This is a genomic window from Pseudoalteromonas sp. GB43 (genome assembly GCF_054923805.1).
This window is the reverse complement of sequence record NZ_JBPCHJ010000001.1, coordinates 1,855,344-2,086,029: the sequence shown is the minus strand read 5'-3', so window position 1 is coordinate 2,086,029 and position 230,686 is coordinate 1,855,344. Positions and strand designations below refer to the sequence as shown.

The following is a 230,686-nucleotide window of genomic DNA, read 5'->3' as shown; positions in this document are numbered from 1 at the left end:
CTATTTTACTGATGAAAATGGAAAGCGATTCTCACAGCGCAAAACAAACAAAGCTAATTCCCACCTTACTCTTTGAGCTGCTGCTCAAGTTGCTTATTACGTTGCTCCATAAGCTGTTTTACTTGCTCAGCATCTTGCATCATCTTTTGTACATTTTTAGGGTCGTATACCCCAAGCACTGAAGGTACTTCGTCAGTTTTAACTGTTGCTGCTTGCTTTTCATCAGCTTGAAAAGTCTCTGCAGGTAACACAGTTATATCGTTCGGATCCAAAGTTACTGTAGTACTAACGTAATTAGGGTGAGGGGTATCAGCATAGTGCCACTGACCATGTTCATCTTGCCATTTATACACGACGACAGGTGCATCCGCGTTTTTGCTCAAGCTCAACTTCTCAGTGAGCTTTTTTGCTTGGCTGGTCAGTGTATCGGCACCTTGCGAAGCAAAATCACTCACATCACCACTTACTTTTTCTGAGTAACGCTCGAACATGCTCAGCTCTAGGTAAGGTTTACCGTCTGGCTTTTTAATATAAAACAGCAGGGCAACACTGGTCAGTAGCAACATAACCGCAAGATAACAAAAACGCTTAATCATTCCATTTACCGATTATTGGTAGTTACTCTCAATCTTAGCAAATTCACCGGATGATTTAAGATTTTTCATAAATTCGTTAAATTGCTCGCTCATATGCTTACCTTTTTCATTGTATGTAAACTGTAATTGCATCGGCGCTCTGCCCACACTGTAATCACTTACCGTGAATTTCTTAAAGACATGATTTCTTGAGGCATACCACTGCAATGTGTTTTTTGAGATGACGGCAACACGTTGATTTTGCTGCATATCGACTAAAGCATTCAACATATCTATTTCAGAGTAAAAATCTTCACGATGCAACTTGCCAGCTGAAAACAATGCTTCAAATTGCGGGTAAGTGTAACCAAAGCGAGCCATCAACACATAGCCGCCGAGCTCATCAATCGCTGGAATATGACAACCTCTGGGCATAACTAAAATATCTTCAACAATCGCAATACTATCACTCCAATAATATTGATTATCTCCACGATACCATTGCTCAGACTCTAAACGAACATCAACCTGACCCTCATCAAGTAAATGCTGCGAACGCACTTCTGGTACCAGCATGTACTGAAGATCATAATTATATTTTTCGGCAAAGCGGCTTAATAGATCAGCGACTAGGCCTTTTTGACCGCTATCAACAAAATGATAAGGTGGGTAATCCGTGTCATACAACGCAACACGTAAAGTTTCTGCTCGCACTAAAGGCGTAATTAATAGCAATAATAAAAAAACAACGGCACGACTCATAATTTTCTCTCATAAAATTGAGCCAGGGATTGTATATAAATAGCACAAAAAAAGCGCAGGCTAAGCTGCGCTTTGAGAAAATTCTGATAGGAATTTAGGATTAGATACCGTCACCATCAATATGTAAGCCACATTCACGGTTTAAACCGAAGAAACGCGTTTCTTCTTCTGTCATGCCAGGCTCAAGTTTACGGGTGGTGTGAACATCACCCATAGACACATAACCTTGCTCCCAAAGCGGGTGATACGGCAAATCATGCTTAGTTAGATACTGATAAATATCGCGGTTATTCCACTCGATAAGTGGGTACACTTTCACTGTGCCACGGCTAATTTCAACAATTTGCTTATCAGCACGGCTTGATGACTGATCACGACGCAAACCACTAAACCAGGTGCCTGCTTGCAGCTCGTTTAAAGCGCGAGTCATTGGCTCAACTTTATTCAGTTGATTGTACTGCTTAATACCCTCTTCACCTTGCTCCCAAAGTTTACCAAACTTTGCTTCTTGCCACGCTGGGCTAAGCTGTGCTTTATAAACCTTAAGATAAAGCGAAAGTCGCTCCGTCATTTGCTCGATGAACTGATAGGTTTCAGGGAACAAATAACCCGTATCAGTCAGTACCACAGGAATATCTGGCTGCTGTGATGTCACTAAGTGCAACATCACCGCCGCTTGAATACCAAAGCTAGACGACAAAAAGTGCGTGCTTGGTAAGTTTTCAAGTGCCCACGCAACACGCTCTTCTGCGCTTTTATCAGTCAGAAGACCATTAATATCAGCCAGCATGGCTGTTTGGTCTTCTTTGCTCATCGTTAAGATGTCTTTAAATTCACTCATGGTTAATTCCAAACCTTAAAGCGGTGTCGCTTACAAAATTATGCGTGAAAATCGGTTACTGAAACTTTAACTTCAGCAACAATGCCTTTGCGAATTACAAAATCACCAAAACACTCGCCTTCATTACGCTCACTTGCCCATTGGCCAATTAGCTTATCGAATGCGTCTAGGTATACGTCTTCGCCAACATTTTCTAAATACAATTTTGGAATACGCGTGCCTTCACGGTTACCACCTAAGTACACGTTGTATTTACCCGGACCTTTACCAACCAGACCCGCTTCTGCCAACATTGCGCGGCCACAGCCATTCGGACAACCCACGACACGCATAATGATGTTGTCATCGCTAATGCCGTGCTTAGCTAATAGCGCTTCTGTTTTCTCAATTAAGCTTGGTAAATAACGCTCTGCCTCAGCCATCGCTAGCGGACAGGTTGGTAATGCCACACACGCCATTGAGTTTTTACGCTGCTCTGTATGGCTGTCATCAATTAAGCCATGGTTGCGAGCAATCTCTTCGATTACCGCTTTTTGATCAGCCGGAACACCTGCGATGATCAAGTTTTGGTTTGCAGTCATGCGGAAATCACCTTGGTGAATTTCAGCAATTTTACGGCAACCTGTTTTAAGAGGTTGATTTGGGTAATCTAAAATACGGCCACTTTGGATAAACAGCGTTAAGTGGTGCTTACCATCAATACCTTCAACCCAACCGATACGGTCACCACGGTGAGTGAACTCATACGGGCGGCTTTGCTCAAATTGAACACCGGCACGTTTTTCAACTTCAGCTTTAAATACATCAGAACCTACACGGTCTAGTGTGTATTTAGTTTTCGCATTTTTACGATTTGAGCGGTTACCCCAATCACGCTGTACAGACACCACGTGCTCAGCAATTTTTAACGTGTGCTCAAGTGGAATGAAACCAAAGTCATCTGCTTTACGAGGATACGTTGCTGTATCACCGTGAGTCATCGCAAGACCACCACCTACTAACACGTTAAAACCAACTAACTTGCCGTTTTCTGCAATTGCTACAAAGTTTAAGTCGTTCGCATGCACATCCACTTCATTGTTCGGTGGAATTGTCACTGTGGTTTTAAACTTACGTGGTAAGTAAGTTGAACCTAAGATTGGCTCTTCAGTGGTTTCACTCTTTTCGCCATTTAACCAAATTTCAGCATACGCTTTAGTTTTTGGTAATAGGTGCTCAGAGATCTTCGCTGCCCACTCGTACGCTTCTTGGTGCAGCTCAGACTCAACAGGATTCGTTGTACATAACACGTTTCGGTTTACATCGCCCGCCGTTGCAATTGAGTCAATACCCACGCTATTAAGCATTTGGTGCATGCCTTTAATATTTGGCTTAAGCACACCATGGAACTGAAATGTTTGACGTGTGGTTAAACGAATACTGCCATAGCTGGTTTTCTCTTCAGCAAACTTATCAATCGCTAACCATTGCTCTGGCTTGATGATACCGCCAGGCATACGAGCACGTAACATAACATTATGTAACGGCTCTAGTTTTTGTTTGGCGCGCTCAGGGCGAATATCACGGTCATCTTGCTGGTACATGCCGTGGAAACGGATCAGTTGGAAGTTATCAGCAGTGAAACCACCGGTGATCTCGTCTTTTAAATCTTGCTCAATGGTGCCACGTAAAAAGTTACTTTCTCTTTTCAAACGCTCGTTATCAGAAAGCTTTACGTTTTTGTCTTGTTCGCTCATGGTATTTCCTAAATTTGTTACAGTGACGGCTGTTAGCTTTAAACGTGATTAGTACACGTCTTTCTGATAGCGGTTTGCGCTACGTAAATCTTTTAAATATTGCTCAGCTTGTTCATCATCTTTGCCGCTATTTTCTTTGATAATGTCTACAAGCGCCTGATGAACATCTTTCGCCATACGGTTTGCATCACCACAGATATAGAAATGAGCACCCGCTTCTAACCAAGCAAATACTTCTTGGCTGTTTTTGCGAAGTTTGTCTTGAACATATACTTTTTCCGCTTGGTCACGGCTAAACGCCACATCCACTTTTGTCAGTAAACCTGACTTCAAGTAACCTTGAATTTCTACTTGATATAAAAAGTCTTGGGTAAAGTGTGGGTTACCAAAGAATAACCAGTTTTTACCGCTTGCTTCACGGGCATCACGCTCTTGTAAAAACGCACGGAAAGGTGCAATACCTGTACCCGGACCTACCATGATAATTGGCGTTTCATCATTAGCCGGTAAACGGAAATTATCGTTATGCTCGCTAAATACTTTTACTTTGCAGCCTTCTTCAGCACGACGTGCTAAATAGCCAGAACAACCACCTAAGTGCTCGCTACCGAATGCATCAAACTCAACCAAGCCCACCGTTAAATGAACTTCTTCTTCAACTTCTGCTTGGCTAGATGCAATCGAATATAAACGTGCTTGTAGTTTACGTAAGCAGTCTACTAATGTTTGCGCTTCTAGTTGAGCTGGGTTTTGAAGAATAATATCGAAGATTTGGCGAGGCTCAATGTACTCACGCATTGCCGCTCTATCTTCAACTAGCTTTAATAAATCAGGGTTGCCCGTTGCTGTTGCATATTTTTCAACAAAGCCAGGGTAAGACTGAGTTAATTCTAATTTTTCGATTAATGCATCACGAATACTTAGTTCTTCGTCGCCGAGTTTAACCGTACTAGATGAATCGATTTGTGTAAGCGCAAGGACTTCATCAACAAGCGCTTCGTCATTTAAGAAGTAAACGCCTAGCGAGTCACCCGGTGTATAGGTAATGTCTGAACCTTCTAATGAAATTTCAACATGACGCACATCTTTGGTTGAATCACGACCGGTAATTTTTTGCACAACGCTAAGCTCTGCAGCAAATGGGTTTTGCTTGGTGTATTGGCTTGCTGCTGGTGCCGCGGCACCAAATGGCATCGCCACAACTTGACCACCACTTGCTTGCTGCTGCGCTTTAAGATCAGGTTCAAACGCATCAAGTGCACCGTCAATCCACTTAGCAGCTTCATCATCGTAATCAACATCTAAGTCAGCACGCTGGAAAATAGTTTCTGCGCCAAGCTTGTTAAAACGCTCTTCAAAATCTTTTGCTGTTTGGCAGAAGAACTCGTAGCTTGAATCACCTAAGCCGATCACAGCCACTTTAACACCATCTAGTTTTGGTGCTTTTTTAGTCGTTAAGAATTCATGCAGACTTTCAGCGTCTTCTGGTGGTTCACCCTCACCGTAAGTTGAAACAACAACCGTGATGAACTTTTCTTTTTTCAGGGCAGTTGGTTTGTAGTCAGCCATGTTTACTAACTTAACCGTTAGACCGCGCGACTCTGCTTGCTCTTTTAACTTACTTGCCACGCCTTTTGCGTTACCCGTTTGAGAGCCGTATAAAATAGTTAGCGGGGCCGCATCACCTGCATCTGGAGCGGCTGCAACACCACCGGTTAATGCACCTGCGTTGGCATTTGCAGCTAAGTAACCACTTACCCACGCTTGCTGAATTGGATTAAGTTCAGCCACTAAGCCTTGCAGCTTTTGTACTTGCTCTTGCGATAGCGGGCTCGCCGCTGCATTTAGTTGACTTAACAACATGAATTTATTCCTCGTAACCCTGAAAAGTTAACTGCGAAACGAACTTGCTACCGTCATTTCGCGAACAATTTTTTCGACTTTAAAGACCTAATAAAAACGCTTTAAAGGTTTATCTGAGCGTGAAGAATAACGAGGTCTGAGGCGATTAAAAAAGAATAGAATCTGCTTTGATATTCCATTTAGTTATTAATTTAGTATTTATCCAAAAAAAACATGTTAAAAGCAAAAATTCCCAAATAAGAAACTTTTATTAATTAACATTATTGCAACATAAGACAATTAGCCTATACTCGCTGTGTTCATTTTAAGAACAGCAATAACTATTAAAAAATATGAAAAGGAAAATACAATGTCACACGGGACATGTAAAAAATATATGCTAGCCAGTGGCTTACTGTGCCTAGCGAGTTCAGCATTGGCAAATGTTAATAACGCCAGCTTCGAAAGCTGGTCAGCAAACACCCCTGCAAGCTGGAGCACCATAGATAGCGGTATTAGCCTTAGCGCTAATAGTAATGTGGTTTACTCAGGTAATTACTCAGCGCAAGTCGTGGTTAATACTGGCACGCAAAGTAATACCGATTTACAGCAGCTAGTTGATGTAGTGGCGGGTGAAACTTATGAGTTTTCAGCTTGGGTTTACCATACAGAAGGCGGCGTAAGAGCTCGCTTAGTGGTTGATGGCTATCAAGGCTATTCTAATTCAGCATTAACTAATCAATGGCAACAAATCAGTTATCAGTACACAGCCTCTGCTACCACATCAATTAATGTTGGCCTGCGCTTTTACGACGTAACTGGTTTTGATGGCAGCGAAGTAGTTTATGTAGATAACTTTGCACCAAGCACTGGCGCAACCCCACCACCTTCGGGCAGCTGCGCCTATAACCAAGTGTCTTTAACCCTCACTACCGATAACTATGGAGAAGAAACCAGCTGGCAAATCACCAATAGCCAAGGTAGTGCAGTAGCATCAGGCGGCAGCTATGCAGCAAATACTCAGTACAGTGAGCAAGCATGTTTAACGGATGGTGACTATAGCTTTACTATTTTTGATAGTTATGGTGATGGCATATGCTGCTCATTCGGCAATGGCAGTTACAGCCTTTCATTAGGTCAAACAGTACTTGCCAGTGGTGCAAGCTTCCAAAGCTCAGAAGCAACGCCGTTTAGCCTAGGCGATAGCTCAGGCGGCGGTGACGGTGGTGGTACAACCCCAACAGAGCCATCGGGATACTATGTTACAACGCAAGGCCTTAGTGGTTATGCACTAAAAACAGAGTTATACAACATCATTAAAGATCACAACTCACAAGGCTATTCTGCGATTTGGAGCTTTTACGATGTTGCTTCACGCGATAAGTATTTTGAAAACGACAACTCTATTTTAGATCGTTATTCAGAAAACCCTGCAACGCCAAGACAGCTACAACTATGTTGCTGTGAGCGACCAATGTGGGACATACAACAGCGAAGCAGACTGCTACAACCGTGAGCATTCTTTCCCGAAAAGTTGGTTTGGTGGAACAATTGAGCCAATGAATTCAGACGTACATCATATTTTTGCCACTGACGGTTATGTCAATTCAAAACGCAGTAACTACCCATTTGGTGAAGTAGCTAGTGCAAACTATACCTCTAGTAACGGCAGCAAAGTAGGTAGTGCAGCCAGCTCATTAAATTACTCAGGAACGGTTTTTGAACCAATTGATGAATTTAAAGGTGACTTTGCAAGAGCGTACTTCTATATGGCAACACGCTATGAAAACGTGATTGGCTCATGGCAAAACAACACAACCTACAGTAACGCTGTACTGAATGGTTCATCTAATCAGGTCTTTGAGAGCTGGGTCGTTACTATGTTATTAAAGTGGCATAACGAGGATCCCGTTAGCCAATTAGAGCTTGACCGTAACCAAGCCGCTTATGAACATCAAGGTAACCGCAACCCATTTGTGGATCACCCAGAATTTGTAGAAATGATTTGGTAACTTCGTTAAGCCAAGGCGCTTAGTTTCGGCTAAGTGCCTTTTTTCAGTCAAGCATAATGACTTTGTTTTCGTGAATTAACTCTGATACATAGCGTTTTTCTAAATGCCACGGATGACGCTTCCAGCCCTGAAAACCAAAACCTGCTATATGCACTTTTGAAAACAATTTAAGGTAGTGAACAATCGCTAAAGTTCCTGAACTTGGGCAATATGGCTTATGTATTGTTGGCCCTAACGTTAATAGATACTCAAGGACTGATTGGCGAAATTGCTGGGTTAACCTTTCTTGCTGTAATCCTTTGCCATATCGATTAAACAAAGCGTCACCATGGTCAAGCCGGCTTTGACGGCGGATCAGTTTGAATATGTGCTGCATAAGTAAATTTGGCGCAGGATCAGTGACGACAACTTTACTTATCCCTTCAAGCGGCATCACAAGCGGATCAGTAAGTAAGCTTTGCGCCTGCCTTCCTCGGCCCAGTAGCCATAGATCAGTGCATCGCTTACCTAGGTGCGTAGGCATTGCTGCACAGCGGTTAAAACGAACGACACGAGGGCAACAATCAATCAGCTTAGCAAGCTCGGTATTTATTGGGCCATTACCTATAATAATTATCTCTGGCTGCTCATTCATGATGCAGAAACTCCGTTTCAATCCTTAAAACAGTATTATTTCACCCAACCTTTGTGACCTAATAATGACAGCTCATAATAATTCTAACGAATGTGAAAAGCGCTTATGCGCAACAAGTAAATTATTACCGACTTGAGATTGGGCACTATAGCCAAGAAGCTGTAACACCTGCTTTAACAGTGCTTGATGCTGCTGTTGTTTTGAATGGTTTACTACTTCTAATACCTCCAGCATGGCCAGTGCATAGCTAGAGCCTGATTGGAGTGATTGCCAAATACGCGTTTGTATTTCAATAACTTGATAAATTGAAGTTTTATAAGTATTAATCTGCAAGCTTAATAGATAGTTTTCTAATGGATTCATTGTAGCGCCCTTTTAAAAACGCCATTTTAAAAGCTCAAGTTAAGTTGAGGTAAAGTGTTTTTTTATTAGTTTTTACTCCACTTATTCATTATTTCTTTAAATAATTTAGCATCCTTGTCTTCACAAGGTCTGGGCGAACCGCTTGGCACTCCAGATTTACCAAACACTGAATTAAAATCGATGCCATAACACATACCATTTAGCACCTCGATGCGCTTGCTGCCATCACCACTCTGCCAAACGACTTTTGCCTTATCTGATACTGTTAATTGCACAGGTACAGATATCCTGCCTACAGAAGAATTACTATTTGCGGCGTTCACCTGACCAAATAGCGATGCATTAGAAGAGTCATTTTCAAACTTAAGTTCTGGAATTGGCGCATACGGGTTGAGCTTTTTAAAGGGTACTTCGGTTATTTTTGAGTGTTCAGGTGCCTGATCAGGCTTTGCGACCTCAGTTGTCACTTCTTGGGATTCACTAACTGAGTATTCAACAACCTTAGCATCTCTTTTCTGCTTAGGACTGCTATGAGGGGTTTCCTCTCTTAGCGGCAAAGCCTTCGCTTCATCAACTATTTCTGGCGGCTGATCCGATAAAGGTTTGTCTTGAGTCTTCTGCAAACTAGGTAGCTTTGTTAAATCGACACTCACATACGCGTTGATTACCTTGGGCGGTTCAGCGACTGCGGGAAGTTTCACAGACTTTCCATATCGAGCAAATAACAATAAAAGCATAGCATGTAGCGTAATCGAGATGATCCATGCTTTGTAATTCCCTTTTAACACCCAAGCGCCTCGCTTTTTATTTTTAAGAGTGTCAGATGAGTGAAATAGTTCATCAGAAAATGGCGGTAAGCGGTATTTTAAAAACAAAAAGCCCCAGCAGATGCCGGGGCTTTTTAGTAAGGAAACTTAATTAAAAATTAAGCTTTCTTTGGACGCTCAACAACGTCTACTAAAGTCCAAGACTTAGTCTTAGAAATAGGAGCGCACTCAGAAATAGTAACTACGTCACCAGTTTGAGCTGTGTTGTTTTCGTCATGTACGTGTAGTTTAGTCGTACGTTTGATGAATTTTCCATATACTGGATGCTTCACGTAACGTGCGATAGCAACAGTGAAAGATTTATCCATCTTGTCGCTGATTACACGGCCTTGAAGAGTACGGATTTTATCGCTCATTATTGACCTGCCTTCTGGTTAATAACTGTTTTTACACGCGCGATATCGCGACGTACTGTTCTTAGCGTGTGTGTCTGAGCTAACTGACCAGTGCTTGCTTGCATGCGCAGGTTGAACTGCTCACGAAGAAGTCCTAGAAGTTCAGCATTTAGCTCTTCTACGCTTTTGTCTTTTAGTTCGCTAGCTTTCATTACATCACCGTCCGAGTTACGAAAGTTGTTGTGAATGGTAATTTACGCGCTGCAAGGTTAAATGCTTCACGAGCAAGCTCTTCAGAAACACCTTCCATTTCGTAAAGTACTTTACCAGGTTGAATTTCAGCAACCCAATATTCAACAGAACCTTTACCTTTACCCATACGAACTTCTAATGGTTTGTTCGTAATTGGCTTATCTGGGAATACACGAATCCAGATTTTACCTTGACGCTTTACGTGACGTGTCATAGCACGACGAGCTGCTTCGATTTGACGAGCAGTCATACGGCCACGGCCAGTAGCTTTCAAACCGAAAGTACCGAAGCTTACTTTGTTACCGTTTTGCGCTAAACCGCGGTTGCGACCTTGTGCATTTTACGGAATTTTGTACGTTTTGGCTGTAACATTACTCGCTACCTCTACTTAGCACTTTTTTTGGCTTTCTTTGGCGCGCGTTTAGCTGGCTTCTCTTGCTCTTGTACTAGTGGTAAACCACCAATAACTTCGCCTTTGAAGATCCAAACTTTAACACCAATGATACCATAAGTGGTTAAGGCTTCAGAAGTTGCGTAGTCGATATCAGCACGAAGAGTATGTAGAGGTACACGACCTTCACGATACCATTCTGAACGTGCGATCTCAGCACCGCCAAGACGACCGCTAACTTCAACTTTGATACCCTTTGCACCAATGCGCATTGCATTTTGTACCGAACGCTTCATAGCGCGACGGAACATAACACGACGCTCTAGCTGTGACGCAATACCGTCAGCTACTAGTTGTGCATCAAGTTCAGGCTTACGAACTTCAGCGATATTAATCTGAGCCGGAACACCTGCAATCTTAGTTACTGCTTGACGTAGTTTTTCAACGTCTTCGCCTTTTTTACCGATAACAACACCAGGACGAGCTGTGTGAATTGTTACACGGATAGATTTAGCTGGACGCTCGATAACGATTTTAGACACAGAAGCCGCTTTTAATTCCTTAGTAAGGAAAGTACGTACTTTGTGATCGCCAAAAAGCTGATCAGAGAAATCTTTTGAATTCGCGTACCAGGTAGAAACCCAAGGTTTAGAGATACCTAGGCGAATACCAGTAGGATGAACTTTTTGTCCCATTACTTATACTCCTAGCTATCTGAAACCACAACAGTGATGTGGCTTGTACGCTTAAGGATGCGGTCTGCGCGTCCTTTAGCACGTGGCATAATACGCTTCATTGTTGGACCATCGTCCACAAAGATCGTAGTTACACGAAGCTCATCAATGTCAGCACCTTCGTTATGCTCTGCGTTAGCAATAGCAGACTCAAGTACTTTTTTAACTAATACAGCCGCTTTTTTAGGGCTGTACGCCAGGATTTCTAGAGCGCGATCAACCGGAAGTCCGCGGATCTGATCTGCAACTAGACGTGCTTTTTGCGCCGAACCAGAGGCGAATTTATGTTTAGCTAATGCTTGCATTTATCATTCCCCTCTTAACGTTTCTTCGCTTTCTTATCCGCAGCGTGACCGCGGTAAGTACGAGTTGGTGCAAATTCACCTAGTTTGTGACCGATCATTTCGTCTGTGATGAACACAGGAACGTGCTGACGACCATTATGGACAGCGATGGTCAATCCGATCATGTTAGGTATGATCATTGAACGACGGCTCCAAGTTTTAATTGGCTTCTTGTCACCGCTTTCCAACGCTTTCTCTACCTTCTTCAGCAAGTGTAGGTCAATAAAAGGACCTTTCTTGAGAGAACGTGGCATGGCTATTCCTCAACTATTATTTAGTACGACGACGTACGATAAATTTATCAGTACGCTTGTTCTTACGTGTCTTAGCACCTTTAGTCGGTTTACCCCATGGAGACACAGGATGACGACCACCAGATGTACGACCTTCACCACCACCGTGCGGGTGATCTACCGGGTTCATGGCAACACCACGAACTGTCGGACGGATACCACGCCAGCGATTTGCACCAGCTTTACCTAGTGAACGAAGCATATGCTCAGCATTACCTACTTCACCAAGTGTTGCGCGACAGTCAGCTGGAACTTTACGAACTTCGCCAGAACGAAGACGTAGAGTTACGTATTGACCTTCACGAGCAAGGATTTGAACGTATGCACCAGCAGAACGTGCGATTTGCGCGCCTTTACCTGGTTTTAATTCTACGTTGTGAACAGTCGAACCTACAGGCATGTTTCGCATTGGTAACGTGTTACCAGCTTTGATTGGTGCATCAATACCAGATTGGATTGAATCACCAGCTTTTAAGCCTTTAGGTGCAATAATGTAACGACGCTCACCGTCTGCATATAATACAAGAGCGATGTTTGCGCTACGGTTTGGATCATACTCTAGACGCTGAACAACAGCTGGAATGCCATCTTTAGTGCGTTTAAAGTCGATTACACGGTAATGATGCTTATGACCACCACCGATGTGACGAACCGTGATACGACCTTTGTTATTACGACCACCAGACTTAGAGTTTTTCTCTAGTAGTGGTGCGTAAGGTTTACCCTTATGTAGATCTGGGTTAACCACTTTAACCAGGTGACGACGACCCGCAGAAGTTGGTTTACACTTTTGAAGTGCCATAATTCTAACTCCCCTTATTACTCGGCGCCGCCGACAAAGTCTAGCTCGCTACCTTCTTTAAGAGTAACGTAAGCTTTCTTCCAGTCTGAACGACGACCGAAACGCATGCCAGTACGTTTTGTTTTACCCTTAACGTTTAGTGTGCGAACACCAGTTACTTCTACTTCAAAAAGCTTTTCTGCTGCAGCTTTGATTTCAGCTTTAGTTGCATCAGAAGCTACTTTGAAAACAATCGTGTTGTTCTCTTCAGCAGCGATAGTGCTTTTCTCAGAGATGTGTGGAGCAAGGATCACTTTTAAAAGACGTTCTTCACGGATCATGCTAGCGCCTCCTCAAGTTGCTTAACAGCAGCAGCTGTAATAAGTACCTTATCGAAAGCGATTAGGCTTACAGGATCGATACCAGCTACATCACGCGTGTCAACCTTGTATAGGTTACGTGCCGATAAGAAAAGATTCTCATCTACTTCTTCAGTCACGATTAGAACATCTTTAAGCTCAAGTTCTTTAAGCTTAGCAACTAGTTCTTTAGTTTTTGGTGCTTCAAGACCAAACTGTTCAACAACGATTAAACGCTCTTGACGAACTAATTCAGATAAGATGCTTTTGATCGCACCGCGGTACATTTTACGGTTTACTTTTTGGCTGTGATCTTGTGGTTTAGCTGCGAAGCTAACGCCACCTGAACGCCAAATTGGGCTACGAATTGTACCAGCACGTGCACGGCCAGTACCTTTTTGAGACCATGGTTTTTTACCACCACCGCTAACTTCAGAACGTGTCTTCTGAGCACGAGTACCTTGACGAGCACCTGCTGCGTAAGCAACAACTACTTGGTGTACTAATGCTTCGTTAAACTCACGTCCAAAAGTAGCTTCAGAAACTTCAAGAGCGCCAGAAGCGTCTTTAATTGCTAATTCCATCACTAAATCTCCAGGACTTATGCTTTAACAGCTGGTTTAACGATAACGTCACCGCCGATAGCGCCAGGTACTGCACCTTTAACTAAAAGCAAGTTACGCTCAGCGTCAACGCGAACTAGTTCTAAGTTTTGAGTCGTTACACGCTCAGCACCCATGTGACCGGCCATTTTCTTACCTTTAAACACCTTACCAGGTGATTGGTTTTGACCGATTGAACCAGGAGCACGGTGAGATAGAGAGTTACCGTGAGTAGCGTCTTGCATGCTGAAGTTCCAGCGCTTAACACCACCTTGGAAACCTTTACCTTTAGAAGTACCGGTTACGTCAACTTTGTTGATTTCGTTGAATAATTCAACAGTAAGCTCAGCGCCTACTTCAAAATCGCCTTCACCACCATTTAGGCGGAATTCCCACAGACCGCGACCCGCTTCAACACCAGCTTTAGCGAAGTGACCCGCTGCTGCTTTGTTTACACGGCTTGCTTTTTTAGTGCCTGCGGTTACTTGAAGCGCGTTATAACCGTCAGTTGCTTCAGATTTGATCTGAGCAATGCGGTTAGGTGTCGCTTCGATAACTGTCACAGGGATAGATACACCATCTTCAGTGAAGATACGTGTCATACCCACTTTACGACCGACTAGACCTAATGCCATTTTCCTAAAACCTCTCTAATCTTCCGATTAACCCAGGCTGATTTGAACATCAACACCAGCAGCAAGATCTAAACGCATAAGAGCGTCAACAGTCTTGTCAGTTGGTTCTACGATGTCGATCAGACGTTTATGGGTGCGGATTTCGTACTGATCACGCGCGTCTTTGTTAACGTGCGGTGAAGTTAGTACAGTAAAACGTTCAAAGCGTGTAGGTAGTGGGATTGGACCACGTACTTGTGCGCCAGTGCGTTTCGCAGTTTCCACGATTTCCGCCGTTGATTGGTCAATCAAACGGTGGTCAAAAGCTTTTAGGCGAATACGAATGCGTTGATTTGACATTCTTAAACCTCAATATAAAGAGCATTTAAAAAGAGCATAAAAAAACGACCGAAACAATCTTAATAACTAAGATGTCGGCTGCTTTCTTATATCTACGTTGAATTCCAAATCGGAATTCCTGTTTATTAGCTTGAAATCCAAGCTTAATCTTTCCTTCCAAGTTCCCGAGGGAATTTTGAAAGCCTGCGTATTATAGATAGATTGGTGATAAATGCAACAACTATTTTGAAAATCTCAAAGGTCTAAATTAAATTTTGTTTAATTTTCGAACTTTATCAATAACATTAGCGTCTTTAAATTATACTTGTGCGAGTAAAGAGGCTAGAAAATCGCTTTTAAATGGTCAGTCCAGTTAATAATTGTTATTCTATGCCGCTTATTTTTGACCAGACTCGGTCAATTTAATATCTACTAATAACTTTGGTGAGTTGATGCGTATCATTAATCGTTGTTTAAATTTCATTTCTGCCGGTATGAACCGCTTGTTTGTAAAAAGTAAGGTGCTGCCAGAAAATCCGATTGAACAATACAATCTAAACCCAGCCAACCCTACTTTTTATATTGTTAGGCTAAATGCACGCTCTGATTTAGCAGCACTGGCAAGGGTATGTAAAAAATACGGCTTACCTAACCCGACCGAAGAGCAGTTATTAGGTAATGCAGAACTTGATCGCTTTATCGGTATTCAAAACCCACCACCGCTATTTGGTAACAAAAGCAAACCAAGCAATGCCCTGCAGCAAGGCAAACAAATTATTGACCACCTGATGCAATCAGGTGAGAAAAACGTCCAAGTGATCCCAGTGACGATTTTATGGGGTCGTAATCCGGGTAAAGAAAAGCCAGGTTTAGGTACTTTGGTGTCTCATTCATTAACACCCAGCTGGTTTCGTAAGTTCTTTGTGTTGCTATTTTCTGGGCGCGATAACTTTATTCGCTTTAGTCAGCCACTCGATTTATCTTTATTGGTCAATGAAAAAGCTGAGGTTGATGAACTACCACATAAGCTTTTACGTGTAGCCCGCGTGCACTTTCGTCGCCAAAAATTGGCAGCGACAGGCCCGAAAATGCCATCACGTGAGCAGTTATTTAATTCGCTACTTGCCTCACCAACAATAAAAAAAGCAATTCAAATAGAAGCGAAAGAAAAAAACATCAGTCAAGAGCAAGCGCGTCAAAATGCGCTGAAGCTACTTGATGAGATTGCCGCCAATTATAGCGATGCCACCATTCGTGTTGCAGACCGTATTTTAACGTGGCTGTGGAATAAGCTTTATAACGGGATTGATATTAAGTTTTCTGAACAGGTGCATGAGCTCACTGATAAAGGCCACGAGATTATTTATATGCCATGCCACCGCTCGCATATGGATTACTTATTGCTGACCTATTCTATTTACCATTTAGGCTTAGTTCCGCCGCATATCGCTGCCGGTATCAACTTAAACTTCTTCCCAGCAGGGGGGATTTTCCGTCGCAGTGGTGCTTTCTTTATTCGCCGCTCATTCGCGGGCAATAAACTGTATTCGTCAGTATTTAAAGAGTACCTGAGCCAGTTATTCATCAAAGGCTATTCAGTAAAGTTTTACACTGAAGGTGGTCGTAGCCGTACTGGTCGCTTGTTACCGCCAAAAACAGGTATGCTCGCTATGACATTACAAGCCATGTTACGCGGCATTGATCGCCCTATTTCGATTGTGCCTGTATACATTGGTTATGAGCACGTAATGGAAATTAATACTTACTTAAAAGAGCTTGCCGGTAACGATAAAAAAGGTGAGTCGGTATTAGGTATCTTTAAGGCAATTAAAAACCTTAAAAACTACGGACGTGGTTATTTAAACTTTGGCGACCCTATATCGATAAACCAATACCTCAATGATCAACAACCTGATTGGCGAGAGTCGATTCACCCAACTGATGTTCAGAAACCACAATGGCTTGGACCACAAGTCGCTAACCTCGCTGATAAGGTAATGGTTAATATTAATAGCGCCGCTGCACTTAATGCAGTGAATCTACTTGCGATGATTTTACTGGTAAATGATAAGCACGCGTTAAGTAAACCTAAGCTGATTGCTCAGCTTGAGTTTTATTTACATTTACAGCGTAGCGCAAGCTACAGCGAAAAGGTGACCACACCAGACGAAAGCGCCGAGCAGCTATTAGAGCATGCACTTAAACTTAATAAGTTTGATGTGATCAGTGACGAGTTTGGCGAAATTATCGCAATTAACGATAAAGAAAAAACACTGTTCAACTACTACCGTAATAACGTGTTGCACTTATTTGCAGTACCGAGCTTATTGGCGCTGCATTTATTCAAAGCACATCAAACTACCATGGCTGATTGCCAAGCCTTAATTGCACGTTTTTACCCACTGTTTGCCAAAGAGTGGTTCTTACACGAGCTAGATGAAAACTACATTACTCGCGTACTTGCAAGCTTCGTTGATCAAGACCTGATTGAAATTGATGGCGATAATATCAAGAATCACTAACAGCAACGACTGCTTAGCGAAACTCGAAATGCTCGGTCGTGCCCTAAGTTTAACACTACAACGCTACGCTATCGTGGTTGGCTTTATTCAAACTAGCAGTGGTATTGAGCGTGAAGAACTTGAACACGAAAGCCAAGTGTTAGCTGAGCGCTTAGGTACCTTGCACGGCATTAAAACCCCTGAGTTCTTCGACAAAAAAGTACTTATTGGTTTTATTTCAAGCTTGCGAGAGCAAAAGCTAATTACCGAAACAGAGCAAGGCTTAACGGGTAGCAATGAACTGTGTGAGGTGTATTTATACCTTAAAGCATTGCTGCCAGCACGGGTCTGGCAGTCAATTGACGATATAGTGCAAAGCCAAGCTCAGCACACAAAAGATTAACGCTGACGCATGACCCCTTCTTGGATCGTTGAGGCAACTAAATTGCCTTGACGGTCAAAGAACTGACCTCGCACCAAACCACGACCAGAGCTCGCACTTGGGCTATCAATCGAATATAAAATCCAATCGTCTAGTCTAAACGGGCGGTGAAACCACATCGCATGGTCAATCGTCGCAACCTGCATATTCGGCTGCATAAACGATACGCCGTGCGGCTGTAATGCAGTTGGTAAAAATTCAAAGTCAGATGCGTACGCAAGTAAGTAATTATGAATGCGCTGATCGTCAGGCATCTCACCATTAGCTTTAAACCAAATATGCTTAACTGGCTCCATCACTTGTGGTTTGAATGGGTTATGAAAGGTCACAGGACGCATTTCAATTGGCACTTCACGGATGAACTTATTTCGAATTGGTTCAGGAATAAGCTCTGCATTTGCTTGGTAAAATTCAAGCGATGACTTTAATTCTTCAGGCTGTGGTACATCAGGCATCTGCGCTTGATGTGATAAGCCCTCTTCTTCACCTTGGAAAGAAGCGGTCATGTAAAAAATCGGCTTACCATATTGAATTGCTTTTACACGGCGAGTACTAAAACTTTTACCATCACGGATATTTTCTACATCATAGACAATCGGCTTTGCAGCATCACCAGGGCGCAAAAAGTAAGAGTGTAAAGAGTGAACAATACGCCCTTGTGGTAATGTTTCTTTTGCGGCAGATAGAGCTTGGTCCATTACTTGGCCACCGAATACAGCTCTAAATCCTAAATCTTGGCTTTGCCCGCGATACAAGCCTTGCTCAATCTCTTCTAACGACATTAATGACAGTAGGTCATCTAATACTTGGCTCATTTATTTATCCTCAATCCCGACAAGCGTTTAATGATACTATAGACTAATTGGAAGTAAATCTTTGTAAGAGCACCTCATTATGGCTTATTGGCTTTTTAAAACCGAACCCGATGCATTTTCAATTGATGATCTAAAAAACGCACCTGAGCAAACCTCTATGTGGGATGGCGTGCGTAATTATCAAGCCCGCAACTTTCTTCGCGATGGTATCAAGCACGGTGACTTGGTAATGATTTATCATTCAAGTTGTAAACAGGTGGGTGTTGCAGGTATCGCTACGGTGACTCGCGAAGCTTATGCCGACCCAACACAGTTTGATTTAAATAGCGATTACTACGATGCTAAAGCAACTGCTGATAACCCGCGCTGGTTTGTGGTCGATGTGCAATATCAAGCACACCTTAAAAAGCTAGTTAGCCTGCAGGCGATTAAAGCCAATGAGTCAATTACCGAAATCGCTCTTAAAAAAGGCGGCCGTTTGTCAGTAATGCCTGTAACTGAACATGACTGGCAACAGATCATCGCAATGAGCGAGGGCTAAGCATATAAAGTAGCGGCCATTTTTAATGAGCTGCTATTTTTGCTATAATTTCGCCCCTTTATTTTAGAGGTACTAAGGGGGATGTATGAAATTACTGTATTGGTTAGAGGAATGGACCAACCTCCCACGCGATGAGCAACAAAGCCTTGTACCTATGACTGGCGGTGATTTGCTCGGCGATGTTTATGTAAAATACCATATCATTGATGCCAATAAGCCCCTGCTAATTACCTTCTCTCCTGCTGGAACAAATTATCAAGAACATGATATTAATGATGATTTTTCGCCTTGGGCTTATAAGCTCGCGAAAAAGCAAGATGTGAATATTATCGCCTTTCAACATTTAGGCATTAGCAACTGGTTTAGGCACCGCAATCTGTTGTTTTTCATTGAGCAGCTAGCACCACTGATTGGCGGATTCAAAGAGCGGTTAGGTTATGGTTTGAGCCGAGGAGGCTTTGCCGTTGGCGCCTTTGCCAATCTATTAAAGCTTGATAAAGTTTTACTCTTTCACCCTGTTAGCACAAAAAACAAAGAAAAAGCACCATGGGATGACCGTTCAAGCACTGACATCGCGCAAAAATTCGATTGGAACGGTGACTACCACGATTTAGATTTAGGCCATGCAAAGGGTTATATTATTTACGACCCAACTAATCGTATCGACCGAGCTCATGCTAAACGTTACCCACAACTCACCCACTTACGCGTGTTTGGTATGGTCATAGTGTTCATGCAACATATTTAAATAAGTTTGGCTTTTATAAAGATGTTGCTGTTGATTTTATAAGCCACCAGCAAGTTGATATCGCCCAATTCCGCCAGCAAACCAAAACGCTACGCTTTAAAGAAGACTATTATCGTCGCCTAAATAAGGCAAACAAGAGTTCGCCACATCGTTTAGCCTTACTAAGCACCGCGCATACAATTTTAGCTGAAGAAAAAGCCGAGCACATGCAAGAGCAAAAAGATGCGATTGATGTGCAACCGCTGATTGATGTTGCAATCAAACATCAAGATGAGCACCCAAACGATGCAATTAAGGTCTTAGAAGTGGCTCAGCAACTCTCACCCGATGATCCTGTGATAGACCATAAACTAAAACAGTTGAAGTGATACAGCAGCTGTAAGTTTAGAAGCATTAGCAGTAAGCGGCAAAAATCCAACTTATGAATCAAATAAGCTCTGTTAAAAAGCCTCCTTTTCGATAAGCTTAAAGCTTCCAGCTATCCCCTCCCATACCTATCATCAAATCGCTCGATGTCAGTTTCATCAAGTATCGCTCCGGTTTGTACTTCGATAACGATTAGTGGCGTGTATTGTTGATTAGCAAGGCTGTGTAGCTGCTTAGCCGCGATGTAACAAGATTGGTCGGCGGATAATTCAAATTCATCATCACCTACTCGCACGCTTGCCACTCCAAATACGACGACCCAATGTTCTGCACGGTGCTGATGGCGTTGAGTTGAGAGCTTTGCGCCGCTGTTTACGATTATTTTCTTTACTTTAAAGCCAGTGCTTTCAATTAAAGTTCGATAGTTGCCCCAAGGTCTGAATACGGCTTGATGGTGGGTTAGTTTATCGCTATCAACAACAGCAAGCTGTTTAAGTAAATCAGGAAGCTTATCGAGCGCACTTTTGTCTGCCACTAAGGTGGCATCATGAGTATGTATAATTGCTTGATTACTCACGCCGAGCGCCGCAATAGTGTGGTCAGCCTCGCTGATCAGTAGATTATTTTCGCTATCTAAACTCACTCCTTGTGAGGCTAAATAGTTGCCATGATGGTCTTTTTCTGCGATTTTCGATAATGCAGAAAAGCTGCCAACATCGCTCCAATTTAAGTCAACAGGTATAACAGCAACGTTAGCGCTACGCTCCAAAATAGCATAATCAATAGAATCACTTGGGCATGCTGTGAGCGCACCCGCAACAGGCCGTTGAAACCCTAAATCTGCGGTGAAGCTAGCCGCTTTTGCGACACTGTCAGCAATCTTTGGCGCAAAACGATTAAGCTCACTCAAGTACACATCTGGCAAAAATAAAAACATGCCACTATTCCAGCCATACTCACCACTGGCAAGGTATTTTTCGGCTAATTGCAGAGCTGGTTTTTCTTTGAAGTCAGCCACCTTAAAACAGCCTTTATGAGCTAACTGTTCACCTTGGCGAATATAACCATAGCCGGTATGTGGCTCAGTGGGAGTAATGGCAAAGGTTACTAATTGTTGTTGCTGACAAAGCGCTATCGCATTATCTAAGCAGGCAATAAGTTTATCAAAATCACTGATATGATGATCAGCAGGCATCACCAACAAGGGATCAGTTAGACCATTTTGCAGTGCAAATTCAGCGGCTAGGGCAATCGCGGGGGCGGTATTTTTACCTTCAGGTTCAAGCAATAAAGTATAGCTATCTGTGATTTCTGCAATTTGCGCTTTAGCGATAAAGCGATGCTCTTCATTGCACACTAGAATTGGTGCATTAAATCGTGAGTCAGCCACTCGTAAAAGCGTGCTCTGTAACAGTGATTTTTCGCTAAGCAAAGACAAAAACTGCTTAGGCATCGCTTTACGCGACAAAGGCCATAAACGAGAACCTATGCCACCAGCAAGAATAACGGGGGTGATTTTGCGACTCATGATTGCTTAAAGTAAATAATCCAACCATGAGTTTAACAAATTTTTGAGTATGCGGCTTCGAGCAATTACAGTAACTGAAATTGATCAGCATCTAAGTGAGCAGGAAACGCTCTTCGAAAGTCATCAAGCGGTGATTTTTCTAAGCGCTGAATAATGATACCCGATTGGCCATCTTCGAGCTTAGCCAAGGTGTCACCTTTAAAATCATAAACGGCAGTTCCACCACTGTGGGCAATATTATTACCATCAGCACCAATGCGATTGACACCCACGACATAACACAGGTTTTCCATTGCGCGTGCTTTTAGCAGGGTATCCCAGACATGGCGACGAGCTGCTGGCCAATTAGCTACGTTGATCATCACATCGTAGTCGTTGCAATTACGCTGAAATACAGGAAAGCGTAAGTCGTAACACACTTGCGGCAAAATGCGAAAATCATTGATAGCGAATACCTCGCGATGCTCGCCTGCTGCGACGAAATTGCCTTCGTTACCTAAACAGAATAAATGGCGTTTGTCGTAATACTTCACTTCGCCATTTGGCCAAACCCAATAAAAGCGATTAGCCTTTTTGTCGTCTTTTGCAACTAAAACAGAGCCTGCAACCACAGCATTTTTTTGCTTAGCTGTGGCTTTTAACCAGCTAAGTACCTCGCCTTGTTCTGGTTCGCTGCAATCTAGATTAATCGCAAAACCCGTGGCAAATGTTTCTGGCAAGACAATTAAATCAACTTGCTCGTTTAAACTGTTAAGCTGCTCAGTAAAGTGCGCAAGGTTAGCGCTTTTATCAAGCCAATGCAGTGATGACTGCACTAAAGCTAAGGTTAAAGTTGGCATAAAATCTCCGCGGCACATTTTAATGTGTCATCATTTTTAGCAAAACATAAACGAATCACTTTGTCGCTGCTTGCACTGTTATAAAACACACTGAGTGGTACAGCTGCAACACCCGCTTGCTCAACCAACCAATGGCAAAACTCAACATCATCAAGATCAGACACATCACTGTAATCGAGTAGTAAAAAGTAGGTACCTTCACTTGGTAATATTTTAAAACGGCTTTGCGCTAACGCTTCGATGAGCAAGTCGCGTTTTTGTTGATAAAAATGACTTAGCTCATCAACATGCTCAGGCTCTAACTCAAGCATATCGGCTAATGCATGCTGAGCAGGCGTAAAGCTTGAAAAGGTCACATATTGGTGAATTTTACGAAACTCCACCATGAGCTGAGCGGGTGCTACACAGTAACCCATCTTCCAGCCGGTGCTGTGAAAGGTTTTACCAAAGCTTGAGATCACAAAACTGCGTGCAAATAACTCAGGGTCGATCAGCGCACTTAAATGCAAAGCACCATCAAAGGTAATGTGCTCATACACTTCATCACTAATTACATATAAATCATGCTTAGTAACAAGCGCTTTAAGGGCGTTAATATCTTCTGTTTTAAAAATTTTACCGCTTGGGTTATGTGGCGTGTTGATGATGATGACACGTGTTTTTTCTGTAATAGCATCAGCTACGGCTTGCCAATCGATTTTGTAGTCTGGCGCATGCAAAGCAACATGAACTGAACGACCGCCTGCAAGTTCAATTGCCGGTTGGTACGAGTCATACGCGGGGTCAAATACCACAACTTCATCACCCTCTTTAACAAGCGCTTGAATTGCTACGAATAATGCCTCTGTTGCCCCTGAGGTGACGGTAACTTGTTGCTCGTAATTTATGTTGTTATGGTATTTTCTAGCAATCAAAGCTGCTATTTGCTGTTGTAGCTTTGCAACCCCACTTGAAGGCGCATATTGATTTGCTCCCTCAAGTACATAATGATTGAGCTGTTTTTTTAGTAATTCTGGTGCATCAAATTCAGGAAAACCCTGAGATAAATTAAGCGCTTGGTGCTTATTTGCTAGAGCGGTCATTTGACTAAAAATACTGGTGCCTAAATTCGGCAATTTACTTTCAAACACAGAGGTTCCTTAAAGATGGTTTTGCGCCCGAAGCGATGCTATCATTGCTTAAAACAGATGTATAGCCGTCTAAATAACTTTTAGAATGTCGAGGAATATATGCATAACAATACCGCTATTTCAGAACTAATTGAAGCTGGTAAATGGGTAAGCCAACGTGGCTGGGTCCCTGCTACTGGTGGTAACTTTTCAGCCCGCACTGCAAGCGGTTATGTCGTCACAGCAAGTGGTTTCGATAAAGGTCAACTCGGCACTCATGCATTTATTGAATTTGATCATGAAGGCAATCGTACTAAGGGCTCTGGCAATCCATCAGCTGAAACTGAGCTACATTTGAATATGTATAAGCTTATCCCATCAGCTAAATTTGTTTTGCACACTCATTCTGTTGCGGCAACCGTGTTATCTCGTGTGATCAAAGGCCACGCTATCAATTTGCATGGCTACGAAATGCAAAAATCTTTAAGCGGTATCAAATCGCACTTAGATACCTTAACTATTCCCATTTTTGATAATGACCAAGACATTGACCGTTTAAGCTTACTAGTCAGTGATCATCACCTTCACACGCCTATTGAGCATGCTGTATTAATTCGTGGTCATGGTTTATATGTCGTTGGTCGAGATATCAAAGAAGTACTTCGCCATTTAGAAGGATTAGAGTTTCTATTTAGCTGTGAACTGGAGCGCTTAAAACTAGAAGGTATTCAAGCTGGAGTTCAGTCATGATCAAAGCGATTTTAACCGATATTGAAGGCACAATTACCCGCATCTCATTTGTTAAAGATGTATTATTTCCCTACGCAGCTGGGCAATTACCTGAGTTTGTAAAGTCACATCAAAGCGACCCAGAAGTAGCAGCCCAAATTGAGGCTGTTAAGGCACATATTGAACAACCCGAAGCCGATATCGACACGGTCATTAAACATTTAATTCATTGGATTGAAACAGAATCAAAAAATTACCCCACTTAAGCAGTTACAAGGGTTAATTTGGCAAATAGGCTACGAAAATGGTGACTTTACTGGCCACCTTTACCCAGATGCTTATGACTTTTTACAAGCCCAAAAACAAGCTGGTAAAAGTTTATATGTCTACTCTTCGGGCTCTGTGAAAGCGCAGCACCTGATTTTTGAGTTTTCTGATTATGGTGATGTTAGACCTTTATTTAGTGATTACTTCGACACTAAAGTCGGTGCAAAACAACAGCAAAGCTCTTATGAGAATATTATTGCAGAGCTACCATTTGACGCTGCCGAAGTGTTGTTCTTAAGCGATGTGGTGGCAGAGCTTGATGCTGCCAAAGCTGCTGGTCTTGGCACTTTGCACCTTGTTCGCGATGAGCCAAGCGGTAAGTGACGCTCACCCATATATCAACGACTTTTCGGATTTTAGCGCGGAGCTGTTAGCATGAGTCAATTAACTATTTATAACGATAACAACGCAAGCAACATACTGTTTCATAGTGAAGACTTAAGCGCTATTGCCAGTGAGCTGAATGCGGTTGGCGTTCGCTTTGAGCAATGGCAAGCAACAGCACAGATTGACCAAGATACCAGCCATGACGCTATTTTAACTGCCTATGCTAACGATATAGAGCGCCTTAAGGCTGAAGGGGGTTATCAAACAGTGGACGTTATTTCGCTTGCTAAGGGAAGTCCAAATGCCAGCGAACTACGCAGTAAGTTCTTATTTGAACATACACATAGCGAAGATGAAGTTCGTTTTTTTGTGAAAGGCCAAGGCTTATTCTGCTTACACCTAGGCGATAAAGTGTATCAAGTGCTGTGTCAACAAGGCGACCTAATTTCAGTACCAGAACTCACACCACATTGGTTTGATATGGGCAGCGACCCTGAGTTCACAGCAATTCGCTTATTCAATAATACCGAAGGTTGGGTCGCTAAAAGCACTGGGTCAACCATTGCTACCAACTTCCCGCTGCTGGACTAATATGGAAAAGCTATTTTCTTACGGTACATTACAGTACCCGCAGGTTCAGCTTGATACCTTTGGGCGTTTGCTCGAAGGTCAACCTGCTACGCTAACTGGGTATGTCATTGGTGAAGTCGGAATCACCGACGAAGCCGTGCTAAAAAGTAGTGGTCAACGTTTTCACCCGGCGTTAATCAAAACAGGCAAACAAAGTGATATTGTTAATGGCACTATTTATTTAATCACTAAACGTGAGCTCAATCAGGCTGATGCTTACGAAGTAGATGATTATCAACGAATCGCAGAAACATTCCAATGTAACAACCAAGCTTGGCTATATGTTGCAAAAAACAGCCTTTAATTTACAAATATAAAACAAAAAGACCCAAATCAAGAACAAAAGCTGTTATTATCTTCCCTATCAAAATTAATATTTTTTAGTTAAAGGACTAAACATGGGGTCGGCATTTTCACCCTTACGCGATACCGTTATTTATGTGGGTGAGTGGCAATTTAACACTCAGCAGCAAACCATCAGCGATGGCACTCATAAGCGTGAACTAGAACCTTTATTGTTTAAATTGCTGTGTTTCTTTATTGAGCATAATGATCGCATTATCACTCGCCAAGAGCTGGTTGAGAATATTTGGCAACAAAGTTTTGTTGATGACAATGCGATTAACCGTGCCATCTCTGAACTAAGAAAAACTCTCAAATCAGAAAAGCAGCCCGGGCAAACTATTAAAACCCATTACCGCAAAGGTTATAGCCTATTTATTAAAGTTAAGCCTCTTGAGCCCACCCCCATTTCAGACCCACAAATAACAGAAGATAAAAACACAGAACATAAAGAAGCTGAAACTCCAGTTAATACAACTCCCCTTAACGTGCAAAAAGCGCATTCTTCACGCTGGCCATGGTCTTTTGCGGCCTTAGCGCTTGGTTTATTGATTGCGGCTATTTGGTTGTTCTTACAGCAACCTAAAGTAAATGATGAAGCACAAAACGAAGCGCCATTTTTAGACCTGCAAGCCGAAACGATTTCATGGCATAAGGGCACTCACTATCAATTATTGCTAAATCACGACAAAACGCAGCTTGCCTATGTGCTGCAAAATGACAATCAACATATTTATGTTGTCGACTTAACGACAAAAAAAGAGTACTCAATTACATCTGGCGCTGTCTTTTTACAGGGCTGGTCTGAAGATGGCGAGCGGCTATTTTATAGTTCATGTGAAAACAGTGACTTCAATGATTGTAGTGCTTGGCAAGCAAGCAATTTGCTATCAAATGAAGTATTACTAAAGCCAGTTACAAATCAATCTATATTAAATATCACACCAGATCAGTACATTGAAATTGGTAATACGGCAATTACAAGACGTAATAATTACCGTGGCTTAACTCACCTATCTGCTCTGTATGCGCAAGACTTAAAGACCGGTGAAGAAATTCGCATTACATCACCTAATATTACTGGCACTGGCGATTATATTTTAACAACACTTAAAAACCCCAACCGTGTTATTTTTGAACGCCACAATGTTGGCCAAGCAGAAATTTATATAGCGAATTTAGACGGTAGCTCACTCAAACTTTTAACCACCAACGAATACCGAGCTTGGGCTGCAACTTATGATAAACAAACTAACTCGCTTGTTTGGTATAACCGCGGTAAATTAACAATTGAATCATTTTCATTTGATACCATGAGTCGGGGACAAGCCATTAAAGCCCCAGTAAAACGAGCAAATTACGCTTACCCACTTAATAAACAAAGTGTACTGATCAGCACTGATTTACACGACAGTGATGCGGCTATATTTGACATAAAATCAAAACAAATGAGCTATATTGCCACAGCTAATAAGCATGAAGGTGATTTGGTCGCCCTAACTAATAATGATGTCTACTTCGCTGATCTTGAATACTATAAACGACAGCACTGGCTCAGAAAAAACAACCAATATATAGATATAACCGACAAAATTGGTGAAGATACCACCATTATTTCTGCAAATAACGACAGCAGTCAGCTGGTGAGTTTTAATAAAAGCAATCAAAAGCTAAGCTTATTAAATGCCAATGACTTTTCAGAAGTTAAACACTGGACACTACCAGGAAACAGCAAACTAGCAGCAGTCAGAGGTAATAAAATTGCAGTAATTTTTACCGAGCTTAGTAACCAGCAAAACCAACTAATGATTTTGCACACCAACAGCGATCAGGTTGTCAAAAGCACCATCGACACCCCATTGGCAATTGCTTGGTATGATGATAATCAGCTAATCGTCCATTCTAAATACGGAAAATATTTGCTTTTAGATAGTGACAGCAATACTTATAGTGAGCTGATAACTCCTGACAAACTAATCGAGCTAAAGCCTTCAATTATCACTATGACAAGCAACCATCACAGCTTATATATTGCCACAAATAATGAAATTTATAGTATTGACTTGGCAAACATACAAGATGTTGATCTAGCAATGAAAATGCGGCCCTTACACTATATAACGCATATCAATGCGAGTAATGACAAGCTGGCGATTTCGTTACTAACCGCAAATAGTCAAAATAGCATTGAGCTCTACACTAAAAAAAGCGCAGAGTAATTTACGATTTTAACTGTTTTAGAATACCTTGCTCGATATCGGATTGGTTATAAACGCCGCTATCGAGCACCCAGCCTGTGACTAGGCTAGCCGGTGTAACATCAAATGCCGGGTTATGAACCTTCGCGTTAGTTGGTGCCCATATTGCTTCGCCAAAACTGCCACTAACACCGCGCACTTCATTAGGGCTGCGTTGCTCAATTTCGATATCTGCACCACACGCCGTTTGTGTATCAAGTGTCGTAAGTGGCGCAACGACATAAAATGGAATGTTATGGAAATGCGCTAACACAGCAAGGTTATATGTACCTACCTTATTAGCAAAGTCACCGTTTGCAGCAATACGGTCTGCACCTACAAAGATTTTATCTACTTTGCCCGCAGCCATTAAACTCGCCGCCATGTTATCGCAAATCAAGGTATAAGGAATTTGCCAGCGCTCAAGCTCAAAAGCCGTTAAGCGGCCACCTTGCAGTAACTGGACACGTTTCATCAACCCAAACATGAATATCACCGTGGCGTTGCTGCGCTTTATGAATAACCCCTAATGCAGTACCGACACCCGCAGTCGCTAACGCACCGGTATTACAGTGCGTTAAAATGTTATCACCTTTATCAACCAAGGCAGCACCACGTTCTGCCATGCTATCGCAAAGGGCAATATCTTCTTTAAATAACTGCTCAGCTGTAGAGACAACAGCCGCAACATAATCAGTCTCTACAAGCGCTACGCGTAACTTGGCCATGCAGTGCATAAGGTTAACGGCGGTTGGGCGTGTCGCTTCTAGTTCATCTATAGCAACCGCAAGTGCTGATTGACTCATGCCCTGCTCAGCTAGGTGTGCAACCAATAAGCTAGCACCTAAGCCGATTAAAGGCGCTCCCCGGATTTTCAAAGTCAGAATCAAATCTTTCATCGTTTCAACATCGTTACATACATGCCAATGCTGTTGATGTGGTAACAAATACTGATCAAGCACGGTTAGCGTACCTTGCTGATATTTAATACTGCTGGCGATGAGATCTTGCATACTGAATCCGAATAACTAATGAATAACTAATTTATGTGAATAGTTATTTTACATCAGTTTTGATAACTAACAAGCTAGATGCATGGACATCTAAACGGTTACAGGTATAGAATGCTCAAAGTTAATTGTATTACGAGATAGAGCCATGGCTAAATACACTGCCTTTAATGCAGAGCATGCTGTTGATTACATTAAAGAACTTGTTAAAAGTGAACTAATTTCAGTCTTCCCTGCTGATGCAGCACTGACTGCATACGAGTTTGGAGATGGAAACTTAAACTTAGTTTTTCGGGTTGCTGATCAGCACAACAACAGTGTAATTCTAAAGCAAGCACTCCCTTATGCCCGCTGCGTAGGTGAGTCATGGCCATTATCGTTAGACCGCGCCAGAATCGAAGCCGAAGTATTGATTAATCATGGTAAGTTATGCCCAGAGCATACCGTGGCGATATTGCATCACAATGTAGAGTTGGCATTAACCGTGTTAGAAGATTTAGGTGAGTTACAAATTTTACGTGGCGCACAAATCAACGCAGAGCAATTTCCCTTATTGGCAAGTCATGTTGCGCTCTACTTAAGCCGTATAGGCTTTTATAACTCAGATTTTTACTTATCTGCTGAAGATAAAAAAGCCAAAGTCAGTCAATTTATTAACCCTGATTTATGTAAGATCACAGAAGACTTATTTTTCACTGATCCGTACATTGAGCATGAGCGCAATAATTTCCCTGCAGAGCTTACTGAGCACGTCGAAAGTATTCGTAATAATGATGCTTTAAAATTGGCCGCTGCTAAATTAAAAGCGAAATTTTTATCGTGCCCGCAAACTTTATTGCATGGCGATATGCACAGTGGCAGCATTTTTGTTGATAGCAAAACCACTAAAATGATCGACCCAGAGTTCGGCTTTTTTGGCCCTGTTGGCTTTGATATCGGCTCATTTATGGGTAACTTGCTACTAAATTACTGTGCCCAAAACGCCCGTATTACAGAGCAAGCAAAGCGCCGTCAGTATCAAACCCATTTATTAACTTGCTTACAAGACTGTTATAGCCAATTTGAGCAACATTGGTTAAACCTAGCAAGCAGGGAAGCAACTGATATTAGCTTTGCAAACCGCGCCTTTAGCGAAGATTACTTACAACACGTATTGCGTGATGCGATTGGCTACTGTGGCGCTGAACTTATTCGCCGTACTATTGGTTTAGCCCATGTTGCAGATATAGACGGTATTGAAGATGCACAAGCTCGTTTAGCAGTACAACAGCAAACGCTCGTACTCGGCGAGCAACTGATGCTCAATGCCACAAGCTGTAACAATAAAGACGAGTTCTTTTCGTTGTTAATCAGTTTATTAAACTGATAATCAAAAAGTAAAAAGGCGCTTAATGCGCCTTTTAATTATTCAACTCAACTAGATTATTTATTGTAGTACTCATACATTTTATCGAGCGGCTCTGATAAACCATTTTCTTGTACCACTCGCACATGCTGGCGAGCTAACTCGCGGGCACTTGATACACCACATGAATGAGCAATCAGCCCTGCACCATAATGAATAAACTTATTATAATTAGCGACACGTTGTGCCTTATCGGTCACATCAAGGCCTCGTTGTAAGCGTTCATTGTGAGTCGTAATACCAGTCGGGCAGGTATCTTTATTACACTGCAGAGCCTGAATACAACCTAGCGAAAACATATGACCACGCGCCGACACAATAAAATCAGCGCCCAGAGCGAGTGCCCAAGCCACTTTTGACGGTACGATTAGCTTACCCGATGCAATCACTTTCACTCGCTCTCTGAGACCATGTTTTTTTAGCAGATCAACAACCAAAGGCAGGCTCTCTCGTAGCGGTAAACCAACTGAATCCATCAAGGGTTGAGGGGCTGCGCCCGTTCCACCGTCGGCACTATCAATAGTGATAAAGTCAGGGGCAGATTCAATACCACGATTATTAATCTCGCTGAACAAGCTTTCGAGCCAAGTATATTCACCAATCACCGCTTTAAAACCGGTTGGTTTACCTGTGGTACTGCGTACCGTTTCAATCATATCGAGTAAATCTGCTGGGCATTTAATCTCTGGGTGACCATTTGGACTAATCGAGTCATGCCCTTCAGGAATACCCCGAATTTTTGCAATTTCAGCAGTCACTTTGCGCCCTGGTAACATACCCCCTTTACCGGGTTTAGCACCTTGACTCATTTTAATTTCGAACATTTTAACTTGTTCGTGCTCAGCAATCGCTTTGAGTTTTTCGGTGCTTAATTTACCGTGCTCATCTCGTACACCATATTTTGCCGTGCCAATCTGAAACACAATATCAGCGCCACCTTCAAGGTGGTAAGGGCTGAGCCCTCCTTCGCCGGTATTCATCCAACAGCCGGCTAATTTTGCCCCTCGCGATAATGCGCGAACAGCGGGCTTAGATAATGCGCCAAAGCTCATACCTGAAATATTAAATAACGAGTTTGTTGTATAAGGAGCTTGGCAATAAGGCCCTAACGTGACTTCGCTCGGGTCGAGTGCATCTTCATCTAAAGTCGGAAACGCACAGTTCATAAACATCACAGTGCCCGTTGCTTCAAGGCTTTGGGTTGAACCAAAGGCCGTAGTACGATCAACATTTTTCGCAGCACGATACACCCAGCTTCGCTCAGCACGATTAAATGGTAGCTCTTCCCTATCCATGGCAAAAAAGTATTGTCGGAAGAATTCACCTTGGCGTTCAAAAAAATAACGAAAGCGACCGATCACCGGGTAATTACGGCGAATCGCCTGTTTAGATTGCGTCACATCACTAATGTAAAAGCACACAATCACCAGCAAACCTATACCGAGTGCAAAAATAAACAAGCTGGCAAATACATCGATACTAAAAATTATAAAATCACTCATCCAAGGCCCCTTTGTGAAATGACATCCTTCAAAGCATATAAGGTGTTTATATTACGTGCAATAAACAAAAAAGGCGTGATGTAAATCACGCCTCTTCTTTTATACTGCTATACAGCTATGCTGCTCGTTTGGCTAATTCAGCTTTAATATAAAGTTGAATTTGCTCTTCAAGCACTGACATTGGCACTGAGCCATGACGCAATATTTGATGGTGGAATTCGCGAATATCGAAATCTGCACCAAGTGCTTGCTCAGCTTCGTGGCGTAGACGTTTAATAGTTAGCTCACCAATTTTGTATGACAACGCTTGTGCAAACGCCATGAGATATAACGATCAGTTTCTGTCTTCACATTATGCAATGAAAGCGCGGTGTTTTCGCTCATAAACTTCATTGCACGCTCGCGGCTCCAGCCATACATATGCATACCTGTATCAACCACTAAACGTGCCGCTCGCCACATCTCATAAGTTAAACGACCAAAGTCACTGTATGGGTCTTGATAAAAGCCCGCTTCGATACCTAAAAACTCCGAATATAAGCCCCAACCTTCACCAAATGCCGACAAATATGCATTACGGCGATAACTTGGTAATGACTCAAGTTCAGCATTTAGCGAGATTTGTAAATGATGCCCAGGTACTGCTTCGTGTAAAGTTAATGCTTCAAGTACATACAACGGGCGCTTATCTAACGCATAGGTATTAACCCAGTAATAACCTGCTTGGTCATCACGGCGAGAGCCTGAGTAACGACCCGTTGTATATTTAGGTGCAATGCTCTCTGGCACTGGCGCAACACCGTACGGCATTCTTGGCAAGGTGTGGAATAACTTAGGTAACTGCGCATCCATTTTCTTGGCAATGTAAGACGCTTCTTTTAGCAAATCTTTTGGTGTTTTTGCGTAAAATTGCGGATCAGTACGTAAAAAGTGCACAAAATCAGCAAACGAGCCTTCAAAGCCTACTTTCTCGATAATTTTTTCCATTTCTGCGCGAATACGCGCGACTTCTTGTAAACCCAGCTCATGGATTTCTTTTGGCGTCATATCTGTGGTGGTGTAGTACTTAGCGCGATTTTCGTAAAACGCTTTGCCATTCGGCGTACTTGAAATACCAATATCTGTACGTGCACCCGGTTGATATTCATTGTTAAAGAAGGTTAAGTAACCTTGATATGCCGGAATAACTTGTTCTGTGATAATGGTTTGCGCTTGCTTTTGTAGCGCTGCAAACTCGCTATCACTTAGGCCTGCCGTATTATTTAAAAATGGTTTGTAGAATTCAGACTTAGTAGCATCATCAACAATATAAGCCGTGATTGAGTCTTGATAACCTTCTAAAACAGCCTTTGGCTGGGTTAGGCCCACTTCAAGCCCCTTTCGCATCCAGCCGATATTTTGCGAAAAATAGCGAGGAATTTGCTGTAATTTAGCAAGATATAGCTGGTAATCTTGTGGTTTTGTGTAATCTGAGCTGGAGATCATAAATGACAAGCTAGAATGGAACCCATATTCAGATGTCAGCGGCATATAGTGCGCATTAAACACATATTCATCGACACTATTTTGCACTTGGTCGCGTAAAATAGTCAGGTTAATGCGATTTTCTTCCGATAACTTATCACGGTCGATAGCGTCTAGCTCGGCAAGTAACTCTGTATTCTTTTGGTATTTTTGTTCTAAAAATTCAGCCGATAGATTTTCTAATAAATAACCATCAACGCCATTATCTTTACCATACGGGCTGATGCTTTGGCGGTAATTAACAATATTTTCGGCTACTTGAGTAAATTGCTGATCAGCATCAATATTTGTTACTTGGCAAGCGCTTAAAGTACACGCTAAAGCAACCGCAATAACAGAACGATTTAAAGTTCGCGACAGTGTTTGTTTCATAGCATTCTTTTTAGTTTTAATCAGTATCGCTAAAGTAGCGCAGCACTGGCTAAAACCCAAACAAATGCGACCAAGCTCAGGTTAAATACGCTCAAATTAACAACGGTGTATAAATAAGAATGAGCAAGGTTTAAGCAATTTTTAATTACACTTGTTAAAGTTGTTGAGAAAATCAGCTAATAGACACAAACGAAACAAATTTAAGTTCCAAAGTAAGCGATTTTGCTTTTAAATAGGCTGATTACAGATTACTGTAGACTCAGTATTTATGCTTGGAAGCAGCTATACCTTACGGAAGAGATGATTAATTGGTTGATATGCGTATTTAGTGGTATTGAAAAATGATGTTCCATGATCCCATGGCTATTGCTCAAGAAAAAATGACAAAGGTATGTATCTTTTTAGAACATCATGCATTACCGCCGTCACCACTTAACTACCAAGTTGTTTACACCTACGTCAGCCAGTCTAACCCTAAACTTAACGCCGCTATTGACCGTGCCATCGCACAAAGAAAAACCATCGATTGTGTCTATGTAGAACAGCTTTATTTCGATTTTATAGAGCAAGGGCATAAAATGAAAACCGCCATTGTTCGCAACGTTGACTCAGTAATTAACACCCTTTCGCGAAATGCTAACAATAACGAGCAAAATATTGTGCGCTTTGCTGATCAAGTCACAGAATGTGTTCATTCAATTGATGAAAACAATATTGAGCAAACGCGTCATGCATTAAAAATGCTCAGTAAGCAATCTGAAGTCCTGCTCAATCAGCATCGTCAATTTAAGCAAGAAATAGCAAAAGCCAAATCACTGCAAGAAAAAACCCAAAAACAGCTCACTCAATTACGCAAACAACACATCACCGACCAACAAACCGGCTTATACAAGCGCCATTACTTAAATCAACAAACTCAACTTTGGGTCGGCCAAAATAAAGCGGTTTGTGCTATCTCTATTCACATTGAGAACTTAAACCATTTTATTGAAAACTATGGTGATGTGATTGGTGAAGTAATTTTAAATAAAGTCGCCAAGCAGGTGCAAAAATACGTACAAGAAAGCGGCTTACCTGGGCGCACAAGTAAAGATGAATTTACCATCTTACTTGCTGATATTGAGCCTGAAACTGCCAACTTAATAGCCGAAAAAGTACGAAATGGTGTCGAAAAGCTGCGCTTTGTCAGCTCAAAAAATGGCACCAAACTCCCCGCTATTACCTTAGCCCTAGGTATCGCTAAACATGAAGACGATGGCGACTTTAACAGCTTAGCCCGTAAAGCCTCTTTAGCAGCTGCGAAAGCCAAGTCGCTTGGGCAAAGTAGTTTTATTGCCGGTCCAGTAAAGTTTAAACCTGTGCTAAATCATGAAAAGCAATGCTAATCTGATGATTTAGTTATAATCAAATTGCACCCCACAGCTACAATCAAGTACACTAGTCTTTATTGCCACGATAGAGATTAATCATGAACGAGAATCAAGAAAAGACCACGCATTTTGGCTATAAAACCGTTGCTGAAAACGACAAAGCATCAATGGTTGCTGATGTATTCCACTCAGTCGCTGCAAAGTATGACGTAATGAATGATCTAATGTCGTTCGGTATTCATCGTTTATGGAAACGCCAAACTATTGCAAGTTCTGGTGTTCGTAAAGGTCACTATGTATTAGATCTTGCTGGCGGTACAGGCGATTTGACCGCTAAATTTAGTCAGTTAGTGGGTGAAACAGGTCAAGTTATCTTAGGCGATATCAACTCTTCAATGCTGAAAGTTGGCCGCGAGAAACTGCGTAATCTTGGTCGTGTTGGCAATATTGAATATGTACAAATGAATGCCGAAGCATTGCCATTTCCTGATAACAGCTTCGACTTAATTACGATTGCCTTTGGTCTTCGTAACGTGACCGATAAAGATAAAGCTCTACGCTCAATGTATCGTATTCTTAAGCCTGGCGGTCGTTTACTTGTGCTTGAGTTCTCAAAACCAGAGCAAGAAATACTGAGCAAAGCTTACGATTTCTACTCATTTAATATCTTACCTAAGATGGGTGAGCTGGTTGCGAATGACAGCGAGTCTTATCAATACCTTGCTGAGTCTATCCGTATGCATCCTGATCAAGAAACATTAAAAGGCATGATGGAAGATGCGGGTTTTGAACAAACCAGTTATCAAAACCTTACTGGCGGTATTGTTGCCCTTCACCGTGGTTTTAAATACTAAAAACTCTGTAAATTAAGTAGGTAACGCGATGTTAGCAAACGCTCTGTTATCACTCGTCGAACGAATCATTAATCAACTGCTGCAGTTAGACCCTCAGTTAAAGGGTAAGCTTGCAGCAATTGCTGATAAACAGCTGTTGATTGAGATACGTGATTGGCAACAGTCAATTTTGTGCGTTTACAGCGACGAGCAAATTCACTTATACAGTACGCAAGAACGCAGTTTTGACTGCATGATCAGCGCCGATATCAACACCTTATTGGCGCTTAAAGATCCATCAATGCTCACGCAACTCATTCGCCAAGACAAGCTCGACTTACAAGGCGATTTAAATCTTGCGCAAGGCTTTAGCAATGCGTTTGCTGAGCTTGATATTGATTGGCCAGAACATTTTTCTCGATACATTGGCGATGCCCCAGCACAACAGTTGTGGCTCTCTATTCAAGCTTTAAAACGTCGTAGTTCACAAACGAAAAGCAAGTTAGAAAATACCTTAACAACGCTTTGCCAAGATGAGTTAGCAGTGACCATACACCCTCTTGAACTTGCTGAATTTAAACAGCAAAATCGCCAATTAAAAAGCCAAGTATCTCAATTAGAGATGCGAATTAACGCGCTGTTACAGTCACGCTAATGCGCTAAGGAACTTGTGTGTCGTCTGCTCGTCTTTATTACATTACTAAAACTCTACTGAGCTATGGCTTAGACGAATTAATTCCGCGTAAACGAGTGCCTTGGTTTGCCAAACTCGCCCGTGGCAGCTTATTTTGGTTACGTAACCAACATAAAGATAAACCTGCAGGTATGCGCTTAAGACTTGCATTGCAAGAGCTCGATACGGTGTGGATCAAGTTTGGTCAAATGCTTTCTACACGCCGTGATTTACTGCCGCATGATGTCGCATTAGAGCTTGCACTGCTACAAGATCAGGTTGAACCTTTTGAAGGTGAGCTTGCCCAGCAACTGATCGAAAAGGCGCTCGGTATTAATGATATTAGTAAATTATTTAGTGATTTTTCGCAAACACCTTTGGCATCAGCCTCGATTGCACAAGTTCACACGGCAACCTTAATTGATGAGCATGGCGCGCCACAAGATGTGGTGATTAAAGTCATTCGCCCTAACATTAAAGAGCAAATTGATGCTGACTTAATGCTAATGCAAAAAGTCGCTCGCTTGGTTGCTAAGTTATTAAAAGAAGCAAAACGTTTACGCCCTATTGAAGTAGTAAACGAGTACAAAAAAACTTTACTCGATGAGCTCGACTTAATGCGTGAAGGGGCGAATGCGATTCAGCTACGCCGTAACTTCGAAGACTCAGATTCGCTCTACATTCCCTTTGTTTACAGTGACTACAGCCGCAATAACGTATTAGTAATGGAGCGCATTTACGGTATTCCAGTATCTGATACCGACGCATTACTGGCACAAAATACCAATATGCAGCTACTAGCTGAGCGTGGAGTCGAAGTATTTTTCACACAAGTATTCCGCGACAGTTTCTTCCACGCTGATATGCATCCGGGTAATATCTTCGTTTCACGTGAAAACCCTCATAACCCAAAATATATCGGCATTGATTGCGGCATTGTGGGCACCCTTAATCGTGAAGATAAACGCTATTTAGCAGAGAACTTTATTGCCTTTTTCAACCGTGATTACCGCCAAGTAGCGCAACTGCATGTTGATTCTGGCTGGGTACCCGCCGATACCAGCATTGAAGAGTTTGAATTTGCCATTCGTACTGTGTGTGAACCAATTTTCAACAAACCACTGGCCGAAATCTCTTTTGGTCACGTGCTAGTTAACCTGTTTAATACGGCTCGTCGCTTTAATATGCAAGTTCAACCGCAATTAGTGTTACTACAAAAGACGCTGTTGTATGTTGAAGGCCTTGGCAGACAACTGTATCCGCAGCTTGATTTATGGAAAACCGCTAAACCTTTTCTAGAAGATTGGGTCAAAGAACAAGTTGGTCCGCTTGCAGTAATGAAAAAAATGTATGCGAACTTGCCATTTTGGGCAGAAAAAATGCCTGAATTACCTGATTTAATTTATCAAAACTTAAAACGTCAACAACAACCTGTACAATTGCCAGCGCCGCAATCTGCTAAGCCTTTGTTACTTAGTATCTTTGCTGGTAGCTGTTTAATAGTTTCAGGCTTATGTTATTTACAGCATGACTTAGTCGCCAGTGCAATTACCGCAGGCTTTGCTATAGCAGGCTTTATTGCAGCATGGCGAAGCGCATAAACTAAGTGCTATTTATGTTTTGGTGGGTATAATCAAGGCAAGTCTATTCAATAAATTTGATAAAAACGGAGTAACCCATGGGTTTTGGTGGTATCAGTATTTGGCAATTAATCATTATTTTAGCAATCATCGTGTTGTTATTTGGCACAAAGAAACTTCGTGGCATTGGCGGTGATTTAGGTAGCGCAGTAAAAGGCTTTAAAAAAGCCGTGTCTGATGATGACCAAACTAATTCCAAAAGCGAGCAAATAGAGCAAGCTTCTAACACGCAAAGCAAAGAAACCGTAGAGAAAAGCAAAGACGACCATAAGGCTTAATCAACATGGGGATGTGGGAACTTGTTGTCGTACTTATCGTAGGTCTGATTGTGTTAGGCCCTGAGCGCTTGCCTGTGGCAATTCGTACAGTTAGCCGCTGGGTAAAAACATTAAAGTCAGTCGCCAATTCAGTGAAAGCTGAAGTGAACGAAGAACTCCGTATCCATGAGCTTCACGAGAACTTAAAAAAAGCAGAACAGCAAAACTTGCAAGAGCTCACACCAGATCTGCAAGATTCTGTAAACGAACTTCAAAAGGCTGCTCAGTCAGTTACCCACAGTTATAAAAAAGACACACCAGAAAAAGCAGAAACTAACAATAATGACGAAAAAAAGTGAAATTAATCTCTGCTTTTGTGGTCAATAACAATGATGATGAATAGTAAATTATGACCGAGCAAGCTCACACAGGCTTTGTTGGCCACTTGATTGAGTTACGAAACCGACTCATGAAAGCTTTGTTAAGCATTTTGCTAATATTTATCGCCTTGGTGTACTTTGCCAACGATATTTATAGCTTTGTTGCAGCTCCACTGATTGCAAACTTGCCAAGCACTGCCACCATGATCGCAACGGATGTAACAGCACCTTTTTTTGCACCGTTTAAACTCACCTTATTTGTGGCGTTATTTGCTGCTATTCCCATGATACTGCATCAAGTTTGGAGCTTTATAGCACCAGGTTTGTATCAACATGAAAAGCGCATGCTAATGCCAATTTTGGCCTCAAGTATCTTGCTATTTTATAGTGGTATCGCATTTTGCTACTTTGTGGTGCTACCTATTATTTTAGGGTTTTTTACTAATACTGGCCCTGATATGATGACATTAGCACCTGATATTAGTAGTTATTTAAGTTTTGCTTTAAAACTGTTTTTTGCTTTTGGTATTGCGTTTGAAATACCTGTTGCCATCATGCTGTTATGCTGGAGTGGCGCAACAACAACGAAAAGTTTAAAAGAAAAACGACCTTATATCGTGGTAGGTGTATTCGTGGTTGCCATGTTCTTAACACCTCCTGATGTACTGTCACAAACATTGCTAGCATTACCCATGCTGTTATTATTTGAATTAGGTTTAATTTTGGCTGCATTCTATACCGCCAAACCTCAACAGGAATCCGAGGAATAAAATGAAAAAACAACTCATTCCCTTCGTTGCTCTTTTAACTATTGCTGGTACTGCACAGGCAGACGAAGTTAACTTACAAGCATTGCAAGCCTGTACTTTTGTTGAAAATGATTTTAACCGCTTACTTTGTTACGACAACGTAATGGCAGGTAAATCACTTTCAAAACCGGCTACAAAAAAACAAATTGAGCAACCTGTAACTAGCTCAGCAGCTCCTGTTGCCGCGGCAGCCGCAACAAGTGAACAAGCTCTAAAAACAAAAAATGAAGACTTTGGTTTAGAGCACAAAGAAGTTGCAAAAAAAAATGATGACGAAATAACCGCAGTGGTTAAGAGCGTTAGAAAAGCGCCTTACGGGGAGCTGATTATAGAGCTAGAAAACGGTCAACAGTGGCGCCAAGTAGGCTCAGATAGAATGAAGCTAGAGGTGAGCGACAAAGTCATAATTGAACGAGGCGTTTTCAATTCATTCTTGTTAAGAATCGAAGGGCAAAACCGTTCAATTCGTGTTAAGCGTACTGACTAATGAACTATTCGCTAGTTGATGCTGGCGTCAATTTAAGCAATCATCAATTTGATGATATTCATCAAGCTGTGTTACAACGTGCCGCAGAGGCAAATGTAACACAGATGCTTCTTATTGGCTGCGATCTGCAAAGTAGCCAAGCCTCTCTTAAACTCGCCAAACAGTTTAAGCAATTTTGCACAGCTGGGGTCCACCCTCATGATGCAAAAACTGCAGATGATCACCTTGAAGCACACTTAACAACTCTCAGCCAACACCTTGAAGTGGTTGCAATTGGCGAGTGTGGCCTCGATTACAATCGTGACTTTTCTCCTCGCGATGTTCAGCGCAGCGTTTTTAGACGCCAGTTACAGCTTGCTGAGCAACTAAATATGCCTGTGTATTTGCATGAGCGAGATGCCAGCGAAGATATGCTCGCAATCTTGAGTGATTACAAGGTACGAGGCGTACTACACTGCTTCACGGGTGACGAAAACGCACTCCAAAGTTACCTAGCAATGGGGCTTTATATCGGTGTTACGGGCTGGGTCTGCGATGAACGCCGTGGTGAACAACTACAAGCCTTAGTACCAACTATCCCTTTAAATCGCTTGTTAATTGAGACTGATGCGCCCTTTTTAATGCCGAGAAATATTAAATTTAGACCTAAAACTCGCCGTAATGAGCCTCAGAACCTTCCTTATGTATGTCAGCAAATTGCTGATTTAAAAGGCTCAGAATTTACTGAAGTGGCAAAACAAACTACACTAAACTTTCAGCAATTATTTTCCATAAAGGGTTAAGATGAAGCGCCTATGGTCACTTTGTGGCGTAATCTTCGTTGTTTTATTTACTCCTTACTTGCAGGCTAACTCCATTGTTGTTAGTTCACAATTCAAATCTCAACATACGCTTAATGTTGAGTACACCCTTGATCCTATCACTCAACAGCAAGCCTTTAGCAGTAACAATGTAACTTGGCATTCAAGCCAAGGCGAAACCCTAAATCTAGGTATGACTCTAAAACCAATGTGGCTCAAGCTATCGATAAGAAACACCTCATTAGATGTTATTCCACTGATATTATCGATAGATAACCCTTTACTCGATGAAGTGAGCGTGTTTCATCTTCAAGGTAGCCAATTATTATTTAACACAAAGATTGGGGATGCAGTCCCATTATCTAATCGGCAAATCAAAAATGAGTCTCTGTTAGTCTCATTAACCATTCCAAAAGCCAGCCACTCCGTTGTTTATCTTAAAGTTAAAAACAATGGGGGTTTAAGAGTACCTCTAAGCCTTTGGAGACCCTCAGAATACCTAAAGCATAAAAGTAAATTTAATTTATTGTACGGTTTATTAGTCGGTTTTATATTATCACTCGCACTCACTAATTTAGTGCTTTATGGCTTTTCTAGACGCCGCTATTTCGCCTATACAGGATTATTACTTACCTTGCTGTGGCTTTCTTTGGCTTACCTTTATGGCTTTGGTTATCGTTATTTACAACCTAGTGGCTCATCGTTTCAACAACTGACAATCCCAACTCTATTTTTTATCTGTGGTGCGTTATTTGTACCATTGCAAGGCTATATATTCGGCTTTACCAAATCTCGCTTAAACCGTTTTCAGTATTGGCTAGCATGGGCAGTTGTGCTTGCCACTATAACAATGTGGTTTTTGCCTATTCATATTGCTATCACACTCTGCTTATTGAGTTTACCTGCGGTGCTTATCATTTTTGCAGGTATTGCTCTAAAACAGTTTAATCATGAATATAAGCAGCCGTGCATTGGCTTTTTTGTTGCTTTGTTCGCTTTCTTCTGTGCCATTGTTTACAGTGCACTTGGTGTATTTAATCCATTTGATTTAAATATCGGAATGCTTTCGCTCACCTTCGTTTGCTTTTTAGTTTGTAGCTTGAGCTTGAGTTATGCGGTAATAAAATTGTTTTTGATGCAACGCGACGCTGAAGTCGCAGCGCAACAAAATGCACTAGCAGAGAGTAAAGCACAAGATACCTTAATGCGTGAGCGCCTTGAACTGCAAGAGCAAGCACGCCAAGATCTTGAAGCTAATATTGAAGAGCGTACCTTTGAGTTACAAGTGACATTACGCGAACTTGAAGAGAAAAACCGAGAGCTTGAACAGCTCAATATGGAAGATGCCCTCACTAAAACCAAAAACCGCCGCTACTTTGATAAAAAACTATTGATGGATATTCGTCGCTCACGTCGAGAGCAAACACCTCTAGCTATCATCATGTTAGATATTGACCACTTCAAAGCAATCAATGATACCTATGGTCATTTAACCGGTGATCAAACCATTCAAGCAGCTGCAGATGTCATCAAACAGCATCTTAAACGACCTCTCGATGAAGTGGCGCGCTATGGCGGCGAAGAATTTGTAGTGTTATTACCGAATACACCACTAGAAGGTGCATTAGAAATTGCCGAACAAATACGCAAAGTAGCCCAAAATACTGATATAATAGTTGCCGGAACAACGATTAAATTTACTTTGAGTGCAGGTGTTTACAGCGCAATTGCTGAAGACATTAATAACCCAAGTTTTTTCACTGACTATGCCGACAAAGCCTTATATCATGCCAAGCAAACAGGTCGAAATCGCGTAGTGAGTTATCCTCTACCAGACTAGGAGTATACAAAGCATGGCCCAATCAGGACTCGACCTTTTCCCTTATACACGTATGCGCCGCATGCGTCGTGATGACTTCTCTCGTCGCCTAATGGCTGAAAACCAACTAACTGTAAATGACCTTATTTTTCCTGTATTTGTGCTAAAAGGTAAGAACCGCCGCGAAGCCATTGAGTCTATGCCAGGTATAGATCGTCTTTCTATTGATTTGTTGCTTGAGGAAGCAAAAGAGCTTGTAGAGCTAGGTGTACCTGCCGTCGCTATTTTCCCGGTAACACCGAGCGATAAAAAATCCCTTCTTGCTGAAGAAGCCTATAACCCAGATGCATTAGCACAACGCACTGTACGCGCACTTAAAGAAGCTTTTCCTACATTAGGTGTGATCACAGATGTTGCACTTGACCCATTCACTATTCATGGTCAAGACGGCATCATCGATGAAGACGGTTATGTGATTAACGATGTAACAACTGAAATCTTAGTTAAACAAGCGCTATCGCATGCCGAAGCTGGAGCTGATGTAGTTGCGCCATCAGACATGATGGATGGACGTATTGGTGCAATTCGTGAAGCTCTCGAAGCCGAAGGCCATATCCACACTCGTATCATGGCTTACTCAGCTAAATACGCTTCAAGCTACTATGTCCATTCCGTGATGCGGTAGGTTCTGCAGGCAACTTAAAAGGTGCCGATAAAAAGACCTATCAAATGGACCCTGCCAACTCTGATGAAGCGATTCGTGAAGTAGCCCTTGATCTGCAAGAAGGTGCAGACATGGTAATGGTGAAACCAGGTATGCCATATTTAGATGTAGTACGCCGCGTAAAAGATGAGTTTGGTGTGCCCACATTTGCTTATCAAGTAAGTGGTGAATATGCTATGCATAAAGCAGCCATTGATAACGGTTGGCTTGCAGAAGATGCAATAATCATGGAGTCATTATTAGCATTTAAGCGCGCTGGCGCCGATGGCATCCTGACTTATTTTGCAAAACAAGCTGCAAAATGGTTAAAAAACAACTAACTTAAAAAAATGTTCTTAAAATAGGTCATTATTTCTATTTTATTAACATTTTGTATTTAATTTGTCATAGATTTTTCTTAAAGTACTGTGTCCCATATTGGGACTTTAATAATACATACACGGGAAAAATAATGATAAATACAAAATTAACGCCGCTCGCGCTTGTTATTGCAAGCCTGAGCGCGCCTGCTTCTGCCAACCTAATCATCTCTGAATATGTTGAAGGAAGCTCTAACAATAAAGCGGTAGAGCTATACAACACATCGAGTGCTGAACTATCGCTTGACGGTTACACCATCTCTTTATACTCAAATGGTAACGGCAATCTAGCAGACCCTAATAACAGCTTAGCTTTAACCGGTACTCTTGCAGCAAATGCAACCTACGTTATTGTAAATGCGGGCTCTGCTGATGAGTTAAAAGCCAATGCAGATACTGAATCAACAATCACTTACTTCAACGGTGATGACGCATTAGTGCTAACTAAAGATGGTGCAATTGTTGATAGCTTTGGTCAACTGGGCGTTGATCCAGGTTCAGCATGGGATGAAGGCGGCGTTTCAACACAAAATAAAACACTGCGTCGTAAAGCAACTGTTACTACAGGCCGAACTGATGCAACCTCTGCGTTCAACCCAAGCGATGAGTGGGAGCAATTCGACCAAGACGATTTCAGCAATATTGGTCAATATGGTGAGAGCACAGAACCAACGCCTGAGCCAGAACCTGTCACTCCCCTTGAGTGTGGTGCAGCAAAAACCTTAATCAGCGCAATTCAAGGTGAAGGCGGCGACAGCCCGCTTATTAACACTGAAGTAGAAGTTGAAGGTGTTGTTACAGCTGACTTCCAAGGTGATGATCAACTAAAAGGTTTCTTCATTAGCTCACTTGCTGCTGATGTTGATACAAACCCACTAACTTCTGAAGGTGTATTTGTTTATTTCGCAGATACCGACGTTGCAGTTGGTGACCATGTGCGTGTAAAAGGTAGCGTTGCTGAATACTACAGTGCAACACAACTAGGCGATGTTAGCCAAGTTGAGATCTGTGCGACAGGTTTATCTACTGATGCAACCGCTATCACTTTACCAGTTACTGACGTGGCAGACCTTGAAGCTTACGAAGGTATGTTAGTAACCATCGCGCAACCTTTAGTCGTTAATAACAACTACGGCCTTGGTCGCTATGGTGAAGTTGACTTAGGTACTGAGCGTTTATACCAAGGAACTCAAGTAGCGCTTCCAGGCGATGCAGCAAATGCTGTTGAAGCTGAAAACCTGAAAAAACAAATCTTAATCGACGATGGTTCAACAAAGCAAAACCTTGATCCTATTGCTTACCCAGGTACGGACCTGATGCCTATAACACATTACGTTTAGGCGATACTGTTAATACGATTACCGGTGTGATGGGTTATAGCTTCGACCGTTATCGTATTCACCCTACAGTACAACCTGAGTTCACTGCAACTAACCCTCGTACAGATGCACCAGAGCTTAACGAAGATGCAGATCTACGTGTAGCAAGCTTTAACGTATTAAACTACTTTAATGGCGACGGCCAAGGTGCAGGCTTCCCAACTAGCCGTGGTGCAGATAGCGAAGAAGAGTTTACTCGCCAAGAAGCTAAATTAGTTAGCGCAATCACGGCTATAAATGCTGATGTGATTGGCTTAATGGAAATCGAAAATGACGGTTTCGGTGAAAATAGCGCCATTGCTAGCCTAGTATCTGCACTTAATGATGAAGATGCAGAAAATACCTACGCATTCGTTGATTTCGGCGTTGACCAAATTGGTACTGATGCAATCACGACAGCACTGATTTATCGCTCAAATAAAGTATCTGAAGTTGGTAAGGCTGCTCATACCACAGTAGAACCTTTCGATTACAGCAATCGCCCGCCAATTGCACAAAGCTTCCAATCTCTTGAAAGCGAAGAAATCTTCACTGTTGCCGTTGCCCACCTAAAATCTAAAGGCGGCTGTGGTAGCGCTGAAGGTAATAATGCTGACTTAGGCGATGGTCAAGCATGTTGGAATGAAATCCGTGTTGCGGGTGCAAATGCATATGCTGATTGGTTAGCCACTTACCCAACAGAAGTTGAAGATGAAGATATCATCTTAGTGGGCGATATGAACGCATACGCGATGGAAGATCCTATCCGTGCATTTGCAGATAAAGGTCTGAAGAGTGCAGTTGCTGAACTAGACGGCGACACATTAGGTTATTCTTATAGCTTCTCTGGTCGCATTGGTAGCCTTGACCACGCACTAGTCTCTGAATCTATGCTTGCTAAAGTTGTTGCTGCTACGGATTGGCATATCAATGCCGATGAGCCAATCAGCCTAGACTACAACCTTGAGTATAAATCATCGACACAACAAGCTAGCCTTTACGCTGACAATGCATACCGTGCATCTGATCACGACCCAGTGATTGTTGATATCCAATCTGCAGAGCCTGTTCCAGAACAACAAGCGCCAGTAATCGAAGTTCAGCAATCATTCGAAATCGTTGAAAACAGTGAGGTAGGCGCTGTGATTGGTCAACTTGTTTTCTCTGATGGTGACGCTGATTATACACCTGTCGTTAGCTTTAGCATTGAAGGTGAGCATGCTGACGCGATTGCAATCAGTGCTACAGGTGAAATCACAGTAGCCAAAGAGCTCGATTTTGAAGAAGAAGACAAGCTTACATTAATGATCCGTGCAGAAGATAGCGCAGGCAACTTATCAGAAGCACAATTACTCTACATCAACATTACCAATGATGTGGCAGATGATGTAACCGAAGAAGTTGAAGAAGATGAAACTGAAGAAGAGTCAAAAGATGATGATTCTGGTTCATTTGCTTGGTTAAGTCTACTTGCTTTACCATTTGCACTTCGTCGTCGCATGAAAAAATAAGCGACACCGCATTAAGTAAAAAGGCCGCTTATCGCGGCCTTTTTTATACTTCACACTCTAAAACTGATTCAACTCTAGAGTTGGCTTTTGCCTTATAGAGTCTTTCAATCTCAATTTTTTGCTCATCGCTAACTTGCCAATTAAAGAATTGGCAGCTTTTTCCATTTACTAAATCCACTTTAAAAATAGTTAGAAATGCGAGCTGAGAGAACTCAACTGCAGCAATATCTTCAGTGTTAATATAACGCTTTTTAATTCCACGCGAATAACAAATTCCCGCTTTATAACAGTGCAAAAAGCGCAGTTGTAAGAAATTTAAAATAGTTATAAAGAGCAAAATAGGTAAAAGAAACAAAAGTAGCGATGTTCCAAGAAAAGTAACGCTTAATAAAACAAGAATAGCAAACGCTATCTTGGTTCCCTGTAGAGTCCAATTAGGACTTAACTTTATCGTTTTCATGAGGCTGAATCTTAAAATTTTAATGATAATAAGCTGACGTTTAATACAAAATGATTAAAGAATCATTCGATTGCTATTTTACAGAGTCTAAAAAAGGGACACAAGGTACAAAAAAATACTTTTGTACTAGAAAAAAGAAACCAGACCGCAACTCATTATAAAACCGCTACTTTTTACTTATCACAGATTTAAATTAAAATATTATAATTTATACCACTCATACCAATCCGCTTAATTAAGTTGTCTATTTTGAGGCAATAAAACCTCAAAATGATTAAGTATTTTTGCGGGTTGGTATCACACCAATTCGTTTAATAAGCGGTCTATTTTAGGCAATAAAAAACCCGCAACAAGTGCGGGTTTTTTTAAAAGAAGTTAAAAGGCTAATTACTTAGCAGCTTTTTTCTCTTTTTCTGCAGCGATTACTGTTTCAGCAACGTTTGCAGGACATGGTGCGTAGTGTGAGAACTCCATAGAGAACTGACCACGACCAGAAGTGATAGTACGTAAGTGGCCGATGTAACCGAACATTTCTGAAAGTGGTACTTCACCCTTGATGCGAACGCCCATTGCGCCTGCTTCTTGGTCTTTGATCATACCACGACGACGGTTAAGGTCACCGATTACGTCACCTACGTTGTCTTCCGGAGTGAATACGTCAACTTTCATGATTGGCTCAAGAAGTTGTGCACCCGCTTTAGGGATAGACTGACGGAAAGCGCCTTTAGCAGCGATTTCGAACGCGATTGCTGATGAGTCAACTGCGTGGAAAGCACCGTCGAAAAGTTCAACTTCAACGTCTAATACTGGGAAGCCAGCTAGAACACCTTCTTGCATCATTGATGCGAAGCCTTTCTCAACTGCAGGCCAGAATTCTTTAGGTACGTTACCACCAACAACTGATGAAGAGAACGTGAAGCCTGAGTTTTGCTCGCCTGGCTTGATGCGGTAATCGATCTTACCGAATTGACCAGAACCACCAGATTGTTTCTTATGCGTGTAGCTATCTTCGATTTCTTTCGTGATAGTTTCACGGTAAGCAACCTGAGGTTGACCAACAACTAGGTCTACGCCGTAAGTACGCTTAAGGATATCTACTTTGATATCTAAGTGAAGCTCACCCATACCTTTAAGGATGGTTTCGCCTGAATCTTCGTCAGTTTCAACTTGGAATGAAGGATCTTCTGCAACCATCTTACCGATAGCAACACCCATCTTCTCGTTACCGCCTTTGTCTTTAGGAGCAACAGCGATTGAGATTACTGGATCAGGGAAGATCATCGCTTCAAGTGTACATTCGTGCTTAGGATCACAAAGAGTGTGACCAGTTTGAACGTTCTTCATACCAATAACAGCGATGATGTCACCCGCTTGTGCTTCAGTAAGCTCAGTACGCTCGTCAGCTTGCATCTCAACCATACGACCGATACGCTCTGTTTTACCAGTTGCTGAGTTAAGGATTGTGTCACCTTTCTTCATGCGACCAGAATAGATACGGATGAACGTAAGTGCACCGAAACGGTCGTCCATGATTTTGAATGCTAACGCTTTAAGTGGCTCATCTGCAGAAACAGTTGCTACTTCACCAGTAGGCTCACCTGTTTCAGGATCAGTTAGAGGTTGTGGGTCAACTTCTGTAGGCGAAGGTAGGTAATCTACAACCGCATCTAGTACTAGTTGCATACCTTTGTTTTTGAATGCAGAACCACAGTATGTTGGGAAGAACGCAAGGTCACGAGTACCTTTACGGATACAACGTTTGATGTCTTCTAAAGAAGGCTCTTCACCTTCCATATAAGCCATCATTAAGTCTTCGTCTTGCTCAACAGCAGACTCAACAAGCATTTCATGGTATTCATCAACTTTGTCTACCATGTCAGCTGGAACGTCTTGTACTTCGTAGTTTTCAGGAAGACCTGTCTCATCCCAAACATATGCTTTTTTCTCAAGTACGTCTACTACACCAGTGAATTGGTCTTCGATACCGATTGGTAAAGTCATCACTAATGGAGTTGCGCCTAGTACTTTTTTAACTTGATCAACTACACGGTAGAAGTCAGCACCCATACGGTCTAGTTTGTTTACGAAGATTACACGTGCAACTTCTGATTCGTTCGCATAACGCCAGTTAGTTTCTGACTGCGGCTCAACACCACCAGAACCACAGAATACACCGATACCACCGTCTAGTACTTTAAGTGAACGGTATACTTCTACTGTGAAGTCAACGTGTCCCGGAGTATCGATAACGTTTAAGCGGTGGCCTTTCCATTCACAAGTTACAGCTGCTGATTGGATTGTAATACCGCGCTCAGCTTCTTGTTCCATGAAGTCAGTAGTAGACTCACCGTCATGCGTTTCACCACTTTTGTGAATTTTACCCGTAAGCTTAAGGATACGCTCGGTGGTAGTAGTTTTACCCGCGTCAACGTGGGCGAAAATACCTATATTTCTGTACTTCGATAAATCTGCCATTATTTTACTCTTAATAAAGTCGAAAAATTATTCGGCGGGAGTATAGCATTACTTAAAGCGAACATCACCATCGAAGTCGCTTAAAATGCAATCAATTTTATAAAATTTTTCTATGCTCAGGATAAGCGGCACTTTTTAACGTGCCGAACAGTGAGTTTATGCTACTAAAATCGCTAATTTAGCGCTGATTTGGCATTTAAATGATGTGATTAGCTACTTGTCATTTTATAACAACGCTCGGGTCGCCCGATACTTCCGTAGCTCTGATCAGCACTGACTTGCTCAGCTTCAAGCAAGTATTCAAGGTAACGACGGGCTGTTGAGCGGCTTACGCCGACTAAATCACCCATTTGCTGAGCAGTAAAAGCCGTGCCAATATTCGCTTTAAAAGCTTTTAAGATCTTTTGCAAAGTGAGCTGATCCACCCCTTTTGGCAACCTGACCGGGGCTTTTAACTGTTCTTGCAATCCAAATAAAGTATCGACCATAGATTGGGTTACTTCATCGGCATCTGATAAACATTGTTGCCTTGCTTCGAATCGCGCCAGCGCTTGATCTAAACGATTTAGCATTAATGGTTTAACTAAGAAATCACAGGCGCCAAGTTGCATGGCTTTTTCCAGTGTTTCTACTTCTTTTGCTGCGGTTAATAGCATTACTTCGCTTTTCATTTCTTCGCGGCGTAATTCATTAAGTAAATCAAGACCGTTACCATCGGGTAAATGAATATCGAGCAAAATTAAATCGGCATTAATCGCCGATAATAACGCTTTCGCGGTGGCAAGATTGCCTGCAATACCAACAACCTGATATTGCCCCTGACGTAGAGTTTGCCGCGCCCCTTGTTGGCGTCCAGCAACGCCATGAGGAAGTAATAAGTATTGCGCCAATAATTGGGCTACTTCAACTTCGTCTTCAACAATGACAACTGAGTAAGTCATGTTCTTTACCTTTTATTTATAGGATGATCATTTTTTATTATTTTGGAATGTAGACACTTAAGCGTGCCCCCATCAGATCAGACTCACCTATTTCTAAACTACCACGACACGAATCTAAGTTGGTTTTGACCAAATAAAGGCCGATACCATGCTCAGCCCCTGACTTAGAACTGTATTGTGGTGTAAATATCACATCCTTGTCATCGCCTAAACCAAAACCGCTGTCTTCAACATCAAACAATAATGTTTTACTGGTTTCATCAACCGTAACACGAACTTTAGGGGTACGTGTATCGCTAGCTCGAATAGCAGCTTCAATTGCGTTATCAATCAAATTGCCAAGTATCGAGACAACCCGTTCAAGCATATCTTTACGGGTGATCGATCCTAATAAGCTATCTGGATTAAGCTCAAGTATCACGTTTAATTCACGGGCTTTATGGTATTTACCAACCAATAAACCTGCTAGTACCGGATCTTGGATCCTTTCGAGTAAATGATGGATCTGCGCTTGCGAGCCTTTACTTTCTTGACCAATTAACTCAATCGCCTGATCCGTTTGCCCCATCTGAATTAACGCACCAATTAAGTTTAGCTTGTTCGAGTAATCATGAGTTTGCACTCGTAATAACTCAGCAAAGGCTTGCACTTTAGTTAATTGCTGCGATAAATATTCAAGCTCATCCGCAGGGCGCATACTCAACAAAATACCATCAGCCTGACCTTGCACTTGCAATGCATATCGCGACAACACAATGCGTTTATCGGCGGCAAACAATTCAAAACCTACAATCGGACGCTGTTGGTTATGCATCAAAAACTCGCTATGTTCAGGAAGCAAATCTGCAAGCTTAAGTGGTTGATGAATACAGCTAGTCGGTTTACCGAGGATTTCGCAGGCACGTTGATTTAAGTTACGTACATTACCTTCAGGATCGAGGGCGATAATGCCGCTACGAACGGTATTCAAAATAGCATCTTGCTCAGAGAACAGCCTTGCTATTTCATCAGGCTGTAAACCAAAAATAGCATTACGAACCCGTTGACCAATATACACCGCGGCCAAAATACTTAAACCGACTAACAACAAACCCCAAAGCATAATTTCAGCACTACGAGCACGAATAAGCGGTTCAATTGATTGCACTAAAAAGCCAACCGATACCAAGCCGATGACTTCGCCTTGCTCTGAGAGCACAGGGACTTTGCCACGAATAGACTCGCCCAAACTCCCTTTTGCAATCGACACATACCGCTCACCACGTAGCGCCGCTTTACTATCACCACCCACCATCGGCTTACCGAGCTTATCAGAGTCGGGGTGAACAATGCGGCGAGTATTTTTATCGCCAATCACAATAAAGCTGGCAGCGGTGAGTTCACGAATATGCTCTATTTGCGTATTTAACTCATCAAGCCCTTGCTTGGTTTGCAATGCGCTTTGCACATCATCCCGTGAGGCAATACTGGTTGCGAGCGCAAGCGCTTTATCACCCATGTGGTTATGTAAGCTTTCTGCAGTGATCTGATACACCAATGCGCCAAACAACACAGCCTGTAAAACACATAGACCAGTAACCCAAATAATGAGTCGCGTTTCTAAGCGCTTAGGTTTTTTAACCATATGCTGAAATGGGTTTAGCTTATTGGTGTATCTCATATCAGTGCCTTGTTCTACGCATGTTGCTCTGCTTGCGTAGCTGCTTTTTCTTTACGACGTTGGACAATATAGTCTTTCAGTGGGAACAACAACACTAAGATCGAAATCACAAAAATACTCAGTGTTAATGGGCGGTCCCATAAAAAGCTCAGCGAACCATCTGAAATCATCATGGCACGGCGGAAGTTTCGCTCAATCATATCACCGAGGATAAAGCCAAGTAATAAAGGCGCCATCGGGAAAGCTAACAATCGAAGCACCAAGCCACCAGCGCAAAGCCCACCATCATAAATAAATCAAAGGTGTTAAATGACACTAAATACACACCAATTAAGCTGAAGAATAAAATCATCACTGTCAGCACAGATTTAGGCATTGCCAACACTTTAGCGAAATATGGGATCAGCGGTAGATTCAAAATCAGCAGTACAATATTGCCAAAGTACATACTGACAATGACAGCCCAAAACACGCTTGGGTTTTCTTGCATTAACATAGGACCCGGCTGAATACCGTAGGCAATTAATGCACCTAGCATAATAGCTGTTGTACCAGAGCCTGGAATACCTAAAGTCAGTAGTGGTACAAATGAGCCCGTACAGGCTGCATTATTAGCCGACTCAGGAGCCGCTAAGCCACGCATCGAACCCTTACCAAATTTATCTTTCAGCGCTTTTGGAGCAAGGTTACGCTCAGTAGCGTAGGCCATAAAGCTGGCAATGGTTGCCCCTGCGCCCGGTAAAACACCGACGATAAAGCCAAGTAAAGATGAGCGGCCAACCACAGGAGCCATATCTTTTACTTCTTCTTTAGTCAGTTTTGTTGAACCAATTTTTGGCGTATCAGGATCGTCAATTTTTTTATCTGGCTCAGCTTCTGGGCGCGCCACATTAATCAGTGCCTCAGCCAACGCAAACGTTGCCATTGCTACTAATAAAAAGCTAATACCATCTAATAAATCAGCTTGGCCAAAGGTAAAGCGCTCGGTACCTGAAGAGGGATCAATACCTACCGTTGCCAGCATTAAACCAAATACCGTCATCATCATGGCTTTTAAAAATTGCCCTTTATTAGAGAACGCAGCAATCGCCGTTAAGCCTAAAAACATCAGTACAACATAATCAGGCGATTGGAAACTTAATGACACTTTCGCTAATAATGGCGCAGCCACCATCAATAAAATGGCGCCAATGGTCCCGCCTATAAAGGATGAATAAGCTGCAATTGCAAGGGCTTTACCAGCCTTACCTTGTTTTGCTAGTGGGTAACCATCAAACGATGACGCTACCGTGCCTGCCACACCCGGCGCATTAATCAAAATAGAAGAAGTAGAGCCACCGAATATAGCCCCGTAGTAAACACCGGCCATTAAAATCATGCCCGAATCAGCACCGATGCTGTAAGTGATCGGGATCATCAACGCAATCGCGGTAATTGATTAAGGCCAGGTAGCATACCTATGAACGTGCCAACAAAGCAGCCAACAATCACATATAACAAGTTGTTCCAGTCGAGTACGGTCGACAAACCTAACATAATTCCATCAAGCATAACTTAACTCCACAGGTTGCCAGGTACTAAGTAAATGCCCAGTACTTGTGTCATTAAAAACCAAAAAACCACGGCCACAGGCACAGAAGCAAACAACAACACTGCCTTACGGCGTTCGCCCATGATAAAAAAGCCCGTAATTAAAAAGGCACTGGTGGCAATTAAAAAGCCGAACGGTTCAAGCATGGCGCTATAAGCAACCATTAAAACCAACAGTGCAAAGGTACGTAGTAAGTTGCCCTTACTGAGTAGATCTGCTTTTTCTGCAGGCGCTTGCTTTAATAAGTTGGCACCAATCGATAGTACACACACCACGATACCGAATACTGCATACACTTTTGGTAAGGTAGCAGAAGTAACGCTTTCGTACTCTTCAAATGGCATAAGTGGAATTTGCCAAGCCACAAGGGCGTAGAGAGTAAAGAGGACCAAGAATAAACTTGGTCCAATTAGTTCACGGTTTAACATCGTCTAACCTTAGCCTCGGATAAAACCAAGTTCTTTCATTACAACGCGTAATTGCGCTTCTTGCTGTTCAAGCGATTTAATAAACGCTTCTTTTTCTTGAAATAGATTTAGCCAACCATTACGAGCACGAACCGCTTCCCACTCAGGAGTTTGTTGTAGCTTACGTAGCTTTTCTGTGTACTCGGCTAGTTTGTCTGCTGGTAAATCTGGGGTTGCAAAAAAGCCGCGCCAGTTTACGAACTCCATGTCGTAACCTAGCGACTTTAAGGTTGGAATTGCTGGGTAATCTGGCAATTTATCTGCAGAAGTCACCGCTAAAATACGTGCCTGACCGCCATTCGCGACTTCGAGTGCTTCACTTAAGCCTGTTGAAAGTAAGTTGACCTCACCCGACAGTAAACCTGCTTTCGCTTTACCACCGGCATCGTAAGGAATGTAACGTAAACGACGACCATCAAGACCCGCCGCTTTCACCGCTTGTGCAGCCACTAAGTGATCCATGCTGCCGCGCGCAGAGCCACCTGCTACTTTTACAGAGCCTGGGTCTTTTTTCATGGCATCAATAACGTCTTGCCATGTTTTAAATGGTGAGTCATTACGCACCACAAACGCACCATAATCAGCAATCATGCTGGCAACTGGTGTTAAATCGCGATAGCTGTAAGGAATTTTGCCTGATAATGCGCGCAGTACGATAGGCGTTGAGTTAACCATCAACATATCGCCTTTTTTAGTGCCCGACTCAATCAAGTAAGCAATTGCACGGCCACCGCCGCCGCCCGACATATTCTGAAACGATGCATTATCTTCAATGCCCGCTTTTACCATTGCTTCACCAACACCACGTGCTGTGGTATCCCAACCGCCGCCAGGGCCACCCGGTACCAAAAAGTGTAAGTTTGCTAATGCCAGTGGGCTGGCTACTAATAATGAAGCTGCTAAAACAGATCTTTTTAATGATTTAAACATAGTCATAATGCACGACTCCTAAAATAAGTACTGCATACGAGCACTGATGCCCATACCTGAATCTTCATCACCTACCAGCGTAGAAGCACCGGCACCATCAACATCGCTGTAAATCAGGTTGCCCATAAATTTGATATCGCTGCTTAGATAATAAGATGTGCCTAATGTGTAAGTGGTTACGTCGGTACCTTGCTGTTTGCTGCTAGCGTTCATTTGTGACACACGGGCAACAAGTTCCCATGCATCTTTAATTCCTTTTGGTTGTACAAATAATGCTGAGCCTGCTTTGTAACGGCGCTGCTCACCACCTAAGAAGTAACTTGCCGAAACATGGAAGCCATCAAAACGTTCACCATCAAGTTCGTTGCTACTATCGACCGTATCAAGGTAACGGCTGGCATATTCAGCCTCTAGAGTGAATGCATTCGCTTGGTAGGCAAATTCAAGACCGCTTTGCGACATGCTATTTAGCGCTGCGGTTTCACCACCGACTGCGTAATCCACTAAGCGAACATTGGTTTCACGCACTTCACCACGGGCAAAACGAGCGCTTAAATCATTGTCGCCCATGTCACGATAAGAGTGCCAAGCACCTAAATGAATCACATCACCCGGCGCTGCACTAGACCACGTTAAGCGACCTGTTACAGCCAATGTCAGTTTGTCATCTTCGTCATGGCCTGAGGCACCAAACGCATCGTTTTTGTAAACACCCACGGCGTAACGCAAGCCTGAATCTTTAAAGTATTGATAAGCCGAGATACCCCAGCGGAAGAAAGGCGAGAAGGTGTTAGCAAGGGTGCTACGCTCAATGGTATTAATGTGTTTAGAACTGGTTAGCGCATTGAGCGACATGTCTTCACGGATTTTACCGGCTTTTACTTTTAAGCCGTTGTCGAATGCATAACGTACCCGCGCTAACACGATTTCAGCCGTGCCTTCAGAAAATTCGAGTAGTAATTTGTGATCCCAGTTACCATGTTCACTTTCAACATAAGTACGGATACGACGTGGGAAGAAGTCGCTGCCTCCAGCGCCATCATTGTCGGCATTGTAAGCACCGTCGAAATAGTTGTAATCAAGTTGCACGCGACCACCAAATTCTAGGTTGAAGCCGCTAGATGTTTTTAATGAATCCACTTCTTTTTGAAGTGCATCGAGTTGTTGCTGTAGTTGTTCAGTGTCGCTTTGTGCGAATGCTGATGTACTTGCTAACGCCGCTGCAACGGCTAAAGCGAGCTGTGTGTTACTTGCTTTCATGAATTACTCCACACCAGATTATAATTATTTGTTGTCGTTGATCGGCCTACTGCAATCGGCGATCTGGTTTGGAGCATAGTGTTAACGATAGATTAACGAAATGTTTAGGGGGTAAGTTGCATTGATGGTGATAAATGGCTTTTTGCTCATAAAATTCATGAACAAAAAGCACATTATTGGGTTTAGTATAAAATCTAGGCAAATTAGCTGCTTAAAAGTCGCAAAACTAGCTAAAAGTCATCTCAGGAATGTCACCAGAGACAATCAGTTTGCCCTGTGTCTTAGCAATAATCTCATCAACCGAGACACCCGGCGCACGCTCTAATAAATGAAATGCACCGTCTTTAATTTCTAACAGTGCCAAATCGGTGATCACTTTATTGATACAACCAACACCTGTTAACGGCAAACTACATTCGGTCAGCAGTTTTGATTCACCATGCTTGTTGGCATGGGTCATGGTACAAATAATGTTTTTAGCACCAGCCACTAAGTCCATCGCACCGCCCATTCCTTTAACCAGCTTTTTCGGGATCATCCAACTGGCAATGTTGCCGTTTTGATCTACTTCAAACGCACCCAGCACGGTTAAATCAACGTGGCCGCCGCGGATCATGGCAAAGCTTTCTGCGGAGCTAAATATAGCCGCCCCCGTTGCAGCGGTGACCGTTTCTTTACCTGCGTTGATCATATCGGCATCAACTTGGTCTGCACTTGGGTATGACCCCATACCGAGTAAACCATTTTCAGATTGCAGCATCACTTCGATGCCATCAGGGACGTAATTAGCAACCAAGGTTGGAATACCTATACCTAAGTTAACGTAGTAACCATCCTGTAGTTCCATCGCCACGCGTTTAGCGATTTGTTCTCGTGATAATGCCATCAGCGTGCTCCTTATTGATTCTCTTGCTTAGTGGTAACTTTCTCGATGCGTTTTTCAAATTCACCTTTAATCACTCGGTCAATATAGATACCCGGCGTGTGAATTTGGCTTGGCTCTAGCTCCCCTGGCTCAACAATTTCTTCAACTTCAAGAACCGTAATTTTGCCTGCGGTTGCTGCCATCGGGTTAAAGTTCATCGCCGTATGACGATAAATGCAGTTACCGTAGCGATCTGCTTTCCACGCTTTAACTATCGCAAAGTCGCCTGTAATACTTGGCTCTAATAAATAGTCACGGCCATTAATATTGCGAGTTTCTTTACCGTCAGCCACCGGTGTACCGACACCCGTTGCGGTATAAAATGCAGGAATACCCGCACCACCAGCACGCATTTTTTCAGCTAAAGTGCCTTGCGGTGTGAGCTCAACTTCAAGTTCACCATTTAATAGTTGCTGCTCAAATAGCGCGTTTTCACCAACGTAAGAGGCAACCATCTTGCTGATTTGCTTGTCTTCAAGTAGCACTCCTAAACCAAAACCATCAACGCCACAGTTATTCGATACCACGGTTAAACCACGGGTGCCTTGACGTTTAATTTGCGCAATTAGCCCTTCAGGAATACCGCATAAACCAAAACCACCGGCTATCACTGTCATGCCATCTTCAAGGCCAGCCATCGCTTCGCTGTAACTTGTAACTACTTTATCAAAACCTGCCATTGGCTCCTCCTACTGTGCAGTCCAACCGCCATCAATGGCGATTGCTTGGGCGGTAATATTGCGTGCTGCATCGGCCATTAAAAAGCTAACGGTATGCAGGATCTCATCTAAGCCGATAAATGCTTTTTTCGGCATCGGTGCTAGCATAATTGTGTCGATCACTTGTTGCTCTGAAATGCCATGCTCTTTGGCTTGCGAGGCAATTTGTTGCTCCACAAGCGGTGTTTTTACATACGCTGGGCACACAGTATTAATCGTGATGTTGGCATCGCCCGTTTCAAGTGCCATGGTTTTAGCAAAGCCGATTAAGCCATGTTTTGCGGCGATATAAGCCGACTTATATTTAGACGCCACCATGGCATGAATTGAGCCAATATTAATGATGCGACCAAAATCTTGCTCACGCATGCGAGGGAGTACCGCCTTGGTCATCATCGCCGGGCCAACGAGCATAACTTGCTGTAAGAACTGCCATTTATCAGCCGGGAAATCTTCAAGCTTTGCCACGTGCTGAATACCCGCATTATTAATAAGTACATCAATTGGCTGATTAAGCTCAGTGAAAAACTGCTCTATTGCATCACTGTCTGCCACATTAAGTGCATACCCTTCGGCGCTACCACCTTGCTCAACAATGCCTGCTGCCGCTTGTTGTGCTGCTTGCTGATTTAAATCAGTCACAATAATAGTGTGACCTTGCATCGCCAGTTGCTGGGCAACATATAGACCAATACCACTGGCTGCACCGGTAATTAAAACTGTTTTGCTCATCGGGCTACTCCTCTAAAAACTCACTGATAAGCTGCGCTTTCGGGGCGATTGAGAAAATGCCATCAAGGTGTCCCCAGCCCCCTTCTATTTCTGAAATCTCAACGTCTTTACCTGCCGCTTTCATGGTGTCAAACACAGTACGCATGTTTTCAGGGCGAAGCAGTAAGTCGTTCGTTGCGGGTAGTAATAATGTTTTGGCAGAGACATTTTTAAGTGCCGTTGTTAAATCACTTTGCATGCCAGCGGTAAATAGTTGTGATGCCCGGACCAAATAAAGTACATGGTTGGCATCTTGTGTTTTCGCTCGTGCCATTGCGCGCTGAGCGAGTACTTGGTTTAACTTAGGCAAGGTACGAATATCTTTTAATGCACCTTCATCCAATACATTAAAGTCAGGGAAGCTCGCGTTATAAATAATTGGATGCATCGCATCTTGCGTAATATTAAGCATGGTTGCCGCTAAGCCATCTAACGGGCGCTCTTTACCGTAGTAATTACCTTGCTGCCAGTTTTTATCTAAACGAATTGGTAACGCCCATTTTTCAAGTGCCGCGACTGTCCATGCATCCATAGTTGCAGCGCCAATCACATGAATTAAACGCTCTACTTTATCTGGGTAACGTGTTGCCCACTCAAGTGCTTGAAACGAGCCCATTGATGCGCCCATCACAGCATGTAATTTAGTGATACCTAGGCTGTCGAGTAAGCGCTTTTGCACATTCACAAAGTCAGTAATCGTAACCACAGGAAAATCTAAGCCATAAGGTTTGCCTGTTTTTGGATTAGTTGATGCAGGGCCTGTGGTGATTACATTTTCATCATGCCAGTTGGCATTCACTAAGGTATCTGAGCTAATCACATAATATTTATTCGTATCGATAGCTTTACCTGGATCGATAATCGCATCCCAATAACCCGGTAGGGCGTCATCCGCTTTATATTTACCTGCAGCATGAGAAGTACCAGAGAAATAGTGAGTGATTAAAATCACGTTATCTTTATTGGCGTTTAGCTTTCCATAGCTTTCCCAGCCAATATCAACTTGATCTAAAGTCACACCAGACACAGTGGTAAAATCTTTTGTCGTAAAATGCTGTTTTTCCACCAGCATGGTGTCGGCTTTGTTTGCAGCGCCAAACGCGGTGCTGCTAAATACAACCAGCCATAGCAAAATTATTAATTTGGTTTTCATTGCTGTTCCTTAAAAGAAAATAAAGAGTCCGAGTGCCAATGCGACACCGATAAGCGGAATGACCGCCGTCAGCGCTGCCATTGACCAATACGCTCGTTGATGCGTTTCTTTACAGATAGCGCGTATTGTTGTGACCACATAACCATTATGCGGCAAGGTATCGAGGGCTCCAGAGCTAATTGCCACTACACGGTGCAGTTGTTCAGGGTTTACACCCATGTCTAAATAACCCGGTGCGACAAGCGGTAATGCAATGGCTTGTCCGCCAGAAGCAGATCCTGTTAAGCCGGCAATTACACTCACCGCAACCGCAGCACCAACCAACTCATTCCCCGGCATATGGGTCATCACATCGACAGCGGCGGTAAATGCCGGTGATACTTTCGCCACAGCGCCAAAACCAACCACAGCAGCGGTATTACCGATTGCCACTAAAGCGCCGGTTGTACCAACATTAATAGCGTTACCCATATCGTGAAAATGCTTAAAATTGATAATCACAATACTCAGTACACCACCAAGCAAAGCGACAATAAGCGCGGTTTGCTGCAGTACATCATGTAGCGTAAATGATAAAAGTAGCACCACAATAAGCGGGATCACACCCGTGATTGGATGCGGACGACGACGCTCAATAATGACAGGATCATCATCACGCGCTTCAAAGGTTTCGCCATTAGCAACGGCTTTTTTGATCATCTTGTTCAACCAAAAGTAACCTGCTGTCGCCATGAAAATAGCGACCACTAAGCTCACTTCCCACGCTGCATAGGGTGACGTACCAAGGTGCTTAACCGGGATCCAGTTTTGAATTTCTGGCGAGCCTGCCGAAGTCATGGTAAAGGTCACCGAACCAAATGCCAGCGTTGCTGGAATAAAGCGGCGCGGTAAGTTTGCATCTTTAAACAGACTTAATGCCATTGGATAAACGGAAAACGCAACAATAAAGACGCTCACGCCACCGTAGGTTAAAACAGCACAGGCAATCACAACCGCAAGAACGGCGTGCTTCATACCTAGTTTACCCACAATGTAGCTTGCAACACTGTCTGCAGCACCGGTGTCTTCCATGAATTTACCGAACAACGACCCCAGTAAGAACATAAAAAACCACGCACTTAAGAAGCCTGCAAAGCCATCCATATAGGCGTTAATAAAGTTTGTATCTGCCGATACAGGGAAAATGGCCATGCCACTACTAAGTGCAACTAACAGTGCACAGATTGGCGCAGCGATAAATAAATTTACCCCACGCAGCGTTAAAATGATCAGCAGTATTAAACCGCCTAACAGTCCTATCATGCTCAGCATAGACATTCCTATAATTATTGTTATTACACAGATGAGGTGACATCGGAATAATGCTTTCAGTCTTACCCTAAGCGTTCAAAAAATACATAACACTAAGGTACTATCTGCTTTAAAAATAGCTTAATTGCTTGATAAATAAAGGGCTGTGACGGGTATAGCACTATGGTACTAATTCAATTTTTGCAACTATCTTCTACATTAATTGACAGGTGACACGGGCAAATCTTATTCAGTCTTCGGCAACATCGATGTGAGTGGCCATAAGACTAATGACAACAATAACAAGGAATACAACATGATAAAGCTTAACCCAAAAGTCGCGCCACTTACTCTGGCTGTATCACTTGCTTTGGCAGGTGTCAGTGCTCAAGCGGCAGAACAAGCCGAACCTGCAGCAAAAAAAGGTGAACTTGAACGTATTCAGGTAACAGCACGTAAAACTGTTGAAAACCTGCAAGAAGTGCCAGTCGCAGTCACTTCAATTGGTGCTGAAGAGCTAGCTGAAAATGGCATCGTCGTCATGACCGAAGTTCAGCAGTTCTCGCCAAATACCACCTTACAAGCAAGCCGTGGTACTAACTCTACAATTACTGCGTTTATTCGTGGTGTAGGTCAGCAAGATCCACTTTGGGGGTATGAGCCAGGCGTAGGTATTTATATCGATGATGTTTATCTTGCTCGCCCACAAGGTGCCGTGCTTGATCTGCTTGATGTGCAACAAATCGAAGTATTACGCGGCCCACAAGGGACGCTTTACGGTAAAAATACCATTGGTGGTGCAATTAAATACGTCACCAAAGAAATGAGCGGTGATGCTACCTTAAATATACAAGGCACTGTAGGTAGCTATAACCAAAAAGATTTAAAAATCACTGGCCAATTACCGATTGTTGACGAAAAACTTTACGTGGGTTTTGGTTTTGCAACGCTTAACCGTGATGGCTTTGGTGAGTTTTTAACATCGGCTCTTGATAACCAAGACCGCGAAAACTACAACAAAGACGTAACCGCAGCTCGTGTTACACTCGAATACACACCGACTGATGACTTATTCTTCCGCCTCGCGTGGGATAAAACAGAAGACAAATCAAACGCAAAAGGTGGTTACCGTTTACTACCTAGTATTCTTACCGATGCACCAGTTCCAGACAGCGTGTATGACTCATACACCAGCTTACCAACATGGAATAAAGTTGAACTCGAAGGCTACAGCCTAACTGCTCGTTGGGATATGACTGACAGCACTAGTATTAAATATATTGGTTCAAGCCGTGAGAGCTACTCACCAACGAATATCGACTTTGATAACACGTCACTACAAATTTTCGACGTACCTGCTATTTACGATGATGAGCAAACGACTCATGAGTTACAGCTAAATCATCAAGGCGATAACTATAAACTGGTTTCGGGTCTTTACTACTATGATGGTGAATCTTGCGGTCAATTTGAGGCTATTTTAGAAGATTTAGGCATTAAATTAGGACTTCCGGGCTTAACTCGTGAAGTAAGCGGTTGCAGTAATTCAAACAGTAAAGCCGCCTATATTCAAGGTAGCTACGACTTTAACGACCAATGGTCAATGACACTCGGCGCGCGCTACACCAAAGACAAAAAAGAAGCACAGGTTAACAACGGTTTAGTGTATGCAACAGTTTACCCAGAGTCAGGTTGGGTACCAGGTTACATTCGCCCAGATGGCCGCTTGTCCCAACGGTACTCGATGATGAAGAAGAATGGTCACGCTTCACACCGCGTGCGGGTGTTGAATACCAATACAATCGTGACATCATGTTCTTTGCAAGTTACGCGCAAGGCTTTAAGTCAGGTACTTTCAACCCACGTGCAACCACTGCAGAGCCAGCAGCAAAACCAGAAATCGTTGATTCATTCGAAATCGGTATGAAGAGTGAGTGGAACAATAACTTACGCGTAAACGTTACCTTATTCACCCTTGACCATAAAGACCGTCAATATATTTCGGTATTACCGGGCGACAGCGCTGCAGATCTAAACCAACGCTTAGGTAATATTGGTGAATCTAAATCAGATGGTATTGAGCTTGAACTTAACTATGTTGCAACAGAGTCACTCAGCTTTGATGCGTCAGTGGGTTATATCGACAGTAGCTTTGATAAGGTAATTGATTTTGACCCAGTTACCGGTGAACAATTTGATAAATCAGACCGCTTTACAGTATCAAACACACCTGATTTAACCTTTAACCTGGGTGCAACGTACCGTATGTACACAGAAATGGGTGACTTTGTTGTCAATGGTAACTACTACCACAGAGGCGACTACGCGCTATTCGAAGAAGATAGCCTATTAACGCAAGATGCTTACGGTATCTTTAATATGGGTATCACTTGGTACAGCACAGATGGTCACTGGACTGCGGGTCTTTACGGTAAAAACTTAACGGATGAAGAGTACATGATTGGTGGTTACCAATTCGTGGCACCTGATCCAACAGACCCAACAGATATCAGCAAATACACCCCAGGTTTAGGTGGTGATAATACCCTGATTGGTTATTACGGCGACCCTCGCACTGTAGCCTTCACTGTTGGTTACCGTTTCTAAAATAGAATCTAAATCCTTGTGTGAGAAAGGTTTGTCTGGAACTTCCCTTCAGGCAAACCTTGTTTCAAAGCGCAAAATCACTTATAACATAACGCATTGGAGAATCGAGGGAATGTCTTTAGCTGTGAACACCATAATCGCCGATGATCACCCGTTATTTAGAAGTGCGCTGCGTCAAGCTGCCGCGACATCAGTGCCTGAAGAACATATTAAAGAAACCAGTGACATTGATGGTTTGTTTGCACTGTTAAGCGCTCACCCTGAGATTGAACTAATATTTTTAGACCTTACAATCCCAGGTGCAAATGGCCTGCAAGCCCTTTCGCAACTGCGTAACCACTACCCTGATATCTTGGTAATCATGGTCTCTGCCAATGAGACACCCGCCATAATCAAACAAGCGATGAGCCTTGGCGCTGCTGGCTATATTCCTAAGTCATCTTCTTTAGATGTTATTAGTGAAGCAATTAGTCATGTACTCAATGGCGACACTTGGTTACCACCTGAAGTGGATTTAACCGATGTGGTGATCAACGACGAACAAAGCGAATTTGCTCGTAACCTCGAAAAACTAACTCCGCAGCAATACCGCGTACTTGCAATGATTGCCGACGGTTTATTGAATAAACAAATCGCCTTTGAAATGTCGATTCAAGAAACTACAATCAAACAACATGTGTCAGCGATTTTACGCAAACTCAATGTCTATAACCGCACCCAAGCAGGCATTTTGTTTAACCAGCTTTCGCAGGTTGGCAAAATCGAAGAAAGCTAATTTAAGCATTCACTCCCAGTTTTAAAACTCGCTTTCCCAGTAGTGGGAAAAGCTCACGTTGCAAAAGATAAAAAGCTACTACTTTTCAACACCTTAACTTTGGCACAAAACTCGCCTTAGCTATTCCATGATTATTTATATTTCTCAGTATCATGGATTTAGACAGCACACTAAAACGCAAACCTCAGCAATCAAAAGCTAAAAAATGGCTGGCTGTTGCAGCCATTGGCGTATCGGCTCTTGGCGCTTTAATGGTGTATCAATGGACAACCCCCACTGTGGTTGCTGCAAGCCAGCTGCAAATAGCAACCGTAGAACAAGCCGATTTTGTGGTAAAAATACGTGGCTTTGGCCGTTTAAAGCCAAAGTATCAACGTTATTTAACCAATACCGACACCGCAATGGTCGAAGCTATCCATGTATACCCCGGCACTATCGTTAAAAAAGACACAGTGATTTTAAGCCTCGTCAACCCACAGCAAGCGCAGCGTTTATCGGTCGCTCGGCTAGAACTTGCTCGCCAAAAAGCCAGTGTTAATGAGCAAAGAATTAACCAGCAAAGTGAACTACTTGAGCGCCAAGCAAATCTCGCCATATTAAAAAGTGAGCTGCAAAGTGCAGAGCTTAGAGTCGATGCTGAAAGCAAACTGATCGAGCAAGGGATTGTTTCAAGCCTCGATTACAAACGAAGCATGCTAAACGTTGCACAGCTTACAGAGCGCGTAAGTATCGAGCAGCAACGCCTTGCACAGCTTAAAGAAATGCACTTACAACGTAGCAAAATACAGCAAGAACTATTAAGCCAATTTGAGCTTAATTATCAGGTTGAACAACAGGCTTTTGATCAGCTGCAAATAACAGCAGGTATCGATGGCATGCTGCAAGAGTTGAATGTTGAACTTGGCCAAAACCTCGTGCCGGGTACCCGCCTTGCGGTGGTTGGCTCCAATAAAGCACTCAAAGCAGAGCTAAGCGTTAAGCAAGCTGATGCCGAAAAAGTAGCACTCAATATGGCAGCGAAAGTTAACACTTTTAGCCAAGCAGGCCACGGTGACGTTGATGCCAAAGTCACCCGAATTGACCCTATTGTTACCGATGGCCGAGTTATTATCGAACTTGATTTACAAGGCACACTGCCTGCCAATGCCCGCCCAGATTTAAGCATTGAAGGCTATGTGGTTAGCAACATTATTCCAGATGCGTTAACCATTAATGTACCGCAAAAAGCACAAGCTCACAGCGAAGCCACGCTGTTTAAACTTAATCCAAATACCCAGTTAGCAACGCCAACCAATATCGAATTTGGTACACTCAGTGACAATCAAATTCAACTTTTGAGCGGTGCCACCGTGGGCGAACAGCTGATCATTTCAGACCTTTCTAAATGGCAGCATTTGGCAACAATAAAAATCGAACAGGACAGTTTATGAAAACCAACACGCTTATCTCATTAAACAAAATCGCCAAAGTTTATCGCGGCCAAAATGTTGAAACCTATGCATTAAAAGACATCAGCCTGAATATTAACCAAGGTGACTATATCTGCATTAGCGGCCCATCTGGCTGTGGTAAATCGACGCTGCTGTCATTATTAGGCTTACTCGATAGTCCAACTGCTGGCGACTATTTAATTAAAGAAGTCGACACAAAAACCCTTGATATGGATCAGCAAGCTGAACTTAGAAACCTTCACATTGGTTTTATATTTCAGTCGTTTAACCTAATTGATGAATTATCGGTGTTTGACAACGTAGCACTGCCGCTCACTTATCGAGAGCCAGCCATGAGCCCAAACGAAATTGAGCTTGCTGTAAAGCAAGCCCTTGATGAAGTTGAGATGGGCCACCGCTCTCAGCACAAACCAAATCAATTATCTGGTGGTCAGCAACAGCGTATTGCTATTGCCCGCGCATTGGCTGGCAAGCCAAGTATTTTATTGGTGGATGAGCCAACCGGTAACTTAGATTCAAAAAATGGTGATGCTGTCATGGACTTGCTTGATGAGCTGAATAAAAAAGGCACCACCATTTGTATGGTAACCCATGATTTACGTTATGCCGGACGTGCAAAGACGCAACTTAAATTGCTAGATGGTGAAATTGTTTCTTACTCTGAAGCTCGCCAAGCACCTAGCAACGACAATACTGAGCATGCACTTGAAAGCGCTGAGGTGATGTAATGAAATTAACCAAAACACGCGCCCAATTAAGCTTAGCGTGGGCATCATTAATGAATGCACCGGGATTTGTAACAGCAGTTATCGCAACGCTTGCTTTAACATTGGCCACCTTGTTTGTGGTGCTTAGCCTTGTTAACAGCTACTTTTTAAAGCCCCTTGATGTGTACGATGAAAGCCGCATGGTAGTGGTTGAGCAATCACTGACCTATGATGACTACGATGCCACCGGCTTTCAAAGCTATCAGTCGATGGTTCATTGGCTTAAGCATAATCAAAGCTTTGAACAAAGTATCATGATCAATGCGGGTGAGCAAATCTTTGCAAACCTAGATGGCGAACCGAAAGAACCAGTGCTGTATGTTGGCGGCAACTATTTTGACTTATTAAACACACCATTTTTAATGGGACAAGGTTTTGATTCTGGAGAAACGCTGGAAACCCCTGATGACCGTGTTGTTATATCTGCCAATTTTTGGCGCAAGCATTACAACAGCGACCCGAACATTATTGGTAAAACACTTTCAGTCATGGCGGGTGAAACCGATTACGTTCACCGTATTGTCGGCGTTGTTGATGCCTCATTCAGCCCACCTTATATGTTTAAAGCAAGTGATGTTGAAGTATGGTTTCCATCAAGTGCGGACCGTCGCTTCTTTCACAATGACGATTGGCAAAGCCCGTGGACAAACACTTTTAAAAACCTAAAACTGATTGCAGTTTTAAAGCCTGGGGTCACCATAGATTAAGTTAAAGTCGATTTAAAACAACAAATTGATACGGTTAAATCAGAGTGGCTAAACAATGGTGGTATCACCGATGTAAAACCTGAAGTAACCCCGTATCGTGACGTTGAGCTGGGTAATAACGATGACTTAAGCTTGATGATGTTAGCTGGTGCTGTCGGGCTACTGATTATTGCGGTACTTAATGTAAGCACTTTGTTTTTCTCACGCGCTCTTGCTCAACATAAAACCCTCGCCTTACAGGCGGTATTAGGTGCAAAACGCAGCACGTTATTTAAAAGTATCTTTTTACAGTCACTGATTTTAATGACCTTATCGGTAAGCATTGCGCTGTTTTTATCGGTATGGGGCATACGTTTATTTAAAGTACTGGCAGAAGGCCGATTACCACTGGTTAATAGCTTGGCCGTGGATAGCACGTTGGTCATTGTTGCCATCATACTGTGTATTGCTCTTGCTTATATTTTCTCTGTAATTACAGCGCGTCTGGTAAATTACAAAACCCTAAATACGCAAATGCAGAACAGTGGTAAAGGCGGAGTTTCGCAGGTATCTGGCCGTACAGTGCGCATTTTAATTGGCTCACAAATGTTTGTTGCCGCGTTGCTTGTGAGCTTTTCAGTGATGGTAGTGAGTAAAGCCATGGGCACGATAAACCGTCCGCTCGGCAGTGATACCGAAAACCTATATTTTGCCAACCTGTTCCAGCCAAATAATCAGATGTCATTGGCTGAGCGCTACGAACATATGCTGCAATACAAGCAGGTTTTGCTTGATAGCCAAGGTATCGATGATGTTGCCCTAGGTCACAGCCCTGTTTCGCAAAGACAAAACGCCAACACCCTGACTGATGTAAACGGTAAAAGCTCTGTTTTCTTCCCTAGTCAGTGGGTAGTACATTTGATTACTTTGCTTTAGTTAACACCAAAATTCTCGCTGGCCGCACCTTTACTGAACAAGCTATACGTGGTGAAACCAACGAGATACTGGTATCAGTCAGCGTTGCAAAGAACTTATTACCAGGCCAAGACTATCGAAATATCATCGGCAAGAGCTACCAAGGTTTAGAAGAAAAAATGTATGAAGTGGTGGGTGTAACCGAAGATTTTAATCACCCTAAATACTTCGATGAGTCGTTTGGTCGTCACATTTGGTGGCCTGCAACACCGTATAGCTACATGTTTACTATCAAAGCTTCTGAAGGCGTTAAGCTGACTAATAAACAAATACTTAATACGCTAAAAGAAAAGAACAGCGACTTAACCATGTGGCAGTTTAATGACCTGCAACAAGAGTACGACAATTTACTGTATATGAGCCGACTGACTGTGGTTCTGTGTAGTACCTTAGCGCTATTTACTCTATTATTAGCAGCAATCGGTATTTTTGGGGTACTAAGCTACAACCTGGGTCTGCGCCGCTATGAGTTTGGTATTCGTATGGCATTAGGTGCGAAAAAAGCGCGCTTATTTAAGCTGATGAGTGTTGAAGCTATTATCCCTGTGCTCATTGGTTTTGCGGTTGCTCTCGCCGCGGTAATGGTGGGTTTTTACATGTTACAAGGACAGCTAATGTCTTGGCTGATACTTGATGTAAGACTGCAATTACTCGCTTGGAGTATTACCTTATGTATTGCGCTATTCGCTTGCTTTAGACCTTTGGTTTTACTGCTTAAAGCAAAACCTATGGCCGCACTACGTAACGATTAACAGCACAAAATGGTGGCTTAAATTTAAGCCACCTCAACAGGATAATAAGAAAACATCATGGACAAAATCTTAGTCATAGACGATCAAGCTGATGTGCGTCTGGCTGCTACTGTTGCATTACAACAACTGGGCTTACATTGCCTTGAGGCCGAAGGCCCTGAACATGCCCTTGAATTATTAAAATCGGAGCACATTAGCCTGATTTTGCTTGATATGAACTACAAGCTCGACACCACCTCAGGTGAAGAAGGGTTACGCTTTTTAAAGCAACTAAATCAATTAGGTTCGACCATACCTGTCATTGTCATGACCGCATGGGCCAGCATTGATGTCGCTGTTAAAGCCATGCAATTAGGGGCTGTCGACTTTGTTGAAAAGCCATGGAATAACTTACGCTTAACCGCCGTTGTGCAACAACAACTCAAGCTCAAGCAAAGTAATCACGACAACGCGTGCTTAAAGGCGCTAACCAGTGACACAGAAGCACATTACATAGCTCAATCAGAAATCATGCAGCTGTTGCTTGCCAAAGCTGAGCGCGCAGCTAAAACCGATGCCAGCATTTTAATTACCGGCGAAAATGGCACTGGCAAAAGCTTATTAGCACATTATATTCACCAGCATTCACTCAGAGCTGATAAACGCTATGTCAGCGTGAATGTTGGCGCCATTGCGCCAACGCTATTCGAAAGCGAATTATTTGGCCATAAGAAAGGTTCTTTTACTGATGCCAAAGAAGACCGCCTAGGGCGTTTTGAAATTGCCGAAGGCGGTACTTTATTTTTAGATGAAATTGCGACTTTAAGCCTTGAGCTGCAAAGTAAAATGCTCCGTGTGCTAGAAAGCAAAGAATTTGAAGTGCTAGGCTCAAGCCAAACCAAAACCGCCAATGTTCGCATTATTTCTGCCACTAATAGCGAATTAGCTACGGCTATTGAGCAGGGTGAATTCCGCCGTGATTTATTATTTAGACTCAATACCATTGAACTGCACATTCCACCGCTTCGTGACAGAAAAGACGACATCGCTCCCTTGGCAGAACACTTATTGTTGGTGCATGGTAAAAAATATCAACGCGCGAATATGGCGCTCAGTGATGACGCTCTAAAGGCGCTAAAAAATTACAGTTGGCCTGGTAATATTCGTGAGCTAAGCCATTGTATTGAACGCGCGGTGATCATGAGCGATAACAATAATATTCAAGCCAGTGACCTCATTTTAGATCAACCAAGTTGCGAGCAAACAAATAGCAATGCCGAACAGGCTTTGCCACTATTGCCCCTTGAAGAGCTTGAAAAACAGATGATTCAAAAAGCGCTGCTGCAATTTAATGGCAATGTTATCGCCGCAGGAGAATTTTTAGGGTTAAGCAAATCAGCCATTTATCGTCGCATTGATAAACATCAGCTCGATTTAAAAGAAGTAGAACGCTAAATGAGTAACAAGTTGTCGTTAGAGCAGCGTGTTCGACGCTATTTTTATATGCTTATAGCGGTGCTATTAACGCTTGGTATTGCCCTTTCGCTCAGCTTAAAACTAGATTGGTTTGCCAGTATCAGCCTATTATTGCCATTTATCGGGATAAGCGCTTTTGCTTTAATTAAAAGCTACCGTGCGATCACCGATGTGGTTGAACGCTTTGGGTTTGCAACTAGATGCATTGGCAAATGACGAAAGTAATAGTTGGCATTTAGCGTCTTATCAAACTGGACGAGTCGCAGCGCTTAAGCAAGATTTTGCCAAGCTCAGCAATAAAATAGCCAAGAACAAACGCCATTATATGCAAACAGAAGAGTTTGTTTTTGAGTTTGCCAGCATGCTGGACTTACCCATCGTTATACTAGACCCCCATGGCTTGATTTACTTTAGTAATAAAGCGTTTAAAAACAGTATTAGTCATCGCCAGATTGAAGGTAAATCAGCCAGCGACTTAGGCATTGCACTGCATGATGGCGAATGGCAACAAAACAGTGACTCGCTGTTTAAACAACGCTTTCAAATCTCATCGCAGACTTTTTGGCGGACCGGCAGAAACTTTGAATTACTAACCTTCTTTTCAATTGAGCAACAGCTTCGCGAAAACGAACAACTTGTTTGGCAACGTTTAATTCGCGTGTTAAATCATGAAGTACGTAACTCACTCACGCCGATTTACTCAATGAGCCAGTCATTGCAAACCCTTAAGCACCAAGGACAAATTAGCAGTCACGATGATCTCGCCCAAGATATGCTGCAAGTAATAGAAAAACGCGCTCAACACTTGCTTGATTTTGTAGCCAGTTACAGTGCGTTTGCCAAGCTACCACCCGCACAAAAACAAACAATCAGTAGCGAGCAACTAAACACACGTTTAAGCGCTATCTTTCCTGAACTCGTAATAAATAGCAGCGAAGAGTTACATGTTAATGCCGACTTTGGTCAGCTAGAACAAGCATTGATAAACTTGATAAAAAATGCCTTTGAAGCAGGCAGCAATTCTGCCCCAACCCTCACTTGGTCAAGGCAAGGTGATAACTTAAATATTGTAATTAGCGACCAAGGTTGTGGTATTCAAAACCCCGATAACTTGTTCGTGCCATTTTACTCAACCAAAGCAAATGGCACAGGTATAGGACTTGTGATCACCCGAGAACTTGTGCGCAACCAAGGTTTTGAGTTATCGATAAATTCAAAACCCCAGCAAGGCACACAAGCTATAATTACTGTGATTAAGTCAGTCGCTTAATCATGCGTTTTAAGGCGGGCGCTTTCAGAGGCTTATAAAGCAATGGATAGCCCGCATCGAGCACTAATTCGCGTATGCCTTCATCATGATTCGCAGTATTAACGATGGCAGGTAAGCGTGTTAGTGCCGCTTGCTCAATCACTTCAAGTCCCGTTACTCCATCATCAAGCTGATAATCAATAATCAACAATTGCGGCAGGGCTTGGCTTGCCTTTAACTGCTCAAGCTCCGCTAAGTTAGTGGCTATTGAAATTTCACAGCCCCAATTTTCGAGTAGCTGCTTTAATGCCTCTAACACGTTGCGGTCGTTATCAAGCAACCAAATACGCAATTGCCCCAGCTCTGTTTCTTGTGATGCCTCAGCGCCTTTCGCTTGCGCAGGCGCAGTACTCACTCTGCAAGGTAGAGTTAGAGTAAATTGCGTGCCTTTACCAAGTTCAGACCCCATCACTAGGGGTATTTTAAGTAAGTCACATATACGTTTAGTGATTGCCAACCCTAAGCCTAAACCCTCGGCGCTTGGTTTTGCACCAAGCTGTTTAAACTCTTGGAAAATAGTTTGTTGATCGCTCGATGCAATACCAATCCCTGTGTCTTCAACAATAAAGGATACATGGTCATCGTCGTACTGCATTTTTAAGCGCACTTCACCTTGCTCGGTATAACGAATCGCATTACTCAAAAGGTTACGTAGTACTCGACGTAACAGCGCTTTGTCGGTATGCAAGCGAACATCGCAGGTTTCAATAATAAACTTTAAGCCTTTTTCACGGGCAAGGGCTTCGTAGTCATTACGCAGAGGCTCAACCAACGAACTGGCTGCAAACTCGCTCATTTGTACTTTAAATGAGCCTGAATCGAGCTTAGTTAACTCTAAAATACTCGATAATAACTCTTCGGCGCTGCCCAATGAATTCTTAATATTCATCGCCAACTCTTTAAGTTCGGTGTCTTGGGCTTTTTCATTCATTAAAGAACAAAACAAGCTCGCAGCATTGAAAGGTTGCAGTAAATCATGGCTAGCAGCGGCAAAAAAGCGCGTTTTACTGACCGTTGCTTGCTCCGCCACTTGCTTTGCCATCGACAACTCTTGGTTTGCTTGAGTCAATGCCAAGGTGCGGGCTGCGACTTTTTCTTCAAGGCTAACATTGGCTTCGGTTAACGCTTTTTGTTGTTTTACGAACTCGGTGATGTCGGTATAGGTTGTTACAAAGCCGCCACCTGGCAGTGGGTTACCTTGCATTTCAAACACGCGACCATCATTGTGCGAGCGCTGGTATTTATAAGCGCTGCCTTGGCGTAAATAGGCTAAGCGTTTTTCAACTTCGCTGGTCATGCTCTCGCCGCTAAATAAACCGCGTTCGGCATTAAAACGAATAATGTCGGCAACCGGGCGGCCTATGTAAAGCGCATCATCTGGGTAGGCGAACATGTTTTTGTAGCCTTGGTTCCAAGCTACCAAGCGCAGCTCACTATCAACTACACTGATCCCTTGTTGAATATTTTCGATTGTTGATTGCAGTAAATCACGATTAAATTTAAGCACTTGGCTTGCTTCGTCAACAAACTCGGCAACCTGCTCTAGAGGCTGGCGCTGCTCATTTTTCGCCACATCTAAAATAAGTCGTGCCGATGCGCCGCCGATCACCGCAGACATCTCGCGCTCAACTAATAGCTCTAACTCGACATTGGCAGGGCGTTTCCACTTACTTTTATCATCAGGAAAGTAATGATTTACCAAAGACTGTGCCGCTTCTTTTTCGGCAAATCGTTGCAATAGTGCACCTAGGTCATGGTAACTCAAAGGCTGTAGATGATTACTCACTCGAGAATCACTAAGCTGCGACACAAACTTATTGCTCTGCAAGCGTTCAGCTAAGGTTGCTCGACTAAATAACGGCACTAAGAAATACACTAAACAGTTCGCACCTAACGATAGCAACAGAGCTTGGCTAATGCTTTCCATGCCTAATGAGAATAAATCGGTTGGTGCTAACCAGCTTATTCCCCACGGTCCATTCACAAGCCATAAGCTATCGCTTCCTAAACCTCCAGCGATATTTGGCAGTAAAAGTGTGTATCCCCAAATAATAAAGCCGCTTAAAATCCCCAATTGCGCACCGCGACACGATGCTTGTCGCCACCATAAGCCTATAATCATGGCCGGCGAAAATTGCGCGACTAAGGTGAACGACATCAAACCCACATTGGCAAGGGTTGTACTTTCGCCCAGCACTCGGTGAGTGAAGTAACTAAGCAATAGAATCAATACGATAACGATTTTACGCGCATGTAAAAGGTTATTTTTATCAAGCCCGCGACTACTCGATGTAAGCTGGGAACGGCGTAAAATAAATTGGTTAATAAAGTCATTAGTGATCATCACTGAAAGCACAATTGATGACACAATCACCATACTGGTTGCCGCGGAAAAGCCGCCTAAAAAGGCTAATAACGCCACAAAAGCATCATCAGCCGCCATAGGTAAAGCCAATACAAAGGTGTCGTAGCCGACTTCTTGACCTTGAAAGTAAATTAATCCGGCATAGGCAATAGGTAAAATAAATAGGTTAATAAGTAAGAGGTAAATCGGAAATAGCCAACGCGCCGAGGCCAGCTCTTTATCGTTATTTTTTTCGATAAAGCTCATGTGGAATTGTCTTGGCAAACATAAGGTCGCCAAAATACCAAGCAAAGTATGAGCAACATACACATAGGTTGGACTTTGTGTGGCCGTCACTTGCTGATCAATATTTAAGTCATGGGCTTTTTCAAACAGCGCCACTGGGCTGTCGAATAGAGCAAAGCATACATACAAACCCACCGCTAAAAACGCCAACAACTTAACCACAGACTCGAAGGCAATACTGGCTATCAAACCTGGATTATGTTCGCTGGGCTTTAACCGCCTCGCGCCGAATAAAATAGCAAACAGTGCCAATACAATCGTGATATAAAAAGTGCTATCGGCCCATACTTCATGACTTTGTGTGGCAGCGCGGTCGGTAAGTAAGTTGATACTTTGTGCAGTTGCACTTAGCTGTAAAGAGATATAGGGCACAATGGCAATCACTGAAATCAATGAAATGAGTCCAGACAAACTCGACGACTGACCATACCGAGTCGCAATAAAATCTGCCATTGAGGTTATTTTTTGCTGCCGACAAATATGCGCTATGCGGCAATAGACTTGCCAGCCAAAAATGAATAACAAGATAGTGCCTGCATAGGTCGGAGCCAACCACCAACCGTTGTATGCAGCTTGTGCTGTGGTGCCAAAGAACGCCCAAGAGGTGCAATACACTCCAAGTGATAAACCATAGGTTAAGCCTTTAAAAGGCAATACTTTTCTTTTATCAGCCCAGCCTGCAACCGCAAATAAAATTGCCAGATACACAATTGCAAGAAGGCTTATTGACCAAATTGAGAACATCGCATGTGATTATTTTAATTGTTATAGCCCCAGCATAGTTTTTATTGCACGTAATTTACAGCCTAACTTTAGTGCTAATGCATTGTATTACGGAAGTTTAAAAAACAAACACAAAGAAATGAGAATTATTTTCAATTGAGTGTTGACAGACACGTAAATCTAATTGATAATCACTATCAACAAGACGATAAAGTACTTGTTCGGAATAAACTGATTTGTTTCGCGACCCTGAAACACGTGTGGCCCACGATAAAGCTAAGATCGCCTGTTGCTAATCGCAACGCCCCTTGATATTGGCAACAGGTGATCGCCCTACTATTTTACTTGCTACATTGCTCATATCGGTGACGGTAGATATGAAACTCAAAAAGCCCTTACAGGGCTTTTTTTATGTCTGAAATTCGTACAAAACCTGCAATAAAACTAAATGAGAATTATTTCCAAAAAAGTGTTGACAGCATCGCAAACCTAATTGATAATTAATCTCAACAAGCCAAGCGAAGTATGATGACTTGTTGAGATTGAATTTGTTTCTCCCCAGAAACGCGTGTCGCCACGTTAAAGCTTTAGCTTATATGTTGCTAATCGCAACGCCCCTTGATATTGGCGACATATAAGCGACCCTACTTATTTTACTTGCTACATTGCTCATATCGGTGACGGTAGATATGAAACTAAAAAAGCCCTTGCAGGGCTTTTTTTATGTCTAAAAGTTAATGCGTTAACTTTATCGACGGTTCTTACGTGCACGTGCACGGCGTTGTTTTTTCTCTTCTTCTTTAGCGGCTTTTTTCGCCTCTGCAGCAGCGCGAAGCTGTGCAACCATTTGCTCTTCTTCTTCACGCATGGCCGGTGTTTCCATGGTAATACGACCAATAATGCCATCGCGTAATTCGTTGATAATAATTTCAGACATTTTGTAAGTGTCGATTTGATTACCACCGCGGATACAACCACGCTTTTTACCTGCCATTTCAACAAACTCCCAGTCAGACTCTGGTAGCTCATCAATTTTATAGCGGCTTTTTAAAAGCTCTGGGTATGCATGCAGTAAATATTCAGCGGTGTAACTTGCCACTTCTTCGTAGTCGATAGCGGTATCACGAATAGCACCGGTTGCCCCTAAACGATAACCAGAGTTTTCGTTCTCTACTTTAAGCCATAACATACCCGGCGTGTCGTAAAGCATAATGCCATCGTCAAGCTTAATACGTTGCTGCGCTTTGGTTACCGCAGGTTCATTACCTGTTTTTGCCACGATACGGCCGGCCAAGGTATTAATAAGCGTTGATTTACCAACGTTTGGAATACCCATGATCATGGCTTTAATTTGTTTATCAGCACCTACTTTATGCGGCACTAATTTTTTACAAAGCTCATTAATACGGTGCACTTCACCTGCTTTATCATTACCAAAATCAATCGCTTTCACACCACTTTGCTGCTCAAAGTAGTCTTTCCAAGCTTGCGTTAACTTAGGATCAGCCAAGTCCGCCTTGTTCATGATTTTGATCACCGGCTTATCGCCACGCAGCGCAGTAACCATTGGGTTTTCACTACTGTAAGGAATACGGGCATCAAGTACCTCAATGATCACATCCATCTGTGGCATGATTTCTTTAATTTCGTTTCGGGCTTTGTTCATGTGACCCGGGAACCACTGTATTCCTGTTCTACTCATTTGATTATTAAGCTCTTTATTTTAAAGGTTAACGCCACATGGGACTTATATGGGTACTAAAAGCAAAACTACTCTATTCGTACTTAACTAGTGTAGGTAGTTTACTACATTGAGTATGATTATTTAAAAATAAATACACGATACTGTAGGTCAGCAAACCTTGCCATAAAGAGAGTTTTCTCTTTTACCCCGCCTTAAGAAAAAACACCCATTAAAAATCACATTCAAACAACTTAAATCGTATTTTAAATAATTTTCGGCGACCTTCGATGCACACCTCAAAAACTAAACTATACTGATTTTGACAATAAATTTTATGGATGAAATATGATGTCGGACCAAGATAAAGGATTGATTGAATCTCCTTCTCCAGAAATTAATTTACACCAATCACACTGGACTCTGAAAGTAACAAAAATATTTTCAGCGGTTATATTTGGACTAATTATTCCTGGAATTCTAACTTTTAATGTTATGGGAAACCTAGCTCAACTTGAGCAAAGCATTAATTCGAAACAAGATCTCGAAAAAGTAGCAAGTATTTACAGAACTTTAAAAGAAGAAGTTGAAGTACAAAATCAGTATGCCCTCGCATCCTATTTATTTTCATCTGCTATCAATCAAAACACCCTAATAAATAAACAAATCATGAAAACGGTAGCCATTCATATTGGTTTCTCGGTAATTAGCTTTGGAGTTTTATTCATCATATTGGGCATTAATCAAGGTTCTATATCTGCCTCTGGTACTTTTGCAAATTCAACCAGTATTGATTTTAAAAGTGGCTCAATGGGAGTTGGCGTTATACTTATTGGAGGCGTAATGGTAACAACTGCCGCAATTCATACCAACGAGTATACAGGTGTCTCAATCCCTGCTTATAAACCTTCTGAGGCAACCCTTATCAAAACTATTGATAATTTAGAGGCTGCTAATTACAGCAATTTTGTCAGAAGTCTTCTTCTTAGGACGATAGAGAATACTAGTACTGAAAGTAATAACTCAGGTGGACACAATAAGGATAATACCCCTTGGCAAACTAAACCTAATACCCTACTGAATCAAACTAAACTAAAAAGTGAGAACGGCAATGAACAATAAAGTTAAACCCTATATAACAAAACTTGATAAAGGTAATGCATACTGGATGGCTAGGCTAGCAAAGGCTGTTTACACACATGACCAAACCCCAGCAAAGTTGCCTGATAAAAAAGCGATTCTTAATGATTTAAAAAGCGAAGATAGTGACTTTCTTGATGTAATTGTAGCCAGTAAAGATAGCGCCCAAGGTATGATGGTAGAGCATAAGGAATATTTTTGTCTTGCCTTTAGAGGGACTGACGAGTTAGCCGATTGGGTCGACAATATAAATGCAATTGCTGTAAAACAGCTGTTTGGGGAGTTTCACCGAGGTTTTTGGAACTCTGTTCAAGATATTTGGGAAATTCTGTTTGGTCAATATCAACTTAAAGCACAAGAAAAACAAAAGCCATTATTTCTGACAGGTCACAGCTTAGGTGGGGCAATGGCGACTATTGCAGCAGCTATCCTGAGCCATAGAGATTTACCTTTTACCAGTTGCTACACTTTGGACCAACCTAGAGCTATGAACAAAGAGACTTCTCGGCTGTTTAATATGGAATGTAAAGAGCGCTTTTTTAGGTTTCATAATAATAACGATATAGTAACAAGGGTCCCCGCTAGAGTTATGGGTTATAGCCATGTTGGTCAGTATTTCTACATAAGCGAAGAAGTAGAGATACACCAAGAGCCTGGTTTCTGGTTTAAATTTATTGATTATGTCGATGGCGCTGTTTCTTCAGTAAAAGCTAGGCGCCTTGATTTGATTGATGATCACAACATGGACGACTACCTCGCGGCAGTAAAAAAGTGGGACTTTAAGGATGAGTAATATGATTAGGAAAAAGCTACGGCATATAATTTGGGGAGTAATTCTCATTATTAATATGAATGGCTGTGTTTCAATTCCAGCCGAAGCACCAGAGTTATCTGCTGAGCTTGGAAAGCATCTAAGCCAATTAGAAAAAGCAAATATTACATTATTAAATAAATTTTTCGATTTGAAGCGCCAAGAAGTTAACCGTTTCATAGAAGCTGAGTGGCTACCTACTTTTGCCGAAGAAGTTTTTTCCGTACCTAGCTTTCAAAACGCATGGGATAACATACTCAAAAACGGTAATAAAGCTGATCAACTGAAATTTGTAATAATGTTAGGCCCAAAGTTACTTAAGGAAATGGATAAAACAAGAGCTGAGATTTTAAAGCCTCTAAATGAGCTAGAGGCAACAATGGAAAAGCGGATAAGAGATGAATACATTCAAGCAAAAGCGATTAATAACAGTCTAACTAGCTTCCTAACTTCAGCCGCAGAAGTTGTTGAATCTCAAAATAGATACCTAGCAATGGCTGGCGTCACTGAAGAAAAAATAACTTCTATTGTCGAGAAAACTGACAAAATAGTTTCTGATGCATTATCGAACTTTGAAAAGGCTAATGATTACTCTGCTGACATTGCAAACTATAAAGAAAAGCTTAATGAACTCAAAGATAAATTGAATTAAGGAGATATTCATGACTATTAATTGGGAAGAGCTCGAAAAGGAAATTGATGGTGCAATTCAAACTGGCACTAACAATACCAACAAAAAACTATCTTCAAGAATATCATCTGTAACAAGACTAACTGACGAAGAGATTACTGAGATGCTCCCGGAGTCTACGGATGTTAAAAAGTTATCAAAGTTAATGGCAATAGTTAAAGCTGCAGAAGACGATAATACTAAGGCTAAAAAACTGGCTCATAATGTCGAAGAACTCGGTTCTATAGTTATAAAGCTGATTAACAAACTCACCTAATCTTTTTGTGAGCAATAGATAATGAAGCGTAAATATAAAGTGCTCTACCTACTATAAAATAAAAATTGATGGACTCTTTTGGGTCCATCATTAGATAGTTTAAGAGGTTTGTGCTTTTAAGTGTAACCAGTTTTCTTGTTTAAGTTTATTCCAAGCAGCAAGGATATGTGCGGGCTTCATTTGCGTTTTACGAACATTCCAGCTACGCACTGCATTAACAAGCTCTTCATCAGTAATAGTGGCTCCTTCTAACTCATTAGTAGCAACCCAATGAACCGTTGAAAGTAGCTCCATACCATTTTGTGACTCAAAACCTTCGATTAACCTAGATACTTTATTAAATCGCAGTTTGGTCTCTGGATACGCCTGCAAATAGTTAAGTGCTTCAATAGCTGCATCACCTTTAAGCTCTATCGGCGTATCAGGCTTGTTTATACCATCTGCATAACCAGTAACAAAGTGGCCCTCCATTTTATCGAGAACATGGCGTAATACATCAGCATAGGGTCATAGTGATGCTTTTTAAATACAACTTTATTTAAAGGCTCACCTGCCGCTGTTAAAAAGTAAACGAGCTTTTGCACTTCCAATAAAGACAAACGATATCCAAACCCTGTAGATATGTAACGCTCTATCAACCCAAGTACAGCGGCTCTCCCTAAAGTCATATCGGGTCTTTTAGTTTTATTAGGCATAGCCTGAGCACTTGGTGCGTTTTGTGGCGGGTACACACGCCATTCAACATCAGGTAATTCACTTAAAGAGCTCTGTAAAAGTGAATCTACATCACCCCAATCTAAGCCCCCTAATCCGCTACCTAATGCAGGTAATGCAACAGATTTAAGTCCTAATTGTTTTACTTCAGATTTTAAGCTACTAAGCCCTTGCTTTATATATTCGAGCTTAGACTTCCCCTTCCAATGTGCTTTAGTCGGAAAGTTAATAATATAAAATGGCGGATTGATAGAATTAAGCTCAACAGTTAACACCACACCTGTTACAATCTCTTTGTCATCACAAGCTTTTTTATACACCTTAAAATTATCAGGAAAGGCTTTTTTAAATTGCAAAGCCAGTCCTTTACCCATTACCCCTACAGTGTTAACTGTGTTGATAATGGCATCCGCTTGATCATGCAAAATGTTGCCAGTTTGATAAGTAATCATATTAACCTCAGTAGTACCACTGTGGCATAACTAATACCTCAGGTTTATGTCGCGCATTTTGAAGCAAGGCATTCACTTCATCAGCCACAACTTGCGATTTAACGCCTATTTGCCGGATAGCTCCCCATTGTAAAGACTCAAACGCTAAAAACTCAGCTTGTTTTTCTTCTTTAAAGTCCTGCCAATAGCGCTCATTAATAATTCAATTGATATCTAGCTCATTTATACGTGTAAAATCATCAATTTGCTCTGCATAATCTAAGTCAGCATGAATATCAGTAAAAAAGCAATGTTGATTGCCTAGACGTATCGTTTCTATATCACTAATTAAGTGTAATACCTTATCTTGCCCACCACCATAATCATCATGCCCACAATAAATAACATACAACATGACTGAGCGCGGACAAAAATTAAACGGCACATACTGGCCAATCATTCCTCCCGCAGCTACTTTTACAGGGCGAACTAAACGACGTTGCTTAATATGGTTATAGCCAATATTTTGGTTAACCAAACCAAGCTCTATACGTCTAGCGTCAGACAATAAGCAGCCTTGACCTAAAATACTAGCTAAGTTACCAATGTGAGTGATGTGAGATACTTTTATTGTCATTTAAAATCCATTTTAAATTATTCTAACTGGTTCGGATCAAATACCAAATCACTTTAAGATTTGTACTTGAGCAAAGTAACTTGAAGTGGTTTGGGTATTAATACGCTATAATGACGCAAATTTTTTCAAGTAAGCAGTTATGGCTCTTAAATCAACCATTATTAAAGCGCAATTATCGTTAAGCGATATGGATCGCCACATTTATCAAGATTTCAATTTAACTCTGGCACAACACCCATCAGAAACCGAACAACGTTTGATGATCCGCTTGTTGGCTTTTGCGCTAAATGCCCGTGAAGGCTTAGAGTTTACTAAAGGCTTATGCGCCGATGATGAACCTGAGCTTTGGCACATTAACTATAGCGAAGAAATTGAATTATGGGTTGAGCTTGGTTTACCTGATGAAAAACGCCTGAAAAAAGCCTGCAATAAGTCGAAGCAAGTTGTTTTATATACCTACGGCGAAAATAACCAAGCGATTTGGTGGCAAAAACATCAACCTAAGTTGTATGATTTTAAAAACTTAAGTATTTTTAGTCTCGATTATGCCGCGACTCAGGCATTAGCCGACTTAGCTGATCGTAATATTAAGCTCACTATTACCATTCAAGATGGTGAAGTATGGGTTAGCTCAGACACAGCAAATATCGAAATTAAACCGCAACAGTTAATGTAAGGAACGCGATGGCAATTAGGCAGGTTGTAGTATTACACGGACTATATATGTCAGGCTTTGTGATGCGCCCTTTGTGTGCGCGTCTTGAAAAGTCAGGACTAAAAATACTCAATTTGACCTATAACACGCTCTCTCCCGATAGAGCGGCGATTTTCGATAAGATTGATCGCTTTATTGGTGGTAAACCTACCGCCTTAGTTTGCCACTCAATGGGCGGCTTGGTTGCTCGCGCTTACTTAGAGGCCAATTCTCTTCAAAGCCGCCATGTCGAAAAGGTGATCACCTTAGGCACCCCGCATAAAGGCAGCCATATTGCCAAACAAATGCAGCAGAAGGGCTTTGAAATGCTGTTAAAAAATAGCGTGGAGTTTCTATTATCTGAGAATGGCAATTGGCGTTTAATGCCAAGCTTTATAGTATTGCTGGTGACTTACCCATAGGGCTAATGCCACTGATTGCTAAAGGCAGTGTCTCTGATGGTACAGTTTTGATAGATGAAACCAAACTCAATGGCATGGCAGAACATAAGGTGTTTCATTTGAGTCACACCAGTATGATCTACTCACGCCAAGTGATGGATTACATTATTAAGCTTATAAATCAAAGTGAGTGACACTTTAATCTTCAGCACTTGCAGCCACTTTATATGAGATTAAAACAATGATCCCAGGATCAATGGTACAGGTGCAGCAATATAGCCAAAGGTATCAAAGTTTGCGAAGCTAGCACCAGCTAGATGACCTACCAAACCGATAACAAATGCAAGTAATGCGATCACGACAACGACTATTTCAGCTTTGTTTTCTTTAACTGTTTTACCGTCCATTTTTCTTCTCCTGGTTAAATGCGGTAAAGTCATTATGCGCTTCTGGTTCGTTGTTTTTTTGACCTAAATCAAGTTCTAAATCAGCGTGTTTCTCAGCAGGTGCAAACCTTGTTTTAGATCATACTTTCTGCCTAATTTTAAAATATTCGTAAAATAAGGTAGATTTTTTGCTCAGTTGCCCCAAGTCTATTAAAAGTAATTCAAAGTTATATTGATAGTGCATAAATGGACAACACCAACCTTTGATAGGTAAAACCTATCACCGTGTTCGAATTAAACCATTTTACAGATTAACCAAGATGGCTAATACTTAACACCAAGCACTAGCAAGTAAACACTTAACGGTTTTTTTAAGGAGCAATCTATGTCACAGGTAAATGCAATTGGTTTAAACAGCGCAAAAAGTGAAGATATCGTAAATTCACTAAACTCTTTACTAAGCTGCTACCAAATTCAATATATGAACGCACGCGGCTTTCATTGGAATATCAAAGGTCGTAACTTTTTTGAATTACACCTTAAATTTGAAGAAATTTATAACTTACTACTTGAGAAAGTAGACGAGATTGCAGAGCGTATTTTAACGTTAGGTGGTACACCGGTACATGCATTCTCTGAATACATTGAAGCAAGTAAGATCAGTGAAGCTAAAAATATCACTGAAGGCACTGCTGCAGTAGAAAACCTTTTAGCAGGTTACAGCACGCTTATTCAAATGCAGCGTGAAATCTTAGCACAAGCTGGTGATGCAGATGACGAAGGTACAGCATCATTAATGGGCGACTACATTAAAGAACAAGAGAAACTTGTTTGGATGTTAAAAGCTTACCTAGGTTAATATTCAGAATTGACACGAAAAAGCCCTCTCTTGAGGGCTTTTTTATATTCAGAAGGTATTATTTTAACCACTTTCTTAAATTATCGTACTCGGGTCTTATTTGAAAAAAGCTTTCAGCGTCTTGGTGAAAGTTAATATCCATTTCGACACCAGACCAAACTGTTTCTAATAAATTGCGGGCAATGATATTCGCTTTGATGTAATCAACGCGTTTGTAGCCTCGTGCTTTGACAGCCTGAAAGTAAACCTTAGCAGTTTCAATACTATCGGCAGTTGCTAATTCAAATTGTTCCAAATTAACCACAGCATACTGAATTGAAAACTCTGGGTACTTCATGATTTCTTGAGCAACTTCAATACTAAATGAAGCAACGGCTTCTTTATTAAAACTGCCACTCATTTCCACATAAATCACCGGCGGCTCAACAAAATAACGCCAATCACCATGGGCTTTAAACATGCTTACCCCTTTGAAATACAACTTAAGTTTACGCTTATAAAATTTATTTACCTATTTATCTAAGCCTTTATTCGATAATAAAGCAATAAAAAAGGCCATTTCTAATGCCTTTTCTTCAAGGCTTTTAAAGCGACCCGATGCACCACCATGGTTTGCATCCATGTCGGTTTTAAATACCAAAATGTTGTCATCGGTTTTAAGCTCACGTAGCTTAGCAACCCACTTCATTGGCTCCCAGTATTGCACTTGAGAGTCATGAAACCCGGTTGTAACAAGAATATTAGGGTAAGCCTGTGGCTTAATATTATCGTACGGTGAGTAAGCCTGAATCACATCATAAAACGCAGGATCATTTGGATTACCCCATTCGTCGTATTCATTGGTCGTCAGTGGAATACTCTCATCAAGCATGGTGGTTAGCACATCTAAAAATGGCACATGACACCCAATACCTAAATAAAGCTCAGGTGCTTGGTTAACCACAGCGCCCATTAATAAGCCACCAGCACTGCCACCAGACGCGAATACTTTCTCTGGGTGTGCATAGCCTTGCTCAGTAAGCGCATGCGTAACATCAATAAAATCGCTAAAGCTATTTTGCTTATATTGCTTTTTACCTTGCTCATACCAGTGACGCCCTAGCATTTCACCACCACGAATATGTGCAATCGCATAAACAGAACCGCGGTCAAGCAAGCTTAGTGAGCTACTTGAAAAACTAGGATCGATGGTAATACCATACGCGCCATAGCCATATTGCAACAGCGGATTACTTCCATCTTTATTAAATTGGTCGATACGATAAACCAAAGATACCGGCACTTGCTCGCCATCTCTTGCAGTAACCATTAAACGTTCTGAGCGATAATGCTCTGGGTTAAAATCACCCAATACTTGCTGTTGTTTTAATAAGGTTTTGTTACCTGTTTTTAAATCAACATCATACAAAGAACCTGGCGTAGTTAAGCTTGAATAGTAAATACGCGCAGAGCTCACATTCGGCTCTGGATTCATGGCAATTGCAGCATAATAACAAGGGTCATCAAACTCTAAAGTAAGACGCTCGGCTTGCTGATCCACCACTACAAAACGTGTTTGGTCAAGCTCTCGCTCGGTGAGGATAAGGTAGTCATCGAAAATCTCGACCCCTTCTAACAATACGTTCTTGCGATGTGGTGTATGCTCTTGCCAACGATGTTTATCGGCAATGGTGCTTTGCGTCGCGGTCATTAAACGAAAGTTTTTCGCTTGCCAGTTGGTCACAATGTAAAAGGTATCACCTAGCTTATCGACATCGAACTCATGGCCTTCTTCGCGTGGCATTAAGGCGCTAAATCCACCTTCTGGATTATTGGCATCAAGCACCCAAGTATCGTTTGTTTCTGTGGTCGCAAGGTCAATTATGATCAGGCTTTCATCGCGGCTTTTGCCAAGCCCCATAAAGAAGCTTTTATCTTGCTCTTCATAAACCAGTACGTCATCAGCTTGCGGGGTGCCTAAAACATGGCGGTAAACCTGAAAACCCAATAAGGTTTGCAGGTCTTTTTTCACATAAAACACCGTTTTATTATCATTAGCCCACACCACTTGGCCTTCGGTGTTTTCCAGCACATCACTAAACATCTCACCGCTGGCAATATTTTTAAAACGCACGGTATAAATACGACGACCTTCAGTGTCTTCAGAGTATGCAAGTAGCTGCTCGTCAGGGCTAATTGCAACTTCGCCTAATTCATAAAATTCGTAATCGCCAGCTAATTGATTTACATCTAACAGCAAGTGCTTGTCGCGTGCCTCTATTGAGCTACTGCGATAATGGCGTGCATATTCATCGTCGCCACGTACTTCTGAGTGATACCAATATTGGCCATCTTTCACGGGTACCGTGTTGTCGTCTTTTACAATGCGGTCTTTTAGTTCATTAAATAATTGTTCGCGCAGTGGTTTTATATCGGCGAGTTGCTCATCGCAATAATCGTTTTCGGCGTTTAAGTGCGCTAATACATCTTTATTTTCACGCTCATCATCACGCATCCAATAATAGTTATCGGTGCGAGTTAGTTGATGAGTAGTTAATGGATGAGGCTGTTTTTTGGCAACAGGAGGATGCGCTAATAAAGACAAAGAATACGAATTTGACGACACAAGAAAAAACCAAAATAAAAAACGAATTACTGGCAGTTTATCACAGAATTATACCAATCAGCTTAATTAAGTAGTCTATTTTGAGGCAATAAAACCTCGTTGATAACAAGGCAAAAATTTCGTTATTTAGTTGTTCTAAATGAGAAATTTTTAACGCAGTTAACGACAGGTTTAATCCCTCAAAATGATTAAGTATTATTGCGGGTTGGTATTAAAAAAGCCCACTCAAATTGAGTGGGCTAAGCAATGCTAAAATAGCATTTAGGGGGAAACTCTTAATGTGAAACTTGCTGCCAAGCCATAGCCCAGCTTTTTCCTACACCTGGTTCAAATAGCGGGTTGTGTGAATCTTTAACACGACAAAACTCGCTAAATGGCCATGGTTTACACATATAAATATGGCCTGTTTTAGGTTGTAAAACCTTAATTCCTGCACTGTAATCGTTGCATGCTTGAGGATAAACATAGTCATAATCTTGCAGACTATCTTTTACTCGCTCTTCACACTTGGCGATACAATTAAACGCCACTTTTACATGCGTAATACCCGAGCCTTCTAGGGCATAAATTTGGTTTGAGCGATAGGCTACCACTAAACCTTGATCAGTCATTTTTCCAGCTTTTACTAGCGGAATATGCACATTAATATGCTCAGCAACGGAGCGCGGCCAATTATGAGGCTCACCTTGATCCGTACTGACTATTGGATATTCGAATGATAAATCGACTAGCTCTCCTTGCATGTCATAAAAGGTCACAATCACCCTATCACCAACAAATAGTTGGGTATGATGATTCAAGCAACCAATCGGCAACCACTTCCCGGAGGCCATTGACGTATGCATAAACAAAGTATCACCCTAAGAACAACTAATAGGCATTATCTAACAACCGTACAAAATAAATACTTTTTAGTTTGAGGCAAAAGATCCAAAGCACTAGATTATGTGCTTATCAGCGGTCCCGCTATCATAGTTTAAAACCTTAGACCGGAAACTTTGCGTCCTAACTTTTCAGTTAGTTTGCCAAAAACAAGACTGAGTATAATCGCGACCGAATCACAAATCAAACAAAAGAATGTAACCAAAGGTCTTATATAGCAAATAGTTACTAGCAAAAGATGCAGAAACAAAAAAGCCAACCGCTCGGTTGGCTTTAAAACAGAAAGAGCTTTAGTCTTTCACCAGCTTTCTTCTGGTCGTTACTCGGTGACCAGAACGGAATATATTCAAAAAGCCATTACCTACATCACTCATGATAATGTACAAACAAGGTACTAGTACTAAAGTGATTAGAGTTGCAAACATAACCGCAAAACCAAGTGCAACCGCCATTGGAATTACAAACTTAGCTTGCAAGCTGGTTTCGAACATAATCGGTAGTACACCCGCAAAGGTTGTAATTGATGTCAGGGTGATTGCTCTAAAGCGCGCACAACCTGCTTCAATAACCGCTTGGCGAGTTGAAATACCTTCGCGGCGTGCTTGGTTTACAAAGTCGGTCATAACTAACGAGTCATTAATTACAACACCGGCCGCAGCAATCAAGCCAAAGCCCGACATCAAGCTAATATCTAAACCAAACCAGAAGTGACCCCAAATAGCACCGGTTAAGCTAAATGGAATAACCGACATAACAATTAGAGGCTGCGAATAGCTCTTAAGCGGTACAGCAAGCAAGATATACACTAAAATCATACCGCCGATGAAGAACATGATTTGCTCATTAGCTTGCGCCTGCTGCTCTTCAATTGAACCGCCTAGCTCAGTTTTAACTGACGGGTACTCTTCTTTTAACTGTGGCAACAAGTTCTCATCAACTTGCTTAACCACTTCACCCGGCTCAATCGCTTCTTCATCGATACTGCCGTAGATATACACAGTACGATAGCCACCTTCACGGCGAATATAGCTAATACCTGGTTTTTCGTTCAGCTCAACAACATCACCCAGCATCACCTCTTGACCTGCAGGCGTTGTGATAACGGCGTGCTTTAATGATGCAAACGCTTCACGTGTTAGTTTCGGGTAACGAACCATAACACGTACTTCTTCACCGCGACGAATAACACGCTGAGCTTCACCACCGTAGAAACTTGCACCTACTTGGTTAGCAATGTTGGCAAGGTCTAAACCTAGATCATATGCCACAGGTTTTAAGCTTAATTGCACTTCTTTGCTCGCCGGATTGATGGTCGAACTAATATCAAATAAGCCTTTTTGCTGTTGTAATAGTTGGATGAAACGACGACCTGCCTCATTTAAGGTATCGATATCAGGGCCATAAAGTAAGTAACCAAACTCACCATCCATACCACCGCCATTTACATCATCATAAATTTGCAGTGATTTCACACCTGGGATGCTTGGCATTTGTTCACGCCAACGACGAGATAGTTCGAATGCGTTATAAGGGCGAAGCTCTTCATCTACCAGCGGAGCAAGTAATTGTGCTTCAGTACGACCTTGGTTGAACACTAAGATATCGCGAATAAGCTTTTGGCCAAATTCACGTTCTGTCTCTTGGTCTACCTTGTTAACCATGGCTTCGATTTCACGAATAGCATTAATTGTTTGCATATCCGAGGCATTTTCATTCATTTCTAAACGAATTTGCGGAAAGTCCTGAGGTACTTTTGGTGTTGGTACCACACGCACTTGGTTTGAAGAAATTAAGCCAAACGTCAAAATTAATAAACCGATAAACGCAAATAGCACAAACCAACGCCATTCAACACACAGCTCAATAAAACGCTTATATGGACCATTTACAAACTCAAAGAAACGTTTGTTAAAACGCGCTCGCCAGCTATTAGGATTAATTGGCGGAAACTTAGTATGGGCAATGTGTGGTAAAATAAGTTTTGATTCAATCAAACTAAATATCAAACACAGAATAACCACCACTGCGATACCGAAGAAAAATGCACTCTCTGGGCCACTTGATAATGTAAACGGTGCAAATACAGCAATAGTCGTTAAGACACCAAATGTTGCTGGGGTAGCAACGCGTTTTGCCCCATTTACCACGTTTACAACACCACCGCCTTTTTTCTCAATTTCGGTGTAGGCGCTCTCCCCTATGACTATGGCATCGTCGACCACGATCCCGAGTACCATAATAAAGGCAAATAACGACACGATATTAATACTGATACCAAATAATGGCATCATCATCATTGCCCCTAAGAAACACACAGGTAAACCAATCATTACCCAAAGTGCCAGCTTAAAGCGTAAGAAAATAGACAACATAATGGCCACCAAGATAGCCCCTTGGAAAAGGTTGGTTTTCATCATGTCTAAACGGGCATTTAGGTAATAAGTCATGTCCATCAGTGGCACAAGACGAAGACCGGCTGGTAGCTCTTTATTCTTTTGTTCAATAAAGGCTTTAACTGAATCAGCAACCGGGATCATATTTTGTTCTTTAGTTGCTTTTACAGATAAATAAACGGCATTTTCACCATTAAATTTAAAATAGCGTTCACCTTCAGTGAATTGGTCTTTGATCACAGCAATGTCGTTTAGCAGTACTTTCGCGCCATTAGCGCCAATTTTTACTGGGATCTGGCGGAACTCATCACCGCTGTAATATTGATTTTCAACACGTACCGAGATAATACCTGCGTCAGTACGTAATTGACCGGCCGAAATATTCGCAGAGTAACGACGTACTGCACTGGCCACATCACTTAAAGTAAGGTTGTATTGACGCAGTGAATCTGGGTCAATTTCAATCGCAATCTCATCAAGTGGTACATCATTTTGCACCAGCGACACATTAGATAACTGCAATAACTCATCTTCAATTTTGTTTGCAACAGGCTTTAACTCAATCAGTGGAATATCACCTACTAGGGTCATACCAATCACGTCTTGGCGAAACTCAACCTGACTAATCGTCACCGGCTCCATGCCCGCAGGGAAAGTCGCAATACTGTCTACTCGTAGCTTCACTTTATCGAGTACATCAGTGAGCTCTGCATCTGTGTTGATCTCTAAACTTGCAGTGCCACTATTTCGGAACGAACGATACACACCACGTTTAATTTCGGTGACATCTTTTAGTGACTCTTCAATTTTGATCAGAATACTTTCTTCAATTTCCTGTGGTGAGGCACCCGGATAATTGGCCTGTACCTCGATATAGTTAATTTCAATATTCGGGAACATCTGACGCTGAATAGTGAAATAACTAATGATCCCCATGATGATGATAAACACCATCATTAAGTTAGCAGCGACCGAGTTATTGGCAAAATAGGCAATAAGGCCAGACTGTTTTTCTGTGTTTGTATCAGTCATAGTGCTACCTTAAAGCTTTTCAACCGCTGCAGTTTCTGCATCGCTTGTCATTTCTTTCATTCCAGCAATCTTCACTTCCATACCCTCTTGCGGATACTCAGGTAGCGTTAGAACCAACTGGTCATTCACTTCAAGGCCATCACTGATATAGAAGTACTCACCTTCTTCACGCACTACGGTTACTTTACGTGGTTCAAGTTTATTCTCGCCGTTCACAATCCACACCGTTTGGTTATTCACTAAAGACTGCGGTAAACGGTAGATGTTTTGTAATGTTGCACCGGCAAAGTTCACTTGAACGTAAGCACCAAATTTAATAGGTTGTACGTCGTGCTTTAAGCCGTATGGGTCATCAACACGAACAACTAAGTTGCTCATACGCGTCGCGTTATCAACAACGCCTAGGTCACGGTCAATTTCGGCTTCACGAGTAAAGCTGTTTAAGCCTTTATTGATAATGGTCGCTTTAACGCCTTTTAAGCGTTTTGGTAAAAATACACTATCGAAACCAGCAATTGGTACAATGATTTCTGCACTTTCAATATTATTAATTTCAGCAACTTGGCTGCCTACATTAATGTATTGACCAACACCAATTTCACGGCTGATCACCAGTGCATCGTAAGGTGCTTTCACCTCACAGCGAGCAAGGTCACGCTCGGCACGTTTTAATGCCGCTTGCGCTGATTTAACAGCTGCTTGTGCACTTAAAACTTGAGGTTTACGTAGGAATAAGTCGGTGCGCTCACGCTCTGGGTAACGTCTTGCTTCATCCTCTGCCACTTTAGCCTGTGCTTGCTCTTCGATCAGTGCCGCTTGAGCACTGGCAAGTGACGCTTCAGCTTGTAGTACAGCCGCTTCGTAGTTGTCTTTTTCGATGGTAAATAACACTTCACCGCGAGCTACGATGCCACCCGCAACAAAGTTTGGGTGCCAGCTTGTAACTTCACCAGCCACTTGCGAGGCAAGTAAGGTACTTTCAAGCGGTTTCACTTCGCCGTAACTATTAATAATCACTTGATGATCATCACTTTCTACTGGCTCAACCTGTACTAAAGGACGCACATCAACTACATCCTTGTCTTTAGGCTCTTGAGCAATCGCGTTTATTGCCTTAAAACCAGCAACACCAACGATTAATGCAACAAACGGTAAGATCCATTTTAATAAACTTGTGCGCATAACTTACACCTATAATATTTTCACTGGCCCTATCATACCAAAGCTGACAGAAACATTAATGTGACATTTGTAAGGAACTGTTACAAAAACAGATAAATTGGCAACACAAAAACCAAAACTTATCTAAGAACAATTTGTTACAAACAAAAACCACTTAATATCAGAGGCTTACAACACTACTTTCACACTTGTTAACAAACAGCCTTTTATCAAAGGGTTAATTCATTAAACTTGATTGAGAAATAATGAAAGGAACGAGTTAACAATGAAAATAACAAACATTGCGCTGGCACTAAGCTTAGCGTTTGCCATGAATGGCCACGCAGCCGAAACAAAAAAAGAAGAAAAGAAGCCAAAAACACTGGCTGAAATGATCAAAGATAAAAGCGAGTTTGCCGGTGTTTTCAGCATTTACCAAGATGCGAAAACCGGCGATAACTTAATGGTGATCGACCAATCTCAACTTGATACACCATTTGTGTACTTTGCTCACACCGTTGATGGTGTTACTGACGCAGGTCACTTCAGAGGGGCATATCGCGAGACAAAGCTAATTGAGTTTCGTAAATACTTTGACCGCATTGATATTATTAGCAAAACACCGCGCTATAAATTTGATGAAAACTCAGCCCTAGCACGCTCTGCCGATGCCAACATCAGCGAAGCTGTGCTTGCGAGTATTAAAATCGAAAAAGAAGAAGACGATAAAATTGCTTTTAAAGTTGATAAGCTCTTTTTAAGTGAAGCACTGCATAAAGTGTCACCTTGGGCGAACCCAAAAGATAAAAATGCCAGCAAGCGCTTTAAACTTGGTAAGTTAAACGACAAAAAATCGCGAATCGTTAAACAGCGCCCTTACCCAAATAACCTAGATGTTGTGGTGAATTATGTATTTTCTAATGCTAACCCAACAGTGCGAGGCTCAAAAGCCGTAAGCGACCCTCGTAATGTTTCAATTAAAGTACAGCATTCATTTGTCGCGTTACCGAAAAATGATTATCAAGCTCGCCAAGATGACGCGCGTATTGGTTATTTCACTAACGAATTCGACAATATGACATCAGCAGATTGGGCACCATATGAAGATGTCATCAAGCGCTGGGACTTACAAAAGAAAGACCCATCAGCTGCACTTTCTGAGCCAGTTAAACCAATTACTTGGTGGATTGAAAATACTACCCCGGTTGAGTGGCGAGACACTATTCGTGATGCAGTACTAGCATGGAATAGCTCATTTGAAAAAGCAGGCTTTAAAAATGCCATCGAAGTAAAAGTACAACCTGATGACGCTGATTGGGATGCGGGCGATATTAACTACAACGTATTACGTTGGACTGCATCACCGCGCCCTCCATTTGGTGGTTATGGTCCTGCCCTTGCAAACCCATTAACCGGTGAAATATTAGGCTCTGACATCATGTTAGAGTATGTTTTCATGAAAAACCGTTGGATGTACGACACTTTATATACTCAAAGTGCAGCCACGCTTGAAACTAGCCAAAACAGCACCGATTTACATTGCTCATTGGGCCACAGCATTCAAGAAAACATGCTACTTGCTAAAGGCTTAGGCACAGGTGCGAGCATTGAAAACAAAGAGATTTTACGCCAAGGCTTAACTCAGCTTGTTTTACACGAAGTGGGCCATACCCTTGGTCTTAACCACAATATGAAATCATCTATCTTGTGGGATGAAAAAGAAGTTCACGATAAGAGTAAAACGCAAGGTATCGTAACGGGTTCTGTTATGGACTATGCACCAGCAAACATTGCCCCTATTGGTATGCAGCAAGGTGATATCTTCCAAACCAAACCTGGCCCTTACGATGATTGGGCAATTGAATACGGCTACAGCCAAGCATTGGCTGATAAAGCAGCTGAGCAGAAGCGCCTTGAGAAAATTCTCGCTCGCTCATCTGAGCATGCTTTAGCGTTTGGTAATGATGCTGATGATATGCGTGCTCCAGGCCGCCATATTGACCCACGTGTAATGATTGGCGATATGTCATCTAACCCTGCCGCATATGCTGATGATCGTATGGAGCTTATCAATAAGCTGTTTACTGAACTTAAAGACAAAGCCACGGTTAATGGTGAGTCATACCAACAGCTGGTTACCTCAGCGAACATTTTATTTAGAAGCTACAGAACACAAGCAGGCGTGGTATCTCGTCAAATTGGTGGTGTTTATGTAGAACGTAATGTGGTGGGCGATGACAAAAATGGTGCACCATTTACGCCTGTGCCACTTGAGCGCCAGCAACATGCAATGCAAGTGTTAGCCGACAAAGTATTCTCGCCAAATGTGCTTTCGAGCATGCAGCCACTGTATAACTACCTGCTACAGCAGCGTCGTGGTTTTAATCATTACGGTAAGAACGAAGACCCTAAACCACACGGCATGATTTTAGGTATGCAGAAGCTGGTACTTGCTCAGTTGTTGCACCCAGCAGTTATGCTGCGTATTTCAGACAGTGCGATGTATGGCAACGAGTATTCACTTAACCAATTTATGAATGACTTAACAGCAAGCATTTTTGTAGACAGCAAAAAAGCAAACACCCTAAGTCACAATCTACAAGTTGAATATGTGAATCAGCTAATCACGATCGCTGGTTTAGGCAAAGCGAGCAAGCACGATAACCTAGCCAAAGCTGCCGCGCTTTATCAGTTAAATCAAATTGCTGATATGAGCGTACCATGGGGTGCAGACACCGCAGCTAAAGCGCATAAGCAATATATCGATCGCTTAATTAGTAAAGCCCTCGAAGCATAATCTTAGCAACACAAAAAAGGCTGCCACTTGGCAGCCTTTTGTTTTTAGTTTAAGCCATTGCTGGGCGCGATTTATAATACTGAATACACCCTAGTTGCGCTGCATTAGTCAGTAGAATCATTACAAAGGTCAGTATGTGAGACACACTCGGTGTCGTCATAGCAAGCTCGGCAGCAAGGCCGCAGCTTCCAGCAACAAACTGTAGGCTAAAGTAGCGCGCACTTAAATTACTAATATCACCACTTTTAATGGTTTTATAAGTCTGCGGCATAACACGAATAGAGCTCATGACTAAACCTACATAGGTTAGCCAGTTAAGCACCGTTGCTGTTTCATAATGAGGGTTAAGCAACAAACCAAAAGGCACGACCGAGATAGCTAATAACCCAGCTAGCTGCATGCGTTGCTTTCGTTCAGCATTGTAACGAACAAAGTAGTAAAGAATCACACCACTTAGCATGCCGGTAACAACAAACGGCAAAACCATGTAAAAACGCTGAAAAAACAGATTAAAGGTGATGAAATACACACTTTGCGCAACACCAAAGCTCATCATTAACAGCGAAACGCCCGACACACTGCGATTTTTACGGATCTTATTTAAAAGCGGATAAAAGCTAAACGCTAAAATAAAGCATGAAATAATCGGCAAAAAGTGCGCCAAAACAGACCTCTCTCGTTACAATTTAGTTAATAAGTTAGCAATTTATAAATCGCCCATGAAAGCGCAGTAAACAACTGTTTTTAAAGCGATTTAAAAGAGCGCGGCATTGTAATGAGAGAGTATTAGAATGCAATAAAGAATAAAAAATATACAACTGACTATTGGCAAGATATCCGTACAAGCTGTTTACAGCTGATGACACTAACGACTGACTTGAATAGTCACTGCAATATGGGTACATTGAGCGGATAGTATTCAGGAGAGAAAAGCTATGAAGCCAATTTTATATGTAATTGTTTTATTTTCCTTTTTGGCTGGATGCGAGAGTACAAGCCAACAGTCAGCCCCCCCTCCTAGCGTTGCCAGCTTACTAAACAATGAACATTTTCAACAAGTTGAACTAAAAGACCCTGAACTTTTTACCTTACCAGCCGAGGAACAAAAGCGCTTCCTTAACTATTTCACAAGACACCAAGGTGACTATTTAAGAGATGATCAAGTTCTTTATCAATACTTAGAAAATAAGCTCAGTAATTTTAATTATTTGAGCGCCACCTTAAATGCCCAACAGGCATTACAAAATGAGCAAGGCAATTGCATCAGTTTAGCAATTTTAACTCACGCATACGCGCAACTAGTCGGGCTCAAAACTGGTTTCCAAGCGGTCTCAAGTGAGCCTGTTTATAGTAAGCAAAATAATATAGTGTATGTGTCAGGCCATTTTCGCACCAAAGTCTATGCCCCTTTAAGTGAAGAAGATAATTATTTGGTACCGCCAGGTACTGTCATTGACTACTTTCCTGCTCGTGGTAGTTTTTATTCCGTACGCGCTGAACTAAAAGATTTAATTAGCCGTTATTACAGCAACTTAGCTAGCGACGCACTTATTGCTAACCAATTTGATTTGAGCTACAGCTATATTTTAAAAGCCAATGAATATACACCAAATTCTGCTGCGCTTTACAATTTAGCTGCCGTATTACATCGTCAATCGGGTGATTTAGCTGGAGCAAAACATATTTATCAAACAGCGATGCAGCATGGCTTTAAAGATACGAATTTACTACATAATTACGCAGTGCTGGCCGAGCAACTTAATGATCACGTATTGGCAGAGCAGCTCAATTCACAACTTGCTATGCTTAGACAAGACCCGTTCGAGTTACTCGCTACAGCGATTAACGCTCGTAACAATGGCCAATTTTACAAGGCAAAACAACAACTCGAGGAGGCTATCGCATTAGCTCCGTATTTATCTGAACCCTATATAGAATTAGCGATTGTAAGTTATCAGCAAGGTAATGAACAAAGCAGCAAAGAATGGCTAGAAAAAGCCATTGAGATAGAAAATAAAGACGAAAAACTAGCACTTTATCACGCCAAGCTTTTCGCCTTAAAAGGTCAACACTAGTTTATAACGAGTAATAAAAGCTTAGCCAAGCGCGTAAATCATTTTCAAAGTCGTCGCCTTCTACTCGGGCGACGCCAAAATCAAGGTTTACATCATTTAAACCTGCAGGCCCCATGCCAAAGCTAAAGTCTCCTTGCCACTTGAGACCATAACTTTGCGCATAAACTCGGTTATCGACCTGATGCTGTTGGTAGTAAAGCCAAGGTAATGAATCTTTGTAACTAATGCCCCCGCCATAGCCTTTATAGCGGTTACCTAATTGACTAATAAACGGCAGCTCAGGAGCAACAACAAAGCCGCTTTGCGTGTCATTATTAATTAAGTTTGACTCATAACCACCAAGCGAAAGGGTGCTATCATCGCGATATTGCTGAGCAAAATTAGCATAAACGGGAATATCATAGGCATAACCGCTCAATACGGTAGCAAAGTTATAGCCCTGCCAATTATTCGAGTCAGCATCACCGGATAGCCACTGGGCACTTACGGACTGAGCAAAACCATATTGCTGTCTATCATGTTGCCATTTTTGTTCAAGTCCAAGGGTTAACCATTGATCATCCCCATTACTAAAGTCACTGTAGTTATAGCTCAAACTCGGCGTAATACTGAGGTGCTGAAACTGCAACGGGTAACTCAAAGCTAAATGCGCCCCTGTGTTACTAATGTTTAGTGGCATTTGTGAGTGGTACTGTTTTGCTGATTCAAGGTCGTAATCAAATAACAGCGCTTTAAATTTTAAATCAAACGCTGAGTACTTAACGGTACGCGAACACCCCTTCTAATGCTTTGTCATGTAAATCAGCACTATAGCCTGCCTGTAAATCGAGCTGCTTTAAAAAGTCATTGCTTTTTACTCCAAGGGTAAGCAGTGAAGATGAAGCCGAATAGTACTGAGATGCCAACGAAAAGGTTGGTTTTTGCTGCCAAATATCATAATCGCCTGGCTCAGTTGGGCTTTGCGGATAGATTTTCGCCTCAGGTAATACTTCGCTCGTTACTTGCCCTCGTGGTGGCGCCGCACTTTTAGCAAATTCAACAACCTCTAATCCTTGTGGTTGCTCAGCAAAATGCTTGATATTCGGCCCTTCAGCAGTGATCGATAAATACAAAAGTTCACCATTATTCATTGCCATTGGGTGTGCAACAGCTTCTTGGCCTTGCGTTAATTGGCGTAGTGAATTGCTTTGTAGATCATAATGATATAAATCGAGAGCTTTCTTTTTACCGGCAACAAAATATAGCCCTTTGCCATCTGCTTGCCAATTAGGTTGTGACACATACTGATAGCCCTCAGGCATTGGCACAGTAAGTGATTTTTGAGAGCTTAAGTCTTGTATATACAACTGCCAATTGGCATTCAATGTCGCTTTTAAATAAGCAAGTTGAGCTTTATTAGGGCTTAGTAATGGATAGTCATAAACCGTTTCTAGGCTTTTCTCAAATAAAGGGGTAGAAACACCCGTATTGAGGTCAAGGCGCACTAGCTCAGAGAAACCATGCTGAGTTTGCTCAGCATAAACAGTTTGCCCGTTATCACTAATACTAAAGCGGCGCAGCCCTGCATGATGCGTCAAAGCGCTCACTTTACCAGTGTCGATATCATAGCGGTATAAATCAGAAATACCTTGAATGGAGCCTTTAGCAACTGTTGTTGTGGCAGTGAAAAACAAAGTATTTTCGTCTAACCACTGCGGGTTTTTTATACCCTGCCTATTAATTTGTTGAAGCACATGTTGTTGCTTACGCTTAAAGACATTGGGGGCTTTATCTGCGATATCGACAGGATCATCATCAAGTAACGCTTGTTGCTGCTTTGCAAAATCATCGGCAGCCTGTTGATTGTCATCAGTGCTATAAATGACTAAACGGGTTTCGTCATCTTTGTTGCGCTCAACAATCGCAAGTTTACTGTTATCTAAACTTAAAACAGGGTTCGAAGCGTATAAATCAAGCTCTAACCAAAGCTTACTTGTAAGTGTTTGCTCACTTACCTCTTTAGCCATTGCTTTATAAGTATATTCGGCAATAAAACGACGATATAGGCGCTCAGGTGAGTCGCCAAATACCCCGCTAAAGGCCTCATCAAAATCACGTGCTTTAACCGCTTGCATGCGTGTCCAAACTGCATCAAGAGTTTGCGCTGAATAGTTCTCTTCGAGCCATGCAAGAAAGCGAGAACCCATTAAATACGCCATTGAGCCAGCTAAATAGCCTCCTTCGGTACTACTCAATTGGTTATATTGTGGCAGCGCACCTTGCTGGGCAAATTCAACCAGTATTGCTTCTGAAAGGTTATCGTATAAACGGCCTCGGCCTGTCATTTTCGACTCAAGCAGCGTTGCATAGCCTTCAGCAGCCCAGCGCGGCATTTCGCCATCAACTAAATCGTAAATATCCCAACTATTACGAATAGCTTGGCGCACGTCACTTCGAGTAGGCTGAGCAAGGTGCACCAAATGAATATATTCGTGCAAAATTAATAACTGCTGCCAACCATCGGTGTTAGAAATCACCGTGTCGGATTGTGGAGGCGTGGTAAACAAAGCCATTAAAGGCTTATTAGTCACCGGCAAAGCAAAGCCATTGGAGGCGTTAAACGGGTCGAAAACTAGTACATCGACCACTTCATCAAGGGCACGGTTTTGCTGTTTTAAAACCTTATCACGAACAATTTCAAGCTCTGTTGCTGCTGAACGGATCCATTGCTGATTCTCAGTACTAAAATGCACATTAAAGTGCTCGGTATGAATAGTTTGCCAAGTCTCTTGGCTTGAAGCGTGGCTAGCAGCAAGTAGTGCCGCAGTTAACAGGGCTTTTTTCATCACAATCCTTGATTAGCAAGTTATTTAATTTAAGGATTAGTATGCGATGCTTTTTAAAAAGGCTTAAGTTAAAAAGTGTAAGAAATTACTCGATTTTAAGTGGGCGAACCAAGCCTAGTAATTGATAAACAATAAATATTGTTGCTGCAAACATAATACTGCTTCTCAATGCACCAAGACCCGCAAGAGCCATCGCGCCAGTCACAAGCAAAGCAATACAAGTCACTGCACAACTTACGCAAAGACCTTTACACTCCTTCTTATTGCGAGCATAGCAAAGCAATCCGACAACACCTGAAATAGCTAAAATAGGTAGTAAATAAATCATTGCGAACCTCCATCTGTAGCTTTTGAGAAAGTATACTCAAAAACCCAAACAGGTCAATGATATTGAGAATTATTTTCATTTAAAACCAATTCCGCTCGACGCCTTCTATTTCATATAGGGCGAAATCAGCAAACTGCTCAGCCAGCTCTGCTTTTAAATAAGGCATTGATACTGAACCAGAAGCAAGTTGTATATACAAGCTTTTAAGCTGTGATCGGCGCATTAAATAAGTGCTTATTGTGGTGACACTTTGTGCTTTATAGATTTCAAAAACACGATACTGCACACCCAGCATGCCGGTTTTAAATACGGCAAAAAAGCGGCCGTCATGTTGATACATAGCCACACCCGTTTTTTGATAATTCAAAAACACACCGATCATCAAAACTAAGCCCACGACAATGCTCCACAGCATCGTAGCAGCATCAAATAAGGCATTGAAAATTAAAGCAGAAAATATAGTAGGTAGGAGCACATATAAAAACGTATTCTTATAAAGTAAAGCGCGCTCAGGCTTAACAAAGTTAAGCTCTGTTAAATCAACAAACCATGGAAATAACCAGCCACACACGGCTTGCACTTGCTCTTTGGTGATTACTGGCATCACTAACGTTTGTTTATTTTTATGTGCCGCAACCCCAGCAGCCATACCACCACTACTCACTTGTGGGCAAATTAAGGTATAGCGATTAAGCAGCCGAGCAATAATATTTTGCTTGATTTGCACACTTTGAATTTTCGACACGCTGATCGAGAGTTGCTGGCGCTCAAATAAACCTGCCACACGCTTAAACTTATCGTCCTGAAAATACAGCTGAAAGTTAAAAAAGCGCACCAAGGCCATGACAACAGAAAGTAAAATAGCACATAAAACAATGGCAACAACCATGATTAACACAGCGATTGCAGCGGCACTACCAACGAACGCAGCTTGCTCATTCAGTATGGCCTCTAGGCGGTTTATAATGGTTTTTTCGAGGTACTCAAAAATCACATTCATAAATGGAGCAAGTGCAGCCAATGCCAATATTGCCATGTTCGACATCAAACCAAACTTAGCAATTTCAGCATTGCTGATCGTTAATGTTTTCGGTTTATCTGTTGCTTCGCTCTGCTCAATAGACGGCTGTTCTTGCTGTTGTAACTGAGCCTTAAATTCCATAACTTGTTCACGAACTTGCTCGGCATAGCTAAGCTTAACTCCCGGGATCACAGCTTCTTGAGCACTACTACCGGCGGCATCGAAAATACAATTAACTAAATTAACTGGCTGAAAATAAAAAGGTTCGGCAATGTTTACGTTCTGTACTCGAGCAAATTTTAGGGTTAGCCGCTCTTTTTTAAATACCCCTTTATTGAGCAGTATTTCGTGACCATCCGTTATGCGGTATTTAAAATTACGATAATAAGCAAAGGCATACAGCACTAAAACTAAAGAGGCCACGGCAACAGCTATTTGCCCCCAAAACAGCTTTTGCTCAACTTGCGTAACAAATAACACCAAAATAGGCAGTAAATTAAGCAGCCCATCTTTTATGAAGCGCAGTGCAAAGTGAACAATAAAATACAGTAGCGCCCATGGCGACACGCGTTGCCATTGTTGATCACTCATCGGCAAGCTCATTTTCTTGAGTTGCTGCATTATCACCATAACTTTGCACGAACTGGCGGACATCATTGCATTGTTCGTCCGTTAACCCACTGATATGTAAATCAGCACTCATGCCACCGGCACTGTAAAGCCTGAGTGTTGCGAGTCCTAACTTTCGCTCAATTGGGCCGCGATGAATTTCGGTGTGTTGCACACGAGAAATAGGCAATAAGGTGATTTGTTGCCAAATTAAACCTCGCTTAAAGGCAATATCATGCTCTCTTACTGCCACCCCTTTGGCGCGAACGCTGTAAAGGTTGTAAACCATTGACAGTATTACCAACAATGGCAAAACCAAAAGCCAAGGTGTAGCAATAGCTTGGCTAATGGCTGGATTAAAGTGCCGTACTGTAATGATCACGGCCATTAAAGGCACATAAAACAACAACCAATTTAGTTGTACATGCCATATCGCATTATCTGCAAGTGGTTGGAATTGAATCGTTTGATGCTTTGGTAGGGTTTCTATTTGTTGATTACTAAACACGGTAATTCCTTGTAAAGGCCAGCTGTGCCGGCCTTACGTGCTAACACTGAGTTATTATATGTTATAAATTATACCCAGCGTAGTTTTGTTGCAAGTGTGTGGCTTGCTCCTGGTGCAAGTTCAACACTATCATCAAGGACATTAGCCGCTTCTAAACACAGCATGACGTGATATTCGTCATCAGCAAAATTTGAAAGACGTTTTGATTTATCAATCCATGGGTTCCAAAGTACACACGATGTTGAATTTTCGCGGCCTACTTCAATAATGCCATCAGGTGTAATGATACGCTGAGTGTCTTTTGCTTCGGTGTAAACCATGTCTGTTTCACGCGCGAACGACACTAACTCATTTTGCTCAAATGGACCTTCAGCAAATTCGATGTATTTCGCGCCTTGCAGGCCATCTACTTTTGTTTCTTCAATTGCTGGTGTTGGGAAATACGTGTGCAGTGCTTGAGTGAACTGTACAGTTTGGTTATCTAAGTTTGTGGTTGTTAAACGTAGCTCTAAGCTAGAGGTTAAAATAAACTCGGCCAATAACTTAGTTTTATAAGGCCAATACTTTTCATCAACTTGCGTCATCGGTAATGACAAGCTGATATAAATAGAATCGTCTTGTTCTTTCACTTCTTCTGCGCGCCATAAACTTGTGCGAGCAACACCATGAGCTGGCCAGCCTTCATGTTGGCTTACTCCGAACCATGGCCAACAAATCGGAATACCGCCTCGCACACCTTTGCCTTCTTGGTAATCTTCTAATTCTGAGACCCATAATAGTGGCTTTTTATCGGTTGGCGTGAACTCAGTGATCTGCGCACCTTGCAGAAAAATAGTAGCGCTACAAAACTCACTAGCAACTTTAATAAATTCAAGCCCGGTTTCACTTTGCTCAATCGTAACTGATGGCGATAACTTCATAATTCGTCCCATTTAATGAAAGAAAAATCCACCTTACCCAATGCAGTGGCTTTTAGTAAATAATATTTAGTTATTTGTATAAATTGTTTTACTACAAAGTGATGGTGTCACCTCGTAGTTGCATTTTAAGTGTTAACAACAATTACTCCATCTAAATTTCAACTTTTATGTTTTAATTTCTACTCTAATTAATAAATAAACACGATAACAACCTTTATGGCCGCAAATTATAAGCCACATAGTTATTATTTATTTGAACTCAATTTATTAGATGTGTAATATTTTGCGATTGCGGTTGTTCCACGCCGCCTTATTTAAGAGACAGAAACATGCAAAAGTATGACGAGCTACTAGTGTCGCTGCGCAAAGTGATCAGAGCCATCGACCTTCATTCAAAACAGCTCAATAAAACCTCAGGCTTAACAGGCCCACAATTACTGATTATGAACGAGGTTGCACAAACCGATGGCATCACCGCTAGTCGCATTGCACAAAATGTAAATCTAAGCCCAGCGACGGTTACCAATATCTTAGACCGTATAGAAAACCGTAACCTGATCACTCGTGTACGTAGCCAATTAGATAAACGCCGAGTTAGTTTGCATCTAACAGAAGCGGGTAAACAGCTACTAGATCAAGCACCTCAGCCTCTGCAAGAACACTTCATTGAAAAGTTCTCTGCACTTGAAGAGTGGGAGCAAAGCTTATTACTTTCATCAATGCAACGTATTGCCGCAATGATGGATGCAGATCAGCTTGATGCTTCACCACTACTTGAAGTTGGCGCAATCACCAAGACATTAGAACCACAGTAAAAATTAAAACTGATTGATTAATATTAATTTTCTGTGGCTAGTCTTGGGTTCAGCATGAATATCAACTATGCTTGGTAGTACCCATTCCAACACTAGCGAAAATTCATGCTTAAACTATCAAAGTTAGCCCTCGCAATAGCCTTGGGCACAACTTCAAGTCTTAGTCAGGCATCTGAAATTGATGACCTTCAAAAACAGCTGCAGTTACTGAAACAGCAAATGCAGCAACTGCAAAGCAAACTTGATGCTGCAGAAGAAAAATCACAGCAACAAGCCGAGAAACAAGCGCAAATTGATGTACAAGTAGCAAAGCAACAAAAGCAACTTGAGCAGCAAACAGCGGCTGTTGAAGCTCCTAAAAAAGAATCTGGCATTAAGGTTGGGGGTGCAGTACGTACCAACTTCAGCCATACATCCTATGACGATGGTAATAAAAACCGCGGTGGCGACTTCGACTTTGACATCTTCAGACTAAATTTTGCAGGCGATGTCGGTGATGTGCAGCTTAACGCTGAGATCCGTTTTTTCGATTACATGACTGCAGTTAAATATGCCTATGCAGCCTATGACTTTGCTGAAGACTGGCAGGTGCAGGCAGGTATTACCAAAGTGCCTTTTGGTAACTGGCGTTTTACAACTCGCACAACTATTTCTTTGGCACTACTTATTATATAGGTCTTGAAGATGATCATGATTTAGGTGTTCTATTCAAGCGCAAAATTGCTGATAACTGGCAAATTGATCTCGGCTTTTTCAAAAATGATGAGCTAGGTGGTGTTGATGGTTACGTAAGCGACAGAAGCGACCGCTACTCATATGATGTTGTCGGTTTCCGCTCTGCTGATGAAGGTGTTTATGCCGAACCAACCAATCCGATTGGCGAGTACAATACCTTCTCTGGCCGTTATGGCTATCATTTTGAGCATGACGGCGGCACCACCGAGCTAGGTGTTTCTGCGTTATCAGGTGGTTTGCATGACGGCGAAGACAAAGCCGGTGATTACTACGCTTGGGCTGTGCACTTAAACAGTACTATTGGCCCATGGAACTTCCAGCTCCAGCATGGTGAGTATAACTACGATATCGACAACGTCGACCGTATGGCTGTGGGTGCTTATGCGTTTTACGATAGCATTGCCGCAGAAGCAACCATGACTAATGCCAATATCGCTTACAGCCTGCCTGTAGAGTGGGGTCCGGTAACAAACCTGCAGTTTTATAATGACTACGGCATTATTTATGACAAGTCAGATAACAGCGAAGATACATGGATGAATGTAACAGGGGTATCTGTTGCCGCAGGTGGCTTATTCACTTATTTTGATTTTGTACAAGCGAAAAACCAACCATTTGTTGGCGGCTCAATTGCTGGCGACAGCGACGACACTGAAACTCGCTTCAATATCAATATTGGTTATTATTTCTAGAAATAGCCAAAAATAAGACCTACAAGCCCAGTTTAAACTGGGCTTTTCATTTGTTTGAAGTAAGTTTACCTATAGTGTTAGCTAATAATATTAAGCTGAGCTAAAGTTAAATAAACAACATGGTGTAGACTATGTTGCTAAAACCAATAAATACAAACCACCTTGATCATAGGTATCGAGCAAGCACTACAACGATTTAAGTTTTATCAGGCCCAACTTTATTGATGAATGTGAGAGCGGCGTTTAACGCCTATAAAAATGGCTGCTATCAATTACTCGGGTTATTGATGGTGGGTTTAGGTATCATAGGTATTGCATTACCTGTGATGCCTACGACTATCTTTTTTATACTAGCATTGGCGTGCTTTACCCGCTCATCACCCAAGCTTTCTGCCTGGCTGCTAAACCACCCAAGATACGGCCAACCGTTAAGGTTTTGGCAAGAGCATAAGGTTGTCCCTACCCGCGCTAAGTTATTAGCAGGTTTTGGTATGGCTATCGGATATGCTTTTTTACTACAAAGTACCGCGCCAATTTGGGTGATGTATCTTGTGGCAGTGATTGAATTGAGCGTATTAGCCTATTTAATTAACCGCCCATCTGCGCCCAATAAACCAACCCTAATTCAAGTTAATATAACCACACAGATGCGCTTGATGTTGCTTGCCTGTTTTCTCAGCTCGCAGCTAGCAGTTATGGCTTATCTCGCTATTCATTTCTAGCACAAAGAAATGTAAAGAACGTAAACCTGCTTGTTATCAGTAATACAAATCATTATCATATTTGTATCTTTAACGAATAAACCGCATTATGTTCTCATTTAACAAACGCAACTTTTATAGCGTTAGCCGTGCCTTGCATATATACCTTTCAACGGCCTTATTCTTTTTACTTATTTTATTTTGTGTCAGCGGCATCATCCTTAACCACGTTAGTTGGCTCGAAAATGATAAACATAATGGTCAGAACCAACTACTTGTTTCTGCTGAGTTATTTGAAAAAGCGCAAACAAACCTCGACACATTGCCAAGCCTTTACCCTGAAATAGAACAATACATGCAACAGCAGTTTTCACTCAGCAATGTAAAAAGTATTGAGTGGGAAAAAGAAGATGCCTTGGTGATGCTCGACTACCCGCTTCCGGCTGGCTTTGCCTACGCCGAAATCGATTTTCAAACCGGTGAACTTAATATTGATTATCAAACCGGTGGCTTTATGAGTCTGATCGGCGACTTACACAAAGGCCGCCATACAGGTGAAGCATGGAGCTGGGTGATTGATATTTCAGCTGTTTTGATGATTCTGTTTGCTGTCACCGGATTATTTATTCTCTTTCAAAACCGTAAAAAACGTGCCGCAGGTCTTTGGTTAACGCTTCTTGGTGTTGCCACGCCTTTGGTTATTTATCTAGTTTGGGTGCCTCAACTTAAAGGAGTATCTTAATGAAACAAGCCCACTTACTCGTTGCTCTACTAATTGGCTGTTTATTCAGCCCACTGAGCTTTGCAAAAGATCCCAACCTCACCGTTGAATTTACCTTACCTGAGCTAGATGTTTCTCCATATCATCGCCCTTACGTGGCGTTATGGCTAGAAACACCTGAACGTAAACACGTTACCACGATTGCACTTTGGGTCGAAAAAGCTGAATGGTTTAAAGACTTACGTCAGTGGTGGCGAAAAGCCGGTCGTAGCAACGACAACTTTGATGGTGTGACAGGTGCAACAAAACGCCCAGGTACTTATACGATTGAATGGCAAGGTAAAGATTTAAAAGGTAATCCAGTTAAACCTGGCAGCTACCTACTTAATGTTGAAGTTGTACGTGAAGAAGGTGGTCCAGATTACACCCGCGTTGAAATCGACTTAACAAAAGACGGCAAAGTCACAATTAAAGGCGAAAAAGAGTTCGCGACTAGCTTTGTTACCATTACCAGTAATTAAGGACAAACAATGAAATTAAAATTATTAAAAACAGCGCTGATCGGCGCTGTGACCTTCACAGCACTTGCATCTGGCTACGCACAAGCACATGCCCGTTGGTTAATGCCATCTCACACTTCTTTATCTGGTGAGAAAACTCACTACGTGATGATCGATGCCAGTATTTCTAATGAGTTATTTAGCCCAGATAAAGCATACCGCCCAAAACAAAAAGGCGCTGAGTATGACGACAACCTATTAATTGCTCTTGCTCCAGATGGTAAACCGGTTGAAGAAACAATTCGTGCATACTACTTAAAACGCAAAAATTCTGCTGCAGTAAGTTTAACGCAAGACGGTACTTACCATATTGCTATGCAGCAAAAACCAATGCTGATGACTTTCTATAAAGATAAAGACGGCAATCGCGGTCGTGTGTTCGCAGGTAAAAAAGAAGCAGATCTACCAGCAGGTGCAACCGACGTGCGCACTGTAAAATCAATCGCAACAGTTGATACCTTCGTTAGCCGTAATGGCACTTCTAAGCCAACATTACTTGGTCAAGGCCTAGAAATTTCAGGCCCTACTCACCCGAACGATCTATTTGCTGGTGAAGAAGCTAAGTTCCAATTATTAATGGATGGCAAACCAGCTGCTGACGTTGAGCTTGCTATTGTTCGTGGTAGTGCACGCTACCGCAATGAACGTGATGAAGTGAAAGTAACAACCGATAAAAAAGGCTTCTTTACGGTGACTTTCGCTCACGCCGATATGTATCTAATTGAAGCATCTGTTGATCAAAAACCAACAGAAGCAGATATCGATAACGTACGCTACTCATTATTCACAACGCTTGAAGTAGCGCCTGAATAATACAGCTGATTAGGCCTCAATAAAGGCCTAATTCGACTTTCGAGGAAGACTGTAGTCAACCGTGTGATCGCAGCTACCGTCTTTCTCGCAATCATTTACCCCATCACCATCAACATCCCAGCTTGGGTGCATGCCTTTTAATGTACTTTTTACGACGCTGATATCGGCAGTAAATTCACTTTGCTCATCACGGCGCGCGGCATTGCGCATCAAAAATACCCGAATCACATAATCGCCATTATCAGGAATTGTAAGCTCAGCATGATCACCTTTTGCTGTAATTAACAAACAAAGCGGTTGGGTTGCCTTTCGGTAAAATATTAAAATAGTTGCTAGAGTTTGAAGGTGTAAAATCAACCGTTAAGATAGCGCCTTTATTAAGGTTAATTTGATATTCCAGCATCTCATAACCTTTAATTGTGTCTTTAACTTGCCAGCTTTGCTGCACCGCAATATCTGAAGCTAGCAACTCATAATGACGACTATTTGGTAAATTTTGTTCGGCAAACACCAAGCTACTCGTAACCACCGAAAAACAAAACCCTATTAATAACAACAACTTCATATTCAACCTCCTTTTAAATTCTTTTTTAAAGAATGATAAACGCTAATTTTACAATTTTTAATTCTTTTAAAGTGAATCTATAGTTACTCCATCGCAGACACACTGCTTAACTAAACAGGATACCTACTATGAAACTTTTTACTTTAATCTCAGCTCAACCACACTTACAAAATATTAGCACTTTATTGGCACGTATTGGTTTATCGGCCATCTTTTTACTAACCGGCTTTAGCAAAATAGAATTCTTTGATGCAACAGCACAGTACATGGCATCAGTAGGTTTACCAGAGTTCTTACTGCCGTTTGTGATTGCCTTTGAAATTGTTGGCGGATTATTTATTTTACTGGGCTTTTTAACACAACTAACCGCTGTCGCTTTTGCTGGTTTCAGCCTAGTGAGTGCTTTGTTATTCCACTTTCAACTTGATGATCAAATGCAGTTTTTAATGTTCTACAAAAACATTGCAATGGCAGGCGGCTTTTTAGCATTGGCCAGTGTCGGTGCAGGCAAAATCAGCCTAGATCAACTAGTGTTAAAACGTAGTCAGGCATAACATTTACCCCAGCCAATAACCTAGGTTGTTGGCTGAATTTGTTTTTAAGAGGGCGCGAATATGGCAACGTTATTAACAGCAACCAGCCATGATATTGGTGGGCTCGATGTAAAACGCATCTTGCCTCATTTTGACAAAAAAATGGTTGGCCCATTTATCTTTTTTGACCACATGGGGCCGAATCACTTTCCTCGCGGTGAAGGCATAAATGTGAGGCCCCACCCTCATATTGGCCTGTCAACGCTCACTTATTTATTTACTGGCAGTATTTACCATCGCGATTCGCTAGGTAATAGCCTGCAAATAGAGCCCGGCGATGTAAACTGGATGACCGCAGGTCGCGGGATAGTGCACTCAGAAAGAGAAAGCCTTGAAGTACGGGCGAGTGAGCACGACATTAATGGTCTGCAATGCTGGGTTGCTTTACCTGAGAGCATGACCGAAATAGCACCACGCTTTGAGCATATCAAAAAACAGCAGCTGCCTGAGAAAATCGAAAAAGGCGTGCTGATGCGACTCATTGTCGGTGATGCCTATGGTTTAAGCTCCCCGGTGAAAAACTACTCACCGATGTTTTATGTCGATACGGTAGCCGAGCAAGGTAGCCATATTACTAAACCGCATCCTCATCATGAAACCGCCGTGTATGTTATTTATGGTGAAATTAGTGTGGGTGATACTCGCTATACCCAAGGCGACTTTGTGCTACTTGATGACAGCGAACACGAAATAACGACACTGGTGCACAGCCGCTTTATTTTACTTGGTGGCAGTAAATTTAATAAAGTCCCGTATTTACACTGGAATTTTGTCGCTTACAGCAAAGAGCGCATAGAGCAAGCAAAACAAGATTGGCAAGCACAGCGCTTTGCAAGCATTCCTGGTGATGAGCTTGAGTATATTGAGTTGCCCACTGCTAAAAAGTAAACTTTTTCAGCATTTACAGGTACTATTAGGCAGTTAAGTAAGCAAAGGAACATCATGCTAAGAATTACGCTAGAACAGTGGCGCATGTTTCGTGCTGTTGTTGAATTTGGAGGCTTTAACCAGGCCTCACAAGGCATTCATAAAAGCCAATCGAGTATTCATAATGCGGTTGGTAAAATTGAATCTGCACTCAATGTAAAATTATTCAGCATTCAAGGCCGCAAAACCGTGCTCACTGAAGCCGGCGAAATGATGCTACGGCGTGCCAATTACTTACTCGATGAAGCCGCTAAGGTTGAGGCTATTGGGCAAACCTTGGGGGAGGGTATCGAAAGTAAGTTACGCATTGCCGTTGATGCTATTTTCCCACAACAATTGCTTTATAAAGTACTTAACGACACGTCATCGCAATACCCGCAACTGCGTATTGAGTTGCATGAGTCTGTACTAATGGGGGGCAATGAACTGCTTGAAAACGATCAGGTTGATATTGCCATTACCGGCTTTCCAATTGCGGCAAACTTTCATGAAGAGTTATGTGATATCGAGTTTATTGCCGTCGCCCATCCAGATCACCCTTTGCATGCGATAGAGCGTGAAATCACCCTCGAAGATTTAAAATCACATCGCCAAATTGTGGTTCGCGATTCAGCGAATAAGCACAAACAAGATGGTGGCTGGTTAGGTGCCGATCAGCGCTGGACCGTCACTCATATGCGCACGTCGATTGATATGATCAGTAATGGACTGGGCTTTGCGTGGTTACCAAAAGTCGCGATAGAAAAACAACTTGCGACTGGGCAAATGAAAGCTCTTAATTTAACCCATAACAGCAGTCGCAGCGCTAAATTACATTTGCTCTTTAAAGACGGTGACAAACTGGGCCCGGCAGCACGCGCATTTCTTGGCGAGTTGCGTTATCAAGTGATGGAAAATCTATAGCTTCAAGGGCGTTTCAGCAATTCCTTTAATGCCCGGCTCAAGAATAAACACGCCACCACTGTGCGGGTAATCAGCGAGTACTGAGTCTTCGAGCCCTACTGCCGCTGTTGTCACCGCGAGATGCGTGAGCTCTTCACCAACAAATGCGACACTCGTAACACGTGGGGCGGGCAAGCGAATAAACTGCACCTGCTCACCGCTTGGAGCAAAACGATACACGCCATAACCATTCCATGCAGCAACCCACAGATGATCTTCGCTATCAACGGTCATACCATCAGGAAAACCCATATTATCAGTAAAGCGAATAAACTCGTGCTTATCAGCAAGCTCGCCATGCTCATTCAGAGTAAAGCGGTAGATTGTTTGTTTATCTGAGTCTGTAGAATATAGAAACTGGCCATTTTTACTTACCGCGGGGCCATTGCTAATCGTGTAGTCATGATCAACTGCTGTTGGAGCCTGACCATGACCAAAACGGTATAACTTGCCACTATTGGTTTGCTCTTGAGAGTCCATTGAGCCGAAAAAGCCAAAGCCTTGGCGAGACGTTTTGCCATCGTTTAAGCGGTTTTGAGAGGGTTCGTGATCAATTGCATAAAGTAGTTCGCGACTAAAGTCTTCGCTATTTAGCTTATAAACGCCTTTGGCAAAGCCTGCAACTAACTCTGCTTGCTCGGTTTCCATCACCCAACAAATTGGTTCTGGCATGGTAAACTGGCTAACGCGCATTGATTGACAATGCAAACGAAACAAACGCTGCCCTAAAATATCGACCCAAAATAAACAGTTATGCGCCTTTGCAAAATAGGCACCTTCACCTAATTGGCATTGGCTAGAAATGACTATTTTAATGGTGTCATCGAGCATTGGCTTCATTACACAAAAAGCTGAACTATTCTCATTCTATCTGTGTATGAAAATAAGTGCTAGACCAGATAAACCCGCAACCAGCAAGATGATGCCGCGAATGGCCTTTTCATTGAGGTTATTGTTGATCACAAACGACAAGCCCCAGCCAATTAAAATAGCGGGTAAGCAGAAAAAGAACAGCTTCACATCGGCCATATCGGCAGAACCTGTCAGCATTAATACAATAATGCCAAACAGGTTTATAAATACAAAAAAGGCACTCAGGTTTGCTTTAATTTTGTCTTTATCTTCAGCTTGATAGAGTAGCCCCATTGGCGCGCCACCGGCTGACGTTGTGGTACCTAAAAAACCCGACGACATTGACGCGAGTAAGCTAGTAATGGTGGAGATTTTCGGTTTCATACCTATGATGGATAATGCCACCACTACCAAAATACTCACACCTAGCAAGAGTTGATACTGCTTCGCATTGACATACCACATCACCATAGCGGCAAGGATAACCCCTACGGCCCCACCAATAATGGAAATGCCCGTCTGTTTCATGTCTATCGCGCCGCGGTGTTTAATCATTAACACCGAGGTTAAAAACAGCGCATTCAAAATCATTGGCCCAGGCACCAGCTCTGGCATTAGCCAGTAAAGTACAGGCACGCATAACATACCTAAACCAAAGCCAATAACACTTTGCAGGCAAGCGCCAATAATCAGAATTAAATAAACAAGTACAAAGTCGGTCAAACTTTCTTACCACCTTCCTAAGTATTAGATTCAAATGTTTAAAATAATTATTTATTATTATAGTACTATTTGGATCGTGTAAAATTTTTTCTTTGGTTTAATTTAATTTAAAGCAACTAACAATTTAATTAAGTCCAACCCGCATCCACTATCAGTGATTGTGCTGTCATCATGCGGCTGTCATCAGCAGCTAAAAATAACGCGGCATTCACTATATGGTCTGGTTGTATTGTTTCGTTAATACACTGACTTAAACGAACATCTTCAATCATTTCTGGGGTTAGCCAATGAGTCATTTGGCGCTCTGTCATCACCCAACCCGGAACCAGTGAATTCACACGAATATTGTCTTTACCATATGAAGCAGCTAATGAACGGGTTAAACCTTCAATTCCCGCTTTTGCGGTTGTGTAGGCTGGCATGCCTGTTTGCTTAATACGCCAACTTACCGACCCCATATTGATAATGCTACCGCCGCCCAAGCGCTGCATGTGTTCAACTACAGCTTGCGATGAAAAGAAACACGGGCGCAAGTTAACAGCAAACTTATCTTCCCAATATTTCACATCCATATTCTCAGCGGCATGGCGGGTGTCATCGGCTGCGTTATTAATTAACACACCAATGTCACCCTGTTGCTGACGCGTTTGCTCAATGACCGCTTTTAAGGCTTCTACATCACGAATATCGCAATGGATAAACTGCGGGTCAAACTCATATTTACCAGCTAATTTAGCGCATAACGCATCGCTTTGATCAGTTGCAATATCAACAAAGGTGACTTTCGCGCCCTGCTCGCAGAACCGCGTTACCATTACTTCACCAATTCCCGATGCACCACCAGTAATAAACACACTCTTACCACCAAGGCTTGGGTAAACTGTTTTTAGCTCGTTTGAATTTGGCATGATAACCTTTTGTTTTAAAGTAATTACAACGTCAAGAAGCGATACTTATTGAGCCGCTTCTTTATCAGCGATTTCTTTTTCAATAAACGCCATTGCTTCATCAATCATGTACGTCATCATGTTTTTAGCACGTTCAGGATCGCCGCTCGCAATCGCGTTATACACTTTAAAGTGCTCTTCAGCGATAGCCTTTTTATTACCCTTAGCAGGTGTAGTATGTTGAATACTTACGTGTAATGCGGTGCGAATAAAATCACGTAATTGATAGAAAAAACGGTTACCACTGGCATGTAAAATTGCTGTGTGGAAGGCAAGGTCTGGCTCATGCATTACGCCTTCTGGCTCTTCTGCTGCCGCTTGCATTTTATCGAGTGCCATTTTAATTTCTGCAATGGCTGCTTGGTCACCTTTTCTGGCTGCAAGTGCTGCTGCTTGCGGCTCAATCGCCAAGCGCACTTGTAAGAATTCTTTAAGTACGTAAAGCGATGGGCTGCTTTCTAACAACCATTTTAATACGCTTGTGTCGTATAAGTTCCAGTTCTCCGCCGACTCAACACGAATACCTTGTCGTGGACGAGAAGAAATCAGTCCTTTTGCAGCAAGCATTTTCACTGCTTCACGAACAGCTGTGCGGCTAATACCATACACTTCACAAAGTTGTGCTTCGGTTGGTAGCCCCGTTTCAGTGTTATAATCACCAACAATTATTGCTTTACCAAGCTCATTGGTAACTTGTTGTGATAGGTTTAAATTTTCTAAACGCGCCATGTGTGTTCCTCAAAAGATCTGAGTAATATGATACATCTATAAAGCTATTCCGTCATCCTGGAAATAATTGATTAAAATCAATAACAAGCAAAAAACAGCCTAATACAAGTGTCTATATTTCAAACAATACAGTCACCATTTTACCTACAGACTGTCACCTTATTTTAACAAATCTCTTTCACTTACCTTATTTATAATATAATATTTTTATTCAGCAACTAAAAAAGCAAAATTCTCTTTCAAAATTAGGTGGAACACACGATGGTCGAACTAAGTACCTTAGACTGGGCAGTGCTAGCAGGATTTTTTGTCCTGTTACTAGGCGTTGTCGTGATGTCTATGCGACAAAAAGAAGAAGACACCGCTGATTACTTTTTAGCGGGTCGTAATGCAAGTTGGTTAGTGATTGGTGCCTCTATTTTCGCATCAAACATTGGCTCGGAACATTTGGTGGGCCTTTCAGGTTCAGGTGCACAATCGGGTATGGCACTGGCTCACTGGGAAATGCAATCGTGGATCATTCTACTACTCGGTTGGATTTTCGTACCTTTCTATTGGAGTAGTAAAGTCTACACCATGCCAGAGTTCCTAGAGCGCCGCTTTAACTCTAAATCACGTACCTTCTTGTCTGTTATCTCATTGATTAGTTATGTATTAACCAAGGTTGCAGTAACGGTTTATGCCGGCGGTATCGCATTTAAAACAATCTTGGGTATTGAGAGCATTTGGGGCATCGACTTCTTCTGGATTTCAGCGATTGGCGTTTAGTGGTTATCACCGGTATTTATACGGTGCTTGGCGGTATGAAAGCCATTATGTGGACCTCCGTGTTGCAAACTCCGGTGCTCATTATTGGCTCCTTAGTCATATTAGTTGTTGGTTTAGATAAAGTAGGTGGCTGGGAAGAAGTTGAGCGTATCAACGATGCTAATATGCACCTTATTCGCAGTGCTTCAGATGCTGAATTCCCTTGGCCTGGCATTGTATTTGGTTCATTCATTATTGGTTTTTGGTATTGGTGTACCGACCAATACATCGTACAACGTGTTTTATCCGCAAAAGGCATTAAAGAAGCGCGTCGCGGTACCATGTTTGCTGGTTACTTAAAATTACTTCCTGTATTTATCTTCTTAGTGCCGGGTATGATTGCCTATGCATTAAATGCTAAAGGTATTATTAGCTATGAAAGTGCTGACCAAGCCTTCCCAACTTTAGTTGCTGAGCTATTGCCAGCAGGTGTTAAGGGGATTGTAATCGGTGGTTTAGTTGCAGCACTAATGAGTTCTTTAGCATCATTATTTAACTCATCAGCAACCTTATTCACCATTGATTTTTATAAGAAATTCAAACCTGAATCATCTGAGAAACACCTTCTTAAGGTAGGTCGAATTGCCACTATCGTGATTGTTGTATTAGGCCTTTTATGGATACCCGTCATGAGCTTAATTGCCGATGTGCTTTATGAATATCTGCAAAGTGTTCAGTCTCTTATTGCACCGGGCATTGCTGCGGTATTCTTACTCGGTTTATGTAGTAAACGCATCACTCCAACAGCGGGTTTTGTGGGCTTAGTATCAGGTTTTGTACTGGGTATGATCCGCTTAGTGTTGCTGCCATTTAAAGATGATTTAGCAGGTTCATCATTTGCGTGGATCACCACGATGAACTGGTTGTATTACTGTATTCTGCTATTTGTCATCGTGGTCGCCATTATGATTGTGGTGAGTATTTTCACCAAGCAAGCAGACGAAGAACAATTGAAAGGTCTTACTTTCTCAAGTCTAGATAAAGCAACCATGAAAGAAGTGGCTGCCGGCTTAGATAAGTGGGACTACATTCATACTGCGGGTATTATTGGTATTACTGCCTTTATTTACTACCGCTTCTGGTAATCGTTCGTTCCCAAGTTGTAGGGCGCCAATTGGCGCCCTTTTTTAGTCTGCTCGTTCAGGTGAGAACACTGGAAAGCCGTTTTTATCCCACGTAATAATGCGGGCTCGCGCATGGCGATTTGGATCTGTCAGTGGTGTGCCTTTCAGCTCTTTATAGTCACGACTGTGATAAATCATTAAATCGGTTACCCCATCTTCAGCTTTCACAAAACTGTTGTGTCCAGGACCAAAACGACCCAACTCAGCATTGGTAGTAAACACTGGCTCTGCCTTTTTATGCCAGCTAGCAGGATCAAGTAAATCAGCATTCACATCTGCCCATAGTAAGCCCATTGCATATCGATGATCGGTAGCGCTGGCTGAATAAGTGACAAATATTTTATCGCCATGAGTGATAACAGCAGCACCTTCGTTTACCTTGTAACCTTGCACTTCCCAATCAAGAGTTGGCTCAGTAATCGCGATAATAGGCTCTTTAATTGATGTTGGTGAGTCCATTTCAGCTAACCATAAAGCTGAGTTATAGGTTGCAGGCTGGTTTTGCTGCGCCCAAATCATGTAACGCTTACCCTTATGCGTAAAACTTGTTGCATCAAGCGAAAAACTATCCAAGTGGCTGGTGACTTGACCCATTTCTTGCCACTCACCTTGCATTGGATCAGCACTGTCGTTTTTAAGTGCATACATACGAATACTGAACGGTTTTTCGATATCACCTGCGGCAAAGTAGATATACCAACTACCATTAATCTGATGTAGCTCTGGAGCCCAAATATTGACACTCATTGAACCTTTATCACGCTTTTGCCAAATAACCTTCGGCTCAGCTAATTTTAAATCGTTTAAGCGACAAGCTTGGCGCAGCTCAATTTCATCAAATTTCGGCGAACTACCTATAAACGTATAACAGCCACTTTTTTCATCACGAACTAACCAAGGATCAGCACGTTTAAGTACGATCGGATTATCAATAGGTGCAAGAGTCTTGCTACTATTAGCATCAGCAAGGGCTGACAATGACGAGGCGCTTAACGCACTAAGAAGCGTTAGCCGAGATAATTTTTTGAGCATAATGTGTCCTGTAATTCGTCTCGATTTTATTGTTAATATTGTATTACATATTATATAGTAGCTGAATGAACACAAGAGTTAAAACAACAAAAGGTATTCAAGCATGAGACCCGTAAGTAACGTGACACACGCAATGAAGTGGCTTTCAACAGGGCTACTTTTTTCTGCCGCAGCCGTATCTGCAAAACAAGTTGAAGTACACGATCCGGTAATGACCAAAGAAGGCGACACGTACTATGTCTTTAGCACAGGCCCGGGCATTACCTATTATGAGTCGAAAGATTTAACCAACTGGAAACTTACCGGCCGCGTTTTTAAAGATGAGCCAAGTTGGGCAAAGCGTATTTCACCAAGTTTTGATGGCCACTTATGGGCACCCGATGTGTACGAGAAAAATGGTAAGTTTTACCTTTATTACTCAGTCTCTGCATTTGGCAAAAACACCTCAGCAATTGGTGTAACGGTTAACGAAACCCTTGACCCATCATCACCTGATTACAAGTGGATTGATTACGGCATTGTGGTTGAATCTGTGCCTGAGCGTGACGATTGGAACGCTATCGACCCTGCCATTATCGAAGATGACAATGGTACACCGTGGATGAGCTTTGGTTCGTTCTGGGGTGGTCTTAAACTAGTACAACTTGATGATGACATGGTGCGCTTAGCAAAACCTGAAAAATGGCATCACATTGCGAGTCGCCCAAACACGGAACATGGCCCAATTGAAGCACCTTATATCTTTAAAAAGAACGACTATTACTACCTATTTGTTTCGTTTGATAAATGCTGCCGTGGCGTAGAGAGTACTTACAACGTACGCGTAGGTCGCAGCAAAAACATCGAAGGCCCATATTTAGATCAACAAGGTCGCTCTATGGTTGATGGCGGTGGCAGTTTAGTTATTGAAGGTAATAAAGATTGGGCAGCCCTTGGTCATAATGCTGCGTACACCTTTGATGGCAAAGACTATTTAGTATTACACGCCTACGAAACAGCCGATAACGGCGTGCAAAAGCTACGTATTTTACCTATGAGTTGGAAAAACAATTGGCCGGTTGTTAACCCAGCCGACCTAAATAAGCTCAAAACTAAGCTTAAGAAGTAATTATTCAACACACAAAAAACCTGCAAAATTGCAGGTTTTTTATTTGCTTTAATGACCTCGTTTGAGGTTGAAAGTAGGTGTTATCAACTAAAATCAACCAAGGTAATATCAACAAGCATGGGGCTATGGCAGCCTTGTTGATGTTTTTCTTCAATAAATACGCTGTACACATCACGCGCCAGATGCGCAGGTATTAGCACTTCAAAGCGACTGCCTTTATTCATTAATTGCAATGCTTCTTGCAAGCCCACTATCGCCTCTGCAATTTCGTACTCTACAGCAGCGCCTTGCTTGCGAGTATCAAATAACACCCGACCATTTGTAAGGGTAACGCGTTGATGCACAGTCACAGTAGCATCCCAACTAGGTTTATCCCCCTGACCTTGCTCAATCACTCGATAACCAAGCCCTGTGGGTGTTTGGTAAAAACTGTGTTGCTCAGCGCTGTTATCTAAAAGCGACGGTAAAACATGCTCTTTAGCCGTCGCAAACACATTGTTGCTTAACATAGCCAACTCTTTATTGTGCGTTGATTAAACGAATACCATAGATACCACCGGCAACAGAGTCTTTGTCGGCAGCAAAACGTAAAGTAAGCGTTTTCGACTTTTTCATTGCTTCTGTTAATGGGTAATCAATGGTGTAGAACTCATCCGTTGGTTTACCTACAGGCAAACTAACTCCAGCTAATTGCTCACCATTTAAATTAATTGAGAAATGACGGTTCACATCGCCAATAAAATAGCGAATACGCAAAGCAACCGCTTTTTGTTCTGGGTTACTAAGCTGATACTCAAACCAACCTGTCGCATCGCGCCAATGATGACCATTATTAACACCTGCGCGGGTTCCCTCACCTTTAAAGTCGTGTTCGACTTCAGGTTGTTGCTCACCCGGTGTAATTTGATCAACGGTTAATAAACGAAGCTGTTCTTTCGCTTGCTCAGCCGCTTTTGCATCGGCAACAAATTGCGTGAACTCAGCTTCACTTTGCTGCGGCCAATACACTTGATAGCGACTATCGTGTAAGCGGAAGAACGGAATTAGCTCTGTGCTCTTTGTGTTATCGATACCTTGCTTGGCAATCGCCACATTTTTATCGGCGATAAATGCGAGCTCTTGGCCCGGTTTACGAGTGAGATCGGCAATAAACTTTTCTGGCTCACTCAGCATGATTGGCAGAGCTTCTGGCGGACAAGTCGGCCCTGCGGCAATGTGGCCCATGCGGCTATTGTCAGCAACAAAGTTAAGCTGCTCATTTGCAAATGCTTGTACTTTAGTGGCCATTACAACAGGCCCATACATCACAGAGTAATAATGCTGACCATCAGGTAGCTGCTCAGTATAAAGCTTAGGACTAAGTTCAAAAGCAAGCTTGTCACCGCTTTGCCAAGCATGGCTGATACTGTAGTAACCATCTTTTTCGGTTGCGCTTACAGCTTGTCCATTTAAAGTAAAGCTCAGCTCACCTTGCTGCCAAGACGGTTTACGAATATGAATTACCGACTCAGTGCTTTGCCCCTCAGACAAACGATTCACGGTCAGTGAGACCTTGTTATCATCTGGGAATTGGCTGTCTTGCGTGATCTGCAAACCCTGCTGTTGCCAATTTAACGTGCTTGGAATAAACAAGTTCACCCATAGCTCTTTACCGGTATTGCTATAAATCAGCTCACCATATTTGCTGTGATTCTCAATACCTGAGCCTACACAACACCACATTGAATCTTGCACTGACGAATACATGCGGTAATGCCCAGGGCGCATTGAGGTAAAGTAAACAAGACCACCATGCTCTGGGTGTTGTGACGATAAAATATGGTTATATGTGGCGCGCTCATAATAGTCTAAATAGCGCGTATCACCGGTTTTTAAGAACAATAACTTACTCAGTTTCATCATGTTGTAAGTGTTGCAGGTTTCTGGGCCTTCAACATCTTCAACCATCGGCGTAAAGTCACTTTTATCATGAAAATGCTCACGTACCGAGTTACCGCCAATTGATACTGAGCGCTCTTGGCTGACTATTTTCCAGAAAAAGTCAGCACCTTGCTGCCATGCTTTATCATCGCTGGCATTTGCGACCTTCAACATACCAATAATTTTTGGAATTTGCGTATTGGCATGCAGGCCCGTTAACTTATCTTCTTTGTGTAATAAGGGTTCAATAATGATGTTATGAGAGAACTGACGCGCTAGTTTTAAGTAACGCTCATCGTCACTAATAAAGTACATATCAGCAAACACATCATTTAAGCCACCATGCTCTGAATACAACATTTGTTGAACTTGTTCATCAGTTAGCTTAGCAGTGGTCGCTAAGAACCATTCACCTAACTTAAATAGCATTTGTTTGGCTTTATCACTACCGGCTACATCGTATGCATCACGCAAGCCATGGAAGATTTTATCTATGTTATAAAGCGGTACCCAGCGGTCATTTAAGCTGAATAAATCGGCTTTGATTTCACCCTTTTCAATCTGCTGCCACATTTCATCGCCATTTGGGATTCCGCCTAAGTAACCACCAGTGACTTGCTGGGCGCGATCCAACTCGCTTAGCATATAATCTAAACGCTGCTTTAATTCTTCGTCACCTGTGGCTGCCCATGCAAGGCTCAAGGCTGAAAGATAATGACCGCCAATATGCCCATCAAGGCCTGTGCTTTCCCAGTTGCCATAGTTAGGCGCTTTTGGCTTAAGGCCAGCTTCACGCAGATAAGGAGCAAGCAGCTGATCTGGATGAAGTGCTAATAAATAACGCACATTCGTTTGCTGCGCATGTAAAAACGGGCTGGCGTTTAAACTTACTTGGTTTAGGGCAAATAAATGTTGTTCGCTGGTATGTTCAGCATGCTCCACAGCAGCAGTTTGTTTACTGTCTGTAGGCTGCTCACTGCAACCGGTCACAGTTAAAATTGCAGCGCAAACGCTTGCTAAATAGCTAACCTTGAATGTGTTCATACTGTTGTCTCCCAGCGAATTGTTATTTTAAAGAGCAAAGCGCACACACTTATTTAGTGTGTGCGTTTAAAGGATGGTTATTTTGGTAGGCGTTTATGAATAACCATATCCGTATAGTACTCATCGGTAATTTTGTATTTTTTCAAAATCAAACCAAGTAAGGCGTGGAATACACCCGGAATGATAGTTAGCATCAGTGCTAAGCCCATAAGGGTAAATTCAGTTTGCTCAACGTTAGGCTTGTACTCAAAGAATGCCAGTAATAAACCACCTGCTAAGCCAGCTAAGCCACCCCCTGCTTTTTGGCAGAATGAAATACCACCAAATGATAGGCCCGATGCACGAACGCCGTCTTTAATTTCACCGTAATCTACAGCTTCAGCAATGGCAGACCAGAACACTGGTGCATGTAAATCAACAACAAATGACAAGATGATATAAAGCACAAACGCCATCATTACATCACCCGGTTGCACCACAAAATACATTAGCAATGAGATGAATAGCACGGCGATTTGTGATTGACGGAATAGCTTCATTTTACAGTAACGCTGGGTGATCCACGTACTTGCCACCATAGAGACAATAGATGCTGCAATACCCGCACTGGTAAAGGCACCCGCTAAATCTGGTACACCTAAGTAATAGGTTGCGTAATACATAGCAACACTGCCACGAATCGCATAGCCAAGCGTACCAAGCACACATGCTGCACACAGGAGTAACCATTGGTCGTTTTTAATAAGTACTTTTAATTGTGTAAGTACACCTTCGGTTTGTGGCTCATGGGTAATACGTTCGCGAGTAGTAAAAAAGCAAAACAAAAATAGTGCTACGGCACAAGCCGATACTAATGCCATTGCCAGTTTATAACCATACGACAAGCTGCCATCTCCCCAATATGAGGCAAGCAGCGGTACTGAAAATACGATCACCACATTGGCAATCTTAGCGAAGAACATACGGTAGCCATTAGCTGACAAACGCTCTTTAGGATCGGCAGTTAATACACCAATGTAAGAGATATAAGGGATAGCAACACCGGTAAACATCAAGGTCGCAAACAAGTATGTGGCATAAGCCCAAGCTAACTTCATGTTGTAGTCGAAATCAGGCGTGGTAAATAACAGTACGACCGACAAACCATATGGCACAGATAAAAATAAGAACCAGTGACGGAACTGACCCCAACGGGTTTTCACTTTATCGGTGATCACCCCCATTAAAGGGTCGGTAAAGGCATCAACAAAACGCGCCACTAAAAACAACACACCCATATCAACCGGATCAAGCCCGTAGATATCGGTGTAAAAGAAAGACATAAAATAGAATAACGCTGCAACCATGACATTTACTGCCATGTCGCCGGCACCAAAGCCGACCTTTTCTACAACGGATAACTTTTGAGATTCCATACAACAACACCCTAATTGGTCAATAATGAGCCGCCGCTCACTATTTCAAGCAATGCTAAAAAGTTTTCAACACTGCGTATCAAATAAATTTACAGCCTTAGATATTACACAGCTTGGTCATTGCGTTCGTTATTTTTGTAAATTTAATGCTAATCTAATTAATAGTATTATCATACTTATTAAATCGCAACTCTTTTCGACCGATGGTTTGGTTTATAAAAACCAATAAAAAACCCCAGCAAAGCCGGGGTTTTTAGGTCTATAAAAGAAATTTAGAAAGAGTAACGTGCGCCTAGTGCGAATGTACGTGAGTAGATACCGTTACCAAAGTTAAATAGGTTGTCGTTACCTTCACCGTAGTAGCTTTGATATACGTCATCTAGGATGTTCGTTGCATCAAAGGTTACGACAAAGTCATCATTCACATTGTAGCTAAATTGGAAATCTAAGCTTTGCTCAGGGCGATTCCAGAATTGAATCGGGTTAGCAAAGATTGCCGCTTCGTTACCTGTGTAGAACTCAGAACGCCATACATAAGATAAACGCATGTCGAATGAATCACGCTCGTAGATACCTACGATGCTGTACGATTCATCAGAAACACCTGACATTTGCGATTTAACATATTCGGTTACTTCTCCTGCTTCGTTAAAGTCTGGAGTTTCTTGTGATGAATCAAGCATGGTAAAACTAGCTTGTACACCAAAACCATTTAACAGCTCAGGTAAGTTTTCAGGAAAATAAACTGCACCAAGCTCAAAACCCGAAAGCTCTCCGCTTGAAGCATTTACAGATGTACTGATAACGTACGGTCTTGTTTGACCATCATTACCTTCAAGAACTTCTGTCTTACGCCCTGGTAACACTAAACCTTCGATTTCACGCTTAAAGTAAGCAGCGTAAATAGAGCTTGTATCTGCGAAGTACCACTCAAGTGATAAATCATAGTTCTTTGACTCTGTTGGTTGTAAATTAGAATTACCACCCGTTCCTGTACCATAAGGATTGTCAGTTAATGGGTCTTGTAATCTTACAACCGTGTTCAGGTCAGCAAAGTTAGGCATACGCAGTGTTTCTGTATATGCTACACGACCCACTACGTCATCCGTGATGTTCCAGTTAAGTACTAAGCTAGGCAAAATCTTATCTGTTTTATTCTTGCCTGTTGTAAGTTCACCATTTTTTTCTGGATCATAAAACTTCATATCTTGCTCATAGTTCACGTAACGTAAACCGAATTCACCACTAATATCCTCTGTTATAAAGAAATTAGTTGTTGCATAAAATGCATACGAAGTTTCGTCAATATCAAAAGTTGTCGCTAAATCCTCGACTTCAGCACCATAGACCTGGCGAACAACATCTGCATTTTTCAGTAAATAACTGCCATCAGCTGTAATAAAGCTATTAAATACATCGGCGCGACCATCAAAGTAATCATCTACTTGAAAAATTAAGCCACTTCCGTCTCCAGACGCCCCTGCAGCAACTAACTGCTCTATAAGGCTAGCAACTGAAGTGTTTCCAATACCTTCATCATCAGTTCTAGTAAACTCTTGTGCGGAGCGGTTTTCGAAACGGCCACCGAATTTAACTTTATCTATGAAAGTACCACCAAGGAGATACTCACTATCTACTGTAAAACTAATCGAATCGCCGCTGTTTCCGCCACCATTGTCATAAATAGTACCTGCATTCCAGTTTTCGATAGCGGTCATATCTGCTTCGTTTACCGCAGTGTTTGGATCATCCCAAAACGCGATGCCTGGTACGCCGTCTTTGTCGTTGAAATCTACATCAAGTCCTGTTGATACACGGTCAAAACGCATTGCGAAGAAATCTGTTTTATACTCACTGTCTTGATAAACAACTTCAGTATTAATAGTTAGGTAATCGCTTGCTTGCCACTCGGCACCTAGCGCATATAAGTAGCTATCTGTTTTACCATATGAAAAGTCACCGCTTTGGAAACCACCAGCACCAATCGCTTGCTTTTCTTTAATAACGTTAGTGCCATCAAACACAGTTGGGGTTTCAATAAAGCCGTTACCGTTTTCAAACGTATTTGAGAACCACATCGCATTTTGCGATTCGTTTTCGTAACCTGTATAGAAGCCTTCAGCTGTGATTTCTAGAGTTTCATCTGGTGCCCACTGTAAAGATACAGATGCAGCAGGACGCTTACGAAGACCTGTAAATGAAGTACCAAAAATTGCATCACGTGCTAATAAATATTCCGTTGGAACTCCTTCAATATCAAGGGTAGAGCCTGGCGACGTAGGTAAGCCATTTTCTAAACCACCTTGCCAGATTAGGTTATCTCGCGAGTCACGATTTGGAATTCTAGAGTATGGCGAGTAGTTATAATGTGGTTTATCAGTAAAGAATGGGAATACAGCACCTGCTGTGATGGTGTCATCGCGGTAATGTGTTTCAGCATAAGAAATATTGAAAAGTGCGCCAAACTCACCAGCGCCGTCGATTTCCCAACGGTTAGAAAGTAACGCACTGATATTTGGATCAACTTCATCTGGTTGATCTGAGTAAATCGCACGTGCCGCTAAAACAACTTTTTCACCTTCGAAGTTGAAAGGACGGTGGGTTTTGATATCGATCGCACCTGCGATACCACGTTCAATTTGATCCGCCGAACGGGTTTTATAAACTGTTACACCCGAAAGTAAACTTGCAGGTATGTCTTGCAGCGCCACATCACGACCCGCACCTGTAAAGATAGCACGGCCATTCACTGTGGTATTAACATCAGTAAGACCACGGATTGAAACCGCACTTACTTCACCAGCACCACGGCCTGTTGTTTGTACACCTGTCACACGTTGTAGTGCTTCAACTACGTTGTTATCAGGGAATTTACCAATATCTTCAGCAACAATTGCATCCACGATTTGAACGCTTGCACGTTTTTCATCTAGCGCTTTGTTTAAACTGCCGCGAATACCTGATACTTGAATAACTTCCATCTCATCGACGTTATTCTCAGGAGTTTTTGGTGCTTCCTCCTGTGCAAAAGCAAATTGACAGGTAAATGCCATAACTACAGCACTGGCTATGTGTGTTCTTTTAAACATAAGCGGTGTTCTCCAAATTATAGTTATATCGGTCCGCTGAACTTTCCCCATTCAGTTACCGAAGAGTGACCACTGCATTGTGCATCGTGTGTTGTCAAAACGGTGCGCGAGTGTGTCTACATTTTATTATGTTAATACATTGCTGCCCGAACTTTAATCATATTGTATGATTATTTAACAGTCAACTCAAAAAGCCAAATTAAAATTAGTGCCATAGTGTTTACAAAAAACGTTGTAATTATAACACGTTACAAACTAAAAAAGGGCTGCGTTTTTATCTTGGGAATTTATGTAGACCCATTATTATCAGTCACTTAGCATTTATTTGTTTGCTTGTTTTATTTGTCTTTTGTTCATCCAGAGCAACAAAAAAGGGCTAACAAGTTATTTACCTGGCGTTTTTTGATGCTACTATGATAAAAATACAATAATACAATATAGAGTTATTTTTTGCTGCACTTTTACTGGTTTGTTTCGATGTAAACAATCAGTTACTCAGTATAATCAGGCATACACTGTGTATTATCTGGTCATTCAGAGCGAGCTCTAAGTACAAAAGCTGCAGTTCGAACAACAATTATTAGTCACAGAGGACACTCATGAAGAAATTGAAAGCGTTAGCGCTGCCATTGCTTTTTTCGAGCAGCTTAGCCGTTGCACAAAACCCATTATTCACCGATGTATTTACTGCAGATCCAGCAGCACTTGTTCACAATGACACCGTATACCTTTATACAGGTCATGATGAAGCACCTAATAATGATGTGTTTTTTGAAATGCACGACTGGTTAGTCTTTTCATCAACAGACATGGTGAACTGGAAAAAACACGGCCCAATCATGAAAGCAACCGACTTTAAATGGGCTAAGGGCGAAGCATGGGCTTCACACATGATTGAGCGTGATGGCACTTTCTATTTCTTTACAACCGTTCGTCACAACGACACAAAACCAGGTTTTGCAATTGGTGTTGCGACGTCTAAATCACCAACAGGTCCATTTAAAGACGCGATTGGCCATGCATTGGTTACCGATGATATGACCAAGCATACGTCAAATGATTGGGACGACATCGACCCTGCTATTTATACAGAAGAAAACGGCGATACTTACATGTTCTTTGGTAACCTAATGCCAAAATACGTAAAGCTAAGCGACGACTTACTGTCTCTTGATGGTGAAATTAAAACGCTAGATTTACCAAACTTTACCGAAGCGTTATGGGTTCATAAGAAAAACGACAACTACTATGTATCGTACGCATGTGAGTTCCCTGAGAAGATCTGTTATGCCATGAGTAAAAGCATTCATGGTAGTGGGAATATAAAGGTATTTTGAATGAAATCGCAGGTAACAGCGAAACCAACCACCAATCAATCATCGAGTACAAAGGTAAAGACTACTTTATTTACCATACTGGTGCTGTACCACCGATTGATGGCAAACCAAGTGGCGGTCGTTTTCGTCGCTCAGTGGCGATTGAGCCACTTTACTACAACGAAGATGGCACACTTAAACGTATTATCATGACCACTGAAGGTCTAAGTAAACAAGACAAGTAATATCAAAAAGGGCTCTTTAAGAGCCCTTTTTAATGTTCAAATGTAATACAAATAAACAAATTTAACGGAAAATCCTCTCTTTCAGATAAGTAAAAAACTTCCCTAATAGCGCAAAAATACCGAAAAAAACGCCAAAAATGACAACTTGAGAAAATTAAAATCACACTGTACATATTGTAAACACTGATACTTCATGTTTACATACCAATTACCTTTGCAAAAGTATTTGCACATTTTAAATCATACTATAAAATTACAATACTACGTTCTTATTAGTTTGATATAGGCACGCGGCAATTTTATTGACAACAATCGAATAAAAAAAATGAATCCCAGTTTCAAGAGGACACATAAAATGAAATTAAATAAATTAGCCATGGTCATAGCCTGCTCTTTGGCTGTTACAGGTTGTGGCAAAGAAGATGGTACTAAGCTTGACACAGCACCAGCGGTTGCCGACCCGCAAAGTGCAAAACCGGCAGTAAGCAGCAGTGTTGAATACACTGAATCAGGTAGCGTAATGGTTACCAATGTAAGCGTGCACGATCCTTCTGTCGTTAAAGTTGACGACACTTATTATATTTTTGGTTCACACCTTGCTGCCGCTAAATCAACTGATCTCTTGAACTGGAAAATGATTTCGAGCCTTTCAGCTAACGCAGCCGTTAATGAAAGCCCATTATTCGATTACAACTACACAGGTGAAATTGCCGAAGGTATTGAGTGGACAGACGGCTTCACAGGAAACTGGGCTGCCGATGTAATCAAAGCACCAAATGGTAAATTTTGGTTCTACTATAACCATTGTGCACAAGACAACCCAGATACCGCAGATGTGGTTGATGAAGTATGCTGGAACCGCTCTTACCTTGGTTTAGCTGAAGCTGACAATATTGAAGGCCCATATAAAAACAAAGGTATTTTCTTACGCAGTGGTTATCGCTCAGAAGCTGAATTTACAGCTTACCCACTTGATAACGGCCAAACAACATGGAATGGTGCCGTTGATCCTAACGCAATCGATCCAGCGGCATTCTATGATGCTGACGGCAAACTTTGGATGGTTTACGGTTCATACTCTGGCGGTATTTTCGTGCTAGCAATGGACGAAGAAACGGGTATGCCAGAAGCGGCCAAGGCTATGGTAAAAAGCTAGTAGGCGGCGACTTCCGTGCAATGGAAGGTGCATTTGTTATGTACAGCCCAGAAAGTGAATACTACTACTTATTCTACTCAGTAGCTGGTTTTGCGCTAAATGATGGTTACAACATTCGTGTTGCTCGTTCTAAAACACCAGATGGTCCTTACCTAGATAACGCAGGCAACGATATTTCAACATTGGGCGGCTTAGAAGTTGGTGAAAAACTAATGGGCGGCTTTGAGTACACGCAAGAACTTGGCGAAACAGCACCAGCATGGGGCTACCAATCACCAGGTCATAACTCAGCTTACTACGATGAAGCGACAGGTCGTCATATCTTAGTTACGCATACGCGCTTCCCGCAAACATCGACTGAGTTCCCAACCATTTCAGAAGCGCACCAAGTTCGCGTACATGAAATGTTTATAAACTCATTAGGTTGGCCTATGGCTTCACCGCAGCGCTATGTGCCGCTAGAAGGCGACAACATGGTTGTGGCGGATGAACTTTATGGTTATTACAAATTTATCAACCATGGTAACGATGTAAATACAGATGCTATTCGTTCAATGCATATTGCTTTAAACGAAGATCACTCAGTAACCGGTGATGATCCAGGCATCTGGTACATGATTGATGACTCAAATATTAAGCTTGAGTTAGATTCAGGTACTTACTTTGGCGTGGCTAAATGGCAATGGGATGATGCAACTAAAGCAATGGCTGTTACTGTATCAGCTACATCAAGCGAAGGCGCTACCATTTGGGCAAGTAAACGAGATGAAATCACAGATACAGCAAACGTTCTGGGCACTGTTCAAGAAGCACTTGATATCAAAACTGAATTATCAATCGCTGACGAAGGCTACTCATTACCAACCAAAGGTAAAGACGGTGCTGCAATTAACTGGGAAAGTAGTGATGAATACTACATCACCAGTGAAGGCTCAGTATTCATTCCAACCCCAGATCGCGGTGATAAAGCGGTTACTTTAACGGCTAATATCTCTTTAAACGGCGAGAGCACAACCAAAACATTTAATGTAAACCTAGAAGCGCGCCCAGAATTTAAAAATGCGATTGCACACTATGCATTTGAAGATTCACTCAGTGATGGTTTAGGTAACCTGGATGATGCGGGTGTAACAGATAACAACCTATTAAATGTGGGTGCTGGTACAGCTGCATACGCAGAAGGTAAAACAGGTAAAGCATTTAACTTTGACGGTGCAACGGGCGTACGTTTACCTGATGAGTTAGTAACAGGTGATGAGTACACTATTTCGTACTGGTTTAAGCCAACAGTACTGACTAACTTCACGCCTACATTCTTCGCATCAACGTCTGATGCACGTTGGATGAGCTTGATCCCAGGTAGTACACACTTTACAACAACACCAATGCTTTGGAGCCGCTATTTAGCTGATGATGGCACAGATATGTGGAACCAAATCATCTCTGACTCACCAGCGGTAATGGATTGGAATCATATTGCCATCACTTATGCTAATGGCACAGCAACACTTTATCGTGATGGTGTCCTTTCTGGTACTATGCCTCGCCCTGATTTTTTTAGCACACAAACAGGTAACTTTGCGCTGGGTGTGAACTACGGTTGGGACTTACCTTTCCAAGGTCAAATTGATGAGTTTATCGTCTATGACTACGCGCTAAACGGCCTAGATATTAATGGTGCGGCTATCAATAACCTGACAGATCCAACTAAATTCGAGAGCTTCATTACTGATGCGCTTGATTTAGGTGATGTTTCTGCAGTACGTGATAGCTTTGAATTACCACGAGTAGGTCCATTTGTATCTGGTATTAGCTGGACGTCAAACAACGAAGAGTACTTAAAACCGGTTAATGGCACAGCTGTTGTTACACAACCTAGCGCATCTGCTGGCGACCAAGTTGTAACATTAACTGCAACCATTAAGTACAAAGACTTTACGGATACTAAGTCATTCGATGTAACCTTAAAATCACTTGCACCTGCTGAATACAGCTTCGAAGGTGACCTAAGTGCATTAAACGGTGCGTATGCAGCGGGTAAATCAACGGGTGGTTTCATCAATAATACAGGCGGTAGCGTAAGCTATGTTGACGGTGTAATTGGTCAAGCAGTATTCCTAGAAGGTTCAGGTGTTCGTTTACCGGATAACCTAATCACGACTAATGACTACTCTGTATCTATGTGGCTTAAACCAGAAAGCTTCACAGATTACACAACAGCGTTCTTTGCCGGCGCAAGTGCAAACGCATGGTTAAGTTATGTACCATCAATGGCAGGCTCAGCGCTAACGCGTTTATGGGCAAATAACGGTGCCTTCTTCGATAATGCAGAACTAGATAGCCGTATTCCAGCAAAAGAATGGACACATGTTGCATTCACTGTTGATGGTACGAACGGTGATGTACTGAAGATGTATGTTAATGGTGAACTACAGCTAGAAACCGATGGCTTCCCACGTGTATTCACGGTTCCTGGTGAAACAAATGAGTTTGCTCTAGGTGTTAACTACTGGGATACGCCATACCACGGTGCTATCGATGAACTGAAAATTTTCAACGGTGCGATTAGCGCTGAAGAAATAAAAGCACTCTTTGATGCAGCTGCTGCACAAGAGTAACAAAGTGAGGTGAGCTGCCTCACCTCAACTATTTGTTGTCTGGAAGGTCGGGTGAAAACCCGGCTTTTTTCTAAAGCTTTAGTACCTTTTGCCGATACATACATATCATTCACTTTCATCGCTCTCATTATGGCTATTAACTCATTAGCAAGTGCGTTAACTAACTCAAACGCAGATACAGCAAGCAGTAATACCAACTCAAAAGTAGGCTACAAACTCAGCAACCAAGAAATGAATAAGCTCTCTGGTCGTGAAGTAGAGCCCGCTCAAAAAGAAGAAGTATCTAGCGAACTCCCCGCACATATTCGCAAAATGGTTGAACAACTTGAAAAGCTCAAAGAACTACTCGAACTTGCCAAAGAGCAATTAGCCAAACTGCAAGCACTCAAAAACCAAGAAGATGAAACTGTAAAAGTGCAAGTTGAAACACAGACCAAGATGGTTATGGAAATCCAAACGCAAATAATGTCTCTTAGCCAATCAATTAGCGATGCGCTAAAAGAAGCTGGTATTAGCGATCCCGGAGTGCTAATGAGTGTGTTAGTTTGATGGAGGTTTTGAGCTTTAAGTCTCAAGATTTGCTCTTGCAACTTTCCCCTAGCTCACTCCTCATATAACACCCAAAAGTGAGTCAAAACCCAGTGAATATGCGGGCTCTGAAATATCGAGTGCGGAAATACGAAACTTCCTTTGCGGCTAAAATCAGTTATCTCATCTGTCATCCAGGCACACTACCACAATAGAGAAAAGTTAAACATTTAACTTTAAAATCAAAGCCATAACATTAAGAAAACAAAAGATTTAACCTTCTAATAAGTTCGAAATTAAAGCTCTCCTAGAATTAAATCAAAGCTTAACCTTATCAAAACCCCGCTGAGCAATACTTTATTAGTATAGAAATTAGCCAACTCAATCGTACTATGGACTCCCCCTATCAACGAAGTGAGGGCGTGTTATGCGTCAAATTTTATTACTTTCTGTAAATGGATTTACGCTACAAAGGTTTTTATTAATGACATGTCTTTGGGTGTGCTTTTTTGCCACAGCCGATGAAACAAACCCAATTCTTACCGCAAGATCATGGTTAACTTTAGTGGACAATGCTGAATATATAAAAAGCTGGGAACAAACTGATCCACAATTTAAAGCAAAGACTCCACAAACAAAATGGCTTAAAGCATTAGATTACGCGCGAGTTCCTCTTGGTAGAGTGATGTCTAGAACTTACTTTTCCACTTCAGAGTATTCATCACTTTCGGGATTACCTGATGGCGAGTATTTAGTTATTAAATTTAAAACCGAATTCATTAATCAAGACAGTGCCATGGAAACAATCAGTTTGAGTAAAAATAATGGTCAGTGGCAACCTTTAGGTTATTTTATTAATTAGGAGTTTGCAAAGTTTGAGATGGATTATGTTGGGTTTCGCTTCGCTCAAACCAAGCTACCCGAAGAATGAGTAGGGCAAGTAATATGGTAGGCGTCACGCTTGCTTGGCACGTCATGAAAGCAATACCCTACGAGCAGACAGACATATCGCCAACATACCCCACCGCTCAGCTAAAAACTGACAGCTGAAGGCTGACAGCCACAAAAAAGCCACTCATAAATGAAGTGGCTTTGGTTGAGTCGATTTTTTACTTATAACTTAATTTGGTTCACGCAAATGGAACACTTGGCACTTATTACCTAAATCAGGTTGTTGTGCGAAGTTAGTGTTTTCAGCTAAACCACAGTTACTTAAGCCAAGCGCTTGTTTTGTGTAGCGGTTGATAAGCATCACACCACCACCTTCTACTGGAGCAATGCGCCACTGTGCTGTTTTCGCCGCACAAGAAGCCATCTCTACGTTGGCACCTGGTACTAAGGCGTTATCAGCCACCGCAGCACAGAAATCGCTATCAGCGCTTTGTTTAAGGCTTACATAACCTGTATCTGTTGGTGTGAAGAACCATTGTTGTGCACCTTTATGCGTGTAAGCTTGTTGCTCAACATTGGTACCTGCTTTAACCGTACCAGCCACGCTAAGTGCTTTACCACTTTGTTGGCTTAATACGACAACACTGCCCATAGGGCGTAATTGCCAATCACCACACGCTGTTGCGTCACTTTGCTGTAAAACCGCTTGGTTTTGTGCAGCAGAACAACCAGCAACCGCTAATGGTTTGCCTGTGTAACGGTTAGTAATAGATACATTACCATCTGTACTTGGTGCTACTTTCCATTGCTGACAGAAGTTATTGCGCCATGCTGCAGATTGTACTTTAGCGTTATCTGCGTCATTACAGCTTTCAAGCTCTAAGAACTTGCTGTCTTCACGGTTCGCTAAACGAACAAAACCATCTGTTGTTGCATCAATAACCCATTGACCATTGGTGCTTGCACACTGACGTTGAACTGCACGTGCATCTTGTGGATCAGCTGCAATGTCTAAACATAAACCGCTTGTTGCATTCACTAATTGGTAACGTTGACCTTGCACTCGCGTTACCAGTGAGGTCGTATTCACCTGATGGCGGAGCTACTTCAACGCCTGGTGTTAATGGTTTACCAAAGCTTGGTGTGCCATCGTCGTTCCAAGTGAATTTTTGCGCACGTAATGAACGAGTCGCACTACAACCGTGCTCTACCGAATCATTACCGTGATAAACTAACCAATCTTCTGTGCCGTCTGGCGATGTGAAAAAGCCGTTGTGACCCGGGCCAAACACTTCTTCTGTACGCTCAAATACTGGCTTGTCGTATTTTTTCCAGCTGCTCGCTTTAAGCGGATCGTCACCAACAAGCTCAAGCATACCTAGTTTGTAATCTGGGGTATTACAGAAGCTTGCTGAGTACGTCATAAACGTACGACCATTGTGCTGTAAAATTTCAGCGCCTTCAGTTACTTTACGACCACTGATTTCCCAATCTAGCTCAGGACGCGTGATCACCGTATGCGGTGAGTTCTTCTTCAGAGTCCATGGGTTTTCCATTTCAGCAATAATGTTTAATTGCTGATCACCCTGCCATTGTGAGTAGATCACATACAACTTATCTTTGTACGTTAGGTAGTTACCGTCGATGTTCCATACGTTAGGCATTAATGCGCCCTTGTATTCGTATGGACCCATAGGATCGTCACCAGCACTTTCTAATACGTTTAAGTGTTGGTTATCTAAAGTGCCATCAGTACCCGCCGTGTACATCATGTACCAACGGTAGCCGTTTGGCCCTTTTAGACGATGGAATTCAAACGCCCAGAAGTTACAGCAACGCTCAGGGTTTGCATCAGACCAAACATTGACAGGTGTTGCATCAGCAAGGCCCGCTAATGTTGGTGATTTACGCATCACTAACTCAGAAGTCCACGTTGTTGTAGTTAGGTAATAGTTACCATCCCAATACTCAAGCCATGGATCGGCGCCATTTGGGAAAAGAGGATTAGTAAAAATACCATCATCTTGAATTGGCGTTTTTGCTGTGGCTGCGACATCTGCTTTGGCTGTGTTGTCTCCAGCCGTAGTCTGACAGCCCGTCAGAGCGCCAAACGACAAGGCAAATAGGCTAGCTAAACCAGCCTTTTGCATTGCGTTTTTAAGCTTTGTTGTTTTCACGTTTGTGTTCCTTTATTTTGTACCAAATTCGTACACGATGCGTGTTGAATACACGTCACCTGGCAGTAATGTTGTACTTGGGAACGTTGGCTGATTAGGTGCATCAGGGAAATGCTGTGGCTCTAAACAAAAACCACTTCTGAAATTATGCACTAAGCCAGACGCTTGCTGAGTACTACCATCTAAGAAGTTACCTGAATAAAACTGTACTGCAGGCTCTTCTGTGTAAACTGTTAACGTACGGCCTGAGTTTGCTTCGTAAACCGTCGCAGCTTCTACAAGCTCATTGCTTGGCGTGTCTTTAAGCACAAAGTTATGATCATAACCTTTACCAAGTTTCAGTTGTTCGTTGCTTGCTTTGATATCTTGACCAATTGCTTTAGCAGTACGGAAGTCAAACGGTGTGCCAGCCACATCCATCAACTCACCCGTTGGGATCAAGCCGCCATCCACAGGCGTAATTGCTTTTGCGTTAATTTGCATTTGGTGATCAAGAATGTCGCCTTTACCCGCTAGGTTAAAGTAGCTGTGTTGCGTCATATTGATGATGGTAGGCTTGCTTGTCGTAGCAATAAACTGCATATCTAACGTGTTGTTATTCGTTAGCGTGTAAGTCACTTCTGTCGTCACTTCACCCGGGTAACCTTGGTCACCATCAGGGCTCACTAAACTTAAGGTAACACCTGCGCTGTTTTGCGTCGTGAACGGTGTCATGTTCCATACTTTCTTATCAAAGCCTTGCACACCACCATGTAAGTGGTTGTCACCGTCGTTGGTTGCTAATTGGTATTCAGTGCCATTTAACGTAAATTTACCGTTTGCGATACGGTTACCAAAACGACCGATGATTGCACCGTAGTAAGTTGTCGCCTTTGTGTATGCTTCTAGGTTATCTAAACCCAGTACAATATTACCCATTTCGCCTTTTGCATCTGGCGTTTCAATACGCGTGATAATGCCGCCGTAGTTAATTACATCAACGCTAATACCATTGCTGTTAGTCAACGTTACTTGATTAACTGGGGTCTGATCAGCAAGTACGCCATAGGCCGTCATTGATGCTGAAGGGGAAGTCGTCATATTGTCTCCTTGATGAGCACACGCTGGTGTAAGGGCAATCCCACATGTCACCAACAATGCATAAAGCCCGCGCGACTTTTTCGTCTTCGAACTGGCTGTTTGATGAGTTGTTTTTAAACCTTGGGAAACACATTGCAATGACATATGAATAACCTTTTTGTAATTATATTTATAGTTTTATAATACAAATACGGGTGTCATTGCAAATTTAATCGCTAAAGTTGGATTTTGCCGTCTTTCACCATGATGCAATCCATCCCCGCGCTTTTAGCGGCTTGGTAGCCAATTTGCGTGTCTTCAAACACCACACATTGGCTTGGCTCAACACCTAACTGCTCTGCTACTTTTAAGAATGTTTCTGGGTTTGGCTTACCTTTACTAACATCACTGGCAGTCACTAAGGCACCAATTTTATTTATTAAATTGGTATCAGTAAGATGATCAATTGCATGTTCGCGGTCAGCGCCTGTGCCTACCCCCATTGGCAATACACCATGGTACTTTTCAAGTACTGCGACGGTTTCGTCAATCACCAGTGGATGATGTTGTAAATCAATCCAAAACTGGTGTTTATCTTTTGCCACAACCAGAGGGTCATGATCTAAACCAAATTTTTCGTTAAGCATTTCAATTGTTTTAACGGTCGGAATGCCGCCTAAGCTATACATGTAGTCGTAATCGAATGGATACCCATAGGCTTCGCAAGCTTTCTGCCATGCCTGTAAGTGACTGCCCATTGAGTCAATTAAGGTGCCATCCATATCAAAAATAATGCCTTGGTAGGCGCTTAAATCGATCATATCTACTCCTAAAAAGTTTCGCTTCACAATAGCATAAGCCAGCGAAGAGCGTGGCTCATCACTGGCTTAATCGACAACAAAATTTGGGGTGAACGTGCTCACACACAGCACGTTCTAGTACATAAAGTACTAATTCTTACAGGCCACGTTTTAGCATGTAGTAAGCTGCGTTATGACGAAGCTCTGTTTTGAAACCACGGATCGTCGTATCGTTATCGATGATCATCGTTTCAACGCCAGCCATTTCAGCAAAATCGATAATCATATCGGTTGTTACTGCTTGGCTGTATGCAGTGTGGTGTGCACCACCGGCGTGGATCCATGCAGCTGATGCTACAGATAGATTTGGTTTTGGTTCCCAAAGCGCTGAAGCAACAGGTAAGTGAGGTAAATCAGCTGGCGGAGCCACTGTGTCTACTTCGTTAATTAGAATACGGAAACGGTTACCCATATCAATTGGTGATACGTTGATTGCAGCACCTGGTTTTGCAGTAAACAATAAACGACCTACATCACATTTCACACCAATAGTGTGCTGGTGAACTTCAAGACGTGGTTTTTGCGCTGCAATTGAAGGACACACTTCTAACATGTGTGCGCCAAGTACTTGGTCAGTCTCACCCATGTTGTAAGTGTAGTCTTCCATGAATGAACAACCACCTTCACGGCCTTCACCCATTACTTTCATGATGCGAACCATAGCAGCTGTTTTCCAGTCACCCTCACCACCGTAACCATAGCCTTTCGACATTAGGCGCTGTGTAGCAAGACCCGGAAGACCAGAAAGACCTGATAAGTCTTCAAAACAGTTTGTGAATGCTTTAAAGCCGCCTTTCTCTAAGAAACGCTCCATACCAAGCTCTAAGCGAGCTTCGTTGCGTAGCATTTTCACTGCGTAATCGTCTTGTAGAGTTTCGTCAGCGATCACGTAGTCTTGCTTATAAAGCTCTAATTGTGCATCGATTTCGTCTTCTGTGATTGTATCAACCACTTTTACAAGCTCAGCGACACCAAACGCATGTACTTCATAACCAAAGGTAATTTGCGCTGAAACTTTGTTACCTTCAGTCACCGCAACTTGACGCATGTTGTCGCCAAAACGCGCAACTTTAAGTGTTTGGCTTTCTGCCCAACCTTTTGCCGCACGACACCAGTCATCTAGCTGCTGTTGTACGTCAGCACGTTGCCAGTGACCTGCAACAACTTTACGCTCTTTACGCATTACAGTACCGATGAAACCGAACTCACGGTCACCGTGTGCACTTTGGTGCGTATTCATGTAGTTCATGTTGATGTCAGACCAAGGAAGGGCTGCATTGAACTGAGTATGAAGGTGTAACCAAGGCTTACGTAATTCGCTTAGACCGGCAATCCACATTTTCGCAGGAGAGAAAGTGTGCATCCATAATACTAAACCAACACAGTTAGGATCCGTATTTGCCGCTTGGCAAACAGCGTGAATTTCTTCAGGTGACTTAACGGTAGGCTTACATACCAAGTTTACTGGTAGGTTCGCTTCGCTGTTTAAGCCCGCTACAATTGCTTCGCTGTCTTTGGCAACCGTTTCTAACACCTTAGGACCATAAAGATGTTGTGAGCCGGTAACAAACCAGACTTCTTTCGTCATCGTCGTCATGTTAATAATCCTCTAAATTCTTGCTATTTGCTCTGACCGTAATACGCGTTTTTACCGTGCTTACGTAGATAATGTTTATCCATCACTGCTTTTTTAAGTTCAGCTGCGTGTGGATCTAAAGTGCGTGTTAAATACGCCATGCGTGCAATCTCTTCGAGTAGCGCGGCATGGTATACAGACTGAGCGGCATCTTTACCCCACGTGAAAGGCGCATGACCCGCAACAATCACCATAGGTGCAGCTTTCGGATCGCGGTCTTGATACGCATCAGTAATTTGAATACCGGTTTCTAATTCATAATCGCCATTCACTTGCTCATCGGTTAGCTCACGAGTACAGGTGATGTCACCGTGTACATAGTCAGCGTGAGTTGTGCCAAGGCAAGGAATGCTTTGTTTTGCTTGCGCCCATGCAGTTGCATAGGTCGAATGCGTGTGTGTTACACCGCCAATTGCATCGAAGTGGCGATATAAATGAACATGCGTTTTAGTGTCAGAAGACGGACGCATAGACCCTTCAACAATGTTGTTTTCAAGGTCGACGATCACCATGTCGTCGGCTTTCATTTGGTCGTACGATACACCACTTGGTTTAATCGCAATTACGCCTTTGTCGCGGTCGATTTGCGATACGTTACCAAAGGTATAAATCACTAAGCCACGACGCTTAAGCTCCATGTTCGCTTCATAGACTTCACGTTTTAGTTCAGTAAAACTCATGCTTTGTCTCCGTTTACATAGCTTGCAAGTGCTTGGTAGTTAGCATAAAGCTCGTCATACACAGCAACGCGCTCAGGGTTTGGTAAGTACTGATGACATACTGACGACGCCATTACTTTTTGAGCATCTGCCACTGTTGCGTGCTCACCTGCAGCAACCGCAGCCATAATTGCCGCACCCAATGCACAGCTTTGCTCACTTTCTAAAACGTCGATTGGACAGTTCCAAACATCAGCACAGGTTTGCATTACGTAGTCTGATTTTTTAGAAATACCGCCGATAACGACCACAGACTCGATTGGCACGCCTTCGCTACGGAAACGCTCAGTGATAGCACGTGCACCAAAGGCTGTTGCTTCAACAAGCGCTTTGAAGAACTTAGGTGCATCAGTGCCCATTTTTAAGCCTGTTAATGCCATGGCAACGCTTTGGTCAGCATCTGGCGTACGACGACCATTTACCCAATCAAGCGCAGTTACATCGTTGCTTGTTACAGGCAGTGCTGCCGCCGCTTTTGATAGATCAACTAAGATTGAATCTTCTAGCTTGTTAACTAACGCTTGTTCAGCGTCAGATAGATTTGTCAGTTGGCGAGTTGGCCAAAGTACTAGGTTTTTGAACCATGCGTATAAATCACCAAACGCAGATTGACCAGCTTCTAAGCCAACCATTCCAGGGATCACTGAGCCATCAACTTGACCACAAATACCTTTAACGCAAGTATCACCTAGTTGCTCTTTAGACGTTACTGTGATGTCACAGGTTGAGGTACCCATTACTTTAGTTAGAACGCCAGGACGAACATTGGCTGCTACTGCGCCCATGTGACAGTCAAATGCACCGTAACCAATTACGATACCTTGTGGTAAACCTAGCTTCTCGGCCCACTCAGCAGTTAAGTTGCCAGCAACTTGGTCGCTTGGCTCTGTCGTTGCATTTAACGTATCAACAACACCATCTAATAGTGGATCGATATTGCTGAAGAAACTGTTTGGTGGGAAACCGCCCCACTGCTCGTTCCACATTTGTTTGTGTCCGTTGCACAACGCCCTAGCTTTAATACTTCAGGGTGAGTTGTGCCACACATTAGCGCGGTCATCCAATCGCAGTGTTCAACCCATGAATAAGTGGCTGCTTTTACACTGCTATCAACGCGGAAAATATGTAATGCTTTGGCCCAGTACCACTCAGAAGAGTAGATACCGCCCATATGTGAAAGGTAGTTCACATCGTTGTTAGTGGCAGCTGCAGTGATTTCATTTGCTTCTTTAATAGACGTGTGGTCTTTCCACAAAATGAACATCGCATTTGGATTTTCTGCAAATTCTTCCGTTAATGCCAGTGGTGTACCTTGGCTATTAATTGCCACAGGCGTTGAGCCTGTCGTATCAAAGCTCATACCCACTACTTTGTCTGCAGTACCCACTGGAACTTGTGACCATAGACCATTTACTACTTCTACAAGGCTATCAATATAGTCTTGTGGATGCTGACGAAACTGATCCTTACTTGGGTCACAATATAAGCCTTGTGCCCAGCGCGGGTAGTTTACTAAATGGCTGGCAAGTTCTTCACCAGTCGCAACATCAACGAGTAATGCTCTTACCGAGTCTGACCCGTAGTCTAATCCCAACGTATAACGAGACATAATTACCTTTCACTAATTGCTTACTAACATTGTTAGTCATTATCTTTATTTGTATGATAATATCAACAATACCAGATTGTAAAGGTATTATAAAAATATTATTAACAGGATTATTTGCTGCTGGCGGGCGATTTATTGCGCAGTTTCTCTGGTAGATTAGATTGTTTTTTCAGCACAAATAATAAGTTAAAGCCACTACATTAACTTTTGTATGATAAGAATGGGATAACTATGTCTAGTCAATTAGAACAACTTAAAGCAGTAACAACCGTTGTTGCTGACACGGGTGATTTTGAAGCAATCAACGAATATAAACCGCAAGATGCAACAACAAACCCATCACTAATCTTAAACGCGATTCAAATTGAGAAATATCGCCCACTTGCTGCCGAAGCCGTATCATGGGCAAAAGCACAAAGCAGTGACGCAGCTGAAGTTGTAACAAAAGCAGCTGATAAGCTAGCGGTATTAATTGGCTCTAAATTAATGGAGCAAGTGCCAGGTTTAGTTTCAACAGAAGTTGATGCGCGTTTATCATTTGATACTCAAGCAACTGTTGATAAAGCACTTGAGCTTGTTACTCTATATAAAGAGCAAGGCATCGACACATCACGCGTGTTAATCAAAATTGCTTCAACATGGGAAGGTATTCAAGCGGCTAAAGTACTTGAAGCGCAAGGTATCCGTTGTAACCTAACGCTGGTATTTGCATTTGCTCAAGCACGTGCTTGTGCCGAAGTGGGTGCTTACCTAATTTCACCATTCGTTGGTCGTATTCTTGACTGGTACAAAGCACAAGATGCAAGCGCTGATTTCGACGGTGCTAACGATCCGGGCGTTAAGTCAGTAACGCATATCTACAACTACTTCAAAAAGCACGGCTACGACACGATTGTAATGGGCGCAAGCTTCCGTAACATCGGTGAAATCCAAGAATTAGCAGGTTGTGACCGTTTAACTATCAGCCCTAAATTACTTGCTGAACTAGCTGCAACTGACGCACCTTTAACTCAAAAACTATTACCAGCAACAGAAAAAACAGACGCGCCAGCAGCTATGACCGAGCAGGCTTTCCGCTGGGAAATGAATGAAAATGCCATGGCAACTGAAAAGCTAAGCCAAGGTATTCGTCAGTTCGCAATTGACCAAGAGAAACTAGAGTCAATCTTAAGCGAATTAGTTTAAACCGATTGTTTAAGCTGCAAAAAGCCCGCAAACCAAAGTTTGCGGGCTTTTTTATTGTCTGCCTTTTAGTAAAAGCAGGCTTATCGTGTTGCGATTACGATAATTTTTTACCAGTCATTTTATTCAGCAAGTAATGCGTTTGCTTTTGCAACTAGATTTGCCACTGTGAAACCAAAGTGCTCAAGCAATACTGCGCCAGGCGCTGATTCACCAAATGTCTCCATGCCTAGTACATCACCATCTTGGCCAACATACTTGAACCAGAAGTCACGGTGTGCAGCTTCAACAGCAATCTTAGGTGTACCCGCTGGTAACACGCTTTGACGGTATGCTTTATCTTGGCTATCAAACTGATTCGTTGATGGCATAGATACCACGCGAACTTGTTTGCCTTGTGCTTTTAGCTCAGCAGCAGCATTCACAGCTAACTCTACCTCAGAACCTGTTGCAATAAGAATAAGCTCTGCAGCTTGTTCGCTATCAACAAGTACATAACCCCCTTTTGCAATATCAGCAACTTGCTGTGCATCACGTGCCATTGCTTTGGTACCCTGACGGCTGAAGATCAGTGAACTTGGGCCTGTTTCTTTTAATAACGCTTGGCGCCAAGCTACCGCTGTTTCAGTTTCATCACACGGACGCCATGCAGTCATGTTTGGTGTCATGCGAAGATTAGCGATTTGCTCGATTGGTTGGTGAGTTGGACCATCTTCACCTTGACCGATTGAGTCATGGGTATACACAAAAATGCTCTGTGCTTTCATTAATGCTGCCATACGTACAGCATTACGTGCGTATTCCATAAACATTAAGAAGGTTGCGCCAAATGGAATGAAACCACCATGTAATGCAATACCATTCATGATTGCGCTCATACCAAACTCACGTACGCCATAGAACACGTAGTTACCATCAGCAGCATCTTGTAAACCTTTTGCTTCTGGCCATAAGGTTAAGTTAGAACCAGCAAGGTCGGCAGAGCCACCCATTAGTTCAGGAAGCTGGTTAGCAAAGAAGGTGATCGCATTTTGTGATGCTTTACGTGTCGCAATGTTTTGCATGTCGGCTTGGCATTTAGCAATGTACTCATCAGCTAATTCAGCGAAATTAGCTGGTAATGCTTTTTCAAGAACACGACGTGTATATTCTTTTGCTAGTTCAGGGTGTGCTTTGCTATAAGCTGCAAACTTTTGCTGCCAAGCACCTTCAAGCTCTTGGCCTTTCGCTTGATTATTCCACTCGTTATAAACTTCTTGTGGAACTTCAAATGCTGGATGTGGCCAGTTTAACTGCTCACGTACAGCAGCGATTTCGTCGTGACCCAGTGGTGCACCGTGACAGTCGTGGCTACCTGATTTATTTGGCGAGCCAAAACCAATCACTGTTTTACAACAGATTAGTGTTGGTTGCGTAGTGTTGCTTTGTGCCGCTTCGATTGCACCCGCAATTGCATTCATATCGTGACCATCAACATCACGAATAACTTGCCAGCCGTAAGCTTCAAAACGTGCAGGCGTATCGTCGGTGAACCAACCTTCTACTTCACCATCGATAGAGATGCCATTGTCATCCCAAAATGCGATTAGCTTGCCTAGACCTAACGTACCTGCCAGCGAACATGCTTCGTGCGAGATACCTTCCATTAGACAGCCATCACCCATAAAGCAGTAAGTGAAGTGATCAACAATATCAAATTGTGGCTTATTGAATTGTGCCGCTAAGGTTTTTTCAGCGATTGCCATACCAACTGCGTTAGCAATACCAGAACCTAATGGTATGTCGTTGTTTCAACACCCGGTGTGTAACCATATTCTGGGTGACCCGGTGTTTTAGAGTGAAGCTGACGGAATTGCTTAATATCTTCAATACTTACGTCGTAACCGCTAAGGTGTAACAATGCATATTGCAGCATTGAACCATGGCCATTCGATAACACAAAGCGGTCACGGTTAGACCAGTCTGGGTTTAATGGGTTATGGCGGTGAAAGTTTTGCCACAATACCGCTGCAATATCAGCCATACCCATAGGCGCACCTGGGTGGCCAGAGTTAGCTTGTTGAACGGCATCGACAGCAAGTATGCGAATAGCATTTGCAGATTGAGAACTAGGCAGAGTCATCTTATTAGCTTCCTGTTAATATTATAATATAAATAATATCGCAAAAAGAAGCTAAAATGGCAACTCAATAAATGTCATGCAGACTGTAAAAACGAAAAGGTTGGCCAATAACCAACCTTTTTATATCAATTCGCTTAATTAAGTGATCTATTTCTAGGCAATTACTCTGCATCCATGCAGTTGTAAATAACACATTTTTAACGCAGATAGCGACTACTTAAACCTATCGAAATGATTAATTATTATTGCGGGATTGATATTGCCGAATATTAAAAGCTATCGACCATCTTCGAATGAAGCAGTTGCAGCGACCTTACTCCAGCGACCATCCGTATATAAAATAGTCGCTTCAGCTTTATAAGATCTAAACGCTCGAATTTGGAATGAGCATGATGTTCCTGATGTACCACATGATGATGCCGCATTAGACCAAATAACACTATCAATTGCTGAACCATCGCCAACTACACGAAATACAGCTGTTGCATTTGTTTGCCCATAAACCAATGCAAAACAACGGTTTGGTGTATATTTGTCATACGCTTGCGTATCGACATAACACTCCATTGAATCCGCACTTGCATGAACAGAGAATGCGCCTGAAAGCAATAAACCTAATGCTGTTAATACCTTTTTCATATATTTATCCTTATTTATTAACCAAAAGTGGTACAAACAACTTACAGGAATAAAGTCGCATTAAAAATACGAAATTAATATCAATTTAACTATTTTAGAACATTTAATTTACACTTGTTCGAGTTTCACCTTGCTACAATTTGGTACACTATTTCATTGTTCAAGCCTGCATTAACACCTTAATGTTAAATACTCTTTTCATTTAGGTTGTTTATTTGTGACTGTTCTAGGTAGTTGCTCGCTTGGGCTACGAGTTTTATTTCTAATTAGTGCATTTTTCCTTTCACCAACGGCAAGTAGCACTGATTCTGCGTATTTAGCAGATGAAGGAGTCAGCCTTGGTGTAAGCTTAGGCTATGGTCAGCTCGCCAACCCGGTTTATAAAAAAGACGACATTCCTCTTTATGCCCTACCGCGTATTGAGGTATTCGCCGGTGACTTTTCATTTGCAAATACTCAGTTTGCTTGGACCCCCGTGTGGGGCAATAACTATCAAGTGTCGTTATTCACCCAACTTAATGAGGATGGCCTATATTTTACTAAGCATTCAGCTATATTAGCCGCGGTTAGAACAGCTAGCGGTCGCCCCTCAATGACGCCACCACCACCCGGTTCAGGTGTCGAAACACCAGTGGTGATAAAACGCCGCGGTGATATTACTAAAATATCAAAACGTAAACTGTCTGCCATGAGCGGTATTGAAGCAATCGTTGACTGGCAAAACTGGCGTTTTAGCGCGTATTGGTCAATGGAACTCACCAACTATCACAAAGGATTACAAGGCGCATTGTCTGCACAGCGCTTGTTTTTATTTGATAAACATCTGGTATTGCTCGGCGTAGAGTTACAGCATTTAAGTGCTGGTTTAGTGGATTACTACTATGGTAGTGCTTTGCAAGAAATGGGCGCTGGATTTAGCCCTTTTTTAGGTCACTCTAGTCAAAAATACAATCTAAAAGCCAGTTACCAATATCAGTTTAATCAACAATGGCAATTTATAAGCGATATAAAATACCAACGCTTATCATCAGGTATCGCCGATAGCCCCCTTATCAATGACAGCAACTTACTGTCTTTTTATGCTGGCTTGGCATGGAATTTCTAATGATGTTACTTAGCAAGCTTCTCTCATTTTTACTTATCTGTAGCCTCGTATATATCGACAGCACATTCGCAAAAGCAGGCTACATTGAAGTATCACCAGAAAACTGTGTGACGGTAGAGCAAGACTGTGTGATGGATGTCTCGATTAATTGGTACACCGAAGTCAGCAAAACAGTGTGCATTCGCGTTACTGATCAACAAATTAGACTATTCTGCCATAAACCAAGCCAAGGACAGAACTTTGCAATCACAGTGCAAAACAATCGCAACATTGTGTTAGAGCTACTCAGCGAACAGCTCGAACCCTTAGAAAGCACTGAAATTAGTTTATTCCACCAGCACGTAAAAAAACGTCGTCGTGATATCGCATGGAGTATTTTTTGATGAGCCAGCATACTATTTTATACATTGAAGATGATTTAAAACTTGCCCAGCTAGTTTCTAATTATTTAAGTAATCATGGTTATATCATTGAACATTTTGACAGTGGTTGCCATGCTTGTTACCAAGCAAGCAGTAAGAAATACGATTTAATTTTGTTAGATATCGGATTAGGTTCAGAAGATGGTTTTGAGGTATTTAAAGAACTAAAACAAGTCCAAGATACGCCAATTATTTTTATGACTGCAAGGCAGAGCCAAGTCGATCATATCACTGGCCTTGAACTAGGCGCCGATGATTACCTAACCAAACCCGTTTCCCCGTCAATTTTATTAGCGCGAATTAACAATACCATTCGCCGCAGCCTAGCTGTAAAGCCAACAAGTACCACTCACAACGCCCATAACATTCGCTTTGGTTCTTTAAGCATTAATACCATTCAGCGCGAAGCTTACTTGTATAGCCAACCACTTGAACTAACCAGTGCAGAGTTCGAAATACTGATCCAACTAGCTCAATCAGCGGGTCAGTTGGTCAGTCGAGACCAATTATTTGATGGCACCATTGGCCGTAAATACGATGGTCAAAGCCGCACTATCGATGGCCGCATTAGCCGCTTACGCAAAAAGCTCGGTGACGAAGCGGTGCCAGCACAAAAAATTGTAACCGTTTGGGGCAAAGGATATATTTTTTCTCCACAAGCATGGGGGTAATGCAGTTTGCTACGCCTATTTTGCTATTTGTATTTAACGCTAGCAGTTTGTCTAGGGAGTGCCGCTTGGTTACTAGAAACCTATTTCCCAAGCCCACCAAGCTACAGTACAGAACAGCAATTAGCAGAAAGCATCTTAAGCCTTACGCCCAATAATCCTGCTATTAAACACTCACCTCTTGCAAACTTTTACCTTGGTGAACAACTACAGGCATCACTTTTAGCAGGTCAGGTAATTAGTGTTAACGATGCCAATAGCAACCTTTACTTTCATAAGTTAGCTGATGACAGACAGACCTTATTAAGCATTGGCCCCTACAGCCAGCCTGCTGATCAGGGTTATCAGTCTTTAGTGAGCCTACTGTTTTACTCTAGCCTTGCCTTAGCTGTGGTGATTTTTACAGGTCCACTGCTGTTTGACTTAAATAAGCTACGCAAAGCCAGTAGTAAAATATCTAACGCCGACTTTACAGCACAAGTGCACTTCACACGTTTTAGCCTGCTAAAGAGCATTGGCGATACCTTTGATAACATGGCATTAGCGCTTCATAACCGGAATCAAAGCCAACGTGAATTAATCAATGCTGTTTCCCATGACTTTTTAACGCCTATATCGCGGGCTAAATTCGCCCTCGAAGCAGTCGTTGATAACAATGCTTATAGACACAGTGTGTTGCAAGACATTATTGAACTTGAGCTATTAGTCGAAGAGTTTTTAACCTATGCCGAGCTTGAACAATGTGAACCCGCCTTGCTAGTGAAAGACTACTGCCCAGACGAACTATTACAGCCCTGCATTACTAAGTTCCAAAGCTATTGTCCTTTGGCTATTCGTCTTGACTGCGAATTAACAGCAATTTGCGTTGATAAACAAAGCTTTCAACGCTTATTGCAAAACTTACTCGGGAATGCGGTTCGCTTTGCTAAAACGCAAATTCTTATCAAGCTTTCACAATGCAAAAACGGCACTTTGTTAGTGATTGAAGATGATGGTCCGGGGATCCCAGAACACAAGCGCGTTAGCCTTATGCAGCCATTTTCAAAAACCGCTTCGGTGCACCAAACAGGCTACCAAGGTGTTGGCGTTTAGGCTTATCAATCGTTAAGCAACTGTGCCTATGGAATAACGCAAAATTTAGCTTAGATAACGCACAAACCTTAAGCGGAGCAAGAGCAAGTATCCTATTTAGGCCCATCTTTCCTTTATAGAAATGTATCAATCTGTATCAAAGTGAACCATTTATTCACGCTTTATTGATGAAAACACATACATATTTAACTATTCAGCAAGGTTTTTAAGCGAAAAACCCAATATTTATAGCTTTTCGCCAAAACCGCTCGTTTGTTGGCTAAAAAAGATTTGTTATACCATAACATTTAGTTTGTATTTCAATTCACATAACTACAAGCCAACTTGCTATTCCGCTAGGAATTGCCCCAAAAAAATAAAATCCATGGGAAGTTAGATCACATGTTCAATATGAAAAAGTATCAGTGATGGTCGCATCTGCACTTTACTTAGGTGTAGGTACGTCTGCTGCTGCGCTAAATGACCAAGTATGGCCAGAACAGCCGGCAGGCTATGCGCCAAAACAAACCGTTAGCAATGAATTTGTGTGGGAAGAAAAGGTTAACAACACAGTTAAAAAACAAAGCCGCGTTTTCACACCAGAGAAAGATGTTAGTGGTATTAAAACTTATATCGTGCAACTAGACGATGCACCAATTTCGACTTACCAAGGTGGTGTTAAAAGGCTTGCGAGCACTAAAGATGTGGTAATGCAGACGCAACAAGCATCAACGCGCTCAACGCTTAATATGACGCAGCCTGTTATTGCAAGCTACGCTAATCACCTAGCAAGTAAGCGCCAATCAGTTGTTAATACAGCAATGAGTCAACAAGGCTTACAACTAAATGTTGAGCGCACATTTAATGTGACATTAAACGGTTTCACCACCAAAATGACACAAGATGAAGCGAAGCGCCTAGCTAAAGTGGCTGGCGTGAAGAAAATCACTCGCTCAAAAATCTACAGCCTAAATACCTTTAATACCATTGAGCAAACAGGTGCTTCTGCACTTTGGAGCGCAAGTGCTAGCCATCCTAGCAGCAACAAAGGTGAAGGCACGGTTGTAGGTATCATAGATACAGGTATCAATACCGATCACCCATCATTCGCAGCAGTAGGCGGCGATGGCTACACTCACACCAACCCACTAGGCGACAAGTACCTAGGTGACTGTGCAACCGCTGAATTTGCTGATCTGTGTAACGACAAGCTAATTGGTGTTTATTCTTATCCTGAGATCACCGCAGCTTATGTGGATTCGGTATTTGAAGAGACTCGCCCAGAAAATGGTGAAGACTATCATAGCCATGGCTCACACGTTGCTGGTACAGCAGCGGGTAATATCCTATACGATATTCCTTACAAACTGACTGAGTATGAAAGCCAATCATCAGGTTTAGAAACCAATGTAACTTTCCCGCAAGTATCTGGTATGGCACCCCATGCCAATATCATTTCATATCAAGTATGTTGGCCGGGTAATTCTGGCGACCCATACGCAGGCTGTCCAACAAGCGCTATTTTAGCCGCCGTTGAACAAGCTGCTATTGATAATGTTGATGTACTTAATGCTTCATTAGGCGGTCTTGAAGAAGATCCATGGAGCGATCCAATTGAGCAAGCGTTCATGAATGCAGCCGAAAGTGGTGTATTTGTCGCTGTAGCGGCAGGTAACAGCGGCCCTGAGTATTCAACAGCCGATCACTCTTCTCCTTGGGTTACCACTGTTGCAGCATATAGTCCTGCAAGCAAAGTTGACTTTGGCAATAAACAACTTAAAAACTTAACTGGTGGTGATAATTCAGCGCCTGGTCCTTTTGAAGGTGCTGGTGTCAACTTTAACGAGTTAACAGGTTTAATTGTTGCTGCGACTGATTTTGAAAATCCGAATGAAAGTTCTAGCTATGCACTTGCTAACTGTGACAAACCATTCCCTGAAGGTACATTTGATTTAGTTGATGATCCTGCAACCGCTATTGACGAAAGCGCACAAGATGTCATTGTGGTATGTAAGCGCAGCTCTTATCCGTTATATTCTAAATCATTAAATGTACAAGCGGGCGGTGCTGAAGGCCTCATCGTGTATAACCAAAGTGCCTTTTATGATCGCTATACTATTCCTTCTATTTCCTACCCAATCCCTACAATACATATTAAAAATGTTGATGGTACAAGCTTACTAGAATGGTTGAGCGTTGGCGACAGCCACGTAGGCACCATTGAAGCAACCGAGGGCACCGTAGACGCTGTGGATAAAGACCGCATTGCTTATTTCTCTGGTCGTGGTCCATCATACTTTGGCTTTGATACTTTACTCGTTGATGTAGCAGCCCCTGGGGTCGATATTTACGCACCATCATCAGACGATCAACCGTTTACAAATAATCCTGCAACTTCAGATTGGCAATCTATGTCTGGTACATCAATGGCGAGCCCACATGTTGCAGGCGCGGCAGCATTGTTAAAACAATCTCATCCTGACTGGTCGCCAATGCAAATTCAATCTGCATTGATGTTAACTGCAAATAATCAGCTAGGAGTTGCCCAATACTTAAACAACTATGCAGACGATGGCTTTGATGCAGCACTTGCTGAAATGGGTGCGGGTAAAATGCAAGTTGAGCGAGCAGATAAAACAGGCTTATTGCTTGATGAAAGCATTGCTAACATGGCTGCTGCAAACCCAAGTCTTGGTGGCCGCGAAAAAGCATTAAACACGGCTTACATGGTTGATAATGACTGCGGCTTTAAATGTACATTTATCAGAACCTTTACAGCAACTGAAGACGCAAGCTGGACTCTACATACCGAAAATTGGATTGGTAACAGCAAAATAACGGTGGAGCCAAGCAGCTTTGATATCAGGGCTGGCGAAACACAAAGTATCATTGTTACTGTGGAAGCAAGCCAACAAGCAACGCCGCAAGAGTTAATTGATTACACGGGCAATCAAGGTCAAGTCGTCATGACTTCTAATAACCCTGAGTCACCGATTCTAGAGATGCCAGTGTGGACATTTGCCGGTGACACCGGTTTACCTGAATTTATTCAAATTGACGCACACCGACGCTCTGCGACAATGAAAGTAGGACCTTTCAATACGGGTGAAATCAGCAACCTAACCACACAATCGTACGGCTTAGTAAAAGGCCAAGTTGAAACCGTACACCTATTCAACGACACCACACCAGGCGACCCATTCGATAGCGTTGATGTCGACGGTGAAGCTGTAAACAACAACCACATTCAGTGGACCACTGTACCAGAAGACGCAAAAATGCTGAGCGCCAGTGTTATGAATGAACAATCTCGCGTATTGGTATTTATGGGTAAAGATAGTAATGGTGATGGCATTGCGTCTTTTGAAGAAACACTATGTATGTCAACCAGCTATACACTTACAAACTTCTGTAACATTGTAGACCCTGAAGCAGGTGAATATTTTACTCTGTATATGAACTTGCAAAACTACGATTACAATGAAGTAGATGAAGGAATAGAAGTTTCATTTGCAACCGCAATTACAACCTCTGACAATGGCTCACTTACTGTGACAGGACAAGTAGCGTAGCAGGTTACGATAGCTTTGAGCTTGACCTTGCATACAATTTACCTGACATGGAAGTAGGAGATATCTACTTCGGTGGCTTTGATATCGGTAGTAATCCAGAAGATATTGGCAATCTTGGTTTTGTACCTGTGATTATCGAACAAGTTGATAAGGACGTTACTTTTACGGCGAGCAAAGAAAAAACATTTGTCGGTGATTTAGTCGACTTTGAAATTAGTGTCATTGCCAATAATGAGGATGAAGCACGTCAATTTGCGCTCAATACAGAATTCCCTAATGGGATCAATATTATACCTGATAGCCTTGTTGCAACACACTCAACGCCTGTTGAACCAGTGTTAGATAACAATATGCTTTCGTTAGTAGGCATACAAGAAACCACAAAAGATGTAGGCCGAAATTATAATATTACTACCAATATCACCGATGAAATGTGCTCATTAACCGCGGCTCATTCGCCTGATCCTCACTATTTAGAGCTAAGAGAACTTGGCTGGCGAACACTTGAGGGAGTTGAAGGTCAATATTACAATGAGTTTGAGTACTCGTTTAAAGAACTAATGAACACAGATCTAGATGTGTCATTTCCATTTTTTAATAAGTATCATTTTGATGCTATAAAGCTCAACCCCGCAGGCTTAGTCACATTTGGTTCGCAAGGTCGCACATCACCATTTCATGTTGACCTACCAGAAGGTTACACTCAGCCGCCTCCGCCGCCATACCTTATCGCTCCTTTCTGGGTTGGTGACAACATGATCCCAGAGCGTTTGGACGGTGGTTATGGTAATTATGATGCCAATGCGGGTATCACCCCTACTTACACAGTTTCACGTGAGTGGTTAGTACTTGAATGGGATAACATTCAACGCAGCAACACCGAAGGTCAACTTATTGATGTAGAGATGTTTATGCGAATGGGGATTTATTATGAACCAGGTGAGTATGAGCTACTATTTGCGTATGACAATATTAATCTAGCCGATGCTCAGGGCTCTATTGGCCTAAAAGCCGCTGATGGCAGAGCCTTCATAAGTGGTGACATACCCATCGATTTAAATATCGGTAACAAGCTAGGCTTTAATAATATGGATGAAGTTTTACACGACGACCTAGTTGTGTGTCTTGACTACACAGGCCCTGAAGTCTCTAAGTTTGACGTAAAATTCCAGGCTTATATTGGTGAACAAGCAGCAAACCAAACTCACCAACTAACCTTAGTGAACGGCTTAGAAGGTGCAGATGATGAAACCATCACCCTTGAGCTTGAAGTTATCGGTAACCTAGAAATGGCAGGCTTAACTGATATGTCGGTCGCAGAGAACGAAACGATTAGTTTTGACGTGCTTTATGCTGACGAAAACCAAGTGAGCAACCAAATCGAGGTGTTAGGTGAAAACTTCACTTATGAAGTATCTGGTCACACTTCAGGTAGCACTGTGACTATTACACCTGCGGCGCACTTCCATGGTGATATTGATGTAACAGTAAAGGTTAGCGACAACGTTAACCCAACTGATGCAGCAATGAGCTCATTTGTATTATCAGTGATGTCTGATGGTGAAGAGCTTGGCTGTACTGACAGCTCAGCAACTAACTATGATGAAAACGCTAATACTGACAATGGTAGCTGTACTTTCCCTGAGGCAGTAATCCCAGAGACAGAAATTGAAAAAGACAAGAAATCATCAAGCGGTTCATTCGGCTGGTTACTACTAGCAGTTGCACCACTGATGGCACTTCGTCGTAAAAGATCTCAGATTAACTAAGGACGAGTTAATTAGGATAGTTAAGTAATGCCGATATGTTTAACATATCGGCATTTTTCGTTATAAATACTTTAACCAAGGCTTGTTAGCCTTACGCTTGTATTCACTAAACTTCTTGGTTGGCCAATAAAGCCCTATTGCCAACAATAAAGTAATAAACCAAATACCTGATATATCACTGACTCCTAAATATTGCCCTTGATTTGCCCCCCAGATCAGCATGCCTATTTGATACATAAATAGCAGTACATAGAGGTGGAAAATATAAAAGAACATAGGCACAGAGCCATATACACGTAGCGCATTAGTAAAGCGGTTGAGTGGTCTTTCAAATAACCACAAGCCTACAAACATACCTGCTAACGTGATCAACAAAAAGCTCAGTGACGGTGGGTACTTAGTCACATTAAACACCGACATCATGGTTTCGGTTGTGGTGCTAAACGTTTGCCATGGCAAGGTTTCACCATAGATATTAAACCCACGCAGCAGCGCAAATAACCCCACACATAACAGCGCTAACAGCAGCAATGCTCGTTTACGTGAATCCGCCGATTGAGTATGCGCATATAAAGGACCTGCACAGTAACCCAACAAAATTACGCCAATCCAAGGCAGCACTGGGTAGCTAATTTTGACGTCGATTAAACCACCTTGTGATAGATAGCCTCGATCATGCAAAATCGTCCACAGCGAGTAACCAAACTCATCGGGCGTAAAGCTGATTGGCGTCAGTAAGTTATGGCCAAATACAATAACTAAACCAAGCACCAGCAATAGGTTGCGTGGCAGCTTAATCAATGCTGCTAACACCAGCATACAAAGACCTATCGCCCACATCACTTGTAGCCAAATGGTGTGGTAGTAACCCATCCACGAAAAACAAATTAGGGTCACTTCAAGGGCGATTAAAAAAAGCCCTCGCTTGATTAAAAAGCTGCGTGCTGAGCGTGCTACGCCACTTGCGGGATGACTATAAAGCCACGCCGACAAACCAGTTAAGAAGATAAAGGTTGGCGCACAAAAGTGTGCAGCAAAGCGGCTCCAAAAAAGCCCCGGCGAAGTGGTATCAACCACCATGGGATCGGCCACCTGCATGTGCAAGAAAAACCGCTCTCGCACATGATCAAGTAACATCAGCAGAATAACGACACCACGCATGATGTCGATACTATGAATACGGCTTTTAACTTGCTCAGAAGTCATAACTTACGCCAAGTTTAAATTGCGTCGGCGCACCCGGGTAGGCCCACAATGCATTGTAAGAACTGGCAATATACTGCTCATCAAACACGTTATCGACATTCAGTGATACCGTAGTACGTTCAGTCGCTCGCCATTTAGCAAATAAACCAACAGTTTGGTAACTCGGTAAACGGAAGGTGAGATCAGCTGGGTCGCCTAAACGGTCAGACACATATTGATAATGACCACCAATCTTTATTTCTTGTGCGAATAGACTTAGGTCATGGTTTAAGCCAATCGAAAGGTTATTCTTTGGTACGTTCACAAGTGGGCTACCTTTAGGAATTGGCACTAACCAGTCAACATTTAGACTGTCTGTTGCAGTCTCGGCATCCACATAGGCATAAGATAGGGTGTACTCGGTATTGTCACCCAATAAACCTGTTAAATCTAACTCAAAGCCTGTGCTATTTGCTTTACCTACAGGTGTTGAATAACCCACATTTACTGGATCTGCCACCAGCATGTTGCTCTTGCTTGCATCAAAATAAGCAAGCGTACCGCTGATATTGGCGTAGCTAAATTTAACACCCACTTCAAACGAGTCACTTTCTTCAAAACCGAATGGATTACCTTCGGCATCAGTGCCACTCAGTGGTAAAAAGCCTTCTGAATAGCTTGAGTAAAGGTTAACGTCGTCATTAAATGCGTAAACCACACCAAAACGTGGACTAATGCGGTTTTCTTTGCTGTTTGATGCAACACCAGACTTAGTTTCAAAAATATCTTGTTCAATTTCATCAAAACGCAGGCCTAACATCACTTTTAAGTTATCGGTTAGATCGAGCTGATCTTGCAGATAAATACCGTACGCATTTTGCTGTTCGTTATTTTCGTACTGCATGCCCACTTCTGGGCCTTCAGTAGTGCTATACTCTGGCTCATAAATATCAATGGTGTAAGTGCCATTACCACCACGGTAGCGATAAAGCCCAGTGCGCAGCTCATAGTCGTAACCATCAACACCAATCAGTACATGGTTAGTAATACCGGCAACATCAAAGTGACCGCTTAATTCAAAGCGCAACGATAAATCATCAGATTCATAGTCACGGTATCTGTGTTGGCGAGTTAAGGTTCTGCCATCATCAAATAATGACTGACGCGATGGTGAAAGCTCAGCATCTGACGAATAACCCGTTAGCGTAGCAGTACGGTAACTCGCACCTAATAACAAGCTCCAATCTTGGTTTAGATCGTTGCTGTAATTTAATTGATGGCCGCGCGAGTGCACCTTGGTTGGAGCATCATTTGGGTTACCTAAAAAGCGTGACTCAGGCACGGTATCAAAATCACCATTTAACACCACAATACCGCGGTCATACATTTGCTGTTGGTCAACATACTCAAACTCATAAGTCAGCGATGAGTTATCGTTGATTTGATAATAAAGCGAAGGCGTAATCACGAATTTGTCGTGGTGAACATAGTCTCTAAAGCTGTCACTATCTTGCCATGCGCCATTGATACGAAACGCTAAATCATCGCTTAAACCGTTAGTGTAATCACCTTGAATACGCTTGTGATCATCGCTACCGAACTCAGCTTGAAGTTGCCCTTGCTGATAAAACTGTGGCTTTTTAGTAATAATGTTTACGGTACCACCCGGCTCTGAGCGGCCATAGAGTGCTGAGCCAGGTCCTTTTAATACTTCAATGTATTCAATATTTGATACATCACGCGGACCTGCAAAACCGCGACCACCACTAAAGCCGTTAACTAAATACCCAGACGGCATATTTTCGTTACCTGATAAACCACGGATTGAATAGCTATCCCACAGCGCGCCACCATTATTCTTGCGAGTAATGCTGGCAGAAAAATCCAGTGCATCACGAAACTTAGTAATACCGTTATCAGTCATCATGTCTTTACTTAATGTGGTGATCGACTGCGGTAAATCTTTTGTTGGAATATCACCACGAAACGCCTGTTTGTGTTCAATGGTGATTGTTTCGATATCGCTGTTATCAGCTGCATGTGAATTCGCTGCAAACGCCGCAGCTAAGGCTAAACTTAGTGTTGAGTACTTCATAAGGTCTGATTGTAGAAATTAAGCAAAATGATTTGTTATAAAATAACATAAATAAAAAAATGGGTTATAGTATAACAATGCATTTTATTGCTAATTTTTAACCCGTCATTTTGACTACTACTTAACACACGACTTCGACAAAAGAGTGAAGCCATAGCCATGCGTGAAGAGCATTCAGAACAAGCCTGCGAGTAAACAATAAAATTGCCATGTAGATACTTGAGCCAATGCCAGCTATTGCCTACAATGGCGCACAATTTATTCAATGCAGATCGCGACTATGACTGATACACAAAAACCAGAATTACCAAACCAACTTTCTATCAACCCACGTAGTAAATTTTATGTGGAAGAAGTTTTCGAGCATGAAATTGGTGTAAAACTTAACGGCAAAGAGCGTTTTGACGTTGAAGAATACAATATCAGCGAAGGCTGGATCAAAATCGCTTCACCAAAAGCGCTTGATCGCCGCGGCCAACCTTTACTATTAAAAGTAAAAGGGACTGTAGAAGTATTCTACAAGTAAATCAGTTTTACTGAACAAGCGTGTTGGTCAAGAAACTATTGGCCGACAAGCTTGTATGTAGGGCCTGCTTATAAGCTTCTATTGCGGGAATAAAGGCGGTGATCACCGCTGCAATCGTTATCATCAGCACTAATTCAAGTATCTGCCGATTAAAAAGCTCTCCAATTAAAGTCATCAGTTAAACACTCATTACTCAATTTTATTCTGCAACCTATCACTGTTCGCTAGGACAAGGGCAGTGTTCATCTACTTTTTTATTACATAAGCGAAAGTTAAGCCAATGCCCTGCAATTACAAATAACGACCCTAATAAGGTCAGCACTTTCTCACCAGCTTCACCAATGATATTTTCGCCTAATACTACAGCTGACAATAATAGAGCAAGACCCACAATCCCCAGTATAAATAATTGATATCGTTTATGTTTTTTACACCCTACAAATAGCGCTAATAAGCTACTTGGCAACACTGCTGCCAACATCCAAAAATGAAATTGCTCGTTACCTAAACCCAGTGCTGCAGCACTTGGTAATAAAACCAATAACACAGGCACAGCTAAGCAGTGAATCGCACACATAGCTGATAACCCGATGGCAAACTTATCCATCATTAATTGTAATTTCACTGAAAAATTCCTAAAAAATAGAACACATGAATTAAAAAAAGTGCATCAAGCAAGTTTAGCTTGGCACTCACTACATACTCCCATCATTTCAAATTGCTTTGTTTGTGAGGTAAAGCCCACATCAGCAAAGTGAGGGAAAAGCTTTGCAACATCACTTTGTGAAACCGCTAAAGTCTCAACTTTTTGGCAATGACGGCAAATCAAAAACAAAGAAATCTCACGCTTAAAAACCTCACTGTCGGTACCGTAAGCAATATATTTGTTAGCACTATTAAGCCTGCGAACAAGGTTTATCGACTCCAAAAAGCTCAAGATTCGATAAACAGACATAACAGATACACTAGAGCTTGTGCGCAGCTTGTAGCAACTGGCCAACTCGTATGCTGATAGCGGCACGTCTGTGGTTAGTAATATTTGCAGTATCTGCTTGCGCTGAATGGTGAATTTTCTGCCATGCTCAAGGCAAACCTGCTTTGCTTTATTAAGTGTGCTGGTTAATCGCTGCTTATTCATAGCGGCCACTCAATATAAGGCTTTGTTGCAGTCAGCTCCGCTACCCCTTGCGCTTGCTCTGCGATCCACTGTGCTTCGATAACAGATATGGCTTCAGTCCATGTAAATAAAGTAACAGTGACATTAGAAACGGGCTTATCACAGCTAAACGAGTATTCAACTTCTAAGTCTTGATGTGCATGATGAGTGTGATGCTCAAATGGGTTTTCAAATTTAGCATAAATAAGCTTACATTCGCCGTTAAATGTCACTAGCTGCTGTGAATTTTCTAATTTGGCTAATGTTTTTTTAATGACCTGCTTTTGTTCAGCTGTTTCGGGCTGATGCTCAAAGCCAAAAATATTTCCAGCCGGTAAAATGAACTTAACCTGCCATTTGTCTTGATCATGAACCACAAAAAGCACTCCCTCACCATGTGAATGATGATGGTGTTGATGCCCTTGAGCTGAAAAAATACATCCAACCATAAAGCATATCACTGCCAACTTTGCTGCTTTCATAACCCGAACCACTCCATTTACCTCACTATAAATATGCTGTTACAAAAAAGAATAAAACTCATTCATCGATTCACACTTGATACATTATAACAATTAAAGCACAATTGATACATTATAACGTACTAAAAGAGTGGTAACTAATGAATAACATATCAAAAATAGCTGTCGTCATAGCGACGTTATTACCAGCCAGTGTCTTGGCGCAGTCAATCAAAGGCGTTGTGTTAAATAACCAAGGTAAAGCGGTTGCAAATGCCACAGTTGACCTTGAAGGGTCTGATCAGAAAGTAACAACTAACGACAAAGGTGAGTTTGAAATCAGCGGCTTAAATAACGGCTTAAAAGAGCTACATATTTCAGCGCCAGGTTATGCTCACTTACATCGAGATATCACACTTGCCAATGACCAAGACCACAGCGCAACCTTTAATCTAAAGCGCTCACCGATTGAAGTGATTGATGTTGAAGCAACGCCGATTCATATGTCGGCAATGGAATCTGCCTCACCTGTTAGTGTGTTATCTGGCGAACAATTACGACGCCAACAAGCATCAACGCTTGGCGATAGCCTCGAAAAGCTGCCGGGCGTTAACACAAACTTTCATGCCAAGGTTGCCAGTACGCCTGTGATCCGTGGTTTGAGCGGCCCACGTGTTTTAATTACACAAAATGGCTTAGATGTCAGTGATGTGTCACGTGTTGGCCCTGATCACTCAGTGGCATCGGAAGCATCAACAGCGCAGCAAATTGAAGTATTACGTGGCCCAGCAACTCTTTTTTATGGCAGCGGTGCAATTGGTGGTGTCGTCAACGTAGTTGATAGTCGCGTACCAACAGACAGCACAACACGTGGTGAATGGAACCTAGAACATAACTCTGTAGATGAGCAAAAAGTTGCTTCGTTTAATGCCACCACAGGGACAGAGTCATTTGCCTTTTATGCTGATGCATTCTGGCGTGAATCAGACGATTACGAAGTACCTGTTGCCGCCGATATTGACGAAACAGAGCACAGCTCAAAGTACATAGTAGAAAACAGTAATGAAGACTCAGATGGCTTTACTGTTGGTACTAGCTACTTATTTGAGCAAGGTTACCTTGGTGTTGCGGTTGAGCAATTTAACCGCCAATACGGTATTCCTGGCCATACTCATGGTGAAGAAGAAGAGCATGAAGGACATGACCATGAAGAGGAGCACAGCGAAGAAGAAGCCGTTTTTGCTGATCTTGAACAAACCAAAGTTCAGCTGCTTGGTGAATACAATATCGACAGTGAATGGCTAAGCAAAATTAACTTACGTGCGGGCCACACTGACTACGAACACGCTGAAATCGAACACGGCGCAGTAGGCACAACTTTCAAAAATGAAACCAATGAGCTGCGCGTTGACATTCTGCATAGCCAATTTGATGAGTGGAATGGTGGCGTTAGCTTTCATTACAAAAAAAGTGATGTAGAAGCACAAGGCTCTGAAGCCTTCACTCCTCCGTCGGTTACTGAAAGTATTGCTTTTGCAATTATGGAAGAAAAGCATTTTGGCGATTTTTTAGTGCAATTAGGTGGCCGTGTTGAGCGAGTTACTATTGATGCTAACAATGTACTTTTACCAGACATTGGCGCCCATGCACATGATGAAGACGGTGATGAGCACGACCACGGTCATGATCATGGACACGAAGAATCAAACTACACACGTGTATTTGATGTTGCCCAAGAGTTTACACCGGTAAGCTTATCAACAGGTGTGGTATGGGATTTTACACCGGGTTATAACCTAGGTTTATCGGTATCGCGTTCTGAACGTGCTCCATCTGCTTCTGAGCTGTTATCTTTTGGCCCACACATTGGTACTGCAACTTATGAAGTTGGTGCGCTATTCGACACTCATGATGGTCATTTTGAGCTATCAGAAGAGGCTATCGACTTAGAAACAGCAAATAATATCGACCTGACATTCCGTAAAACCGAGGGTGATATTGGCTTTATCTTCAATGCGTTTTATAACCAAGTAGATAACTATTATTACCAGATCAACACAAACGCTATACGCTGAAAGCGGTCATGATCACGACCATGGCGACGAACATGCTCACGAAGAAGAGCACGATCATTCATCTGAACTACCGGTTTATTTATTTAAAACAGACGATGTGATTTTGCATGGTTTTGAAGCGCAAGTTGCTTGGCAGCTAACCGACGAATTTAAAGTCGACTTATTCTCTGATTATGTACGCGCGCGCCTAAAAGACGGCGGAGATTTACCGCGTACTCCACCACTGCGTTTTGGTACTGAGTTTAGCTATCAAACAGAGAATCTAACGGCAAATATTCACGTTACGCGCTACCAAGAGCAAGACCGCATAGCACAACAAGAAACCACAACAGACGGCTACACCCTTGTTGATGCCAGTATTTCTTATAACTTATCGGTATTGAACCAAGACGTCTCACTTTACCTAAAAGGCACTAACTTAACGGACACAGAAGCCCGCGTTCATAGCTCATTCTTAAAAGATATTGCACCACGTCCTGGGCGCAGTTTTGCGCTTGGTGTTCGCGGCTACTTCTAAAACAAAATTACAAATAAAGGAAACCTACATGACACACTTATTTAGATTAAAACTATTGGCACTGGCAATTAGTAGCACCCTGATCACCGCATGTGGTGATGCAGAAACAAATATTGTTGAGAAAGATCCTATTGAGGTTCCAGACGACGGTGGTGATGACCATGATCACGATCATGACGATGGCTATACCATTGACTCAATGGGTCGTTTAGCGGTTTTAGCAGCAGATAGCAACGAAGCGAATATCTTTGATTTAGATGACGACTCGTTACTAGAAACGTTTTCGCTTACTCATGAATCAAGTTCACTAAATGTTTCACCAAGCTACCGTTATGCGGTTATTGCTAACCGTAACCAAGATTACTTAGGTTTTATCGATGGCGGTTTATGGCGTGAAGATCATGGCGAGCATTTACATGACTATAAACAAGGCCCAGCATTTAGTGACTACGAGCTAACAACGGGCAGCCGCCCTACTCACATCGTTAAACATGATGGCCAAATGGCCGTGTTTTACGATGGTAATGCCGACGCAGGTACAGTTGCCTCTGTAGAAGTGTTAACCGATAACGACATTGCTAACGAAACCGCGACACTTGCTGGTATTCAGTACGACATCAATATGCATGGTGTTGCAGAGCCACGTGGCGAGCACCTAGTTGCTACATTGCGTCGTGCTGATAGCGAAAGCACTTCAAACGCTAAAATCCTGCCGGATCAAGTGGGTGTTTTCCACCTTCATGACGGTGAATATGAGCTTGAACAAACATTTGAAGTTACTTGCCCAGATTTACACGGTGCAGCGCAAAACCATGATTATGTAGCATTTGGTTGTGGTGACGGTGTACTGGTAGCCCACCAGCATGATGATGAATATCATGCAGAAAAAATCGCCAATATAGATGCTCTAGGTGATACACGTATTGGCACATTATATGGCCATGAAGGTAGTGAAAGCTTTATTGCAATTGCATCGGGTGTATTTGTAAGTATCAATCCAAGCGAAGCTGAAATGGAAGTGCTTGAGTGGCAACTTGATGAAGGTGCAAGTGCTGTATCTTACTCATTCTCAGCAAGCGGTGAGCACTTTTTAGTGCTTGATAGCTTAGGCTTTTTGAACGTGCTTGAAGCCCATGAGCACGACGGTCACATGCACTGGGAACTTGCTGGTAAAGTAGATATCACTGAAGAAGACGTAACAACGATGCCAGAAGGCATGAACTTCAGCATGACTGTGTCACAAAATAGTGAGTTTGCTTACGTTGCTGATCCTATCGCTCAGCACGTACTAAAAGTACATATCGAAGATCTTGAAATTGAAGGTGATCTTGAACTGACTTTTGCACCTAGCGCCATCACTTGGTTAGGCATTGCAGAAGAAAGTGACGATCACGACCACTAAGAAGTTATGTTTTATGGTATGACATAGCTCGCAAAGGTTGGCATTTACTGCCAACCTTTTTTTATTCATATTTTGTAACAGACTTTCATCGCATCAGCATCGCTATTTAAAACTGAATAGTTATGATGTAACAGTTCCCAAAATAGGATGTAATCCCATGAAAAAACTAACAACGTTGGCACTGGCCATGGCTGCGACACTGGCACCTTGGGCATCAGCTTACGAAACAAAAGACACGCGCTTACTGCGCTTTCCAGATATTCATAACCAAAATGTTACCTTTGTTTACAGTGGTGATATATACATTGCTAATACGCAAACAGGCGAGAGCAAACGCTTAACCGACCATATTGGCTTTGAAACCTTCCCTAAGTTTTCACCTGACGGTAAACGCATTGCCTTTGCAGCAGAGTACAATGGCAGCCGCCAAATTTATGTCATTAACAGCGATGGTTCTGGCTTAAAACAACTGACCTACTACAACGATGTTGGCCCAATGCCACCACGCGGCGGTTTTGATTATCGTGTTCTCGATTGGACACCTGATGGCAAAAATGTGGTATTTCGTGCTAACCGTACACCGTGGGGTAAACGTATGGGTCGTCCATACATGGTTCCTGCTGACGGTGGCCTTGAGCAGCCTCTGGCTATTCCAGAAACCGGCGGCGGTATGCTTTCGCCAGATGGTAGTAAATATGTTTACACGCCAATTGACCGTGAGTTTCGTACTTGGAAGCGTACCCGTGGCGGTCGTGCACAAGATGTCTGGGTTTACGATCTAAAAAACAATACCTCAGAGCAGCTAACCAGTAACCGCGCTACCGATCAGCAACCAACTTGGGTTGGCGACAACATTTACTTTGTATCTGACCGTGATTACACCCTTAACCTGTATCAATACCAAAAAGGCACTGAGCCGAAAAAACTAACCAACCATAAAGACTTTGACGTACTGTGGCCATCAGCTGGCCCAAATGCCGTTGTTTATGAAAACGGTGGTTACCTTTACCGCTTTGATCCAAAAACTCAAAAAAGCAGCAAGCTGAGCATTAACATTGCTGGTGTGCGTCAATACGCAATGCCGTACACAAAAAATGTGAGTGACTTTATCGACTCAATGTCGATTTCTCATGATGGTAAGCGTGCACTCTTTACTGCCCGCGGTGAGCTATTTAGCGTACCGGTTAAACAAATACCAACACGTAACTTATCTTACACAGCAAAAGGCCGCGAAATTGACGCAAGTTGGTCGCCAAATGGCCGTTATATTGCTTATATGAGCGATGAAAGTGGCGAATACGAAATTTACTTAAAAGACCGCAGTAAAAATAATGCCACTAAGCAGCTAACCAGCAACGGCACTATTTGGCGTTTCACGCCGATTTGGTCACCTGATAGCTCAAAACTGTTATTTGCAGATAAAAACCATACACTCTGGTGGATAGATGCAAAATCAGGTAAACAACACAAAATTGATACCAGCATCTACGATGAAGAAGGCATTCGCCAATATACTTGGTCGCCAAATAGCGAAGACATTGTGTATGTGAAAAACAATGAAAACCGCTATGCCTCACTGTGGCACTACAATATTGATAAAAAGAAAGTGACTCGCTTAACGGATGAAATGACCAATGAGCAAAACCCAACTTTCTCTCCAGATGGTCAATATCTGTACTTTAGTTCTGAGCGCGACTTTAACTTAGCCTTTAGTAGCTACGAGTTTGACTACATGTTTAATCGTGCAACGCGTATTTATGCCGCAGCCGTAAATGACAGCATCAAACCACTTATCGCACTACAAAGTGATGAAACAGCAATCGTCAGCGATAAACAAAAAGATGACGACAAGAAAGCTAAAAATACCCTGCAAAGCAGCGACTTTATGCAGCGCGTTACCGCTTTAAATGCGCCAGCTGGAGATTATCGCGGTTTAACGGCAGTAAAAGGTGGCGTGTTAACACTGGCTAATGGCGGCCTTCAATTGATAGGCACAGCTCACGACAGCGAGCTTGAAACTGTGGCTAAAGGGGTAAGCAGCTACACTATTTCGAGCAACGGTGAGCACCTGTTAGTGCATGCGGGTAACGATTACAGCTTAATTGAGCCTAAAGCAAAACAAGACCTAGCAGCGAATAAGCTAAATCTTAGTAACATGACCTTAAAAATTGAGCCACAAATTGAATGGCTGCAAATGTATGTTGAAGGCTGGCGTACATTACGTGATTGGTTCTACGATGAAAACCATCACGGCCAAGATTGGGACGCAATTTTAGCCAAGTATCAACCTATGGCTGATGCAATCTCACACCGTAGTGACCTAGATTACATTCTCAGTGAAATCGCAGGTGAAATTAACTCAGGCCACATTTATGTGCAGTCGGGTGATATGCCAAAAGCAGAGCGTAAAAAGCACGGCTTATTGGGTGCAAAACTTGCCAGCGATCCATCTGGATACGTAAAAATTGAGCAAATCTTCCAAGGTGAAAACTGGCATGAAGACTTCCGCTCACCGCTTGGCACAACAGGGGTAAAAGCACATAACGGCGACTACATCATTGCCGTAAATGGCCGCTCAGTAAAAGACGTCGCTAACTTCTACGAATTACTAGAGAACACTCAAGGTGAGCAAGTTGAGCTAGTCCTTAACAGTAAGCCGCGCAGCAAAGGTGCATGGCAAGTTACCGTTAAGCCTGTCGCCAGCGAGCAAGGTTTGCGTTATTTAGACTGGGTTAACTCTCGTGCAGCCTACGTTGATAAGCTATCAAATGGCCGAATTGGTTATGTTCACTTACCAAATACAGCCTACGAAGGTAACCGCGCCATGTTCAAAAACTACATGCCGCAAACTACCAAAGACGCCATGATTATTGATGACCGATACAATGGCGGTGGCTTTATTCCTGAGCACATGATCACTTGGCTTGCCCGTAAACCGCTTAACTATTGGAAGCGCCGCGGTGTTGAGCCAACGAAAACACCACAATTTGCTCATGATGGTCCAAAAGCCATGCTGATCAATGGTTACTCAAGTTCAGGCGGTGACGCTATTCCTTACTACTTCCGCCAAGCGGGGTTAGGTAAGCTTATTGGTACCCGTACTTGGGGTGGATTAATTGGTATTTCAGGTAACCCAAGCCTAGTCGATGGCGGCCAAGTTATCGCGGCAACATTCCGCATTTTAGATAACGATGGCAACTGGATCATCGAAAACGAAGGTGTTATCCCAGATATCAAGGTTGTTGATCGCCCAGAGCTAATCTACCAAGGTAAAGATCCATCGATTGAACGTGCCGTAGAAGAGCTATTAAAAGAGCTAAAAGACAACCCGAAAAAGCCACTCACCGTGCCACCAGCACCGACTGACTTTTAATTTTTAACTGGTTGTTAAAAAGCAAAAAACCCCGCAGCAATGCGGGGTTTATTTTTACTAAATGTCTAATATTTAAACTTGTATATACAAACTAATACACATTACTTGTTCTAAATTTTTGGTGCAGTTTAATATTTATCCAAACTAACACAACGTGAAAAATGTGCAATTAAGCGCCTATGGGTTGTCATCTAGAGAAAATTTGAGCAATCAAAAATGCCTTAAAAATAATAACAAGAGTGACTGCAAGGTTACTCAAAAAGGATACAGCTCATGTTAGCAGCGCAGCTGAACTACCAAAAGCGATTGATGCCGCCTTTCAATCTGCGGTGAGTGCGAAAACTGTGCCGGGCATTACTGTCGCGGTGACTGTGGTTAAAAACGTTAATGGTGATAACAGCGCAGATGTATTTGCGCTTGCCCTACAAACCCTAAGCTATTATCACCAAGACCATTGATTTGTTTAAGGCAGCTTAATTATAGCTGCCCTTGTAACCTCGTTTTTGTCTCTTTTAAGTAATCTGGGTAGGGATACGAGTCATCTGCAACAGCGATTGCAGCCTCAATTTGAACTAATGCTTGGCGAACATTACCTTGCATTTCATAGCCATATGACAAAGCTGACAGTGCATACGCTGATTTAGGGTAGTTTTTGATATTGTACTTAAACACCTCAATAGCCCGCTCAAATTGCTGGTTATCCGTTAAACTGTAACCCAGCAACCTAACAGCGCGGTCTGGTGGCGCTATTTGCTCGCCCCATTGCTGAGATAAACGTTGATAATAGGCATCAATTGATGAAACATCATCGCCTAGTGCACTCAAAGGCATATGTTTAGATAAAAATAAGCCATGGTACGCATTAAATGCCCCAGCGGCTGAGGTTAGGTTATGTGAAACGCCTGCAAAGGCATCGCTCTTAAAGCGCAGATTTTGCACCTTACTATTTTGCATCGTTTGCTGCATATCATCGTATCTTTCGCGCATAATGCCGGCTTCTTCGCCGATATTCATATATACATAGCTGTTAATACTTTTGGCTTTAGTAACAAAGGTATTTAGACTCTTAGCCGGAGCGCCATAGTTCCACCATACCGCAGGGCTATAAGCAATGTGCGCTTGAAATAACTCAGGATCAGCCTGCATTGCGTAAAGAGCAAATACACCCGCAGCTGAGGCTCCGGCAATAACTCTATAATCATGAGTACGATACTGTTTATTAACCAAAGGCATCAGTTCTTGCTCTACAAAAGCTAAAAACTTTGCTGCACCACCGCCTTCACCAACAAACCTTGAGGTTCTTTGTTCACTGTAGGATAAAAATCCCGAAGTCGATTAGTGCTTTCAATTGCTACTACAATCACCTCTGGCGCTTGATCATTTTGTTGTAAGCGTTCAAGCACAGCATTAATTAAGGGTAAATTACCGGCCCCATCTAAACGGTAAATAACGGGATATCTTTTGTTTGGATGTGTTTGATAGCTTTTTGGTAATTGCACAACGACAGTGCGTTGCTCACTAAGATTACTTGATTCGATAGTATGCGTATGTTGGCTGTAATGTGTAACCGCCTCATCTGCAGCTGGTTGAGCCATTACATGACTAGTACAGAGTAAAAAACCACTAATACAGAGTAACTTAAATAGTCGCACGGCTTATCCTTAAGAAATATTGGTAATTTTTTAAGCTAACAGAATTGCAGGTACAAAAAAAGGCGCATATTGCGCCTTAATAAAAATAAAACTCTTAACTTACTCAACCGTCACCGATTTTGCTAGGTTTCGAGGTTGGTCTACGTCGGTGCCTTTAATAACCGCAACATAGTATGAAAGCAGCTGTAACGGAATTGTATATACAACTGGAGCAATCACGTCATCTACATGGTTTACGTTGATTACACGCATTGTTTCGTCAGATTCAAACGCTGAGTCTTTGTCTGCGAATACATAGATAATACCGCCACGGGCACGTACTTCTTCTACGTTTGATTTAAGCTTTTCAAGTAGCTCGTTGTTTGGTGCTACAACAATGATTGGCATGTCGGCATCAATCAACGCAAGAGGGCCATGTTTAAGCTCACCCGCTGCGTATGCCTCGGCGTGAATGTATGAAATCTCTTTCAGCTTAAGCGCACCTTCCATCGCGATTGGGTATTGTGAGCCGCGACCTAAGAATAATGAGTGGTGCTTATCAGCAAACTCTTCAGCTAAATCTTCAATCCCTTCAGCAAGCAGTAATGCTTCTTCTAACTTGTTAGGAAGTGTTTTGATTGCATTTACAATCGCACCTTGCTCTAGGCCTTTTTCTTGCGCAATCGATGCCGTTAGCATTAATAAGCCAACAAGCTGTGTGGTGAAGGCTTTCGTTGATGCAACGCCAATTTCAGCACCGGCTTTAGTCATAAAGGCTAAATCAGATTCACGTACTAATGATGAACCCGGTACGTTACAAATGGTCATTGACGCCATGTAACCTTGCTGTTTTGCTAGACGCAGTGCAGCAAGCGTATCGGCTGTTTCACCAGACTGTGAAATGGTCACAAGTAAGCTGTTTTCATGTACAAATGATTCGCGGTAACGGAACTCAGAAGCAATCTCAACGTTACAGCTCACGCCAGCAAACTGTTCAAGCCAGTAACGAGCAACCATACCTGAGTGATATGAAGTACCACAGGCAATAATTTGCACGTGTTTTACGTCTTTAAAGATTTGCTGAGCGCTTTCGCCAAAGGCATCAATCGCTACAGTGTCATTAACTAGGCGGCCATCAAGGGTGTTACGCACAGCAAGCGGCTGCTCGTAAATTTCTTTCAGCATGTAGTGACGATATTCGCCTTTACCTGATGCATCTTGCGTAATGTTTGATTCAATCACTTCGCGCTCAACTGCATCACCATTTGCATCAAAGATTTCAACACTGTCACGGGTAATACGAGCAACATCGCCTTCTTCAAGGTAAATAAAGGTACGAGTAACAGGTAATAGAGCTAGTTGGTCAGAGGCAATAAAGTTTTCGCCAAGACCTAAACCAATCACCAGTGGGCTACCTGAACGCGCTACGATGATTTCGTTATCGTTCGCTTTATCAAATACAACTGTACCAAATGCACCTTCAAACTGCTTAACAGCAGCTTGTACAGCAGCTAAAAGTGTATCGTGCTGTTGGCGAAGTTGGTGAATAAGGTGCACCATGACTTCAGTATCTGTTTCTGATAAAAACTCATAACCGTCGCCTTTAAGCGCATCACGTAGGCTGGCATGATTTTCGATAATACCGTTATGAACAAGGGCAATTTCGCTATTCGAAACATGTGGGTGAGCATTCGCTTCAGTTACGCCACCATGAGTTGCCCAGCGCGTATGCGCGATACCAGTAGTACCATTAACTGCTGCATCGTTAAGTGCCGCTTCAAGGTTAGCAACCTTACCCACTGCTTTTACAGTGTTAAGCTCAGTACCTTTAAGTAAAGCCACACCAGCTGAGTCATAGCCACGGTATTCAAGGCGTTTAAGGCCTTCAACAAGAATTTTATTTACTGGGCGTTCTGCAATAGCCCCAACGATTCCACACATAATCTCTCCTTTTGCACATGCCAAAGCGTTCTACTTTGGGCGGTATGTGTTGTCATAAATGATGCGTAATAAGGTGTTGTCGGTCTTATTACGGGTTATTCAATTTCTGCACAGATCAGCTGTACACCACATGCTGTTATCGCCTCGCGCTTATCTGCACTTAGGTTGTTGTCTGTAATAACAGTGGTTACACGCTGCCAAGGCAGTTCTAAATTCGGTATTCTTCGGCCAATTTTTTCTGACTCAACCAGCACCACTACCTCTCGGGCAGCTTCAGCCATCACTTGGCTAAGCCCCACTAATTCATTGAAGGTTGTAGTACCTCTATCAATATCAATGCCATCGGCACCAATAAACAGTTGGTCAAAGTCGTAAGAGCGTAGAACATTCTCTGCAACTTGGCCCTGAAACGATTCTGAATGTGGATCCCAAGTTCCGCCGGTCATCAAAAGTGTTGGCTCATTTTCTAATGAAAGCAGTCGGTTAGCGACATTAATAGCATTTGTCATCACCACTAAACCGCGCTTACTAGCAAGCTCAGGGATCATCGCCGCTGTAGTGCGACCGCTATCAATGATGATGCGGTTATGGTCTTTAATAAGCTTTGCAGCCGCCTGTGCGATTGCCATTTTGCGAAGCGAGTCGCTTTTCTCGTTGCTATTTGCAACGATTTCTTGCGGCAGTGCAATAGCGCCACCGTAACGGCGTAGTAATAAGCCACTTTTTTCAAGGGCTGTCAGGTCTTTACGTATCGTCACCTCAGAGGTTTGAAACTGCTCAGCTAACGCTTCAACAGCAACTTCACCAAGTTCATTCACTTGGCTTAAGATTGTATGGCGACGTTGTTGAGTGTTTCGTTTTGTCATAAAGTGAATTACATAAGTTTCGTTTCGAAAGTTTTGAGATTTTAAACGAAACAATATAAATGGCAAGTGAATACTCGTTAACCTACACAGCTTTAATTTTGATCTTCATCACCAACACGCTAAGCTATTGGCAAATATAACCATGAAAATGCCCGATGAAAGAGTTTAATAGCCTCGGTAAGTCCTTACTCGAACAACGAAAAAATGCCCATGAAGTTTGCCGTTTATTTGCCAAAAGCCCAAGTAAAGGCAATTTAAAACGTCTAAGAGGCATGTTAGCTCACTGTGGCGAGCAGGTTGTTATTGAAGCGGGTTTTCATTGTGATTATGGCAGTGGTATTAAAATAGGTGATCGAACCTTCATAAATATCAACTGTACTATGCTCGATGCGCCGTTATCTGATGCGCAAATTACGATAGGCGATGACTGCTTAATAGGCCCTAATGTACAAATACTCGCGGTATCGCATGCAGTAAACCCAACCGAGCGTTTAGCAAAAGCTAATTTTGCAGCGCCGATTAGCATTGGCAACAATGTATGGATTGGTGCAGGCGCCATTATACTTGCGGGTATTAAAGTTGCTGATAATGCCGTTATTGGCGCAGGGGCAATAGTTACCAAAGATGTCGCGGCAAATACCCTAGTAGCAGGTAACCCCGCGGTGAAGGTCAAAGACATTTAACCCTATATTTACGCTAAAGCACGTCCTACCGTAGGTCGTCATTTATGGCGACTCATTTAAAAAATAAAAAGCCCAGCTGTATTGCTGGGCTTATAGTTGGGAGTTAGTTAACTGTTATTCATATCGTAAGATAAGCGATGGTCTGGTGCTTGCGGCCTTAAAGGCTAAACTTGCAACGGTAACCCAGGTAATAGTGGCTACAGCAACGGCGGCAACTAAATACACCCATACAGCTTGTTCAATGCGGTCATTAAAGTTTGCTAACCAATCACCAACTAACAAGTAAGTCACTGGATACGCAATAGCAATACTTACCGCCACCAGCACTAAGAACTCTTTAGCAATGATATTTACGATACTGATGCGTGATGCACCTAGCACTTTTCGAACGGTCACTTCTTTTTGACGACGCACTGTTGCAAACGAAGCCAAACCAAAGGTACCTAAACAAGTTAAGAACACAGCAAGACCGGTAAAAATTAAAACGACATTCGAAATTCGCTCATCACCTTTTAACAGGGTTTTGTAGTTGTCTGCGAGTAAGTTGATTTTTGGCTCATAGATATTGGCTGAGCTTGCTAATACTTCAGCGATCTGAGCTTTAATATAAGGCAAGTTTTGCTGATCAATCGTTAAAATTAGTTCTGATACTGGTGATAAAAAGTTAAAGCCACATAAGAACATAATATTTGAGTTGGCATCTTTAGCATTACCTACTTTTACATCTTCAACCACACCCACAACACGCATATCTATGCCGCGACCTGAGTCTTTAATAACCTTACCGATAATGTCACTCATATTAGTGTAACCCGCTTGCCTTGCGACAGATTCAGTCACAATGGTACCCGTACTTGTTACTCCATTTTCACGGCTTGCCCAATCACCGGCAAATTCACGGCTAAAGTCACGACCAGCAACCAGTTTTAACCCTAGCGTTTTTACAACATCGTAGCTTGCACCTACAACAGGCGTTAAGCTGCCAGATGCTTCACCATTTGGCCACGTTGGCATAAGTGTATTATTGATTGAAACAGTTAAACGGGTATCAATAACTGTTGTTTGCTGTACGCCTTGAATTGCACTAATACGGTTAACTAAGGCATTTTTTTCTTTTGTGAATACTTCGCCTACAGGTAGCTCTGAAATAACCAATCTTTGTGTCGTTTCATAGCCTAAAGGTAAGCTTTGTAAGTAAGTTAATTGCTTTAACAAAGTAATAGAGGCAATGATTAAACCTATTGCTAGTGAAGCCTGTAAGGTTAGTAAGCTCTTACGAACCCATATTGCAGTATTACCTCGTTGTAAGTCTCCACTTAAAACGCGTTTTGCACTGAATGACGAAATAAAGAATGCAGGATAAAGCCCAGCTAATATGCCCACAGCAATTGCGACCACAATAATTGCAATGCCAAATTCAGAGGCATAATTCACGACCAATTCGCGGTCTACTAGTTGATTAAAGCTTGGTAAAAGTAGCTCCACTAAAGCACAAGCAATCACCATTGAAAGTATTGATACCAACACAGATTCAGATAAAAACTGCGTTACTAACTGGCCTTTACTTGCGCCAAGCGCTTTACGCACACCCACTTCTTTTGCACGTTTAGTCGATTGAGCGACGGTCATATTAATAAAGTTAAAACCTGCAATAAGAATAAGTAACACGCTTAAACCTACACAGATCATCACCACTTGTTTAGCACCACCTGCTTTCATCTCAAACGGTGATTTTGCCGTTAAGTGCAAATCAAGTAATGGATGCAGCTCTAAACTAACTTGCTCCAGCATCGAATTGCTAAAAAAGCGCTCTGTTAAGGTTTTAGCTAATGCATCGGTATCGGTGCCCTCTGCTACACGCATATAAACATAACTACTGTTGATGTCTATTTTGCTTGGATCATGCTTAACATAAACAAGGTTTTTAAAGGCAAAGTGAGTGTTATCTGCTAAGTCCGCAAACACGGCACGCACCGTGTACTGTCCTTGTTCATGCGTAAGTGTTTCACCAATCACATCGGTGCGACCAAAAATGCGCAGAGCTTCTGACTCACTTAAAGCGAGGCTGTCTGGTGTACTCATTGCTGTTGTTAAATCACCCGCCAACGTCTCCATAGCAATGAAATTTTCAATATTTGCTGTAGCACCATATAAGGCATTTAACTTATAGCCTTGATTGCGGTAACTCACATCCACCATGGCTTCACGGGTCAGCTCGACCATAGTTAATCCGAACACTTCTTCAACTTGGCTGTAATCTTCGGCCTGCTTTGACTGCACATAATTAAAAATAGGCACCACAGCTAAACCAAGTTTTGAGAAGTCTTGGCCAACGCGATAAACACGCTCAGCATGTGGCTGTTGGCTATCGTACGAAAGCTCATTTTTTGCAAACAAAGCAACTAGAATTGCCGCAGCTAAGCCCACACTTAAACCCAGAACATTTAAAATAAAATGCTGCTTTTGGTTTTTAAACGCACGCAGCGCGGTGATCAAATAACTTAAAATCATGTTATGCCACCTCTGCTGTTTGTTGAACACGGTTAGCTTTATCAACCATCACTTGGCCATCAAGTAAGCGCACTAAACGGTCAGCATAATTGCCTTCTTTTTCTGAGTGAGTAACCACAATTACCGTGGTACCTTCGCGATTTAGCTCACGCAGCATCGCCATGACTTCATCACCATTTTTTGAATCAAGGTTACCCGTAGGCTCATCCGCTAAGATAAGTTTTGGATTAATCACAAGAGCTCGGGCTACCGCTACACGTTGCTGCTGACCGCCCGATAGCTGTTGCGGTAAGTGATCTGCTCTATGGTCGATTGCAACACGTTTTAAAATTTCTTCTACTCGCTGTTTACGTTCACTTTTTGAGATATTTTGATACTGTAATGGCAGCTCAACGTTTTCAAATACTGTTAATTCATCAATTAAATTAAAGCTTTGGAAAACAAAACCAATCGACGCTTTTCTAAGTGCCGCTAATTGTTTTTCACCAAACCCTGCGATGTCTTCACCTAAAAATTCAAAACTGCCTGCCGATGGCGAATCCAACATACCTAAAATAGAGAGTAATGTTGATTTACCACAGCCAGATGGCCCCATAATGGCAAGAAACTCGCCTTCGTTTACATGTAAGTTAATGTTATTAAGCGCTGTTGTTTCAACATCTTGAGTACGAAATACGCGTGATAAGTTAGTTAATTTAATCATTGTTTTTATCCTTAAAATTGTAGTTGTTGTGCTTTATCAAAGTTGCTGTAGCTAGAGGTGATCACGCGATCTCCGGCGCTTAAACCACTTAACACTTCATAATAGTTTTGATTCTTTTTGCCAAGACGAATGTCTTTTCGTACTGCACGGTTGCCATCTTTTTCCATGACATAAACCCAGTTACCTCCTGAGCTGGTAAAAAATGCGCCGCGTTCAAGTAATAAGGCAGTGCCTTTGCTATCACCTAGCATCAGCTGCACATCAAGGCTTTGTCCGCGTTTTATGTTGCTCGTGCCATTGGGTAAATCGACTTCAACCTGAAACTGTGATTGCTGAACACGGCTATCAATTTTGCTAACCGTCGCCGCAATTTCGCCTTGTTCATGTTCAATAAGCACTTGCATACCTGTTTGAACTTGGCTTAGGTAAAACTCATCTAGTCGCACAACTAGCTTGTATTCATTAGGAATATCAATCTGCCCTAGGCGAGCACCACGGCCTTTTGATTCACCAATTTCCACATCAAGCTCACTTAAATAACCATCGGCAGGTGCTGTTACGAGTAAGTTTTCAAGGTTCTTACGCGCAAACTGTAGGTTTTTCTCTAACATGTCGGCACTGTCTTTTAGCTGGGCTACCTGAACTTCACGAATGCTGTTTTCTTGCTTTTGGCGCTCAAGGGTTAGTTCTTTACGCGCTTTGTAATACGCTAAGTCTTCTTGAATTTCAGATAATTGCTCTTGAGCTAACACACCTGTTTTCACTAGCGGCTGAGTCTGTTTTAAGCGACGCGATAAATGCGTAATTTTAAGAATCGATTTCAAGCAAATCACGGCGTAAGTTTAAACGGCTGGTTTCCATATTCATTTGCGTGTTACGTAAAAAGTTAAGCTGCTCAGTCACCTGTGCTTCACGGCTCATTACATCAAGCTGCAAATTGGTATTGCTTAAACGCACAAGTGGTTGGCCTTTTTTAACAAATTCACCCTGCTCAACAAGTCGCTCTTCAACTTGGCCTCCGGCAATGGTGTCGAGGTAAATAGTAGTGCGAGGCATAACCTGACCACGAAGACTTAAAGCATCAACAAATTCACCTTGTTGTACTGTGCTAATCGTTAAGCTTGTCGCGGTTACTTGCTGACTACGACCTGTTTGCTCAGTTTGCGTGAAACCATAAGCTGCAGCCGCAACAGCTAAGCATGCAGCTGCAATGATTGATTTCTTAAAAAATGCTTTGTTATTTGAGCGTGTAATTTTCTTATCCATGTTGACGCCTTTAAGTTATCTAGGTGCTAATTACCTATAGATAAAACAACTCTTGTGCCAACTTTTATTTTTATTAAATTACAATAACTTATATAAAAACAAATAAACAGGCATATAATCAAGTGTCCGCTTATAGAACACTTCAAAACCCATATATCGTCCATAAATGGACACTGTTACTATTTTCAATTAGTCTTAGTGTTCCCATAAAGGAATAATAATAAATAGCTATGAAACAAGCAGGATCAATTCTTATTGTCGATGATAACCCCGACGTACTTATCGCCGCACGATTACTTTTAAAGCAGCATTATCAGGTTGTAAAAACCACAGATAACCCCTTTGATATCGAAGCTATCATTAACGCACAGCATGAGGCGGATCAGGCCATAGATGTTGTGTTACTCGATATGAACTTCACGCAAGACTCAATTAGTGGCAAAGAAGGATTCTACTGGCTAAAAAAGAATCATGAGCCAAGACGCTAATATTGCGGTACTGCTTATGACGTATACAGCGATATACAGCTAGCTGTCGAAGCAATTAAGGCCGGTGCCTCTGACTTTATTGCCAAACCTTGGCAAAATGAGCAATTACTCGGTGCTGTTGCAGCGGCATTTTCACACGCTAAAGACAAGCAGCAAGTTGGTAAGCTCACAAAACAAAAGCAGGCCTTGCAGCAGTCAATCGGCAATCAACCATTTGAGTTTTTAGGCCAAAGTGATGCCATGCAGCAGGTTTTTTCGGTTATCGACAAAGCAGCCAACACAGATGCCAACATATTGATTAGTGGCGAAAGTGGCACAGGTAAAGAACTCACTGCCCATGCAATCCACAATGCAAGCCAGCGCCAAAACCAGCCTTTCATTAGTCTAGATATGGGCTCACTGGCCGAAAGCCTGTTTGAAAGCGAACTATTTGGCCATAAAAAAGGGGCGTTTACTGGCGCGAAGGAAGATCGCATCGGCCGATTTGAGCTTGCTCATGGTGGGAGTTTATTTTTAGACGAGCTAGGTAATTTACCGCTTAACCAACAAGTTAAACTGCTCGCAGCACTACAAAACAGGCAAATAACACCGGTTGGTGGTTCAAAAGTTATCGATATTGATATTCGTTTGATCTGTGCAACGAATGAAAACCTCGAACAAGCAGTTACTGAAGGCAAGTTTAGGCAAGACTTACTGTACCGTGTTAACACCGTAGAGATCCGTTTGCCAGCTCTGCGTGAGCGCAGTGAAGACATTCCATTACTGTGTAACTACTACTTGCAGCACTTTGCACATAAATACAAACGTGAGCTCTCGATTGCGGCATCTGATATGACACGTTTAAGTCAGTATCATTGGCCAGGCAATGTCCGTGAACTTGCCCATGCAATTGAGCGAGCAGTCATCCTCTCAGAAGGCTCAGAGCTCGATATAAGCTCAGTGATAAGCTCACCAAATGCTGCTGTTAGTACAAGTGAGCTCTCTTCAAACGCCACTGACTACGACACTTTTGATCTCGAAATCATCGAGCAGAGAACCGTTCGTGCAGCTTTAAAGCATTTTCAAGGGAACGTGAGTCATGCAGCAAAAGCGCTCGGCCTAACACGCGGAGCCATGTATCGTCGTTTAGAAAAATACGGACTTTAATCTATGCGAAATTTTATTAGCTTAGCCGGCCTATTAGCTGCGCTAATTGGTTTATCAATTGCTTTGTTTTGGCAAGTAGAGCAAAGCGGGTTTTCTGCAATTTCGGCACTTTTAGTTATTTTAAATTTGGTATGTGCTGCGCAAATTTTTAATTTATTTAAACGCCAAACAAGACGTGCAGATATGGTGTTTCGCGCTTTAGCGAATGGAGACAGCACATTAGGCTTTGGCGACCAACACCCTATGCAGCAGCAATTTGAGCAGGTTAAACAGCAAATTCAGGCTGCGCGTTTTAATGCAGAGCAACAAGCCCAGTTCTTACAAGCACTATTAATTCATATCGATTTAGCAGTATTAGTATGTGACGAACAAGGCACTATTATTGAAAGCAATCCGGCGGTCAGCCGTTTACTTGGACAAGCTGTAAAGCACATCGATGATCTAGGTGTAATAGCAAACCTAGTCAAAGACGCAAAACAAAATAGCCGTAATACCGTGCCATGGCAAAATGGTGAGCAGCACGATACCCTATCTGTGCAAATCAGTATTGCCGAAATCCAAGGTAAAGTTCGTAAAGTGATCAGTTTGCAATCGATTCATGATCAGCTGCAATTAAAAGAGCAACAAGCTTATAAGCGCCTTACCAAAGTACTAACCCATGAAATTGCTAATTCGATTACGCCACTCTCTTCTTTAGCACAAACTTGTACGGCGCTGCTGCCAACTGAGCTTAGTTTTGATGATCAGGAAGATAAACAAGACCTGCAACTCGCCCTAACAACACTCGCATCACGAACCGAGCATTTAGGGGAATTTATAGCGCAATTTAAAAAGGTTAGTAGCTTACCCGCCCCACACTTACAGCCACATATTCTGGCAAATCTTGCCAAGCAAGTTGTCGCTCTGCACTCACAACAAGCTAAGCAACTTAATATTACGTTGAATTTATCGGTGCAAAGCCAACAGTTAGTAATGATAGATAGAGGCCAAGTTGAACAAGTAATAATAAACCTGCTTACCAATGCCCTTGATGTCCTTAAGCAGTTAAATACTTCAAAGTCAGCAAAGTGCATTGAGGTAAGCATTGCACAAAATGCTAATCAGCAACTGTATTTAGAGGTCAGTGACAATGGTACAGGTATCAGCGATCATGTGATTGAGATGATTTTTGTGCCATTTTTTACTACCAAGCAACAAGGCTCAGGAATAGGCTTAAGTTTATCGCGCCAGATCATGCTCAATCATGGCGGCGATTTGGTTTATATCAAACGCCAGCAAGGAGCCTGCTTTCGCTGCGTGTTCGGCTAACTTACATAGTTAGAACACTTACTTACAATTTGCTAAGGCGCTGTTTGGTATCATCAACCCATGAACGTTTAATGGACTAACCAATATGCGATACCTTGCCTTAGCACTGTTTTCTTCACTTGCCTTCATTCCTGCTACAAGCTTTGCTGGTATTTATGACAGCCCTAATATGAACCTGTTTGTTAAGTCAGAGCATAATAGTACTGATTCAATCACCTCAGCCGGCATCGAAGTTATGGCTAAAAATAACTACAGTAATTTCGGCGCAGCATTTACAACGGCACTGGGCTCAGCAGAAGTATTTACTAAAAAAGGTGATCGGGAGACATTTCTCACCTTAGATAGCGGCATCAAATTTGGTTATTTCAGCGACTTTTTTGTCTATGGCGAAGTGGGCTTAGATTTAATTGAGCTTGCTGTATACGACGACCGCGATGACCACGACTACAGAGACCGCTATGATGACGACCACAATAATATTGATGGCTATGTTGGTGTGGGCATGGGCGTGGACTCAAAGCCATTCAGAATAGAGATCTATGCCAGAGCCCGAGAAATAGACAGCCGCTATTGGGAAGCACAAAACCATGGTTATGCTGGGTTACAAGTTAGTATTTCGTTTTAATTTCAATTGGGTGAGTAAGTTAGCGAGCTGTTAATCTAATGGTCATTTTTAGCTCACCCTATGTTAAGCTTAGGCGCTTTAGTTTACCCGCACCTAAGTTAACGGAGTATTTTAATACGTGTTTTTAAATCGATTTTTAGGCCTTGTTGTTGTTTCTCTTATTGTAACAGGCTGTCAGACTGCCCCTGAGTCACTTCCCGAAAAGAAGCCTACCATCAAAGCCAATCCAGGTACTGTGGTTGCAGAAGCTAAAACAGCACAAGTAGACGCGGTGACACCGCTCAAACCAAGTGAACTAGATGACGTATGGCAGCGTATTCGTATTCAACTACAGTTTAGCGATTCAAGTCACCCAGATGTGCAAAAGCGCATTGCTTGGTACCTTACTCATCCAAATTACATGGAAGAAATAAGCCGCCGTGCAGCGCCGTATTTGTATCATATCGTCACAGAAGTAGAAAACCGTGACTTACCAATAGAACTCGCTCTAATGCCGCTTATAGAGAGCGATTTTGATGCCAGCGCCTATTCGCACAAACATGCATCGGGTTTATGGCAACTCACCCCCTCAATCGCCAAATACTTCAAAGTAAAAATTACCCCTTGGTATGATGGTCGCCAAGATGTGGTAGACAGCACCCGCGCAGCTTTGGATTTTATGGAATACCTTTATAAACGCTTTGATGGCGATTGGTATCATGCTATTGCTGCCTACAATATTGGTGAAGGGCGTGTATTACAGGCAATTGCTCGTAATAAAAAACAAGGTAAGTCGACGGACTTCTTTAGCTTAAAACTACCATCGCAAACCAAACAATACGTGCCTAAGTTACTGATCGCAGCACAATTATTAAAGCACCAAAAAATGATATTCCCTGCCATTAAGAATGAGCAGGCTATTGCGACCTTACCAGTAACTGGGGCCGTGATCTTGGCAGACAAAGCGAAATGGCAAGAGCTAGAAGAGCTAAACCATGGTGTTATCCGATACCCAGCTGTGATTGATGCGCCACAAATTGTGGTTCCCAAAGATCAGCAAGCAAGTTATCAAACTCTATTAGCTAATCAAAAGAGCAATGATTATAGCCAGTGGCAACATTACACTGTTAAACGCGGTGATAGCTTAAGTGTGATTGCAAAAAACTATAAAGTAACAGTTAGCCAACTGAAAACCTTCAATAACCTAAAAACAAACACTATCCGTATTGGTCAAAAACTGATATTGCCACAATTGGCTGATCAGCAAATCGAATATAAGGTGAAATCTGGCGATAGCCTTTGGAAGATAGCAAAGCAATACAAAGTCAGTATCACTAAACTCAAACAATGGAATAACCTTTCAAGAGATAGCTTAAGAGTGGGTGAAAAGCTCACCGTATTTATCTCAAATAGTTAATACCAAATCAGGGAGTTTTACTCCCTGTCTCTTTTATCTATCCAATTAAAGTTGTATCTTTATTAGTCTATAAAAACAACAATTAAAAATTATGGATAATCAGCAACAGGACGCAAGCTGTTCAACCGTTAAATCAGAGCAAGACTCCAACGTTGAAGAGCAAACAAAGACCACCCAGCAAAACACTCAGCGCAATGGATGGTTTACCAACGAGCGGCTAAACCTATTTCTCGCACTCTGCGCCATTATTATCTCCGCAGCCTCCTTTTATGCCACTTACTTGCAAGCCAACGCCGCAGAACGACAAGTAAAAGCCGCAACCTGGCCATGGCTCGAAGTAATGACGGGGAATTTTAATGAAGAAAAAAATTCTGAAGAAATTACTTTTTACATTAAAAACTCAGGATCAGGCCCAGCCATTATTAAATACGTTAAATTCTTCCACGATGAAAAGTCTTATACAGAGATATTTGAAGTAATAAAGGACTGCTGCTTTGATATCTATGCTTACCAAGAGCAATTAAATAAGTTGCAAAATGAGTCACCAGAGATCAATTTCTTTGAAAAATTTGGTTGGTTGTATACCGGCGTTAGTAATAACCGATTATTAGCCTCAGGCGCTGAACTTAATCTTTTTGGTTTTAAGAAAACAGGCTTCAATGCAACTCAGTGGGACAAGGTAAATGACCAACGCTTTAATATTAAAACTGAGATCTGCTACTGCTCGTTGCTAGAACAATGCTACCTAAGCGATGGCCGCGGCGATGTGAAAGAGATAGAGCAGTGTAAGTGAGTTGCGAGAATAAAGTTAGCGAGAGGAAAGTTGCAAGAGTAAAGTTTGGAAATCTGCCGTAGGTTGGGTAGAGCGAAGCGAAACCCAACAGCGTGGTAATTCGTCATGCACAATGAAGAGGTAAAGCTCATTAATAACAGACGAATTAGCGCAAGGTGAAGTAATACCATTCCGCATAAAGATTAAATCAATTTAATCCATTCCCGATTGCACATTTTCTTCACTCGATCCGGGATTGAAATAAAGTGATTCCATGCCTTTGAAACTTCATCGACAATTTCGTCATAGCCCGAAAACACTCTATTGGATAAACAATGCTGTCGTATCCAGCTCCATACTTGCTCTATTGGATTTAGCTCTGGTGAATAAGGTGGGAGCTTTATCAGGGTTAGGTTTTTAAATTCTGCAGCTGTATCGTATGTGTGCCAGCCTGCGCCATCTATTATCACGACAGCGTGTCTTCCAACAGGTGTCGCGTGTGATATCTGGCGCATATGCTGCGTCATTGCTTCTTTATTTACGAATGGGCTAACTAACGCTTCTGTATGGCCTGTGGCTGGACATACCGCGCCAAATAAGTATCCATAGTCAAATTGCTGTTGTTTTACAATCCGTGGCCGAGTGCCTGTTTCAGCCCAAATGCGCGTAGTCGGATTTTGCTGGCCAAATCGTGCTTCGTCCTGAAACCATACGTCGATCCGATCAAGAGGAAGGTGTCCTGGTGTGTGAAGGATCGTTTCCAGCTGGAAGTTTTTTAAAAGCCTCTTGGCTCTGTAATGATTGTTTTGGGTGTTTAGAGCGGCTTGTGATCCAACTAAAGCCAAGTTGCTTTAGAATTTTATAGACATGATTTAAGTGGTAATGAACACCAAATTCAGTGTGAATGTAATGCACAATGTCTTCACCGGTAAGGCGATCACCACGTAGTTCTGTGTTCGTGCGCTTTATAAATTCAGACAGTTGTTCAAGTTGCCGCTGTTGCAGCCTTGATGGACGTCCTTGAATAGGCTTATTGTCTAAACCATCAAGCCCATACTCTAGGTAACTAGAAACCCATTTATTCACACTACTTCTTGCTGTGTTTAGACGTTTTGCAATATCGGTTCTGCTATTCCCCTCATAAAATAATGACACTGCGAGCAATCGCATGCGTTTTCGTGCGTTTGGTTCTTTACGAGAAAGCGCTAAAAGCTGTTCAGATATGTTTGGATTCAATGTTATTAACCGGTGATTTTATATAGCCTATATTAGATCAGATATTTAAGCGGAATGGTATTAATTAAGCGGATTGGTATAACTAGCGTTGGGTTTCGCTCCGCTCTACCCAACCTACCTGGCTGATAGCTCCAAACGCAAAAAAGCCCGACTCTTTCGAATCGGGCTTTCTCTTATTTGGAGCCTGGCGATGACCTACTTTCACATAGCAGCTGCTACACTATCATCGGCGCTGTTTCGTTTCACTACTGAGTTCGGCATGGGGTCAGGTGGGTCCAAAACGCTATTGTCACCAAGCAAATTTGGTTTGTTAATCGCCTTGGCAATTAACTAAAATCTGGAATTCTGATATCAAGTAATTGTCTACTTTAGTAACTTAACTTCTGTTCGTTACGCTGTCATAAAACGCGTTTGGCGTTGTATGGTTAAGCCTCACGGGTAATTAGTACAGGTTAGCTTAATGGCTCACACCACTTCCACATCCTGCCTATCAACGTTGTAGTCTTCAACGGCCCTTCAGAGACTTTAAAAGTCTAGTGAGAACTCATCTCGAGGCCTGCTTCGCGCTTAGATGCTTTCAGCGCTTATCAGTTCCGAACGTAGCTACCGGGCAGTGCCATTGGCATGACAACCCGAACACCAGCGGTTCGTTCACTCCGGTCCTCTCGTACTAGGAGCAACCCCTCTCAATTCTCAAACGCCCACGGCAGATAGGGACCGAACTGTCTCACGACGTTCTAAACCCAGCTCGCGTACCACTTTAAATGGCGAACAGCCATACCCTTGGGACCGACTTCAGCCCCAGGATGTGATGAGCCGACATCGAGGTGCCAAACACCGCCGTCGATATGAACTCTTGGGCGGTATCAGCCTGTTATCCCCGGAGTACCTTTTATCCGTTGAGCGATGGCCCTTCCATTCAGAACCACCGGATCACTATGACCTACTTTCGTACCTGCTCGACGTGTCTGTCTCGCAGTTAAGCTGGCTTCTACCATTACACTAACCGTACGATGTCCGACCGTACTTAGCCAACCTTCGTGCTCCTCCGTTACTCTTTGGGAGGAGACCGCCCCAGTCAAACTACCCACCAGGCACTGTCCGTAACCCCGATTAGGGGCCAACGTTAGAACATCAACACTACAAGGGTGGTATTTCAAGGACGGCTCCACAAAAACTAGCGTTTCTGCTTCAAAGCCTCCCACCTATCCTACACATGTAGGGTCAATGTTCAGTGCCAAGCTGTAGTAAAGGTTCACGGGGTCTTTCCGTCTAGCCGCGGGTACACAGCATCTTCACTGCGATTTCAATTTCACTGAGTCTCGGGTGGAGACAGCGTGGCCATGGTTACACCATTCGTGCAGGTCGGAACTTACCCGACAAGGAATTTCGCTACCTTAGGACCGTTATAGTTACGGCCGCCGTTTACCGGGGCTTCGATCAAGAGCTTCGTCCGAAAACTAACCCCATCAATTAACCTTCCGGCACCGGGCAGGTGTCACACCGTATACGTCATCTTGCGATTTTGCACAGTGCTGTGTTTTTAATAAACAGTCCCAGCCACCTGGTCACTGCGGCTCCCGTCCGCTTAGAGAGCAAGTCTCATCACAGATAGGAGCGTACCTTCTCCCGAAGTTACGGTACAATTTTGCCTAGTTCCTTCACCCGAGTTCTCTCAAGCGCCTTAGTATTCTCTACCTGACCACCTGTGTCGGTTTGGGGTACGATTCGGTATAATCTGAAGCTTAGAGGCTTTTCCTGGAAGTATGGCATCAACAACTTCACACCCTTGGGTGCTCGTCTCGTGTCTCAGTCTTAGCAACCCGGATTTTCCTAAGTCACCAACCTACTCACTTTCACATGGACAACCAACGCCATGCTTGTTTAGCCTGCTCCGTCCCCCCATCGCAATTATACCAAGTACGGGAATATTAACCCGTTTCCCATCGACTACGCCTTTCGGCCTCGCCTTAGGGGTCGACTTACCCTACCCTGATTAACATGGGATAGGAACCCTTGGTCTTCCGGCGTGCGGGTTTTTCACCCGCATTATCGTTACTCATGTCAGCATTCGCACTTCTGATACCTCCAGCAAACCTCCCGGTTCACCTTCAACGGCTTACAGAACGCTCCCCTACCACTCAAACATAGTTTGAATCCGCAGCTTCGGTGCATAGTTTAGCCCCGTTACATCTTCCGCGCAGACCGACTCGACCAGTGAGCTATTACGCTTTCTTTAAAGGATGGCTGCTTCTAAGCCAACCTCCTGGCTGTCTGGGCCTTTCCACATCGTTTCCCACTTAACTATGACTTTGGGACCTTAGCTGGCGGTCTGGGTTGTTTCCCTCTTCACGACGGACGTTAGCACCCGCCGTGTGTCTCCCGGATAGTACTTTACGGTATTCGGAGTTTGCAAAGGGTTGGTAAGTCGGGATGACCCCCTAGCCTTAACAGTGCTCTACCCCCGTAAGTATTCGTCCGAGGCTCTACCTAAATAGATTTCGGGGAGAACCAGCTATCTCCCGGTTTGATTAGCCTTTCACTCCTAGCCACAGGTCATCCCCTAACTTTTCAACGTTAGTGGGTTCGGTCCTCCAGTTGATGTTACTCAACCTTCAACCTGCCCATGGCTAGATCACCGGGTTTCGGGTCTATACCTTGCAACTATACGCCCAGTTAAGACTCGGTTTCCCTACGGCTACCCTAATCGGTTAACCTCGCTACAAAATATAAGTCGCTGACCCATTATACAAAAGGTACGCAGTCACCCTCGAAGGGCTCCTACTGCTTGTACGTACACGGTTTCAGGTTCTATTTCACTCCCCTCACAGGGGTTCTTTTCGCCTTTCCCTCACGGTACTGGTTCACTATCGGTCAGTTGGGAGTATTTAGCCTTAGATGATGGTCCACCTATATTCAGTCAAAGTTTCACGTGCTCCGACCTACTCGATTTCACTTAAGATGCATTTTCGTGTACGGGACTATCACCCTGTATCGTCAAACTTTCCAGAATGTTCCACTAACACATAATAAGCTTAAGGGCTGGTCCGGTTTCGCTCGCCGCTACTTCCGGAATCTCGGTTGATTTCTGTTCCTACGGGTACTTAGATGTTTCAGTTCTCCGCGTTCGCCTCTTACACCTATGTATTCAGTGCAAGATACCTGCAAGCAGGTGGGTTTCCCCATTCGGAAATCCTAGTCTCAAGCGCTTTTTACTAGCTTGACTAGGCTTATCGCAAGTTAATACGTCCTTCATCGCCTCCAACTGCCAAGGCATCCACCGTGTACGCTTAGTCACTTAACCATACAACCCAAACGGGTCTTTGTTAGTGACAGCTGTTAACTTCGCCAGAAGTTAATTCATCAAATAATGATGAGAATACTAAAGTAGATACCGATTAATCATTGCTGATTAACTGGCATATTTTTTACTTTTGAAAACTCTTTATAGATACGAATATCTATAAGAATTTTAATATCAGCTTTCCAAATTTTTAAAGAGCATATTAATTAGTTAAACCAAGCGGTTTAGCTAACTAACAATCATCTGTGTGGACACTACGAACAAATAAGTTCTAAATCGTATAAGGAGGTGATCCAGCCCCAGGTTCCCCTAGGGCTACCTTGTTACGACTTCACCCCAGTCATGAATCACTCCGTGGTGAACGTCCTCCCGAAGGTTAGACTATCCACTTCTGGAGCAACCCACTCCCATGGTGTGACGGGCGGTGTGTACAAGGCCCGGGAACGTATTCACCGCGTCATTCTGATACGCGATTACTAGCGATTCCGACTTCATGGAGTCGAGTTGCAGACTCCAATCCGGACTACGACGCACTTTAAGTGATTCGCTTACCCTCGCAGGTTCGCAGCACTCTGTATGCGCCATTGTAGCACGTGTGTAGCCCTACACGTAAGGGCCATGATGACTTGACGTCGTCCCCACCTTCCTCCGGTTTATCACCGGCAGTCTCCTTAGAGTTCCCGACCGAATCGCTGGCAACTAAGGATAGGGGTTGCGCTCGTTGCGGGACTTAACCCAACATCTCACAACACGAGCTGACGACAGCCATGCAGCACCTGTATCAGAGTTCCCGAAGGCACCAAACCATCTCTGGTAAGTTCTCTGTATGTCAAGTGTAGGTAAGGTTCTTCGCGTTGCATCGAATTAAACCACATGCTCCACCGCTTGTGCGGGCCCCCGTCAATTCATTTGAGTTTTAACCTTGCGGCCGTACTCCCCAGGCGGTCTACTTAATGCGTTAGCTTTGAAAAACAAGTCCGAAGACCCGAGCTTCTAGTAGACATCGTTTACGGCGTGGACTACCAGGGTATCTAATCCTGTTTGCTCCCCACGCTTTCGTACATGAGCGTCAGTGTTGACCCAGGTGGCTGCCTTCGCCATCGGTATTCCTTCAGATCTCTACGCATTTCACCGCTACACCTGAAATTCTACCACCCTCTATCACACTCTAGTTTGCCAGTTCGAAATGCAGTTCCCAGGTTGAGCCCGGGGCTTTCACATCTCGCTTAACAAACCGCCTGCGTACGCTTTACGCCCAGTAATTCCGATTAACGCTCGCACCCTCCGTATTACCGCGGCTGCTGGCACGGAGTTAGCCGGTGCTTCTTCTGTAAGTAACGTCACAGCTAAGTGCTATTAACACTTAACCTTTCCTCCTTACTGAAAGTGCTTTACAACCCGAAGGCCTTCTTCACACACGCGGCATGGCTGCATCAGGCTTGCGCCCATTGTGCAATATTCCCCACTGCTGCCTCCCGTAGGAGTCTGGGCCGTGTCTCAGTCCCAGTGTGGCTGATCATCCTCTCAAACCAGCTAGGGATCGTCGCCTTGGTGAGCCATTACCTCACCAACTAGCTAATCCCACTTGGGCTAATCTTATGGCGTGAGGCCCGAAGGTCCCCCACTTTGGTCCGTAGACATCATGCGGTATTAGCAGTCGTTTCCAACTGTTGTCCCCCACCATAAGGCATATTCCCAAGCATTACTCACCCGTCCGCCGCTCGTCAGCAGAGTAGCAAGCTACTCTCTGTTACCGCTCGACTTGCATGTGTTAGGCCTGCCGCCAGCGTTCAATCTGAGCCATGATCAAACTCTTCAATTAAAAGTTTTTTGTTTGAAGTAAACTTCAAACCATGCTCAATGAATTCTGATTTTGATACCTTTCGATATCGAATTGACTATATAGTCACTCAGTTACATTTGAGACTCTAAATTTGTTTGCTCCACTTAGTAAACTAAGCTTCGCTGTTAGAACTCAATCTGTACGAGTGCCCACACAGATGATTGCTTTATATTGTTAAAGAGCGTTGCGACGTTGTCGCTAGGGATGCGTATAATACATCCTTAATTTTTCGAGTCAACACTTAATTTTAAACTTTCTTTTTAGACCGTTTTAAACCGAAGTTTTACTTAACTCTGTGTCACTTTGTTCAGCGCTTTTCATTGCTGCCCGCCGTGTCAGTGGATGCGCATTATAGGGATGCGAAGAATTAACGCAAGCACTTTTTGAAGGTTTTTTTGATTATTTTCGAATTAGTACAATAACCATACAAATAAAGGGCTACAGAGAGGTTTTAGCTCAAAAAGCAGTCATTTTTGTGAGGATAAAATGGCATAGAACAAGCGACATACATTAAATTAGCTATGTCGCTTTTTATTTTTATAAGGCGGATTAGTTAGTAGAAATTTCCCAAACAGCGATTGAACCCGAAATTTCATTACCAACAACTAGCAATGCTTCATTCGTTGCACTTTGTTCTGCAGGTATAAATGTCATACCTTCAGGAGCAAGATCACCTGTTATATCTGCATCAGCTTCTAGGCCACGATTAAAAAAGTAATCTTGGAATGTCACATTGTATGGATTAGTAATATCAAACACCATAATGCCACCCATACGCTCTAACCCGATAAATGCAAATGTACGTTCGCCAATCGTACCCAGTGCTAACGCTTCTGGTTCTGCACCTTTGTCATCAGAGCGACTATCACCGTCATTTTCATCTTCGTTATTATTGAATGCTGCTCCGTGAACTGATGCAGTAATACGTGAGATTTGATCGCCCGAGTCAAAAACCACCATGCCGTTACTATCCCAGATAGTAAAAGAGCGGGCACCATATGCATAGAGTGATTCATATTCGCCATTATTATCTTCATCACCTTTAACAGTGGTCACTTTTAAACGGCCAATATCACTGTTGTCATTGTTCAGGTAATCAAAATTGCTTGCCAGTGTTAAGTCTTTAGCTCTAGTTTCATCTATATATGATAAACAACCATCATCTTCATCGTAATCTAGACCACCTTTTGCTAAACAATCAGCTTCGTCGGTTGTATCAAAGAAGTATTCTCGTGCATCACCTTCGTTCGCTGTGACAATAAAGTTAGCACCTTTCCAGCTAAAGCTTGAAATCGTATCTGGTTGATACATGCCATAGAGGCCAGGGTACGATTTAAAGTTAACGCCACCGTCTTTATCAGATGCATCAAAAAGTAAATTAGACCAATCTTTAAAACCTAATCCTTTAAGCTCGAGGCTATTATCTTCAAGATTGACGATAGCAAGGGCGTTATTTTCTTGTAGTGAGACGTAGGCAAACTTATTGTCTTTCGAAACGCTGATGTATTCAGGTTCTAAATCCATTGCTACGGTTGTATTAATCAAGTTACCGTTGATTGTTCGACCTGTCGGGTTAGCAAATACAATCCCAAGTTCTTCAAGCTCTGCTTGTTTGTCGTTATAAGCCGAAAAAGTAATGCTAATAGCAGTATCTGCAATTACACCATCATTAATATTAATAATGCTGATAGAGCCTTCAGGGTCAATGCTATAGTCACCATTAGGTTCACCTTCATTTGCAACCAGTACTTTATTGCCATCATGGCTAAAAGTAACCATGTCGGGCAGGGCGCCTACAGATACATTTTTAATAAACTGAGGCTCGTCGCCACTAATATCATAAAATGCGATTAAACCTGCATCACCGGTATTACTAGCTGCCATTGCAACGGCTAAAAGTTCATTATTAGCATCAATCGCGATACTGTTCGCATCACCCACACTGTGCTCATTAAGTGCAAGGGTAATCTCTGAGGTTAAATTAGTGCCGTTTATAACCCCTTCGTTATCTTTAACTAAAGCTGCACGGTCAAAGCTATCGGCTTTCATGATATTAACGACCGCAGAATCACCGGAACTATTGATAGCAAATATTCGTTGTTTAGATGCTTGGTAAGCAACAATTTCCGCAGCACCTTCAGGGCTTTCTGCGTTCAGCACTGCACGGCCGATAAGATTTATAGTTAAAGCAGCGTTTGCATCTGTACCATTTGCTCCGTCATTTCCGTTTGTACCATCGGTGCCATTTACTCCATCAGTTCCATTTTGACCTGCAGGACCTTGCTCACCTTGTAGGCCGTCTTTGCCGTCGTCACCGTCTAATGAGCAGCCAGAAAGAATGGTTAAAAGTGATAGCGCAATAATTGATTCTTTTTAACATTATTATTTTTCCTTGGAGTTGTATTGAGGCAATTACAACACGCAGGCATTACAACTATATGGCACTTTTATGAGAACAAAATTTAGTCATAAAAAAAGCGAGTATAAACTCGCTTTTTATTTATAAATTAGTAGGGTAGCTCATTACTTTTTAGTTGGGCGCTTCCAACCAGTAAGGTTACGTTGTTTACCACGAGCGACTGCAAGCTGATCATCTTCAACAGTATTAGTGATAACAGAACCTGCGCCAATCGTTGCCATTGAGCCAATATTAACAGGGGCCACCAGTGATGAATTAGAACCGATAAAGGCGTTATCTCCAATAATGGTTTTTGATTTATTTACGCCATCATAGTTACAAGTAATAGTCCCTGCGCCAATATTAACTTTTTCGCCAACTTCAGTGTCGCCTAAGTAGGTTAGGTGGTTTGCTTTTGAGCCTTTACCTAAGCGAGTCTTTTTCATCTCAACGAAGTTACCAATGTGCGAGTCTTCTTCCATAATCGCACCAGGGCGAAGGCGGGCATAAGGACCTAAAGTACATTTAGCAGCAACACTGGCTTCTTCAACAAGTGAGTTAGCTTTAATAACAACGTTATCGCCGATAGTACAATCTTTAAGTACGCAATTTGGGCCAATTTGTACGTTATTACCCAGAGTTACTTTACCTTCGAAAATAACATTAACGTCGATCAGTACGTCTTCGCCAGTCGTTACTTCACCACGTACATCAATACGAGCAGGATCAGCAAGTGTTGCGCCGTTTAGCATTAGCTCTTCTGCTTGCCATGCTTGGTATGCACGTTCAAGCGCTGAAAGTTGTACGCGATTATTAGCACCTTCAACTTCCATCGGATGCTCAGGCTGTGCAGAAGTAATTTCAACCCCTTCACTGTGTGCCATAGCAACAATGTCTGTTAGGTAGTATTCACCTTGGGCGTTATTGTTAGATAGGTTACCTAACCAACGTTTGAGTAGCGCACCATTAGCAGCCATAATACCGGTATTGATTTCTTTAATCGCAAGTTGCTCAGGTGAAGCATCTTTTTGTTCGATAATACCTACTAGCTTGCCATTTTCACGGATCATTCGGCCATAACCTGATGGGTCATCTAAGGTAACCGTTAATACTGCTAAGCCTTTTTCTGGAGTCGCAGCAAGTAGCTTTTCTAAGGTCGCGCGTTTTGTTAGTGGCACATCACCATAAAGAATTAATACGGTGTCATCATCGGCAATGTGTTCTTTAGCAACAGCAACAGCATGACCCGTACCGAGTTGTTCTTCTTGTAATACCCAGTTTACTTGGTTGTGCGATAGGGCTTCTTGAAGCTGATCACGGTCATGACCATAAACAAGATTTGTTTCACGAGCGCCAAGGGCAGTGGCATTATCAATAACGTGCTGAACCATAGGTTTGCCAGCAACTTTGTGTAATACCTTAGGTAGAGCAGAGCGCATACGGGTGCCTTTACCCGCAGCAAGAATAACGGTAGTCAGAGACATTAAAACAATATCCTTCTTTCTTTGTTTTAGGTGTGCAATATTTTGTGAGTTCTGGAAAACATACAAAGTTGTGTAAGTCACATCATGTGTAAATACGCAATCCTAATGTGTTGGACTGAACCTTGAATGAAACAGCTATTCACTATTAATTTACACTATTGTAGCGAGCTTTGATGAAGGATATAAGTATAAATATAAAGTAGGGTGCTAAACGGTGAATTTTAGGCACAAAAAAGCCCACGTTAAGTGGGCTTTTCGAAAACCGAGTAGGCTTACTTTTTACGTAATTGTTGAATTACGCGAAGTTGAGCGATTGCTTCAGCAAGTTGCACTGCAGCTTGTTGATAATCTAACTCAGCAGTTGACGTATTCGCCATTTGCTCTTCAGCATCACGTTTAGCTTTTTCAGCCGCTTGCTCGTCTAGGTCTTCACCACGTACTGCAGTATCTGCAAGAATCGTGATGCGATCCGGTTGAACTTCTAGCGTGCCGCCAGCAATATACATCACGTCTTCGTGACCAAATTGCTTAACTAAACGTACCATACCAGGTTTTAGGGCAGTTAATAATGGAGCGTGACCATAGTTAACACCAAGGTCACCTTCACTACCACTCACTTGAATCGATTCAACCAGACCAGAGAACAAGCTCTCTTCTGCGCTTACTACGTCAAGATGTACAGTCATAGCCGCCATACTACCCTCCTAATTACATGCTTTTGGCTTTTTCTTGAGCTTCTTCAATAGAGCCAACCATGTAGAACGCTTGCTCTGGCATATCATCAAACTCACCGTTTAAGATACCTTTGAAGCCAGCAATTGTGTCTTTAAGTGACACGTATTTACCAGGCGCGCCTGTGAATACTTCAGCAACGAAGAACGGCTGAGATAGGAAACGCTGGATTTTACGTGCACGAGATACAACTTGCTTATCTTCGTCAGAAAGCTCGTCCATACCTAGGATTGCGATGATGTCTTTAAGTTCTTTATAACGTTGAAGAACTGTTTGAACACCACGCGCTGTATCGTAGTGCTCTTGACCGATTACTAGTGGGTCAAGTTGACGTGAAGATGAATCAAGTGGGTCTACCGCAGGGTAGATACCAAGTGAAGCGATATCACGAGAAAGTACTACTGTTGCATCTAAGTGAGCAAACGTTGTTGCTGGAGATGGGTCAGTTAAGTCATCCGCAGGTACGTATACCGCTTGGATTGAAGTGATTGAACCCGTCTTAGTAGATGCGATACGCTCTTGAAGTACACCCATTTCTTCAGCAAGAGTTGGTTGGTAACCTACTGCTGAAGGCATACGACCTAGAAGTGCTGATACCTCTGTACCCGCTAGAGTATAACGGTAGATGTTATCAACGAAGAAAAGTACGTCACGACCTTCGTCACGGAACTTCTCTGCCATAGTAAGACCAGTTAACGCTACGCGTAAACGGTTACCCGGTGGCTCATTCATTTGACCGTATACTAGAGATACTTTATCTAGTACGTTTGAGTCGTTCATCTCATGGTAGAAGTCATTACCCTCACGAGTACGCTCACCAACACCTGCGAATACTGAGTAACCGCTGTGCTCGATTGCGATGTTACGGATAAGTTCCATCATGTTTACGGTTTTACCAACACCGGCACCACCGAATAGACCAACTTTACCACCTTTAGCGAATGGACATACAAGGTCGATTACCTTGATACCAGTCTCTAAAAGTTCTACTGAACTTGATTGTTCTTCATAAGAAGGTGCTGCACGGTGAATAGACATACGCTCTTCTTCACCAATTGGACCAGCTTCATCAATAGGGTTACCTAATACGTCCATGATACGACCTAGTGTCTTCGTACCTACTGGAACGTGGATTGGCTGACCTGTACCTTCTACTGCAGTACCACGACGTAAACCGTCAGTAGTACCAAGTGCGATACCACGTACCACACCGCCACCTAGCTGTTGTTGAACTTCTAAAGTTAAACCAGCTAAGTCGCCATCTGTTACTTTTAGTGCGTCATATACGGCTGGCACGTTGTCTTGTGGAAATTCGATATCCACAACGGCGCCGATAATTTGGACGACCTTACCTAAACTCATGTCTATTCCTCTCATTAAACTTTGCCGAAGCGTTAAACTGCTGCCGAACCGCCAACAATCTCACTAATTTCTTGTGTGATTGCAGCTTGACGAGCCTTGTTATAAACAAGCTGTAACTCATCCATAAGGTCGCCTGCGTTATCAGTTGCAGCTTTCATTGCAACCATACGGGCAGCCTGTTCAGAGGCAGCGTTCTCAACTACACCTTGGTATACTTGAGACTCAATAAAGCGTACTAACAGAGCTTCTAAAATCGCTTCTGGGTTTGGCTCATATAAGTAATCCCAAGAATGTTGAGATACTTCTTCTTCAGCTTTTGGCAAAGGGAGTAACTGATCGATTGTTGGCTCTTGCTTCATAGTATTAACGAACTTGTTAAATACTACGTATAAGCGGTCAATTTTACCTTCAGAGTATGCATCTAGCATTGTCTTTACAGGACCAATAACGTCTTGTAGTGAAGGTGTATCTCCTAAGTTCGCTTTTTTAGCGACTAACTTACCGCCAAAACGTTGGAAAAAGCCAGCTGCTTTGCTACCTAAAGTAGTAAATTCAGCTTCAACGCCTTTTTCTTTCCACGCTTTAACATCTAGGGCAACTTTTTTGAACTCGTTTGAGTTCAAGCCACCACATAGACCACGGTCAGTAGAGATAACAATATAACCAACTCGTTTTACTTCACGCTCTTCTAAGAAAGGGTGAGTAAAATCAAGATTTGCTTGAGCAACACGACCAATCACTTGGCGTAAGTTTTCAGCGTATGGACGGCTTGACGCCACACGTTCCTGCGCTTTTTTCATTTTAGACGCAGCAACCATTTCCATTGCGCTGGTGATCTTTTGAGTATTCTTGATACTCCCGATCTTGCTTTTAATCTCTTTTCCGCTGGTCATGACTCTCTCTCCGAATCAGGTGGGCTTTAGTTGCCTAAAGCTCACCATTCATAACTAAATTACCAAGTTTGCGTCGACTTGAACTTCTCTAGAAGTTCTTTAAGTTGAGCTTCAATCTCAGCGTTGTAGTTACCAGTTTCATTGATTTGAGCCATTAGCTCTGCGTATGTGCTGTTTGCATAAGAAATTAGGCCAGCTTCGAAATCCATGATTTTCGCGATTTCGATGTCTTTTAGGTAGCCTTTTTCAGCAGCAAATAGCGACAGAGACATTTCAGCAACAGACATTGGTGCGTACTGTTTCTGCTTCATTAGCTCTGTTACGCGCTCACCATGCTCTAATTGAGCACGTGTTGCATCGTCAAGGTCAGACGCGAACTGCGAGAACGCAGCTAATTCACGGTACTGAGCTAACGCTAGACGGATACCACCACCTAGTTTCTTAACGATTTTAGTTTGCGCTGCACCACCAACACGAGATACCGAGATACCAGCGTTAACAGCTGGACGGATACCTGAGTTGAATAAGTCAGTTTCTAAGAAGATCTGACCATCGGTGATAGAGATAACGTTTGTCGGTACGAACGCAGAAACGTCGCCGCCTTGAGTTTCAATGATTGGCAATGCCGTCAATGAACCTGTTTTACCTTTCACTTCACCATTAGTGAACTTCTCAACGTAATCAGCGTTTACACGTGATGCACGCTCTAGAAGACGTGAGTGAAGGTAGAATACGTCACCTGGGTATGCTTCACGGCCTGGTGGACGCTTAAGTAGTAATGAGATTTGACGGTAAGCAACAGCTTGCTTAGATAAATCATCATATACGATTAGCGCGTCTTCACCACGGTCACGGAAGTATTCACCCATAGTACAACCAGAGAATGGTGCTAGGTACTGAAGTGCCGCAGATTCAGAAGCAGATGCAACAACAACAATCGTGTTTTCTAATGCACCGTGCTCTTCTAATTTACGTACTACGTTAGCGATAGTAGATGCTTTTTGACCAACTGCAACGTACACACACTTAACGCCTGTACCTTTTTGGTTGATGATAGCATCGATTGCTAATGCAGTTTTACCAGTTTGGCGGTCACCGATCACAAGCTCACGTTGACCACGACCTACTGGGATCATCGCATCGATAGATTTATAACCAGTTTGTACTGGCTCATCTACTGATTGACGTTCGATAACGCCTGGTGCGATTTTCTCAACAGGTTCAAAACCGTCGTTATCTAAAGCGCCTTTACCGTCGATAGGTGCACCTAGTGTGTTAACAACACGACCAAGTAGACCACGACCAACAGGAACCTCTAGGATACGACCAGTTGATTTAACTTTTACGCCTTCTTTAAGGTCAGCGTAAGGACCCATTACTACAGCACCTACTGAGTCACGCTCAAGGTTTAGTGCGATAGCATAACGGTTGCCAGGAAGCTCGATCATCTCACCTTGCATACAGTCAGCAAGACCGTGGATGCGGATGATACCGTCAGTAACAGATACGATAGTACCTTCGTTACGAGCTTCACTTACAACTTCGAACTGCTCAATACGTTGTTTGATCAGATCTGAAATTTCAGTGGAATTAAGTTGCATGCTCTTTTTCCCAATTACGATTGTAGTGATGTAGCTAAGCGGGCTAATTTGCCACGTACTGAGCCGTCGATTACAGTGTCACCCGCCTTAATGATAAGACCGCCAACAACTGTAGTATCTTCACTACAATTCAGCTTAACTTTGCGTGCGAAACGTTTTTCAAGTGCCGCTACCAATGTTGCTTGCTGCTCAGCAGCAAGCGGTGTTGCAGAAATCACGTCAACGTCGATTTCTTTGTCGTAGTCCGCTTTAAATTCAGCGAATAACTCAGCAACAGCAGGCAGTGCAACTAAACGTCCATTTTCAGCCATCACCTTGATTAGGTTCTGACCTTGTTCGTTGAGCTGCTCTGCACAGATCTTGATAAACAGATCTGCTTGTTCAGTAGCAGTAGGCAATCCAGCTAGCGCGGCAGCGGCTTGCTCGTTGCTGGCAACATGGCCAGCAAAGAACAGCATGTCGTTCCAACTTTCAACAGTGCCTTTTTCAACGGCAAGTTCAAAAGCCGCTTTAGCGTATGGGCGAGCGATAGTAGCCAATTCAGACATGCTCATACCCTCCTAATTACAGCTCAGCGACAAGTTTTTCAACGATGTCACTGTGTGCGGCTTGATTGATTTCGCGCTCTAGAATCTTCTCAGCACCAACCACTGCCAGCGTCGCTACTTGTTTACGTAGTTCTTCTGTTACACGGTTACGCTCTGCTTCGATTTCAGAGTGCCCTTGAGCAATAATTTTTTCACGCTCTTGTTGACCACGAACAGTTTCTTCGTCAACGATTAGCGTGGCACGCTTTTTAGCTTGTTCAATGATATCAGCCGCTTGAGCTTTTGCCTCTTTAAGCTGCTCAGCAGCTTTCTTTTGCGCAAGTTCTAAGTCTTTTTCGGCTCTATCAGAGGCAGCTAAACCATCTTCGATTTTCTTCTGGCGAGCTTCAATTGCACCATTTAGTGGTGGCCATACGTATTTCATACAGAAAAGTACGAAAACCGTAAATGCAATTAATTCACCGATAAGAGTGGCTGTTAAGTTCACGACCGCTCCTCCTTAAAATAGTAAGCTGTTCAAAAAATAATATTAAAGTACGAACAACAATACCATTGCGATACCAACACCGATCATAGCTACGGCATCGATTAGACCAGCAAGGATGAACATCTTAACTTGTAATGAAGGTGCAAGTTCAGGTTGACGAGCACAAGCTTCTAGGAATTTACCACCCATGTTACCGAAGCCGATAGCAGTACCGATTGCACCGAAGCCGATAAGTAGAGCAACAGCGATGTACTTAAGACCAATCATTAGTTCCATTTTTTTCTCCAAAGTTTCAATTGTAAATTAAAGTTAAAATTTAAAAGTGTAAAAAATTAGTGATTATCTGAGCTTGCCATGCTTAGGTAAACGATTGTAAGCATCATGAATACGAATGCTTGCAGTACGATTACTAAGATGTGGAATACAGCCCAAATAAAGTGCAACGGTAGTTGCATTAAACCAACTGCGCCGATCAAGATGAAAATCAACTCACCAGCATATAAGTTACCGAATAAACGCAGTGCTAACGAGAACGGCTTAGCAACTAAAGCGATTGTTTCTAGTAATAAGTTACATGGGATTAAGAACACCATCGCTAGCTTGTTATTAGAGCTAAACGGGTGAAGCGTTAATTCAGCTAAGAATCCGCCAATCCCTTTGATTTTGATTGCGTAACCGATCATCAGAATGAATACACCAATAGCAAGTGCAGCAGTCATGTTGATGTCTGTGGTAGGTACAATCTTCATGTAAACGTCGTGAGAATCCATACCAAATGCTTGCTCGCCAACGAAGCCAGCGAATGCAGGTAGGAAATCAACCGGAATCAAGTCCATTAAGTTCATTAAGAACACCCAAACGAAAATCGTTAGAGCTAATGGAGCGATTAATGCGCTTTTACCGTGGTATGTGTCACGTACGTTGTCGCCAACGAACTCAACGATCATTTCAATGAAACACTGAAATTTACCAGGTACACCGGTATTTGCTTTCTTAGCGGCACTACGGAAGATCCATAAAAATACAAGACCTAGACCGATTGACCATGCGAGGGTATCTATATTCCATGTCCAGAAACCACTGTCTGCACACGCTTTGTTGAAGGCAAGACCAGCGTCGGTCGAGCACATCTTAGCGTTAGTTAAGTGGTGCTGAATATGGCTTGATAGAGTTACTTCTTCTGCAGCCATGTTATATCCCAAAAGTTAATGATTAAAAAAAACGGGCGCAAACAATCCGCTAAATAACACCAATACATAAACACAGAAAAACGGTAATAAAACGACCGTGTAAGACTTCAGTATCAGTGCAAACAAAACGATTGTTAGCATAAATTTTAATCCGTTGCCGCGCTTTAGCGAGGCATACACTTGATTTACTCGACTTGCACCCATATAACGGAATGCATAGACAGCAAATACAAAATTAGGGAGTAGTGCAACAGCTCCGCCAGCAAGCGCTGACTGGCCGGCATTGACTCCCCAACCTATAAAAACAATTACTGCAGCGATTAATGCTACGATACCCTGAAGACAAATTAATTTAAATGCGGCAAGCCTATACGGCCTTGCTAACCTATTAGTCACGTTTTGTTAACCTTTAGAACGTTAAATTGTCAGGGTATGAAAACTGGCGAAATTATACTGATTCCTACCAGTTTTGCAACTTGAGTCGACCCTTTGTAGTGCAAAAACACCACAAATGTCTCTTTTTGGACATGTTATTAATTAATGACGGGAATAGTCTTAATTTATACGGCTTAAAATGCCATCCAACTCATCAAGAGTTGTATAAGAGATAACCAGTTTGCCTTTGCCTTTTTTATTGTAGTTTATTTCTACTTTGGCGCCTAAATTTTCAGCAAGTTTTTGTTCTAACTGTTTGACATCCGGATTTTTTCTTGCACTTCTTTTTTCGGAGCAGGTTCTAAAATAGAGCGAACTAATTTCTCAGTTTCACGAACAGTCAACGCTTTAGCAACGGCTAATCTAGCAGCATCTGACTGCGCTTCGCCTTCAAGTGCCAATAAACAACGTGCATGACCCATTTCGATGTCGCCATGTTCTAACAAGATTTTAACATCTTCGTTAAGGTTATTTAGACGTAGTAAATTAGTCACAGTCGTACGCGATTTACCAACTGCTTCGGCGACTTGTTGATGAGTGAGTTCAAATTCGTTAAGTAAACGATTCAATGCAATCGCTTCTTCCATCGCGTTTAGGTCTTCACGTTGGATATTTTCAATCAATGCGATCGCAACGGCTGCTTCATCTGGTACATCTTTGATGATACATGGAACAGCATCTAATTTTGCAAGTTGAGCAGCACGCCAACGACGTTCACCAGCAATAATTTCATATTTGTCTGCACCAATTTGGCGCACAACAATTGGCTGAATGATGCCTTGAGCACGAATTGAGCTGGCTAACTCTTCTAGCGCTTCTTCAGACATGTCTTTACGCGGTTGATATTTACCCGATTGTAAAAACTCAATCGCTAATTTTTGCAGCTCACCTTTGCTTTGCTCTGCAACTACTTCAGAGACTTGCTCTGGTGTTGCTGTCGCTTGTTGCTGATTATTTGCACTTGGGGCAGGTTTTGATGAACTTAATAAAGCGTCGAGTCCTCGGCCTAAACCGCGTTTTTTAGCAGACATGTTATTTTTTTACCTCGAAGTTAGGCTACTGCTGAAGATGTTTTCTCTTTTCTACGTAACATTTCGCCGGCTAGGGCTAAGTAAGCTTTAGCACCACTTGATGCACGGTCATAATACATGGCAGGGGCACCAAAACTCGGCGCTTCTGCTAAACGGACATTACGTGGGATAACGGTACGATATACTTTATCGCCAAAATGTTGTTTGAGTTGTTCTGATACATCATTTGCAAGGCGATTGCGCGGATCATACATGGTGCGCAAAATCCCTTCAATTGTTAACGCTGGATTTACTAGCTTAGATAGCTGAGTAATGGTATCCATTAATGCCGTTAAACCTTCAAGGGCATAATACTCACATTGCATCGGAACTAAAATCGAATCTGCGGCAGCCATTGCATTAACAGTAAGCATGTTAAGTGAAGGCGGGCAGTCGATAAAAATGAAATCGTATTGGTCTTGAATTTGTTCAAGCGCATTACGTAAACGCACTTCACGAGCAAACAATTCCATTAGTTTAACTTCAGCGGCAGTCACATCGCCATTAGCAGCAATTAAGTGATACTCACCTGAGGTTTCTTTATTGATCACTTCATCGATTGGTGTTTCTTCAATCAATAAATCGTAAATAGTCGCAACATCACCGTATTTATCGACACCACTACCCATGGTAGCGTTTCCTTGCGGATCAAGATCGATTAATAACACTTTACGCTTCGTCGCGGCCATCGATGCCGCGAGGTTCACAGCGGTGGTCGTTTTACCAACACCACCTTTTTGGTTTGCTAATGCGATGACTTTTGCCACAGTGCTCTGATCCCTAGTCTTTAGATAGAATGATTAGATGTCTTTGCGCATCTAACTCAGGTACTTCCAAGCTGATTTTTTCATCAAACTTAATACCTTTAGGTAATGAGTCTAGTTCTTCGCTCGGAAATACGCCTTTTAAGGCGATAAATTTACCTGAATGATCAATCAAGTGCGCACACCAGTCAACCATATCTTGTAAAGAGGCGAATGCACGACTTAATACACCATCTAATTTAACACTTGGTTGATATTCTTCAACTCTAGACTGCACTGGGGTTACATTTTCAAGGCCAAGTGCATGTTTTACCTGCATCAAAAAGCGCACGCGTTTACCTAAACTATCTAACAATATAAATTGTGTATCAGGTAAAGCGATGGCTAATACGATACCCGGTAAACCAGGACCCGTACCTACATCAATGTAATGTTTGCCTTTAAGGTGTGGTGCAACAACTAAGCTATCCATAATATGTTTAACCATCATTTCTTCAGGTAAACGAACAGAGGTTAAGTTATACGCTTTGTTCCACTTGTCTAATAATTCAACATATTGCACAAGTTGTTGTTGCTGTTTTTCTGTTAGCGCAATATCAGTTTGCGCTAACAGCGAAGTTAATTGTTGTTGTAACACTGTATTCCTCACCAACTACGCAGTCTTGCGCAGTAAGCCTTGCTTTTTCAGATAGACTAATAATAGCGAAATAGCAGCAGGGGTGATACCTGAAATACGTGACGCTTGGCCAATTGTATCTGGACGACTATCAGTAAGCTTTGCGATAACCTCATTTGATAAACCACAAACAGTTGAATAATCAAAGTCTTTTGGTAATACAGTTTGTTCATGACGTAGCTGCTTATTGATCTCATCTTGCTGACGAGCAATATAGCCTGCGTACTTAGTATGGATCTCAACTTGCTCAAGTGCAGCTTGGTTATCAAACTCAGAACCTAAACCATCGATTGCCATTAAGTCGTTATAACGAATTTCAGGGCGGCGGATCAGATCTTCAAGGCTCGCTTCACGAGTCAGTGGTGTTTTTAATAACGCATTTACTTGATCAACAGCAACGTGATCTTTGTGGATCCATGTTTCTTTTAAACGTTGCGTTTCTTTTTCGATGATTTCCATTTTTTCGTTAAATGCAGCCCAACGAGCATCGTCAACTAAGCCAAGTTCACGGCCTTTTTCAGTTAAACGAATGTCGGCATTATCTTCACGAAGTAATAAACGGTATTCAGCACGGCTAGTAAACATACGGTACGGTTCTTTAGTACCTAATGTTGCTAGGTCGTCAATGAGTACACCTGTGTATGCTTCATCACGACGAGGTGTCCAAGACTCTTTGCCTTGTACTTGTAATGCGGCGTTCATACCCGCAATTAAACCTTGTGCGCCTGCTTCTTCGTAACCGGTTGTACCATTGATTTGGCCTGCGAAGAATAAACCATTAATAAACTTAGTTTCTAATGATTGCTTTAAGTCGCGCGGATCAAAGAAGTCATACTCAATCGCATAACCAGGACGACAAATGTGTGCATTTTCAAAACCAGTGATTGATTGCACAATTTCAAGCTGTACATCAAACGGTAAGCTCGTTGAAATACCATTTGGATATAATTCGTATGATGTTAAACCTTCTGGCTCAACAAAGATTTGATGTTTGTCTTTATCAGCAAAACGTACGATCTTATCTTCGATTGAAGGGCAGTAACGTGGACCAATACCTTCAATTACACCTGAATACATAGGTGAGCGATGTAAGTTATTGCGGATCACATCATGTGTTTTTTCATTTGTATAAGTGATGTAACACGGGATCTGCTGTGGGTGATCCGATTGTTTACCCATAAATGAGAATACAGGCGTTGGGGTATCACCTGGCTGTTCTTGCATCTTGCTAAAATCAACAGTACGCGCATCAATACGAGGAGGCGTGCCTGTTTTTAAGCGATCAACACGGAAAGGTAATTCACGTAAACGCTCAGCAAGTGCAATAGAAGGTGGATCACCGGCACGACCGCCTTTGAAGTTCTCTAAACCAATATGGATCTGACCACCTAAGAAAGTACCTACGGTAAGAACCACAGAAGGCGCGCTAAAACGAAGACCCATTTGCGTTACAACACCGATTACTCGATCACCTTCAACGATTAGATCGTCACATGATTGTTGGAAGATCTTTAAGTTTTCTTGATGTTGTAAAGTATGTTGAATAGCTGCTTTATACAAAGCACGGTCAGCTTGTGCACGTGTAGCACGTACTGCAGGACCTTTAGATGAGTTTAAAGTACGAAATTGAATACCGCCTTTATCAATAGCCTGAGCCATTGCACCACCAAGAGCATCGATCTCTTTAACTAAATGGCCTTTACCAATACCGCCAATTGCCGGATTACAAGACATTTGACCAAGGGTATCCATATTATGAGTTAGCAATAGGGTATTCATGCCCATGCGAGCAGATGCTAATGCAGCTTCAGTACCTGCATGTCCACCACCTACAACAATAACATCAAAACGTTCGTGAAAAATCATTTATGGGATCCTACTTAATCGACCAGCAAAACTTTGTAAAGGGAGCGTATTCTACCTAGAAATTTAGAGAAGATAAATGATTAAACAGTGCTCAAGATTTAAGTGGGTGATCTCTAATAATATAAAGGATTCTTTTAAAGAGATCTTTTATTACTCTTACTACTAGTAACGGCTAGATCTGTTGATAATGTTCGCTTTACTATTTAAAACATGATCTTAACGCAGGTCCAAAGGTGTTAATATGATCGGATCTTCCCGCGTAAAAGCTTTGATCAAAAGGGCTATTTATACACAGGTCAATATCGATTGGATCTTATCCAAGGGATAAACTAGGTTAAAATCGCAGTTAGATCAGTGTTTATCCACAATCTGATCTAAATTATCAGTAAATTGTGAGTAACTTTTATAACAACGATCAATACCGATCGGCTTAATTGAGCCCTGCTGATTCGATCCAGCTTGGTAACCAGGCTAATGCCGTGTCTTCTGGCAATGCTTCATCAAGAATATTGAGCTCTAAGCGTTCTGCCACGCGGTTTGCGCCTTTATTAGCTAATAACTCATCTAGATTACGGCCTGCATAGTTATAGGTGTCGTAACTAGTGTCACCTAATCCGATCACACTGTAGTTTAATCCTTTAAGATCAGCCTGTTGGTTAATAGACTCAACAAATGGCACTAGGTTCTCTGGGTAGTCTCCAGCGCCGTATGTAGAAGTACATAACAACCAAATAGTATCTTGCTGATCAATATCATCAAATACAGGCTGTTCATGAAGCTGCACTTGGATCCCTTGTTGTTCAAGGGCTTCTGCTAGTTGCTCTGCCACGTATTCTGCAGATCCCATTTGGCTGCCAACGATGATATTTACTGATTGCATGTGATTGATCATGTATAGAAATAAGTGGCCACATGATAACTAAGTTAGGGTGTGAGTAAAGCGTTGAATTACGATCTGAATAAGTTTTTCTGCTTAAAATGACAGCTTTAATTCAATGCTTTTTATAATCTACTGTTTTTAATGGTTTTTTATTTTTATTCATAAATCAAACCCTTTGATCAAGCTGTTGATAAATTTGGGGAAAGTTCTGATCAAGCTAAATATTGGAAACTGTATAACTTTGCTAAGTTGTTGATCTTTAATTGTGTGTAAGCGCTTAAATTTTCAGATCTGATAAAAATAGTGAGTATGATCGTTTTGTGGATAGATCGCTTGTTGATAACGATCGGTTTGCAATTTGCGATCAATAAAATAGATCGAAAAAAACTTAAATAAGCGCTAATAAAGGCTGTTTTTAAGAAAATTAGTTATCAAAAAGGGCTGTTGTATGAAAATAAATTCAAATTTTCGCGTTTTTTTATGATCAAATCAGCCTTTAGATCTAAAAAAGCCCCAAATGTGGATAACATTTTTAGCTAAATTCGATCTTAAAAGCTGTTTTGATCTGATTTTTTAGCTCGCTAAGTTAGTTTTCGATCTGAGTTAAACTGGTTTTTATCGTATTACCGACTAGATCATAGAGCGAATTACCCAATGAAAACCGTTTTGCACCACCAGCGAAAGCGGCTTTTGCTGAGTTAAAATTGCTCATTGCCATCACATTTAATGGCATATCTATTGTGTTAGCTAAGTCGGTTATGTGCTCTATGTTCGTTAAGCCGGGCACAAACAGACCGTCAGCACCTGCATCTTGATACGCTTTTGCTCGCTTTAATGTTGCTTGAAAAGGGGAGTCACTAACAAAGTAGGTATCGGTTCTGGCGTTTATAAATAAACCACCGAAGCCATTTTCGTTAAGTACTTTCTTTATTTCACTAATAATAGTGCATTGCTGCTCGGTAGATCTCAGTGCGTTAGTGTCTTTATCTGAGTCCTCTATGTTGATGCCTACAACTCCTAATCTTGCTAACGCTAAAACGTTTTCGCTAATTTGCAGCGGATCGTTACTGTAGCCTGACTCTATATCCACAGAGAGTGGAATATGAAGGTGTTCGGTTAAGCTTTTAGCCAGTGCTAATTGAGTTTTAAAAGAGATGTTTTCACCATCAGCTAACCCTAAACTGGCAGCAATTCCCCAGCTGGTTGTTGCTACGGCTTTAGCTCCCGCAACTTGGATGAATTGTGCTGAACTAAGATCCCATGCATTAGCGAGTACAAAGCCCCCATGCTGGTGGTGTAATTGGTGAAAAAGTTGATATTTGTCCATGATGTCCTCCATTTAATGACATCGCTAGACTAATTGATATGAGGTTAATTACTGGCTGGTTTCGTCCTGAACCGATAATTGATTACTGGACTAAAAACAAAAAAAGAGTCTTGCGACTCTTTTTTATAATATTGATGACCGGAATTTATTTACCGATACAGAACGAACTAAAGATTTTCCCTAGTAGGTCATCAGAGGTAAATTCACCCGTTATCTCATTTAAGAACTGTTGAGTTAGGCGTAACTCTTCAGCCAAGATCTCACCAGCAATATGCATCTCTAATTGCTCTTTGCCTGTGTTTAAATGATAGGCAGCATGATCAAGTGCATCTAAGTGACGACGGCGTGCCATAAATCCACCTTCTGTGGCGCCTTGGAAACCTATACATGCCTTCAAGTGAGTACGAACTAACTCTATACCCTCTGCATTTTTAGCACTCAAACGGATCACCGGATATTGATTATGTTCATCCATACCGACATTTTCACCGGAAATATCGGCTTTATTTCGGATCACAGTAACACCCATACCCTCTGGTAACTTGGCCATAAACTCTGGCCAAATATCATGAGGGTCAGTGGCTGATGTATCAGTGCCGTCTAACATAAATAGTACGCGATCGGCTTGGTTAATTTCATCCCATGCGCGTTCAATACCAATTTGCTCTACTTTATCTGGGCTTTCACGCAGGCCAGCGGTATCAATAATATGTAGTGGCATACCATCAATGTGGATATGTTCGCGTAATACGTCACGTGTTGTACCCGCTATTTCGGTAACGATGGCTGCATCACGGCCAGCTAACGCATTAAGTAGGCTTGATTTACCAGCGTTAGGGCGACCAGCAATAACAACACGCATACCTTCACGCATGATGCTACCTTGTTTAGCTTGCTGAGTTACATTCTCTAATTGATCAATGATGGCATTGAGATCTGTTGATACTTTACCGTCTGATAAAAAGTCGATTTCTTCATCAGGAAAATCAATTGCAGCTTCAACATACATACGTAGGTGAATGACTTTCTCCACCAGCGTTTCAATATGTTTAGAGAATTCACCTTGCAGTGATTGGAGGGCGCTTTTTGCTGCCTGTTCACTGGTTGCATTAATTAAATCGGCAATTGCCTCTGCTTGAGTTAAATCAAGCTTATCATTCATAAATGCGCGCTCAGAGAACTCACCTGGCTTTGCTAAACGTACACCGTCAATTTGGCTAATTTCTTTTAATAGCATATCTAATACGACAGGACCGCCGTGACCTTGTAGTTCTAGTACGTCTTCGCCGGTAAATGAATTTGGCCCTTGGAAGTAAATAGCAATACCTTGGTCAAGCTGTTCACCGCTCAAGCTTTTAAATGGCACATAGTCTGCGTAACGTGTTTTAGGACAACGGCCAATAATCTGTTCTGCCACTGTTTTAGCTAAGCTACCAGAGACGCGAATAATACCAACCCCACCACGTCCTGGTGCGGTCGCTTGTGCTGCAATTGTGTCTTGATTAATCATGCGATGAAATAATGCCAATAAAAGAATGAATGCTGGCTCTATTGTAACCTATGGCTTAATTTCATGCGAATAGCTGTTTGAGTAATGAGGTAGCAAAAGTCTGATGTAAGTAATACTTTATTTAGCTTTAATTAATAATAAACACTCATTGAAAATGATAACTATATTCATTAACATGTTGCGCATTCTAAATCTTATCGTTTTTTATTATGCGTCATTCTGCTGTTTTTATTGCACTTGCTGCTGGTTTTTCGGGCGTTGCCCATGCTCAAACTGAAGTGACTACTTCGGATCAAAGTGATTCAAAAGAACTCGAAAAAATAGAAGTTGTTGGCCGTGCGTTTTCTTTATATCGCCCAACCGAGTCAAGTTTTGCTACTCGTACCAATACACCTTTAGAGAAAATTCCTCAGTCAATTCAAATTTTGCCGCAGGAGCTGATTAGTGATCAGGCTGCTCGCCAAATTACCGACCTTTATAGCAATATAGCTGGTGTTAATGCCTTTAGTTATTCAGGCGTGACATTCCGTGGTTTCCGCCAAGATGAGATTTTATATGATGGCGTAAAGGGCGATCCTTTCAATGGCTTTGCTGTGCCGCAATTATTTAATATTGAACAAGTTGCGGTTTTAAAAGGACCTGCTGGCGCTATATACGGTAGTGGTAATCCGGGTGGTATTATTAACTATGTAACTAAGAAGCCTAAATTCACCAGTGAACACAGTATTGAAGTTGAAGTAGGTAATGATGACTTCTTCAGTGGTGCATTAGAAAGCACAGGAACATTGAGTGAATCACTTGATAATCATGCTTACCGTGTTGGTCTTTACCGTGATACTGAAAAGCCATTCCGTGCTAATACTAGCAGCGATAATACCATTGTTGATCTTGGTTATACGTGGCTTATAAACAGTGCAACCGAATTGACCACTCAGTATACCTATATAGAGCAAGAGTTGGGTGGGGCACGTTTACGTGGTGTACCTGCTGATGATAATGGCAATTTTCTAACTGATATTAGCTGGAATCATAACGAGGCGACAGACTTTCAAAATGTTGAAGCCCATGTCTATCAGGCTACTTTAAAACATGAATTTAATGATGTTTGGCGCACAGATGTCACAGCACGTTATTTTGATAACAAAGAAGTGCAAAACTACCATGAACCAAGAGGCCTCGTAGATACAGATGACGACGGTATTGTTGATTGGAGCCATCGTGAGTTTCGTGATCAAGTTCGTGAGAACGAAGGCTTTAGCTTAACAGCTAATGCGATTGCGGAGTTTGCATTTGCTAATATGCAGCATCAAGTGCTGTTTGGTAGTGATTGGTATGAACATGATTTTGAAAGCGTCTACCGTACAGCTACGCAACAAAGTAAAGGTGTCCAGTACCAGGACTTGATCTTAACAACCCTGAGTATGGTTTAACCTCTGCTGATGATTATGATCTTGATAGTATTACCCCACGGCTTGGCAAAACGAATAGCACCCGCTTTGGTGCTTACTTACAAGATCAACTAGATATCACCGCTAATTGGAGTGTGACAGCTGGCTTAAGGTATGATCGTTTTGAAGACAAAGATCTGTTAAATCAAACCGAGTTTTCTGATAGCGACTTAACCTACCGTATTGGTACCAGCTATAACATTAACGATATGTTCTTCCCTTATGCGCTGCATGGCACAGGCTTTGTGCCGCAAAGTGCGAGTAATCAAGAAACAGCAAAGGGCGGTCCGTTCTCGCCGGAGACTAGCCGTATTAACGAGTTAGGCTTAAGAACCAAACTATTAGCAGACACGCTTGCTGTTAATATGGCTGTGTACGATATTGTCCGCGAAAACATCCTACAACCTAGCTTATTAGGTGATGTTGCAGGTGACGGCGTTGATGATTTAGTTGCCGTTGGTGAAGTACAAAGTAAGGGTTTTGAACTTGAGGTAGTTGGCGATATTACTGATAGCTGGGTAGTGACTGCAAGCTATGCTTATAATGATACCCGTATTACTGAAGCAAACGACAGTATTATCAATCAAATTCCTGATAGTGATAAATTTGCTAACGCGCCGCAAAATACTCTAGGTATATGGACACGCTATGAGCTACCTAGCTTATCGTCATCTATTTCTGCTGGCTTAGATTATGTTGATGAACAGCTTAGTTTAGGCGGTCAACGTGTTAAACCTTACACTGTTTACAACATGGCGTGGCAAACAACCGTTGATAACTGGCAATGGCAGCTATCAGTTAAGAACCTATTTGATAAAGAATACGCAAGCAGTGGCTTTATCGAACGAACAGGGCACTTTCCTGGTGAACCACGTCGCGTTTATTTAAGTGCTAAATACAGTTTTTAATGGTGGCGTGTGAACGCTAAAAGTTGGTTTAACTTACATTCTTGGGCAGGACTCTTTGTTGGAGTCCTGCTTTTTGTTACCTGCGTATCGGGAACACTCGCTACGTTAAGTCATGAACTCGAGTACTTAACAGACGCTAAGTACCGTGCTTTAACTTCTTCTGCCTCTACTAACTACCTAGCTCTCGAAAACACCCTTAATAAGCATTATCCGCAAGCTCAGTTACTTTATATCCAACGTCATAAGCAAGATTACCTTGCCACTGAAGCGGCTCTTAAAGTCGGTGATTCATTTCGCTTTGTATATTTAGATGCTGCAACTGGTCGCTTACTCGGTGAAGGAGAGTGGGCGCGGATATCGCGGTTTTTACGTAACTGGCATATGAACTTATCGATGGGCTGGACGGGTAAATTAATCGTCACCAGTTTGAGTATTTTACTCGTTATTTTATTGGTTTCGAGTTTTTATGTGTATCGGCGCTGGTGGCAAGGCTTTATGAAAAAGCCTGCTGCGCTAAGCCTAGATAAACGTAGTAGTTGGTCTGATTGGCATAAGCTGTTAGGGCTTTGGAGTTTATGGTTTATTGCTGTGATGGCCATCACAGGGGTTTGGTATCTGGTAGAACATGGGCTGCAAACTGCGAAGGTACCTCACTATGTCTCTAGTCCACAAGCTGTGAGTGAGTTTAAAAAACAAAGCCCTCGTAAAGGTCTATCGCCAATTAGTTTAGCTACAGCTTATACAGCCGCTCAACAGGCGTTTCCTAGCCTTGATATTCGCTATATTCGTTATCCTAATAAAGCGGATCAGCCTATAGAAGTGCGTGGTTATAACGATGATATTTTATTGCGCCTGCGTGCTAACCGGGTTTATTTAAAACCAAGTTCCGGTGAAGTTCTAGGCATACAAAAAGGGGAAGAACTAAACCTGCTTCCACGAATTAAAGACACCGCTGATCCGCTGCACTTTGGTAACTTTGCAGGCATTGGTACTAAGCTTATTTGGGGGCTATTTGGTGCATTGATGAGCTTTGTAAGCGCTGCTGGCATCTATATGAGTTGGCTTAGGGTTAAGCGTAAAACAACGACTGGAAAGTGGCTTGGTTTATCTGGGGTGGTTGCAATCGGTTTGGTAGTTGCTTCGTTACTAACAACGAGTTTGAGCTTTACTGAACGCAGTGTGCCTAATCAAGTTTATTCTCCTATTCTCGGTTAGCTATTTTCAGGCATTAAAAAAGGCGCAGTTAGCGCCTTTTTTATTGGGTTAAGAGTTTAGCCTCTTACCTTAATACCTTTTTTCTCCATACCGCGGTAGATGATTAGCATCTGAGCGATTGAGATAAGGTTCGATACTAACCAGTAAAGTACTAGGCCAGATGGGAACCATAAGAAGAAAATAGAGAATACTACTGGCATAAAGGTCATCATTTTTTGCTGCATAGGGTCAGTAACCGTCATAGGTTGCAGCTTTTGAGTGATGAACATACTTAAACCAAATAGAACAGGTAATACGTAGTATGGGTCCATTGCTGATAAGTCATTTAACCATAAAACGAATTCAGCATGACGTAGCTCAGTTGATTCTAAGAATACGTAGAATAATGCTAAGAATATTGGCATTTGTAGTAACAGCGGGAAACAGCCACCCATAGGGTTCACTTTTTCTTTGCGGTACATTTCCATCATAGCTTGACCGAATTTTTGACGGTCATCACCATACTTCTCTTTTAGTGCAGCCATTTTAGGTTGTAAGGCACGCATCTTCGCCATTGACGTGTATTGTGCTTTAGTAAGCGGGTACATTGCCGTTTTAACGATAACCGTGATTGCAATGATAGCTAGACCCCAGTTACCTAGGATGCTGTGTAACCACTTAAGTAGTACGAATAATGGTTGTGAAATAAACCATAACCAACCGTAGTCTACAGTTAGGTCTAAGTCTGGGTGAATTGCTTCTAGTACGTCAGACTCTTTGGATCATGTAATAAGTTGAGCTAAGTGTTGCTTGCGTACCAGCTTGTACGTTAACTGCTTCACCTTTAGTACCAATAATTGCCGCATTACCAGCAACTAATTTGCTGTAAAGGGTATTTTGTTGGTCTTGCTTTGGTACCCACGCACTTACAAAGTAATGTTGAATAAATGCAATGTAGCCGCCAGCTGTAGTGATGTTAAGGTTTTTATCAGCCATGTCTGAGAAGCTGTACTTTTCGTATGGCTCTTCTTCAGTACCAAATGCTGCACCTAAGTAGTTTTGATCTACTAAGCTACCTTTTTCTTGTACTGTGCGTTTTACTTGCGTGTATAACTGAACTTGAATTGGATCAGCTGTTACGTTGTTTACTGTGTACTCTAAATCTACAGCGTAGTCGCCTTTTTTGAAGATATAAGTTTTAGTAAAGGTCACACCTTTACTGTCAGTAAACTCAAGTGGTACACGTAGCTCATCACCCGTTAAAGTGAATGCTTTTTGTGTGGTTTTATAAACAGGGCGACCAGCAACAGTTGCGTCAGGACCATTTAAACCAATTAAGCCACTTTGCGAGAAGTATTGCTTACCATCGAACTCACCTAATAGCATGTAAGGTGTGTTACTGCCTTTTTCTTCTTCGTACTGAAGTAAGTCTGTTTCAATGATGTCACCACCACGGGTGTCAATTTTAACAGTGAATACATCAGTTGTTACATCGATAACTGAGCGCTTTGCTGTCGTTACAGCTGGAACTTCACCGTCAGATGATGCTGGAATAAAGTCATCAGATTCTGGTGTTGTTGCGCCTAGTGTTTGTGTTGTGGCACTTGGATCAGCCTTTGGTGCGTTGTAGTCGTTATTCCATTCTTGAAATAATAAAAACGACACAAGCATCAAGCCGATTAATAAAAACGTGCGTTGCGATTCCATAACAGCTCTTATTTCTCGTGTTGGTGGTTAATATGATTTTTTGCCGGTACGGGATCATCCCCACCAGCATGTAAAGGGTGGCATTTTAATATGCGTTTAACAGCTAACCAACTGCCTTTTACACTTCCATGCAAATTAATTGCTTGAATAGCGTAACTAGAGCAAGTTGGATTAAAACGACAATGCGGATCTAATAGTGGACTTATCCATTTTTGATAGCCGCGTATTAGCATGACTAAACAGCGCTTTGGAATAGCAACAAGTGGTTTAAGTAACCTCATGATGTGTCTGCCCCTGCGTTAATTTAGTCAATGGATACCATGAATTTAAATTCCCATCGTAGAATTTTAAATGCATGATTAAAAGGTGAGCTAAAGATACCTTAATTAAGCCTGTAATTCTATTGCTATCAGGCTTGTTTATTAGATTTAGCTGATTTATTCGGGCGTTTTTTAAATGGTGGTGGTTTAGGTGCACCAGGCTTGCAGCGTTCGTTAATTTTTCGCCACAATTTATTTAGTTGCTTTGTCAGCTCTTCGTTTGACTGTTCATCAATACCACTTTTAACCATAAGCACAATATCAATGTTATCGAGTTTATGTTGATTTAAACGGAAACTTTCGCGAGCAAGTCGTTTAATTCGATTACGTTGACAGGCTTTTTTAACGCGTTTTTTTGCGACCGTAAGACCTAATCGAGGATTAGTTTGGTCATTGCGTTTAGCTAATAGGGTAAAGAAAGGAGTCGCAGCGCGTGCTGGTTCATTAAAGATTCGAGAGTAATGCGAGGGAGTTAACAGACGTAACTCCCTGCTGAAGCTAAAGTCTTCCACTTATATATTAAGCAGAAAGAACTTTACGGCCTTTAGCACGACGACGAGCTAATACTTTACGGCCATTTGCTGTTGCCATACGAGCACGGAAACCGTGTGTACGTTTGCGTTTTAAAACGCTAGGTTGAAAAGTTCTTTTCATAACAATTCCATCCGATCGGTTAAGGTTAAAACATCCTATGCAGGTCGCGATCCTGGCACAGGTGCCATTGCGAGCGCGAGATATTATAGATGAAGACAACAAAAGTCAATCATTAAAACGCTGCAGAGGCCGTAATTATAAAGGATCCTTTTACCTGATCATATAGGATCATCATAAATAAGAAGTTTTCCACAGCCTCTGTATAAAAAGTGAATAAAAGCTTGGGAAAAGCCAATTCGATCGTAGAATTTGATCGCGATCTGGCTGCAAATTTGTTATGATCACTGTTCGAGCTTAAAAAATAATTTTCTTAAAAATCAGTGTTTTATTCTTTTATGTTGCTGAGATCATATTTTTCATAAAAATCAATCTTGTACTTGTGGATAAAGTACCTTCATAATAGTCGGTCTGGGCCAAGAAAGTTGGTCAAAGATTAGCAATAAATGTTTGATTTTCCATCATTAAAGATGAACGGGAATAAAAATTAAATCTCTGGGAGTTTAACTGTGTATCTGTCGGTTTGGCAAAGTTGTTTATATGTATTGCAAGATGAATTGCCTTCACAGCAATTCAGTATGTGGGTAAGACCACTTCAAGCAGAAAGTACCGAAGATACGTTGACTATATATGCACCTAACCGTTTTGTTTTGGATTGGGTGAGAGAAAAGTATTTAAACCGTATTAATGAACTACTCGTTGAAATTTGTGGTGATGAAGCACCTGAATTACGTTTTGATGTTGGTAGTAAACCTATTTTAAATGCCCAAGTGGCATCAGCACCGGCTGCAACAGAAGCTAGCGCGCCTGTTACCCAACAGACTGCCGAAAAACAACAGCCAAAACCTGAAAAAGCAGCGGTCGAACCTGCACCAAAATCAGGCTATAAATCAAACATTAAAGAAAATTACACCTTTGATAGCTTTGTTGAAGGTAAATCAAACCAATTAGCAAAAGCTGCAGCGACTCAAGTTGCAGATAACCCAGGTTCAGCATTTAACCCTGTATTTATATACGGTGGTACTGGCTTAGGTAAAACTCACTTATTACACGCTGTTGGTAACGGTATTATGGCTAATAAGCCAGACGCGAAAATTGTTTATATGCACTCAGAGCGATTTGTGCAAGACATGGTTAAAGCGCTTCAAAATAATGCCATCGAAGAATTTAAACGTTATTACCGAAGTGTTGATGCATTGATGATCGATGACATTCAATTTTTCGCTAATAAAGAACGCTCACAAGAAGAGTTCTTTCATACCTTCAATGCTTTACTTGAAGGAAATCAACAAATTATCTTAACTTCAGACCGCTATCCTAAAGAGATAGAAGGGGTTGAAGATCGCCTTAAATCACGTTTTGGTTGGGGCTTAACCATTGCTATTGAGCCACCAGAACTTGAAACGCGCGTTGCTATTTTGATGAAAAAAGCGCAGCAAAGTAAAATCAATTTACCTCATGAAGTTGCCTTTTTTATCGCGAAAAAATTACGCTCAAATGTGCGTGAATTAGAAGGGGCGTTAAACCGCGTTATTGCTAATGCAAACTTTACTGGTCGTCCGATTTCGATCGACTTTGTAAAAGAAGCGCTACGTGACTTACTTGCGCTGCAAGATAAACTGGTAACAATAGATAATATTCAACGTACTGTTGCTGAGTATTACCGTATTCGTGTGTCAGATTTACTCTCTAAACGTCGTAGCCGTTCAGTAGCAAGACCACGTCAAGTGGTCATGGCATTATCAAAAGAACTTACAAATCACAGTTTACCTGAGATTGGTGACGCCTTTGGCGGCCGTGATCACACAACTGTATTACACGCTTGTCGTAAAGTTAAATCACTCCGTGACGAAAGCCATGAAGTGAAAGAAGATTATCAAAACTTAATAAGAACCTTGTCATCTTAAGGCCGACTTTATTATGCAAATAACAATATCAAGAGAGCAATTTTTAAAACCTTTAGTTCAAGTGTCTGGTGCGATTGAGCGTAAGCACACTTTACCGATTTTATCGAACGTACTGTTAGTTGTTGAAAACGGACAACTTTCGATGACGGGTACTGATCTTGAAATTGAGTTAGTGGCGAGTGTGTTTGTCGGTGAAGATACCACTGATACGCAACTCACTTTACCAGCTAAAAAGTTACTCGATATTTGTAAAAGTTTACCTGATGGCTCAGACCTTACGTTAAGTAGCCAAGATCATCAGTTACTATTAACAAGTGGTAAAAGCCGTTTTTCTTTAACTACGCTGGTCGCTGAAGATTTTCCGAATCTTGAGCAGTGGGATGGTGAAGTTGAATTTCAACTAACGCGTTTAGAACTGCGTAAGCTTTTAGAAAGCACGCACTTTTCTATGGCGAATCAAGACGTACGTTATTATTTAAACGGTATGTCATTTGAAGTTGATAACGCAGATATTAAAACAGTGGCTACAGATGGTCACCGTTTGGCGATTGCACAAAAGCAATTACCACAGTCTTTAAATACACAACGTCAGTTAATTATTCCACGTAAAGGTGTACAAGAAATTATGCGCCTAATGGTGGCTGATGATGAGCTAGTTACCATTCAATTTGGTGCTAACCATATTCGTATTATTGATACTGAGTTTACGTTTACCAGTAAGCTGGTGGATGGTCGTTTCCCTGATTATCGTCGAGTATTGCCACGTGGTGGTGATAAAGTGATTACTGCTAACCGTGAATGGCTTCGTAGTGCTTTCCAACGTGTGTCTATTTTATCGAATGAAAAATTCCGTGGTGTACGATTAAACCTATCTGAAGGTTTATTAAAAATTACTGCTAACAACCCTGAGCAAGAGCAAGCTGAAGAGGTTGTTGAGGTAATGTACCAGGGCGGCGAACTTGAAATTGGCTTTAACGTTTCTTATGTGCTTGATGTACTTAATACATTAAAAACAGAAGATGTAACCTTTACGCTTGCAGATTCTAATAGCAGTGCGCTAATTGAAGGTGCAGGTGACGAAGAAGCTATGTACGTTGTAATGCCGATGCGCCTATAAGCTTATATGAGTTTAAGTCATTTAAGCCTCAATAATTTTCGGAATATTGAGGCGCTGACACTTGAGCCGGTTAATGGTATAAACATTATCTATGGTGAAAATGGCAGCGGAAAAACCAGCCTCCTTGAGGCGATATATTTCCTTTCTCACGGTAAATCATTTCGTACCGCCAAACATAAAAATATCATTCAGCATCAACAAGACAAGTTTGTGATTCATGGGCGCAAAGCGCTGCATGATTTGTCTATTCCGATTGGTATAAGTAAAAACCAAGCGGGTGAAACATCTTTAAAGATTCAGGGAAAAACGAGCCGTAAAATCTCTGAATTAGCTCAGCTAGTGCCGGTGCAAGTTATTACTCCAGAAAGCTATTCGTTGTTTTTTGGTGGCCCAAAAGAGCGTAGAAAATTTCTCGATTTAGGATTGTTCCACGTGGAACATGACTTTTTTTATCTGTGGCAGTCTTTTAATAAAGTACTGAAACAACGTAATGCTTTATTAAAAAGTAAACCTAGAGATTATTTTGAACAGATCAAGTTTTGGGATAAAGAATTTGTTAGACTAGCTGAACAAATAAATAATCTAAGAATCGCGTATATAAGTAGGTTTAAGCAGCAGTTTTTTGATAAAATGTGTGCAGAATTAACGCTTGTAAGCGATTTAGAAATTAACTTTCATGCGGGCTGGAAAGAGAGTGAAACTCTCTCAGAGGCGCTTGAGCAAAGCTTTGAACGTGATGCTAAACAAGGTTTCACAAGTAAAGGTCCGCATAAAGCTGATTTTAGTTTTAGTGTTTCTGGTAACAGTGTAGAAAATACCTTTTCTCGCGGTCAATTGAAGCTCTTGCTTTATGCGTTAAAAGTAACGCAAAATAGCTTAATTGAGTCAGAAACTGATAAGCAATCTATATTGCTAATAGATGACTTACCTTCAGAACTGGGTGAAGATACAAAAGAAAAAGTGGGTCAGCTTTTGACTCATTGCGATTCGCAACTTTTTATCTCATCAATTTTATCTGAAAGTATTTCTGCTGTGGTGGAACCCATGCAACGAGAACTAAAAATGTTCCACGTGAAACATGGCAACCTAATAACAAGATAAGTGGGATTAACCATGTCTGAGAATTACGATTCGTCGAGTATTAAAGTACTTAAAGGATTAGACGCAGTAAGAAAGCGTCCAGGAATGTATATAGGGGACACCGATGACGGTACAGCGTTTACACCACATGGTGTTTGAGGTTGTTGATAACTCTATCGATGAAGCCTTAGCTGGTCATTGTGATGATATTTTTGTAACGATTCACTTAGACGGTTCAGTCTCTGTAAGAGATAACGGTCGTGGTATTCCTACATCTATTCACGAAGAAGAAGGTGTTTCTGCGGCTGAAGTTATCATGACGGTACTTCATGCTGGTGGTAAGTTCGATGATAACTCATATAAAGTATCAGGTGGCTTACACGGTGTAGGTGTTTCGGTAGTAAATGCACTATCTGAAAAGCTACAACTGACTATTCGTCGTGAAGGCAAAATTCACCAACAAACATATACTATGGGTGTACCAGATGCGCCATTAGCTATAATTGGTGACGCAACAGACACAGGTACTGAATTACGTTTCTGGCCAAGTGGTGAAACATTCAGTGACCTTAACTTCCACTACGATATCTTAGCAAAACGTTTGCGTGAGCTTTCGTTCTTAAACTCTGGTGTAAGTATTATTCTTACTGATGAGCGCGAAGAATCTAAGAATGACCACTTCAAATATGACGGTGGTATCCAAGCATTCGTAGAATATCTAAACCGTAACAAAACACCTGTACATAAAAGTGTTTTCCACTTTACCCATGAGCGTGAAGAAGACGGTATTAGTGTAGAAGTTTCAATGCAGTGGAACGATGGTTTCCAAGAAAGCATTTACTGCTTCACAAACAACATTCCACAACGTGATGGTGGTACGCACTTAGCTGGCTTTAGGGCGGCATTAACGCGTACGCTAAATAACTACATGGAAAAAGAAGGCTTTAACAAAAAAGCGAAAACAACAAGCAATGCGACGGGTGATGATGCTCGTGAAGGCTTAACTGCGGTTGTAAGTGTTAAAGTACCTGATCCTAAGTTCTCATCACAAACGAAAGACAAACTAGTATCAAGTGAAGTTAAGTCTGCTGTAGAACAAGCAATGGCAGAAAAACTAACAGAGTTCTTATTAGAAAACCCTGTTGATGCTAAAACAGTTGTTGGCAAAATTATTGATGCAGCACGAGCTCGTGAAGCAGCACGCAAAGCACGTGAAATGACACGCCGTAAAGGTGCAATGGATTTAGCTGGTTTACCAGGTAAATTGGCAGACTGCCAAGAAAAAGATCCAGCACTTTCTGAACTATACATAGTGGAGGGTGACTCTGCAGGTGGTTCAGCTAAGCAGGGTCGTAACCGTAAAAACCAAGCAATTTTGCCACTTAAAGGTAAGATTCTTAACGTTGAAAAAGCGCGCTTTGATAAGATGCTTTCTTCTCAAGAAGTAGCAACTCTAATCACTGCATTAGGCTGTGGTATTGGTCGTGATGAATATGACCCAGAAAAGCTACGTTATCATCGTATCATTATCATGACCGATGCGGACGTGGATGGTTCTCACATTCGTACCTTACTACTGACTTTCTTCTACCGTCAAATGCCAGAGATTGTAGAAAAAGGCTTTATCTATATTGCGCAACCACCACTTTATAAAGTGAAAAAAGGTAAGCAAGAACGCTACATTAAAGATGACCCAGCGCTTGTTCATTACTTAACATCATTAGCATTAAACAATGCAGCACTTTATACAAGCGAAGGTGCATCTGCACTTGAAGGTGAAGAACTAGAAAGAATCGTTCACGACTATCAAAATACAGTTAAAGTGATTGAGCGCTTAAAACGTAAATATCCAAACTCGGTTATGGAACGTTTAATTTATCAAAGCGAAATTACTGAAGCTGATTTAGCAGATGAAGCAAAAGTTAAAGAGTGGACTAACACGCTAGTTGACGACTTGATTGCACGTGATGAAGATGCAACTATCTTCCATGCGGGCACTGAGCACGATACTGAGCGCAACATGTATTATCCTGTTGTGAATATTCGTCAACATGGTGTGGATAAAGCACATGTACTAAACCATGACTTCATCACATCGCGTGACTACAAACGCATTGCAGCGACAGGCGTAAACATTGCTAACTTACTCGAAGAAGGAGCATATGTTCAACGCGGTGAGAAAACTCTTGCTGTTGATAACTTTGTGGATGCATTAGAGTGGTTAATCAATGAATCAAAACGCGGCCTTTATATCCAACGCTATAAAGGACTCGGTGAGATGAACCCTGATCAGCTTTGGGAAACCACTATGGACCCAGATGCTCGTCGTATGTTGAAAGTAACAATTGAAGATGCAGTCGCTGCAGACCAATTGTTTGCGACTCTAATGGGTGACCAAGTTGAGCCGCGTCGTGACTTCATCGAAACGAATGCACTACGCGTAGTTAACCTAGACGTATAACGCTAAATTAAGAATTAAAAAGGAGCCAACTGGCTCCTTTTTTTATTGCTGAAAAAGCACAAACTGCTTAAAACCTTACTGCACACAAGGTATACTGAGAGCAATTTTCAGACTAAACGCACCAGATACTATAAGCCAAATATGCAAAAATATGACGTTAAAACCTTTCAAGGTTTGATCCTGGCTTTACAGGACTATTGGGCACAGCAAGGCTGTGTGATTGCTCAACCACTCGATATGGAAGTGGGAGCAGGGACATTTCATCCGTTAACTTTCTTAAAGTCGATTATCCAGAGCCAATGTCGAGCGCGTATGTTCAACCATGCCGCCGTCCAACTGATGGTCGTTATGGTGAAAACCCGAACCGTTTACAGCATTACTACCAATTCCAAGTAGTATTAAAACCATCACCAGAAAACATCCAGGAGCTTTATTTAGGCTCTTTAGCTGCTGTTGGTATCGATACACTAACTGATGAAGTTCGCTTCGTAGAAGACAACTGGGAGTCGCCTACATTAGGTGCTTGGGGTCTAGGTTGGGAAATCTGGTTAAACGGCATGGAAGTAACTCAATTTACCTACTTCCAGCAAGTAGGTGGCTTAGAGTGCTCACCAGTAACCGGTGAGATCACTTATGGTCTTGAGCGTTTAGCAATGTATATTCAGGGCGTAGATAGTATCTATGACCTAGTATGGGCAGACGGTCCTATGGGTCGTGTGACATATGGTGATGTATTCCATCAAAACGAAGTAGAGCAGTCAGCTTATAACTTCGAACAAGCGGATGTTGAGTTCTTATTTGCACAGTTCGATCACTGTGAAAAAGAAAGCGAAAAGCTAATTGAAGCAGGCTTACCATTACCAGCTTATGAGCAAGTAATGAAAGCATCACATGCGTTTAACTTATTAGACGCTCGTCACGCTATCTCTGTAACAGAACGTCAACGTTATATCTTACGTGTTCGTGCTTTATCTAAAGCATGTGCGCAAAGTTACTATGATGCCCGTGAAGCTCTTGGTTTCCCGCTTTGTAAGGATTAAGAATTAGCATGTCAGCAGAAAATTTATTAGTAGAAATTGGCACTGAAGAGTTGCCACCGAAAGCACTTCGTAAACTTGCTGAGTCGTTTGCTGAGAACTTAGCAGCTGAGCTTGCAAGCTTAGAATTAAATCATCAAGGCGTTAACTGGTACGCATCACCACGTCGTTTAGGCTTACGTGTTACTGCACTTGAAGCAAAACAAAGTGACAAGGTTGTAGAAAAGCGTGGTCCTGCAGTTGCAGCCGCTTTTGATGCCGATGGTAATCCAACTAAAGCAGCAATGGGCTGGGCTCGTGGTTGTGGTATCGATGTAAGCGATGCACAAACACTAGAAACAGATAAAGGCGCTTGGTTATTACATAAAGCACAGGTTGAAGGTCAAGCAACTACATCGCTTATGAGTGATGCAGTAAACAAAGCACTTGCTAAATTACCTATCCCTAAACCAATGCGTTGGGGTGCAAATAAAACACAATTTATTCGCCCAGTACACACAGCGACTATTTTATTTGGTAGCACGCTGATCGAAGGCGAAATACTTGGTAAGCAAGTTGGCAACCAATTACAAGGTCACCGTTTCCATCATCCAGAAAAAGTAACAATCAACCACGCTGATGATGTGTTTGATGTGCTGAAATCTGCTTACGTTGTCGCAGACTTCGAAGCGCGTAAAGCACAAATTCGCGAACAAATTGAAGCAGCAGCTAGCGCTGTAAATGCAAAAGTAGCTATGGATGAAGACTTACTTGAAGAAGTAACATCCTTGGTTGAATGGCCAGTAACGCTGACTGCAACATTCGAAGAAGCATTCTTAGACGTTCCTTCAGAAGCGCTTATCTATACCATGAAGGACGACCAAAAGTACTTCCCGTTATTAGACCAAGATGGCAACTTACTTAACAAGTTCCTATTTGTTTCAAATATCGAAAGTAAAGACCCAAGCGTGGTCATTGCTGGTAACGAAAAAGTTGTTCGTCCTCGTTTAGCGGATGCGCAGTTCTTCTACGAAACAGATAAGAAGAAAACGCTAGAGAGCCGTTTAGAATCGCTAGATACCGTTTTATTCCAAAAGCAACTTGGTACGCTGAAAGATAAATCTGAGCGTATTAGTGAACTTGCCGGTTACATTGCTGAGCAATTAGGTGCCGATGCCGAGCTGGCTAAGCGAGCAGGTTTATTAAGTAAAACAGACTTAATGACCGAAATGGTTATGGAGTTTACCGACGTACAAGGTGTAATGGGTATGCATTACGCTCGTCACGACGGTGAAGCAGAAGAAGTTGCACTCGCGCAAAATGAACAATATATGCCTCGCTTCGCGGGCGATAACTTACCAACAAATGTGATCAGCTGTGCGGTCGCAATTGCTGATAAGTTTGATACGCTGGTGGGTATTTTTGGTATTGGTCAAGCGCCAAAAGGCGACAAAGACCCATTTGCACTTCGCCGTGCAGCAATTGGTGCATTACGCATCATGGTTGAAAAATCATTACCGCTAGATATCTTAGACCTTGTTGCTAAGTCACAAACGTTATTCGGTGAAAAGCTAACAAACCTAAATGTATCAACAGATGTGTTTGAGTTTATGTTAGGTCGTTTCCGCGCATGGTATCAAGATGAAGGTATCGAAGTTGATGTCATTCAAGCTGTGCTAGCTCGTCGTCCAACTAAACCAGTTGATTTCGACCGCCGTGTTAAAGCAGTAAGTCACTTCCGTACATTAGACGCAGCAGAAGCGCTTGCAGCAGCAAATAAACGTGTAAGTAATATCTTGGCTAAAAATGACATCACAACACAAGGTGATGTGAATGAGAGCCTATTAAGCGATGACGCAGAAAAAGTATTAGCGTCACACGTTGCTAAGTTTGCAACTGAGCTTGCACCTTTATATGCAAATGGCGATTACCAAGAAGCATTATCACAACTTGCGGGTATCCGTGAGAGTGTTGATAACTTCTTCGATAACGTCATGGTAATGGCTGATGACGAAGCGGTTAAACAAAACCGTTTAGCATTGTTAAGCCAACTAAGCCGTCTGTTTTTAGATATTGCTGATATTTCTGTACTTCAGAAGTAAGCAGTAGCCAATTAATAAAAGCCAGCTCAGTGCTGGCTTTTTTGTAGCATAAGGAACAGTAATGAAACGTGTAATTACTTTAGCATTAGCAGGCTTATTAACAGCCTGTTCTAGCCAAATGCAAATGCCAAGCATTGACGATATTCTGCCAAGTAAAGAGCTTGACCGTACTATGTATTTACGTGGTGATTTTACTTTGTGGGATGCCGAGCCGCAGTATCAATTAGAGCAAGTTGCACCGGGCATATTCCAAACCGACGTTAAGTTTTCAACACCAGGTAAGGTTTATGAATTCAAAGTGGCGGATGCTGATTTTAGCGAAGGCTATAATTGTGGTTACAGTGATATGGACCCAGCAGGGCAATCATTGGTTCTTAGGTTAAGCCGCCAATGCAGATTGTAATACCATCTACAATTATTTCAGCTTTAAACCCGCTGCAAAAGGCGTATATGTAGTGAGCTTTGATTACCGCAATAGTAATCAACCAAAAGTGACAGTAACTCGAAAGTAAAGCTCTGTGCTGGGTAGGTTGGGTAGAGCGAAGCGAAACCCAACGCATACACTCACCTTGAAGGTTAGCTGGGGTATCTAGCTCTGCAACGGATTAGCTATCGGGAGTGTTCGATATATCGCAGAAAATAAGTACCTCTAACACGTTGGGTTTCGTTGCTCTAAACTCAGCCTACACTGATTAGGTTAGATCAAAGCGAAACCCAAACTCTAATCAATCTTCATATAGATTAAATGCGATATCTAACTCATCATCTGACAAATTAAAAGCAGAAGACTTACTCAATTTCCTATAAGACGAAAATGGCCAGTCTTCAACTTGATTCACGTATTTATGTTTCACAGGGTTGAAGTAAATATAATTAATATGGTTCACTAGGTCTTGCTCGTCCTTTATATAATGCTCCCAATACCGTCTCTGCCAAATACCTCGTTCACATTTCTGAATGCGACTAGGCGATTTATGCTCGCAATTATTTAGTTGTCTAGAAAAATTAGACTTAATTAATCGCCACCGTTTTGCATAATCACAATCTCCAACAGGTAATTGCCAAATAGCGTGTAAGTGATCTGGAAGAATGACAATGGCAAGCGTTTTAAAAGGATGTGACTTAGCCACACTTTTATAAGCTGAACGTAGCAAAGTGATGTTTGAAGTTAAAAGTGCTGAGTTTCTTTGCGCAATCGCTAGAGTAAAGAAATAGGTGCCACCGGGGATTAATACTCTTCTGTATCGCATACATTCATCCTTGAATGTTAAATGATAAGAGTAGCTTAATTTCGATTAAAAGTTGAATTTCACGAACTTTAATTTGTTGCCATCATCTTGCGATAACGTTGGGTTTCGCTTCGCTCTAACCAACCTACGAGCTCGTTATAACCCTTTCTTCACCAAGTATCGATACGGTGCTTGTTCTACATCTTTAGCCACAAGTGTGTGATCCATAAAAGTACAAAAGCTTGGGATATCGCGGGTGGTTGATGGGTCGTCGGCGATGATAAGTAAGGTTTCGCCATCTTTCATTTTTCGTACTGCACCACGCACCATCATCACGGGTTCTGGACAACGAAGGCCAAGTGCATCTAATTGGTGATCGGGATTATCAAAACTCATGGCTGACCTTTTAGGTGAAAGAGACGATTAATAAGCGGCTATTTTAACTTTCTATTGCCGCCAGTTTCAATAAGTGAAAGCAAAGCAAATAAAAAAGGCGCACTGAGCAATTCAGTGCGCCTTTTTATCACCAAGATGTTTGGTGTGAGCTCGTTATTCTACGCGCTCAAATACAGTTGCAATACCTTGGCCTAAACCAATACACATAGTTGCTAGGCCGTATTTAGCGTTCTTGTCTTCCATTAGGTGAACAAGCGTTGTGCTAATACGTGAACCAGAACAACCAAGCGGGTGACCAAGTGCAATTGCACCACCATTTAGGTTAACTTTTTCATCTACCACATCCATCAGACCTAGGTCTTTTAATACTGGTAGAGATTGTGCTGCGAAGGCTTCGTTAAGCTCTGCAACATCGATATCGTCAATAGTGATACCTGCTTGTTGAAGTGCTTTTTGCGATGCAGGAACAGGGCCGTAACCCATGATTGATGGATCGCAACCTGCAACAGCCATTGATTTAATACGCGCACGAATTGGTAAACCAAGTTCTTTTGCTTTCTCTTCGCTCATTACAAGCATTGCTGATGCGCCGTCAGAAAGTGCAGAAGAAGTACCTGCGGTTACGCTACCTGATGCTGGATTGAATACAGGGCGAAGTTGCGATAAACCTTCAACAGTTGTCTCAGGACGGATTACTTCATCGTCTTCAACTAAGATTAAAGAACCATCTGCATCGTGACCTTCCATTGGCAGGATTTCACGACGGAAACGACCTTCAACAGTTGCCGCGTGTGCACGTTGGTGTGAACGGTAAGCAAATTCGTCTTGTTGCTCGCGGCTAATGCCGTGTAGCGTAGCAAGGTATTCTGCAGTTAAACCCATTACGCCAGCAGCTTGTGCTACAGACGTTGATAAACCTGGGTGAAAATCATTACCGTGAGTCATAGGTACGTGACCCATGTGCTCAACACCACCAATGATGTAGGTATCACCAGCGCCAGTCATAATAGCGCGTGCTGCATCGTGTAATGCTTGCATTGATGAACCACATAAACGGTTAACTGTGACAGCTGGTACTGAGTGAGGGATACCGGCTAGTAGTGCTGCGTTACGAGCAATGTTAAAACCTTGCTCTAAAGTTTGTTGTACACAGCCCCAGTAAATATCATCAATTGATGCTGGATCAACGGCTGGGTTACGGTCTAACAAACCTTTCATTAAGTGAGCACTTAAATCTTCCGCACGCTTGTTTTTGAATACGCCGTTCTTTGAACGACCCATTGGTGTGCGGATACAATCTACGATTACTGGATTATTCATGTTTCTTATCCTTCCACCTTATAGAATACACGGCCTTCTTGGATCACTTGCGAGTTTCATCTGATACTTGGTAAATCGCACCTAAGTGAGCGTATTTGTCTGCTGTTGCAACAAAGTTCGCTAAACCAGTTTGATCTAAGTAACGGAATGCACCGCCTCTAAATGGAGGGAAACCAATGCCGTAAATTAGCGCCATGTCAGCTTCTTGTGGTGACGCTACGATACCTTCTTGTAAACAAAGTAGTACTTCGTTGATCATCGGGATCATACAACGGTCAATGATTTCTTGTTTATCGAAATCTTTAGGTGCATCAGTAATAGCACTCAGTAACTCAGTTGCTGTAGCATCTTTTGCTTTTTTCAGGCGACCACGACGGTCTGGCGCATATTGGTAGAAACCAGCACCATTTTTCTGACCAAAGCGTTTTTCGTTTGCAAATACAGTAACAGGGTCTTTATCTTGGCGAGCCATACGCTCAGGGAAACCGTCAGCCATTACACCAGTACAGTGGTAAGCTGTATCGATACCTACAACATCAAGAAGATAGGCAGGACCCATTGGCCAACCAAATACATTTTCCATCACTTTATCAACTTTAGTGAAGTCAGCACCTTCAACAACAAGTTTGCTGAAACCTGCAAAGTAAGGGAATAGTACGCGGTTTACAAAGAAACCAGGGCAGTCGTTTACAACGATTGGTGATTTACCAAGTTTTAATGCGTAATCAACAACGGCATTAATTGTTGCTTCTGATGTTTTTTCACCACGAATGATTTCTACTAATGGCATTTTTGGCACTGGGTTAAAGAAGTGCATACCACAGAAATTTTCTGGTTTTTCAAGTGCCGATGCTAACTCGTCAATACGAATTGTTGAGGTATTTGAAGTTAGGATAGTGCCCGCTGGTAAGTCTTTTTCAATTCGCAAGAACAGCTTGCTTCACTTTAGGGTTTTCAACCACAGCTTCAACAACGATGTCTGCGCTTTGTAAGTCTGCATCGTTTAGCGTTGGCTTGATCTTGCCTAAGGTAGCAACCATCTTATCCATCGTCATATGGCCACGTTGTACTTTTTTGCCAAGTAGCTTAGATGCTTCACCCATACCTAAATCAAGTGCATCTTGGTTGATGTCTTTCATGATAATAGGTGTGTCTTTATAAGCAGACTGGTATGCAATACCACCGCCCATAATACCTGCACCTAATACAGCAGCTTGTTTGATCTCAAGCTCACTGTGTTTAGCTTGCTTCTTCGCTTTACCTTTAATGTATTGGTCAGCTAAGAAAATACCTGTTTGCGCAGCAGCTTCGCTTGTTGCTGCTAATTTAGCAAAGTTAGCGTTTTCAATCGCCATTGCTTCAGCGCGTTCATAGTTTGCCGCAGCTTTGATTGTTTTTACAGCCATAACAGGTGCTGGGTAGTGACCTTTTGTCTGACCCATTACCATGCCTTCCGCCATCGCAAAGCTCATACCTTGCTCAACACGGTTCATTTTCAGTGGCTGTAATTTTACTTGTCGTTTTGCTTGCCAATCTAGCTTGCCAGCAATTGCTTGCTCAAGTGTTGCAATACTTGACTCTAAAAGTTTGTCAGCACTAACTACTGCGTCAAATGCACCTACCTTTAGGGCATCAGCGGCGCGGTTTTCTTTACCTGTAGTGATCCATGTCATCGCATTATCAGCGCCAATAAGGCGTGGAAGGCGAACAGTACCACCAAAACCAGGCATAATACCTAGTTTAACTTCAGGTAGGCCAATTTTAGCGTTAGAGCTAGCAACGCGGTAATCGGTAGCAAGTGCCCACTCACATCCACCACCAAGCGCCATGCCGTTTACAGCACTTAGCGTTGGGAAAGGTAAATCTTCAATTGCATCAAAAACGTCAGTTGCATTTTTGATCCATGCAACAAGTTCTTCTTGAGGCTTAGTGAAGGTAGGTAAAAATTCGAAAATGTCGGCACCGATAATGAAATGATCTTTATCGCTGGTGAACACCATGCCTTTGATATCTGAGTTTGTTGCCAATTCTTTTAATGCTAAAGCGCAATCTTGCAAGGTTTGCTGCGAAAGTTTATTTACTGAGCCGTCTGCACAGAACTTAAACTCGGCGATGTTGTCCTTGATGAAAGCAACTTCAAATGAATCGCTTTTATATAACATTATTATTCTCCCTAGTTTATTAACTAAGACTGGTACGATGAGTTTGCATTTCAATCAGTGTGCTTGCTTTAAAATGAAAATGCAACGAAAAATTTACTACGCTTTATCGCGATTGGTTAAAATATAGCTGGTTTGGTGCTAAGGTGTAGCAGAAGTTTTTTGTTATTAATTCTTTAATTTTTGTTAAAGGTCATCATGAAAAAACAACTCTTTGGTTGGACAGCTGCCGCATTACTTTTTCCTTTTTTTGCAGCTGAAGCCAACGATAAACATGACGCTTTTTTAAAAGCAGAAAAAAAGGCGCGTTACGGTGATTATCAAGACATGAAAGAGGCGGCAAATGGGCTTGATCACCCATTGAAACCTTATGTCGAAAAGGCTTATTGGCAACGAAACCCAAGCCTTAAACACCAGACCGAAATCGAGGACTACCTCAATGTTTACCAAAACACGCCATTAGAGTGGTTTGTGCGTAAGGCATGGCTTAATTATTTAAAAAAGTATAATAAAAAAGCGGCTTATATTCGTAACTACCGCGAAACAAGCAATAACGAATTAACTTGTCCTTATTTAAGTTTTCAATTGGACTTAGGTGCCCCTGAAAAAGCCATCATGAACCAAGTAACAGATTTATGGGTGGTAGGAAAATCTCAGCCAAAAGAATGTGATGAGTTGTTCTCACTTTGGAAGAAAAAAGGCTACCAGACCGAAGAGCGAGTTTGGCAGCGTATTAGCTTAGCTGCCGAAGGAGGCTCATCGAGTTTAATTCCATATTTAAAAACATTATTGCCTCGTGCTGATCAATATTTAGCTGATTTATATTTAAAGGTACGCAAAGACCCAAGTGCTTCGGCGGGTCTTTATCGTTATAAGAAAAAGTCTGCTAAAGAAGGGCAAATCGCGATTTATGGTGTGAAGCGCTTAGTATGGCGAGATAAAGACCTTGCATTACGTGCATGGGAAAAACTCGAAACCATGTTTAATTACACTGACGAGCAAAAAGCAGACGTTTACTACAGCTTTGCGTTATCGCTTGCCTCAAGCGGTCATCAACAAGCACGCTTTTGGTTAAATAAGGTGCCTAAAGAACGCCAAACTCAAAAGTTAATGCAATGGCAACTTGGTAATATGCTAGAGAGGCAAGATTGGTCTGGCATAGTGGCGTTTTTCACAGGTAAAGAAAACTTGAGCCTTGGTCAGCAATATTGGCTGGCGTATAGCTTAAATCAACGTGGTGAAGTCGAACGTGCTCGTGAGATTTGGCAAACAGTGGCTAAAGAGCGTGACTATTACGGCTTTTTAGCGTCTGCACGCTTAGGTGTTCCGGTTAGCTTAAATAATAAAGAAATTAATATAAGTAACAAGTTAAAGCTTGAGGTGTCAATGCCCCTGGCTTTAAGCGCGCTCGCGCTTTGTATGAGCTTGAGCGTTTTACTTCTGCGCGTCGTGAATGGAATTATTTAACGGATACATCAACCAAAGAAGAAAAGCTCGCTGCGTCTTTGCTTGCTGCTGAACTTGATTGGTATGACAGTACCATCTACACCTTAGCGCAAATAAAAGAGTGGGACTATGTCGACTTACGTTTCCCATTTGCATTTAAGAATGTGTTTGCCACTTATAGTAGTCGTAGCCATATTGATGTCGCTTGGAGCATTGCAATTTCACGCCGTGAAAGCTCTTTTGCACCGGATGCGCGTTCTCATGCCAATGCCCATGGTTTAATGCAGTTGTTGCCAAGCACTGCTAAATACATGAATAAGAGCTCGGTATCACGAAAACAGTTATATCAGCCTCGTACTAATATTCGTCTTGGTAGTGAGTATTTGCAGTATTTGAAAAAGAAAAATCATGGCAACGAAATCCTAGCAACGGCTTCTTATAATGCGGGCTACCATCGTATTAAACGCTGGATCCCTGAGCAAGCTATGCCAGCAGAGCTGTGGATTGAGTTAATTCCTTATACAGAGACACGAAACTACGTTAAGAACGTGTTCGCTTACAGGCAGGTTTATCACACTCGATTAGGACGCGATGGCAATGTTCTAGCGCCAATCCTTGATATGTCGATGGGTGGTTAAACTCGATTTGCCACACTATTCTCCCTCAGTTGGGGGAT

At 42.3% G+C, this 230,686-nt stretch carries 173 protein-coding genes, 3 rRNA genes, 30 pseudogenes and 1 riboswitch; of the genes and pseudogenes, 87 read left to right on the top strand and 119 right to left on the bottom strand.

The window, feature by feature from the left end:
* Positions 1-65: 65 nt before the first annotated feature.
* The 5 genes from ACRWSG_RS10015 to ACRWSG_RS09995 all read right to left on the bottom strand — a co-directional run bounded on the left by ACRWSG_RS10015 (position 66) and on the right by ACRWSG_RS09995 (position 5,777).
* Positions 66-596: a DUF4124 domain-containing protein gene (locus tag ACRWSG_RS10015; protein ID WP_194442444.1), complete on the bottom strand. Its 531-nt coding sequence runs from the start codon at positions 594-596 to the stop codon at positions 66-68.
* Between the two features lie 12 nt (positions 597-608).
* Entirely contained in the window at positions 609-1,337 is a 729-nt protein-coding gene (locus ACRWSG_RS10010) for a substrate-binding periplasmic protein (RefSeq protein ID WP_194442445.1), read from the bottom strand.
* Between the two features lie 100 nt (positions 1,338-1,437).
* Positions 1,438-2,178, bottom strand: coding sequence for a phosphoadenylyl-sulfate reductase (locus tag ACRWSG_RS10005; RefSeq protein WP_462166188.1), 741 nt, complete (start codon positions 2,176-2,178; stop codon positions 1,438-1,440).
* Positions 2,179-2,216: 38 nt separating this feature from the next.
* Positions 2,217-3,914, bottom strand: coding sequence for an assimilatory sulfite reductase (NADPH) hemoprotein subunit (cysI, locus tag ACRWSG_RS10000; RefSeq protein ID WP_062566681.1), 1,698 nt, complete (start codon positions 3,912-3,914; stop codon positions 2,217-2,219).
* Positions 3,915-3,962: 48 nt separating this feature from the next.
* Positions 3,963-5,777: an assimilatory sulfite reductase (NADPH) flavoprotein subunit gene (locus ACRWSG_RS09995; RefSeq protein ID WP_194442447.1), complete on the bottom strand. Its 1,815-nt coding sequence runs from the start codon at positions 5,775-5,777 to the stop codon at positions 3,963-3,965.
* A 349-nt stretch (positions 5,778-6,126) separates the two neighbouring features.
* Here ACRWSG_RS09995 and ACRWSG_RS09990 point away from each other — a divergent pair.
* A pseudogene (locus ACRWSG_RS09990) lies at positions 6,127-7,768 on the top strand (endonuclease).
* Positions 7,769-7,811: 43 nt separating this feature from the next.
* On the opposite strand, the gene ACRWSG_RS09985 reads toward ACRWSG_RS09990, so the two are convergent.
* The 14 genes and pseudogenes from ACRWSG_RS09985 to rpsJ form a co-directional block, all read right to left on the bottom strand.
* The gene (locus ACRWSG_RS09985; protein WP_194442449.1) at positions 7,812-8,402 is read right to left on the bottom strand and encodes a hypothetical protein; all 591 of its coding nucleotides are present in this window, start codon (positions 8,400-8,402) and stop codon (positions 7,812-7,814) included.
* A 72-nt stretch (positions 8,403-8,474) separates the two neighbouring features.
* The gene (locus ACRWSG_RS09980; RefSeq protein ID WP_054552374.1) at positions 8,475-8,765 is read right to left on the bottom strand and encodes a hypothetical protein; all 291 of its coding nucleotides are present in this window, start codon (positions 8,763-8,765) and stop codon (positions 8,475-8,477) included.
* Positions 8,766-8,830: 65 nt separating this feature from the next.
* Positions 8,831-9,640: a hypothetical protein gene (locus ACRWSG_RS09975; protein WP_194442450.1), complete on the bottom strand. Its 810-nt coding sequence runs from the start codon at positions 9,638-9,640 to the stop codon at positions 8,831-8,833.
* Positions 9,641-9,690: 50 nt separating this feature from the next.
* Entirely contained in the window at positions 9,691-9,948 is a 258-nt protein-coding gene (rpsQ, locus tag ACRWSG_RS09970; protein WP_054552372.1) for a 30S ribosomal protein S17, read from the bottom strand.
* Positions 9,948-10,139 carry a 50S ribosomal protein L29 gene (gene rpmC / locus ACRWSG_RS09965; RefSeq protein ID WP_054552371.1) on the bottom strand — a complete coding sequence of 64 codons (192 nt, stop codon included), beginning with the start codon at positions 10,137-10,139 and terminating at the stop codon, positions 9,948-9,950. Before rpmC ends, rpsQ begins: the two co-directional genes overlap by 1 nt.
* A pseudogene (gene rplP / locus ACRWSG_RS09960) lies at positions 10,139-10,551 on the bottom strand (50S ribosomal protein L16). Before rplP ends, rpmC begins: the two are co-directional and overlap by 1 nt.
* Positions 10,552-10,563: 12 nt before the next feature.
* Positions 10,564-11,265, bottom strand: a complete 702-nt coding sequence (rpsC, locus tag ACRWSG_RS09955; protein WP_054552370.1) for a 30S ribosomal protein S3 — start codon at positions 11,263-11,265, stop codon at positions 10,564-10,566.
* An 11-nt stretch (positions 11,266-11,276) separates the two neighbouring features.
* On the bottom strand, positions 11,277-11,609 hold the full coding sequence (gene rplV, locus ACRWSG_RS09950; protein ID WP_004588690.1) for a 50S ribosomal protein L22: 333 nt from the start codon (positions 11,607-11,609) through the stop codon (positions 11,277-11,279).
* A 14-nt stretch (positions 11,610-11,623) separates the two neighbouring features.
* On the bottom strand, positions 11,624-11,902 hold the full coding sequence (gene rpsS, locus ACRWSG_RS09945; protein ID WP_010376377.1) for a 30S ribosomal protein S19: 279 nt from the start codon (positions 11,900-11,902) through the stop codon (positions 11,624-11,626).
* A 16-nt stretch (positions 11,903-11,918) separates the two neighbouring features.
* A complete protein-coding gene (rplB, locus tag ACRWSG_RS09940; protein WP_462166187.1) occupies positions 11,919-12,743 on the bottom strand; it encodes a 50S ribosomal protein L2 in 825 nt (274 codons plus the stop codon).
* A 17-nt stretch (positions 12,744-12,760) separates the two neighbouring features.
* Positions 12,761-13,063 (bottom strand): 50S ribosomal protein L23, encoded by a 303-nt coding sequence (gene rplW / locus ACRWSG_RS09935; protein ID WP_054552368.1) that lies wholly within the window; start codon positions 13,061-13,063, stop codon positions 12,761-12,763.
* On the bottom strand, positions 13,060-13,665 hold the full coding sequence (rplD, locus tag ACRWSG_RS09930; protein ID WP_062568199.1) for a 50S ribosomal protein L4: 606 nt from the start codon (positions 13,663-13,665) through the stop codon (positions 13,060-13,062). The genes rplW and rplD overlap by 4 nt, the downstream gene beginning before the upstream one ends.
* Positions 13,666-13,682: 17 nt before the next feature.
* Positions 13,683-14,318, bottom strand: coding sequence for a 50S ribosomal protein L3 (gene rplC, locus ACRWSG_RS09925; protein ID WP_036974218.1), 636 nt, complete (start codon positions 14,316-14,318; stop codon positions 13,683-13,685).
* A 27-nt stretch (positions 14,319-14,345) separates the two neighbouring features.
* On the bottom strand, positions 14,346-14,657 hold the full coding sequence (rpsJ, locus tag ACRWSG_RS09920; RefSeq protein ID WP_002957900.1) for a 30S ribosomal protein S10: 312 nt from the start codon (positions 14,655-14,657) through the stop codon (positions 14,346-14,348).
* 431 nt (positions 14,658-15,088) lie between these two features.
* Between rpsJ and plsB the strand changes: the two are divergent.
* A pseudogene (gene plsB, locus ACRWSG_RS09915) lies at positions 15,089-17,540 on the top strand (glycerol-3-phosphate 1-O-acyltransferase PlsB).
* On the opposite strand, the gene tesB reads toward plsB, so the two are convergent.
* Positions 17,537-18,394, bottom strand: coding sequence for an acyl-CoA thioesterase II (gene tesB, locus ACRWSG_RS09910; protein WP_462166186.1), 858 nt, complete (start codon positions 18,392-18,394; stop codon positions 17,537-17,539). The pseudogene plsB and the gene tesB sit on opposite strands and share 4 nt — an antisense overlap.
* A 79-nt stretch (positions 18,395-18,473) precedes the next feature.
* On the opposite strand from tesB, the gene ACRWSG_RS09905 reads away from it, so the two are divergent.
* A complete protein-coding gene (locus ACRWSG_RS09905; protein ID WP_194442451.1) occupies positions 18,474-18,935 on the top strand; it encodes an EVE domain-containing protein in 462 nt (153 codons plus the stop codon).
* Positions 18,936-19,020: 85 nt separating this feature from the next.
* Positions 19,021-20,051: pseudogene (locus ACRWSG_RS09900) on the top strand (cytosolic protein).
* Between the two features lie 110 nt (positions 20,052-20,161).
* Here ACRWSG_RS09900 and ACRWSG_RS09895 read toward each other — a convergent pair.
* The 3 genes from ACRWSG_RS09895 to ACRWSG_RS09885 form a co-directional block, all read right to left on the bottom strand.
* Positions 20,162-21,577: a mannose-1-phosphate guanylyltransferase/mannose-6-phosphate isomerase gene (locus tag ACRWSG_RS09895; protein WP_171041477.1), complete on the bottom strand. Its 1,416-nt coding sequence runs from the start codon at positions 21,575-21,577 to the stop codon at positions 20,162-20,164.
* A gap of 65 nt (positions 21,578-21,642) precedes the next feature.
* Entirely contained in the window at positions 21,643-22,416 is a 774-nt protein-coding gene (locus ACRWSG_RS09890; RefSeq protein WP_462166185.1) for an amidohydrolase, read from the bottom strand.
* Positions 22,404-23,546 (bottom strand): methionine aminotransferase, encoded by a 1,143-nt coding sequence (locus ACRWSG_RS09885; protein WP_462166184.1) that lies wholly within the window; start codon positions 23,544-23,546, stop codon positions 22,404-22,406. The genes ACRWSG_RS09890 and ACRWSG_RS09885 overlap by 13 nt, the downstream gene beginning before the upstream one ends.
* Positions 23,547-23,645: 99 nt before the next feature.
* Here ACRWSG_RS09885 and ACRWSG_RS09880 point away from each other — a divergent pair, with 99 nt between their 5' ends.
* The 5 genes and pseudogenes from ACRWSG_RS09880 (at position 23,646) to ACRWSG_RS09860 (ending at position 28,099) form a co-directional block, all read left to right on the top strand.
* Complete coding sequence (locus tag ACRWSG_RS09880; RefSeq protein WP_138618486.1) at positions 23,646-24,275, top strand: methylthioribulose 1-phosphate dehydratase; 630 nt, start codon at positions 23,646-23,648, stop codon at positions 24,273-24,275.
* Positions 24,272-24,960: pseudogene (gene mtnC, locus ACRWSG_RS09875) on the top strand (acireductone synthase). Before ACRWSG_RS09880 ends, mtnC begins: the two are co-directional and overlap by 4 nt.
* Positions 24,957-25,499, top strand: a complete 543-nt coding sequence (locus ACRWSG_RS09870) for a 1,2-dihydroxy-3-keto-5-methylthiopentene dioxygenase (protein ID WP_054552357.1) — start codon at positions 24,957-24,959, stop codon at positions 25,497-25,499. The pseudogene mtnC and the gene ACRWSG_RS09870 overlap by 4 nt, the downstream one beginning before the upstream one ends.
* Position 25,500: 1 nt before the next feature.
* Positions 25,501-25,842 carry a gamma-glutamylcyclotransferase family protein gene (locus tag ACRWSG_RS09865; protein ID WP_462166183.1) on the top strand — a complete coding sequence of 114 codons (342 nt, stop codon included), beginning with the start codon at positions 25,501-25,503 and terminating at the stop codon, positions 25,840-25,842.
* A 94-nt stretch (positions 25,843-25,936) separates the two neighbouring features.
* Positions 25,937-28,099, top strand: a complete 2,163-nt coding sequence (locus tag ACRWSG_RS09860) for a winged helix-turn-helix domain-containing protein (protein WP_462166182.1) — start codon at positions 25,937-25,939, stop codon at positions 28,097-28,099.
* 1 nt (position 28,100) lies between these two features.
* Here ACRWSG_RS09860 and mtnA read toward each other — a convergent pair.
* A pseudogene (mtnA, locus tag ACRWSG_RS09855) lies at positions 28,101-29,130 on the bottom strand (S-methyl-5-thioribose-1-phosphate isomerase).
* Positions 29,131-29,275: 145 nt separating this feature from the next.
* Here mtnA and mtnK point away from each other — a divergent pair.
* A complete protein-coding gene (mtnK, locus tag ACRWSG_RS09850; RefSeq protein ID WP_462166181.1) occupies positions 29,276-30,493 on the top strand; it encodes an S-methyl-5-thioribose kinase in 1,218 nt (405 codons plus the stop codon).
* Between the two features lie 56 nt (positions 30,494-30,549).
* Here the strand turns inward: mtnK and ACRWSG_RS09845 are convergent, their stop codons facing one another.
* Positions 30,550-32,034: an FMN-binding glutamate synthase family protein gene (locus ACRWSG_RS09845; RefSeq protein ID WP_462166180.1), complete on the bottom strand. Its 1,485-nt coding sequence runs from the start codon at positions 32,032-32,034 to the stop codon at positions 30,550-30,552.
* 115 nt (positions 32,035-32,149) lie between these two features.
* Positions 32,150-33,930 (bottom strand): annotated as a pseudogene (locus ACRWSG_RS09840) (DUF885 domain-containing protein).
* Between the two features lie 359 nt (positions 33,931-34,289).
* Between ACRWSG_RS09840 and ACRWSG_RS09835 the strand changes: the two are divergent.
* The 12 genes and pseudogenes from ACRWSG_RS09835 to ACRWSG_RS09780 all read left to right on the top strand — a co-directional run bounded on the left by ACRWSG_RS09835 (position 34,290) and on the right by ACRWSG_RS09780 (position 46,950).
* Complete coding sequence (locus tag ACRWSG_RS09835) at positions 34,290-35,315, top strand: GGDEF domain-containing protein (RefSeq protein ID WP_462166923.1); 1,026 nt, start codon at positions 34,290-34,292, stop codon at positions 35,313-35,315.
* An 83-nt stretch (positions 35,316-35,398) separates the two neighbouring features.
* Positions 35,399-36,154, top strand: a complete 756-nt coding sequence (gene ubiE / locus ACRWSG_RS09830; RefSeq protein WP_054552346.1) for a bifunctional demethylmenaquinone methyltransferase/2-methoxy-6-polyprenyl-1,4-benzoquinol methylase UbiE — start codon at positions 35,399-35,401, stop codon at positions 36,152-36,154.
* A 28-nt stretch (positions 36,155-36,182) separates the two neighbouring features.
* Complete coding sequence (locus ACRWSG_RS09825; protein WP_138618506.1) at positions 36,183-36,788, top strand: ubiquinone biosynthesis accessory factor UbiJ; 606 nt, start codon at positions 36,183-36,185, stop codon at positions 36,786-36,788.
* A 17-nt stretch (positions 36,789-36,805) separates the two neighbouring features.
* Positions 36,806-38,407 carry a ubiquinone biosynthesis regulatory protein kinase UbiB gene (ubiB, locus tag ACRWSG_RS09820; protein ID WP_462166179.1) on the top strand — a complete coding sequence of 534 codons (1,602 nt, stop codon included), beginning with the start codon at positions 36,806-36,808 and terminating at the stop codon, positions 38,405-38,407.
* 77 nt (positions 38,408-38,484) lie between these two features.
* Positions 38,485-38,724 carry a Sec-independent protein translocase subunit TatA gene (tatA, locus tag ACRWSG_RS09815; RefSeq protein ID WP_054552343.1) on the top strand — a complete coding sequence of 80 codons (240 nt, stop codon included), beginning with the start codon at positions 38,485-38,487 and terminating at the stop codon, positions 38,722-38,724.
* A 5-nt stretch (positions 38,725-38,729) separates the two neighbouring features.
* A complete protein-coding gene (gene tatB / locus ACRWSG_RS09810) occupies positions 38,730-39,062 on the top strand; it encodes a Sec-independent protein translocase protein TatB (RefSeq protein ID WP_054552342.1) in 333 nt (110 codons plus the stop codon).
* 50 nt (positions 39,063-39,112) lie between these two features.
* A complete protein-coding gene (tatC, locus tag ACRWSG_RS09805; protein WP_054552341.1) occupies positions 39,113-39,853 on the top strand; it encodes a twin-arginine translocase subunit TatC in 741 nt (246 codons plus the stop codon).
* Between the two features lies 1 nt (position 39,854).
* Entirely contained in the window at positions 39,855-40,379 is a 525-nt protein-coding gene (locus tag ACRWSG_RS09800; RefSeq protein WP_054552340.1) for a hypothetical protein, read from the top strand.
* Positions 40,379-41,161 carry a TatD family hydrolase gene (locus tag ACRWSG_RS09795; RefSeq protein ID WP_462166178.1) on the top strand — a complete coding sequence of 261 codons (783 nt, stop codon included), beginning with the start codon at positions 40,379-40,381 and terminating at the stop codon, positions 41,159-41,161. The genes ACRWSG_RS09800 and ACRWSG_RS09795 overlap by 1 nt, the downstream gene beginning before the upstream one ends.
* A 1-nt stretch (position 41,162) precedes the next feature.
* Positions 41,163-43,019, top strand: a complete 1,857-nt coding sequence (locus ACRWSG_RS09790; RefSeq protein WP_462166177.1) for a sensor domain-containing diguanylate cyclase — start codon at positions 41,163-41,165, stop codon at positions 43,017-43,019.
* A gap of 13 nt (positions 43,020-43,032) precedes the next feature.
* Positions 43,033-44,042, top strand: a pseudogene (gene hemB / locus ACRWSG_RS09785) (porphobilinogen synthase).
* Positions 44,043-44,173: 131 nt separating this feature from the next.
* Positions 44,174-46,950 (top strand): annotated as a pseudogene (locus ACRWSG_RS09780) (ExeM/NucH family extracellular endonuclease).
* Between the two features lie 43 nt (positions 46,951-46,993).
* Here ACRWSG_RS09780 and ACRWSG_RS09775 read toward each other — a convergent pair.
* The 13 genes and pseudogenes from ACRWSG_RS09775 to ACRWSG_RS09715 form a co-directional block, all read right to left on the bottom strand.
* On the bottom strand, positions 46,994-47,410 hold the full coding sequence (locus ACRWSG_RS09775) for a hypothetical protein (protein WP_138599083.1): 417 nt from the start codon (positions 47,408-47,410) through the stop codon (positions 46,994-46,996).
* Positions 47,411-47,797: 387 nt separating this feature from the next.
* Positions 47,798-49,885 (bottom strand): elongation factor G, encoded by a 2,088-nt coding sequence (gene fusA / locus ACRWSG_RS09770; protein ID WP_462166175.1) that lies wholly within the window; start codon positions 49,883-49,885, stop codon positions 47,798-47,800.
* 209 nt (positions 49,886-50,094) lie between these two features.
* A complete protein-coding gene (locus tag ACRWSG_RS09765) occupies positions 50,095-50,826 on the bottom strand; it encodes a response regulator (protein WP_462166174.1) in 732 nt (243 codons plus the stop codon).
* A 37-nt stretch (positions 50,827-50,863) separates the two neighbouring features.
* Positions 50,864-52,486 (bottom strand): ATP-binding protein, encoded by a 1,623-nt coding sequence (locus tag ACRWSG_RS09760; protein ID WP_166341216.1) that lies wholly within the window; start codon positions 52,484-52,486, stop codon positions 50,864-50,866.
* A gap of 14 nt (positions 52,487-52,500) precedes the next feature.
* Positions 52,501-54,037: pseudogene (locus ACRWSG_RS09755) on the bottom strand (tripartite tricarboxylate transporter permease).
* 3 nt (positions 54,038-54,040) lie between these two features.
* Positions 54,041-54,505, bottom strand: a complete 465-nt coding sequence (locus ACRWSG_RS09750; RefSeq protein ID WP_054552330.1) for a tripartite tricarboxylate transporter TctB family protein — start codon at positions 54,503-54,505, stop codon at positions 54,041-54,043.
* A gap of 9 nt (positions 54,506-54,514) precedes the next feature.
* Positions 54,515-55,480, bottom strand: a complete 966-nt coding sequence (locus ACRWSG_RS09745) for a Bug family tripartite tricarboxylate transporter substrate binding protein (RefSeq protein ID WP_370316435.1) — start codon at positions 55,478-55,480, stop codon at positions 54,515-54,517.
* Between the two features lie 12 nt (positions 55,481-55,492).
* A complete protein-coding gene (locus ACRWSG_RS09740; RefSeq protein ID WP_054552329.1) occupies positions 55,493-56,734 on the bottom strand; it encodes an OprO/OprP family phosphate-selective porin in 1,242 nt (413 codons plus the stop codon).
* A 226-nt stretch (positions 56,735-56,960) separates the two neighbouring features.
* Positions 56,961-57,620 (bottom strand): 3-oxoacid CoA-transferase subunit B, encoded by a 660-nt coding sequence (locus ACRWSG_RS09735; RefSeq protein ID WP_462166172.1) that lies wholly within the window; start codon positions 57,618-57,620, stop codon positions 56,961-56,963.
* An 11-nt stretch (positions 57,621-57,631) separates the two neighbouring features.
* The gene (locus tag ACRWSG_RS09730) at positions 57,632-58,339 is read right to left on the bottom strand and encodes a CoA transferase subunit A (protein WP_054552327.1); all 708 of its coding nucleotides are present in this window, start codon (positions 58,337-58,339) and stop codon (positions 57,632-57,634) included.
* Between the two features lie 9 nt (positions 58,340-58,348).
* Positions 58,349-59,110 carry a 3-hydroxybutyrate dehydrogenase gene (locus ACRWSG_RS09725; protein ID WP_054552326.1) on the bottom strand — a complete coding sequence of 254 codons (762 nt, stop codon included), beginning with the start codon at positions 59,108-59,110 and terminating at the stop codon, positions 58,349-58,351.
* Between the two features lie 4 nt (positions 59,111-59,114).
* Complete coding sequence (locus ACRWSG_RS09720) at positions 59,115-60,302, bottom strand: E22 family MetX-like putative esterase (protein ID WP_462166171.1); 1,188 nt, start codon at positions 60,300-60,302, stop codon at positions 59,115-59,117.
* A 9-nt stretch (positions 60,303-60,311) separates the two neighbouring features.
* Positions 60,312-61,613: a GntP family permease gene (locus ACRWSG_RS09715; RefSeq protein ID WP_054552324.1), complete on the bottom strand. Its 1,302-nt coding sequence runs from the start codon at positions 61,611-61,613 to the stop codon at positions 60,312-60,314.
* A gap of 295 nt (positions 61,614-61,908) precedes the next feature.
* Here ACRWSG_RS09715 and ACRWSG_RS09710 point away from each other — a divergent pair.
* The 10 genes and pseudogenes from ACRWSG_RS09710 (at position 61,909) to ACRWSG_RS09665 (ending at position 72,330) form a co-directional block, all read left to right on the top strand.
* Positions 61,909-64,199 (top strand): annotated as a pseudogene (locus ACRWSG_RS09710) (TonB-dependent receptor).
* Positions 64,200-64,311: 112 nt separating this feature from the next.
* The gene (locus ACRWSG_RS09705) at positions 64,312-64,974 is read left to right on the top strand and encodes a response regulator transcription factor (RefSeq protein ID WP_054552322.1); all 663 of its coding nucleotides are present in this window, start codon (positions 64,312-64,314) and stop codon (positions 64,972-64,974) included.
* Positions 64,975-65,126: 152 nt separating this feature from the next.
* Positions 65,127-66,404 carry an efflux RND transporter periplasmic adaptor subunit gene (locus ACRWSG_RS09700; RefSeq protein WP_462166170.1) on the top strand — a complete coding sequence of 426 codons (1,278 nt, stop codon included), beginning with the start codon at positions 65,127-65,129 and terminating at the stop codon, positions 66,402-66,404.
* The gene (locus ACRWSG_RS09695; protein ID WP_462166169.1) at positions 66,401-67,153 is read left to right on the top strand and encodes an ABC transporter ATP-binding protein; all 753 of its coding nucleotides are present in this window, start codon (positions 66,401-66,403) and stop codon (positions 67,151-67,153) included. Before ACRWSG_RS09700 ends, ACRWSG_RS09695 begins: the two co-directional genes overlap by 4 nt.
* Entirely contained in the window at positions 67,153-67,899 is a 747-nt protein-coding gene (locus ACRWSG_RS09690; RefSeq protein WP_462166168.1) for an ABC transporter permease, read from the top strand. The genes ACRWSG_RS09695 and ACRWSG_RS09690 overlap by 1 nt, the downstream gene beginning before the upstream one ends.
* A 135-nt stretch (positions 67,900-68,034) precedes the next feature.
* Positions 68,035-68,814: an FtsX-like permease family protein gene (locus tag ACRWSG_RS09685; protein ID WP_462166167.1), complete on the top strand. Its 780-nt coding sequence runs from the start codon at positions 68,035-68,037 to the stop codon at positions 68,812-68,814.
* Entirely contained in the window at positions 68,784-69,605 is an 822-nt protein-coding gene (locus ACRWSG_RS09680) for an FtsX-like permease family protein (protein ID WP_462166166.1), read from the top strand. The genes ACRWSG_RS09685 and ACRWSG_RS09680 overlap by 31 nt, the downstream gene beginning before the upstream one ends.
* A 57-nt stretch (positions 69,606-69,662) precedes the next feature.
* Entirely contained in the window at positions 69,663-71,039 is a 1,377-nt protein-coding gene (locus ACRWSG_RS09675) for a sigma-54-dependent transcriptional regulator (protein ID WP_462166165.1), read from the top strand.
* On the top strand, positions 71,040-71,276 hold the full coding sequence (locus ACRWSG_RS09670; RefSeq protein ID WP_462166164.1) for a hypothetical protein: 237 nt from the start codon (positions 71,040-71,042) through the stop codon (positions 71,274-71,276).
* Entirely contained in the window at positions 71,245-72,330 is a 1,086-nt protein-coding gene (locus ACRWSG_RS09665) for a sensor histidine kinase (protein WP_462166163.1), read from the top strand. Before ACRWSG_RS09670 ends, ACRWSG_RS09665 begins: the two co-directional genes overlap by 32 nt.
* On the opposite strand, the gene ACRWSG_RS09660 is transcribed toward ACRWSG_RS09665, so the two are convergent.
* Together ACRWSG_RS09660 and ylqF are read right to left on the bottom strand one after the other, a co-directional pair.
* The gene (locus ACRWSG_RS09660; RefSeq protein WP_462166161.1) at positions 72,314-75,763 is read right to left on the bottom strand and encodes a PAS domain-containing hybrid sensor histidine kinase/response regulator; all 3,450 of its coding nucleotides are present in this window, start codon (positions 75,761-75,763) and stop codon (positions 72,314-72,316) included. The genes ACRWSG_RS09665 and ACRWSG_RS09660 overlap by 17 nt on opposite strands.
* A 727-nt stretch (positions 75,764-76,490) precedes the next feature.
* Positions 76,491-77,444: a ribosome biogenesis GTPase YlqF gene (gene ylqF / locus ACRWSG_RS09655; RefSeq protein WP_462166160.1), complete on the bottom strand. Its 954-nt coding sequence runs from the start codon at positions 77,442-77,444 to the stop codon at positions 76,491-76,493.
* A gap of 327 nt (positions 77,445-77,771) precedes the next feature.
* On the opposite strand from ylqF, the gene ACRWSG_RS09650 reads away from it, so the two are divergent.
* Genes ACRWSG_RS09650 through ACRWSG_RS09635 form a run of 4 tightly spaced genes read left to right on the top strand, consistent with a single transcriptional unit; the run spans position 77,772 to position 80,321 of the window.
* The gene (locus ACRWSG_RS09650; RefSeq protein WP_462166159.1) at positions 77,772-78,545 is read left to right on the top strand and encodes a hypothetical protein; all 774 of its coding nucleotides are present in this window, start codon (positions 77,772-77,774) and stop codon (positions 78,543-78,545) included.
* The gene (locus ACRWSG_RS09645) at positions 78,535-79,356 is read left to right on the top strand and encodes a lipase family protein (protein WP_462166158.1); all 822 of its coding nucleotides are present in this window, start codon (positions 78,535-78,537) and stop codon (positions 79,354-79,356) included. The genes ACRWSG_RS09650 and ACRWSG_RS09645 overlap by 11 nt, the downstream gene beginning before the upstream one ends.
* Positions 79,349-80,026, top strand: coding sequence for a hypothetical protein (locus ACRWSG_RS09640; protein ID WP_462166157.1), 678 nt, complete (start codon positions 79,349-79,351; stop codon positions 80,024-80,026). Before ACRWSG_RS09645 ends, ACRWSG_RS09640 begins: the two co-directional genes overlap by 8 nt.
* A gap of 10 nt (positions 80,027-80,036) precedes the next feature.
* Positions 80,037-80,321 carry a hypothetical protein gene (locus tag ACRWSG_RS09635; protein WP_235372537.1) on the top strand — a complete coding sequence of 95 codons (285 nt, stop codon included), beginning with the start codon at positions 80,037-80,039 and terminating at the stop codon, positions 80,319-80,321.
* 99 nt (positions 80,322-80,420) lie between these two features.
* Here the strand turns inward: ACRWSG_RS09635 and ACRWSG_RS09630 are convergent, their stop codons facing one another.
* From ACRWSG_RS09630 to darT, 3 genes and pseudogenes are all read right to left on the bottom strand, one after another.
* On the bottom strand, positions 80,421-80,792 hold the full coding sequence (locus tag ACRWSG_RS09630) for a hypothetical protein (protein WP_462166156.1): 372 nt from the start codon (positions 80,790-80,792) through the stop codon (positions 80,421-80,423).
* Positions 80,753-81,487, bottom strand: a complete 735-nt coding sequence (gene darG / locus ACRWSG_RS09625; RefSeq protein WP_462166155.1) for a type II toxin-antitoxin system antitoxin DNA ADP-ribosyl glycohydrolase DarG — start codon at positions 81,485-81,487, stop codon at positions 80,753-80,755. Before darG ends, ACRWSG_RS09630 begins: the two co-directional genes overlap by 40 nt.
* A gap of 7 nt (positions 81,488-81,494) precedes the next feature.
* Positions 81,495-82,103 (bottom strand): annotated as a pseudogene (darT, locus tag ACRWSG_RS09620) (type II toxin-antitoxin system toxin DNA ADP-ribosyl transferase DarT).
* Positions 82,104-82,242: 139 nt separating this feature from the next.
* On the opposite strand from darT, the gene ACRWSG_RS09615 reads away from it, so the two are divergent.
* Complete coding sequence (locus tag ACRWSG_RS09615) at positions 82,243-82,779, top strand: YaeQ family protein (RefSeq protein WP_054552313.1); 537 nt, start codon at positions 82,243-82,245, stop codon at positions 82,777-82,779.
* Positions 82,780-82,787: 8 nt separating this feature from the next.
* Positions 82,788-83,392: pseudogene (locus ACRWSG_RS09610) on the top strand (esterase/lipase family protein).
* Positions 83,393-83,396: 4 nt separating this feature from the next.
* On the opposite strand, the pseudogene ACRWSG_RS09605 reads toward ACRWSG_RS09610, so the two are convergent.
* Positions 83,397-83,605: pseudogene (locus ACRWSG_RS09605) on the bottom strand (hypothetical protein).
* Between the two features lie 364 nt (positions 83,606-83,969).
* On the opposite strand from ACRWSG_RS09605, the gene ACRWSG_RS09600 reads away from it, so the two are divergent.
* Positions 83,970-84,443, top strand: a complete 474-nt coding sequence (locus tag ACRWSG_RS09600; RefSeq protein ID WP_054552310.1) for a Dps family protein — start codon at positions 83,970-83,972, stop codon at positions 84,441-84,443.
* 58 nt (positions 84,444-84,501) lie between these two features.
* Here ACRWSG_RS09600 and ACRWSG_RS09595 read toward each other — a convergent pair whose 3' ends face one another.
* From ACRWSG_RS09595 to ACRWSG_RS09575, 5 genes are all read right to left on the bottom strand, one after another.
* Positions 84,502-84,903 carry a hypothetical protein gene (locus ACRWSG_RS09595; RefSeq protein WP_054552309.1) on the bottom strand — a complete coding sequence of 134 codons (402 nt, stop codon included), beginning with the start codon at positions 84,901-84,903 and terminating at the stop codon, positions 84,502-84,504.
* Positions 84,904-84,954: 51 nt separating this feature from the next.
* The gene (locus ACRWSG_RS09590) at positions 84,955-87,048 is read right to left on the bottom strand and encodes a S9 family peptidase (RefSeq protein WP_462166154.1); all 2,094 of its coding nucleotides are present in this window, start codon (positions 87,046-87,048) and stop codon (positions 84,955-84,957) included.
* 275 nt (positions 87,049-87,323) lie between these two features.
* Positions 87,324-87,893: a hypothetical protein gene (locus tag ACRWSG_RS09585; RefSeq protein WP_054552308.1), complete on the bottom strand. Its 570-nt coding sequence runs from the start codon at positions 87,891-87,893 to the stop codon at positions 87,324-87,326.
* A 108-nt stretch (positions 87,894-88,001) separates the two neighbouring features.
* Positions 88,002-88,085, bottom strand: a riboswitch (cyclic di-GMP riboswitch).
* A gap of 135 nt (positions 88,086-88,220) precedes the next feature.
* The gene (locus tag ACRWSG_RS09580) at positions 88,221-91,355 is read right to left on the bottom strand and encodes an efflux RND transporter permease subunit (RefSeq protein WP_462166153.1); all 3,135 of its coding nucleotides are present in this window, start codon (positions 91,353-91,355) and stop codon (positions 88,221-88,223) included.
* 9 nt (positions 91,356-91,364) lie between these two features.
* On the bottom strand, positions 91,365-92,537 hold the full coding sequence (locus ACRWSG_RS09575; protein WP_462166152.1) for an efflux RND transporter periplasmic adaptor subunit: 1,173 nt from the start codon (positions 92,535-92,537) through the stop codon (positions 91,365-91,367).
* Between the two features lie 265 nt (positions 92,538-92,802).
* Between ACRWSG_RS09575 and ACRWSG_RS09570 the strand changes: the two genes are divergently transcribed.
* Entirely contained in the window at positions 92,803-95,313 is a 2,511-nt protein-coding gene (locus tag ACRWSG_RS09570; RefSeq protein WP_462166151.1) for a zinc-dependent metalloprotease, read from the top strand.
* 49 nt (positions 95,314-95,362) lie between these two features.
* Here the strand turns inward: ACRWSG_RS09570 and ACRWSG_RS09565 are convergent, their stop codons facing one another.
* Complete coding sequence (locus ACRWSG_RS09565) at positions 95,363-95,977, bottom strand: PQ-loop domain-containing transporter (RefSeq protein ID WP_138619614.1); 615 nt, start codon at positions 95,975-95,977, stop codon at positions 95,363-95,365.
* Positions 95,978-96,248: 271 nt separating this feature from the next.
* Here ACRWSG_RS09565 and ACRWSG_RS09560 point away from each other — a divergent pair, with 271 nt between their 5' ends.
* Positions 96,249-97,388, top strand: coding sequence for a tetratricopeptide repeat protein (locus tag ACRWSG_RS09560; protein ID WP_462166149.1), 1,140 nt, complete (start codon positions 96,249-96,251; stop codon positions 97,386-97,388).
* A 1-nt stretch (position 97,389) separates the two neighbouring features.
* On the opposite strand, the pseudogene ACRWSG_RS09555 reads toward ACRWSG_RS09560, so the two are convergent.
* From ACRWSG_RS09555 to ACRWSG_RS09535, 5 genes and pseudogenes are all read right to left on the bottom strand, one after another.
* Positions 97,390-100,213, bottom strand: a pseudogene (locus ACRWSG_RS09555) (TolB family protein).
* Positions 100,214-100,298: 85 nt separating this feature from the next.
* Complete coding sequence (locus ACRWSG_RS09550; protein WP_054552301.1) at positions 100,299-100,541, bottom strand: hypothetical protein; 243 nt, start codon at positions 100,539-100,541, stop codon at positions 100,299-100,301.
* Between the two features lie 79 nt (positions 100,542-100,620).
* The gene (locus ACRWSG_RS09545) at positions 100,621-102,183 is read right to left on the bottom strand and encodes a PH domain-containing protein (protein WP_228482630.1); all 1,563 of its coding nucleotides are present in this window, start codon (positions 102,181-102,183) and stop codon (positions 100,621-100,623) included.
* Positions 102,146-102,679, bottom strand: coding sequence for a PH domain-containing protein (locus ACRWSG_RS09540; RefSeq protein WP_054552299.1), 534 nt, complete (start codon positions 102,677-102,679; stop codon positions 102,146-102,148). Before ACRWSG_RS09540 ends, ACRWSG_RS09545 begins: the two co-directional genes overlap by 38 nt.
* Positions 102,680-102,747: 68 nt before the next feature.
* A complete protein-coding gene (locus tag ACRWSG_RS09535; RefSeq protein ID WP_138599104.1) occupies positions 102,748-103,599 on the bottom strand; it encodes a D-hexose-6-phosphate mutarotase in 852 nt (283 codons plus the stop codon).
* A gap of 329 nt (positions 103,600-103,928) precedes the next feature.
* Between ACRWSG_RS09535 and ACRWSG_RS09530 the strand changes: the two genes are divergently transcribed.
* From ACRWSG_RS09530 to ACRWSG_RS09505, 6 genes and pseudogenes are all read left to right on the top strand, one after another.
* Positions 103,929-104,414, top strand: a complete 486-nt coding sequence (locus tag ACRWSG_RS09530) for a MarR family winged helix-turn-helix transcriptional regulator (RefSeq protein ID WP_138619611.1) — start codon at positions 103,929-103,931, stop codon at positions 104,412-104,414.
* A gap of 105 nt (positions 104,415-104,519) precedes the next feature.
* Positions 104,520-105,841 (top strand): annotated as a pseudogene (locus ACRWSG_RS09525) (porin).
* A gap of 224 nt (positions 105,842-106,065) precedes the next feature.
* A pseudogene (locus ACRWSG_RS09520) lies at positions 106,066-106,455 on the top strand (YbaN family protein); the annotation flags it as partial.
* A gap of 196 nt (positions 106,456-106,651) precedes the next feature.
* On the top strand, positions 106,652-107,284 hold the full coding sequence (locus ACRWSG_RS09515) for a PepSY-associated TM helix domain-containing protein (RefSeq protein ID WP_054552295.1): 633 nt from the start codon (positions 106,652-106,654) through the stop codon (positions 107,282-107,284).
* A complete protein-coding gene (locus ACRWSG_RS09510; protein WP_462166148.1) occupies positions 107,284-107,784 on the top strand; it encodes a DUF2271 domain-containing protein in 501 nt (166 codons plus the stop codon). Before ACRWSG_RS09515 ends, ACRWSG_RS09510 begins: the two co-directional genes overlap by 1 nt.
* Before the next feature lie 9 nt (positions 107,785-107,793).
* The gene (locus ACRWSG_RS09505; RefSeq protein WP_462166146.1) at positions 107,794-108,636 is read left to right on the top strand and encodes a DUF4198 domain-containing protein; all 843 of its coding nucleotides are present in this window, start codon (positions 107,794-107,796) and stop codon (positions 108,634-108,636) included.
* A 27-nt stretch (positions 108,637-108,663) separates the two neighbouring features.
* On the opposite strand, the gene ACRWSG_RS09500 is transcribed toward ACRWSG_RS09505, so the two are convergent.
* Positions 108,664-108,924 carry a hypothetical protein gene (locus ACRWSG_RS09500; protein ID WP_462166145.1) on the bottom strand — a complete coding sequence of 87 codons (261 nt, stop codon included), beginning with the start codon at positions 108,922-108,924 and terminating at the stop codon, positions 108,664-108,666.
* Positions 108,902-109,201, bottom strand: coding sequence for a hypothetical protein (locus ACRWSG_RS09495; protein ID WP_462166144.1), 300 nt, complete (start codon positions 109,199-109,201; stop codon positions 108,902-108,904). The genes ACRWSG_RS09500 and ACRWSG_RS09495 overlap by 23 nt, the downstream gene beginning before the upstream one ends.
* Before the next feature lie 128 nt (positions 109,202-109,329).
* On the opposite strand from ACRWSG_RS09495, the gene ACRWSG_RS09490 reads away from it, so the two are divergent.
* From ACRWSG_RS09490 to ACRWSG_RS09480, 3 genes are read left to right on the top strand one after another with little or no spacing between them, the layout of a single operon-like run.
* Positions 109,330-109,755 carry a DoxX family protein gene (locus ACRWSG_RS09490; RefSeq protein ID WP_054562973.1) on the top strand — a complete coding sequence of 142 codons (426 nt, stop codon included), beginning with the start codon at positions 109,330-109,332 and terminating at the stop codon, positions 109,753-109,755.
* Between the two features lie 60 nt (positions 109,756-109,815).
* Positions 109,816-110,682 (top strand): pirin family protein, encoded by an 867-nt coding sequence (locus ACRWSG_RS09485; RefSeq protein WP_337116659.1) that lies wholly within the window; start codon positions 109,816-109,818, stop codon positions 110,680-110,682.
* Between the two features lie 54 nt (positions 110,683-110,736).
* Positions 110,737-111,624 (top strand): LysR family transcriptional regulator, encoded by an 888-nt coding sequence (locus tag ACRWSG_RS09480; protein WP_063700873.1) that lies wholly within the window; start codon positions 110,737-110,739, stop codon positions 111,622-111,624.
* Here the strand turns inward: ACRWSG_RS09480 and ACRWSG_RS09475 are convergent.
* From ACRWSG_RS09475 to ACRWSG_RS09460, 4 genes are all read right to left on the bottom strand, one after another.
* Positions 111,619-112,503, bottom strand: a complete 885-nt coding sequence (locus tag ACRWSG_RS09475; protein ID WP_462166142.1) for an SMP-30/gluconolactonase/LRE family protein — start codon at positions 112,501-112,503, stop codon at positions 111,619-111,621. The two genes, ACRWSG_RS09480 and ACRWSG_RS09475, sit on opposite strands and share 6 nt — an antisense overlap.
* A gap of 27 nt (positions 112,504-112,530) precedes the next feature.
* Positions 112,531-113,238, bottom strand: a complete 708-nt coding sequence (locus tag ACRWSG_RS09470; protein ID WP_055198542.1) for a sulfite exporter TauE/SafE family protein — start codon at positions 113,236-113,238, stop codon at positions 112,531-112,533.
* A 128-nt stretch (positions 113,239-113,366) separates the two neighbouring features.
* Positions 113,367-114,146, bottom strand: coding sequence for an SDR family NAD(P)-dependent oxidoreductase (locus ACRWSG_RS09465; RefSeq protein ID WP_462166141.1), 780 nt, complete (start codon positions 114,144-114,146; stop codon positions 113,367-113,369).
* A 45-nt stretch (positions 114,147-114,191) separates the two neighbouring features.
* Positions 114,192-114,914, bottom strand: coding sequence for a FadR/GntR family transcriptional regulator (locus ACRWSG_RS09460; RefSeq protein WP_054552285.1), 723 nt, complete (start codon positions 114,912-114,914; stop codon positions 114,192-114,194).
* A gap of 261 nt (positions 114,915-115,175) precedes the next feature.
* On the opposite strand from ACRWSG_RS09460, the gene ACRWSG_RS09455 reads away from it, so the two are divergent.
* On the top strand, positions 115,176-115,682 hold the full coding sequence (locus tag ACRWSG_RS09455; RefSeq protein WP_462166140.1) for a sodium:solute symporter family transporter: 507 nt from the start codon (positions 115,176-115,178) through the stop codon (positions 115,680-115,682).
* On the top strand, positions 115,640-116,806 hold the full coding sequence (locus tag ACRWSG_RS09450) for a sodium:solute symporter family transporter (protein ID WP_462166139.1): 1,167 nt from the start codon (positions 115,640-115,642) through the stop codon (positions 116,804-116,806). Before ACRWSG_RS09455 ends, ACRWSG_RS09450 begins: the two co-directional genes overlap by 43 nt.
* A gap of 42 nt (positions 116,807-116,848) precedes the next feature.
* Here ACRWSG_RS09450 and ACRWSG_RS09445 read toward each other — a convergent pair whose 3' ends face one another.
* Complete coding sequence (locus tag ACRWSG_RS09445) at positions 116,849-117,877, bottom strand: glycoside hydrolase family 43 protein (protein WP_462166137.1); 1,029 nt, start codon at positions 117,875-117,877, stop codon at positions 116,849-116,851.
* Positions 117,878-118,010: 133 nt separating this feature from the next.
* Between ACRWSG_RS09445 and ACRWSG_RS09440 the strand changes: the two genes are divergently transcribed.
* Entirely contained in the window at positions 118,011-118,985 is a 975-nt protein-coding gene (locus tag ACRWSG_RS09440) for an arabinan endo-1,5-alpha-L-arabinosidase (protein WP_228482636.1), read from the top strand.
* An 83-nt stretch (positions 118,986-119,068) separates the two neighbouring features.
* On the opposite strand, the gene ACRWSG_RS09435 is transcribed toward ACRWSG_RS09440, so the two are convergent.
* The 4 genes from ACRWSG_RS09435 to ACRWSG_RS09420 all read right to left on the bottom strand — a co-directional run bounded on the left by ACRWSG_RS09435 (position 119,069) and on the right by ACRWSG_RS09420 (position 126,453).
* Complete coding sequence (locus tag ACRWSG_RS09435; protein WP_054552281.1) at positions 119,069-119,494, bottom strand: FKBP-type peptidyl-prolyl cis-trans isomerase; 426 nt, start codon at positions 119,492-119,494, stop codon at positions 119,069-119,071.
* 10 nt (positions 119,495-119,504) lie between these two features.
* Positions 119,505-121,949 (bottom strand): glycoside hydrolase family 127 protein, encoded by a 2,445-nt coding sequence (locus tag ACRWSG_RS09430; protein ID WP_054552280.1) that lies wholly within the window; start codon positions 121,947-121,949, stop codon positions 119,505-119,507.
* A gap of 77 nt (positions 121,950-122,026) precedes the next feature.
* On the bottom strand, positions 122,027-123,364 hold the full coding sequence (locus ACRWSG_RS09425) for an MFS transporter (RefSeq protein WP_054552279.1): 1,338 nt from the start codon (positions 123,362-123,364) through the stop codon (positions 122,027-122,029).
* Between the two features lie 272 nt (positions 123,365-123,636).
* Entirely contained in the window at positions 123,637-126,453 is a 2,817-nt protein-coding gene (locus tag ACRWSG_RS09420) for a TonB-dependent receptor (RefSeq protein WP_462166136.1), read from the bottom strand.
* A 599-nt stretch (positions 126,454-127,052) separates the two neighbouring features.
* Here ACRWSG_RS09420 and ACRWSG_RS09415 point away from each other — a divergent pair.
* The 5 genes and pseudogenes from ACRWSG_RS09415 (at position 127,053) to ACRWSG_RS09395 (ending at position 133,178) form a co-directional block, all read left to right on the top strand.
* Positions 127,053-128,014, top strand: a pseudogene (locus ACRWSG_RS09415) (glycoside hydrolase family 43 protein).
* Positions 128,015-128,369: 355 nt separating this feature from the next.
* The gene (locus ACRWSG_RS09410) at positions 128,370-129,170 is read left to right on the top strand and encodes a family 43 glycosylhydrolase (protein ID WP_462166135.1); all 801 of its coding nucleotides are present in this window, start codon (positions 128,370-128,372) and stop codon (positions 129,168-129,170) included.
* Between the two features lie 20 nt (positions 129,171-129,190).
* Positions 129,191-131,788 carry a LamG-like jellyroll fold domain-containing protein gene (locus ACRWSG_RS09405; RefSeq protein WP_462166134.1) on the top strand — a complete coding sequence of 866 codons (2,598 nt, stop codon included), beginning with the start codon at positions 129,191-129,193 and terminating at the stop codon, positions 131,786-131,788.
* Positions 131,789-131,839: 51 nt separating this feature from the next.
* Positions 131,840-132,337 (top strand): hypothetical protein, encoded by a 498-nt coding sequence (locus tag ACRWSG_RS09400; protein ID WP_462166132.1) that lies wholly within the window; start codon positions 131,840-131,842, stop codon positions 132,335-132,337.
* 406 nt (positions 132,338-132,743) lie between these two features.
* Positions 132,744-133,178, top strand: coding sequence for a DUF4019 domain-containing protein (locus tag ACRWSG_RS09395; protein ID WP_235372521.1), 435 nt, complete (start codon positions 132,744-132,746; stop codon positions 133,176-133,178).
* Positions 133,179-133,436: 258 nt separating this feature from the next.
* On the opposite strand, the gene ACRWSG_RS09390 is transcribed toward ACRWSG_RS09395, so the two are convergent.
* The 7 genes and pseudogenes from ACRWSG_RS09390 to ACRWSG_RS09360 all read right to left on the bottom strand — a co-directional run bounded on the left by ACRWSG_RS09390 (position 133,437) and on the right by ACRWSG_RS09360 (position 141,267).
* The gene (locus ACRWSG_RS09390) at positions 133,437-134,270 is read right to left on the bottom strand and encodes an RICIN domain-containing protein (protein ID WP_462166131.1); all 834 of its coding nucleotides are present in this window, start codon (positions 134,268-134,270) and stop codon (positions 133,437-133,439) included.
* The gene (locus ACRWSG_RS09385) at positions 134,206-135,384 is read right to left on the bottom strand and encodes a glycoside hydrolase family 43 protein (RefSeq protein WP_462166130.1); all 1,179 of its coding nucleotides are present in this window, start codon (positions 135,382-135,384) and stop codon (positions 134,206-134,208) included. The genes ACRWSG_RS09390 and ACRWSG_RS09385 overlap by 65 nt, the downstream gene beginning before the upstream one ends.
* A 12-nt stretch (positions 135,385-135,396) precedes the next feature.
* The gene (locus tag ACRWSG_RS09380; RefSeq protein WP_234003553.1) at positions 135,397-136,464 is read right to left on the bottom strand and encodes an aldose epimerase family protein; all 1,068 of its coding nucleotides are present in this window, start codon (positions 136,462-136,464) and stop codon (positions 135,397-135,399) included.
* Between the two features lie 215 nt (positions 136,465-136,679).
* Entirely contained in the window at positions 136,680-137,264 is a 585-nt protein-coding gene (locus ACRWSG_RS09375) for an HAD family hydrolase (RefSeq protein WP_462166128.1), read from the bottom strand.
* Between the two features lie 136 nt (positions 137,265-137,400).
* On the bottom strand, positions 137,401-138,900 hold the full coding sequence (gene araA, locus ACRWSG_RS09370) for an L-arabinose isomerase (protein WP_054552271.1): 1,500 nt from the start codon (positions 138,898-138,900) through the stop codon (positions 137,401-137,403).
* 23 nt (positions 138,901-138,923) lie between these two features.
* Positions 138,924-139,619 carry an L-ribulose-5-phosphate 4-epimerase gene (locus ACRWSG_RS09365; protein WP_166341265.1) on the bottom strand — a complete coding sequence of 232 codons (696 nt, stop codon included), beginning with the start codon at positions 139,617-139,619 and terminating at the stop codon, positions 138,924-138,926.
* Positions 139,616-141,267, bottom strand: a pseudogene (locus ACRWSG_RS09360) (ribulokinase). The gene ACRWSG_RS09365 and the pseudogene ACRWSG_RS09360 overlap by 4 nt, the downstream one beginning before the upstream one ends.
* Positions 141,268-141,498: 231 nt before the next feature.
* On the opposite strand from ACRWSG_RS09360, the gene tal reads away from it, so the two are divergent.
* Complete coding sequence (gene tal, locus ACRWSG_RS09355; protein WP_462166127.1) at positions 141,499-142,452, top strand: transaldolase; 954 nt, start codon at positions 141,499-141,501, stop codon at positions 142,450-142,452.
* 119 nt (positions 142,453-142,571) lie between these two features.
* Here tal and tkt read toward each other — a convergent pair.
* Positions 142,572-144,571, bottom strand: a pseudogene (gene tkt, locus ACRWSG_RS09350) (transketolase).
* Between the two features lie 276 nt (positions 144,572-144,847).
* Positions 144,848-145,210: a hypothetical protein gene (locus ACRWSG_RS09345; RefSeq protein ID WP_054552266.1), complete on the bottom strand. Its 363-nt coding sequence runs from the start codon at positions 145,208-145,210 to the stop codon at positions 144,848-144,850.
* Positions 145,211-145,427: 217 nt separating this feature from the next.
* Between ACRWSG_RS09345 and ACRWSG_RS09340 the strand changes: the two genes are divergently transcribed.
* From ACRWSG_RS09340 to ACRWSG_RS09315, 6 genes are all read left to right on the top strand, one after another.
* On the top strand, positions 145,428-146,315 hold the full coding sequence (locus ACRWSG_RS09340) for a MipA/OmpV family protein (RefSeq protein WP_462166126.1): 888 nt from the start codon (positions 145,428-145,430) through the stop codon (positions 146,313-146,315).
* Positions 146,315-146,698 (top strand): DUF3019 domain-containing protein, encoded by a 384-nt coding sequence (locus tag ACRWSG_RS09335; protein ID WP_054552264.1) that lies wholly within the window; start codon positions 146,315-146,317, stop codon positions 146,696-146,698. The genes ACRWSG_RS09340 and ACRWSG_RS09335 overlap by 1 nt, the downstream gene beginning before the upstream one ends.
* Positions 146,698-147,408, top strand: coding sequence for a response regulator transcription factor (locus ACRWSG_RS09330; RefSeq protein ID WP_166341275.1), 711 nt, complete (start codon positions 146,698-146,700; stop codon positions 147,406-147,408). The genes ACRWSG_RS09335 and ACRWSG_RS09330 overlap by 1 nt, the downstream gene beginning before the upstream one ends.
* A 6-nt stretch (positions 147,409-147,414) precedes the next feature.
* A complete protein-coding gene (locus tag ACRWSG_RS09325; RefSeq protein ID WP_462166124.1) occupies positions 147,415-148,497 on the top strand; it encodes an ATP-binding protein in 1,083 nt (360 codons plus the stop codon).
* A gap of 407 nt (positions 148,498-148,904) precedes the next feature.
* Positions 148,905-152,048 carry a S8 family serine peptidase gene (locus tag ACRWSG_RS09320; protein ID WP_462166122.1) on the top strand — a complete coding sequence of 1,048 codons (3,144 nt, stop codon included), beginning with the start codon at positions 148,905-148,907 and terminating at the stop codon, positions 152,046-152,048.
* Positions 152,049-152,095: 47 nt separating this feature from the next.
* On the top strand, positions 152,096-153,817 hold the full coding sequence (locus ACRWSG_RS09315) for a GlyGly-CTERM sorting domain-containing protein (protein WP_462166121.1): 1,722 nt from the start codon (positions 152,096-152,098) through the stop codon (positions 153,815-153,817).
* A gap of 60 nt (positions 153,818-153,877) precedes the next feature.
* Here the strand turns inward: ACRWSG_RS09315 and ACRWSG_RS09310 are convergent, their stop codons facing one another.
* Both ACRWSG_RS09310 and ACRWSG_RS09305 read right to left on the bottom strand, forming a co-directional pair.
* Complete coding sequence (locus tag ACRWSG_RS09310) at positions 153,878-155,023, bottom strand: DUF1624 domain-containing protein (protein ID WP_235377718.1); 1,146 nt, start codon at positions 155,021-155,023, stop codon at positions 153,878-153,880.
* The gene (locus ACRWSG_RS09305; RefSeq protein ID WP_462166120.1) at positions 155,013-157,097 is read right to left on the bottom strand and encodes a TonB-dependent siderophore receptor; all 2,085 of its coding nucleotides are present in this window, start codon (positions 157,095-157,097) and stop codon (positions 155,013-155,015) included. Before ACRWSG_RS09305 ends, ACRWSG_RS09310 begins: the two co-directional genes overlap by 11 nt.
* Positions 157,098-157,377: 280 nt before the next feature.
* Between ACRWSG_RS09305 and ACRWSG_RS09300 the strand changes: the two genes are divergently transcribed.
* Complete coding sequence (locus ACRWSG_RS09300; RefSeq protein WP_171040424.1) at positions 157,378-157,623, top strand: DUF3297 family protein; 246 nt, start codon at positions 157,378-157,380, stop codon at positions 157,621-157,623.
* Positions 157,624-157,630: 7 nt separating this feature from the next.
* Here the strand turns inward: ACRWSG_RS09300 and ACRWSG_RS09295 are convergent, their stop codons facing one another.
* Genes ACRWSG_RS09295 through ACRWSG_RS09280 form a run of 4 tightly spaced genes read right to left on the bottom strand, consistent with a single transcriptional unit; the run spans position 157,631 to position 159,261 of the window.
* Positions 157,631-157,798: a hypothetical protein gene (locus ACRWSG_RS09295; RefSeq protein WP_294412173.1), complete on the bottom strand. Its 168-nt coding sequence runs from the start codon at positions 157,796-157,798 to the stop codon at positions 157,631-157,633.
* A gap of 39 nt (positions 157,799-157,837) precedes the next feature.
* The gene (locus ACRWSG_RS09290) at positions 157,838-158,248 is read right to left on the bottom strand and encodes a MerC domain-containing protein (protein ID WP_323741604.1); all 411 of its coding nucleotides are present in this window, start codon (positions 158,246-158,248) and stop codon (positions 157,838-157,840) included.
* A gap of 45 nt (positions 158,249-158,293) precedes the next feature.
* A complete protein-coding gene (locus tag ACRWSG_RS09285) occupies positions 158,294-158,761 on the bottom strand; it encodes a Fur family transcriptional regulator (protein ID WP_194442498.1) in 468 nt (155 codons plus the stop codon).
* The gene (locus ACRWSG_RS09280) at positions 158,758-159,261 is read right to left on the bottom strand and encodes a ZrgA family zinc uptake protein (protein WP_462166119.1); all 504 of its coding nucleotides are present in this window, start codon (positions 159,259-159,261) and stop codon (positions 158,758-158,760) included. Before ACRWSG_RS09280 ends, ACRWSG_RS09285 begins: the two co-directional genes overlap by 4 nt.
* 140 nt (positions 159,262-159,401) lie before the next feature.
* Here ACRWSG_RS09280 and ACRWSG_RS09275 point away from each other — a divergent pair.
* The 4 genes and pseudogenes from ACRWSG_RS09275 to ACRWSG_RS09260 all read left to right on the top strand — a co-directional run bounded on the left by ACRWSG_RS09275 (position 159,402) and on the right by ACRWSG_RS09260 (position 167,065).
* Positions 159,402-161,832, top strand: a pseudogene (locus ACRWSG_RS09275) (TonB-dependent receptor).
* A 28-nt stretch (positions 161,833-161,860) separates the two neighbouring features.
* Positions 161,861-163,234, top strand: a complete 1,374-nt coding sequence (locus ACRWSG_RS09270) for a 5-methyltetrahydrofolate--homocysteine methyltransferase (RefSeq protein ID WP_462166118.1) — start codon at positions 161,861-161,863, stop codon at positions 163,232-163,234.
* A 157-nt stretch (positions 163,235-163,391) separates the two neighbouring features.
* Positions 163,392-166,607 (top strand): S41 family peptidase, encoded by a 3,216-nt coding sequence (locus ACRWSG_RS09265; protein ID WP_462166117.1) that lies wholly within the window; start codon positions 163,392-163,394, stop codon positions 166,605-166,607.
* A 239-nt stretch (positions 166,608-166,846) separates the two neighbouring features.
* The gene (locus ACRWSG_RS09260; protein WP_138619583.1) at positions 166,847-167,065 is read left to right on the top strand and encodes a hypothetical protein; all 219 of its coding nucleotides are present in this window, start codon (positions 166,847-166,849) and stop codon (positions 167,063-167,065) included.
* Positions 167,066-167,084: 19 nt separating this feature from the next.
* Here the strand turns inward: ACRWSG_RS09260 and ACRWSG_RS09255 are convergent.
* The 3 genes and pseudogenes from ACRWSG_RS09255 to ACRWSG_RS09245 form a co-directional block, all read right to left on the bottom strand.
* Positions 167,085-168,202: pseudogene (locus ACRWSG_RS09255) on the bottom strand (alpha/beta hydrolase).
* 156 nt (positions 168,203-168,358) lie between these two features.
* Complete coding sequence (gene glmS, locus ACRWSG_RS09250; RefSeq protein ID WP_054552251.1) at positions 168,359-170,179, bottom strand: glutamine--fructose-6-phosphate transaminase (isomerizing); 1,821 nt, start codon at positions 170,177-170,179, stop codon at positions 168,359-168,361.
* 95 nt (positions 170,180-170,274) lie between these two features.
* Positions 170,275-171,045 (bottom strand): DeoR/GlpR family DNA-binding transcription regulator, encoded by a 771-nt coding sequence (locus ACRWSG_RS09245; protein WP_054552250.1) that lies wholly within the window; start codon positions 171,043-171,045, stop codon positions 170,275-170,277.
* Between the two features lie 155 nt (positions 171,046-171,200).
* Between ACRWSG_RS09245 and ACRWSG_RS09240 the strand changes: the two genes are divergently transcribed.
* A complete protein-coding gene (locus ACRWSG_RS09240; RefSeq protein WP_462166116.1) occupies positions 171,201-171,728 on the top strand; it encodes a sugar O-acetyltransferase in 528 nt (175 codons plus the stop codon).
* Positions 171,729-171,842: 114 nt separating this feature from the next.
* Here the strand turns inward: ACRWSG_RS09240 and ACRWSG_RS09235 are convergent, their stop codons facing one another.
* Genes ACRWSG_RS09235 through ACRWSG_RS09220 form a run of 4 tightly spaced genes read right to left on the bottom strand, consistent with a single transcriptional unit; the run spans position 171,843 to position 176,208 of the window.
* On the bottom strand, positions 171,843-174,239 hold the full coding sequence (locus tag ACRWSG_RS09235) for an ABC transporter permease (RefSeq protein ID WP_462166115.1): 2,397 nt from the start codon (positions 174,237-174,239) through the stop codon (positions 171,843-171,845).
* Position 174,240: 1 nt separating this feature from the next.
* Positions 174,241-174,942 carry an ABC transporter ATP-binding protein gene (locus ACRWSG_RS09230; protein WP_054552246.1) on the bottom strand — a complete coding sequence of 234 codons (702 nt, stop codon included), beginning with the start codon at positions 174,940-174,942 and terminating at the stop codon, positions 174,241-174,243.
* Between the two features lie 11 nt (positions 174,943-174,953).
* A complete protein-coding gene (locus ACRWSG_RS09225; RefSeq protein WP_462166113.1) occupies positions 174,954-175,766 on the bottom strand; it encodes an efflux RND transporter periplasmic adaptor subunit in 813 nt (270 codons plus the stop codon).
* On the bottom strand, positions 175,750-176,208 hold the full coding sequence (locus ACRWSG_RS09220) for a hypothetical protein (RefSeq protein ID WP_462166112.1): 459 nt from the start codon (positions 176,206-176,208) through the stop codon (positions 175,750-175,752). Before ACRWSG_RS09220 ends, ACRWSG_RS09225 begins: the two co-directional genes overlap by 17 nt.
* A 230-nt stretch (positions 176,209-176,438) precedes the next feature.
* Here ACRWSG_RS09220 and ACRWSG_RS09215 point away from each other — a divergent pair.
* The 5 genes and pseudogenes from ACRWSG_RS09215 to ACRWSG_RS09195 all read left to right on the top strand — a co-directional run bounded on the left by ACRWSG_RS09215 (position 176,439) and on the right by ACRWSG_RS09195 (position 181,964).
* A pseudogene (locus tag ACRWSG_RS09215) lies at positions 176,439-177,842 on the top strand (sigma-54-dependent transcriptional regulator).
* Between the two features lie 3 nt (positions 177,843-177,845).
* A complete protein-coding gene (locus tag ACRWSG_RS09210) occupies positions 177,846-179,150 on the top strand; it encodes a sensor histidine kinase (protein ID WP_462166111.1) in 1,305 nt (434 codons plus the stop codon).
* 85 nt (positions 179,151-179,235) lie between these two features.
* Positions 179,236-179,775: a hypothetical protein gene (locus tag ACRWSG_RS09205; protein ID WP_082389218.1), complete on the top strand. Its 540-nt coding sequence runs from the start codon at positions 179,236-179,238 to the stop codon at positions 179,773-179,775.
* Positions 179,776-179,893: 118 nt separating this feature from the next.
* Positions 179,894-181,171, top strand: a complete 1,278-nt coding sequence (locus tag ACRWSG_RS09200) for a LysM peptidoglycan-binding domain-containing protein (RefSeq protein WP_462166110.1) — start codon at positions 179,894-179,896, stop codon at positions 181,169-181,171.
* A gap of 91 nt (positions 181,172-181,262) precedes the next feature.
* Positions 181,263-181,964, top strand: coding sequence for a hypothetical protein (locus ACRWSG_RS09195; RefSeq protein ID WP_462166109.1), 702 nt, complete (start codon positions 181,263-181,265; stop codon positions 181,962-181,964).
* Between the two features lie 182 nt (positions 181,965-182,146).
* Here ACRWSG_RS09195 and ACRWSG_RS09190 read toward each other — a convergent pair.
* From ACRWSG_RS09190 to mnmE, 22 genes and pseudogenes are all read right to left on the bottom strand, one after another.
* A protein-coding gene (locus ACRWSG_RS09190) for an IS630 family transposase (RefSeq protein WP_462166108.1) occupies positions 182,147-183,113 on the bottom strand; the annotation gives its coding sequence in 2 pieces (ribosomal slippage) (positions 182,147-182,713 and positions 182,715-183,113; 966 coding nt in all).
* A gap of 248 nt (positions 183,114-183,361) precedes the next feature.
* Positions 183,362-183,476, bottom strand: a 5S ribosomal RNA gene (gene rrf / locus ACRWSG_RS09185).
* A 124-nt stretch (positions 183,477-183,600) separates the two neighbouring features.
* Positions 183,601-186,483 (bottom strand): 23S ribosomal RNA (locus ACRWSG_RS09180).
* Positions 186,484-186,764: 281 nt separating this feature from the next.
* Positions 186,765-188,305: ribosomal RNA gene (locus tag ACRWSG_RS09175) — 16S ribosomal RNA — on the bottom strand.
* Together the 16S, 23S and 5S rRNA genes form the textbook arrangement of a ribosomal RNA operon.
* Before the next feature lie 570 nt (positions 188,306-188,875).
* Entirely contained in the window at positions 188,876-190,690 is a 1,815-nt protein-coding gene (locus ACRWSG_RS09170) for a choice-of-anchor I family protein (RefSeq protein WP_462166920.1), read from the bottom strand.
* Positions 190,691-190,849: 159 nt separating this feature from the next.
* Complete coding sequence (gene glmU / locus ACRWSG_RS09165) at positions 190,850-192,208, bottom strand: bifunctional UDP-N-acetylglucosamine diphosphorylase/glucosamine-1-phosphate N-acetyltransferase GlmU (RefSeq protein ID WP_462166106.1); 1,359 nt, start codon at positions 192,206-192,208, stop codon at positions 190,850-190,852.
* A gap of 272 nt (positions 192,209-192,480) precedes the next feature.
* Complete coding sequence (locus ACRWSG_RS09160; RefSeq protein WP_054554812.1) at positions 192,481-192,903, bottom strand: F0F1 ATP synthase subunit epsilon; 423 nt, start codon at positions 192,901-192,903, stop codon at positions 192,481-192,483.
* Positions 192,904-192,916: 13 nt separating this feature from the next.
* Entirely contained in the window at positions 192,917-194,302 is a 1,386-nt protein-coding gene (atpD, locus tag ACRWSG_RS09155) for a F0F1 ATP synthase subunit beta (protein WP_054554811.1), read from the bottom strand.
* Positions 194,303-194,334: 32 nt separating this feature from the next.
* Positions 194,335-195,195 carry a F0F1 ATP synthase subunit gamma gene (gene atpG / locus ACRWSG_RS09150; RefSeq protein WP_462166105.1) on the bottom strand — a complete coding sequence of 287 codons (861 nt, stop codon included), beginning with the start codon at positions 195,193-195,195 and terminating at the stop codon, positions 194,335-194,337.
* Positions 195,196-195,254: 59 nt separating this feature from the next.
* Complete coding sequence (gene atpA, locus ACRWSG_RS09145) at positions 195,255-196,796, bottom strand: F0F1 ATP synthase subunit alpha (protein WP_054554809.1); 1,542 nt, start codon at positions 196,794-196,796, stop codon at positions 195,255-195,257.
* Positions 196,797-196,810: 14 nt separating this feature from the next.
* Entirely contained in the window at positions 196,811-197,344 is a 534-nt protein-coding gene (gene atpH / locus ACRWSG_RS09140) for a F0F1 ATP synthase subunit delta (protein WP_054554808.1), read from the bottom strand.
* 16 nt (positions 197,345-197,360) lie between these two features.
* Complete coding sequence (gene atpF, locus ACRWSG_RS09135) at positions 197,361-197,831, bottom strand: F0F1 ATP synthase subunit B (protein ID WP_054554807.1); 471 nt, start codon at positions 197,829-197,831, stop codon at positions 197,361-197,363.
* Between the two features lie 42 nt (positions 197,832-197,873).
* Positions 197,874-198,107 (bottom strand): F0F1 ATP synthase subunit C, encoded by a 234-nt coding sequence (gene atpE, locus ACRWSG_RS09130; protein WP_010561330.1) that lies wholly within the window; start codon positions 198,105-198,107, stop codon positions 197,874-197,876.
* A gap of 56 nt (positions 198,108-198,163) precedes the next feature.
* Complete coding sequence (gene atpB, locus ACRWSG_RS09125) at positions 198,164-199,021, bottom strand: F0F1 ATP synthase subunit A (protein WP_054554806.1); 858 nt, start codon at positions 199,019-199,021, stop codon at positions 198,164-198,166.
* A gap of 15 nt (positions 199,022-199,036) precedes the next feature.
* Positions 199,037-199,417: an ATP synthase subunit I gene (locus ACRWSG_RS09120; protein WP_054554805.1), complete on the bottom strand. Its 381-nt coding sequence runs from the start codon at positions 199,415-199,417 to the stop codon at positions 199,037-199,039.
* 159 nt (positions 199,418-199,576) lie between these two features.
* Positions 199,577-200,487, bottom strand: a pseudogene (locus tag ACRWSG_RS09115) (ParB/RepB/Spo0J family partition protein).
* A gap of 20 nt (positions 200,488-200,507) precedes the next feature.
* Positions 200,508-201,293, bottom strand: coding sequence for a ParA family protein (locus ACRWSG_RS09110; protein WP_054554803.1), 786 nt, complete (start codon positions 201,291-201,293; stop codon positions 200,508-200,510).
* Between the two features lie 13 nt (positions 201,294-201,306).
* Positions 201,307-201,927 (bottom strand): 16S rRNA (guanine(527)-N(7))-methyltransferase RsmG, encoded by a 621-nt coding sequence (gene rsmG, locus ACRWSG_RS09105; protein ID WP_235374031.1) that lies wholly within the window; start codon positions 201,925-201,927, stop codon positions 201,307-201,309.
* 15 nt (positions 201,928-201,942) lie between these two features.
* Positions 201,943-203,832, bottom strand: coding sequence for a tRNA uridine-5-carboxymethylaminomethyl(34) synthesis enzyme MnmG (gene mnmG, locus ACRWSG_RS09100; protein ID WP_462166104.1), 1,890 nt, complete (start codon positions 203,830-203,832; stop codon positions 201,943-201,945).
* Between the two features lie 430 nt (positions 203,833-204,262).
* Positions 204,263-204,712, bottom strand: coding sequence for an FMN-binding protein MioC (gene mioC, locus ACRWSG_RS09095; protein WP_235374030.1), 450 nt, complete (start codon positions 204,710-204,712; stop codon positions 204,263-204,265).
* A 586-nt stretch (positions 204,713-205,298) separates the two neighbouring features.
* On the bottom strand, positions 205,299-206,039 hold the full coding sequence (locus tag ACRWSG_RS09090) for an isocitrate lyase/PEP mutase family protein (protein ID WP_462166102.1): 741 nt from the start codon (positions 206,037-206,039) through the stop codon (positions 205,299-205,301).
* A 145-nt stretch (positions 206,040-206,184) separates the two neighbouring features.
* On the bottom strand, positions 206,185-207,549 hold the full coding sequence (mnmE, locus tag ACRWSG_RS09085) for a tRNA uridine-5-carboxymethylaminomethyl(34) synthesis GTPase MnmE (protein ID WP_194442917.1): 1,365 nt from the start codon (positions 207,547-207,549) through the stop codon (positions 206,185-206,187).
* A 209-nt stretch (positions 207,550-207,758) separates the two neighbouring features.
* Between mnmE and ACRWSG_RS09080 the strand changes: the two genes are divergently transcribed.
* Genes ACRWSG_RS09080 through ACRWSG_RS09070 form a run of 3 tightly spaced genes read left to right on the top strand, consistent with a single transcriptional unit; the run spans position 207,759 to position 211,120 of the window.
* Positions 207,759-208,979, top strand: a complete 1,221-nt coding sequence (locus tag ACRWSG_RS09080; protein ID WP_462166101.1) for a TonB-dependent siderophore receptor — start codon at positions 207,759-207,761, stop codon at positions 208,977-208,979.
* A gap of 29 nt (positions 208,980-209,008) precedes the next feature.
* A complete protein-coding gene (locus ACRWSG_RS09075; RefSeq protein ID WP_462166919.1) occupies positions 209,009-209,905 on the top strand; it encodes a TonB-dependent siderophore receptor in 897 nt (298 codons plus the stop codon).
* A gap of 9 nt (positions 209,906-209,914) precedes the next feature.
* Positions 209,915-211,120: a PepSY-associated TM helix domain-containing protein gene (locus ACRWSG_RS09070; RefSeq protein ID WP_194442919.1), complete on the top strand. Its 1,206-nt coding sequence runs from the start codon at positions 209,915-209,917 to the stop codon at positions 211,118-211,120.
* 56 nt (positions 211,121-211,176) lie between these two features.
* Here ACRWSG_RS09070 and yidC read toward each other — a convergent pair.
* The 4 genes and pseudogenes from yidC to rpmH all read right to left on the bottom strand — a co-directional run bounded on the left by yidC (position 211,177) and on the right by rpmH (position 213,780).
* Positions 211,177-212,806, bottom strand: a pseudogene (gene yidC / locus ACRWSG_RS09065) (membrane protein insertase YidC).
* Between the two features lie 8 nt (positions 212,807-212,814).
* A complete protein-coding gene (gene yidD / locus ACRWSG_RS09060; protein ID WP_462166099.1) occupies positions 212,815-213,087 on the bottom strand; it encodes a membrane protein insertion efficiency factor YidD in 273 nt (90 codons plus the stop codon).
* A 128-nt stretch (positions 213,088-213,215) separates the two neighbouring features.
* Complete coding sequence (gene rnpA / locus ACRWSG_RS09055) at positions 213,216-213,638, bottom strand: ribonuclease P protein component (RefSeq protein ID WP_058583673.1); 423 nt, start codon at positions 213,636-213,638, stop codon at positions 213,216-213,218.
* A gap of 7 nt (positions 213,639-213,645) precedes the next feature.
* Positions 213,646-213,780, bottom strand: a complete 135-nt coding sequence (gene rpmH / locus ACRWSG_RS09050) for a 50S ribosomal protein L34 (RefSeq protein ID WP_008488847.1) — start codon at positions 213,778-213,780, stop codon at positions 213,646-213,648.
* 506 nt (positions 213,781-214,286) lie between these two features.
* Here rpmH and dnaA point away from each other — a divergent pair.
* The 7 genes and pseudogenes from dnaA (at position 214,287) to ACRWSG_RS09015 (ending at position 223,972) form a co-directional block, all read left to right on the top strand.
* Positions 214,287-215,684 carry a chromosomal replication initiator protein DnaA gene (dnaA, locus tag ACRWSG_RS09045; protein ID WP_462166098.1) on the top strand — a complete coding sequence of 466 codons (1,398 nt, stop codon included), beginning with the start codon at positions 214,287-214,289 and terminating at the stop codon, positions 215,682-215,684.
* Positions 215,685-215,697: 13 nt separating this feature from the next.
* Positions 215,698-216,801: a DNA polymerase III subunit beta gene (gene dnaN, locus ACRWSG_RS09040; protein WP_462166097.1), complete on the top strand. Its 1,104-nt coding sequence runs from the start codon at positions 215,698-215,700 to the stop codon at positions 216,799-216,801.
* Between the two features lie 6 nt (positions 216,802-216,807).
* Positions 216,808-217,902: a DNA replication/repair protein RecF gene (gene recF / locus ACRWSG_RS09035; RefSeq protein ID WP_054563761.1), complete on the top strand. Its 1,095-nt coding sequence runs from the start codon at positions 216,808-216,810 to the stop codon at positions 217,900-217,902.
* A 12-nt stretch (positions 217,903-217,914) separates the two neighbouring features.
* Positions 217,915-220,342, top strand: a pseudogene (gyrB, locus tag ACRWSG_RS09030) (DNA topoisomerase (ATP-hydrolyzing) subunit B).
* A 141-nt stretch (positions 220,343-220,483) separates the two neighbouring features.
* Positions 220,484-221,382 (top strand): annotated as a pseudogene (glyQ, locus tag ACRWSG_RS09025) (glycine--tRNA ligase subunit alpha).
* An 8-nt stretch (positions 221,383-221,390) separates the two neighbouring features.
* Positions 221,391-223,460: a glycine--tRNA ligase subunit beta gene (gene glyS, locus ACRWSG_RS09020; RefSeq protein WP_138618662.1), complete on the top strand. Its 2,070-nt coding sequence runs from the start codon at positions 221,391-221,393 to the stop codon at positions 223,458-223,460.
* 61 nt (positions 223,461-223,521) lie between these two features.
* Positions 223,522-223,972: pseudogene (locus ACRWSG_RS09015) on the top strand (early set domain-containing protein).
* 213 nt (positions 223,973-224,185) lie between these two features.
* On the opposite strand, the gene ACRWSG_RS09010 reads toward ACRWSG_RS09015, so the two are convergent.
* The 4 genes and pseudogenes from ACRWSG_RS09010 to fadB form a co-directional block, all read right to left on the bottom strand.
* A complete protein-coding gene (locus tag ACRWSG_RS09010) occupies positions 224,186-224,710 on the bottom strand; it encodes an REP-associated tyrosine transposase (protein ID WP_194442920.1) in 525 nt (174 codons plus the stop codon).
* 135 nt (positions 224,711-224,845) lie between these two features.
* The gene (tusA, locus tag ACRWSG_RS09005) at positions 224,846-225,085 is read right to left on the bottom strand and encodes a sulfurtransferase TusA (RefSeq protein WP_054554785.1); all 240 of its coding nucleotides are present in this window, start codon (positions 225,083-225,085) and stop codon (positions 224,846-224,848) included.
* Between the two features lie 153 nt (positions 225,086-225,238).
* On the bottom strand, positions 225,239-226,405 hold the full coding sequence (gene fadA / locus ACRWSG_RS09000; protein ID WP_054554784.1) for an acetyl-CoA C-acyltransferase FadA: 1,167 nt from the start codon (positions 226,403-226,405) through the stop codon (positions 225,239-225,241).
* Positions 226,406-226,410: 5 nt separating this feature from the next.
* Positions 226,411-228,567 (bottom strand): annotated as a pseudogene (gene fadB / locus ACRWSG_RS08995) (fatty acid oxidation complex subunit alpha FadB).
* A 195-nt stretch (positions 228,568-228,762) separates the two neighbouring features.
* Here fadB and ACRWSG_RS08990 point away from each other — a divergent pair.
* Positions 228,763-230,648: pseudogene (locus ACRWSG_RS08990) on the top strand (transglycosylase SLT domain-containing protein).
* Positions 230,649-230,686: the final 38 nt, after the last annotated feature.

Excerpts from the sequence above, each read along its gene's own strand:
- ACRWSG_RS10015 (WP_194442444.1), bottom strand. The coding sequence starts at position 596 with ATGATTAAGCGTTTTTGTTATCTTGCGGTTATGTTGCTACTGACCAGT.
- ACRWSG_RS10010 (WP_194442445.1), bottom strand. The coding sequence starts at position 1,337 with ATGAGTCGTGCCGTTGTTTTTTTATTATTGCTATTAATTACGCCTTTA.
- ACRWSG_RS10005 (WP_462166188.1), bottom strand. The coding sequence starts at position 2,178 with ATGAGTGAATTTAAAGACATCTTAACGATGAGCAAAGAAGACCAAACA.
- cysI (WP_062566681.1), bottom strand. The coding sequence starts at position 3,914 with ATGAGCGAACAAGACAAAAACGTAAAGCTTTCTGATAACGAGCGTTTG.
- ACRWSG_RS09995 (WP_194442447.1), bottom strand. The coding sequence starts at position 5,777 with ATGTTGTTAAGTCAACTAAATGCAGCGGCGAGCCCGCTATCGCAAGAG.
- ACRWSG_RS09985 (WP_194442449.1), bottom strand. The coding sequence starts at position 8,402 with ATGAATGAGCAGCCAGAGATAATTATTATAGGTAATGGCCCAATAAAT.
- ACRWSG_RS09980 (WP_054552374.1), bottom strand. The coding sequence starts at position 8,765 with ATGAATCCATTAGAAAACTATCTATTAAGCTTGCAGATTAATACTTAT.
- rpsQ (WP_054552372.1), bottom strand. The coding sequence starts at position 9,948 with ATGAGCGATAAAATCCGTACTCTTCAAGGCCGTGTAATCAGCGACAAG.
- rpmC (WP_054552371.1), bottom strand. The coding sequence starts at position 10,139 with ATGAAAGCTAGCGAACTAAAAGACAAAAGCGTAGAAGAGCTAAATGCT.
- rpsC (WP_054552370.1), bottom strand. The coding sequence starts at position 11,265 with ATGGGACAAAAAGTTCATCCTACTGGTATTCGCCTAGGTATCTCTAAA.
- rplV (WP_004588690.1), bottom strand. The coding sequence starts at position 11,609 with ATGCAAGCATTAGCTAAACATAAATTCGCCTCTGGTTCGGCGCAAAAA.
- rpsS (WP_010376377.1), bottom strand. The coding sequence starts at position 11,902 with ATGCCACGTTCTCTCAAGAAAGGTCCTTTTATTGACCTACACTTGCTG.
- rplB (WP_462166187.1), bottom strand. The coding sequence starts at position 12,743 with ATGGCACTTCAAAAGTGTAAACCAACTTCTGCGGGTCGTCGTCACCTG.
- rplW (WP_054552368.1), bottom strand. The coding sequence starts at position 13,063 with ATGATCCGTGAAGAACGTCTTTTAAAAGTGATCCTTGCTCCACACATC.
- rplD (WP_062568199.1), bottom strand. The coding sequence starts at position 13,665 with ATGGAATTAGCAATTAAAGACGCTTCTGGCGCTCTTGAAGTTTCTGAA.
- rplC (WP_036974218.1), bottom strand. The coding sequence starts at position 14,318 with ATGGCATTAGGTCTAGTCGGTCGTAAAGTGGGTATGACACGTATCTTC.
- rpsJ (WP_002957900.1), bottom strand. The coding sequence starts at position 14,657 with ATGTCAAATCAACGCATTCGTATTCGCCTAAAAGCTTTTGACCACCGT.
- tesB (WP_462166186.1), bottom strand. The coding sequence starts at position 18,394 with ATGAGCCAAGTATTAGATGACCTACTGTCATTAATGTCGTTAGAAGAG.
- ACRWSG_RS09905 (WP_194442451.1), top strand. The coding sequence starts at position 18,474 with ATGGCTTATTGGCTTTTTAAAACCGAACCCGATGCATTTTCAATTGAT.
- ACRWSG_RS09895 (WP_171041477.1), bottom strand. The coding sequence starts at position 21,577 with ATGAGTCGCAAAATCACCCCCGTTATTCTTGCTGGTGGCATAGGTTCT.
- ACRWSG_RS09890 (WP_462166185.1), bottom strand. The coding sequence starts at position 22,416 with ATGCCAACTTTAACCTTAGCTTTAGTGCAGTCATCACTGCATTGGCTT.
- ACRWSG_RS09880 (WP_138618486.1), top strand. The coding sequence starts at position 23,646 with ATGCATAACAATACCGCTATTTCAGAACTAATTGAAGCTGGTAAATGG.
- ACRWSG_RS09870 (WP_054552357.1), top strand. The coding sequence starts at position 24,957 with ATGAGTCAATTAACTATTTATAACGATAACAACGCAAGCAACATACTG.
- ACRWSG_RS09865 (WP_462166183.1), top strand. The coding sequence starts at position 25,501 with ATGGAAAAGCTATTTTCTTACGGTACATTACAGTACCCGCAGGTTCAG.
- ACRWSG_RS09860 (WP_462166182.1), top strand. The coding sequence starts at position 25,937 with ATGGGGTCGGCATTTTCACCCTTACGCGATACCGTTATTTATGTGGGT.
- mtnK (WP_462166181.1), top strand. The coding sequence starts at position 29,276 with ATGGCTAAATACACTGCCTTTAATGCAGAGCATGCTGTTGATTACATT.
- ACRWSG_RS09845 (WP_462166180.1), bottom strand. The coding sequence starts at position 32,034 with ATGAGTGATTTTATAATTTTTAGTATCGATGTATTTGCCAGCTTGTTT.
- ACRWSG_RS09835 (WP_462166923.1), top strand. The coding sequence starts at position 34,290 with ATGGCTATTGCTCAAGAAAAAATGACAAAGGTATGTATCTTTTTAGAA.
- ubiE (WP_054552346.1), top strand. The coding sequence starts at position 35,399 with ATGAACGAGAATCAAGAAAAGACCACGCATTTTGGCTATAAAACCGTT.
- ACRWSG_RS09825 (WP_138618506.1), top strand. The coding sequence starts at position 36,183 with ATGTTAGCAAACGCTCTGTTATCACTCGTCGAACGAATCATTAATCAA.
- tatA (WP_054552343.1), top strand. The coding sequence starts at position 38,485 with ATGGGTTTTGGTGGTATCAGTATTTGGCAATTAATCATTATTTTAGCA.
- tatB (WP_054552342.1), top strand. The coding sequence starts at position 38,730 with ATGGGGATGTGGGAACTTGTTGTCGTACTTATCGTAGGTCTGATTGTG.
- tatC (WP_054552341.1), top strand. The coding sequence starts at position 39,113 with ATGACCGAGCAAGCTCACACAGGCTTTGTTGGCCACTTGATTGAGTTA.
- ACRWSG_RS09800 (WP_054552340.1), top strand. The coding sequence starts at position 39,855 with ATGAAAAAACAACTCATTCCCTTCGTTGCTCTTTTAACTATTGCTGGT.
- ACRWSG_RS09795 (WP_462166178.1), top strand. The coding sequence starts at position 40,379 with ATGAACTATTCGCTAGTTGATGCTGGCGTCAATTTAAGCAATCATCAA.
- ACRWSG_RS09790 (WP_462166177.1), top strand. The coding sequence starts at position 41,163 with ATGAAGCGCCTATGGTCACTTTGTGGCGTAATCTTCGTTGTTTTATTT.
- ACRWSG_RS09775 (WP_138599083.1), bottom strand. The coding sequence starts at position 47,410 with ATGAAAACGATAAAGTTAAGTCCTAATTGGACTCTACAGGGAACCAAG.
- fusA (WP_462166175.1), bottom strand. The coding sequence starts at position 49,885 with ATGGCAGATTTATCGAAGTACAGAAATATAGGTATTTTCGCCCACGTT.
- ACRWSG_RS09765 (WP_462166174.1), bottom strand. The coding sequence starts at position 50,826 with ATGACTTACTCAGTTGTCATTGTTGAAGACGAAGTTGAAGTAGCCCAA.
- ACRWSG_RS09760 (WP_166341216.1), bottom strand. The coding sequence starts at position 52,486 with ATGAGATACACCAATAAGCTAAACCCATTTCAGCATATGGTTAAAAAA.
- ACRWSG_RS09750 (WP_054552330.1), bottom strand. The coding sequence starts at position 54,505 with ATGTTAAACCGTGAACTAATTGGACCAAGTTTATTCTTGGTCCTCTTT.
- ACRWSG_RS09745 (WP_370316435.1), bottom strand. The coding sequence starts at position 55,480 with ATGACTATGTTTAAATCATTAAAAAGATCTGTTTTAGCAGCTTCATTA.
- ACRWSG_RS09740 (WP_054552329.1), bottom strand. The coding sequence starts at position 56,734 with ATGAAAGCAAGTAACACACAGCTCGCTTTAGCCGTTGCAGCGGCGTTA.
- ACRWSG_RS09735 (WP_462166172.1), bottom strand. The coding sequence starts at position 57,620 with ATGGCATTATCACGAGAACAAATCGCTAAACGCGTGGCGATGGAACTA.
- ACRWSG_RS09730 (WP_054552327.1), bottom strand. The coding sequence starts at position 58,339 with ATGGCAGGTTTTGATAAAGTAGTTACAAGTTACAGCGAAGCGATGGCT.
- ACRWSG_RS09725 (WP_054552326.1), bottom strand. The coding sequence starts at position 59,110 with ATGAGCAAAACAGTTTTAATTACCGGTGCAGCCAGTGGTATTGGTCTA.
- ACRWSG_RS09720 (WP_462166171.1), bottom strand. The coding sequence starts at position 60,302 with ATGAAAACCAAATTAATAATTTTGCTATGGCTGGTTGTATTTAGCAGC.
- ACRWSG_RS09715 (WP_054552324.1), bottom strand. The coding sequence starts at position 61,613 with ATGCTGAGCATGATAGGACTGTTAGGCGGTTTAATACTGCTGATCATT.
- ACRWSG_RS09705 (WP_054552322.1), top strand. The coding sequence starts at position 64,312 with ATGTCTTTAGCTGTGAACACCATAATCGCCGATGATCACCCGTTATTT.
- ACRWSG_RS09700 (WP_462166170.1), top strand. The coding sequence starts at position 65,127 with ATGGATTTAGACAGCACACTAAAACGCAAACCTCAGCAATCAAAAGCT.
- ACRWSG_RS09695 (WP_462166169.1), top strand. The coding sequence starts at position 66,401 with ATGAAAACCAACACGCTTATCTCATTAAACAAAATCGCCAAAGTTTAT.
- ACRWSG_RS09690 (WP_462166168.1), top strand. The coding sequence starts at position 67,153 with ATGAAATTAACCAAAACACGCGCCCAATTAAGCTTAGCGTGGGCATCA.
- ACRWSG_RS09685 (WP_462166167.1), top strand. The coding sequence starts at position 68,035 with ATGATGTTAGCTGGTGCTGTCGGGCTACTGATTATTGCGGTACTTAAT.
- ACRWSG_RS09675 (WP_462166165.1), top strand. The coding sequence starts at position 69,663 with ATGGACAAAATCTTAGTCATAGACGATCAAGCTGATGTGCGTCTGGCT.
- ACRWSG_RS09670 (WP_462166164.1), top strand. The coding sequence starts at position 71,040 with ATGAGTAACAAGTTGTCGTTAGAGCAGCGTGTTCGACGCTATTTTTAT.
- ACRWSG_RS09660 (WP_462166161.1), bottom strand. The coding sequence starts at position 75,763 with ATGTTCTCAATTTGGTCAATAAGCCTTCTTGCAATTGTGTATCTGGCA.
- ylqF (WP_462166160.1), bottom strand. The coding sequence starts at position 77,444 with ATGAGTAGAACAGGAATACAGTGGTTCCCGGGTCACATGAACAAAGCC.
- ACRWSG_RS09650 (WP_462166159.1), top strand. The coding sequence starts at position 77,772 with ATGATGTCGGACCAAGATAAAGGATTGATTGAATCTCCTTCTCCAGAA.
- ACRWSG_RS09645 (WP_462166158.1), top strand. The coding sequence starts at position 78,535 with ATGAACAATAAAGTTAAACCCTATATAACAAAACTTGATAAAGGTAAT.
- ACRWSG_RS09640 (WP_462166157.1), top strand. The coding sequence starts at position 79,349 with ATGAGTAATATGATTAGGAAAAAGCTACGGCATATAATTTGGGGAGTA.
- ACRWSG_RS09635 (WP_235372537.1), top strand. The coding sequence starts at position 80,037 with ATGACTATTAATTGGGAAGAGCTCGAAAAGGAAATTGATGGTGCAATT.
- ACRWSG_RS09630 (WP_462166156.1), bottom strand. The coding sequence starts at position 80,792 with ATGGAGGGCCACTTTGTTACTGGTTATGCAGATGGTATAAACAAGCCT.
- darG (WP_462166155.1), bottom strand. The coding sequence starts at position 81,487 with ATGATTACTTATCAAACTGGCAACATTTTGCATGATCAAGCGGATGCC.
- ACRWSG_RS09615 (WP_054552313.1), top strand. The coding sequence starts at position 82,243 with ATGGCTCTTAAATCAACCATTATTAAAGCGCAATTATCGTTAAGCGAT.
- ACRWSG_RS09600 (WP_054552310.1), top strand. The coding sequence starts at position 83,970 with ATGTCACAGGTAAATGCAATTGGTTTAAACAGCGCAAAAAGTGAAGAT.
- ACRWSG_RS09595 (WP_054552309.1), bottom strand. The coding sequence starts at position 84,903 with ATGTTTAAAGCCCATGGTGATTGGCGTTATTTTGTTGAGCCGCCGGTG.
- ACRWSG_RS09585 (WP_054552308.1), bottom strand. The coding sequence starts at position 87,893 with ATGCATACGTCAATGGCCTCCGGGAAGTGGTTGCCGATTGGTTGCTTG.
- ACRWSG_RS09580 (WP_462166153.1), bottom strand. The coding sequence starts at position 91,355 with ATGACTGATACAAACACAGAAAAACAGTCTGGCCTTATTGCCTATTTT.
- ACRWSG_RS09575 (WP_462166152.1), bottom strand. The coding sequence starts at position 92,537 with ATGCGCACAAGTTTATTAAAATGGATCTTACCGTTTGTTGCATTAATC.
- ACRWSG_RS09570 (WP_462166151.1), top strand. The coding sequence starts at position 92,803 with ATGAAAATAACAAACATTGCGCTGGCACTAAGCTTAGCGTTTGCCATG.
- ACRWSG_RS09560 (WP_462166149.1), top strand. The coding sequence starts at position 96,249 with ATGAAGCCAATTTTATATGTAATTGTTTTATTTTCCTTTTTGGCTGGA.
- ACRWSG_RS09550 (WP_054552301.1), bottom strand. The coding sequence starts at position 100,541 with ATGATTTATTTACTACCTATTTTAGCTATTTCAGGTGTTGTCGGATTG.
- ACRWSG_RS09545 (WP_228482630.1), bottom strand. The coding sequence starts at position 102,183 with ATGCAGCAACTCAAGAAAATGAGCTTGCCGATGAGTGATCAACAATGG.
- ACRWSG_RS09535 (WP_138599104.1), bottom strand. The coding sequence starts at position 103,599 with ATGAAGTTATCGCCATCAGTTACGATTGAGCAAAGTGAAACCGGGCTT.
- ACRWSG_RS09530 (WP_138619611.1), top strand. The coding sequence starts at position 103,929 with ATGCAAAAGTATGACGAGCTACTAGTGTCGCTGCGCAAAGTGATCAGA.
- ACRWSG_RS09515 (WP_054552295.1), top strand. The coding sequence starts at position 106,652 with ATGTTCTCATTTAACAAACGCAACTTTTATAGCGTTAGCCGTGCCTTG.
- ACRWSG_RS09510 (WP_462166148.1), top strand. The coding sequence starts at position 107,284 with ATGAAACAAGCCCACTTACTCGTTGCTCTACTAATTGGCTGTTTATTC.
- ACRWSG_RS09505 (WP_462166146.1), top strand. The coding sequence starts at position 107,794 with ATGAAATTAAAATTATTAAAAACAGCGCTGATCGGCGCTGTGACCTTC.
- ACRWSG_RS09495 (WP_462166144.1), bottom strand. The coding sequence starts at position 109,201 with ATGAAGTTGTTGTTATTAATAGGGTTTTGTTTTTCGGTGGTTACGAGT.
- ACRWSG_RS09490 (WP_054562973.1), top strand. The coding sequence starts at position 109,330 with ATGAAACTTTTTACTTTAATCTCAGCTCAACCACACTTACAAAATATT.
- ACRWSG_RS09485 (WP_337116659.1), top strand. The coding sequence starts at position 109,816 with ATGGCAACGTTATTAACAGCAACCAGCCATGATATTGGTGGGCTCGAT.
- ACRWSG_RS09480 (WP_063700873.1), top strand. The coding sequence starts at position 110,737 with ATGCTAAGAATTACGCTAGAACAGTGGCGCATGTTTCGTGCTGTTGTT.
- ACRWSG_RS09475 (WP_462166142.1), bottom strand. The coding sequence starts at position 112,503 with ATGAAGCCAATGCTCGATGACACCATTAAAATAGTCATTTCTAGCCAA.
- ACRWSG_RS09465 (WP_462166141.1), bottom strand. The coding sequence starts at position 114,146 with ATGCCAAATTCAAACGAGCTAAAAACAGTTTACCCAAGCCTTGGTGGT.
- ACRWSG_RS09460 (WP_054552285.1), bottom strand. The coding sequence starts at position 114,914 with ATGGCGCGTTTAGAAAATTTAAACCTATCACAACAAGTTACCAATGAG.
- ACRWSG_RS09455 (WP_462166140.1), top strand. The coding sequence starts at position 115,176 with ATGGTCGAACTAAGTACCTTAGACTGGGCAGTGCTAGCAGGATTTTTT.
- ACRWSG_RS09445 (WP_462166137.1), bottom strand. The coding sequence starts at position 117,877 with ATGCTCAAAAAATTATCTCGGCTAACGCTTCTTAGTGCGTTAAGCGCC.
- ACRWSG_RS09440 (WP_228482636.1), top strand. The coding sequence starts at position 118,011 with ATGAAGTGGCTTTCAACAGGGCTACTTTTTTCTGCCGCAGCCGTATCT.
- ACRWSG_RS09435 (WP_054552281.1), bottom strand. The coding sequence starts at position 119,494 with ATGTTAAGCAACAATGTGTTTGCGACGGCTAAAGAGCATGTTTTACCG.
- ACRWSG_RS09430 (WP_054552280.1), bottom strand. The coding sequence starts at position 121,949 with ATGAACACATTCAAGGTTAGCTATTTAGCAAGCGTTTGCGCTGCAATT.
- ACRWSG_RS09425 (WP_054552279.1), bottom strand. The coding sequence starts at position 123,364 with ATGGAATCTCAAAAGTTATCCGTTGTAGAAAAGGTCGGCTTTGGTGCC.
- ACRWSG_RS09420 (WP_462166136.1), bottom strand. The coding sequence starts at position 126,453 with ATGTTTAAAAGAACACACATAGCCAGTGCTGTAGTTATGGCATTTACC.
- ACRWSG_RS09410 (WP_462166135.1), top strand. The coding sequence starts at position 128,370 with ATGAAATTAAATAAATTAGCCATGGTCATAGCCTGCTCTTTGGCTGTT.
- ACRWSG_RS09405 (WP_462166134.1), top strand. The coding sequence starts at position 129,191 with ATGGAAGGTGCATTTGTTATGTACAGCCCAGAAAGTGAATACTACTAC.
- ACRWSG_RS09395 (WP_235372521.1), top strand. The coding sequence starts at position 132,744 with ATGCGTCAAATTTTATTACTTTCTGTAAATGGATTTACGCTACAAAGG.
- ACRWSG_RS09380 (WP_234003553.1), bottom strand. The coding sequence starts at position 136,464 with ATGACGACTTCCCCTTCAGCATCAATGACGGCCTATGGCGTACTTGCT.
- ACRWSG_RS09375 (WP_462166128.1), bottom strand. The coding sequence starts at position 137,264 with ATGATCGATTTAAGCGCCTACCAAGGCATTATTTTTGATATGGATGGC.
- araA (WP_054552271.1), bottom strand. The coding sequence starts at position 138,900 with ATGACGACGATGACGAAAGAAGTCTGGTTTGTTACCGGCTCACAACAT.
- ACRWSG_RS09365 (WP_166341265.1), bottom strand. The coding sequence starts at position 139,619 with ATGAGTTTTACTGAACTAAAACGTGAAGTCTATGAAGCGAACATGGAG.
- tal (WP_462166127.1), top strand. The coding sequence starts at position 141,499 with ATGTCTAGTCAATTAGAACAACTTAAAGCAGTAACAACCGTTGTTGCT.
- ACRWSG_RS09345 (WP_054552266.1), bottom strand. The coding sequence starts at position 145,210 with ATGAAAAAGGTATTAACAGCATTAGGTTTATTGCTTTCAGGCGCATTC.
- ACRWSG_RS09335 (WP_054552264.1), top strand. The coding sequence starts at position 146,315 with ATGATGTTACTTAGCAAGCTTCTCTCATTTTTACTTATCTGTAGCCTC.
- ACRWSG_RS09330 (WP_166341275.1), top strand. The coding sequence starts at position 146,698 with ATGAGCCAGCATACTATTTTATACATTGAAGATGATTTAAAACTTGCC.
- ACRWSG_RS09320 (WP_462166122.1), top strand. The coding sequence starts at position 148,905 with ATGGTCGCATCTGCACTTTACTTAGGTGTAGGTACGTCTGCTGCTGCG.
- ACRWSG_RS09315 (WP_462166121.1), top strand. The coding sequence starts at position 152,096 with ATGGAAGTAGGAGATATCTACTTCGGTGGCTTTGATATCGGTAGTAAT.
- ACRWSG_RS09310 (WP_235377718.1), bottom strand. The coding sequence starts at position 155,023 with ATGACTTCTGAGCAAGTTAAAAGCCGTATTCATAGTATCGACATCATG.
- ACRWSG_RS09305 (WP_462166120.1), bottom strand. The coding sequence starts at position 157,097 with ATGAAGTACTCAACACTAAGTTTAGCCTTAGCTGCGGCGTTTGCAGCG.
- ACRWSG_RS09300 (WP_171040424.1), top strand. The coding sequence starts at position 157,378 with ATGACTGATACACAAAAACCAGAATTACCAAACCAACTTTCTATCAAC.
- ACRWSG_RS09295 (WP_294412173.1), bottom strand. The coding sequence starts at position 157,798 with ATGACTTTAATTGGAGAGCTTTTTAATCGGCAGATACTTGAATTAGTG.
- ACRWSG_RS09285 (WP_194442498.1), bottom strand. The coding sequence starts at position 158,761 with ATGAATAAGCAGCGATTAACCAGCACACTTAATAAAGCAAAGCAGGTT.
- ACRWSG_RS09280 (WP_462166119.1), bottom strand. The coding sequence starts at position 159,261 with ATGAAAGCAGCAAAGTTGGCAGTGATATGCTTTATGGTTGGATGTATT.
- ACRWSG_RS09270 (WP_462166118.1), top strand. The coding sequence starts at position 161,861 with ATGACACACTTATTTAGATTAAAACTATTGGCACTGGCAATTAGTAGC.
- ACRWSG_RS09265 (WP_462166117.1), top strand. The coding sequence starts at position 163,392 with ATGAAAAAACTAACAACGTTGGCACTGGCCATGGCTGCGACACTGGCA.
- glmS (WP_054552251.1), bottom strand. The coding sequence starts at position 170,179 with ATGTGTGGAATCGTTGGGGCTATTGCAGAACGCCCAGTAAATAAAATT.
- ACRWSG_RS09245 (WP_054552250.1), bottom strand. The coding sequence starts at position 171,045 with ATGACAAAACGAAACACTCAACAACGTCGCCATACAATCTTAAGCCAA.
- ACRWSG_RS09240 (WP_462166116.1), top strand. The coding sequence starts at position 171,201 with ATGAAAGAGTTTAATAGCCTCGGTAAGTCCTTACTCGAACAACGAAAA.
- ACRWSG_RS09235 (WP_462166115.1), bottom strand. The coding sequence starts at position 174,239 with ATGATTTTAAGTTATTTGATCACCGCGCTGCGTGCGTTTAAAAACCAA.
- ACRWSG_RS09230 (WP_054552246.1), bottom strand. The coding sequence starts at position 174,942 with ATGATTAAATTAACTAACTTATCACGCGTATTTCGTACTCAAGATGTT.
- ACRWSG_RS09220 (WP_462166112.1), bottom strand. The coding sequence starts at position 176,208 with ATGGATAAGAAAATTACACGCTCAAATAACAAAGCATTTTTTAAGAAA.
- ACRWSG_RS09210 (WP_462166111.1), top strand. The coding sequence starts at position 177,846 with ATGCGAAATTTTATTAGCTTAGCCGGCCTATTAGCTGCGCTAATTGGT.
- ACRWSG_RS09205 (WP_082389218.1), top strand. The coding sequence starts at position 179,236 with ATGCGATACCTTGCCTTAGCACTGTTTTCTTCACTTGCCTTCATTCCT.
- ACRWSG_RS09195 (WP_462166109.1), top strand. The coding sequence starts at position 181,263 with ATGGATAATCAGCAACAGGACGCAAGCTGTTCAACCGTTAAATCAGAG.
- glmU (WP_462166106.1), bottom strand. The coding sequence starts at position 192,208 with ATGTCTCTGACTACCGTTATTCTTGCTGCGGGTAAAGGCACCCGTATG.
- ACRWSG_RS09160 (WP_054554812.1), bottom strand. The coding sequence starts at position 192,903 with ATGGCGGCTATGACTGTACATCTTGACGTAGTAAGCGCAGAAGAGAGC.
- atpD (WP_054554811.1), bottom strand. The coding sequence starts at position 194,302 with ATGAGTTTAGGTAAGGTCGTCCAAATTATCGGCGCCGTTGTGGATATC.
- atpG (WP_462166105.1), bottom strand. The coding sequence starts at position 195,195 with ATGACCAGCGGAAAAGAGATTAAAAGCAAGATCGGGAGTATCAAGAAT.
- atpA (WP_054554809.1), bottom strand. The coding sequence starts at position 196,796 with ATGCAACTTAATTCCACTGAAATTTCAGATCTGATCAAACAACGTATT.
- atpH (WP_054554808.1), bottom strand. The coding sequence starts at position 197,344 with ATGTCTGAATTGGCTACTATCGCTCGCCCATACGCTAAAGCGGCTTTT.
- atpE (WP_010561330.1), bottom strand. The coding sequence starts at position 198,107 with ATGGAACTAATGATTGGTCTTAAGTACATCGCTGTTGCTCTACTTATC.
- atpB (WP_054554806.1), bottom strand. The coding sequence starts at position 199,021 with ATGGCTGCAGAAGAAGTAACTCTATCAAGCCATATTCAGCACCACTTA.
- mnmG (WP_462166104.1), bottom strand. The coding sequence starts at position 203,832 with ATGATTTTTCACGAACGTTTTGATGTTATTGTTGTAGGTGGTGGACAT.
- mioC (WP_235374030.1), bottom strand. The coding sequence starts at position 204,712 with ATGCAATCAGTAAATATCATCGTTGGCAGCCAAATGGGATCTGCAGAA.
- ACRWSG_RS09090 (WP_462166102.1), bottom strand. The coding sequence starts at position 206,039 with ATGGACAAATATCAACTTTTTCACCAATTACACCACCAGCATGGGGGC.
- mnmE (WP_194442917.1), bottom strand. The coding sequence starts at position 207,549 with ATGATTAATCAAGACACAATTGCAGCACAAGCGACCGCACCAGGACGT.
- ACRWSG_RS09080 (WP_462166101.1), top strand. The coding sequence starts at position 207,759 with ATGCGTCATTCTGCTGTTTTTATTGCACTTGCTGCTGGTTTTTCGGGC.
- yidD (WP_462166099.1), bottom strand. The coding sequence starts at position 213,087 with ATGAGGTTACTTAAACCACTTGTTGCTATTCCAAAGCGCTGTTTAGTC.
- rpmH (WP_008488847.1), bottom strand. The coding sequence starts at position 213,780 with ATGAAAAGAACTTTTCAACCTAGCGTTTTAAAACGCAAACGTACACAC.
- dnaN (WP_462166097.1), top strand. The coding sequence starts at position 215,698 with ATGCAAATAACAATATCAAGAGAGCAATTTTTAAAACCTTTAGTTCAA.
- recF (WP_054563761.1), top strand. The coding sequence starts at position 216,808 with ATGAGTTTAAGTCATTTAAGCCTCAATAATTTTCGGAATATTGAGGCG.
- glyS (WP_138618662.1), top strand. The coding sequence starts at position 221,391 with ATGTCAGCAGAAAATTTATTAGTAGAAATTGGCACTGAAGAGTTGCCA.
- ACRWSG_RS09010 (WP_194442920.1), bottom strand. The coding sequence starts at position 224,710 with ATGCGATACAGAAGAGTATTAATCCCCGGTGGCACCTATTTCTTTACT.
- tusA (WP_054554785.1), bottom strand. The coding sequence starts at position 225,085 with ATGAGTTTTGATAATCCCGATCACCAATTAGATGCACTTGGCCTTCGT.
- fadA (WP_054554784.1), bottom strand. The coding sequence starts at position 226,405 with ATGAATAATCCAGTAATCGTAGATTGTATCCGCACACCAATGGGTCGT.